The organism is Alphaproteobacteria bacterium (assembly GCA_041396705.1).
Lineage (GTDB): Bacteria > Pseudomonadota > Alphaproteobacteria > CALKHQ01 > CALKHQ01 > CALKHQ01.
Map to the genome: position 1 here is coordinate 401,549 of JAWKYB010000002.1, position 226,183 is coordinate 627,731.

A 226,183-nucleotide genomic window follows, 5' to 3' on the forward strand; every position below is an offset into this window, starting at 1 on the left:
CTCGCCCCAGCCGGCGAATTTGGACGGCACCTTGTCCCACCAATGGGTGTCGGCGCCTGGCCCGCCGGCGATCGGCGTCATGTCGTTCAGGCGGAACGACAGCAGCACCGCCTTCTTCAGCCACTGGTTGACCTGCCAGCCGTCGGCGGTCGGCTCGGCCACCCGCAGCGTGCCGTCGTCGAGCAGGTCGAGCGCACGCGCAACCGCGTCCCGCACCGGCCCGCTGGTGGTCGTGCCGATCGATCCGCGATCCTCCCAGGCGGCGTCGATGATCGGTTGCAGCTCGGCTTGTTGCATGCTGTTGCCTCGTCCTGTGCGTTCGGATGGAGCTGGGGGCCGCGATCCAAGAGCGTGCCGGAACATGGCGCGGCCGGCCGTGCCCTGTCAAACGCCGGGATCGTGCCGTCCGGCCGGTTCGGCGGCGCTCAGTAGTCCCATTCGAAGTTGATGCCGACGCGGCTGTCGCCGGTCTCGGTCAACCCGCTGGTCACATCGATTCCGTCCAGCACCTCGACGCTGATCTCGGCCGCGCCGCTGCCGACGGCGGAGCCGCGCGATACCTCCAGATAGACGTCTTCGCTGAGATAACCGCCGACCGCGCCGACCGGGTTGCCTTCGGCGTCGGTGTCGCCCTCGATGGTCAGGCCGGTGATCCCGGTGATGTTGCGCAGCGTGTTGACGATGCCGAGGTCGCCCTCGCCGCCGGACAGCAGCGCCAGCGCGCGGCCGGCCTGCAGCGCCTGGGTGCCGGACAGGCTGCTGCGGCCGACGCCGAACAGCAGCCGGCTGAGGATCTCCTCCCGCGGCAGCGCCGGCACCGAGCTGAGCTCGAAGTCGGCGGTCGACGCCGGGCCTCTGACCGTGACGACGACGGCGAGGTCGCCGGTGTCGGCGATGGCCTCGATGTCGACCAGCGGGTTGGGCGGCGATGCGCCGGTGAAGGTGACGATGCCGCGGCTGATCTCGACCGCCTGGCCGGCCAGGTCCATGGTGCCGCGGATGACGTTCAGCGTGCCGACGATGCGCGGCGCGGCGCTGGTGCCGGTGACGTCGAGATTGCCGCGCCACTCGGACTCCAGGCCGTAGCCGCGGATGTAGAGCGCGTTCGGCACGCGCACCGAGACGTCGAGCGGCAGAGCGATCGGCGGCGTCAGGTCGAGCGGTTCCGGCGCCACCTGCGAGGTGCCGTTGACGTCGATGGCGTCGACCTCGACGTAGCTGGCGCCGCGCAGGCCGGCGAAGCGGATCTCCGCCGGGCGAACGACGATGTCGCCGCTGACCGCAGGCGCGAGGATCGGACCGGCCAGCGACAGCGGGCCGCTGACCGAGACATCGGCGTAGTCGGTGCCCATCACCTTGAGCTGGTTGAGCGCGAGGTCGAATTGCATCGCCGCCTCGCCGGCGCCGAAGTCGGCCCAGCCGGTGGCTGTCATGCTGCCGCCGGCCGGGTCGACGGCGGACAGGCTGCGCAGCGTCAGCCGGTCGCCGTCGCCGGCGACTTCGGCGTTGAGCCGGGTGAGCACCAGCCCGATCTCGGCCACTTCCGCCGTCGCGTTGGCGATCGTGCCGCTGCCGGTCAGCACCGGCGCGCCGCCGACGCCGCCGATGCCGAGATCGATATCGGCGTCGCCGGTGAGCAGGATGTCGCCGGACGGCGCCAGCAGCGGCGCGATCTCGTTGAGCGCGGCATGGGCGGTCACGCTGCCGTCGAGCGGCTGCCCGTGGCTGAAGTCGGCGGCGAAGGGCGCCAGCGACAGCCGCATCGCGTTGTTCAGCCGGAAGGTGACCGCCTCGGCAGCGACGTTGGTCAGGCTGGCGTCGACGTCGGCCATGCCGCCGCGCAGCGCAACCGCGACCAGCAGGCGGGCGTCGGCCAGGGCCTCGGCGACGGCGCCGCCGCCGTCCAGCGCCACGCCGCCGACCGTGAGCGCAACGGTGCCGTCCGGCGCGGCCGCGCTGCCGGAGAGCCGCACGGACAGGGTCTCGAGCTGCGCGGCAACGCCGGAGTCGCCGCCGAGGGCCGCGGCGCGGTCGAGGGCGATGCCGGTCGCCTCGATGTCGGCGTCGACGGCGCCGGGAGCGAGGGCCACGTCGCCGGCGATCCGGCCGCCGAACACCGCCGCATCCAGGCCTCGGACCGCGACGCCGCCGCCCGTCAGGCGCACGTCGGCGGGCCGGTTGAGCGCGATCCGCTCGTCGGCGACCGCCGCCTCCAGCGTGGCGATGCGGAGCGCGGTGTCGCCGCCGGTGAGGGTGAGCCGGAGGTCGGTTTCGAGCGACAGCGGCTGCGGGTCGCCTGCTGCGGCGGTGGTGCCGGCGGCGGCGACCGTCAGGTCCAGCGCCTCGAGCGTGCCGGCGGCCGTCAGCCGCAGCGTGTCGAGGCTGACGGCGTCGGCTACGATTCCGCTGGCCTCGACCGTGCCGCGCAGCGATGGCGTGCCGAGCAGGTCGGTCAGCGCGATCGTCGCGTCCAGCCCGCCGACGGTCGCGCCGTCCGCCAGCGTGAGCCCGCTGCCGCGCAGGCCGACGGTCGCGTCCTGCCGGCCGTCTGCCGCGGTCAAGGTCACGCGGGCATCGGCGCTGCCGGCCAGCGGCACCCCGGTCAGCCCGGCCATGCCGCCCAGCGCGGCGACGGCCACGTCGAGCCGGCCGGCGAGGGTGCCGCTGGCGAGGTCGACGGCGACATCGCCGCGGACCCTGGCGCCGAGTGCCGCCACGTCGAGGCCGGAGAGGGCGAGCGTGCCCGCGGCCAGATCGAGCGTCCCGTCAGCCCTGGTCGCGACCGGGCCGTAGACGCCGTCGCTGGAACCGTCCAGCACCAGCAGCAGGCGGCCGTCGTCGTCGGGCGCGACCGCCAACGTGGTGGCGATCGTGCCCACTGCCTGGCCGGCAATCCGCACCGCCTCGCCGGCGATGTCGACCGTGGCGCGCGGTGCGGCCGAAAGCGCGTCGCCGAGGCTGCCGGACAGTGTCAGCGCGCCGCCGAGGTCTTCGGACGCCATGGCGAGCGGCCCGGCGAGCGTTGCCAGGTCGCGGATCGCGACGGTGAAGCCGAGCGGGGCGGCGCCTGCGTCCTCGCCGAACGGCAGGTCGCCCGACAGCACGACATCGGCGACGGCCAGCCCGATGGCCGCGTCGAGCCCCTGCAGCCCGCGGGCGACATCGATCTGTGCCGCCGCCTCGACCGTCGGCGTCGGGCCGGCGAGGCCGTCGAGCAGCGCGCTGCCGAACGCGAAGCCTTCGCCCGACGCGACGGTCTCCAGCCAGCCGATCCCGGCCGTCGTATCGAACGCGCCGGCGAGATGTGCGGCGAGGCTGCCGGCGGCCTCGGCGAAGCCGGCCTGTGCGAGCGCGACCGCCGCCGGCGCTTCGACGTCCAGCGCGAAGCCGATGGTGCCGTCGGCCAGGCCGAGGTCGACGGAGCCGGCCAGACGGGTCGGCCCGGCCGTCAGGGCGATGTCCTCGACGGCCAGCGCATTGCCGTTGGCGCGCACCGTCGCATCGAGCGCAAGGGCGTCGACCCGGTAGGCGGCGAGATCGAGGTCGGTCGCGGCCGGGCCATCGGCCTGCAGCGAGAGCCGGGCGCTGCCAGTGCCGTCGAGCGGCGAGCCGGCGGCGTCGACGCTCGCGGTCAGCCGGCGCGCCTGCCAGCCGAAGGCGTCGAGCGCAGAGGCCTCGACGCCGACGGTGGCGGCGAGGTCGTCGAGCGGCCCGGCCACATCGACGGAAACGGTTGCCGCGCCTGCCAGCGGCAGGTCGAGCCCGGCGAGCGTCGCCCCGAGGTCGCGGCTGGCCAGCGCGACCTGGCCGTCGAGTGCGATCGGGGCGGCGAGCGTCGCCGTCAGATCGAGCGTGAGCTCGGCCTCGCGCCCGGTCACAGAGCCGGCCAGGGCGATCCGGTCGTCGGCCAGCCCGCCGGTGAGGTCGATCGCCAGCGGCAGGGGGCCCAGTTCCGGCGGCATTGCTGCGGCAGGGAGTGCCAGCCGGCCGGTGGCGGCAAGCCGCGGGGCATCCGGGTCGAGCCGTCCGGCCACGGCCAGGTCGGCCAGCGTCTCGGTGCCGGCGGTGAGCAGCAGCCGGCCCTGCCAGTCGTCGAGCGGGCCGTCGCCGGCAACCGTCAACCGCCAGGGGCCATCGTAGTCCCAGCCGGCCAGGCGAGGCACCAGGCTGCCTTCGGGCTCTTCCGCCACCAGGTCGAGCGTCAGTGCCTTGCCCGCGGCGTCGACCCGCGCGGTCAGCGTCACGTCGGCGGGTGGGCCGTCGAGGCGATGGACCTCCAGGGTGGCGGTGCCGGCGTTGGCCGCCAGCGCGAAGCTGCCGTCGACGGACAGCATCAAGGGCTCGCCAGCCAGTGCGGCGCCGAGTTCCAGCCGCGCGACGGCAATCCGGTCGACGGCGATGTCGGCGGGAAGGCTGGGCCAGGCCAGCGCCGCCGCCGGGGTGTCCGGGGCCGGCGGTGTCACCGGCGGACGGACGATCGCGATGCGCGCGGCCGAGACGTCCCGCAGCGCGACGGTGCCGGCAAGCAGGTCGCTCGCCGCGATGGCGACATGCAGGTCGTCGGCGGCGATCGCCGTGCCCTCGGCATCGTCCAGCCGAAAGTGCGGGATGGTCATGTCGAACGGCACCAGGCCGTCGATGCGGTCGATCTCGAGCCGAAGCCCGCTGGCGGCCAGCGCGTCGTTGGCGAAGCCGATGCCGGCGCGCTGGCCCCAGCCGGTCTGCAGCAGGCCGAAGGCGAGGGCGGCAGCAGCAAAACCAGGGCGAGCAGGCCGAGGCCGAGGCGCAGCGGCCAACGACGCCGGCGGCGCGACCGGGGCGGCGGCGTGCCGGCCCCGGCCGCGGCGTCAGAACGCCTGGCCGAAGCTGATGTAGAGCTGGAAGCCATCGTCCACGCCCGCACGGCGGTTCAGCGGCACGGCCACGTCGAGGCGCAGCGGGCCGAAATCGGTGAAATAGCGGGCGCCGGCGCCGGCGCCCCACAGCAACGGCCGGTCGAAAGTGGGCACCGAATCCGCGAACGAGCGTCCGCCCTCGATGAACAGCACGGCGCCGAAGTCCTCCAGGAAACGGAACCGCGCCTCCGCGCCGACCGCCGCCATCGACTGCCCGCCGAGCGGGTCGCCGTCGTCGTCGATGTCGCCGGCGAACTGATAGGCGTAGCCGCGCACCGAACCGCCGCCGCCGACATAGAAGCGCTCGTCGGCCGGCATGGTGTCGCGCGCCACGCCGACGATCGAGCCGACCTCGGCCCAGCCGGCCAGCACCACGCCGTCGTCGCCCAGCGGCGCCCAGTAGCCGGTCTGGCGCAGGCTGGCCCGCAGCGCGAACAGGCTGGGGTCCGGCGCGATGTACAGCGGCTCGACGGTCAGCCGGGTCAGGCCGCCTTCGGTCGGATTGAAGGCGTCGTCGCGCAGGTCGTAGTCCAGCGCCAGCGGCAGCCCGACCAGGGTGAAGCGGTCGCGGCCGCGCTCCTCCTCGTCGACCTCGCGCGCCGCCAGCCGCACCCCGCCGCTGAGCGTGATCTCGTCGTCCAGGGCATAGGCGATGCCGGTCGCCGCCTCCAGCGAGCGGCGGCTGTAGCCCTCGCGCCGCTCGCGGTCGAGCGTGATGCCGGCGGTGACGGTGTAGCGCGGGTCGGCGAGCAGCGCGTTGTCGCGATACTCCGCCGCCAGCTCGACCAGCCGCTGGGTGCCGGCCAGCCGCAACTCCAGCCGCTCGGCCTGGCCGAACAGGTTGCGGTGTTGCCAGTAGACCTGGCCGCCCGCGCCTTCCGAGGTGGCATAGCTCAGGCCGCCGCCGATCGTACGGTGTGCGCGCTCGGTCACGCGGACCAGCATCGGCAGCCGGCCGTCGGCGTCGACCCAGTCCGTCGCCGGCTCGATGCTGACCGCGCCGAACACGTCGAGCTGGGCCAGCGTGGTGCGGGTCTCGTCGACCGCGGCCTGGTCGTACGGCTCGCCCTCTCGCCAGCCGATCCGCTGGCGGATCAGCGCGGCCTCGACCGCGTCCAGGCCTTCGATGGCGACCGGGCCGAAGGTCGCCTCGGGGCCCGCATCGACGGTCAGCGTGACGTCGACCGCGTGCGCGGCATGGTCGGCGACTACCATGCGGTCGACCACTTGCGCCAGCGGCCGGCCGCGGTCGGCCAGCACGCCGACCAGTCGGTCCTGCCCGCCGACGATGGCCTCGCCCGTGGCCGGGTCGCCGATGGCGATGCCGATGTCGTCGAGCGCGACCGCTATGGGGAACGCGGTTCCCGGCGGGTAGGCGTTGTCGATCGCAAAGCTCCTCAAGCCATAGCGCTGGCCCGCGTTCACGGTCACCGTCACCTGGCGCGTGCCGTCCTCGCCCGCCGGCGGCGCCGCGGCGATATCGACGGTGCCGTCGTAGTAGCCCTCGGCGCGCAGCACCCGCGCCATGCGTTCGCGGTCGGTGTCGATCCGGCTCTGCAGCGCGGAGTCGGTCTGCGGCACCCGGTCCTGCAGCGCGACCAGCTCCGACGCCTGCCGCAAGACCTCGAGCAACGGGTCGCTGTCGAGCAGCCCTTCCGGCGCGCCGTCCGGCCGGACCAGCACGACTCGGTAAGGCACCTCGGCGCATGCCGGCCCGGCGAGCGCGGCCCAGCACAACGCCAAGGTCAATGACAGCGCCAGTCGCACACGGCCATTTCCTACCTGTTCGCCGGGCGGCTGCGCCAGCCCGGTCCAGCGCCATTGTCGGCCTCCGGGGCCGAATGGACCAGAACTTAGGTGAATGGCGCGCTATGCCAACCCCAGGTCCCGCTTCCGCCGCGCCGCCGCCCGGCCGATGATCCGGGCGGCGGCAATGCCGAAGAAGGCGATCGACAGGCCGGCGACCAGCGCCAGCCCGGGGTCGGCGTCGGTGCGTGCGCGGTTGATCTCCTGGCCCAGATCCTGGGTGCCGATCAGCGCGGTGATCGCCACCATGAACAGCCCCATCATGATGGTCTGGTTGAGGCCGAGCAGGATGGTCGGCAGCGCCAGCGGCATCTCCACCTGCCACAGTTTCTGGGAGCGGGTGCAGCCCATCGCCGTCGCCGCCTCGACCGTTTCACGGGAAACACCGCGCAGGCCCAGGTTGGTGTAACGGATCATCGGCACGGTCGCATAGACGATCACCGCCAGGATCGCCGACAGGTCCGACACCTTGAACAGCATCACCACGGGAATCAGATAGATGAACGACGGGAAGGTCTGCAGGGTGTCGCAGACGATGGTGACCGCACGGGAGACCCGGTCGTTGCGCGATGCGGCCAGCCCGATCGGGAAGCCGATGAGGATGCACAGCACCACCGCCGAGCCGATCATGTAGACGGTGACCATCGCCGGCCGCCACAGCCCGTTCAGTGCCGGGAACAGCATCAGGGCGGCGCACAGCAGCCCCAGCCGCCAGCCGCCGACCCGCCAGCCGATCGCCGCGACCAGGGCGACGACGCCGGGCATCGGCAGCCACAGCAGCGCGTCGCGCAGCGGGATCAGCACGCTGACCAGCATGAAGTCGCGGAACGCCTGCAGCGGTTCGTAGAGATGGGTGGCGATCCAGTCGACCAATGCATCCCACACCGGGGCGGTGGTCACCGACCAGTCGTCCGGCCAGCTGTGCAGGGGCTCGGCGACGGCGCCGAGCAGGATGGCGACGGTACCGAGCGCCAGCGCCAGCGCCAGATGCGGATGCCGGCGCAGCCAGCCGAGTCCGGGCTCGCGGTGCTGCGGCTTGAGCTGCGCATAGGCCTGGCTCAGCCGGTCGAGCACGATGGCCATCACCACGATGGCGAGGCCGAGTTCGAGCGCGACGCCGATGCGCAGCATCTCCAGCGCATGCAGCAGCGCGTTGCCGAGGCCGGCCGCACCGATCAGCGAGGCGATCACAACCATCGCCAGGGTCTGCATGATCACCTGGTTGACGCCGACCATCAGCGTCGGCCGCGCCGCCGGCAGCAGCACCTTCCACAGCTGCTGGCGCGCGGTGGTGCCGGCCATGGTGCCGGCCTCGGCGACCGGGGCCGGCACGGTGCGGATGCCCAGGATCGCGCAGCGCACCATCGGCGGCGCCGCGAAGATGGCGGTCGCGATCAGCGCCGGCACCAGGCCGAAGCCGAACAGCACGACCACCGGCACCAGATAGGCGAAGTGCGGCGTGCTCTGCATGATGTCGAGGAACGGCGTCAGCACCCGCTCGAACCGCGGATGGCGGGCGGCCGCGATACCGAGTGCGAGGCCGGCCAGCGCGGCGACCGGCACGGTGACGATGACCAGCACGAAGGTCTTCATCGCGTCGTCCCAGACGCCGAACAGCACGAAGTAGAGGAAGCCGCCGGCGCCCAGCGCCGCCATGCGCCAGCCGCCGACATAGTGGCCGAACACGCCGGCCATGACGGTCAGGAACGGCCAGGGCAGGCGGGCGATGTCGAGGTCCTTGATGCCGAGGAAATCGCGGAAGCCGCGCTCGAACAGGCTGCGCGACAGGTTCAGCGGCTGCTCGATCAGCCAGGCGATGCCGCGGGTGATGTCGCGAAAGGCAAAGGCCTGCTCTTTGCCCTCCGCGTCGGTCCAGGTCCAGAAGACCAGCTCGCGGCCGAGCCATTCGAACAGGCCGCGGATCCAGCGCGCCAGCGGCAGCGTCCAGTCGGCCACCTGCGCAGTCCAGGCGGCGGGCAGCGCGAGCGCCAGCAGCGTGACCCCGACGGGCGCGAGCAGCCAGCCGAAGCGACCTGCGAGGTCGGGGAGCGCGCCGCCGTTCACCGGACCGGCTGGTGTGCGCCGAACAGGGTCTCTGCCAGCCGGCCGCGCGTGATCGTGCCGACCGGCACGCCCGCCGCGTCGAGCACGGTCAGGTCGGCGTCGTCGCTCAGCGCCTGGCGGGCGAAGGTCTCGACCTTGGCGTCGAACGCCACCGCGGCCATGCCGTGCGCCGGCACTGCCGTCGCGTCCATCACGTCGCCGGCGGTCAGCAGCTTCTCCAACGGCGCGGCGCGGGTGAACTGGGCGACGTAGTCGTCGGCCGGGTTCAGCACCAGCGCGCTCGGCCGGCCGAGCTGGACCACGCGGCCGTCGCGCATGATGGCGATGCGATCGCCGAGGCGGACCGCCTCGTCGAAGTCGTGGGTGATGAACACGATGGTCTTGTGCAGCATCTGCTGCAGGCGCAGGAACTCGTCCTGCATCTCGCGCCGGATCAGCGGATCGAGGGCGGAAAACGGCTCGTCGAGGAACCAGATCTCGGGCTCGACCGCCAGCGAGCGGGCGATGCCGACCCGCTGCTGCTGACCGCCCGACAGTTCGCGCGGGTAGTAGTCCTCGCGCCCGCCCAGCCCGACCAGGGCCACCATCTCACGGGCTCGGTCGAGGCGCTGGTGGGCCGGCACGCCCTGGATCTCCAGTGGGAAGGCGACGTTCTCCAGCACCGTGCGGTGCGGCAGCAGGCCGAAGTGCTGGAACACCATGCCCATCTTGTGGCGCCGCAGGTCGATCAGCGCCCGCTCGCCCATCGACAGCAGGTCGACGCCGTCGAACAGCACCGCGCCCGCCGTCGGCTCGATCAGCCGGGTCAGGCAGCGGACCAGGGTCGACTTGCCCGATCCGCTGAGCCCCATCACCATCAGGATCTCGCCGGTGGCGACGTCGAAGCTGACGTCGCGGACCGCGGCGATGTGGCCGCCGTCGGCGAGCGCGGCCTCGTCCGGTACCCGCCCGCCAGCGAACAGGCGATCGGCATGCGGGCCGAACACCTTCCACAAGCCGCGGCAGGTCACCTTGGCGTCACCGGTCACGGGACCCCCTTTCGCTTGGTCCGGTCGAGTCGTGCCGACGCCGCGCACGAGGGCGCGGCGTCGGGCATCCTCTCGCGATGGTGCGAGTATTGCGCCGTAGCGCCGACCGGCTAGGACCCGCAGGCCGGCATCCAGCTGTCGACGGTGGCCTTGTTCGCGTCGATCCACGCCGCGGCGGCCTCCTCGACCGTCATGCCGTCGACGTCGACCATGGCGGCAGCGTCGGCGATCATGGCGTTGGTGAAGTCGATGTTGCCGACCAGCTCGAACGCGCAGGGCCACTCCTCGGCGAAGCCGGCCCACACGCCCTTCTTCAGCCAACCGTTGGCATTGTTGCCGCAGTCGTAGGTGGCATCCGGGTTCGTGCCCCAGGACGGGTCGGTCTCGCAGCCCTCGCCCCAGGTCGGGAACTCGACGAACTTGCCGTCGAAGCGGGCCTCGACCCAGTTCGGCGTCCAGTTGAACAGCACGATCGGCTCCTCGCGCTGGTAGGCGGCGTCCAACTCGGCCCACAGCGTCGACGCCTGGCCGGCGTTGACCACCTCGAAGTTCATGCCCAGTGCCTCGATGCGCTGGCGGTCCGGCTTCTCCCAGTCGACCGGCCCGGCGAGATAGCGGCCCTTGTCGCCGGTCTCGGGCGTGGAGAACAGCGCTGCACAGCCGTTCAGCGCCTCCCAGTCGGGCAGGCCGGGGCAGGCCGCTTCCATGTACGCGGGATACCACCATTCCTCGCGGGTGACCGCGCTGTGCGATCCGGCGTCGGCCATGCGGCCGGCGGAGACCTCGGTCTCGAACGGCGTGCGCATGGTGCCTTCCCACACCTCGACCTGCAGGTGCATGTCGCCGTTGCCCATGGCCGTGACCTGCAGCTGGGTGTCCGACGGCACGTACTCGACCTCGTAGCCCATGCCGGAAAGCAGCGTGCCGGCGACGTTGGCCAGCACAAGCTGGCTGGTCCAGTTGTTGACGATCACCTTGATCGGCTCGTCGGATTCCGGCACCTCGGCGGCGGCGGCTCCGGCGAGCATGGTGCCGGCCGCGAGCGCGGCGACCAGAATGCGGCTGAACGGCTTCGGTCCTGTCATGTATCCCTCCTCCTCGCGATGATTGCGGGCGTTGACTGCCCTGCGATGCGGATTGCCCCGCGATGGCCTTCGCGGCCTTGGTAACCGAACAGTGACCTGTGGCGCATTGGCGCGGCAACGGAATCCTTTCGGCCCGATGCGTTGCGGAGCCCGGTTCATGGACCGGACCATGCCATCGGTTCGCATTGCGGCGCGCGCCGCTGCGGCCGGCGGCGGTCCGGCAATCAGGCTGATGTCGGCTCGGTCTCGCGCAGCCGGGGCAGCAGCTCGGCGAAGTTGCAGGGCCGGTGCCGGATATCGAGCTGGTAGACCAGGATGCCGTCCCAGGCGTCGCGGCATGCGCCGGGCGAGCCGGGCAGGGCGAAGATGTAGGTGCCGTTGGCGACGCCGGCGGTGGCGCGGCTCTGCACGGTCGAGGTGCCGATGGTCTGGTAGCTCAGCATCCGGAACAGCTCGCCGAAGCCGGGGATGTGCTTCTCGACCACCGCTTCGACCGCCTCCGGCGTCACGTCGCGGCCGGTGACGCCGGTGCCGCCGGTGGTCAGCACCACCTCGATCGCCTCGTCGGCGATCCAGGCGCGCAGCTGCGCTTCGATCGCCGCCTGCTCGTCGGCGACGATGGTGCGGGCGGCCAGCCGGTGGCCCGCCGCCTGCAACCGCTCGCACAGCGTGTCGCCGGACTTGTCGGTCTCCGGCGTGCGGCTGTCCGACACGGTCATCACCGCGATGCCGACCGGCAGGAACGGCCGGCTCTCGTCGATCTTCCAGAACGCCTTGCTCATGGACCCGATATGGCGCGCCTCAGTGCGGCAGGGAAGCGATGCTGACCTGGGCGTTCAGGTTGCGGTAGTGCGGCCAGTCGCCGCCGACGATGTCGTCGAGTTCCGGCGTCGGCTGTCCGAAGCGCAGGCGATAGGCCCACAGATTGGCCATCACCCGTTCCACATACTCCCGGGTTTCGCCGGCACGGATGGTTTCGATGAACAGCAGCGGGTCGTTGCCGAAATTACCGCTCTCCAGCCAGCGCTGCAAGTTGCCGGGCCCGCCGTTATAGGCGGCGAGGATGCGGAACATGTCGTCGCCGATCCAGCTGTAGCTGCGCAGTTCCTGGATGAACTGCTGGCCCAGCGCCATGTTGTAGGCGGGGTCGGCGAGCTCGGCGGTATCGCCGCTGCCGATGCCCAGCCGCTGGGCCATCGAGCGGGCGGTGCGCGGCATCAGCTGCATCAGGCCGCGAGCGCCGGCCGAACTGACCGCGACCGAGTTGAACGCCGATTCCTGACGCATGATCGCCAGCACGACGGCGTGGTCGAGCTGCAGCCCGTTGGCCGGCAGCCAGCGCGGCACCGGGTAGCGCGCGGCCCAGACCTGCTCGCCGCCGCGCTCGGCATAGGCGACGGCCAGCCGCATCGCCAGCGACGGCATGTCGGAATCGGCGGCAAAGGCCAGCAGCGCACGCATCTGCTGGCCGTTGAGCCCGGTGGCCAGGCTGCGGAACTCGGCCTCGGCCAGGCCCGGCTGGCCGATCTGCAGCAGCGCGAGGCCGCGGCGGGCCGCCGGCTGGGCGAGCACCGTGCCGAGCACGTCGTCGGAGCCCTGCGCCTCGGTCCAGCTGCGCGGGTCGTGCAGCCCGAGGGCATGCTGCGCCAGCATGCCGTAGAAGGTGTCGGGTTCCTGGGCTGCCTGGCGCAACAGCGCGCTGACGCCGTTCGGCGCATGGGCGCGGATGGCGGCGCGTGCGGCCCAGTAGGCGCCGGCGGTGCGGGTCCAGCGCGAGGCATAGGGCGAGGCCGCCAGCGCGGCGAAGCGCTCGCGCGCCAGCGCGTAGTCGCCGGTGCGCCAGGCCGCGAGCCCGCCGGCCCACAGCGCGCTCGGCGCGGCGTTCCCGGCCTGGGCGACGGCCAGCGCCGCCTGCTCCAGCGCCTCGGCATCGGCCGAGTTGAGGAAGGCGTTGAAGGCGATCAGACCGCGCGCCTCGCCGGCCTCGGCCGACGACAGCAGGCCATTGCCGCCGGCAAGCGTCGCCAGCGCCCCGGCGCGGTCCTCGTCGCGCAGGCTGCGGCGGATCGAGCTCAGCAACGAACGGGCGGCCCGCTCGCCATCCGAATCGCGCACCACGTCGACCGGCGCGGAAGCCCGCCCGGCGGCGCCGTTGCCGTAGGCCGACAGGGCATCGGTGACCGACGGCGGCGTCGGCGGCGGATCGCCGGCGCCCTGGCGGCGCACGGCGAGGTCGTAGATCTCCTCGGCGCCGGGATGGTCGTGATACAGCCGCAGCCACTCGGCCAGCTCGCCGTAGGACGAGCGATAGGCGGTGGGGTGCATGTAGCGCTGATGCAGCACGTGGCCGATCAGCAGGGTGTCGCCGAGCTGGCGGATCAGGCCGTCGGCGATGGCGAGGTCGCCCGCCTCCTGGGCGGCGAAGATCTGGCGATAGAGCTGTTCGTCGGAAAGGCCGAGCGGGCGCTCCGCGCTGCGCTCGGGCCCGCCGAGGCCGGGCAGGGTCTCGGTCGGATCGGTCCGCGCGATCAGCGGCAGGGCGCCGTAGCCGGGCACGGCGGCGAGCTGGACCGAGTCCATACCGGCGCCGATTCCCGCGCCGGTGACGTCGGCGAAGATCTCGATGTCGCCGTCCTGCGCGTGGGCTGCCGTGACCGCGGCCACCAGGCCGAGCGAAGCCAGTGCGCGTGCCGTTCGCCTCATCATCCCTACCCCTGAACTTCGATCTGCCCGAACGCCGCTATATTGCATTACGGCTGCAACGGCAATCGGAGGCCGCTCAGCCGCCCTCCGCCAGCTTGTCCTTGATCGCCAGCAGGTCGCGCCATGCCAGCCGCTTCTGGTTGGTCGTGCGCAGCAGATAGGCCGGGTGGAAGATCGCGATGGCGTCGATCGGCCGGTCCAGGCCCGGCGACTGGTAGCGCCGCCAGCTGCCGCGCAGCTTCATGATGCCGTCGCTGACGTCCAGCAGCGTCTTCGCGGCGGTGCCGCCGGCCAGGACCAGCAGGCGCGGCCGCACCAGCTCGATATGGCGGCGGCAGAACGGCAGGCAGGCGCCGATCTCCGCCGCCGTCGGCTGGCGGTTGCCCGGCGGCCGCCACGGCAGGATGTTGGTGATGTAGAGCGACGAACGGTCCAGCCTGATGCAGGCGAACATGCGATCCATCAGCTGGCCGCTGGGCCCGACGAAGGGCAGGCCCTGGCGGTCCTCGTCGGCCCCCGGCGCTTCGCCGACGATCATTACCGCCGCCTGCGGATTGCCGTCGGCGAACACGGTGTGCATGGCGGTCGCCTTCAGCGGACAGCCGTCATAGGCCTCGACCGCGGCGCGCAGCGCGTCCAGCGTCTGGGCCGCGGCGGCGCTGCGCCTGGCCTCGTCGCTGGCCTCGATCAGCCCCGGCTGGCGCGCCGGAGGCTGCGACCGCGACACCGGCGACACCGTCGCCGGCCGCGGCGCGGTTGCTGCCGCTTCGCCCGCCGAACCGGTTGCCGGCCCGGCCGCCGGTGCCGCCGGCCGCATGCGCTGCGGCGGCTCGAAGTCGCGCACCGGAGTCGCGCCCACCGCCTCGTCGACGCCGATCGCGCGGTACCAGTCCAGCAGCTGTCGGACCCCGGCCTCCGCCGGGCTGCGCTCCGGCACGCCCATCTCCCTCGCCGGTGGCGATGTTTTTTTCGCCGGTCGCCCGCGGTATGGTGACCGGTCTGTCGCGCCGGCGATCCTAGCTCCAACGCCGTCGGCGGCCAACACGCCACACGGGCCGCCGCGCCCGGCACGGGAGGAGACTGGATGGCGCGCGAGGCGATGCACTTCGACGTGGTGATCGTCGGCGCCGGGCCGGCCGGTCTGACGGCCGCGATTCGCCTGCGCCAGCGCGCGGCGGAGACCGGGCGCGCGCTCAGCGTCTGCGTGATCGAGAAGGGCTCCGAGGTCGGCGCCCACATCCTGTCGGGCGCCGTGCTGGAACCGCGCGCGCTGAACGAGCTGCTGCCCGACTGGGCGGAGCGCGGGGCGCCGCTGGAGAATCCGGTGACCGACGAGCGCTTCCTCTATCTGTCGCCGCGCCGGGCCCTGCGCCTGCCGACTCCGCCGCAGATGCGCAATCACGGCAACCACATCGTCAGCCTGGGCCGGCTGTGCCAGTGGCTGGCCGGCGAGGCGGAAGCGCTGGGTGTCGAGATCTTTCCGGGCTTTGCCGCGGCCGAGGTGCTGTTCGACGAGGCCGGCGCGGTCTGCGGGGTCGCGACCGGCGACATGGGCGTCGGCCGCGATGGCACGCCGGGGCCGAACCACCAGCCGGGCGTGGAGCTGCGCGCCCGCCAGACCCTGTTCGCCGAGGGCTGCCGCGGTTCTCTGAGCGAGACGCTGATGGCCCGGTTCGACCTGCGCGCCGCCGTCGACCCGCAGACCTATGCCATCGGCATCAAGGAATTGTGGGAGGTCGACACCCCCGACCATCGTCCCGGCCAGGTGACCCATTCGATCGGCTGGCCGCTGTCGCACGACGTCTATGGCGGCTCGTTCGTCTATCACCTGAAGGACAACGTCGTCGCGGCAGGCTTCGTGGTCGGGCTCGACTACGCCAACCCGCATCTGAACCCGTTCGAGGAGTTCCAGCGCTTCAAGACGCACCCGCGCTTCCGGCCGCTGTTTGCCGGCGGCCGGCGCATCGCCTATGGCGCCCGGGCGCTGAACGAGGGCGGCTACCAGTCGGTCCCGCGGCTGACCTTCCCCGGCGGCTGCCTGATCGGCTGTGCCGCGGGCTTCATGAACGTGCCGAAGATCAAGGGCACTCACACCGCGATGAAGTCGGCGATGCTGGCGGCGGAGGCAGTGGCGGCGGCGCTGGACCCGGCCGGCGACGGCCAGGAGGCGAGCGGCCCGGCGGTCGAGGCCGGCTCCTATCGCGAGCGGCTTGAGGCGAGCTGGGTGTGGCCGGAACTGAGAGCCGTCCGCAACATCCGGCCGGCGTTCCGCTACGGCCTGTTGCCGGGACTGGCCTATTCGGCCCTCGATACCTATGTCCTGCGCGGGCGTGCGCCGTGGACCCTGCACCACCACCCCGACCACGCGCAGCTGCGGCAGGCGGCGGCGAGCTGGCCGATCGACTATCCGAAGCCCGACGGAAAGGTCAGCTTCGACCGGCTGTCCTCGGTGTTCCTGTCGAACACCAATCACGAGGAGGACCAGCCCTGTCACCTGACCCTGAAGGAACCGTCGGTGCCGGTGGCCTTCAACCTGCCGCTCTACGACGCACCGGAGCAACGCTACTGCCCGGCCGGGGTCTACGAGATCGTGCACGACGGGCCCGACGGCGCGCCGCGGCTGCAGATCAACGCGCAGAACTGCGTGCACTGCAAGACCTGCGACATCAAGGACCCGACCCAGAACATCCGCTGGGTGACGCCGGAAGGCGGCGGCGGACCGAACTATGCCGGCATGTGAGAGCGGCCCGGTTGCAGGGGGCGCGGCGAGCGGAGCCGGTCGGATTGACGGCCGTGGTGCGCGGTTCTACCGTGCGCGGCCCTTTGCGCCGGGGTTGTCGGAACGCCGGCCGCCCCCGCGGCAGCGAGAGGATCGAGCGATGATATTGCGCTATGGCCCGTTGCGTCGGCTGGTCATGCACACGGCACTGGCGGCCCTGCTCGGCACCGGCCTGACCGCGCTGCCGACCGTGTCCGGTACGGCCGAGGCGGCGGCGGTGCCGACCCACGGCGTCTGGGGCAGCTACCTGGCCGGACGGCATGCGCAGCGCGTGCGCGACTACCCGGCCGCGATCGAGTTTCTGGGCCGCTCGCTGCGCGACGATCCGGGCAACCTCGACGTGCTGCGCCAGCTGTTCCTGCTGACCGTCGCCGAGGGCCAGATCGACTATGCGCTCACGCTGGCGCCGCAGGTGCTGGAGGCCGCGCAGACCGAGCCGCTGCCGGCGATGGTGCTGCTGCTCGACCGCTTTCACGCTGGCGCCTACCAGGAAACGCTCGACCGGCTGGCGGCCGAGGAGGCGTACGGGCTGAACCAGATCGTCATGCCGTTCGTCCAGGCCTGGGCCCAGGCCGCGGTCGGCAGGCGCGAAGAGGCGCTCGCCCTGATGGCGGCAGACGCGGCGCCGGAGGGTCTTGGCAGCCTCTATGCGGTCAATCGCGGCCTGCTGCTGGAGTATCTCGGCGATGCCGCGGCGGCCGAGGCGGAATACAAGGCGACCCTCGCCAGCGCCGGCGGCAGCGACCAGCAGCCCTTCGCGGTGACGGACGCGCTGGCCGCGCTGTACGAGCGCCAGGGCCGGGCGGACGAGGCGCGCGCGCTCTACGAGGCCTATGCCGAGGCCACCGAGTCGCGACGCATGATCGAAGCGGCGGTCGCGCGGCTCGACGGCGACGGCACGCCGACGCCGAACCGGGCCACGCCCGACGCCGCGATCAGCGACCTGTTCTTCAGCGTGGCAAGCTCGCTGAGCCAGGAAGGCAACGAGATCTTTTCCTACGTGTTCAGCCGGCTGGCGGTCTTTCTCGACCCCGGCAACGGGCTGGCGCTTGCGCTGCTGGCGCAGAACCTGGCCGCGCAGGAGCGCGAGGAAGACGCCATCGCGGTCTATGCGCAGGTGCCGCTGTCCTCGCCGATGGGCTTCTCGGCGCGGCTGTCGATGGCCGACGCGATGAACGGCCTGGACCAGGTCGACGAGGCGATCGCCGCGCTCGAGGAACTGGCCGCCACCTATCCCGACGATTATGTGCCGCTGGCCTCGGTCGGCGACTACCTGCGCGGGCAGGAGCGCTACGAGGAAGCGCTCGACGCCTATGAGCGCGCCTTCGCCCGCGTGCCGGAGATCAAGCACGAGCACTGGTCGCTGCTGTACTACCGCGGCATCGCGCTGGAGCGCACCGGCAACTGGGAGCGGGCGGAGAAGGACTTCCTCGCCGCGCTGGATTTCGAACCGAACCAGCCGTTCGTGCTGAACTATCTGGGCTACAGCTGGGTGGAGCAGGGCATCCACCTGGAGGAAGCCAAGCAGATGATCGAAACGGCGGTCGAGGAACGGCCGCGCGACGGCTTCATCGTCGATAGCCTGGGCTGGGTGCTGTACAAGCTCGGCGACTACGAGGGCGCCGTGCCGCACCTGGAGCGCGCGGTCGAGCTCGAGCCCGGCGACGCGGTGATCAACGACCATCTCGGCGACGCGTTCTGGCGGGTCGGTCGGCGCACCGAGGCGCGCTACCAGTGGAACCGCGCGATGGAACTGGACCCGGACGAGGAGTTGGCGGCGACGCTTGAGGCCAAGCTGACCGACGGCCTGCCGGACGGGCCGACGGTCGATTGACCGCCGCGACCCGGCCGGAGGTCGCGCCGGCCAAGGTCAACCTGTTCCTGCACGTGCTCGGCCGCCGGGCCGACGGCTATCATGAGATCGAAAGCCTGATTGCCTTCGCCGCGTGCGGCGACCGGGTCACCGCCGCACCCGCCGCCGGGCCCGCGCTGGCGCTGCACGGCCCGTTCGCGGCGGCGCTGCGCGCGAGCGGCCCGGAGGCGGACAATCTGGCGCTGCGTGCCGAGCGGGCATTCGTGCAGGCGCTCGGCGGTCCGCGCCTCGCCATCGGCCTGGACAAGCGGCTGCCTCTCGCCGCCGGCCTTGGCGGCGGCTCGGCCGATGCGGCGGCGGTGCTGCGCCTCGCCGCGCGCCGGGCCGGCATCGGCGACGACGACGGCCGGCTTGCGGCTGTGGCGGCCGGACTGGGCGCCGACGTTCCCGCCTGCCTGTTGAACCGGCCGTGCCTCGCCCGCGGCCTCGGCGAGCGGCTGCAGCCGCGGGAGCGCGTTCCGGAGGTGGCGGCCGTGCTGGTCAATCCCGGCGTCGCCCTGCCGACCGCCGCGGTCTTTGCGGCCTGGTCACCGCAGGCCGCCCCGGCGCCGTGCGCACCGGAGCGGATCGCCGGCGCCGGCGATGCGGCGGCGCTGGCCGACGCCCTTGGCGAGACACACAATATGCTGCAGCCCTCCGCCTGCCGGCTCGCGCCCGCCGTGACCGACGCGATCGGCGCCCTGCAGTCGATGCCGGGCTGCGTGCTTGCACGGATGTCGGGCAGCGGCGCGACCTGCTTTGGCGTGTTCGGCAACGACCGTCAGGCCGGCGACGCCGCCGCGGCGATCGCGCGGCGCCAGCCGGGCTGGTGGGTCCGGGCGACGCGCCTGCTCGGCTGGCCGGCTGCTGTGCCGGAGCCGGCCTGAGACCTCAGCGCGCCTCGGAGCGCAGCCGGGCGAGCAGGCTCAGCGTCGGCACGCCGTCCGGCTGCAGCCCCTCGGCGGTCTGGTAGGCGCGGATCGCCTGTGCCGTGCGGCGGCCGGCGACCCCGTCGGGTGAGCCGCTCGGATAGCCGAGCGCGTTGAGAATGGTCTGGATCTCCTGGATCGCCGCCGCGCTCAGCGGGGCCGGCGCGATGAAGTCCGACGTGGTCTCGGTCGCGACCTGCTGCGTCGCGTCCGGCGTCACCGTGATGATGGTGGGCGTGGTCGAGCCGGTCGGCGCGGGCGCGACGACGATGGTCTGCCCGCCGGTGCCGGGCGTGGCCGGCTGCGGCGTGCTCGGTACGGCGATCGGCTCGCCGAGGGCCGGCGGCTGCGCCGCTGCGTTGGTGGAGTCCGCCGGCTGCGCGGCGGCGTCGGCCTGACTGTCGGCTGCACCGTCGGCTGCACCGTCGGGGGCCGGCTGGTCGGCGCTGCCGATCGTACCGTCCAGCGTCGCCTGCAAACCATAGAGCTTGGTGTCGGTGGGCGGCGGCGCGTCCATCATCTCGCGCGCCGTCTGCAGCTGGTCCGGCGACAGGCGGTTCTCCAGGGCCGCGACCCGTTCCGCCGCCTGCGGGAACTCCTGCTCCGCCGCCCGGCTGAACCAGAGATAGGCGAGCAGCGGGCTGCGATCGACGCCAAGGCCGGAGTCGTAGAGCTGGGCGAGTTCGTACTCCGCCTCCGCCACCCGCGCATCGGCGGCGGCGCGGAACAGCTCGGCGGCATCGTCGTAATTCTGCGGCCACAGGTCGCCGTCGCGATAGATCTTGCCGAGCCGCAGGCTCGCCTCGGGCAGGCCGCTTTCCGAGGCGCTGATGTACCAGGCCATGGCGATCAGCGGGTCGGGGTCGACGCCCTGGCCGGCCTCGTACAGCGTGCCGAGCAGATACTGGGCCTCCGCATCCGCGTTGACGGCCGCTTCCTCGAGCCAGCGATAGGCGTTGCGCGTGTCGGGCGTCACCCCGTCGCCGTTCAGGTAGCGCTGGCCCAGCATGCGCTGCGCCGCGGCATCGCCTGCCTCCGCCTGCGCCTGCAGCGCCGCGATCTCGGCCGGCAGCGCATCCGCGGCCGGCGGTACCGCGGTGTCCGGCGTGTCGTCCGCCGCAGCCGTCGATGCCGGCGGCGGGGTGGGCTCCGCCGGTGCCGGCGCGTCGACCCCGCGCGTTGCGCCGGCCGCATCGGCCGTGTCGCTGGCCTCCGGCGCGGCCGGCGGCTCCGGCGGGGTCTGCGCCGGCATGTCCGCCGTTTCGGCGGTCGCGGCGGTGGCGACGTCGTCGGTCGAGTCCGGCCGGTCCGTCGTCGCCGCATCGCTTGCCGCCGCGGTGTCGCCGGCCGGCGCGTCCGGCCCGGTGGCGGTATCGACGCCGCCGCTGCCCTCGGCCGGTACGGCCGCGCCCTGGCCGTCGTCGACCTGCTCCGGCTCGTTGCCGAGCCAGCTGTCGATCTGGCCGGCGACCGCCTGATAGGCGTCGTCGGCGGTCCGGGCGATGTCGTCGGTGACTTGGTCGATCGAGGTGTCGGGGTTGAGCCACGTGTAACCGAGCACGCCGACCACGGCGAGCGCGGCCAGCCCGACGACGCCGGCCAGCCCCTTGACCAGCCAGCCGCCCGCGCCGCGGCGGCGACGGCTGCGCCCGGCGGCACCGTCGGCATTGCGGCGGCGCGCCTGTGCGGCTGCGATTGCCTGCTCCAGCTCGTCGTCGCCCTCGTCGGGGCGCAGCAGCGGCTCGCCCGGCGCGGGCGTTTCGTCGGCCAGCAGCGACCGCGGTTCGGGCGCCGGCGTCTCGACGACCGCCGGGGCCGGCGGCACCGCCGGCGGTGGCTGCAGCACGGGCTCGCGCGGACCGGACTGCGGCTCGCGCGGCATCGACGCGGCGAAGGGCGGCGTCTCCGGCAGCGGCGGCGGGGCCGCGGACGTGCGCGGTGCCGCGAATGCGGCCGCCGCGACCGGGGTTGCCGTCGCGCCGCCGGCCGCAGCCCGGCGCACCGCATCGATGCGCCCGCTCCAGCGCGGGCTCGACACCGCGCTCGCCAGCGAGCCGGCAAGCGCCGCCAGCGCGCCGGCCAGGTCGCCGTCGGCCGCCATGTCGACGGGTGCCGTGCTGAAGGGCGCAGGTGCGGGTCCGGGCGAGGGTGTCGCGAAGGCGTCGCGCGGCGGCTCCGCGGCGGCGAATGGCGAGGGCCGGGATGCCGCCGCCTCGTCGGGCCCGCCCGCGATCACGGTGGCATCGGGGTCGATCGGGCCACCCTGCGGCTCCGGCGGAAAGCGACCGCCGGCCGGCATCCGGCCGGGCATGTAGGTGGTCAGTTCCTCGGGCGATACCGGTTCGGCCGGCGCCGAGGCGAGGCCGGGCCCGTGCGGCGGCGCATCGAACGGGCTGTCGCTCGTCGACGCCTCGTCCGGCTCGGGCTGTGCGATGGCATCGCCGAGGGTGCGCGCCAGCCAGTCTTCCAGCGACATGCCGGAGGCTTCCGCCGCGGCACGCGCCACCTGCAGGGTGTCTTCGTCCAGCGCGTTGATGTCGAATGAGCGGGAGCCTGCCATGGCCTGGGACGTGTCCGTTGCTTCAGGTTGCGTGGGCCGGCCCGCCGCGGTCGTAGCCCTGGCCCAGTGCGCGATCGAGCTTCGCTTCCATGCGGGCGACCGCAGCGGCCACGCCGTCGTCGGCAGCGGCGACAAGGCCGGCCTGCTCCGCCGCGGCGCTCAGGATGGCGACGGCGATCCATTGCGCCACCGGCATGCCGGCCTGGTGGGCCGCGATGCGCGCCGCACGCAGCGCTTCCTCGCCGAGTTCGATGCCGTGCTGGGTCCGATCCGTCGGCATGTCGGTGCGCACTCCCACCTTCTCGAGCCCGTCGCGGCGCGGCGCCGCCGTTGGGCAGCCGGCCCGACCGCTCCAGCGTCACGCGGACCGCATGGCAAGCGGGCGCGACCGGGACTCGCGCTCAGCCGCCCATGCGACGCAGTATAGCGGCCAGATCCGCCTCGGTGTCATAACGAATTACCACGCTGCCACCTTTTCGGCCCGGCTTCAGCGTCACCGGGCGCTGCAAGGCGGCGCCGAGGCGTCCGGCCCAGTCCTCGAGAACGGCCGTGGGCGCAGGCGCCATGGCGGCGGGCGTCATGGCCGCCGGGCGGTCGGCGCGCTTCAGCAATTCCTCGGTCTGCCGCACGGTGAGGCCGCGGGCGACCACCAGCCCGGCCAGCCCCTCGGGGTCCGCCGCGCTGACCAGGAGCCGGGCGTGGCCGACGCTGAGCCGGCCGTCGTGCAGCATGGCGCGCACCGCCTCGGGCAGGCGCAGCAGCCGCAGCATATGGGCGACGTGGCTGCGGCTCTTGCCGACGCGGCGGGCCAGGTCGTCCTGGGTGTAGCCGTGCCGGTCGAGCAGCAGCTGGTAGGCCTGCGCCTCCTCCAGCGGCGGCAGGTCGGCGCGCTGGATATTCTCGACCAGCGCCACCTCGGCCATGCGGCTATCGTCCAGGCTGCGGACGACCGCCGGCACCGTGGCGAGGCCGGCGATCCGGGCAGCGCGCCAGCGCCGCTCGCCGGCGACAAGCTGGTAGGGGCCGGCATCGCCGGTGCGCGGACGCAGCACCACCGGCTGGATCACGCCCTGGGCGGCGATCGACGCGGCCAGCGCCGCAAGCTCGTCCTCGTCGAAGCTGCGCCGCGGCTGGTCCGGGTTCGGCGCGATCGCGTCGACCGGCACCTCGACCACGGCGTCGCCCGGGCCGGGACTGTCGGCGGCGGCCGCGGCCAGCGCCGGCGGCGGCGCCTGGACGGCAGTCGGCGTCGCGACGCCCGGCGCTTCGGGCGGCGCGCCAGCCGGTTCGCCGGGGGCGACGCGGTCGCGCGAAGTCACCACCGCGCCGGCCGGCGCGTGGACGAGCCGGCTCAGCCAGTCGTCGGGGCCGGTGTCGTGCGGATCGGCATTGTCGGCCTGATGGTCTGCGGTCATGGGGGCGTCCCGCTGGTTCTGTCGGGTGGTCGCGCGGCGGCCGCCCGGCTTGAAGCCGGACCGCCGCGCCTGTAGTTTATCGCGCCACGTTGGGGTGTCGCCAAGCGGTAAGGCACCGGTTTTTGGTACCGGCATTCGCAGGTTCGAATCCTGCCACCCCAGCCATTCCCGTCGGCGGACAGCGAAATGGCCCGCCGCGCGCGGGCCTCAGCGCTTCTTTCCGGTGACGCGCTGGTACAGGGCCTGCAGATAGCGGCTGTCGGACTGGGAGAACTCGCCCTCGGCGATGTCCTCGCGATAGCTCTCCAGCTCGGCCCGCGTTTCGTCGCTGACGCTGTGCTTGCCCAGCAGTTCGTCGATCAGCGCGAGGTCGCCGCTGGTCGAGGCCGGGGCCTGGTCGAAACCGGCCGCATCGTCCGCCGGCTCGTCGTGGTGGTCGTAGCCGTCGTCGTCCTCGCCCGGCGCCTGGACCAGCAGCATGTCCCAGTTCACCTCGGCCTCGGTCATCTGGGTCCTGATCTCGCGCGCGGCGGCCAGGACTTCCTGGTCGCTGTCGCTCAGCAGGCGTTCCAGCGATGCCAGGAATGCGTCGCGGTCGATCTCGCTCATGCGGCCTCTTTCCGATCGGGTTCAAGCGGCGCGCATCATGGTCGAGGCCGGCCCGCACCGCAAACCCCTTGTGCGCCCTCGTTAGCCCGGATCGAGCAGGGCGACCAGCGCCGGCAGGTCTGCGACGGTGTCGATCACGTGGTCGGCACCGGCACGCCTCAGGCGTTCGGCCGCGGCATCGCGCAGCCCGGCGACCGCGTCCGGCGCCATCGCCAGCAGCTGCTCCGGCGTGCGCCCGACATAGTTGCCGCTGAGCGCGACGCCGACGGTAACGCAGCCTGCCGCCACCCCTTCGGCGATGCCGGGCTCGGTGTCGTCGACCTTGATCGCCAGCGCCGGCGCCGCGATGTCGAGCGCGGCAAGGCAGGCCTGCATCGCCTCCGGGCCCGGCCGGCCGCCGGCGACGTCGTCGGCACAGACCAGGCAGTCGGGCGCATAGCCCTGGGCGGCGGCGACCGGCAGGATGCGCGCCATGATCGAGCGGGTGTAGCCGGTGGTCGACCCGATCCTGAGGCCGCGGGCGCGCAGCGCCGCCACCGCCGGCCCGGCGCCGGGCACCAGCGCGGCATGGCGGGACGCCACCTCCTCGTTCAGCGGCACGAAGACGCGAAACACCTGGTCGACGGCGCGCTCGTCCGGCGCCGCACCGTGCGCCTCGGTCCACTGCGCGCCGATGTGCGGCAGCGCCAGCAGCGCGCGGATGTGGTCGCGCTTCGGTAGGCCCATCGGGCCGCGGGCGTCGTCGATACTGGCGGCGACGCCGAAGGCGGCGAGCGCCTCGACGAATGCGCCCATCGGCGCGAAGCAGCCGAAATCGATGACGGTGCCGGCCCAGTCGAACACCACAGCCTGGAATCGGGGCATGCCGGTCTCCCTTCGGCTCAGTCGTACAGCCCGGCGACGGTCTCCTCGCCGATCGCGAAGGCGGTGGAGGCGCCGGCCCCGCAGGTGACGATGACGATGCGGGTGGCATCGTCGGGCCGGTCGGTCAGCCGCCAGCGGTCGTCGGCGCTGGCATAGGTGCCGATCCAGCGTGCGGCGACGCTGCGGGCGCCGAGGTCGAGCACGCGGTCCATCTCGTCGAGGATCAGGTCGTCGACGGCGGCGGCGGCGAACGGGTCGGGCGTCGGCGCATAGACATGGCTGTCGCCGACCACCAGCGTGCCGTCGGCCGACTGCACCACGATCAGGTGCACGCCGGCGGCGCGGTGGTCGGCCTGTTCCGCGTCGAGCCGAGCCTTCAGCGGCGCCGCCTGCGCCAGGTCGGCGTAGCCGCGGTAGCGGGCGAGCCCGAGGTCGGACATCACCGCGGCACCGAGCCGGACCGGCGCCGCTGGGGCGACGCGCAGCATCTGCAACTTGCAGCGGGTGACGCCATAACCGGCGATCCGCCCGGCAAACAGGCCATGGAAGTCGTCGCCGGGGCAGACGACGACCGTTTCCGCGGCGAAGGGACCCCGCGAGGTCTCGATCCGCGGCGCCGCGACCGCGTGCACATGGGTGGCCCAGCGGAAGGCGACGCCGTGCGCCTCGGCCAGCCAGGCGGCCAGCCGCGGCAGCGCCTGCGCCGATTCCACGCGCAGTTCGTGCGGCGAATGCAGCGCGGCGGTGACGGCGCCGGTGCGCAACGCCGGCACCAGCACCGCCGCCGCGGCGGGCGACAGCCGGCGGCAACCCGCCGCCATGTCGGTGGCCATGAAAGCGTCGATCACCGCCTCGGCCTCCGGCCGGCGCGCCGTCACCACGAGCCCGTCGTGCAGGATCGGGATTCCCGCTGCCGCGGCCACCTCGGCCCAAACGTCGCGCGTATGCCGTGCCATCGCCCAGCAGTCGCCGGCGGCCTGGCCCGTGACCGTGATGAAGCCGAAGTTGCGGATCGAGGCGCCGTTGGCGCGGGCGTCGCGGTCGAACACGACGACGCGCTTGCCGCGCAGCGCGGCGGCACGGGCATGGGCCAGCCCGACGATGCCGGCGCCGACGATGGCCACGTCATAACTGGTCAAACGGTCGTTCCTTCGCTGCCTGCCATGGGCACCGGCATCCGATAGCACATCATCGCGGCGGGCCTTGACGACGGTTGCGTGACATGTGCCGGCGAACTTTCCCGCTGCACGCCGCATCCTGAGTTCTGATAGGGTGCGGCTTCGGGAGGGCGGCGTGGAGCACGGCAAACTCGCGGAAAGGCAGGCGGCGCGCGACGGCGCCCTGGCGCGGGCGGCGATGAACGGCTGCGCCGAGAGCTTCTGCCTGCTGTTCGAGCGCTATCGCCCGCGCCTCTATGCCGCCGCGGTCGGTCTGCTGGGCTACGGCAGCGATGCCGAGGACGCGGTCCACGACACATTCCTGGCGGCCATCGGCAAGCTGCGCCAGTTGCGCGATCCGCTGGCGGTCGGCGGGTGGCTGTACGCGATCCTGCGCAACCGCTGCCTGATGCAACGGCGGCGCAGCCGACCGCAGGTGGGCGGGGACCAGGCGGATCGGCACTTTCGCGAGATGCCGGACGAAGACCGGATCGAGAGCCGGATCGAACGCCGCGAATTGCGCGCGTGGGTCTGGTCGGCCCTGCAGCATCTGCCCGAATCCCTGCGCGCCACCGTCGTCCTTCGTTACTTCGGCTCCTGCGACAGCTATGGCGAGGTTGCGGCAATCCTCGGCGTTCCCGTCGGCACCGTCCGCAGCCGGTTGTCGGATGCCAAGGCGCGGCTGGCAGAGCTGCTTCTCGCCGCCGCCGGCGGCGGCGATGCCGAGGCCGAGGCCTGTCAGGCCGAACGTAAGGCATTCTATGAGGACGGGTTCAAGGAACTCTATCGCGGACGGCGCGATGCCTTCCTTTCGCACTATGCCGACGACCTGCACCTCGTGTGGTCGACCGGAACGCAGTCGCGCGGGCGGGCACATTTCGACGTCGAGATGGATAGCGATCTGGCCACGGGCGTGCGCTTCGACCCGCGGCGGATCATGGCCAGCGGGAACCTGACCGTGATCGAGGGGCCGCTGCAGAACCCGCCGGAGCAGCCCGACCTCTGCCCGCCGGCCTGCGTGCTGGTGATGCAGGAGGGCGCGCGCCAGGTGCAGCGTCTGCACATCCATCTGTCGCCGCGGCCGCTGCGACCATCCGATGACAATCGCGTGAACATGCCGAAAGCCGGGGCCGCCGCCGAACTTTGGTGAGGCCGGACGCATCCTTCCCAGCGGGCGAGCCACCGTTCGTCCGCAAACAAGGATGGAGTTCCGACAGATGAGGATCGTGTTTGCCACTCGCACGCGCACGCCGGCCGCAAGCGCCGCCCTGCTGGCTGCCGTCGCCGCGTTCGCGCCGGCCGTCGCCGACGAACCCGCGGATGCCCTGGCCAGGACATTGGCCGAGATCGAGGGCGTCTTCGGCCGGGTCCCCGGCTTCCTGGAACATTTCCCCGATGCGGCGCTGCCCGGTGCCTGGGACGAGCTGAAGGCGATCGAGCTGCAGGACGGGGCGTTGGACGTGCGGACGAAGGCGTTGATCGCCCTGGCCGTCGCGGCGCAGATCCCTTGCCAATATTGCATCTGGGAAGACACCAATGCGGCACGCCAGGCCGGCGCCACCGACGCCCAGATCGAGGAAGCGGTACTGGTCGCCGCGCTGGAGCGACATTGGAGCACATTCCTGAACGGCATGCAGGTCGATCTCGACCAGTTCAAGCACGATCTCGGCGGCGAGTGACTGCGTCGGCCGCTTCCGCAGCAGCAGGAGGATGGGAATGCGGCAATTGCCGAGCGTGGTCGGGCCGACGGAGCTGACGAACAGCTTTGTCGGCAACCTGATCCAGGTCTGCATCGTCACGCGCGACCACCGCAAGACTCTCCAGGGCTTCGTCAACCTGGGAATCGGGCCGTGGACGATCCGCACGGTCGACCGTTCGAACCTGTCGGCGACCTATCTGGGCCAGCCGGCGGATTTCTCGGTCAAGCTCTGCCTGGCCAACAGCCAGAACATGAATTGGGAGGTGATCGAACCGGTCAGTGGGCGGTCGCTCTATTCCGATTTTCTGGAAAGCCGCGGCGAGGGGGTCCAGCATCTGGCGTTCAACTGCAACGGCGTCGCCTATGACGAACGCGTGCGCCAGTTCGTCGAGCGCGGCTATCGCTCGGTCCAGCAGGGCGTGATCTTCGGCGGGATCGAATTTCACTACTTCTCGGTCGAGGACGAGCTGCACACGGTGTTCGAGGTCTACCGGGTGCCGCCGGACTTCGCCTTCCCCGCGCCGGACAGCTGGTATCCTGCTCCACCGCCGGCGTAACGGGCGCCACCCGCCGGCGTGGGTGCCAATCCTACGGCTCCGGACAGGTCGCGCGACGGCGCGGCGGTCCGGGGCCGTAGCCTTGCGGATGCGCAGCGCGATGCCAAACTGGGCTATATGTTTCCCGACAGGATGCGCAACCCGGCGCACCGGGCGCCGCGCGCTGCCGTGCATCGAAAGAGCGAGCCTTGAGAGAGTCCGCGCACAGATTTGCCGTCGCGCCGATGATGGACTGGACGGACCGGCACGACCGCTATTTCCTGCGGCTGATCTCGCGCCGCGCGACGCTGTACACCGAGATGGTGACGACCGGCGCGATCCTGTTCGGCGACCGGAGGCGCTTCCTGCGCTTCGACGCGGCCGAGCACCCGGTGGTGCTGCAGCTCGGCGGCAACGACCCGGCTGCGCTGGCCGAATGCGCGCGGATCGGCGCCGACTTCGGCTATGACGGGATCAACCTGAATGTCGGCTGTCCGTCGGACCGGGTGCAGAACGGCACCTTCGGCGCGTGCCTGATGCGCCAGCCGGAACTGGTGGCCGAATGCGTCGCCGCCATGTGCGCGGCCACCGCGCTGCCGGTGACCGTCAAGCACCGGCTGGGCGTCGACGAGCAGAACGAGGAGACGGTGCTGCCCGCCTTCGTCGCGCGCGTCGCGGCTGCCGGATGCCGGACCTTCGTCGTCCACGCGCGCAAGGCCTGGCTGCAGGGGCTCAGCCCGAAGCAGAACCGCGAGGTGCCGCCGCTGCGCTACGGCCTGGTTCACGCGCTGAAGCGGGCGCGACCCGACCTGACCATCGTGATCAACGGCGGGATCGACAGTCTGGATGCCGCCGAGGTGCAGCTCGCCCACGTCGACGGTGCGATGCTCGGCCGGGCCGCCTATCAGGACCCGTGGATCCTGGCCGATGTCGACCGGCGCTTCTTCGGCGATGCACGGCCGGTGCCGTCGCGGACGGAGGTGGCGGAGGCGATGGCGGACTACATCGACCGGCAGCGGGCGTTCGGCGTGCCGGCCAAGTCGGTCACCCGCCACCTGATGGGCCTGTTCAATGGCCTGCCGGGCGCGCGGGCCTGGCGCCGGCACCTGTCGGAAGCGGGCCGCGACGCCGCGGCGACCGGCGATGTGGTGCGGCAGGCGTTGCGGTATGTGCGCTCAGGCGACGACGCGCAGCCGGCGCTCGAGCGTGCGCAGCGTCTCGTCCAAAGCGCGTGAGCGGCTGAGCCGGCGCACGCCCTGGTAGAGCTCGTACTCGAACGGGCCGCCCTTGCCGGGTCGCACCTTCCAGATCGCGTAGAGCGGGCCCTCGGCCGTATGGCGGTATATGGAGAAGACGGCGCCGTCGCGGCGCATGTCGATGGCATAGTCGCGCCATTCGCCGGCCATGACGCGGCGCGAATACAGCGAGAGCAACCTGTTCAGTTCCTGGCGGTTGAATGCGATCCGCCCATTTGCATTCCGCAACTCCGAAAGCCGAATGACGACGCTCATCGTCGGTGCAGATGCCCCCCCTGGCTGTTGCTTTCACACGCGCATGGCCGAGGGAGTGTTTCGGATTTTTGAATCGGAGTCCAGCAGGACGGGCATGCCGGCGGTTGCGATCAGCGCACCTCGAGATGACCGTTGTTGAACGGGTCCTCGGTCTCGTAGCAGGTGATCTCGCCCAAGGACCTGTAGCAGTGGTAGAGCGGCATCTGCGGCTGCGGCGCATTCGGGTCGGTGCAATAGGGCTCGCCCCGCTCCAGCGCGATGGTCGAGCAGTCCATCTCGGTTGCGAACGAGACCACGTGGTCGGTGATCGTCTTTTTCGTCGCCATCAGCGACACGATCGAGGCGCCGGTGCTGACGGCTGTGCAGCCGCCGGCCAGCAGGACGGCGAGCAGAACCGGGAACAGCGAACGGGCAGGGGCGGCGACTGGCATGGCGGGTCGGCTCACTCGGCTTGGCGACGACTTTGCGCAAGCTATGCTAAGAGCGGTTGCCCGTTGGTTACCGCGGCGTTGCCGATTGGCTTGAGTTCGCGGTGCGGCTGCATAGTATCCCGGCCGGGCCCAGCGGCGAAAGGCGAGGGACGGAAAGGATGGCGGCACAATCGAGCGTCTGCGACTTCGGCCGGCCCGCCGTCGATTTCCGCCTGCGCGGCGTCGACGGTCGCGACTGGTCGCTGGCCGACGTGCGCGGGCCGAAGGCGACGCTGGTGATGTTCATCTGCAACCATTGTCCCTATGTGAAGGCGACGATCGACCGGGTGGTCGCGGTCTGCGACGAGTTGCGGGACGACGGCGTCGGTGCCGCGGCGATCAACGCCAACGACGCCAGCGCCTATCCGGCCGACTCCTTCGAGAACATGCAGGCGTTCGCCGCCGCGCACCGCATGGGCTTCCCCTATCTCTGGGACGAGAGCCAGGCGGTGGCGCGGGCCTACGATGCCGCATGCACGCCCGATTTCTTCGGTTTCAATGCGCAGATGAAGCTGCAATACCGTGGGCGGCTCGACTCCGGCCGGCTGGAGCGGCCGCCGGCCGGCGCGCCGCGCGAGCTGTTCGACGCGATGCGGCAGATCGCGGCCACCGGACAGGGCCCGCGCGAGCAGGTGCCGAGCATGGGATGCTCGATCAAGTGGAAGGCGCATTGAGGCAGCCTCGATGCGGGGGGCGCCGCGGCGCCCGGGAATGGACAAGGGCGCCATAGGGGCGAAGGCTCGCGGCGCAAGGGAGCAGGTCATTGGCGGACATTTTCGAACAGGTCGACGAGGCGCTGCGCGAAGACCGGATGAAGACGCTGTGGCGCCGCTACGGCTGGATGGTGCTGGCGCTGGCCGTGCTGATCGTCGCCGGCACCGCGGCGGTGGTCGCCTGGCGCGCCTATCAGGTAAGCGTGAGCGAGGACCAGACGCGCGCGCTGAACGAGGCGATCCGCACGGCGTCGGAACAGGAGACGGCCGATGCGGTCGCCACGCTGACGGCATTCGCCGACGACGCGGAGCCGAACATCGCGGCACTGGCCCGGATGAACGCCGCGGCGCGCGCGGTCGAAGGCGACGACCCGGACGGTGCGATCGCGCTGTACAACACCGTCGCCGATACCGGCGAGGTCGACACTGTGCTGCGCGACGTCGCCCGGATCCTCAGCGCCGAGCTGCAGGCCGAGACGGCCAGTGCCGACAGCCTGCGCACCCAGCTTGCGGCGCTCGACGCGGCCAACAGCCCGTGGCGGTTCCTTGTCGGCGAGATCGTGGCGGCTGCGGCGCTGCGCGAGGGCGACCTGGACACCGCGCGCGAGCGGCTGACCGCGATCGTGGACGATGCCGACGCGCCGATCGCCCTGCGCGGCCGGGCGGCGGAGGTGCTGGCGGCGATCGGCGGCGGCGCGGATGCGGCGGACACGGCGCCGGCGCCGTCCGGCGACGAGGCTGCGCCGCCCGCCGACGAGACTCCGGCGCCCGACGCCACGGAGCCCGAGCCGGCACCAGCCGGCGACGAGGCCGCGCCGCCTGCCGACGAGACGCCGGCACCCGACGCCACGGAGCCCGAGCCGGCACCAGCCGGCGACGAGGCTGCGCCTCCCGCCGATGAAACGCCAGCGCCCGACGCCACGGAGCCAGAACCGGCACCAGCCGGCGACGAGGCCGCGCCGCCTGCCGACGAGACGCCGGCACCCGACGCCACGGAGCCAGAGCCGGCACCAGCCGGCGACGAGGCTGCGCCGCCCGCCGACGAGACGCCGGCGCCCGACGCGACGGAGCCGAGCCGACACCGTCCGGCGACGAGGTCGTGCCGCCCGCCGACGAGACGCCGGCACCCGGCGCCACCGAGCCGGAGCCGGCACCAGCCGGCGACGAGGCTGCGCCGCCCGCCGATGAGACGCCCCCGGCCGACGACGCGGATGGCGCCGCTCCGGCCGAGGGCGGCGGCGAACCGGCAGACGGCGAGGGCAACGGCTGATGCAGATCAACGCATTCCGCACCGGGCTGCGCGGTGCCGTGTTGGCCTTGTCGGCCGGTGCGCTGGCCGGATGCTCGTGGTTCGGCGACGACGAGGTCGAGCGGATTCCCGGCACGCGGGTGGCGGTGCTGGACGCCAACCCGGCCCTGACGCCCGATGTCGAGGCTGGGGCGGAGCCGTTCGTCATGCCGGCGGAGAGCCTGGACGAGTGGCCGCAGGACGGCGGCAACGCACAGCACAATCCGCAGCGGCTCGCCGGCGGCGGCGGGCTGGGCGTGGTGTGGTCGTCCGACATCGGCGCCGGTTCGGATTCCGAGGAGCGGCTGCTGGTGCAGCCGATCGTCGCCAACGGGCGCATCTATGCGATCGACGCCGACGGCGAACTGGTCGCGCTCGACGCCGCCGGCGGTCGCGAGGTGTGGCGTGTCGACCTGATTCCCGAGGACGAGGACGAAGGCGAGCTGGGCGGCGGCATCGCCTTCGCCGACGACACGCTGTTCGTCACCACCGGTTCGGCCGAGGCGATGGCGCTGGAGCCGGCCGACGGCACGGTGGTGTGGCGCGTGCCGCTGCCGGGCCCGTCGCGGTCGGCGCCGACGGTCGACGCCGGGCGCGTGTTCGCCGTCTCGGCCGACAACCGTGCGGTCGCGCTGGACGCGGCCACCGGCCAGCGGCTGTGGTCGCACAGCGGCGCGGCCGAGGAGGCGGGGATTCTCGGTTCGGCCAGTGCGGCGGTCGACGGCTCGGTGGTGGTGGTGCCCTACACGTCGGGCGAGGTCTATGCGATGCGCGTCGAGAACGGCCGCGTGCTGTGGTCCGACCGCCTGGTCGCGCCGCGCGCGACCGAGGCGATAGCGCGGATCGCGCACATCCGGGCACGGCCGATCATCGGCGACGCGCGGCTGTTCGTGGTCAGCCACAGCGGGCGGTCCGCCGCGCTCGACATGCGCACCGGCAGCCGGGTGTGGGAACAGCCGGCCGGCGGTGCCAGCTCGCCCTGGCTGGCCGGCAACACGCTGTTCCTGGTCACCGACCGCGCCGAGGTGGTCAGCCTGTCGGAGACCGACGGCCGGATCCGCTGGGTGACCCAGCTGCAGCGCTACGAGGACATGGAGGACCAGGAGGACCCGATCGACTGGGTCGGGCCGATCCTGGTCGGCGACCGGCTGATCGTGGCCGGCTCGAACGGCGTGGCGGTGGCGATGTCGCCGTCGACCGGCGAGCCGGTCGATCAGCGCGACATCGGCGGCGCCGGGTTCCGGATCGAACCGCTGGCGGCGGGCGGCACGATCTACTTGCTTGCCGACGATGCGCGGCTTTATGCGCTGCGCTGACGCCGGCGCGCCCGACGTGGGCCCGGGGACTCAGGATTGACCGCACGCATCGCGATCGTCGGCCGGCCGAACGTCGGCAAGTCGACGCTGTTCAACCGGCTGGTCGGCCGGCGGCTGGCGCTGGTCGACGACACCCCGGGCGTCACCCGCGACTGGCGCGAGGGCGACGCGCGGCTGGGCGACCTGCGCTTCGCCGTCATGGACACCGCCGGCCTGGAGGACAGCGACGATGCGACCCTGTCCGGCCGCATGCGCGATCAGACGCTGCGCGCGCTGGCGCAATGCGATGCCGCGCTGTTCGTGTTCGACGCCCGCGACGGCCTGACCGAGCTCGATCGCCATTTCGCCGCGCTGCTGCGCACCCAGGGGCAGCGGGTGATCCTGGTCGCCAACAAGTGCGAGAGCCGCAGCGCGGCGGCCGGTGCCTATGAGGGCTTCGACCTCGGCCTCGGCGAGCCGGTGGCCATCTCCGCCGAGCACGGCGCCGGCATGGCCGACCTCTACGAGGCGCTGCGCCCGATCGTCGAGGCCGCCGGCGGCGACGCCGAAGCCGAAGCCGAGCCTGCCGAAGGCGCAGACGAGCGCGAGGGCGCGGCCGAAGCGGACGCCGTGCGGGATGCGCAGGCGGAAGCGGGCGACGAGGAACCCGCCGCAGAGGAAGAGGACGACCCGACCAAGCCGCTGCGCCTGGCGGTGGTCGGTCGGCCCAATGTCGGCAAGTCGACGCTGATCAACCGGCTGGTCGGCGAGGACCGGCTGCTGACCGGGCCCGAGGCCGGCATCACCCGCGACAGCATCCGCGTGGCCTATGCCTGGCGCGAGCGGCCGGTGCAGCTGATCGACACCGCCGGCCTGCGCCGCAAGGCCAACGTCACCGGCAAGCTGGAACGGCTGTCGGTGGCCGACACCCTGACCGCCGTGCGCTTCGCCGAGGTGGTGGCGGTGGTGATCGACGCGACACAGGCGCTCGAGCGGCAGGACCTGGCCATCATCCGGCTGATCGCCAACGAGGGGCGTGCGCTGGTGCTGGTGCTCAACAAATGGGACCTGGTCGAGGACCGCAGCGCGGTGGGCAAGGAGGTGACGCTGCGGCTGGGCGAGATCCTGCCCGAGGTGCGCGGCGCGCCGCTGGTGCGGCTGTCGGCGCAGACCGGCGAGGGCGTCGCCAAGCTGATGCCGGCGGTGATCGAGGCTTACGGCCTGTGGAACAAGCGCATCGCCACCGGCCAGCTCAACCGCTGGCTCACCGGCGTGGTCGAGCGTCATCCGCCGCCGGCGCCGAAGGGCCGGCGGCTGCAGTTGCGCTACATGACCCAGATCAAGACGCGGCCGCCGACCTTCGCGCTGTTCGTCAACCGGCCGGCCGAGCTGCCGGAGTCCTACAAGCGCTACCTGACCAACGACCTGCGCCAGGTCTTCGGCCTGGAGGGGACGCCGATCCGCCTGTTGCCGCGGCGCGGCAAGAACCCCTACGTCAAGCAGGCCTGATCCGGGCGATCGGAGATCGGGCTAGGCGCGCACGATCTCGCCGTGGCGGCGGCAGTCGGCGGCGAGCAGGGGCGGCACGGCCGCGGCGCGGTCGGCCGGCGCGGCAACCGAGGCCGGGTCCTCGCCGGGGAAGGCCGTCGCGCGCAGTTTGGTGCGCATCGGGCCGGGATCATACAGGTTGACGCGCACGCTCATCCGCGCCAGCTCGCCGGCCCAGCTCAGCACCAGCGTCTCCAGCGCTGCCTTGCTGGCGGCATAGGCGTTCCAGTAGGCGGTTCCGGGTCGGCCGGCGGCGTCGGTGATGAACACGGCGCGGCCGGCCGCCGCGCGCCGCAGCAGCGGGTCGAGGATGCGGATCAGACGGAAGTTCGCCTCGACGTTGACCCGGAAGGTGTCAGCCCAGCGCGCAGGCGCCACGTGGGCAACCGGGCTGAGCGCATGCAGCACCGCGGCGGCGGAGACCAGCATGTCGAGTCCGCCGAAGCGCTCGTAGAGCGCGGGGCCGAGCCGGTCGATCTGGTCGCCGTCGGCGAGGTCGAGCGGTATCAGGGTGGGGCGCTGGCCGCCGGCGGCGCGGATCGCGTCGTCGCACGCCTCCAGCCCGCCGACGGTGCGGGCCGCCAGCACCACGTGGGCGCCGGCCGCGGCGAGGGCGCAGCCGATCGCCGCGCCGAGCCCGCGCGAGGCGCCGGTGACCAGCGCAATCCTACCGCCCAGATCGGGCCGGCCGTCACCGTCAGTCACGCAACTGCACCCGGCGCGCGATCGGGCCCTCGAAACCGATGCCGCGGGGCCGCGTGATTGCCGGAGGCCGGCTGTACGCGGTGGTGATCGCGCTCAGCCGCCGGACCTGGCTGAGCTGGATGGCGCCGGACTTGCCGGCTGCCGCCTGCCCGGTCTGCACCGCTGCGGCGCCGCTCTGGGCGGCCTGTTTGACCTGGTCGGCCATCTGCTGCGCCGCCTTTATCGCCGCGTTCAGACCGCCGCCGGAGACCGGGATGCGGCTGGCCGCGCGCTGGGTGCGCGCCTGCGCCTGCCGGGCCGGCCGCGGCGCGGCGGGCGTGATCACCCGGCGCCGGGACCGGAACGGCGCGAACAGGATGGCGGTCAACAGGAAGCCGGCCAGCAGCCCCACGCCGCCGAAGGCCCAGCCGATACCGTCCTCGGGTATCTGCGGCTCGAAGTCGTCGCTGATCACGCGCAGCGCGCGGTCGCCGTCGAAATTCTCGACGAATGTGGCCACCTGCATGTGCGGCTCGTCCGCCGCCAGCAGGTCGGTGCGCTGGCTCTTCAGCAGGTCGACCTGCCACGACGGCGCCCCCGCCGCCATCGCCTGGCGCAGGTCCGCGTCGGTGGCGAAAAGGTAGGACTGGTAGAATCGCGGGAACTGCGAGGCGGCGAAGGCGATCGCCAGCACGATGATCAGGCGCAGCATCGGGGGCCTCCCCTGTTACGCTCAGCGCGCATCGGCCATGCGCGAGACGACGGCACGCATGTCGCCGGTCTGCTGGTCGACCAGCGGGATCGGGTAGTCGCCGGTGAAGCAGGCGTCGCAAAACCGCCTGTGCTCGCCGTCCCGGCCGGCATGGCCCAGCGCACGGTAAAGCCCGTCGATCGAAATGAACGCCAGGCTGTCGACGCCGATCATGCGCGCCATTTCGGCGACATCGTGGCCGGTCGCCAGCAGCTCGGCCTGGTTCGGCGTATCGATGCCGTAGAAGCAGGAATGGGTGGTCGGCGGGCTGGAGATGCGCATGTGCACCTGCGCCGCACCGGCGCGGCGCACCATCTCGACGATCTTGCGCGAGGTGGTGCCGCGCACGATGCTGTCGTCGACCAGCACGACGCGTTTGCCCTCCAGATAAGCCCGGTTGGCGTTGTGCTTCAGGCGCACGCCGAGATGACGGATGGAATCGGTCGGCTCGATGAACGTGCGCCCGACATAGTGGTTGCGGATGATGCCGAGTTCGAACGGCAGGCCGGCCTCCGCCGCATAGCCGATGGCGGACGGCACGCCGGAATCCGGCACCGGCACCACCAGGTCGGCCTCCACCCGCGACTCGCGCGCCAGCTCCACGCCGATGGCGCGGCGCGCCTCATAGACGCTCTGGCCGTCGACGACGCTGTCGGGGCGGGCGAAATAGATGTACTCGAACACGCACATGCGCCGCGGCGCCGGTGCGAACGGCCGCCGGCTGCGGATGCCGTCGCGGGTGACGACCAGCAGCTCGCCCGGCTCGACGTCGCGGACGAACTCGGCGCCGATGATGTCGAGCGCGCAGCTCTCCGAGGCGACGATGGTGGCGCCGTCCAGTGTGCCGAGCTGCAGCGGCCGCACGCCGGCGGGGTCGCGCGCGGCGTAGAGCGCATCCTCGGTCAGCGCGACCAGCGAGTAGGCGCCCTCGACCTGGCCGAGCGCATGGCACAGCCGGTCAGCCACCGTCGCCGCCGGCGAACTGGCGATCAGGTGGATGAAGACCTCGGTGTCGCTGGTCGACTGGAAGATGCTGCCGCGCTGGACCAGGGTGCGGCGCAGCGTCGCCGCGTTGGTCAGGTTGCCGTTGTGCGCCATTGCGCAGCCGCCGAAGGCGAAGTCGGCATAGAGCGGCTGGACGTTCCTGAGCGACGCCTCGCCGGTGGTGGCATAGCGGTTGTGGCCGATGGCGCGGTCGCCGCGCAGCCGCGCGATCACCTCCGGCGCGCCGAAATTGTCGGCGACCTGGCCGCGGCCGCGGTGGGCCTGGAAGGTCTCGCCGTCGGTGGCGACGATGCCCGCCGCCTCCTGGCCGCGGTGCTGCAGCGCGTGCAGGCCGAGCGCCGTAAGGGCGGCGGCGTCGGCATGGCCGAACACGCCGAAGACGCCGCATTCCTCGTGGAACTTGTCCTGGTCCATGCCCTCGGCCGGGGTCACTGCTGCGGTTGGGCGTTCCCGCCCTCGCCTTCCTGGAGCCGCTGGATCATCTCGTCAAGCCGCGAGGACGAGCCGCTGTCGTAGTTGGGGTCGTCGCCGCCCTCGCGCGGGCCCGGCGGCGGCTGGCTGAGCAGGCGCGCCGCCGCGTCGGGGTCGAGCGTGTCCTGCGGCCCGAAGTCCGGCCGCTCGCGGTCGAAGGTGTCGGACAGCCAGGCCCAGGTCTCGGGCGGAATCGCTTCCTCGACCGCGGCGCTGGCGTTCTGCACCGGCGGGATCGCGCGCGCGGTCAGCAGCCACGGCCACTGCTCCTCGCGCGGCACGAACCAGGAGAAGATCATGTAGGCCGCGATCACCACCACGGCGCCGCGGGCGAGGCCGTAGAGGAAGCCGAGGCTGCGGTCGAGCGCCCCGGTCCGCTCGCCCTTCAGCTTGTCGGCGACCGCGGCGAACACCAGCGTCAGCACGATCATCGCGATGATGAACACGCCGACCGCGCTGCCCAGCTCCGACAGCAGCGAGATGCCGATCAGATCGTCCAGCCAGGGCTGCACATAGGGATAGGCGAAATAGCTGATCGCGGCGGCTCCGACCCAGGCCAGGATCGAGAACAGCTCGCGCGTGAAGCCGCGGATAAGCCCGAGCAGGGCGGAAACCAGCAGCACGACGGCCACGCCGATGTCGACTACATGCACGCCGGCCACCATGGGATCGAAATCGTTCATCGCGCTCCGTTTAGCAGGCCGGTCGGGCGATTGCATGGACTTTGCGGCCGCACCTCCGGCGCATGCGCTTCACCGGCCATCGCCGGATAAATCGACGGAAACGGCCGCGGCGAGATCGGCGACGTGGTCCATCGCGCGGCGCGCGAGGCCGGCGGCGCCGCGCTCGGTCTTGCGGCCGCGTTCCGGCGGGGTCCAGGCGGCGGTGAAGCCGAGCTTGGCCGCCTCCTTCAGCCGCACCGGCGTCTGGTTGACCGGGCGCACCTCGCCGGACAGTCCGATCTCGCCCAGGATGACGGTCTCCGGCGGCAGCGCGACGTCGGCCAGCGACGACAGCAGCGCCGCGGCGGCGGCGAGGTCGGCGGCCGGCTCGGCGATGCGCAGGCCGCCGGCGACGCTGAGGAACACGTCGCGGCCGGAGAAGGCGACGCCGCAGCGCGCCTCCAGCACCGCCAGCACCATGGCCAGGCGCGCGCTGTCCCAGCCGACCACGGCACGGCGCGGCGTCGCCATCGACGAGGGCGCGACCAGGGCCTGGATCTCGACCAGCACCGGCCGGGTGCCTTCGAGGCCGGCGAACACCGCGGCGCCGCTGACCGGCCGGGCGCGGTCGCCGATGAACAGCGCCGAGGGGTTGGCGACCTCGACCAGCCCGCGGTCGGTCATCTCGAACACGCCGATCTCGTCGCTGGCGCCGAAGCGGTTCTTCACCGCGCGCAGGATGCGGAACTGATGGCCGCGCTCGCCCTCGAAATACAGCACCGTGTCGACCATGTGCTCCAGCACGCGCGGGCCGGCGATCTGGCCCTCCTTGGTGACGTGGCCGACCAGGATCAGCGTCATGCCGCGCGCCTTGGCCAGCCGGATCAGCGCCTGGGCGCAGGCGCGGACCTGGGCCACCGTGCCTGGCGCCGATTCCAGGCCGGGCAGGTACATGGTCTGGATCGAATCGATCACAACCACGTCGGGCGGGCCGGCCTGTTCGAGCGCGGCGGTGATCGCCTCGATGTCGGTGGCGGTGGCCAGCGCGACCGGCGCGTCGGCCATGCCCAGGCGGTCTGCACGCAGGCGGATCTGCTCGACCGCCTCCTCGCCGGAGATGTAGGCGCAACGGGCGCCGCCGCGGGCCAGCGCCGCGGCGACCTGCAACAGCACGGTCGACTTGCCGATGCCGGGGTCGCCGCCGACCAGCACGGCCGAGCCGGCGACCAGCCCGCCGCCGCAGGCGCGGTCGAACTCCGCGATGCCGCTTTCGCGCCGCGGCGGCGCCGGCGCCGTTCCCTTGAGCTCGGCGAAGACCAGCGCCGGCGCGCGGCCGCCGCCGCGCCGCGTGCCCGAGGCCGGTGGCGCCGCCAGCTCCTCGACCAGCGTGTTCCAGCCGCCGCACGCGTCGCAGCGCCCGGCCCACTTGGCATGGACCGCGCCGCATTCCTGGCAGACATAGCTGGTCCTGGCGCGGGCCACGCCGATCCCGCGCCTAGCGGCGAAGCTGCATCTTGATCGGCCCCTCGGCGCGACCGTGGATGAACTGGTCGACATAGGCGTTTTCGGCCTTGTCGATGTCCTCGACCGGGCCGTGCCAGATGATCTGACCTTCGTAGAGCATGGCGACGTGGTCGGCGATCTTGCGCGCGCTGGCCATGTCGTGGGTGATCGACAGCGCGGTGGCGCCGAGTTCGCGCACGCACTTGACGATGAGGTCGTTGATCACGTCGCCCATGATCGGGTCCAGGCCGGTGGTCGGCTCGTCGAAGAAGATGATCTCCGGGTCGGTGGCGATCGCGCGCGCCAGGCCGACGCGCTTCTGCATGCCGCCGGACAGCTCCGACGGCCACAGCTTGCCGACCTCGGGCGCCAGACCGACCTGGCCCAGCTTCTCGATCGCGATCTCGCGGGCCTGCGCCCGGCGCATGCGCCGGCCCTGGATCAGGCCGAAGGCGACATTCTCCCAGACCGGCAGGCTGTCGAACAGGGCGCCGCCCTGGAACAGCATGCCGAACTTGCGGATCACCCGGTCGCGGTCGCGGCTGCCGAGCCCGACCGTCTCCTCGCCGTCGATCAGGATCGAGCCGCTCTCCGGGCTCATCAGCCCGATCACGTTCTTGATCAGCACCGACTTGCCGGTGCCGGAACCGCCGATCACCACCAGCGATTCGCCGCGGGCGAGATCGAGGTCGACCCCGTTCAGCACCACCTTTTCGCCGAACCGCTTGTGCAGCGTGCGGATCGAGATCTTGGCGTCGGGGTTCGACGGGGTGCCGCTTTCCGGTGTGCTCATGCCGCGAAGAACAGCTCGGTGATGATGTAGTTGAAGCAGAGGATCAGGATCGAGGCGGAGACGACCGCATTGGTTGTCGCCGCGCCCACGCCCTGGGCGCCGCCGCGCGAGTTGTAGCCGTGGTAGCAGCCCATCATCGCGATCAGCAGCCCGAACACCGCCGCCTTGACCAGGCCGGACAGCACGTCGACCGTCGACATGAAGTCGATGGTGTTCTTCAGGTAGGTCGACGGGTTGAAGCCAAGCTTGTAGATGCTGACCAGATAGCCGCCGAACACGCCGATGATGTCGGCCACCAGCACCAGCAGCGGCAGCATGGTCATGCCGGCGATCAGCCGGGGCGCGACCAGGTACTTGTACGGATTGGTCGACAGCGTCTTCAGCGCGTCGATCTGCTCGGTCACCCGCATGGTGCCGATCTCGGCGGCGATGGCCGCGCCGATGCGCCCGGCCACCATCAGGCCGGCCAGCACCGGCCCCAGCTCGCGGGTGATCGACAGCACCACGACGTTCGGAATGGCGGATTCCGCCGAGAAGCGCGAGAAGCCGGTATAGCTCTGCAGCGCCAGCACCATGCCGGTGAACACCGCCGTCAGCCCGACCACCGGCAGCGAGTAATAGCCGATGTCGATCATTTGCCGCAGGATCAGCCGCGGGAAGAACGGCGGCCGCACGCAGTGCGACAGCGCGCGCATGGCGAACAGCGTGATCCGGCCGGTGGCGGCCAGGAAGTTGAGGAAGATCCGCCCGATGGCGGCGAGCGGGTTCATCCGCCAGCCGCGCCGTCGTGCGTGCCGCCGCGATAGCGCCGGCGATAGCGCCGGCCGAGCGCGGTCAGCACCTCGTAGCCGATGGTGCCGCAGTCGGCGGCTACCGCATCGACGTCGCGGTGCGGCCCGATCACGTCGACCCACAGGTCAGGGCGGGCGGCATGGTCGGGGATGTCGCTGACGTCGATGGTGATCATGTCCATGGACACGCGCCCGATGATCGGCGCCTCGTGGGATTGGCAGAGGACGCTGCCGCGATTGCTGGCGGCGCGGTGCAGGCCATCGGCGTAACCCACTGCAACGGTTGCGACTTTCCGCGCCGATGGGGCGATGTAGGTCGCACCATAGCCAACCGCCTGTCCCCGGTCAATGTGACGGACCTGCAGGATTCGGCCGCGCAGGCGCACCGCGGGCCGCATCGGGTTGGGGCGGCCGGGGGTCGGATTGACGCCATAGAGGGCGGCGCCGGGCCGAACCTGCCCGAAATGGAAATCGCCGCCGAGGAAGATGCCGGACGAGTTGGCGAAACTGGCGCGGGTGCCGGCCGGCAGGCGCGCCAGCGCGCCCCGGAAGGCGGCGAGTTGCGCGCGGTTGAGCGGGTGATCCGGCTCGTCGGCACAGGCAAGGTGGCTCAGCACGCCGGCCAGCGGGAAGCCGAGATCGCCGCCGGTGACAAGCGCCTGCCACTGCTCGGGCCCGAGGCCGAGCCGGTTGATGCCGCTGTCGACATGCACAAAGGCCGCCCGTCCGCCGCCGCCGGCCGCCCAGCCGTCGATCTGCAGCGGTGTATTAAGAACCGGTGTTAAATCGCTGGTTTGATATATTTGTCTGGCATCAGAAAGATAGCCGGCCAGCACGCCGATCGCGGGTCCTGTTCCCACCGCCGCGCGCACGGCGCGGCCCTCGTCGGGCAAGGCGACATAGAAGCTTCGGCATCCCGCCGCGGCGAGCGCGCGGACCACGGGCCCGGCGCCGAGCCCGTAGGCGTCGGCCTTGACCACGGCGGCGCATTCGGCCGGTGCGGTGAGCGCGGCGAGCCGGCGCCAGTTGGCTGCAACCGCGTCGAGATCGATGTCGAGCACGCCGCCGCAGCCGCCGGCATCCGCGCCGGGCGCGCTGTCCGCGCGGATCACATCTGGCTCAGCGCTGCTCAGGAAGCCGGTCCTCGTCGGCCATGTCGGTGAACTTGGTGTATTGGCCGTCGAACCGCAGCCGCACGGTCCCGATCGGGCCGTGGCGCTGCTTGGCGATGATCACCTCGCCGATGTTGTAGACCTCCTCGCAGCGCCGCATCCAGCGGTCGTGGCGGTCGTTGAACTTGTCCATCGGCTCGTCGTCGCGCTGCGACGGCTCCGCCCGCTCCAGATAGTACTGCTCGCGGAAGATGAACATCACCACGTCCGCGTCCTGCTCGATCGAGCCGGACTCGCGCAAGTCGGCCAGCTGCGGCCGCTTGTCCTCGCGCTGCTCGACCGCGCGGCTGAGCTGCGACAACGCCAGCACAGGAACATCAAGTTCCTTGGCCAACGCCTTGAGTCCGCGCGTAATTTCGGAAACCTCCTGAACGCGGTTGTCGTTGCGCCGGCCGGGGTTGGGCGCCAGCAGCTGCAGATAGTCGATCACGATCATCGCCAGGCCGTTGGTGCGTTTCAGCCGCCGCGCCCGCGTGCGCAGCTGGGTTACCGTCAGCGCCGGCGTGTCGTCGATGTACAGCGGCAGCGCGGCCAGCTCGCGGCTGGCCTCGACCAGCGCGTCGAACTGCGCCGAGCCGAGCTCGCCGCGGCGCAGCTTTTCCGACGAGACGCCGACCTTTTCCGAGACCACGCGCATGGCAAGCTGCTCGGCCGACATCTCCAGCGAGAAGAATGCAACGGGGCACGGCGTCTCGACCCGGTTGCCGTCGGCATCGGTGTCGACCGTGCGCGACATCGCGGCGTTGACGGCGATGTTGGTGGCCAGCGAGGTCTTGCCCATCGACGGGCGCGCCGCGAGGATCAGCAGGTCGGACGCGTGCAGGCCGCCGAGCTTGGCGTCGAGGTCGCGGAAGCCGCTGGGCACGCCGCTGATCTTGCCCTCGCGGCGATAGGCGGATTCGGTGACGTCGATCGCCTTCGACAGCGCCAGGCCGAAATCCTGGAAGCCGCGCTCGAGCTCGCCGGAGGTGGCCAGGTCGAACAGGCTCTGCTCCGCCTTCTCGATCTGGCGGTTGGCCATCAGGTCGATGTCGAAGCTGCGCGCGTCGATCAGCATCTCGTCGCCCAGCGCGATCAGCTGGCGGCGCAGGAACAGGTCGTGGATCAGCCGGCCATAGTCGGCCGCGTTGCTGCTGGTCATCACCGAGCCGGCCAGCTCCGCCAGATAGTCGACGCCGCCGATCTCCTCCAGGTCGGCGTCGCGCTCGAAGAAATGGCGCAGGGTCACCGGGTTGGCCAGCTGGCCGGCCGAGATCAGGCGGCCGATCGCCTCGAAGATGCGGGCATGGGCGGCGTCGGCGAAATGCTCCGGCCGCAGGAAGTCCGACACCCGGTCATAGGCTACGTTGTTGGCGAGCAGCGCGCCCAGCAGGGCGGCCTCGGCCTCGAAATTGTGCGGTTGCAGCTGCAAGCTGGCCGGGTCGATCAGCCCGGCTAGGCCACCATCGCCCTCGTGCGACGAGGGTTCACCGTGATCAGGCGGCGGGGGGTGACCTCCGTGATCCATGTCCATCGCGGCACCCTAGCAATTCGACTCGGGGCTGTGTGCGCGACCCGCCTGTGGATCATCTGGATAACGGGGATAAGAATCCACCCTCGCGGAAATCCGCCGTTGCCGCCGTCGCGCGGTGGCGCGGCGGCAACGGCGCAAGCCCTCAGGCGGCCTTGCGGCGTTTCGGCTTGTCGCCGCGCAGCGCCTGCTCGGCGGTCAGCATGTAGTCGCGGGTCAGCGGCACCGCGTCCTGCCGCTTGGCGATCTGCATCTGGAACACCATCTGGCCCATGAAGCGGAAGCTCATCTCGCAGCCGACCAGATAGAACTCCCACATCCGGCAGAAGCGCTCGTCGTAGAGCTGCGCGATGCGCTCGCGGTTGGCCTGGAACCGGTCGTGCCAGTGGCGCAGGGTCTCGGCGTAGTGCAGCCGCAGGATCTCGATGTCGGTGACCCAGAGCCCGACCGATTCGATCGCGCTCAGGGTCTCGGACAGCGCCGGGGTGTAGCCGCCGGGGAAGATGTACTTGCGCAGCCAGGAATTGGTCGAGCCTGGCGGCTCCATCCGGCCGATCGAATGCAAAAGGCAGACGCCGTCATCGGCCAGCAGGTCCTTGACCTTGCCAAAATACTCCATGTAGTGGCCGACGCCGACGTGCTCGAACATGCCGACCGAGACGATGCGGTCGAACTGGCCGGTCTGCTCGCGGTAGTCGCGCAGGTGGAAGCGCACCCGATCCTCCAGCCCGGCCGCACGGGCACGGTCGGTGGCCACCTTGTGCTGCTCGGTCGACAGCGTCAGGCCGGTGACGTCGCAGCCCGCCGCCTGGGCCAGGAACAGGGCGAGCCCGCCCCAGCCGGAGCCGATGTCGAGCACCTTCTGGCCGGGCTCCAGCAGCATCTTCGCAGCGATGTGCGCCTTCTTGTTGTGCTGGGCGGTCTCCAGGCTGTCGCCCGGGTCGGCGAAATAGGCGCAGGAATACTGCCGGTCCCTGTCCAGGAACAGGTCGTAGAGGGTGTCGTTGAGGTCGTAGTGGTGGGCGACGTTGCGCTGGGCCTTGCCGATCGGGTTGTACTGCCAGACCCGGCGCAGCAGCCGGCCCAGGCTGTCCAGCGTGCGCTGCAGCGGATGGCGTTCGAACCGCTCCAGGTTGGCGCACATGATGGTCAGCACGTCGTGCAGCGTGCCCTGCTCCAGCGTCCAGCCGCCGTCCATGTAGCCTTCGCCGAAATACAGCTGCGGCCGCATGAACAGCTTGCGGTGCATCGCCTTGTCGTGAATGCGGATCGTCGCGGCCGGGCTGCCGTCCGGCGGGCCGAAGACGTGCGTCTTGCCCGTCGCGTCGATCATGGTCAACTGCCCGACCTTGATCAGGTCGCTCATCAGATGCGCCAACAGCATCGACCGCCCCCCGGCTCCTTCCGACGCGTCAAAATGCATGCGGCGCGTCGTTCATCGCGACGCGCCGCCATATCTTGTGAAATTTGCCTTCGCCCGGCAAGCCGGGATCGGGGCCCGCGATCGCCTCAGTCTTCGGCCGCCCCGGCTTCGGTCGCTTCCTCGGCCGCCGGCTCGGCGGGTTCCTCGGCGATGGCCTCGTCCTCGGCCTCTTCCTCGAACTGCTCGACGCCGAGCACGGCGGTGCCGCGCTCGAGCTGGATGGCGGCCTCGTCTTCGGTGCGCGCGACGTTGGCGGTCACCTCGACCGCTACTTCCGGGTGCAGGACGACGCGGATCTGGTGCAGGCCCAGCGTCTTGATCGGCCGGTTCAGCACGATCTGGCTGCGCGCGACGGTGACGCCGTTGGCGGTCACCGCCTCGGAGATGTCGCGCGACGTGACCGAGCCGTAGAGCTGGCCCATGTCGCTGGCCTGGCGGATCAGCGTCACGGTCATGCCGTCGAGCGGACCCGCGACCGCTTCCGCCTCCTGGCGGCGCTTCAGGTTCACCGCCTCCAGCTGCGCCCGCTGGGTCTCGAACAGCGCCCGATTGGAATCCGTGGCGCGCAAGGCCTTGCGCTGGGGCAGCAGGAAGTTGCGGGCGAAGCCCGGCTTCACGTTGACGACGTCGCCCATCTGGCCGAGCCGTTCGATGCGTTCAAGCAGGATGACTTGCATGGTCATGCCTCTCCGGTGCCGACGGGCGCGCCGCTAGCTGATGACATAGGGCAGCAGGGCCAGGAACCGCGCCCGCTTGATCGCGTTGGCGAGCTGGCGCTGCTTCTTGGCCGAGACCCCGGTGATGCGGCTCGGCACGATCTTGCCGCGCTCGGAAATGAAGCGCTGCAGGGTACGGACGTCCTTGTAGTCGATCTTCATGCCGTTCGGTCCGCTGAACGGGCAGGTCTTGCGCCGGCGGAAGAACGGCCGGCGGCCGACGGTGGCGCGCCGGACGGTGGTGGCTGCCGCAGTCATTCGCCGTCTCCTTCGCTTTCGGTGGAGGTTTCGCCCTCGCCGTCACCGCGCTCGCGCCGCGGCGGGCGGTCGCCGAACCGGTCGCGGCGGTCACGGTCACGGTCGCGGTCGCGCCCACGGCCGCCGCGGTCGCCGCGCTCGCCACGGTTCTGCATCATCGCCGACGGGCCTTCCTCCAGCTCGTCGACGCGGATTGTCATGTGGCGCAGCACGTCCTCGTGCAGCGACATCTGCCGCTCCATCTCCGCCACCGCGGGGTGCGGCGCGTCGATGTTCATCAGCACGTAGTGACCCTTGCGGTTCTTCTTGATGCGGTAGGACAGGTTGCGCAGACCCCAGTACTCGGTCTTGGCAACCGTGCCGCCGTTGGCGCCGATGACGCCGCTGAAGGTCTCGTTCAGGCTGTCGACCTGATTGGACGATATGTCCTGGCGTGCGATGTACACGCACTCGTACAATGCCATGTTTTACTCCCCACGGCTGATACGGTGTGCCCGCTGCCGCCTGCGCGGCGCCGCAAACACACCAAGCCGCCACGCGGGGCGTGGCGGCAAGGAGTTGCGGGCGGGGTTATCCTCAATCCGCCGTCGCCGTGCAAGCCTTTTGTCCCCACCTGCGCCGCGCAGCGCAGTTGACAGCGCCGTGCCGGGGCGGCATCAGGCAGCGCTTTCATCCTCGCAACGGATCGCAATCGGGGGCCGGGCCATGTCCAACGCATTCGTCTTTCCGGGTCAGGGCGCGCAGGTCGTCGGCATGGGTGCCGCGCTGGCCGAGGCCTTTCCCGTGGCGCGCGAGGTATTCCAGGAGATCGACGACGCGCTCAGCCAGCACCTGTTCCGGCTGATGACCGAGGGACCGGAGGCCGAACTGACGCTGACCGAGAACACCCAGCCGGCGCTGATGGCGGTCAGCATGGCGGTGGTGCGCGTGCTGGCGCGCGAGGGCGGCATTGCGCTGGCGCAGAAGGGCCGCTACGTCGCCGGCCATTCGCTAGGCGAATATACCGCGCTGTGCGCCGCCGGTGCGCTGACCGTCGCCGACTGCGCCCGGCTGCTGAAGCTGCGCGGCCGGGCGATGCAGGCCGCCGTGCCGGTGGGCGAGGGGGCCATGGCGGCCCTGCTCGGCCTCGATCTGGAAGCGGCCGAGGCCGTCGCCGCCGAGGCCGCCCAGGGCGAGGTCTGCGCGGCCGCCAACGACAACGCGCCGGGCCAGGTCGTGGTCAGCGGCCATGCCGCGGCCGTCGACCGCGCGATCGCGCTGGCCGGCGAGAAGGGCGCCAAGCGCGCCGTCAAGCTGGCGGTCAGCGCGCCGTTCCACTGCGCGCTGATGGCGCCGGCCGCCGAGGCGATGGCCGAGGCCCTGGCCGCCGCCGCCATCCTGCCGCCGGACCCGCCGCTGGTCGCCAACGTCACCGCCGCCCCGGTCGAGGACCCGGCGGAGATCCGCGACCTGCTGGTCCGCCAGGTGACCGGTGCGGTGCGCTGGCGCGAATCGGTCGAATTCCTGCGCGACCATGGTGTCGAAACGGTCATCGAACTGGGCGTCGGCAACGTGCTAACCGGACTGGTGCGCCGCATCGACCGGTCGCTGCAGGCCCGCGCGGTCTCGACCGTCGCCGACATCGAAAGCCTGATCGCCGATCTCCAGTAGGGGCCCGTCGGGCGCCGCACCACATCGAACAGCGCAGGCCGGCCACGTCCCCGCAACGCAAGACCGGCGGCCGCAGCAACGGAGGAACGCTCCCCATGTTTGACCTGACCGGACGGACCGCGCTCGTGACCGGCGCATCGGGCGACATCGGCCGCGCGATCGCGCGCGCCCTGCATGGCCAGGGCGCCGGCGTGGTGCTGACCGGCCGTCGCGCGGACGCGCTGCAGATGCTGGCCGACGAGCTGGGCGAGCGCACGCATGTGGTGGTCGGCGACCTCGCCAGCGCCGAGGCGGCCCAGGCCGTGGCCAACGAGGCGGAGGCCCTGGCCGCGGCGGCAGGGGGCGGTATCGACATCCTGGTCAACAACGCCGGCTTCGCCCGCGACGGCCTGGCCGTGCGGATGAGCGACGAAGACTGGAACGCGGTGCTGGAAGTCAACCTGACCGCCGGCTTCCGGCTGGCGCGGGCGGTGCTGCGCGGAATGATGAAGCGGCGCTACGGCCGCATCGTCGGCATCTCGTCGATCGTCGGCGTGATCGGCAATCCCGGCCAGGCCAACTATGCGGCGTCGAAGGCCGGCATGATCGGCATGACCAAGGCGATCGCGGCCGAGGTCGCGACCCGCAACATCACGGTCAACTGCGTCGCGCCGGGGATGATCGTGACGACGATGACCGACGCGCTGACCGAGGAACAGCACAAGCGCATGGCCGATCCGATCCCGACCGGACGGCTGGGCACGGTCGCCGAGGTGGCCGCCGCGGTCACCTTCCTGGCCAGCAGCGAGGCGTCCTATATCACCGGCCACACGCTCAACGTGAACGGCGGGCTGGCGATGATCTGAGCGGGGGCCGCAGGCCCCGGCGCCGGCCATGCGCGGGCTTGCGCCCGGCGTCGCCCGATGGTAAGGGCGAGCGCTCAGTCAGGCCGCATCCGGTCGGCCCAGGCTGGCGGCGTGCGGCCGGACTCGCCCGAGCGGACCATGGGGGCGGCCACGCGCGCCGGTGCCAACCGTTGCAGCCATACCGGCCGGACGAGCCCGCAATCCGAAGCAATCGTCACGGCAACCGCCAATGAGGGACCAATAGATGAGCGATGTCGCGGAACGCGTTAAGAAGATTGTCGTGGAGCATCTCGGCGTCGAGGAAGGCAAGGTGACCGACAACGCCAGTTTCATCGACGATCTCGGTGCGGACAGCCTCGATACCGTCGAACTGGTCATGGCGTTCGAGGAAGAGTTCGGGGTCGAGATTCCCGACGACGCGGCCGAGCGAATCACCACCGTCAAGGACGCCATCGAGTTCATCCAGCAGAACGCCGCCTGACGGTCCCGGCCGCCGCGGATGCTCTGGACAAGGGGGGCAGCGGCGGCCCGGCGGTGATGCCGCGGGGCTGTCGGCCCAGGGTGATGAGATGAGACGGGTAGTGGTCACCGGCATCGGGCTGCTGACGCCGCTGGGCGTCGGCATCGATGTCAATTGGCGCCGCCTGATGAACGGCGAATCGGGCCTCCGCAGCATCGCGCATTTCGAGACGGGCGACCGGCCGGCGACGATCGCCGGCCAGGTGCCGGTCGGCGAGGGGCCGGGCGAGTTCCACGCCGACAGCTATGTCACCCCGAAGGACCAGCGCCAGGTCGACCAGTTCATCGTCTACGCGCTCGCCGCCGGCCAGATGGCGGTCGAGCATTCCGGCTGGGTGGCCGAGACCGACGCGCAGCAGGTCCGCACTGGCGTGATGATCGGCTCCGGCATCGGCGGCCTGCAGACCATCTACAACGGCTCGCTGACCCTGCACGAGCGCGGCCCGCGCCGGATCTCGCCGCACTTCATCCCGGCCGCGCTGATCAACCTGGCCTCCGGGCGGCTGTCGATCAAATACGGCTTCCGCGGCCCGAACCATTCCGCGGTGACCGCCTGCGCCACCGGCGCGCACGCCATCGGCGACGCGGCCCGGCTGATCATGCTGGACGACGCCGACGTGATGGTCGCCGGCGGCGCCGAGGCCGCGATCTGCCGGCTCGGCATCGCCGGCTTCGCCGCGGCACGGGCGCTGTCGACCGGCTTCAACGACCGGCCGCAGGAAGCCTCGCGGCCCTGGGACGAGGCCCGCGACGGCTTCGTGATGGGCGAAGGCGCCGGCATCGTGGTGCTGGAGGAGCTGGAGCACGCCCGCCGGCGCGGCGCCAACATCCTGGCCGAGGTCGTCGGCTACGGCCTCAGCGGCGACGCCCACCACATCACCTCGCCGGCCGAGAATGGCGACGGCGCCATCCGCGCCATGCAGAACGCATTGAAGCGCGCCGGCCTCAGCCCGGGCGACGTCGACTACATCAATGCGCACGCTACCTCGACGCCGGCCGGCGACGTGGTCGAGCTGCGGGCGATCCGCACCGTGTTCGGCAACGATGTCGGGCGCATCCCGATGTCGTCGACCAAGTCGGCGATCGGCCACCTGCTCGGGGCGGCCGGCAGTGTCGAGTCGATCTATGCGATCCTCGCCATCCAGAAGAACGGCGTGCCGCCGACGCTGAACCTGCACGAGCCCTCGCCGGAGGCGACCGGCATGGACCTGGTGCCGCTGTCCGGGCGCGACCACCCCTGCCGCATCGCGATGTCGAACGCATTCGGCTTCGGCGGGACCAACACCTCGCTGATCTTCCGCGCGGTGGATTGACGGTCGGCCGGCCCGCGCGGCCGGCACGACAAGTCGCAGGTGCCGGACCGGGGGCAGCCGCGACAGGATGTGTGACCCCGGCGACCAGTGTCAGCGATCGGGCCGGAGCCGCCAATGCTGAAGTTCCTCGGCCGTCTTGTCGGTCTGGTGCTCATCCTCGGGCTTGTCGCCGCGGGCATTTTCGCCTGGGGCTGGGCGCGCTACACGGCACCGGGACCGCTGCAGACCGAGACCCGGGTGGTGATCGCGCGCGGCTCGTCCGTCGACCAGATCGCGCAGACGCTGAGCGACGCCGGCGTCATCGAGGACCCGATGATCTTCAAATACGCCGACTGGCTGGAGCGGACGGTGATCGCGCCCGACGCGGCGGCGCCGCTGCGCGCCGGCGAGTTCGCGATGCCGGCGGGGATCAGCGCGCGCGAGGCGCGCCAGCAGCTGATCGACGGCCCGCTGGTGCAGCGCCGGCTGACGGTGCCCGAAGGCCTGACCACCGAGCAGATCCTGCGGCTGGTCAACGAGGCCGAGGGCCTGACCGGCGACATCGAGACGGCGTTCGACGAGGGCGAGCTGCTGCCGGAGACCTATTTCTACGAGTTCGGCGATAGCCGCGAATCGCTGATCCAGCGCATGCACGACGACATGCAGGCGGTGCTGGCCGAGATGTGGCCGCAGCGCGCCGACGAGCTGCCGGTCGAATCGCAGGACGAGGCGGTGATCCTGGCGTCGATCGTGCAGGAGGAGGCCGGCAACGTGCAGGAGATGCCGCGCGTCGCCGCCGTCTTCATCAACCGGCTGAAGCGGGGCATGCGGCTGCAGGCCGACGCCACGGTGGAATACGGCATCACGCTGGGCACCGGCCCGCTCGGCCGGGGCCTGCTGCGCTCGGAGCTCGAGACGCTGACGCCCTACAACACCTACATGATCGACGGCCTGCCGCCGACGCCGATCGCCAACCCGGGCCGCGAGGCGATCGAAGCGGTGCTGCGCCCGGCGCAGACCGACGAGCTGTACTTCGTCGCCGACGGCAGCGGCGGCCACGCCTTCGCGCGCACGCTGGAAGAGCATGAACGCAACGTGCAGCGCTGGCGTGAACTGGAGCGCGAGCGAGCCCAGGCGACCGAGCAGGACGGGCAGGGCGAGGACAGTGGCGAAGAAGCGCCCGAGGGCGAAGGCGCGGACGACGGCGCCGGCAACTGACCGGCCTCAGGCGATCCGCCGCCGGAACAGCCAGGCGGCCGCCGACATGGTGCACAGCGCGATGACGGCAAGCGGCCAGGCGTTGTCCAGCACCGTGGCCGCGGGCATGTCCTTGGTGAACAGCCCGTTGATGATGACCAGGAAATGGCGCAGCGGGTTGACCACGGTCAGCGCCTGCAGCCAGTCGGGCATGTTTTCCACCGGGGTGGCGAAGCCCGACAGCAGGATCGCCGGCGCCGCGAACACGAAGGCGCCGAGGAAGGCCTGCTGCTGGGTCTGGGCGACGGCCGAGATGAACAGCCCGATCCCGATCACGGCGACCAGGTAGACCGCCAGGCTGGCATAGAGCAGCCAGGTCGCCCCGGTGAACGGGATGCCGAACACCAGCGTCGCGATCGCCAGGAAGATGGTGCCCTGGACCAGGCCGATGATCAGCGACGGCACGCTCTTGCCGATCACGATCTCGGCCGGGGTCAGCGGCGACACCATGAGCTGGTCGAAGGTGCCGAGCTCGCGTTCGCGCGCGACCGACAGCGCGGTCACCGAGATCCCGATCAGCAGGCCGATGGTGCCGATCAGGCTCGGCACGGTGAACCAGCGGTAGATCAGGTTGGGATTGAACCAGCTGCGCACCACCAGCGTGCCGGGCGGGGCCGGGCGGCCATAGGCATCGGCGGCGTCCGCGGCCATCGCCTGGACGATGCGTGCGACATAGCCCTGCACGATCTGGGCGGCGTTAGACCGGCGCCCGTCCAGGGCGATCTGCACGGTCGTCGGGCGGCCGGCGGCGATGTCGGCCGAGAAGCCCTGCGGGATATGCACCGCCGCCAGCACCTCCTGGGTATCGATTAGCTCGGCGATCTCGGCCGGGCGCGCGACGGCGCGCACGGAGGTGAAGGTGGGCGTGCCGGCCAGACGCTCGACCAACTCGACCGACCAGCGGCCGCGATCCTGGTCGAGCACGGCCAGCGAGACGTTGCGGACCTCCAGCGTCGCGGCGAAGGCGAACACGAACAGCTGCACGATCGGCGGGCCGATCAGCACCATGCGGCCGCGCCGGTCGCGCAGGATCGCCTGCAGCTCCTTGACGATCAGAGCTGCGATGCGCCCGCCCACGATCAGTCCAGCCGCGGGCGGGTCACGCGCACCGCCAGCGCGAAGAACACCGCGCCGATGGCCAGCATCATGCCCAGGGCGGGCAGCAGCAGGTGCCAGATGTCGCCGGCCAGGAACAGCGTCTGCAGGCTGGCGACGAAGTGGCGGGCCGGCACCACGTGGGTCAGCGCGCGGATCGGCGCCGGCATGCTGTCGATCTCGAACACGAAGCCCGACAGCAGCATCGCCGGCAGGAAGCCGGTCAGGAGCGCCAGCTGCGAGGCGACGAACTGGTTCCGGGTCGCCGCCGAGATCAGGTAGCCCTGGCCCAGCGCCGGCACCAGGAATGCGGCGGAGGCCAGGCACAGGGCCCCGAACGACCCGCGCAGCGGCACCGCGAACAGGGTCAGCGCGATGGTCGTGCACATCAGCATCGAGGCCATTCCCAGCACGAAGTAGGGTACGATCTTGCCGGCCAGCAGCTCCAGCCGGCCGATCGCCGTCGCCATCATCGCCTCCATGGTGCCGCGCTCCCACTCGCGGGCGATCACCAGCGCGGTCAGCAGGGTGCCGATCAGCGTCATCACCAGTGCGACCGTGCCGGGCACCAGGAAGTTGCGGCTGACCAGCTCCTCGTTGAACCAGACCCGGGGCGCCAGCGCGATCGGCGGGCTGAGCGACCGGCCGCCGTCCAGCGCGCGGGCGCCCTGCCACGCCTGCCAGACGCCCTCGGCGTAGTTGTGGACGAAGTTGGCGGTGTTCGGCTGGGTACCGTCGGCGATGACCTGGATCGCCGGGGCGCCGGCGCCGCCGCTCATCCGGGCGCCGAAGCCGGCCGGGATGACGACGATGCCGCGCACGGTGCCTGCGACCAGGTCGGCCTCGGGCCCGTGCCGGTCGTGGGCGAGGCGCGCGTCGAAGAAGCGCGAATGGGCGAAGGCCGCGGCGAGGTCGCGCGCGTCGGCCGAATCGTCCTCGACCACCAGCCCGATTGCGATCCGGGTCGATCGAGCGAGACGCCGTAGCCGAACAGGAACAGCAGCATCAGCGGCAGCACGAAGGCGATCAGGATACTGCTGGGGTCGCGCAGCACCTGGATCATCTCCTTCACCACCAGCGCGCGCGGAAACGGCCCGCGGGGCCGCCGCGGCGGGCGCAGCCGGCAGCGCTCATGCCGCCTCGCGCCGCGCGCCCGTCGAACGATTGATCCAGCGCGATGAAGGCGTCCTCCAGCGGTCGGCTTCCGGCTGCGCGGACGTCCGCGCCTGTTCTCCTTCAGCGCGTCGGGCGAGCCGGTGGCGATCTCGCGGCCGCGGTAGATCAGCGCGATCCGGTCACAATACTCCGCCTCGTCCATGAAGTGGGTGGTCACCATGATGGTGACGCCCTTCTCGACCATGCCGTTGATGTGGGTCCAGAATTCGCGCCGGGTGATCGGGTCGACGCCGGAGGTGGGCTCGTCGAGGAACAGCACGGCAGGCTCGTGCATCACCGCGCAGGCCAGCGCCAGCCGCTGCTTGATGCCGAGCGGCAGCTCGCCGGCCGAGGCGCCGAGATAGGGGCCGAGGTCGAAGATCTCGACCATGCGGCCGATTTGCGTCCGGCGGCGCCGACCGGCAAGCCCGTAGGCGCCGGCGAAGAAGGCCAGGTTCTGGCGCACGCTGAGATTGCCGTAGAGCGAGAATTTCTGCGCCATGTAGCCGAGCCGGCGCCGGGCGTCGCTGGAGGCCGTCTTCAGGTCCAGGCCGGCGACAAGCGCGCGGCCCTCGCTGGGCTGTAGCAGCCCGCACAGCATCTTGAAGGTGGTCGACTTGCCGGCGCCGTTGGGACCGAGGAAGCCGAACACCTCGCCGCGGGCGATGCGGAATGAGACATCGTCGACCGCGGTGAACTCGCCGAACCGCCGCGTCAGGTGCACCGCCTCGATCACCGCGCCGTCGCCGGCCGGCGCCGTCGGCATCGATTCGGCCAGGCTCGACCGTCCGCCCGGCCCACCGCCGAGGATGTCGACGAAGGCGTCCTCGAAGCGTGGCGACACCGGCTGCAGCCGGGCGCCGTCGAGGCCGGGCAGCGCGGCCGGCACCGCGGGCGTGGCGGGCTCGCGCAGCACCAGGCGGACGGCGCTGCCCTGGATCACGCCGTCGATCACCGCCGGCGATTCCAGCGCGCGCGCCAGCACGGCGCGGCGCCCGCCCGCGATGCCGGTCAGGTGCATGGTGCGGCCGGCGACCCGCGCGGTCAGCCCGGCCGGCGGCCCGGCGAACAGCAGGCGACCTTCGTTCAGCAGCAGCACGTCGTCGCACTGCTCGGCCTCGTCGAGATAGGCGGTCGACCACAGCACCGCGATGCCGTCGTCGACCAGGGTGCGGACCATGCGCCACAGCTCGCGACGCGAGATCGGGTCGACGCCGACGCTGGGTTCGTCCAGCAGCAGCAGCCGCGGCCGCTGGATCAGGGCGCAGGCCAGCCCCAGCTTCTGCTTCATGCCGCCGGACAGCGCGCCGGCGAGCCGTCCGGTGAAGCAGGCGAGGTCGGTGAACTGCAGCAGGCGGTCGAGCTGCGCCTGCCGTTCCGCGCCGACCACGCCGCGCAGGTCGGCGTAGAGCCGGAGATTCTCGCCGACGGTCAGGTCCTCGTAGAGCCCGAAACGCTGCGGCATGTAGCCGGCGCGCTCGCGCACCGCGGTCGGCGCGGCGGCCACATCCAGGCCGTCGACCGTGACGGTGCCGGCATCGCTGCGCAGCAGGCCGAGCATCAGCCGGATCAGCGTGGTCTTGCCGGCTCCGTCCGGCCCGACCAGCCCGGTGAATCGGCCGGGGGCGACCTGCAGGTCGATGCCGTCGAGCGCCGGCCTGCCCGCCGGCGCGAAGCGCTTGGTCAGGCCTTCGACGACGATCACGGCGCCGGCTCCAACGTCACGGTCACCGGCATGCCCTGGCGCAGGCCGTTGTCGGGGTCGTCGACGATCACCCGCAGGCGATAGACCAGATCGGTGCGCAGGTCGGCGGTCTCCACGCTCTTGGGCGTGAACTCGGCAACCGGCGAGATGAAGCCGATGTGGCCGGCATAGGCGCGGTCCGGCGCGCTGTCGGTGGCGACAGAGGCGGCCATGCCGGCATGGATGCGGCCGAGGTCGGGCTCGGTGACGTAGGCGCGGACCCAGACCGGGTCGCTCAGCGTCACCGCATAGACCGGCGCGCCCGCCGCCATGATCGCGCCGGGTTCGGCGATGCGGGTCAGCACGACGCCGCCCTCGGGTGCGGTCAGCCGGGCGTCGGCCAGGTCGGTGAGCGCGCGGGCGAGGCTGGCCTCGGCGATGTCGAGATTGGCCCGCGCCGCCTCCACGTCCTCGGCCCGGAAGCCTTCGGCGACGAGGTCGTAGGCGCGCTGGGCCGAGCGCAGCCGCGCCTCGGCCTCCGAGCGCTGCGAACGCAGGTCGTCATAGGCCTGCTGCGCCGCGAAGCCGCTGTCGAGCAGCTGGGCCTGGCGGTTGAGGTTGCGGACGATGTTGTCGAGCTCGGACTGGCGCTCGGCCACCTGCGCCTCGGCCTGGGCGATCTCGGCCGGCCGCGAGCCTGCCTCGAACTTCTGCAGGTTGGCCTGCTGCAGCGCGACCTGGGCCTCGGCCAGGCGGACGTTGTCCTCCAGCGGCTGGCTGTCCAGCTCGGCCAGCAACTGGCCGGCGGCGACCGGGTCGCCTTCCTCCAGGTGCATCCGGGCCAGCCGGCCGCCGACGCGGAAGCCGAGCTCGACCTGGCGCACGTCGACATTGCCGTACAGCACGATGGTGCCGTCATTGGCCGGTTCCTCGCGCGGCCACAGGACGTACCAGCCGGCTGCGCCCGCCGCGGCCAGTGCCAGCACGACGATGGGAATGCGCCGGTTCATGACGTCGCCTCCGCCTGGCTGTCGAGGATTGCGGCGACCTGGCGGCGGATCACCGCACGGATCGCGGCGGTGCGCTCGGGCGTGTAGGCGGTCCAGCCGAGCGCGCGCTGGGCGGTGGCGCGCGCGGCGCGGAACACCAGGATCTGGCCGAACAGGGTGGTGGTGACGATCACCACCTCGGCATCGTCGGCCGGACGGCCGCGCAGGCGGCCGACCAGGCGGCAGCACAGGCCGTGCAGCCCGCGCATGAAGCCGTCGTAAATCACGTCGAAGGCGGGCGACGGGTCCATCTGCTCGCGGATCACGAATCTGGCCCAGCGTTCGGCCTCGGCGCTGCCGATCAGCATCGCGGCCAGCGAATCCAGAACGTCGAGCAGCAGGGTGCGGGCGGCATCGCCCGACGGCTCGCCGGTGCCGAGCGCAGCGTGGACCCGGGCCACCATCGGCGCCTGGCGCGCCGCGATCTCGGCGACGATGTGCTCGGCGACCGCCCGGTAGAGCCCCTCCTTGCCGCCGAAGTAGTAGCCGATGGCGGCGAGGTTCACGCCGGCCGCCGCGGCCAGCGTGCGTGTCGTCGCGCCGTCGTAGCCGGCATGACCGAACACGTCGAGCGCCGCCTCGACGATCCGTTGCCGGCTGTCGTCGCCGCGCCGGTAGCCGCCCTTGCGCCTTGCGGAGCCGCCTTCGTCCATCGCGACCGCATCCTTTCAATTTAAAACATACGTTTGATTTTATTTCGACGCAAGCCCGTCGCGGGTCCGGCCCCTGCAGCGTGTCAGCCTTCGGCGGAGTCCTTCGCGGGCAGGCGCCGCAGCAGGCGGTCGGCCCAGGCGCAGGGCAGGGTGGCGACCAGCCAGCCGGCGAAGTGGGTGGGCCACGGAAAGGCAATCCGCGCCCGGTCGCGGGCCAGCCCGCGCGCGACGATCCCGGCTGCCCTGTCCGCCGACATCAGGAACGGCATGCGGAACCGGTTGATCGCGGTCATCGGCGTCGCGACGAAACCGGGGCAGATCACGCTGAGCCGGATGCCGGCCGGGGCGAGGTCGCTGCGCAGCGCCTCGCCATAGGCCTTCACCGCCGCCTTCGACGCGCTGTAGGCCGGCGCACCGGGAAACCCGCGGAATGCGGCCACGGACGCCATCAGCGCGACCTGGCCGCACCGGCGCGCGCGCATCCGGTCGATGGCGGGATGGATGGTATTGAGCACGCCGTCCAGGTTGACCGCCATCACGCGGCGCGCCTGGTCCTCGCTCTCGCTGCCGTCGCCGGTGCCGGCGGAGATGCCGGCATTGGCGATGACGAGATCGAGCGGCGCCAGCGCGTCGCTCGCCTCCACCCAGGCGCGCATCGCGGCACGGTCGGTCACGTCGACGGCGTCGACCGCGACCGCGGCGCCCAGGGTCCGGCAGGCCGCGGCGACGTCCGCCAGCTTGGTGCGGTCGCGGCCACCGAGCGCCAGTCGCACGCCGGGCGCCGCATAGCGGCGGGCCAGGGCGGCGCCGATGCCGCTGCTGGCGCCGGTGATCAGGATCGCGGTGGGCGCGGGATGGGCGCGCGGGCCGGCCATGGTCTCGCGGTTGTTGCCTCGCAATTGACGCCTGCTCTAGGTTCCACGCCAACCGACTGGCAAGACAAGCAGATTCCGAGTCCCCTGGATGGCGATAGCGAGCATGACCGGCTTTGCCCGGCAGGACAGCGCCCCGCAGGTGCATGCGCAGACCGACGGCAACGCCGAATGGCCGGCCTGGGCCTGGGAGGCGAAGAGCGTCAACAACCGCGGGCTCGACCTGCGCTGCCGGCTGCCGGCCGGATTCGAGCGGCTGGAGGTGGAAGTGCGGCGCCGCGCCCAGGCCGCCTTCTCCCGCGGCAGCCTGCAGATTGCCCTCACCATCGACCGCAGTCAGCGCGCGCGCCGCTTCCGCATCAACCGCGACTGGATCGATGCGCTGGTGGCGGAACGCGCGCGGCTGGGCGACCGGGTGGCCGGCGGGCCGCTGCAGTTCGAGGCCCTGATGGCGATCCGGGGCGTGGTCGAGGAAGAGGACGAGGCCGGTCCGGCCGACGACACGGCGGCGCTGGATGCGGCGCTGCTGGCCGACGCCGAGGCGGCGATGCGCCGGCTGGCCGAAGCGCGCGCCGAGGAGGGTGCCCACCTGGAGCAGGCGCTGCGCGGCCAGCTGACCGAGATCGAGCAGCTGGTCGCCAAGGCCGGCGCGCTGGCCGGCACGCAGCCGGCGGCGATCCGCGGCCGGCTCGGCGACCTCGTCGCGTCGCTGCTGGTGGACAAGCCCGACATGCCGGCCGACCGGCTGGCGCACGAGGTGGCGCTGCTCGCGGCCAAGGCCGACATCCGCGAGGAGCTGGACCGGCTCGCCGGCCACGTCGCGGCGGCGCGCGGGCTGCTCGACGCCGGCGGCGCGATCGGGCGCCGGCTCGACTTCCTGTGCCAGGAGTTCAACCGCGAGGCCAATACCTTGTGCGCCAAGTCGGCCGACCTCGCGCTGACCGAGACCGGCCTGGGGCTGAAGGCCGTGATCGACCAGATGCGCGAGCAGGTCCAGAATGTCGAGTAGGCCGGCGCCACAGCCCGCCGGCCTGCTGCTCAACGACGGCGTGCACCGGCGCGGGCTGATGCTGGTGCTGTCGTCGCCGTCCGGTGCCGGCAAGACCTCGATCAGCCGCGCCGTGCTGGAGCGCGACGACGGCATCGACCTGTCGGTGTCCGCGACCACGCGGGCGAAACGGCCGGGCGAGGTGTCGGGCGTGCATTACCACTTCGTCGGCAAGGAGGAGTTCGGCCTGATGCTGAACCGCGGCGAGCTGCTGGAGCACGCCCGGGTGTTCGGCAACTACTACGGCACGCCGCGGCGGCCGGTCGAACAGGCGCTGGCGCAGGGCCGCGACATGCTGTTCGACCTTGACTGGCAGGGCACCCAGCAGGTGGCCGAGGCGGCGCGCGACGACCTGGTCAGCATCTTCATCCTGCCGCCGTCGACCGTGGAGCTGGAGCGCCGGCTGCGCAGCCGCGCGCAGGATCCCGACGAGGTGGTGGCCCAGCGCATGGCCAAGGCGGCCGACGAGATGAGCCACTACGCCGAGTACGACTACATCATCGTCAACACCGACTTCGAGGACAGCGTCGCCTCGGTGCAGGCGATCCTGCGCGCCGAGCGGCTGCGCCGCCAGCGCCAGATCGGGCTCGGCGAGTTCGTCAAGGGGCTGCGCCAGGGCCAGTAGCGCCCGGGCGACTCAGGCCCGCGCCCGCACCGTGCCGTGGGCGATGGCGCGCACCACCTCCGGATAGAGCCGGTGCTCCTGTTCGAGCACCCGGTCCGCCAGCGTCTCGGCGGTATCGTCGGCAAACACCGGCACCCGGCGCTGGGCGATCACCGGCCCGCCGTCCAGCTCGTCGGTGACCCAGTGCACGCTGCAGCCGGCCTCGGCGGCCCCGTCCGCCAGCGCGCGCGCGTGGCTGTGCAGCCCCTTGTAGGCCGGCAGCAGCGACGGATGGATGTTGACCAGCCGCCCGGCCCAGTGCCGGACGAACGCCGGGCCCAGCACCCGCATGAAGCCAGCCAGGCAGACGAGCCGGCAGCCGGCCGCCTCCAGCGCGGCGGTCACCGCCGCCTCGAAGGCCTCGCGGTCGGCAAAGGCGGCGTGGTCCACCGTCTCGGTGGCGAGGCCCAGCGCGGCGGCGGCCTGCAGCCCCGCCGCGTCGGGCCGGTTGGACACGACCAGCGCGACCCGGGCCGGAGCGCCCGGCCGGGCGAGGTCGGCGGCCAGGGCCTGCATGTTCGAGCCTCGGCCGGAGATCAATATGCCGACGTTCAGGACCGCCACGTGTCGAGGCCCTCGAGGATCGTCGTGGTCGGTCCGTCGTGGGCGACGATGTCGCCGATCACGCATGGCCGCTCGCCCATCTCGCGGAACAGCGCCAGCGCCACGTCCGCCTTGGCGGCGGGCACATAGGCCAGCATGCCGATGCCGCAGTTGAACGTGCCGGCCAGGTCGTGCGGGTCCATCGCCGCCTTCGCTGCCAGCCAGCGGAACACCGGTGCGGGCGTCCACCGCGCGCAGTCGATCCGCACCGCCGTGCCTGGCGGCAGCACCCGGTGCGGGTTGGTCACCAGCCCGCCGCCGGTGATGTTGGCGAAGCCGGCGACCAACCCGGCACGGTGGGCCGCGAGGCAGGCGCGGACATAGATGCGCGTCGGCCGCATCAGGTCCTCGACCAGGCTGGCGGCGTCGGACGGGTAGGGCGGGGCGGCCGCGGCATCGACGGCCGCCTCGGCAAGCACGCGCCGCACCAGCGAGAAGCCATTGGCGTGGACGCCGTCGGAGGCAAGCCCGATCACCGCGTCGCCGGGGCGGATCGTGCGGCCGTCGAGCACGGCGCCGCGCTCCGCCGCGCCCACCGCGAAGCCGGCGAGGTCGTAGTCGCCCAGCGCGTAGACCCCCGGCATCTCCGCCGTCTCGCCGCCAATCAGGGCGCAGCCGGCCTGGCGGCAGCCGTCGGCGATGCCGTCGACCAACGCATGGGCCACCTCCGGCCGCAGCCGGCCGCTGGCCATGTAGTCGAGGAAGAACAGCGGCTCGGCCCCCTGCACGACCAGGTCGTTGACGCACATCGCGACCAGGTCGATGCCGACGCCGCGGTGACGGCCGGTCTCCGCGGCCAGCTTGACCTTGGTACCGACGCCGTCGGTCGACGCCACCAGGATGGGGTCGCGGAAGCCGGCCCGCTTCAGGTCGAACAGCGCGCCGAACCCGCCCAGGGCGGCGTCGGCGCCGGCACGGGCGGTGGATGCCGCCAGCGCCTTGATGCTGTCGACGAAGCGGTCGCCCGCCTCGACGTCGACGCCGGCCTCGCGATAGGCGTTGCTCACGTGCGTTCCGATGAAGGGATCGTAATTTGGCCCAAATCCGCCCTTCACATGCCCGATTTCGGGGCGAGGCGAAAGCGGAGATCGAACCCATGGCAGGACGGACACGGCGAATCGGCGCGGCTTTGGGCGTTTCGGCTGCGCTGGCGCTGGCCGTCGTGGCCGGGCCGGCCGGCGCGACCGAACCCTATGCCGCCATCCTCGCCGCGGGCGCGCCCGAGTCGGCCGCGCTCGACCAGGTGATGCGACGGCTGACCGCGTCGCGCGACCACGGACGCCTGCCGGCGGCCGCAGGACCCAATGTCGCCGGCTACATCGCCGATGTCGCGCCGCTGGCCGAGGGCCGCAGCCGCGTGCTGGTCAGGGCCGATGCACTGCAGGGCCTGTTCGCTGCCTTCGACCTGACCTTCGCCGACCGGCCGTCGCCGGCGCTCGTGGTGGTTCCGGTCTATGTCGGGCCCGGCGGCGAGCGGTTGCTGTGGAGCGGCCCCAACCCCTGGCTCGATGCCTGGCAGCGCTACGACGGCGATGCGGGCCTGACCCCGCTGCTGGTGCCGTTCGCCGATCTGGGCGACGTCGACGCGATCTCGACCGCGGAGGCCACGGTTGCCGATGCGCAGGCGCTTGCCGCGCTCGCCGCCCGCTACGGCGCCGACGGCGCGCTGGTCGCTACCTACGAGGCCGGCGGCACCGCGACGGTGTCGGTCCAGGGCCCGGACGGCTGGCGCACCGCGACCAGCCTGGCACTGCCGGCGGGCGACCCGGTTCCGGCCGCTGCCGTCGACGCGGTGGTCGCGGCGGTGGACCGGCTGTGGGTCGACCGGGCGATCCGGCCCAGCTTCGACGGGCCGACCGCGCAGCTGGACGTGACGGCGACCTATGCCAGCCTGGCCGACTGGATTGCGATCCGCCGCGCGCTCGACGAGTCGCCGGCGGTCGAGAGCTATGCGGTGCCTGCGGTCGGCGGGCAGAGCGCCCGTGTCGTCCTGCGCCACTTTGCCGACCTTGCCGCACTGGCCGCAGACCTCGCCGCCGCCGGGCTGGTGCTGGACAACGCGACGGGCGGCACATCCGCCGGCCCGGTGCTGCGACTCGCCGCCGCGACGCCGCTGCAGCCGCAGGTTCTGGCCCCCGGCGCCGGCGCGCCGACCCCTTTGGCCGCCGCGGAAGCGGCCGCGGCGGCAGCCATGCCGATTCCCGCCTTGCGTTTCGCCCCCTAGGCCGGCATCACACCGCCGCGAACCGGTCCCGCCGCGGGACCGGCGGGGAGGGCGGCGATGGCGGCACGGGGCAAGGCGGACGGCGAGGGCGCCCAGCTTGCGCTCGCCCTGCCGGCGGACCCCTCCTATGCCGCCGGCGACTTCATCGTCGGCGCCTGCAACGCGGCGGCGCATGGCCTGGTCGAGCGCTGGCCGGACTGGCCGCATTTCGCCGTCTGGCTGCACGGACCGGCCGGCGCCGGCACGACCCATCTGGCCCACGTCTGGGCGGAACGTGCGGACGCCGGCATCGCCGACCTGGCCGGGCTGGTCGCGGCCGGGCCGCAGGCGCTGCGCGACCGCAACCCGCACTGGGCGCTCGAACTCGACGGCGGGCCGGACGACGACGCGGCCGAGCGCGCGCTGTTCCACTTCTACAACCTGATCGCCGAGGCCGGCGGCGCGTTGCTGCTGATCGCGCGCCAACCCGCCGGCCGCTGGCCGGCGCGGCTGCCGGACCTGCGTTCCCGGCTGGCGGCCTGCCAGGCGGTCGGCATCGCCGCGCCCGACGAAACCGTGCTGCAGATGCTGCTGTACAAGCTGGTCGCCGACCGGCAACTGACCCTTGGCGCGCCGGCGGCGGACTTCCTGCATCGGCGGCTGCCGCGCAGCTATGCCGCCGTCGCCGCCTTCGTCGCAGCGCTCGACCTCGCCTCGCTGGCCGAGCGCCGCACCATCACCCGCGACCTGGCCCGCCAGGTGTGGGAAGCCCAGGCGGGACCGGATACCGCCGAAGGAGAAGAGCCATGAACCTGGGAATCGACGGCCGCAAGGCGATCGTCTGCGCGGCCAGCAAGGGCCTGGGTCGGGCCTGCGCCCGATCGCTCGCCGCCAACGGGGTCGACCTGGTCATCAATGCCCGCACCGCCGAGTCGCTGCAGGCGACCGCCGACGCCATCGCCGCCGACTACGGCGTGGCGGTCACGCCGGTGGCGGCCGACATCACGACGGCGGAGGGACGCGCGGCGGTGCTGGCCGCCTGCCCGCAGCCCGACATCCTGGTCAATAACGCCGGCGGCCCGCCGCCGGGTGATTTCCGCGACTGGGACGAGGACGACTGGCTCGCCGCCGTCCGCGCCAACATGGTCACCGCCATCATGCTGATGAAGGCGGTCGTCGACGGCATGATCGCGCGCGGCTTCGGGCGCATCGTCAACATCACCTCCGGCGCGGTGGTGTCGCCGATGCCCAATCTCGGCCTGTCCAACGGCGCGCGGGCCGGGCTGACCGGCTTCTCGGCCGGCCTTGCCCGCCAGGTGGCGCGGCACAACGTCACCGTCAACAACCTGCTGCCGGGCCCGTTCGACACCGACCGGCTGTGGTCGAACATGCGCGGCGCGGCGGCGAAGAGCGGGACGCCGGTCGAGGAACTGGCGCAGGAGCGCGCGGCGGCCAATCCGGCCGGGCGGTTCGGACGGCCGGAGGAGTTCGGCGAGACCTGCGCCTTCCTGTGCAGCGCGCACGCCGGCTACATCGTCGGGCAGAACGTGCTGCTGGACGGCGGCGCGTTCAACAGTACATTTTAGACCCGGGGATGATGGGGACTCAGGCACGGCGCCTGCCTTGGTGCGGCAGGTCTGCGTTCCGTAACATTGGCCGCCTAGGATGGAGGCACAGGACCGGCCCGTGAACATGGAGCCTGCAATGGCCTCGCCTGCCAGGAAAAGTGCGGCCGCCGAGCAGGCGGTCGAGACCGCGACGCCGGCATTCGACCGGTCGGATCCGTCCCGCTTCATCAACCGCGAGCTGTCTTGGCTGGCGTTCAACGAACGCGTGCTGGAGGAAGCCGGCAACACGGCGCATCCGCTGCTGGAGCGGCTGCGGTTCCTCAGCATCTCGGCCAGCAACCTGGACGAATTCTACATGGTCCGCGTCGCCGGTCTGAAGAGCCAGGTCGACGCCGGGGTGCGCGTGGTCAGCGCCGACGGCATGACGCCGGACCAGCAGCTGCAGGCGATCAACGCGCGCGCCGGGCGGCTGATGGACGACCAGCAGGCGATGTGGTCGCAGCTGCGCGACGAACTGGCCGCGGCGGGCATCGAGGTGGTCGAGGACGCGGCCCTGGACCGGGCCGACCGGCAGTGGCTGGAAACCCATTTCATGGCGGCGATCTTCCCGATCCTGACGCCGCTGGCGATCGATCCGGCCCATCCGTTCCCGTTCATGGCCAACCTCAGCTCGGCGCTGGTGCTGCTGCTGCGCCGGCCGGACGAGGGGCAAAGCATCCACGCGCTGGTGCCGTTGCCGCAGCTGGTCGACCGCTTCATCCGGCTGCCGGGCGAGACGCGCCGCTTTATCCGGCTGGAGCGTCTGGTCAGCATGTTCCTCGACCGGCTGTTCCCCGGCTTCCAGGTGATCTCCGCCGGCATGTTCCGGGTGATCCGCGACAGCGAGGTCGAGATCGACGAAGAGGCGGAGGACCTGGTCCGGCATTTCGAGACGGTGCTGAAGCGCCGCCGCCGCGGGCACGTGATCCGGCTGAGCTTCACCGCCGACACGCCGGCCGAGCTGCAGCGCGAGGTCGCCCAGAATCTCGACGTCGGCGAGTTCGACACCTTCCGCCTGAAGGGCATGACCGGCCTGGCCGATGTGTCGCAGCTGATCGCCGACGACCTGCCGCAGCTGTTGTTCCAGCCCTACCGGCCGCGCTTCCCGGAGCGGATCCGCGAATTCGGCGGCGACTGCTTTGCCGCCATCCGCCACAAGGACATGATCGTCCACCACCCCTATGAGAGCTTCGACGCGGTGGTCGATTTCCTGCGCCAGGCCGCCCACGACCCCGCCGTGGTGGCGATCAAGCAGACGCTCTACCGCACCAGCAAGGATTCGCCGATCGTCAGGGAGCTGATCCAGGCGGCGGAGGCGGGCAAGTCGGTCACCGCCATGGTCGAGCTGAAGGCCCGCTTCGACGAGGAGGCCAACATCCGCTGGGCCCGCGACCTGGAGCGGGCGGGCGCCGCGGTGGTCTATGGCTTCGTCGACCTGAAGACCCACGCCAAGGTGTCGATGGTGGTGCGGCGCGAGAATGACGGGCTGCGCACCTACTGCCATTTCGGCACCGGCAACTACCACCCGATCACGGCCAAGATCTATACCGACCTGTCGTTCTTCACCTGCGATCCGGCGCTGTGCCGCGATGCCGCCCGCACCTTCAACTTCATGACCGGCTATGCCAAGCCGGACCGGCTGGAGAAGATCGCGCTGGCGCCGCATACCCTGCGCGGCCGGCTGGTCGAGTTGATTGGGATGGAGATCGCCCACGCCCGCGCCGGCCGGCCGGCACAGATCTGGGCCAAGCTGAATTCGCTGGTCGATTCCGACATCATCGACCTGCTCTACGAGGCGTCCAACGCCGGGGTCGAGATCGACCTGGTCGTGCGCGGCATCTGCTGCCTGCGCCCCGGCGTGCCGGGGCTGTCGGAGCGGATCCGGGTGAAAAGCATCGTCGGCCGGTTCCTGGAGCACTCCCGCATCCTGTGCTTCGGCGGCGGCCACGGGCTGCCGTCGCGCGGTGCGCTGGTCTTCATCTCCTCGGCCGACTGGATGCCGCGCAACCTCGACCGGCGGGTGGAAAGCCTGGTGCCGATCGAGAACCCGACCGTGCACCAGCAGGTGCTGGACCAGATCATGGTCGCCAACCTGCGCGACGACGCCCAGAGCTGGGTGATGGGACCGGACGGCGAGTTCATGCGGCTGCGGGCACAGGGCGACGGCTTTTCCGCCCACGAGTATTTCATGGAGAATCCGTCGCTGTCGGGGCGCGGGTCGGCGCTGGAGGTCAGCGCGCCGCCGACGCCCGGCCATCACGCCACGGCCGCCTGAGCAGCCGATGGACGGAGACCCGCATCTGGGCCACCCGGTCCGCGAGCACGACGACAGCCGCGTCGCGGTGATCGACATCGGCTCGAACTCGGTGCGGCTGGTGGTCTATGACGGCCGCGGGCGGGCCAGCCAGGTGATCTTCAACGAGAAGGCGATCTGCGCGCTCAGCGCCGGTGTCAGCAAGGACGGCCTGCTGTGCGAGCAGGGCATCGCCTGCGTCACCGGCGTGCTCGGCCGCTTCGTGCGCATCTGCCATGCGCTGGACGTGACCACGATCGACGCCTTCGCGACCGCCGCGACCCGCGACGCCGCCAACGGCGGCGAGCTGATCGACCGGATCAGGGCGCTGTGCGGCCTCGATGTCGCGGTGCTCAGCGGCGAGCAGGAGGCGCGGCTCTCGGCCGAGGGCGTGATCGCCTCGATGCCGGGCGTGGACGGCGCCATGGGCGACCTCGGCGGCGGCAGCATGGAGGTGGTGGCGCTGGACAAGGGCGCGATCGGCGCCTGCGCCACGCTGCCGGTCGGGGTGCTGCAGATGATGGCAGCGCACGGCAACGACATCGCCGCGCTGCGCAAGTTCGTGCGCAAGGCGCTGGTCGGCCCGAAGTGGTTCACCGCCACCAAGGGCCGCACCTTCGTCGCGGTCGGCGGGGCGTGGCGCGCCCTGGCCCGGGTCTACATGAACGTCAACCAGGTGCCGCTGCACATCGTGCAGGGCCTGACGGTGGACGCGGGACGGCTGAAGCCGTTCCTCACCGCCCTGATGAAGGGCGGACACCAGGACGAGGCCGCGGTGCGCGGCCTGTCGCGCCGCCGGGTCGAGGCGCTGCCGGTGGCGGCCGCGCTGCTGTCGGAGGTGATCGCCCGCGGCCGCCCGGCCAGCGTCACATTCTCGGCCTACGGCGTGCGCGAGGGCCGGCTGATGCGCCACCTGCCGGAACAGGAGCGCGCCCGCGACCCGCTCTATGCCGCCTGCGCCGACCTGTCCTCCGACACCCCGCGCTTCCGGCTGTCGGCGGACGAGGTGTTCCACTGGATGTCGTCGCTATTCGTCGACGAGCCGGCCGACCGGCAGCGGCTGCGCTATGCCGCCTGTCTGGTCGGCGACATCGGCTGGCGCGAGCACCCGGACTACCGGCCCGAGCAGGTGTTTCGGCGCCTGCTGCTGCTGCCGGCGGTCGGTATCGACCATGCCGGCCGCGCCTTCTTCGCCACCACCGTCTATGCCCGCTACACCCACCACTTCGAAGCCCCGTGCCTGGCCCCGGCCCGCGCGCTGCTGTCGGACGACGCCTTCGAGGCGGCGGCGCTGGCCGGCGGTGCGCTGCGGCTGGCCTATGAGATGTCGGGCGGCGACCCGGAGGTGCTGCGCATGACCCGGCTGGAGCGCGGCAGCGGCGCGCTTGTGCTTCACCTCAGCGAGGCGGTGACGTCGGTGATCGGCGACGGGGTGGAACGGCGGCTCGGCCAGATCGCCAAGCGCGTCGGCCTCAAGGCCGAGCTTCGTCGGATCGGCGAGGGTCTGGCGGCCTGACGCCGGCTTCGGCGCCGTCGCCGGCACCGGCGTCGGCCGCGGTGGCGACGATCTTCTGGTTGCGGAACGACAGCGCCAGCTCGCCGCGGACCAGCCGCAGCGCATCGGCACCGAACAGCTCGCCGCGCCAGCCGGTCAGCGCGTCGGTCTCGGCCGCCTCGCCGAAGGCGGCGATCTGCTCGAGGTCGTCGACGGTGGCGACCAGCTTGGCGGCGACGCCGTGCGCCTCGCAGCGCAGCCGCAGCAGAACCTTCAACAGGTCGACCGCGGCACCGGTGCCCTCGGGCAACTTCGGCCGCGGCTCCAGCTTCGGCGCCTCCTTCGTCGGCACCTTCAGTCCGCGCTGCACCGCCTCGATCAGCCCGCGGCCGATGGCTCCGGAGGCGAGCCCCTGGCTCACCCCGCGGGTGCGCGCCAGGTCGGCCACCGTTTCCGGGTGGCGCGACGCGATCTCGACCAGCGCCTCGTCGCGGACCAGGCGGTTGCGGGGCACGTCGCGGCCGCGCGCCTCGACCTCGCGGAAGGCGGCCAGTTCGCGCAGGACATTGAGGAACTGCGGCTTCGGGTTGCGCAGCTTCAGCCGCCGCCAGGCTTCCGCCGGATCGACCAGGTACAGCGACGGTTCGGTCAGGCGATCCATCTCCTGCCGCACCCATGCCTCGCGGCCGGTGCGGCCGATGCGGGCCAGCAGCTTCTCGTACACCGGGCGCAGGTGGATGACGTCGGCGGCGGCATAGGACAGCTGGTTGTCGCTCAGCGGCCGCAGCGACCAGTCGGTGAAGCGCGAGCCCTTGTCGATGGTCTTGCCGGTCAGCTTGGTGACCAGCGCGTCATAGGCGACCTGGTCGCCGAAGCCGCAGACCATCGCGGCGACCTGGGTGTCGTACAGCGGGGTGGGCAGCACGCCGGCCAGGTGCAGGAAGATCTCCAGGTCCTGGCGGGCGGCGTGCAGCACCTTGATGATGTTGGTGTCGGCCATCAGCGCGAACAGCGGGGCGAGGTCGATGCCGTCGGCCAGCGGGTCGATCAGCACGGTCTCGGCGGCACCGCCCACCTGCACCAGGCACAGCCGCGGCCAGTAGGTGCTTTCGCGCATGAACTCGGTGTCGACGGCGACATAGGGTTCGCCGGCGAAGCCACGGCAGGCCTCGGCCAGCGCGTCGGTGTCGGTGATCAACCGAAACGTCACTGGGCGGTCGCGCTGGCGGTGAATGGCCGCCGGATCGCAGTCCGACGGCTTCGGGGGACTCGCATGCCGACCGTGTAACCGGTTGTCCCGCCGTGGGCAAGGGCTGCGCGGCACGGGGGCCGGCCGTGCTTGACATCGGCGGGCGCGCGGTGAACTGTCCCGGCGCCCCGCCGGGGCAGGTCATCCGTCATGCGTTTCCCGTGAGGCCGCCGATGCACGCGTATCGCACGCACAACTGCGATCAATTGCGCCCCGAGCATGTGGGCCAGACCGTCCGCCTGTCGGGCTGGGTCCACCGCAAGCACGATCTGGGCGGCCTGCTGTTCATCGACCTGCGCGACGACGCCGGGCTGACCCAGTGCGTGATCGAGCAGTCGCACGCCCTGTTCCCGCGCATCGAGGCGACCCGGGTGGAGAGCGTGGTCACCGTCACCGGCCGCGTGGTCGAGCGCACCGAGGACACCATCAACGACAAGATCGCCACCGGCCGGGTCGAGGTGCGGATCGACGATTTCCAGGTTCAGTCGGCGGCCGAGGTGCTGCCGCTGGTCGTCGCCGGCGAGCAGGACACCGGCGAGGAGATGCGCCTGCGCTATCGCTTCCTCGACCTGCGGCGCGAGCGCATGCACCGCAACATCAAGCTGAGGACCGATATCATCGCCGACATCCGCCGGCGGATGATCGACCAGGGCTTCCGCGAGTTCCACACCCCGATCCTGACCGCGAGCTCGCCGGAGGGCGCGCGCGACTACCTGGTGCCTAGCCGGATTCATCCCGGCAAGTTCTACGCGCTGCCGCAGGCGCCGCAGCAGTTCAAGCAGCTGCTGATGGTGGCCGGCTTCGACCGCTATTTCCAGATCGCGCCCTGCTTCCGCGACGAGGACAGCCGCGCCGACCGCTCGCCCGGCGAGTTCTACCAGCTGGATTTCGAGATGTCGTTCGTCACCCAGGACGACGTCTTCGCTGCGATCGAGCCGGTGCTGGCCGGGGTGTTCGATACCTTCGCCAACGGCCGCAAGGTCGACGCGCCGCCGTTCCGCCGCATCGCCTTCGACGAGGCGATGCTGACCTACGGCAGCGACAAGCCAGACCTGCGCAACCCCCTGGTCATCCGCGACGTCAGCGAGGTGTTCGCCGGCTCCGACTTCCGCGTGTTCGCCAGCCAGGTCGCGTCGGGCGGCGTGGTGCGGGCGATCCGGGCGCCGGGCGCGGCGGCGCGGCCGCGCAGCTTCTTCGACAAGCTGAACGACTGGGCGCGCGGCGAGGGCGCGGCCGGCCTCGGCTACGTCATCCTGCGTGAGGGCCGTTGCGACGGGCCGATCGCCAAGTTCCTCGACGACGGCCGCCAGGCGCGGCTGCGCGCGCTCACCGACGCCGCCGACGGCGACGCCGTGTTCTTCGCCTGCGACAAGCCGGCCGCGGCGGCGAAGTTCGCCGGGCTCGCCCGCACCAGGCTGTGCGCGGAGCTCGACCTCCTCGAACAGGGCGTGTTCCGCTTCTGCTGGATCGTCGATTTCCCGATGTACGAACTGAACCCGGACACCGGCAAGGTGGAGTTCAGCCACAACCCGTTCTCGATGCCGCAGGGCGGGCTGGAGGCGCTGGAAAACCAGGACCCGCTGACCATCAAGGCGTGGCAGTACGACATCGTCTGCAACGGTGTGGAGCTGTCGTCGGGCGCGATCCGGAACCACCTGCCGGAGATCATGTTCAAGGCGTTCGAGATCGCCGGCTATGGCCGGGAGGCGGTCGAGACCCAGTTCTCCGGCATGCTCAACGCGTTCCGCTACGGCGCGCCGCCGCACGGCGGCTCGGCACCGGGCATCGACCGCATCGTCATGCTGCTGGCCGACGAGCCGAATATCCGCGAGGTCATCGCCTTCCCGCTCAACCAGAAGGCCGAGGACCTGATGATGAAGGCACCGGCCGAGGTGCCGATGGAGCGGCTGCGCGAGTTGTCGATCCGGCTCGCGCCAAAACTGACCGAGACCAAGCCGGGCTGACCGCAGACTCGCACCGGCAACCGGCGCGAGTCTGTCCTGCATATTAGTTGCAATCCCGGAATCGTTTCTTGATGATTCGACAATAACCCGGATTCGGAGGTCGAGTCGTGAAGAGGATTGCGGTCGTCGCGCTGCTGCCCCTGTTGTCCGGCTGCGGAATCCCTCCGGCGGTGACCATCGCCAGCTACGCGCTCGACGGCGTCGTGCTGGCGGCGTCGGGCAAGACGGTGCGCGACCACGCGCTGTCGACGGTGGCCGAGCAGGACTGCTCGATGTTCCACGTCGTCAGCGGCGATCCGATCTGCATGGACTACCAGCCGACCGCGCGGGCCGCCGCGGCGCTCGCGTCCGAGACCGGGCAGGAACGCGCCCTGCTGACGACCTCGGACGGGCGCATCATCCGCGTCGCGGCCGAGGCGCGGACGCAGCTGGCCACCGCTGCGGCGGCCGAGGTCCCGGCCGCGGACGCGGCCGATGCCGACGCGCCGGTGGCGCTGCACTGGCAGGCACCGGAGCTGACCGGGACATTCTGACGCTGGCACCCGGCGGCATCCCGCCCGGCGGCCAAGTTGTGTGAGCATTCGCGGCTAATCTGCTGTATTGTTGCCTTATTGTGACTGGACAATCGCGCCCCTGTAGCCACATGGATAAGGCAGGTGACGCGCGCGGCATTTCGACATGCCGCAAGTTGTCGGCGCACCGGTCGAACTCCCGGGGGACGATGTCAGTGAGCGGCTTCAGCAATGTCGGACTGCAACCTCGTGGCAAGGGGGGCAGGCCGCGCTGGGCCGGCGCATCCCTGCTGGCCGTAATGTCGGCCGCGGGCGTGCTGGCATCGAACGCCGCGGCGGCCGAGATCGTCGGCCACCGCGCGATTTACGTGCTCAGCCTGCAGAAGATCATCGGCGACAGCAACGTGGCGGACGCCCGCGGCCTGTTCGCGGTGGAATGGACCGACCGGTGCGATGGCTGGGCGGTCGAGCAGAGCTATGCGCTGCACGTCGCCTATCACGAGCAGCCAGACCAGCTGATCACCTCGCGCTACACCACCTGGGAAGCGAAGGACGGCCTCAGCTACATCTTCGAGGTCGAGACCTCGCGCGGCGGCCGCCGCACCGAGCATGTGCAGGGCACGGCGGAGATCGACCCGCAGACCCTGGCCGGCATGGCGGAGTATCTGGAGCCGCGCGGGCTCGAGATCGCGCTGCCGACGGGGACCATGTTCCCGGCCCGGCACACCGAGCAGATGCTGTCGCACGCGGCGGAGGGGCTCGGATTCTGGCCCGCGGTGGTGTTCGACGGCGCCAATGTCGACCAGCCCATGGTGATCAACGCCGCGCTCGGGCCCCGGCTCGACGCCAACCCGGTGGCCGAGACCCAGCTTGCCTCCGGCGGGCAGGTCGACCTGACCGCCGTCGAGGGCTGGCAGGTGCGCATGGCGTTCTTCCCGGAGACGCGCAACGGCGAGGAGCCGGACTACGAGATCGACATGGCGCTGCTCAACAACGGCGTCGCGCGCGCCATGACGCTGGACTACGGCGAGTTCGTGCTCGATGCCGCGCTGCGCGATATCGAACGGACCGCGTCGCCGGAATGCTGAACCGCAGGTTCGCGGCTACAGGTCGCGTCCGCGCCTGATCGCGCCGCGGCCGGCCTTCTGGCGGACCCGGTCGATCGCCCGTTCCACCTCCGCTCGATGCCGGGCGTCGGGATCGCCGAGGTCGAGGCCGTCGGCTTCGGCCTCGCCGACCAGGTCGGACCCGCCGATGCCGATCAGCCGATAAGGCCCCTGGTCGATCATCCTGGCCAGGGCGGCCTCGCCGACGCGGAACAGCGTGTCGGCAAGCTGGGTCGGCCGCGACAGCTTGTGGCTGCGCGTCAGGATGCGGAAGTCCGCCGTCTTCAGCTTCAGCGTGACCGTGACCGCAGCGAGGTGCTGGGCCTTCAGCCGCTCCGACACCTTCTCGCACAGCCGCCACAGCCGCCGGCGCAACTCCGCGAAGTCGGCGATGTCCTCGTCGAAGGTGGTCTCGGCGGAAATGCTCTTGGCATCGTTGTCGGGGCTGACGCGGCGGCGGTCCTCGCCGCGCGCCAGGTCGTGGAGCCTGAGGCCGATCTCGCCATAGCGCTCGGCGAGCGCCTCGCGCGGGGCCCGGCGCAGGTCGGCAATGGTGGCGAAGCCGTCGCGCCGCAGGGTCTCGCCGAAGCGCGGGCCCACGCCCCAGATGATCGAGACCGGCTGCTGCGCCAGGAAGGCCGGCGCCTCCGCCCGTCCGATCACGGCGAAGCCGCGCGGCTTGTCCAGGTCGGAGGCAACCTTGGCCAGGAACTTGTTGTAGCTGAGGCCCACCGACGCCGTGATGCCGATCTCCGCCTCGATCCGGCGGATGAGGTCGACAAGCAGGCGGGCCGGCGCATGGCCGTGCAGGCGGCCGGTTCCGGTGAGGTCGAGGAAGGCCTCGTCGATCGACAGCGGCTCGACCAGCGGCGTCAGCGCCAGCATCAGCGCCCTGATCTGGCGCCCGACCGCGGCATAGCGCGGCATGTCCGGCGCAATGACCACGGCGTCGGGGCAGGCCTTCAGCGCCTTGTACATCGGCATTGCCGAGCGTACGCCGAAGATGCGGGCGCGGTAGCAGGCGGCCGAAACCACCCCGCGCCGGCCGCCGCCGATGATCACCGGCTTGTCGGCCAGCGCCGGGTTATCGCGCTTCTCCACCGAGGCGTAGAAGGCGTCGCAGTCGATGTGGGCGATCGCCAGCGTGTCGAGTTCGGGGTGCCGGATCAGTCGCGGCGAACGGCAGGCCGGGCAGCGCGGACCGACGTCCGCGGCGGCGCCGCAGTCACGGCACAGTCCGGCCATCGTCGTTCACGCCGCCGGCCACGGGGCGGCGTTGAGGGCGGCGTCGCTCAGGTCGGCGGCCATAGCCAGGCCGCCCCGCGGACGCCGGAGGAATCGCCATGCACCGGCGGCCGCAGCGCGGTGTCGACCCGATCGGAGAACACATAGCGGTCCCAGATCGACGGCACCGCAGTGTACAGCCGCTCCACATTGGACATGCCGCCGGCCAGCACGATGACGTCGGGGTCCAGCACGTTGATGATGGTGGCCAGGCCGCGGGCCAGCCGGTCTTCGTAGCGACGAAGCGCCGCATCGGCCTGCGGGTCGCCGGCCAGCGCCGCCGCCACGATCTCGGCGCCGCGCAGCTGGCGGCCGGTGGCGAGGGCATAGTCGTTCTGGAAGCCGGTGCCGGACAGGAAGGTCTCGATGCAGCCGTGCAGGCCGCAGTAGCAGGCCGGGCCGGGCCGCTCGTCGTCCAGCGGCCAGGGCAGCGGGTTGTGGCCCCATTCGCCGCCGATCGCGTTGGCACCCTTGATCGGCTGCTTGTCGACCACGACGCCGCCGCCGACCCCGGTGCCGATGATCACCCCGAACACCACGCGTCCGTCGGTGGCTGCGCCGTCGACCGCCTCGGACACGGCCATGCAGTTGGCGTCGTTCTCGCAGCGCACCTCGCGGTCGAGCGCGTCGCACAGGTCGCGGTCGAATCGCTGGCCGATCAGCCAGGTCGAATTGGCGTTCTTGACCAGGCCGGTGGCGGGCGAGATCGCGCCCGGCATCGAAATCCCCACGCTGCCGCTCTGGCCCAGATCCCGCTCCACCCCGCGCACTAGGTCGACGATGGCGCGGACCGTGGCCGCATAGTCGTCGCGCGGGGTGTCGATTCGCCGCCGGATCAGCTCCTGTCCGCCGTCGCCCAGCGCGATCACCTCGATCTTGGTGCCGCCGAGGTCGATTCCAATTCGCATGCCCAACTCCGAACCCGCCCCGATTTTTCTAATTTTTCAATCGTTAACCCGCGTCGGGTCAACTGGTCGGCGTAGCGCCGCGTTTGCCACGCAGCGGGCGCGTGCTAAGCTGCCGGCCGGCCGACGCTGTCGCAACACATGAAGCGAAATTGATGGCAAAGACAATCCTGATAGTCGAAGACAATGACCTGAACATGAAGCTGTTCCATGACCTGCTGGAGGCGCATGGCTATGCCACGCTGCAGACCAAGGACGGCATGGAGGCGCTGAAGATTGCGCGCGAGCAGCGGCCGGACCTGATCCTGATGGACATCCAGTTGCCCGAGGTGTCGGGGCTCGAGGTGACCAAGTGGATCAAGGAGGACGACGACCTGCGGTCGATTCCGGTGGTCGCGGTCACCGCCTTCGCGATGAAGGGCGACGAGGAGAAGATCCGCCAGGGCGGCTGCGAGGCCTATATCGCCAAGCCGATCTCGGTGGCCCAGTTCCTGGAGACCGTGGAAAGCCTGCTCAACGCCTGACCGGATGGCGCTCGGCCGGCCGCGACGGCCCGGCCCGACATGCGAACGGCCGCACAGGGCGGCCGTTTTTGATTCCGGGAGTCCGCCGCCGGCGGCGCCCAGATCGCGCGTGCGCCGCGGTCAGCGCAGCTTGGTCTCCTTGAACAGCACGTGCTTGCGCGCGCGCGGGTCGTATTTCTTCATCTCCAGCTTTTCCGGCTTCTTGCGCGGGTTCTTCTTCGCGACATAGAAGAAGCCGGTATCGGCGGTGCTCTCCAGCTTGACCAGAATTGTGGCTGCCTTGGCCATCTGGGATCCCCTTCAGTTCTCTCGTGTCTCGGTTCGGCGAAGGAGCCGGGTGATACACCGCGGCCCGGTCGATGTCAAATCTCAGCCTTGCGGCGCGGCGGCGAAATCGCGCGGCGCCAGGTTGAGCAGCGCGGCATAGAGGCCCGGGTCGGCCAGGATGGCGCGCGCCACCTCCATGTCGATGTCGTCCAGGTCGTTCTCCGGCTCGCATTCGGCGCGCAGCAGAGTCGCCTGCTCGTCGAGCTCGAGCAGGCGATGGGTGCGCCACCGCCGCATGGCGCTGGCGATGGATGCGGCGTGGTCGTTGGCGTCGCGCAGGGCGGCCTGGGCGCTGCCGTAGCCGCTGGTGCACACGTTGGGGCGGATGCCGATCTGGTGGAAGATATAGCCGCTGGGCGCGTGCAGCGCCGACCAGGTCAGCGTCAGCTCGCCGTCGTTCGGCAGGCGGTTGACGGTCTGCACCACGCCCTTGCCGAACGAAGTGCTGCCGACCACGACGACGCGGCCCAGGTCCTGCAGCGCCGCCACCAGCACCTCGGCGGCCGAGGCCGTGTTGCCGTTGACCAGCACCACGATCGGCTTGCCGGCCATCAGGTCGCCGTCATAGGCGACGAAGCGCTGCCGGCTCTCCGGATGGCGGCCTTCGGTCGTGCTGATCAGGCCGCTGTTGAGGAACAGGTCGGCGACCGCGATCGACTGGTCGAGCAGCCCGCCCGAATTGTTGCGCAGGTCGAGGATCAGCCCGGTCAGGTTGCCGCCGCTGCGGGCATAGGCGCCGATGACGGCCTGCTCGACATCCTGGGTGGTCTGCACGTTGAAGCTGGCCAGCTTCAGCACCGCGATGCTGCCCTCGGTCTCGGTCAGCACGGTCGGTGCGATGATATAGGCCCGGCTCACCGGCACGGTCTGCACCCGCCCGGCGTTGCCGCCGCGGTGCAGGGTCAGCATGACCTGCGAGCCGATCGGGCCGCGCAGCCGGTTGACCACGTCGCGGACGTTGAGGCCGATCACCGATTCGCCGTCCACCGCGACGATGCGGTCGGCGACCTGCACCCCGGCCAGTTCGGCCGGCGTCCCCGGCAGCACCGCCAGCACGTCGACGCCCTCGTCGGTGGTGGCGCTGATGGTGATGCCGACGCCGCCGAAACCCTCGCGGTCGGCCCGGTCCTGGGCCGCGTCGGCGGCGGAGGCGTAACGGGTGTAGCGGTCGAGCGAACTGATGGCGTCGTCCAGGATCTGCTCGTACAGCGCCTCCGGCGAGGTCGCCCGCAGCGTCTCGGAGGCCAGGCGGCCGGCGTCGATCAGGTCGACGGTGACGTTGGCCCAGCCGCTGACGTCGTTCGGCGCCGGCGCGGCGAAGTCGGCCAGGATCGCGCCGGAGCTGGCCAGCTGGATGCGGCCGCCGTCGACATTGAGCGCGAGACTGGGGTCGAGCTCCGGCAGGGCGCGCAGGCCGTCGGCGGCGATGTCGCCGATGGCGACCGACTGGATGTACTGCGAGTCGATGAAACGGTAGCTGGTGGCGAACATGCGCGTCGCCGGGGCCTGGGCGTAAGTCTCGCTCGGCCCGTCGATCACCGCATATTGGGTGCAGCCGCCTGCGGCCAGCACCAGGAACGGAATTGCACGAACGAAGCGCGAAATCAGCGCTGACATCTATCCGGTCTGTCCTCTATGCCGCCGGCCGCACACACGACCGCCTACCGGGCGATTGTGTCCGAACCGCGGCACTGTCGCCGATTTCCTAGCAGTCCAGCGGCAAAAGATAAACGGCTTATTAAGCCGGTTCCGCGACACTGCGGTTCCGGGCCGGCAGGTGCCGGAGCCCGTTCCCATTATGTAGGTGATCGCCGCAATGAATGCCATCCAGCAGCGTATGGACCAGCTTGTCGACCAGCTTAGCGGCGAATTCGTCGAGGATGCGAACGACATGCTCGACCGGCTCGACAACCTGGTCGTCGTCGGCGCGGAGGGCGGCGGCGCAGAGGCACTGCTCGAGGCAAGGCGCATCGTCCATTCGCTGAAGGGCTCGGGTGCGACCTTCGGCTTCCGCGACGTCTCGCTCATCGCCGTGCGCGCAGAGGACTTCCTCAGCGACCTGCAGGTGCTCACCGAACAGCACCGCACCAGCATCCAGGCGTTCACCGACGCGATGCGCCGCGCGCTGGACAGCGACAACACCGCTCCGGTCGACTTCAAGGCCGAAGTGCGGCAGCTGCCGACCCGCCCGTCGTTCGACGTCAACGACGTCGAGATCCGCGAGGTCGAGGTGCTGCTGGTCAGTTCGGCCAAGGTGCTGGCGCACAAGGTACGCAACGAGCTGTCGGCCTGCGGCTATCGGGTGGCGACGGTGACCAGCCCGATCATGGCGCTGGAGATGGCCATCCGCACCCAGCCCGACATGATCGTCTCGTCGACCGTGCTGGACGGCATGACCGGCGTCGATCTGGCCCGGGCGCTGTCGGTGATCTCGACCACCGAGCAGATTCCGTTTGCCCTGCTGACCAGCTTCGAGCGCGGCCACCCCGAGCTGTCCGGCCTGCCGGTCGGCGTCGGCATCATCCGCGTCGGCCCGCACTTTTCCGAGGACGTTGCCGAGGTTTTGAGCCGCTTCGAGGTCGGCTGACCTTGCCGGCGGGCCGCGCCCGGCGCGTCCCGCCCTCCAGCAGCTCCAGCAGGATCGCCCCGGTCAGCGGGTTGGACTCGCGAATCCGGGCCAGCACCCGGTCGCCCAGCCTGAAGGTCCGGCCGGTGCGTTCGCCGACCAGGGCGCCCAGCCCGGCGTCGTGGACGTAGAAATCGTGCGGCAGCGTGCTGATCGGCACCAGCCCGTCGGCATCGCTGCCGTCCAGCCCGATGAACAGCCCGGCGCGCGAGACGCCGCGGATGCGGCCCTCCACCTCGCGTCCCACCCGGTCGCCCAGATACATCGCCAGATAGCGGTCGACCGTGTCGCGCTCGGCCGCCTGCGCCCGGCGTTCGGCGGCCGAGATCCGCGGCGCCAGGTCGAGATAGCGCACGAAGGCGGTCGACAGGTCCTCGCCGCCCGCGCCGAGCCCGCAGGCGGCGATCAGCGCGCGGTGGACCAGCAGGTCGGCATAGCGCCGGATCGGCGAGGTGAAGTGGGCGTAGCGCAGCAGCGCCAGGCCGTAGTGGCCGATGTTGCGCGGGCTGTACTCGGCCATCGCCTGGCTGCGCAGCACCAGGTTGTTGACCATCTCCTCGTCGGGCGTGCCGCGCACCTTGTCGAGGATGCGGTTGAACGTGGTCGGCGTCACCGCCTGGCCCTTGGCCAGCGGCAGCCCCATCTCGCGCAGCGTCTCGCGCAGCTGCTCGATCTTCTCGACCGAGGGCACGTCGTGCACGCGGTACATGCAGGCGGCGCCTGCCTTCTCCAGCGTCGTCGCGGCAGCGACGTTGGCGGCGATCATGAATTCCTCGATCAGGCGGTTGCTGTCGTCCTGGCGGCGCAGCTCGACCCCGACGGGTTTGCCGCCCTCGTCCAGGATGACGCGCTTCTCGTTCAGGTTCAGGCCCAGCACGCCGCGCCTGTCGCGCGCCTGCAGCAGCGACTTGTAGGCGCCGAACAGCGGCTCCAGCACCGGCGCCAGCAGCGGCCCGGTCAGGTCGTCGGTGGCGCCGTCCATCGCGGCCTGCACCTGGGTGTAGGTCAGCCGCGCGGCCGAGCGCATCAGGCCGCGCATGACGGCATAGCGGGTCAGGTTGCCGCCGGCATCGACGAACATCTCGATCGCCAGGCAGGCCCGCGGCTCGCCCGGCCGCAGCGAGCACAGCCCGTTCGACAGCGCCTCGGGCAGCATCGGCAGCACCCGGTCGGGCAGGTAGACGGAGTTGCCGCGCGTGCGCGCCTCGCGGTCGATCTCGTCGCCCGGCCGCACATACCAGGCGACGTCGGCGATGGCGACCAGCAGCCGCCAGCCGCTGCCGTCCGGCTCGGCATAGACGGCGTCGTCGAAATCGCGGGCATCCTCGCCGTCGATGGTGACCAGCGGCACGTCGCGCAGGTCGACCCGGTCGCCCAGCGGCGGCACCGTCGCCTTCTCGGCCAGCCTGACGACCGCGTCGGGGAACACGCTGGGCAGGTCGTGGGCGCGGATCGCGATCAGGCTGATCGCGCCGGGGTCGTCGATGCCGCCGAGGCGCGCCTTGACGCGGGCCTGCGGCAGGCCGTTGCGCCGGCCCGGCAGGATCTCCGCCTCGACCAGCTCGCCCGGCCGGGCGCCGCCTTCCTGGCCCGGCGGCACCGCGAAGTCGGCGATGCCCCGCTTCTCCGACGACGCGATGCGCGCGCCGCCGGGGCCGATGTCGAATTGGCCGACGATCAGACCGGGCTCCTCGCGCTCGAACCGGCGCAGCACCTGGGCGATCACCCGGCCCTCGTCCTGGCCGGTGACGCGCAGCAGCGCGCGGTCGCCGAGCCCGACCGCCGGGCGGCGCGGGCCCTGGCGGACCTCGATCGGCGGCGGCGGGGTCTCGGCCGACCAGCGTTCCGGCGTCGCCAGCGCGATGTCGTCGTCGATGGCTGTGATCTCGGCGACGAAAACGGCGGGCAGCTGGCCCGATGTGGTCAGGCCGCGGCGTGTCGTCCGCTCGATCAGCCCGTCCGCTTCCAGCGTGCGCAGCAGTTCTTTCAGCGCCGGCCGGTCGGCGCCGGCGACCTTGAACGCACGGGCAATCTCGCGCTTGCCCACCTTGCCCGGCGTCGCGCGGATGAAGGCGACGACCTCATCGCGCGTCGGCAGTGCGCTGCCGGCCCTGCGGCTGCTGGCCAAGCGCGCCTCAGCCGGGCGGTTCGGCGGAGGCCGAGGGCTTGCCGCTCTTCCTGGCCGACGGCTTGCGTGCAGCCGGCTTGGCGGCGGCCTTCTTCGTCGCGGGCTTCTTGCCGGTGGCTTTCTTCGCGGCCGGCTTCTTCGACGCCGTCTTGCCGTTGGCCTTGGCGCCGGCCTTCGCGGCCAGCAGCGCGACCGCCTGCTCCAGCGTGACCGTGGCCGGGTCCTGGTTCTTCGGCACCGAGGCGAACACGCGGCCCCACTTCACATAGGGGCCGTAGCGGCCCTTGTTGACGGTGACCGCGCCGCCGCCCGGATGGTCGCCGAGACTGGCCAGCACGGCGGCACCGCCGCCGCGCCCGCCCTTCTTCTCGGCCAACAGCGCGTTGGCGCGGTTCTCGCCGATGGTCAGCACCTCGTCGATCGACGGCAGCGAGACGTAGGTGCTGTCGTATTTCAGATAGGGGCCGAAGCGGCCGAGGCCGGCATAGATCGGCTCGCCGGTTTCCGAGTGACGGCCGACGATGCGGGGCAGGGCGAGCAGCTGCACGGCGAAGTCGAGGTCGACGCCGTCCGGCGCCCGATCCTTCGGCAGCGCCACCCGCTGCGGCTTGGTCTTCTCGCCCTCGGCGGGCTCGCCGTGCTGGATGTAGAAGCCGTAGGGACCCTTGCGCACGCTGACCGGCATGCCGGTTTCCGGATGATTGCCCAGCGCGATCGGGCCGTCGCCGGCCGCCGCATTGCCGGCCTCGTCGTCGCCCGGCAGCGCCAGCGGCCGCGTGTAGCGGCATTCCGGATAGTTGCCGCAGCCGATGAAGGCGCCGTGCTTGCCGAGCCGGAGCCCGAGCCGGCCGGTGGCGCAGCTGGGGCAGGCGCGCGGGTCGCTGCCGTCCGCCTTCGACGGGAAGAAATGCTGGCCCAGGCTGGCGTCCAGGTTCTCGAGCACCTGGCCGATGGTCAGGTCCCTGGTTTCGGCGATGGCGGCCTGGAACGCCTGCCAGAACTCGCGCAGCACCGTGCGCCAGTCGATCCGGCCGCCGGAGATGTCGTCGAGCTGGTTCTCCAGGTCGGCGGTGAAGTTGTATTCGACATAGCGGCGGAAGAAGCCTTCCAGGAACGCGGTGACCAGCCGGCCGCGGTCGCCGGGCACGAACCGGCGCCGGTCCAGCGTGACGTACTCCCGGTCCTGCAGCACCTGGATGATCGAGGCATAGGTCGACGGCCGGCCGATGCCCAGCTCCTCCAGCTTCTTGACCAGCGAGGCCTCGCTGTAGCGCGGCGGCGGCTGGGTGAAGTGCTGGTTGGGCGCGACCGTGTCCACGTCGGTGCGGTCGCCCTCTTTCACCGTCGGCAGACGGCGGCCTTCCTCGCCGGCCTCGTCGGGGTCGGGGTCGTCGCGGTCCTCGCGATAGGCTTTCATGAAGCCGTCGAAGGCGACGACCGAGCCGGTCGCGCGCAGGCCGATGGCGCCGCTGGCGTCGGTCAGGTCGACCACGACGCGGTCGAGCTCGGCGCTGACCATCTCGCACGCCATCGTCCGGCGCCAGATCAGCTCGTAGAGCCGGCGCTGGTCGTCGTCGAGATAGCGGGCGACCTCCTTCGGCGTGCGCGCCATGTCGGTCGGGCGGATCGCCTCGTGCGCCTCCTGCGCGTTCTTGGCCTTGGTCTTGTACATGCGCGGCGACGACGGCAGGTACTCGTCGCCGTAGATGTTGGCGATCGCGTTGCGGATCGCGCCGATCGCCTCGTTGCTCAGCGTCACGCTGTCGGTCCGCATGTAGGTGATCAGGCCGACCGTCTCGCTGCCCAGGGCGACGCCCTCGTACAGCCGCTGCGCCACCCGCATGGTCTGGGTCGCGCTGAAGCCCAGCTTGCGCGAGGCCTCCTGCTGCAGGGTCGAGGTGGTGAACGGCGGATAGGGGTTGCGCTTGACCCGCTTGCGGTCGACCGCGGCGACGCCGAATGTGCCGGCGGCGCGGATGCGCTCGGCCGCGCGATTGGCGCTGTCGCCGTCGCCCAGCGCGAACTTGTCCAGCTTCTCGCCGTCCAGCACCGCCAGCGCACAGGGCAGGTCGTCGCCGGCCGGGGTTTTCAGCACCACGTCGACCGACCAGTATTCGCGCGGCCGGAACACCTCGATCTCGGCTTCGCGCTCGCAGATCAGCCGCAGCGCCACCGACTGCACCCGCCCGGCCGAGCGCGCGCCGGGCAGCTTGCGCCACAGCACCGGCGACAGCGTGAAGCCGACCAGGTAGTCCAGCGCGCGCCGCGCCAGATAGGCGTCGATCAGCGCCTGGTCGAGGTCGCGCGGGTTGGCGATCGCGTCGAGCACCGCCGACTTGGTGATCTCGTTGAACGTGACACGTGACACCGCCACGTCCTTCAGCGCGCGCCGCTTGCGCAGCTCCTCCTGCACGTGCCAGGAGATCGCCTCGCCCTCGCGGTCGGGGTCGGTGGCGAGATACAGCCGGTCGGCCGACTTCAGCTCCTGGATGATCGCCTTGACGTGCTTCTCGGACCGGGGGTCGATCTCCCAGTCCATGTCGAAGGCCTCGTCCGGCCGCACCGAGCCGTCCTTGGCCGGCAGGTCGCGGATGTGCCCGTAGGACGCGACCACGCGGTAGTCGCTGCCCAGGTATTTGTTGATGGTTTTCGCCTTCGCCGGCGATTCGACAACGACAACGTTCATCGGGGGGCCATTCGGTTGCCACCGTTGTCCTGCGCTGAACGGCGCAGGCCGGTCGATCTGTGCTTCAACGGCGAACCGGATCCCCCGCCAGGGCCACCTGATTGTCGACAGACCGGCTGATCCGGCCCGCCAACTCAAGCTCCAGCAGCACCGCGTTCGCGTCAGGCACAGACACTTGGCACTCGCGGATCAGTTCGTCAACCGGGATCGGCGCGTGGGAAAGCAGGCCGAGGATGCGGTCGTGCAGGTCATCCGCACCATTCTCCGCCGTCGGCGGCGCGGCCCGGACAGGCGTCGCCGCCACGCGGGGCGGTGCCCGCCGGGCCGGTCGCGGCAGCGGCTGCAGGCTGCCGGCCAAACCGTCCAGGACGTCGCGCGCGCTCTCCGTCAGCGTCGCGCCCTGGCGGATCAGGTTGTTGGCGCCCTGGCAGCGCGGGTCGAGCGGCGAGCCCGGCACCGCGAACACCTCGCGCCCCTGCTGCAGCGCCATCCGCGCGGTGATCAGCGAGCCGGAGCGCAGCGCCGCCTCCACCACCACCACGCCGCGGGCGAGCCCGGAGACAATGCGGTTGCGGCGCGGGAAATGTCGCGCCTGCGGCTCGGTGCCGAACGGCTGCTCGGCGACGACGCAGCCATGCGCCGCGATATGGTCGATCAGCGGCCGGTTCTCCGGCGGATAGACGATGTCGATGCCGCCGGCGACCACGGCCACGGTGCGCGCGGCCGCGCCCTCGTGCGCCGCGGTGTCGATGCCGCGGGCCATGCCGGACACCACGGTGATGCCGGATTCGGCCAGGTCTTCGGCGATCGTCCGGGCCAGCCGGCGGCCGTTGGCCGAGGCGTTGCGGGCGCCGACGACCGCGATGGCCGGGCCGTGCAGCAGGGCGGGGTCGCCCCGCACGCTGAGCACCGGCGGCGGGTCGGCGATCGCGGCCAGCGCCTCCGGATAGTCGGGGTCGGCCAGCGCGATCAGCCGGCCGCCGATGCGGGCCAGCGCGGCGGCCTCGCGCTCCGCCTCGCCTCGGCTCGGGATGCGCGGCTGCTGCGCCGCGCCGCCGCGGCGCGCGAGGCCCGGCAATGCCGCCAGAGCACCGGCGGCACTGTCGAACTGCGCCAGCAGCGAAAGGAAGGTCATCGGGCCGATGCCCTCCGTACGGGCCAGCCGCAGCCAGTCCAGCCGTTCGTCGTCGCTCAGCCCGGCCTCGGTCATCGATCCGACCTGCCCAGCCGGATCCGGCTTTCCTGGCCGCGCAGCAGGCGGACGATGTTGTGGTGGTGGCGGATCCAGACCAGCACGCAGACGACCAGCGCCATCAGCGCGAAGAATGGCGTCACCAGGTAGAACACGAAGGGCGCGGCCAGGAACGAGAACAGCGCGGCGGCGGAGGAATAGCGGCTGATCAGCGCGAACAGCAGCCACAGGCCGATGCAGGCCAGGCCGACGGTCGGCGACAACGCCAGGTAGACGCCGAAGCCGGTGGCGACGCCCTTGCCGCCGCGGAAGCCGAGCCAGACCGGGAACATGTGGCCGAGCACCGCGAACAGCCCGGCGACCAGGCCGGCGCTGGCTGCCAGCGCGATGTCGGCGAATTCCGCATCGCCGTCCGCGGCTGCGGTTGCCGCCGTCATGTCGGCGCCGACGCCGTAGAGCCAGTAGATCGCCAGCAGCACGGCAACCGCACCCTTGCCGCCGTCCAGCAGCAGCGTCGCCGCAGCCAGCCCCTTGCGGCCGGTGCGCAGCACGTTGGTGGTGCCGATGTTGCCGGAGCCGATCTTGCGCAGATCGCCCAGCCCTGCCGCCAGCGTCAGCACCAGCCCGAACGGGATGGCGCCGAGCAGATAGGCGACGAGGGCCGAGAGCAGCAGGCCGGTCAGCCCGTGGTCGATGGCGATCTGGTGTGGCATCTATGCCCTCAATGGTAGTTGTTTGCGCACGAACGATCAACCAAAACGATTGGCTGCGAGCTTGCGTCAGCGCCCGCGGCGGGGCAGGATCGTCGCCGCCGGGGCGACCCTGCTTGGCGGTGGCGACCGTTCGGCTGCGAAGGGCATTATGGCAGGCACGCTTTATCGGATCATCCTGTTCGTTCAGGACGTCGACCGGCTCGTCGGCTTCTACGGCGCCGGGCTCGGGTTGACGCCGAGCGAGCACGTCCCGGGCGAGTGGGCGGTGCTGCGCTCCGCCGGCTGTGAGCTTGCGTTGCATCGGGCCGGCGAAGCCTGGCGCGGTGACGCGGCGGCCGAGGCGGGGGAGAACAGCAACGCCAAGATCGTGTTCGCGGTTGCAGGACCGCTGCAGTCGCATCGCGAGGCGCTGGCCCGGCTGGGCGCGTGTATGGGCGAGATCAGGCACTTCGCGGGTCATCCGGGCCCGCTCTGCGACGGCCAGGATCCCGAAGGCAACGTGTTCCAGCTGCTGCAGTCGGCGGGCTGACTAGGAAGCCGGGTCCGGGCGGCGGCGGCGCAGCGCGTCGAGCGCGCCCTGCAGGATGTAGGCGGCGGCGGCCTGGTCGACCTCCTGCGCGCGGCGGCGGCGCGACATGTCGGCCGCCTCGATCATCTGGCGCTCGACCGCGCTGGTCGACAGCCGCTCGTCCCACAGCAGGATCGGCAGGTCGCGGCGCTTCAGCAGCTCGCGGGCGAAGGCGCGGGTCGCCTGGCAGCGCGGGCCTTCGCTGCCGTCCATGTTGACCGGCAGCCCCAGCACGATGCCGCCGGCGCGGCGTTCGTCCATCAGCGCGAACAGCGTGTCCAGGTCGGGCTGCAGCTTGCGGCGGCGGATCGTCGTCACCGGTGCGGCCACCATCCAGGCGCCGTCGCCGACGGCGAACCCGATGGTCTTGGTGCCGAGGTCGAGGCCGACCAGCCGGGTCGGCGGCGAGACGGCGGCGGCGAATGCGGCGGCGTCGAGCACGGCCATGGCCGTTCTCCCCTGGCTCAGCCGGCCGGCAGCCGGCGCTTGCGCCGGCGCAGCCCGTGAACGGTGTTGGCGGTGACGCCGGCGATGACGATGGTGCCGCCGACCAGCGCGAGCGCGGTCGGCCGCTCGGCGAAAGCCAGCCACACCCAGACCGGCCCCAGCACCGGTTCCAGCAGCCCGATCAGGGCGGAGTGGGCCGCCGGGATCAGCCGGGCGCCGGTGACGAACAGTGCCAGCCCGAGGCCGAGCTGGCCGGCGCCGAACAGCGCCAGCAGCGGGGCATCGTGGGCGGTCACCGCCAGCGGCGTGGCGAAGGGCAGGGCGATCAGCATGGCGCAGGCGGCGCCGGTGCAGACGGCCGGCGTCATCCGCACCTGCGGGTGGCGGCGGATGGCGACGATGGCGGCCGAATAGCCGCAGGCCGACGCCAGCGCGAAGGCGTCGCCCAGCAGCGAGCCGTGCTCCAAGGCGTCGGCGGCGATCAGCGCGATGCCCAGCATCACCGCGGCGATGGTCAGCCAGGTTGCCGGGCTGATCGGCTCGCCGAGCACGGCGCGGCCGAGCAGGGCGGCGATCAGCGGCGCCGAACTCATGATCATCAGCGTCTCGGCCACCGAGGTCAGGCTGAGCGCGACCACGAACGAGATCGAGGCGCAGGCGAAGCCGGCCGCGACCACCAGGCCGGGCGCACCCATCCGCCGGAAAAGCGCCGGCGCCGCGCGGCCGTCGCGCAGCGCCAGAAAGCCGAGCAGGAACAGGCAGGCCGAGGCCGAGCGCCAGAAGATCGTGGTCCAGCTGTCGGCACTGTCGAGCAGGCGAACGATCAGTCCGCCGCTGCTCCACAGCAGCGCCGAGGCGGCGACCAGCACCAGCCCGCGGCCGCTGCCCGGCGTCTCCGCCGGCATGGCGGCGGCGTCCGCGGCCATCTCAGCGCTCGCGCCGGTACAGCAGCATCGCGATCGGCGCGAAGATGCCGGCGACGACGGCCGGACCGATCAGCGCGAAGGCGATGTCGCCGGCCACGGCCCGGCCGTGGATGACGCCCCGGATCGCCGTCGTCAGCAGCGCGACGGGATTGACTCCGACGATGGCGGCCAGCCAGTCCGGCATCGTCGCCGGGTCGACATAGATGTTGGACAGGAAGGTCACCGGCATCAGCACCAGCCAACTCATCGTCATCACCGTCGCCGGCGTGCGCACGATCAGCCCGACGGCGGTGAAGATCCACCCGATTCCTGCGGCGAACACCAGCAGCAGGCCGATGGCGAACGCCACGCCGAGCACGCCGCCCTCGGGCCGGAAGCCGAGGATCAGGCCGACCGCGATCACCAGCACGGCCGAGGCGGCGTGGCGCACCATGTCGCCGGCGATCGCGCCGGCCACCGGCGCGGCCGCCCAGATCGGCATCGAGCGGAAGCGGTCGAAGATGCCGCGGCCGATATCGGTGTTCAGCGTGAAGCCGGTATAGATCGAGGTGAACATCACCGTCTGCACCATGATGCCCGGCAGCAGGTACTGCAGGTAGACCGCCGACGAGCCGGCGACCGCGCCGCCGAACAGATAGGTGAACATCACGGTGAACATCACCGGCGTCACCGCGACGTCGAACAGCTGTTCCGGCCCGTGCTTGATCTTCAGCAGCGCGCGCCAGGCAAAGGTGGCCAGGTTGGCCAGCGCGCCCGGCGGCGCCGGCCGCTCGCGGGCAGCCAGCACGGCGGCGACGGCGTCGTCGATGCGCGCGCTCATGTCTCGGCCGCCGCCCGGTCGGCTTCGTCGGGCGCCACCGCGGCATGGCCGGTCAGCGCGAAGAACACCTCGTCCAGGCTGGGCTGGCCCAGCGAGAACTCGCTGACGGCGAGCCCGGCCTCGGTCAGCGCGGCCAGCGCGGCGGCGGCCGCGGCCGGATCGGACAGCTGGGCGGTCAGCGCGCGCGGGTCGGCGTCGGCGTGGACGTGGTCGCCCAGCCGGCCGGTCAGCAGGGCCAGAGCCGCGTCCCGTCGCTCCGGCTCGGCCAGCCGCACGTGCAGCACGCTGGCGCCGACCGAGGCCTTCAGCTCGGCGCTGCTGCCCTCGGCGATCACCCGGCCGCGGTCGATCACCGCGATGCGGTCGGCCAGCTGGTCGGCCTCCTCCAGATACTGCGTGGTCAGCAGCACGGTGGCGCCGCCGGCGACCAGCGCGCGAATGATCTGCCACACCTGGCCGCGGCTGCGCGGATCGAGCCCGGTGGTCGGTTCGTCGAGGAACAGCAGCTCCGGCGTGCTGACGACGCTGGCGGCGATGTCGAGCCGGCGCCGCATGCCGCCCGAGTAGCGGCGCACCTGCTGGCCCGCCGCCTCCGCCAGGTCGAAGGCGTCGAGCAGCGCGGCGGCCCGGCCGCGCGCCTGGGCCCGGCCGAAGCCGAGCAGCCGGGCCAGCAGCACCAGGTTCTCCGATCCGGTCAGGTCCTCGTCGACCGAGGCGAACTGGCCGGTCAGGCTGATCCGCCGGCGCACCTGCGCCGCGTCGCGGACGATGTCTTGGCCGAGCACGCGGGCCGTGCCCGCCGTCGGGCGCAGCAGGGTGGCGAGCATGCGCACCAGCGTGGTCTTGCCGGCACCGTTGGGGCCGAGCAGGCCGAAGATGCTGCCGCGGCGCACCTGCAGGTCGATGCCGTCGACCGCCCGGTTGGCACCGAATGCCTTGACCAGGCCCGCGGTCTCGATCGCCAGGGTCGGGGAATGGGCATCGTCGTGCATGGTCGGGGCCGCATCGCCGTGTCGTCGCACACGGCACCTTCGCGCCGGGCCGCTTCGGCGCGGTTCATAACGCGTGCCGGCCCGGCGGGCAAATCACGTCGCGGCGCGCGGTGCCCCGGCCCGGCCGGCAAGGACCGGGTTGACAGTGCCGGCGCGCCCGGCGCAACAAGCCCGGCACGTGGCGGCCGGGCGTGGGTTGTCGGGCCAGCGGGCGCGGTGATACCGTCCGGCAGCCTTCGCAACGCAGCTCTGGCCTGAACCGGGAATGCCGCCCATGCCGCTGGACAAGGATACGGTGCGCCGCATCGCGCACCTGGCACGCATCCGCGTCACCGACGCGGAGCTCGACGCCGTGCGCCACGACATGGAGCGCATCCTCGGCTTCGTCGCCCAGCTCGACGAGGTCGACACCGCCGGCGTCGAGCCGATGACCAGCGTGGTGGCGATGGGCCTGCGCTGGCGCGAGGACGCGGTCACCGACGGCGATCGCCGCGACGCGGTGCTGGCCAATGCGCCAGACCCGGAGCGCGGCTTCTTCACCGTGCCGACGGTGGTGGAATAGGCGATGGCGGGCAGCGACCTCACCCACCTGACCATCGCCGCGGCGCTCGACGGCCTGGCCGCCGGCCGGTTCAGCGCGCGCGAGCTGGCGCAGGCGCATCTCGACGCGATGGCCGCGGCCCGCAGCCTGAACGCTTTCGTCACCGAGACGCCGGACAAGGCGCTGGCGATGGCCGCGGCCAGCGACGCGCGGCGCGCCAAGGCTGAGGCGCGGCCGCTGGACGGCATCCCGGTCGCGGTCAAGGACCTGTTCTGCACCGAGGGCGTGCTGACCACGGCGGCCAGCCGCATCCTCGACGGCTTCGCGCCGCCCTATGAGAGCACGGTCACGGCCAACCTGTGGGCGGCCGGCGCGGTGATGCTGGGCAAGACCAACATGGACGAGTTCGCCATGGGCTCGTCGAACCTGACCAGCCACTACGGCCCGGTCGCCAATCCCTGGCGCGCGCCGGGCGACACGTCTGCACGCGTGCCGGGCGGCTCGTCCGGCGGCTCGGCGGCGGCGGTGGCGGCGGCGCTGGCCATGGGCACGCTCGGCACCGACACCGGCGGCTCGATCCGCCAGCCGGCGTCGTTCAGCGGCGTGGTCGGGCTGAAGCCGACCTACGGCCGCTGCTCGCGCTGGGGTATCGTCGCCTTCGCCTCGTCGCTGGACCAGGCCGGGCCGTTCGGCCGCTCGGTGCGCGACGCCGCCCTGATGCTCGGCGCCATCGCCGGCTTCGATGCGAAGGATTCGACCAGCGTCGACCGGCCGGTGCCGGACTATGCTGCCGGCCTTGCCGGCGACGTCCGCGGCCTCAGGATCGGCATCCCGAAGGAATACCGGCCCGACGGCCTGCCGGCGGAGATCGGCGCGCTGTGGGACCGCGGCATCGCCTGGCTGAAGGAGGCCGGCGCCGCGATCGTCGACATCAGCCTGCCGCACACGCAATACGCGCTGCCGGCCTACTACATCGTCGCCCCGGCCGAGGCCTCGTCGAACCTCGCCCGCTACGACGGCGTGCGTTTCGGCCTGCGGGTGCCGGCCGACGAGCTGATCGACATGTACGAGGCAACGCGCGGCGCCGGTTTCGGCGCCGAGGTGCGCCGCCGCGTGCTGATCGGCACCTATGTGCTGTCGGCCGGCTACTACGACGCCTACTACAACAAGGCGCGGCGGGTGCGCAGCCTGATCGCCCGCGATTTCGCGCAGGCGTTCGAGACGGTCGACGCGATCCTGACGCCGACCACGCCGAATGCGGCGTTCCCGGTCGACGATCCGGTCGACGACCCGATCAAGATGTACCTCAACGACGTGTTCACGGTGCCGGCGAACATGGCCGGCCTGCCCGGCATCTCGGTGCCGGCCGGCCTGAACGGCGAGGGCCTGCCGCTCGGCCTGCAGGTGCTGGGCCGGCCGTTCGACGAGCCGACCGTGTTCCGGGTCGCCCAGGCGATCGAGGATGCCGCCGGCTTCGATGCGCTGGGCGCGGTCAAGGCGGGGATCGGCGCATGATCATCAAGGGCGAGACCGGCGTTTGGGAGATGGTGCTGGGCCTGGAGGTCCATGCCCAGGTGACCTCCCAGGCCAAGCTGTTCTCCGGCGCGGCCACCGCCTTCGGCGCCGAGGCCAACACCCAGGTCAGCCTGGTCGACGCGGCGCTGCCGGGCATGCTGCCGGTGATCAACGGCGAATGCGTCCGCCAGGCGGTGCGCACCGGGCTGGGCCTGAATGCGCAGATCAACTTGCGCTCGGTGTTCGACCGCAAGAACTACTTCTATCCGGACCTGCCGCAGGGCTACCAGATCTCGCAGTACCTGCAGCCGGTGGTCGGCGCCGGGGTGATCGCCATCGATCTGCCCGACGGCGCGACCAAGGACGTGCGCATCACCCGCCTGCACCTGGAGCAGGATGCCGGCAAGTCGCTGCACGACCAGGATCCGCACCGCACCTTCATCGACCTCAACCGCGCCGGCGTCGCGCTGATGGAGATCGTGTCGGAGCCGGACATGCGCTCGCCGGACGAGGCCGCCGCCTATGTCACCAAGCTGCGCGCGATCCTGCGCTATCTCGGCACCTGCGACGGCAACATGGAGCAGGGCTCGCTGCGCGCCGACGTCAACGTCTCGGTGCGCCGGCCGGGCGAGGGGCTCGGCACACGCTGCGAGATCAAGAACGTCAACTCGATCCGCTTCATCCGCCAGGCGATCGAGTACGAGGCGCGCCGCCAGGTCGAAATCCTGGAGGAGGGCGGCACCATCGTGCAGGAGACGCGCCTGTTCGATTCGGCCAAGGGCGTCACCCGCTCGATGCGCTCGAAGGAGGAGGCGCACGACTACCGCTATTTCCCCGACCCGGACCTGCTGCCGCTGGAGCTGGATCCGGCCTGGGTGGATGCGCTGCGCGCGGCGCTGCCGGAACTGCCGGACGCCAAGAAGGCGCGCTTCGTCGAGGCGTTCGGGCTGTCGGCCTACGACGCCGGCGTGCTGGTGGCCGACCGCGACACGGCCGCCTATTACGAGGCGGTGGTGGACGCGAGCGGCAGGGCACGCGACCCGAAGCTTGCCGCCAACTGGGTGATCTCAGAGCTGTTCGGCCGGCTGAACCGGGCCGGCGTGGAGATCGAGTCCTCGCCGGTCTCGGCCGCCGACCTGGGCGGGCTGATCGACCTGATCGCCGACGACACCATCTCCGGCAAGATCGCCAAGGACGTGTTCAACGACATGTTCGCCAGCGGCCGGCCGGCGGCGGCGATCGTCGAGGAGAAGGGGCTGCGCCAGATCACCGACACCGGCGCCATCGACGCCGCGGTCGATGCGGTGATCGCGGCCAGCCCGGACAACGTCGCCGCCTATCGCGGCGGCAACGACAAGCTGATCGGCTGGTTCGTCGGCCAGGTGATGAAGGCGACCCAGGGCAAGGCCAACCCGAAGCTGGTCAACGAGGTGCTGCGGGCGCGGCTGAAGGGCTGAGCGCCGATTCGCTTGCCCGCGCCTGTGGCGGCGCTAATCTAAGCCCTCCCGTTCGCCATTCATCCGCCCCTTGCGGGGAGAGCCGGTTTGACCGAGACCACCACGCCCGTGCCCGCGCTGGCCGAAGATCCGGCCGGCTTCTGGGACCAGAGATATGCCGACAGCGACTATTTCTACGGCACCGCGCCCAATGCCTGGCTGGTGACGCAGAAGCACCGGCTGAAGGCGGGCCAGGCCGTGCTGGCGGTCGCCGACGGCGAGGGCCGCAACGGCGTATGGCTGGCCGAGCAGGGCTGCAAGGTGACGGCGGTCGACGCTTCGCCCAAGGCCCAGGCCAAGGCGGCGGCGCTGGCGCAGAAGCACGGCGTCGGGCTGACCCTGCACACCACCGACCTGCGCTCGTGGGACTGGCCGGCCGGCCGCTTCGACGTGGTGGTGGCGATCTATGCCCACTTCCGCCGCTGGGACCGGCCGGTGATCCACGCCAAGATGCTGCAGGCGCTGGTGCCGGGCGGGCTGGTGCTGATCCAGGCGTTCAGCCCCTATCAGCGGCTTTACCAGTCCGGCGGCCCGCCCGACCTCGACATGCTCTATTCGGCCTATCGCCTGCGCGAGGATTTCCGCGACGCGGACATCCTGGAACTGGACGAGACCGAGACCACGCTCGACGAGGGCCGCGGCCATCGCGGCCGCGCGGCGGTGACCAGCCTGGTCGCCCGTCGCCGGCCCTGAGGGCCGCGCCCGGTTCGCGCAGGCCTTTCCTTTCGCGCCGGCCGCATCAGGTTCGCGACCGCGTCCATACACAGATCGAACAGGGGAAACCGCCGATGATCGACGTCTACAGCTGGCCGACCCCGAACGGCCACAAGATCCACATCATGCTGGAGGAATGCGGGCTGGCCTACCGGGCGATCCCGGTCAACATCGGCAGCGGCGACCAATTCGCGCCGGACTTCCTGAAGATCAGCCCGAACAACAAGATCCCGGCCATCGTCGATCCGGACGGGCCGGACGGCAAGCCGATCTCGGTGTTCGAGAGCGGCGCGATCCTGATCTACCTGGCCGAGAAGACCGGCCGCTTCATGCCGGGCGCCGACCGCCCGCGCGAGCGCTATCGGGTGCTGGAGTGGCTGATGTTCCAGATGGGCGGCGTCGGCCCGATGCTGGGCCAGGCCCACCACTTCCGCAACTACGCGCCGCAGAAGATCCCCTACGCCTACGACCGCTACACCAACGAGGCCGGCCGGCTCTATGGCGTGATCGACCGCCGGCTGGGCGAGAGCCCGTGGCTGGCCGGCGACGCCTATTCGATCGCCGACATCGCCACCTTCCCCTGGCTGCGCTCCTACGAGAACCAGGGCCAGAAGCTGGAGGACTTCCCGCACCTGAAGGCGTGGTTCGAGACCATCGCCGAGCGGCCGGCGGTCAAGCGCGGGGTCGAGGTGCTGATGGAGCACCGCCGCCAGGGCGGCATGTCCGAGGCGGAGAAGAAGGTGCTGTTCGGCGCGCAGCAATACGCCCGCCGTTGAGCGGCACGCCGGCCGCCGGCGGTGCGGGCGAGAGCGCCCGCACCCGCACCCTGCGCTACGGGCTGTGGGGCTGCTCGACGCTGATCATCGCGCTGGTCGTGCTGGTCGCCGTCGTCGCGTCGGTCGCCTATCTCGAATACAGCGAGCCGGACTCCGACTTCCCGCGCCGGCTCGCCGACGCGGTGGCCGCGGCCGGCGAGGGCGGAACGGTCGACCTGGCCGCGCTGTCCGACACCGCGTGGCAGCAGGTCAGCCTGCTGCCGCACGGCGAGACCGCGCCGGCCGCGATCGACGCCTGCCTCGGCTTCGCCTGGGACAAGTCCGAACTGGTCGCCGGCCACCTCGCCGGCGCCGGCTCGCACGCGTTCGTGCTCGCCGCCGACGGCGAGGCGCTCGACTATGGCTGGCACCTGATCGCCGGCCAGCCGCTGGCCTTCGACCCGTGGCCGTGCGCCCTGGCGCGGGCCGACGCGCGCTTCGCCGTCCACATCGACGGCGGCGTGGCGCGGCTCAGCCCGCTGCAGGCGCAGCCGACGGACGCGAATCCGGGTTCGGGCGGTTAGCCGCGGGACGCGGCCGGCCGGTCAGCCGACGGCAACCTTCCGCGGGCGGCCGCGGCGACGCCGCTCGGCCCCCGGGAACTGCACGACATCGCCGCCGCCGTTGAGCATCAGCAGTTCTTGCTTCGCCCGTTCCAGCGTCGCGACCTCGCGTGCGCCCTCGCGATCGAAAACGTGAATGCAGCTCAACTTGATCTCGACCAGATCGAGCAGAGCTTCGACAGTCCTGTCTGACAGTTGCATGGCCATACCTCGTGCCAATCCATTGCCCCCCGCGGCACCTGTGCGGATCCGGCTTTCTGCCAATCCTTGACGACGACCGGTGATGCCACGAAGTCGAGGCAACGTTGGCGCAACAGTCCTAAAAAATCTTGAAGCCGTCCGCACAAGCCAAATCGGCCATCGCCGGCCGGCCGGGCGGGCCGCGACGGTTAATCCGATGGCAACCGCTATGCGGCAGATTTGATGCGTATTGTCCGATCTGCCGGCAGGAGGCGCGCCCGATGACCCAGCTGCACGTGATGACCTTTGCGAACAACGCGGCGATGGGCGCCGACGTGCCGGACGACCTGGTGCATAACGTCGACGAATACCTCGGCGAGGGATTGTACAGCCGCCGGCTGACCGACAAGATCCTCAGCGCGTTCAACCAGGCCTATGCCACCGGCGAGTTCGAGGTCGCCGACATCCTGCGCCAGGCGCTGTCCCACGCGGTCGACAACACCGATTCGGTCGGCGGCGAGCGGCGGCGCCATCCGGCGCTGTCGCAGGCCGAGCTGTGGGTGCGCTACGTCAACGCGCGCAACGCGTACAAGACTGCCAGCGACCCGCTGTCCGGCGCCGCGCCGGAGACGGTGGAGACGGCGCTGAACCGGATGAAGGAAGCCTATCGCCGCTGGAGCGCGGCCTGATCGAGGCGGCGCGGCGACCGGCTCAACCTGCCGCCAGCAGCCGGGCGACATCGCCCGGCATCGCAACCTGGCCACGTGGATCTCGGCGGAACTGTACGCCGTCGCCACGGCTGACGCCGCCAGCCGGCCGGCGATCGTCGCCCGGTCGAGCCCGCGCAGCGCGGTGTCGTCGGTCGCCCAGCCATAGGCCAGCGCGCCGCCGGTATAGCTCGGCACCTGGGCGAAATAGAAGCTCGCGTCGGCGAAGGCCGCGGCCCAGCCGCGCGGCTCTGCACCAGCACCTCCGGCTGCAGGAACGGCGTGCCCGCCATCGTCACCAGCACCCCGCCGGGGCCCAGGCCGCCGGTGGCAGGCCGCGTAGAACGCCGCCGAGAACAGCGGCTCGCTCGCCGGCTCGGGATCGGTCGAGTCGACGACGATCACGTCGAAGCGCTCGCCGTCGCCGGCCATGTAGTCGAAGCCGTCGGCGATGACGATCTCAGCCCGCGGGTCGGCGAAGGCGCCCTGCGGCAGCTCCGGCATGTGCGCGGTGCACAGGTCGATCACCGCCCGGTCGATGTCGACCAGCACCGCACGGCGCAGCGGGTGCTTCAGCACCTCGCGCAGCGAGCCGCCGTCGCCGCCGCCGACCACCAGCACCGATTCGGCCCGGCCGTGGGCCAGGATCGGCACATGGGCGAACATCTCGTGATAGACGTGGTTGTCGCGGCTGGTGGTCTGGATCGAGCCGTTCAGCGCCAGAACGCGGCCGAACAGCGGGTTCTCGAAGATCACCAGGTCGTGGTGCGGCGTGGTCTGGCGGAACACGACGCGGCTGACCTCGAACACCTGGCCGTAGTGGTCGTGCATCGTCTCGCGATATTCCATCATGGCATCAGCCCGCGGCGCAGGGTCTGGATCGCGACCCGGCCCGGCTGCAGCCGCCGGCGCAGCACCGCCACCGCCGCGTCGGGGTCGGCGTCGCCGCACAGGAAGATGTCGACGGCGGCGAAATCGTGCTCCGGCCAGGTGTGGATGCTGATGTGGCTCTCGGCCAGCAGCAGCACGCCGGTGACGCCCAGGTTGGGCGAGAAATGGTGCAGCCGGCAGTCCAGGATGGTGGCGCCCGCCGCCAGCGCCGCCTCGCGCAGCGCGGCCTCCAGCGCGGCCGGGTCGTCCAGGTCGTGCGCGTCCCACAGGTCGGCGATCACGTGGATGCCGGCGTGGCGCCGGCCGTCTCTTTCGACGAAGCGGTCGTGGATGCCGGTGCTGGCCTCGCTCAATCGTTCCTCCGCTCGACGCGGCTTTGCGCCGGCCGCCCTGCACGCCGGCCGCCGGGTCCGCTGTCGGTCGCCCTGGCTGGAGGCGCCAGTTATGGCCGCCGCCGCCCGCCGACGCAAGGCCCCGCCCGGCGCCCGGCACGCGCCCGGCACCGCGTCCGCGCCGGGGTCCGCCCCGGGGTCCGCCCCGGGGCCAGGCACGCGCCCCGCACAGCAGGCGCGTTGACAGTCCACGGCGCCGGTGGCATCTAGGCCAACCGTGCGTGCGGCCAACGGCCCCGCGCACCGCGGAGGGGTGGCCGAGCGGCTGAAGGCGGCGGTTTGCTAAACCGTTATGCGGGTAATACTCGCATCGAGGGTTCGAATCCCTTCCCCTCCGCCAGTTCCGCGGTGTCCGGCCCGGAGAGATGGGTAACGGATTGTACCTAAGACATGGGTGACAACCACGGGCCGAACGGGTTGTCGAGAGTCTGCAGGGTCTTCTGTTCCAGGTCGACGTATCCTAGGTCGTAGTGCATGAAGCTGACCAGCCAGATGGCCTGGTCGACTTCCTTGATGCCGAGACGCTGTCCGGCGAGCACGGTTGAAATGTTGATCTTCTTGCGGTGCATGCAGATGCGTCCGCAGGCGGTGACCATGATGTCGCGGTCGTGCATTGGATAACTGATGTCGGGCAGACCGCGATAGGGCCTGGTGGAGGGCGCGTAGGCCTCGGCTGGCGTCTTCATCTGCAAGGCTTCGTGCGGTCGCTCGGTGTTGAACTCGCGGACGAAGGCGTCGAATCGAGCTTGTTGCTGGAGGCTGTTCATGCCGGCCGGCCGGGTCGCCTCCTTCTTCAGGGTGAGATGCATGCGCTCGTGGCGCCCGTTCTGCTGGGGGCGGCCGGGCTTGATGCGTTCGATCGCGATCCCCAACCTCAGCCACCAGACGGCGAGCCTGGAGAGGCCGTAGAGCCCGTTGGGACTGGCGAAGGGAACGCCGTTGTCGGACCGGATCGCGCCGGGCAGGCCGCGCTCGTGGAACAGCTGCTCGAAGGCGGTGATGGCCAGGTCCTCGCGGGTGGACTCCAGCGCTTCGCACATCAGCAGGTAGCGCGACGCCTGATCGGTTACGGTCAGCGGGTAGCAGTATCGGCTGTTCCCCAGCTTGAACTCGCCCTTGAAGTCGGCGCACCAGAGGTCGTTGGGTTCGGCGCCGGCGGACAGCGGCGTGCCCTTTGCCCTGTGGCGGGGCCGTCCGGGGACCTTGACCAGGCCGTGCCGGTGCAGGACGGCGTGGATCGTGCTCCTGGCGGGGACGCGGACGTCGCCCGCCAGCCGCCGGACCAGCAGTTCGCGGATCTTGCGCGCCCCCCAGTGGGGCTTCTCCTGCTTGAAGGCGACAATCATCGCCTCGATCGGCGCCGGCAGTTGGTTGGCGTAGCGCACCGGCCGGCGCGAGCGGTCGCTCAGCGCCTCCAGGCCATGTTCCCTATAGCGATCGTAGACCTTGTAGCCGGTCTTCCGCGAGATGCCGAACTCCCGGCAGACATCGCTCATCGACTCCCCCTCGAGCAGACGAGCGACGAACCTCAGGCGTTCTTCCACAACCGAACACTCCTTCCACGGCATCGACATCTCTCCCCAGGCGCGCCTGGGGAAACATGTCACCCATGTGTCCGGTACGTTCTGTCACCCATCTCTCGGGCCGCTCACAAATGTCCTATCGGTCCGCGCGCAGGCCTTCCAGCGATTCCAGCCGCTTGCGCGCGGTCGGCCACAGCCGGCGGGTGACCTGGGCGACGATCGCTTCGGTGATCGCCAGCAGCGCCGCGCCGGAGTCCCAGTTCGACGGCACGGCCACCCGCGCGGCGATCACCGTACCGGCAACCTGCACGACCGGCGACAGCCACTGGTCGGTGAACAGCACCACGGTGGTGCCGCGGGCATGTGCCTCCTTCGCCACCCGCACCACGTCGGCCTGGTAGCGGCGGATGTCGAACACCACCAGCACGTCGCGCGCGCCGAAGCCGATGATCTGGTCGCCCCAGGTCGCGGTCTGGTGGTCGACCAGGCTGACGTCGTCGCGCAGGATGCGCAGGTGGCGCACCAGATACAGCGCCAGCGCCTCGGTGAAGCGCCCGCCCATGGCGTGGATGCGGCGGCGCGGATCGGCCAGCAGGTCGACGACGGCGTCGAACTCGGCGGCCGGCACCGAGGCGAAGGTCTCGGCGACGTTGCGGGCGACGGCCGCGGCGAAGTTCGACGGCGCGTCTGGCTCGGCGATGGCGGCATGCGGCTCGGCCTTGCCCAGCGGCGGGGTAAGCCGCGCCTCCAGCTCCTGGCGCAAGCGGCGCTGGAACTCGGGGTAGCCGCCCGGCCCGAGGCGGGCGACGAAGCGCAGCACGGTCGGCGCCGACACGCCGGCCCGCGCCGCGAACTCGGCCACCGGCGACAGGCCGGCCGCCGGATAGTTCGACAGCAGCACCTGCGCCGCCTTGCGCTCGGTCTTGGTGAAGCCCGACAGGCCTGCGCGCACCGCCTCGGCCACGGTGGCGCCGGCCGCGACGGCTGTGTCGGCGTCCGCGCCGCCGGCCGCCGGCTTGCGGGCGGTCCGCGCGCGGCGTGCGGTCTCGTTCAGCGTCGTCCTCCCCAGGCTGGCACGCTGCGTCAGCTTGGCCCCGGCGCGGCGGTTGACGCAAGCGCCATTCTGTAATCAACATGAGAGAATGGAGGTTCGGGGGGCAGCTTGTAACAGATGGTACAGAAGCGACAGCTTCGTGCGCTGGCGCGCCCGCGGCCTGCTCGCCGCCGCGGGACAGGCCGCCGCGGCCGGCTGCAATGGCTGACGACGGCCGCGACGACGCACCGGACGACGCGGCCCGCATCGTCGGGGCGGCGCGTTCGGGCGGGCTGGTCGTGCTGTGCGACCATGCCTCGAACCGGCTGCCGGCCGCCTATGGCACGCTCGGCCTCGGCCCCGACGACCTCGCCCGCCACATCGCCTGGGATCCCGGTGCGCTCGCGGTGGCGGAACGGCTGGCAGCCGCGATCGATGGGCCGCTGGTGCACGCCACCTGGTCGCGCCTGCTCGCCGACTGCAATCGCGACGCCGCGGACGAGGACCTGATCGTGACGGTCAGCGAGGACACGCCGATTCCCGGCAACGCACAGCTGAGCGCGGCGGAGCGGCAAGGCCGCATCGCCCGCTTCCATGCCCCCTATCATCGCGCGGTCACCGCGCTGTGCGACGACCGCGCCGCCGCCGGCCGCCTGGCCGGGCTGGTCGCGCTGCACAGCTTCACCCCGGTCTACAGGGGCGTGCCGCGGCCCTGGCACGTCGGCGTGATCCACGACGACGACATGCGGCTGGCCGGCCCGGTGCTGGCGGCGCTGACGGCGGAAGCCGGACTGGTCGTCGGCGACAACCGGCCCTATGCGCCGTCCGACCGCGTCTATCGCACGCTGGAGCGCCACGCCGCGGCGCGCGGCCTGCCGGCGGTGATGATCGAGATCCGCAACGACCTCGTCGCCGAAGAGACCGGCGTCGCCGCCTGGGCGGACCGGCTGGCCCGCGCGCTTCGCCCGGCCGCCGCCGGGCCGTCCTCTTCCGGTGCCGTGCCGGCGGCGGGAGCGGTGCCGTGCTGAGCGCCGTCCGCGCCTATGTCCGCTGGGTCGAGGCCGTGAACCGGGTCGTCGGCATCTTCGCGATGTACCTGGTCTTCGTGATGATGGCCGTGCTGGTCTATTCCTCGGTCACCAAGGCGCTGTTCAGCCAGCCGCACTGGTACCTGGAGGTCGCCCAGTTCCTGATGGTGGCCTATTTCCTGCTCGGCGGCGGCTATTCGATGCAGACCGACAGCCACGTCCGGATGGACCTGTTCTACTGCCGCTGGTCGCCCAGGACGAAGGCATGGGTCGACGTCGTGACGGTGTTCTTCCTGGTCTTCTACCTGATCTTCCTGCTCTGGGGCGGCTACCTCAGCACCGAGTATTCGATCGCGTACAACGAAACCACGCGCTCGCTGTGGAACCCGCCGCTGTGGCCGATCAAGGTGATCATGATGGCCGGCATCGTGCTGATGCTGCTGCAGACCATCGCCACCTTCTTCCGTGACGTGGCGAGCCTGCGCGGGATTGCGCTCTGATGAGTTACGAGCTCATCGCCATCCTGATGTTCTCGTCGATGATGCTGCTGCTGCTGACCGGGCAGCGGGTTTTCGGCGCCATCGGCTTCGTGGCGGTCGCGGCGGCCGTGCTGATGTGGGGCGAGGGCGGGTCCGACCTGGCGTTCAGCGCCAGCATCAAGCTGATGAACTGGTACCCGCTGCTGACGCTGCCGCTGTTCATTTACATGGGCTACATGCTGTCGGAGTCGGGCATCGCCGACGACCTCTACCGCATGTTCCACGTCTGGATGGGCCCGCTGCGCGGCGGGCTGGCGATCGGCACCATCGGGCTGATGGTGGCGATCTCGGCGATGAACGGGCTCAGCGTCGCCGGCATGGCGATCGGCGCCTCGATCGCGTTGCCGGAACTGCTTCGCCGCGGCTACGACAAGATCATGGTCACCGGCGTGATCCAGGCCGGCAGCTCGCTCGGCATCCTGGTTCCGCCCAGCGTCGTGCTGGTGCTCTACGGCATGATCGCGCGCCAGCCGGTGGGCCAGCTCTGGCTCGCCGGCGTGTTCCCGGGCCTGGCGATGGCCGCGCTGTTCGTGGTCTACATCGTGGTGCGCTGCCACCTGCAGCCGGAACTTGGCCCGCCGCTGGCCAAGGAGGAGCGCAACCTCCCTTTTGCCGAGAAGCTGCGGCTGCTGCGCGCCGGCATCCTGCCGCTGCTGATCTTCTTCCTGATGACCGGCCTGTTCCTGCTCGGCATCACCAGCCTGGTCGAGAGCTCGGCGGTCGGCGCGGTCTCGGCGACGCTTGCGGCCCTGGTCAAACGCCGCCTGACCCGCAATGTCCTGCACGAGACGGTCAAGAAGACCCTCGGCATCAGCTGCATGTTCATGTGGATCATCCTCGCGGCGCTGTGCTTCGGCGCCGTGTTCGACGGGCTGGGCGCGGTGCGGGCGATCGAGGGCTTCTTCGTCGACCGACTGTCGCTGTCGCCATGGGAGATCCTGATCATGATGCAGGTCTCCTACTTGGTCATGGGGATGTTCCTGGACGACACCGCGATGCTGGTGATCGTCGCGCCGCTCTACGTGCCGCTGGTCGGTGCGCTCGGCTTCGACCTGATCTGGTACGGCGTGCTCTACACCATCACCTGCCAGATCGCCTACATGACGCCGCCGTTCGGCTACAACCTGTTCCTGATGCGGGCGATGGCGCCGCCGGAGATCACCCTGGCCGACATCTACCGGTCGATCGTGCCGTTCGTGGCGGTGATGATCCTCGGCCTCGCGCTGGTCATGGCATTTCCGGAAATCGCGCTTTGGCTGCCGGAGGTGGTCAAGGTCAACAACAACTGAGGCCGCCCGCGCACCGGTCGTGGCGGCCCAATCGACAGGGAGGCGCAAACTGACGACCGATCCGACGCGTTCCTCCTCCGGGGTGACGCGGTCTTCAAGCCGAATGCGGCAGAACAATTTCGCTGAGGGAGCATCTACGACATGACCGAGACGAAGAGACGCGACTTTCTGAAGAACGCCGGCGTTGCCACCGTGGCCGCCGCCGGCGCGTCGACCCTTGCCGCGCCCTATGTCAAGGGCCAGAGCACCATTCGCTGGCGGCTGCAGACCTACGCCGGACCGGCGCTGGCCGAGCACGTGATCAAGCCGTCGATCGATTCGTTCAACAAGATCGCCAACGGCGAGATGGAGATCGAACTCTACTTCGCCGACCAGTTGGTGCCGACCGGCGAGCTGTTCCGCGCCCTGCAGCGCGGCACGGTCGACGCGGTGCAGTCCGACGACGATTCGATCGCCGCGCCAGTCGACATCTCGGTGTTCGGCGGCTATTTCCCCTTCGCCACCCGCTACAGCCTCGACGTGCCGGTGCTGTTCAACCAGTACGGCCTGAAGGAGATCTGGGAAGAGGCCTATGGCGAGGTCGAGGGCGTCAAGTGGCTCAGCGCCGGCTCCTGGGATCCGTGCCATTTCAACACGGTCGACCCGATCCGCAGCCTCGCCGACCTGCAGGGCAAGCGCGTGTTCACCTTCCCGACCGCCGGCCGGTTCCTGGAGCGGTTCGGCGTGGTCCCGGTGACCCTGCCGTGGGAGGACATCGAGGTCGCGGTGCAGACCGGCGAGCTGGACGGCATCGCCTGGTCGGGAATCACCGAGGACTACACCGTGGGCTGGGCCGACGTGACCAACTACTTCCTGACCAACAACATCTCCGGCGCCTGGTGCGGGTCCTATTTCGCCAACGAGGAACGCTGGAACGAGCTGCCGGAGCACCTGCAGGAGCTGTTCAAGGTCTGCATGGACAGCTCGCACTACTACCGCCAGCACTGGTACTGGGGCGGCGAGGCGCAGCTGCGCGTCGAGGGCACCAAGCTGGAGCTGACGTCGATCCCGGACGACGAGTGGGCGACGGTCGAGCAGGAGGCCTACAAGTTCTGGGACGAGATCGCCGAGATGAGCCCGCGCAACGCAAGGGTCATCGAGATCTTCCGCAAATATGCGGACGTGATGAGCAAGGCGGGCCGGCCCTATCGGTACGACTGAGGCCGCTTTCGCCGCGGCCCCGGCTTCGGCCGGGGCCGCTGCCTTGCCGCCCGCCCGCCTTGTCAGCCGGATCACCAACGCGATGCCGACCGAAACCCGCCCGATCCCGAAGACCGCCGATGCGCTGCTCGCCTATCTGCGCGACCGCGACCTGCCGCACGTCAAGGTCGGCGTGTTCGACGCCGACGGCGTGTTCCGCGGCAAGTACATGCAGCGGGCCAAGTTCGAGAGCGCGCTGGCCAAGGGCTTCGGCTTCTGCAACGTGGTGCTGGGCTGGGACAGCAACGACCAGCTCTACGACAACGTCAGCGTCGCCGGCTGGCACAACGGCTATGGCGACGCCGACGTGCGGCTGCTGCCGGAGACGACGCGGCTGGTGCCGTTCGACGGCGATACGCCGCTGGTGCTAGGCGAGTTCGCCGGCGCTGCGGAGGGCGTGTGCCCGCGCGGCACGCTGCGCCGGGTGCTGGCGCGCGCCGCCGACATGGGCTTCGACGTCGCCGCGGCGGCGGAATTCGAGTTCTTCCTGTTCGACGAGACCCCGCACTCGGTGCGCGAGAAGCGCTATCGCGGCCTGACCAACATCACCCCCGGCTATTTCGGCTACTCCATGCTGCGCGCCGGCGTCCATGCCGAGTTCTACGAGGATCTCCTTGGCCTGTGCCGGGCGATGGAGATGCCGCTGGAGGGCCTGCACACCGAGACCGGGCCCGGTGTCGTCGAAGCGGCGATCCAGGTCGACGGCGCGCTGGCGGCGGCCGATAAGGCGGCGCTGTTCAAGACCTACACCAAGATCCTGGCCCAGCGCCGGGGCTGGATGGCGACCTTCATGGCGAAATGGTCGCCGGACTGGCCCGGCCAGTCCGGCCACCTGCACATGTCGCTGACCGACCGCGCCAGCGGCGCGGCGGCGTTCCACGATCCGGCCAGGCCGCATGGCATGTCCGACACCATGCGCTGGTTCGTTGGCGGCCAGCAGGCGCTGATGCCCGAGCTGCTGGCGATGGTGGCCTCGACCGTCAACGCCTATACCCGGCTGATCCCCGGCTTCTGGGCGCCGACCGACGCCTGCTGGGGCGTCGAGAACCGCACCTGCGCGCTGCGGGTCATTCCCGGCTCGGCGAGGTCGCAGCGCGTCGAGTACCGGATCGCCGCCGCCGACATCAATCCCTACATCGCGCTCGCCGCCGCCATCGGCTCGGGTCTGTGGGGCGTCGAGCACCGGATCGAGCCGGGCACGCCGGTCGAGGGCAGCGCCTACGACCGCAAGTTCCCCGCCGCGCGCGCCCTGCCGCGCACGCTTTACGAGGCCGCGGTGCGGCTGAGACGCTCGAAGGCCGCGCGGACCCTGTTCGGCGATGCCTTCGTCGACCATTATGGCGCCACCCGGGAGTGGGAGGAGCGCGAGTTCCGCAAGGCCATCACCGACTGGGAGATGGCCCGCTATTTCGAGATCATCTGAGCCGACCCTGACAATATCCTGTCAGGGTCGGCTTTGCGAAGGGCCCGAACGATGAGCGACATCGTCTGCATCTCTCCCGTCGACGGCCGCGAGGTGGCGCGCCGCAGCCCGGCCGACGCCGCCGCGATCGAGGCCGCGCTGGCCGCCGCCCGTGCCGCCCAGCGGGACTGGGCACAGGTGCCGCTGGCCGAGCGCAAGGCCGCGGTGGTGCGTTTTCACGACGCCATGCTGGCGATGAAGGACGCGATCGTGCCGGAGCTCGCGCTGCAGATGGGCCGGCCGGTGCGCTACGGCGGCGAGTTCTCGCCCTTCACCGAGCGCACCCGCTACATGGTCGACATTGCCGAGCAGGCGCTGGCCCCGGTCGTACCCGGGCCGTCGTCCGGCACGGCCGTCGGCTCGCGGCGCGAGATCCGGCGCCGGCCGGCCGGGCTGGTATTCGTGATCGCGCCCTGGAACTACCCCTACATCACCGCGCTGAACACGGTGGCGCCGGCGATCCTGGCCGGCAACGCGGTGATCCTGAAGCATGCCCGGCAGACCATCCTGGTCGGCGACCGGTTCCAGATGGCAGCGGACGCGGCTGGTTGGCCGAAGGGCCTGTTCCAGCACATCGTGCTCGACCATGCGACGACCGAGCGGCTGCTGTCGGCCGGTGCGGTCGACCATGTCAACTTCACCGGCTCGGTCGAGGGCGGCAAGGCGATCTCGCGCTACTGCGCCGGCACCTTCACCACGCTGGGGCTCGAGCTCGGCGGCAAGGACCCGGCCTATGTCCGCGCCGACGCCAACCTCGACAGCGCGATCGAGAACCTGGTCGACGGCGCCTTCTACAATTCCGGCCAGTGCTGTTGCGGCATCGAGCGGATCTACGTGCACGACAGCCTGTACGACCGCTTCGTCGATGGCTTCGTCGGCATGACCCGGCAATACCGGCTCGGCGACCCGCTCGACCCGGCCACCACGCTGGGGCCGATGGCGGCCACCCGTTTCGCCGACGTGGTCCGTCGCCAGACTGCCGAGGCGCTGGGCCGCGGCGCGACCGGCCACCTCAGCCCGTCGGCCTTTCCCGCGTCGCGGGACGGCACGCCCTATCTCGCCCCGCAGGTGCTGACCGGCGTCGACCATTCGATGGCGGTGATGCGCGAGGAGAGCTTCGGCCCGGTGGTCGGCATCATGAAGGTGGCAGGCGACGACGAGGCGGTCGCGCTGATGAACGATTCCGACTACGGGCTGACCGCCTCGATCTGGACCGCCGACATGGACGCGGCCGACGCGATCGGCGAGCGGGTGGAGACCGGCACGGTGTTCATGAACCGCTGCGACTATGTCGACCCCGGCCTGTCCTGGACCGGGGTCAAGGACACCGGCCGCGGCGCCTCGCTGTCGGTGCTTGGCTTCGAGGCGCTGACCCGGCCGCGCAGCGTGCATCTGCGCCCTGCATGAGGCCGGCCGGCGCCGGCCGGACCGTCGGAGCGGTCGGCGCGTTTCGCGATGCGCGGCTCAGAAGAACTGCGCGACCTGGATCAGGGTGATCGGGCCGCCGTTGACGCTGCCCCAGACCTGGAACCAGAAGTCCCATTTCGCACCGTTGCGATAGCCGACGACGGTCGTGCCGCCGAGGAAGCCGGACGACGTTCTGACGATGTCGTCGACGCGCCGCCAGTAGACGCTCTTCCGCAGCTCGCCGACGATCCGCACATTGTCCCCGTGGTTGAGCATCGCCGCATTGCGAAGCTGGTCCAGCTCGACCCGGGTCGTGTCGGCCTGGAACGACGGCCGCTTCGACGCCATCTGACGCTCGCTGGAATCGCGCTGCGAGTTGGCGTGGAACACCACGTTGCGGCCGTGGTCGTTGACGCCGATGAAGAAGGCGCAGCCGGACATGTTGGCGGTGCAGAAGAAGGTCGGTCCGTTGGTCTGCGGCAATCGGACCGAGTAGATCTGGTCCTGGGCGTAAGGCAGATACACGGTGTCCGCGCCAGGGGAGATGTCGACCTTGCGGACGTTGGGATAGGCATGGGCGCCGACCGTCGAACTGACGAACTCGTTGAAGTTGATCTTGTGGTGATTGCCGCGAACTGTCTGCCCGAGGCCGTCGTAGTCGCCGATGTAGTACGCATTGGTCTGGAAGTTGGCCAGCGGGATCATGATGCGCTCCTCCCCATGTCGCGCGTTGCGTGCAGGCCGCGCCGATGCCTTCGTTCGGCCTGGTCGGTCCGCGTCGATCATGTCCTGTCGGTCGGCCAGTCGAAACTCACGTGATCGTAAGGAACCCGGGTCGCTTGTGAGTGGACAGGGCCGCGGCGCGGCCGACACTCTGCTGCAGGGTCGCTATGAAAAGGGAGAACCGAGCGGATGCCGAACGAAGCGCCTATCTCGCGACGCGCCGGCGGCGCGATCGCTGTCGCCGCGGTCCTGGCGCCGACCCCGGCCTGGGCGGATTTCGAGCGCTTCGCGATCGACCCGGACCATTTCGCCATCGGCTTCATGACCCATCACCTGGGCTACGAGCAGGTGCTGGGCATGTTCCTGGAGGGCGCGGGCACCTTCGAGTACGATGCCGAGGCGCAGGCGCTGCGCAATGTCGAGATCACGGTGCAGGCCGCCAGCGTGTTCACCAACCACGACGCCCGCGACGGCCATCTGCGTAGCGGGGACTTCCTCGATGCCGAGGCGAATCCGGTGATCCGTTTCGTCGGCACGTCGGCCGAGGCGACCGGTGCAAGCACGGGCATCGTCCACGGCGACCTGACCCTGCGTGGCGAGACCCGGCCGGTCAGCTTCACGGTCACGCTGAACAAGGCGGCCGACTATCCGTTCGGCGCCGGTCCGCCCTATGTGCTGGGCATTTCCGCCCGCGGCACCGTCGTCCGCTCCGAATTCGGCAGTACCTATGCCGTCGGCAACGGCTGGGTCGGCGACGAGATCGCGCTGATCGTCGAGCTGGAGGCGATCCGCCAGGCCGAATAGGCGGCGCCGCTCAGCCGAATTTGACCAGCAGCGCGCCGCCGATCACCATCGCCACCCCGGCGACGCGCCACAGCGAGATCGGCGTCTCCGGGATGCCGAGCCAGCCGAAGTGATCGATCACCAGCGAGCCGACCAGCTGGCCGGCCACCAGCCAGGTGAAGAAGGCGGCGGTGCCGACGATCGGCGCCAGCCAGACCGAGCTCAGCACGAAGATCGCCCCGAAGATGCCGCCGAACGTCACCCAGATCGGCAGGCCGAGCAGGCGCTCGGCCGGGAACCGGCCGGCGAGCCCGGTCAGCGCGAACGCGATCATGGTGACCAGGCTGATCGCGATCGAGACCATGGCGGCCCACAGCGGGCTGCCGGTCTGGCGCGCGATCTCGTTGTTGATTACCGGCTGAGTGGTGAATGCCGCGCCCAGCGCCGCCGCGATCAGGCCGTAGACCAGTGCGCCCATGGTCGTGCTCAGGCCGCCGCCGCGATCGGGTCGATCGGCCGGCCGAAACCGGCGTCGAGCGTCGCCTCGATCCACGCCGCCCATTTCAGCAGCAGCGCCTCGCCGCGATGCGGTCCGACCAGCTGCAGGCCGACCGGCAGACCGTCCATGGTCCGGCCGCAGGGCAGCGCCAGCACCGGCCGGCCGAGCAGGCTCAGCGAATAGGTGATCGCCAGCCAGTCGACATAGGTCTCGAAGGTGACGCCGTTGCACTCGGTCACCGTGCGCTGCTCCACCGGGAACGGCGGCACGATGGCGCCGGGCACGATCAGCAGGTCGTAGGTCTCCTCGAACGCCGCCATCGCCGCGCACAGCCGTGCGCGGATGCGCTCCGCCCCGGCCAGGTCGCCGGCGCTGAGCTTCAAACCCTGCTCGATGTTCCACACCACGTCCGGCTTCAGCTGGTCGCGGTGGCTGGACAGCAGTGCGCTGTGCGCGGTGGCGAAGTGGGCGCCGCGGATCGCGTTGAAGCAGTCGCGCGCGCCGGTCAGGTCCGGATGCGCCTCGTCCACGTCGACGCCGGCGCGGGCCAGCGCCTCGGCCGCCTTGCGGCAGATCGCGGCGATCTCGCGGTCGACCGGGGTCAGGCCCAGGTCGGCGCTGAACGCCACCCGGTTCGGTGCCTCCGGCGCGCGGGTGGCGGCGCTGAAACGGTGCAGCGGGCTCTCGATGCTCAGCGGGTCGCGGGCGGACGCGCCGGTCATCGCGTCGAGCGCCAGCGCGAGGTCGTCGACATTGCGGGCCATCGGGCCGGAGACCGACACGCTCTGGAACGGCGACGGGCCGGGACCCTGCGCCACCCGCCCCGGCGACGGCCGCAGGCCGACCACGCCGCAGAAGGTCGCCGGCGTGCGCAGCGAACCGCCGAAGTCGGTGCCCTGCGCGATCCAGGCCATGCCGCTGGCCAGCGCCGCGGCGCCGCCGCCGGTGGAGCCGGCCGGCGACAGCGCGGTGTTCCAGGGGGTGCGGGTGACGCCGAACACCGGGTTGAAGGTGTGCGCGCCGGCGGCGAACTCGGGCGTGTTCGACTTGGCGTAGACCAGCCCGCCGCTCGCCTCCAGCCGCTGCACGGTCAGGTCCGAGGCGGCGGCGACGTTGTCGGCGAAGATCGGCGAGCCGTAGGTGCAGCGCACGCCCTCGACCGGGGTCACGTCCTTGATCGGCACCGGCAGGCCGGCCAGCGGCCCGCGATGCTCCACCGGCTTCGCCATCAGCGCGTCGGCGCGGGCGCGGGCGCGGTCGAGGCACAGCGTCGGCAGGGCGTTCACCGCCGGGTCGACCGCCGCGATGCGCGCTGCAAGCGCGTCGAGCAGGTCGTGCGGCGTGATCTCGCCGGTGCGCAGCCGCTCGACGAGCGCGCGGGCCGGGCTGGCGATCAGCGGGTCGATGTCGGGCATGGTCGGGTTCCTCGCGCGCGGGTCCTGCGCCCGCCAGTCATATCGTCGCCAGCACGCCGCCGTCGACGTAGATCACCTGGCCGTTGACGAAGTCGGCGGCGGACGAGGCGAGGAAGATGCACGCACCCTGCAGCTCGCGCGTGTCGCCCCAGCGGCCGGCCGGGGTGCGCGCCGTCAGCCAGCCGTTGAACTGCGGGTCCTCGACCAGTGCCTTGTTCAGCGGCGTGGCGAAATAGCCCGGGCCGATGCCGTTGACCTGAATGCCGTGCCGCGCCCAGTCGGTGCACATGCCCTTGGTCAGCATCTTCACCGCGCCCTTGGTCGCGCTGTAGGGCGCGATCGAATAGCGCGACACTTCGCTCATCAGCGAGCAGATGTTGACGATCTTGCCGCGCTTGCGGGCGATCATGTGCCGGGCCACCGCCTGGCCGACATAGAACACGCTGCTCAGATTCGTAGTCACCATCTCGGTCCAGGTCGCGACCGGATAGTCCTCCAGCGGCGTGCGGCGCTGGATCCCGGCGTTGTTGACCAGGATGTCGATCGGGCCGTGGTCGCGCTCGATGCCGTCGACCGCGGCGGCGACCGCGGCCGGATCGGTCACGTCGAAAGCGGCGGTCTCCACGGCCAGGTCGCGGGCGCGCAGCGCCTCCGCCGCCGCGGCGAGCTTGGCCGGGTCGCGCCCGTTCAGCACCACCTCGGCGCCGGCCGCGGCCAGCCCCTCGGCCAGGCTCAGCCCGATGCCCTGGCTGGAGCCGGTCACCAGCGCGCGCCGGCCGGTCAGGTCGAACAGCTGTAACGACATGCGATTCCCCCCTCTCGCTCGCGGGTCGGCCTCGCCGGGCGGGCCCGAAAGCGTGCAATTGCGTGGATTGCGGCGGCCCGACCGGATAGGTTGTTGCCGCCCGACGACAAATATCTCATGTTACCGATAACAATGACAAGGCGCGCCGCCTGCGGCCGGCTGGTGCCGGCGCCGTGCGCGCGGAGGGGGAAATGCGATGCGCGCGGCCGTGCTGCATGGCGCCAAGGACCTTCGAGTCGAAGAGGTGCCGGACCAGGGCCTGGGCACCGACGAGGTCCGGGTCCGCTTCCGCTCCGGCGGCATCTGCGGGTCCGACCTGTCCTACTACTTCAAGGGCCGCGTCGGCGACTTCGCGCTGTGCGAGCCGTTGATCCTGGGCCACGAGGCCGCCGGCGAGGTGATCGAGACCGGCGCCGCGGTCGACAACGTGGCACCGGGCGACCACGTCACCCTCAACCCCAGCCGGCCGTGCCGCACCTGCGACTATTGCCGCCACGGCCGGTCGAACCTGTGCCGCAACATGCGCTTCTTCGGCAGCGCCGCCTTGCGGCCGCACGTGCAGGGCGCGTTCCGCGAGGCGGTGATCGCCCGCGCCGACCAGTGCCACAAGATCCCCGAGAGCCTGTCCTGGGCCGAGGCGGCCTGTGCCGAACCGCTCAGCGTCGCCCTGCATGGCGTGGCGCGCGCCGGCGACCTGTTCGGCAAGACCGTGATCGTCGCCGGCGCCGGGCCGATCGGCAGCCTGCTGGCGCTGGTCGCCAAGAAGGCCGGCGCGCATGTGACGATCACTGACGTGGTCGACCACCCGCTGCAGACCGCCCTGACGCTGGGCGTCGACGAGACCATCAACGTTGCGACCGCGCCCGAGAAGCTGGCCGCCTACGAGGCGGGCAAGGGCCATTTCGACGTCGGGCTGGAGGCGACCGGCGTGGTCTCGGCGCTGGCCGGCCTGTTCCGCGTGGTCCGGCCCGGCGGGCGGATCGTCCAGCTCGGCGCCATGCCGCCGGGCGACATCCCGCTGCCGGCCAACCTGCTGATGGCCCGCGAGATCGACTATGTCGGCGCCTTCCGCTTTCACGAGGAATTCGCCCACGCCGTGCGCCTGCTGTCGACGCGGTCGATCGACATCACGCCGATCCTGTCGGCCGAGGTGCCGATGGACCGGGCCGACGAGGCCTTCCGGCTGGCGGCCGATCGCACCCGTGCGCTGAAGGTGACGCTGGTCTTCTGAGACCGGCCCGCTGCAGCAGCCGCGATGAGCACCAAGCCCACCATGCGCGACGTCGCCGCCGAGGCCGGCGTGTCGACGATGACCGTTTCGCGCGTGCTGACCCGGCCGGAGCGGGTGGCGGAGCCGACCCGGCGCAAGGTGCAATACGTCATCGACCGGCTGGGCTACGTGCCCGACCGCAATGCCGGCAGCCTGTCGTCCCAGCGCACCGGCTTCGTCGCCGCGATCATGCCGAGCCTGCGCAATTCCAACTTCGCCGACACCGGGCGCGGGCTCGCCAACACGCTGCGGACCGCCGGCTACCAGCCGCTGTTCGGCTTCACCGACTACCGGGTGGCCGAGGAACAGGCGCTGGTCGCCGCGATGCTGGCCCGCCGGCCGGAGGCGTTCGTGCTGACCGGCGGCTACCACACCGGCGCCACCTACCGCATGCTGGAGCAGGCGGCAGTGCCGGTGGTCGAGATCTGGGACCTGCCCGCCAACCCGATCGGCCACGCGGTCGGCTTTTCCAACTTCGATACCGGTCGCGCGATGGCGGCGCACCTGATCGCGCAGGGGCGCCGCGGCATCGCGCGGCTCAGCCGCCAGGCCCATGACGGCTTCCGCGACGTGCGCGGCGACATGCGCATGGCCGGCGCCAGCGAGGCGCTGCGCGCCGCCGGGCTGCGCGACGACCTCACGGTCACCGGCGGCGCCGGGCCGGTCACATTCGGCCATGGCGCGGCCTGTATCGCCGCGCTGGCGGACGACGGCCTGCTGCGCGGCGGCAGGGTCGACGCGGTGATCGCCGTCAGCGACCTGTCCGCGGTCGGCGCGCTGACCGAATGCCAGCGGCGCGGCATCCGCGTGCCGGACGATCTCGCCATCGCCGGCTTCGGCGACTTCGAGATCGGCGCGCTCAGCGTGCCGCCGATCTCCACGGTGCGGGTGCCGTGCGAGGAGATCGGGGCGCTCACCGGCCGCATGCTGATCGATCTGCTGGCCGGCACCGGCCCGGCCGAGCGCCAGGTCCACGACCTCGGCTTCGAGGTGATCGCGCGCCGCTCGACCGGCGCGACCGGCGGCTGAATGGCGGCCGCGGCGGCGTCAGGCCGGCGGAGCGGCGGGGCCCTCGTTGACCCGCCACCAGCCGGCGACGGCCAGCCGCAGCGCCGCGGTCGGCCGTACCTCGTGCTCGATCTCCTCCGACAGCATCAGCACGCTGGTGCCGGCCCGCGGTTCCACTGCGGCCGCCCTGGCGCCGTCGCGGCCATAGATCACCAGCGCGCCGCCCTGCCCGGCGTCCCAGTGCGGGTTGAGGTAGGTGACCAGCGAGACGATGCGGTTGCGCTGGCCGCGCAGGGCGTCGGCGTGGCGCGCGTAGAAGCCGCCGGGCGGATAGACGGCATAGCAGGCCTCGAAGGCGAACAGGCCCAGGAACAGCCGCGCGTTCAGCGCCAGCCGCAACGTCTCCGCCGCGGCGAGAAAGCGGGCCTCGAGCGGATCGGCACCCTCCAGCCAGCGGATTTCGGCACGGCGCAGCGACCGGTCGACCACCGCCTCGTCGCTGCGGCCGACCGCGGCGACACGGGTGTCGTCGGCGGCGTGGTGCCGCCGCGCGGCGTCGGCCAGGGCGGCGACCAGGACCGGGTCCGGCCAGCCGTCGAGGATCGACCAACCGCGGTCGGCCAGGTCGTCGGCCAGCGCGCCCAAGCGGTTGTCGCCGGGCGGCGGCGGGGCATCGGCGCTGTCGTCGGCCATGCTGGTGCGGGGTCCCTGCCGGGATCGGCGGGAGGCATCGTCCCGGCCCGGCGGCAGAGCGATACACCGGCGCGCGCCGCCGCGCCATCGCGGCGTGCGGCCGTTACGGACGGGAGGGCCTGATGGAGGGCGACTACGAGATCGTCGACAACCGCTTCCTGCGCTACATCCTGGGCAACGCCGCGCTGGAGCGGCTGGCGACCGGCTTCCGCTGGAGCGAGGGGCCGGTGTGGTTCGCCGACCTGAACTGCCTGCTGTTCAGCGACATCCCCAATGACCGCATCCTGCGCTGGAGCCCGGACGTCGACCACGGCGGCAGCCTGTCGGTGTTCCGCCAGCCGGCCAACCACAGCAACGGCCATACCCGCGACCGCGAGGGCCGGCTGGTCTCCTGCGAGCACGGTGCCCGCCGCGTGACGCGGACCGAGGTCGACGGGCGCATCACCGTGCTGGCCGACAGCTATCGCGGCCGCCGGTTCAACTCGCCGAACGACGTGGTGGTGAAGTCCGACGGCACCGTCTGGTTCACCGATCCGCACTACGGCATCGTTTCCAGCTACGAGGGCTATCAGAGCGAGCCGGAGCTCGACGGCTGCTGGGTCTATCGCCTCGACCCGGCCGACGGGTCGCTGAGCGTGGTCGCCGACGATTTCGACTGCCCGAACGGGCTCGCCTTCTCGCCGGACGAGAGCCGTCTCTACATCTCCGACACCGGGCTGTTCGGTACGCCCGACCGCAAGCACCACATGCGCGTGTTCGATGTGGTCGACGGGCGCCGGCTCCGCGGCGGTGCCGTGTTCGCCGAGATCGAGCCCGGCAAGTCCGACGGCTTCCGCTGCGACACCGACGGCAATGTCTGGACCAGCGCCGGCGACGGCGTGCACTGCTTCGATCCCGACGGCAACCTGCTCGGCAAGATCCGCGTGCCGGAGCGGGTCGCCAACGTCACCTTCGGCGGCCAACGCCGCAACCGCCTGTTCATCTGCGCGACGACGTCGCTCTATGCCATCTTCCTCAACCGCCGTGGAGCCCAGACCCCATGACCGACCAGCCCACCCGCGTGTCCCACGACATCACCCATCAGGCCGCGCTGAAGATGCTGGCGGCGGCGTGCGACGCCGCCGTCGCCACCGGCCGCGACCAGTGCATCGTCGTCGTCGACACCCGTACCGCCGTGGTGGCGTCGGTGCGGATGAACGGCGGCAAGGTGCCGAGCATGCGCTCGGCCACCGCCAAGGCGATGACCGCGGCGGCCAACAACGCGCCGACCGGCGCCATGCCGGCGGAGTTCGCCGCCAACCTGGCCGCCGCCACCGACGGCATCGTCACCAACCTGAAGGGGGGCCTGCCGATCCGCTTCGGCGGCGTGCCGGCCGGCGCGATCGGCGTCGGCTCCGGCACGCCGGACCAGGACATCGCGGTGGCGAAGGCCGCGTTGGCCGCGATCGGCGCCGACGAAATCGAGGTGTAGGGCCGCTTCTGGCGCCCGCGGCCCGGCGCGCAGGCCGCCCGCTCAGCCGTTGGCGGCCATGCGCTGCGGGACCGGCTGTGCGTCCTGGCCCGCGCCCGCGCCCGCGACGGCGGCGTCCGCCGGTGCGTCGGCCTGGTGCTCGATCGCAATCACCAGCGCGATGTTGTCGTCGAGGATGCGGATCTCCTTGCGCGCCTTGCGCGGCAGCGGGACCTTCCGCTTGATGCATTGGTGGATGACGATGGCCGCCAGTTGCGCGGCCGACAGCTCGATGCACTTCTCGAAAATCCGGTCCGGAATCTTGAAGCGGATGCGCACGGCGGGCTCCAGCACGCCGGTCACCTCGATGTCGAGCAGCTGACCGTCCTCCGGGAAGAACCGGCGGTCCTTGTTGAAATCCAGTACGGCCGCCCGCACGTCCTCGCGGGCGAAACGCAAAACCCGGTGTTCGCAGATCATGGGGGCCCGCCTCTGCCTTCCCGCTCACCTGGCCCGGTCGCGTCGATCGCATCGACCGGGGCCGTCACGCATGCCATCGTGCACGGCAGGGACTAAATGTTGGTAAAGCGGCGAATAACCGAAAGCATTCGGCGCTGAACAATATTCACGAATCGCATTTGTATTGCCGAATGGCCCGAAGGCGGCCGGCGGCTATTGGGCCGGCTCTGGCGATCGGACGACAGGCGAAGCTGCGCCGGTCGGGGCGCAGCGCGCAGCCGCCGGCACGTGAATAACCGCACAGGACTCCCGGTCGGGCCGATGCTATCAATGGTGACGGCCTCGGGGGCCGGCGGCGGATGGAGGCGGACCATGGCGGTGCGGTTCCGTGCGGTTGTTTTGAGCCTGGTGCTGGCGGGGGCCATATCCGTCGCCGATGCCCGGGCGGAGTTCTCGGCACAATTGCAGCCCGAGGACACCCTGACCGAAGCGGCCGGCGGGCCGGGCGGCCTGGGTTACGTCCTGCGCTGCGATCCCGGCACCTACCTGATGGGGATCGGCGTGCGCAAGGGTGCGTGGATCGACTACGCCGAGCCCTATTGCAGTGCGGTCCACCACGACGGCCAGCGCTATCTGCGCGCGGTCGGCGGCGGCCAGATGAGCGGGCTGGGTGCCGGCAACATCGGCCAGCCGAACGGCGCATCGGCGCGCTGCAGCGACCTCGAATTCATCGTGTTCGGCTTGTTCCCGACGCGCGTGATCGCTGGCGACGGCGGCCAGTTCCTCGGCACCTTCGGCGTCGCCTGCCGGCGCATGGCGAGCGCATTCGAGCAGGAACCGGGCTCGTATCACCACGACATCCACATCGATCCGGCGCCGGGCGCGCAATATGTGCCGTTGGGCGCGCTGTCGTGCGGCGACCAATGGGCAGTCGGAATCCACGGCGGAGCCGGCGTGTTCGTGGATTCGATCGGCCTGATCTGCGGCGCGCCGCCTCAGGGCGCGCCGATCCCGCCGGGCGCGATCGCCGGCGACCGGCTAGACCTGCGCCAGGGCGCCGACGTCGGCCGGCTGGTCACCGGGGGCGCGGGAGCCGAGCCGCCGGTCGCGGTGCAGCCGGTTCCCGGCGACGCGATCGAATGTGCCGACTGCGTGCGGGTCTTCGACCAGCCGGCGCTGGCCGGCTATCCGGTCGACATCTGCCTGACCTGGGCGGAACAATGCGGCCAGCCGGCAGCGGATGCGTTCTGCATCGCCAGCGGATTTGCGACCGCAATCGCGTTCGAGTTCCAGTACGAAAGCCCGCCGACCCGTGTGATCGGCACCGGCGAGATCTGCGAATTCGACTATTGTGCGCGGTTCGCGACCATAAGCTGCCGCCGATAGCGGCGGATCAGGCGACGGCCGAGCGGGCGATCAGCAGGTTGAACGCGCCGGCCACCGCGATCAGGGCGCCATAGTCGTCGGGAACCACCGGGTAGACCGCGTTGCGGCCGGCGATGTCGGGGTTGGCGAAGTGCAGCCGGAACAGGCCCAGCTTGTCCAGCTCGCGGTTGTGCCGCTTGGCAGCGGGGAAGTCGCCGCGCCGGAGCGCCAGTTCCGCTTCCGCCTCGATCGCCCGGAACGCCCGCTCCTCGGCCGGGGTGTAGACCACCGTGCAGACGGCGGCGTGCGGCAGCGGGCGATGGCTCAGCTCGCGATAGGCGGACAGGTCGCGGAACCACTGGCCGTATTGCGCGCGCATCGCTTGCAGGGGCGCGGTCAGCCAGTGCGGCCCGGCCTCGGGCCAGCCGGGGTCGAACAGGCAGGCGCGCGGCGGCATCGTCGTCGGCCGCAGCCTGCCCAGGCAGCGGGCCAGCACCTCGGCATAGCCGTCGAGGATCAGGCTGAGATTGCCGTAGATGGTGTTCAGCGCGAGGTCGACATAGGCCATGTCCTCGGGCGGCACCGGCTCGCGCCGGTCCGGCGGCGCCATGGTGGTGATGTCGCGGAACGAATACCACAGCATGCTCAGCCGTTTGGCCACGCCGTGTTTCATCACGCGCATGGCCGTCTGGTCCTGCACGGCATAGCCGAGGTCGGTGACGTGGCCCAGCACCTCCCGGCCGGCCTCGAGCACGCAACGGATGTGGGCCTGGTGCACCTGCCATTCCGGTTGCGCGGTGACCGCCGCCTTGTCGTCGTGAGCGGTCGCATGGCCGCGGGCGTGGTAGGCGAAGGTCAATTCCTCTGAAGAAACGGCGGTCATCAATCGGTGGTCGGGCCAAAAAGGTCTTTGCGCACAAACTGCACTGCCCGGCGGGGGCAGCATGTGAAAAAAACCGCACGGCGAATGCACCCGGGACGAGACCGGTCACGACGCGGATTCAATGACCGCGCGGTTGCAGCGTCCCGCGCGGCGACAGGCCTGCGGCCCGCCGCGCTCGGCGCGTTCCGTACGAAATATTATTGTATGCGCATGGCTCGCCCGCAGGCAAGCCATGCGCGGCAGCGGTCCGGCGCCCGTGGGCGCGGCCTTCAGTTGGCCGCGAAGCAGTAGAACAGGCCGTCGCCGCCGGTGCCCTGCAGGTCGGCCTGGCCGCAGCCCCGCGACGGGTGCGAGGCGTTCCACGACCTCGACGGTGCGTCGTCGCGCAGGCCCATGCGGTCGTGATGGCCGACGACGGCGCTGCCTTCGCCGTTGGCGGTCCAGTCCTGGCAGGTGTTGCCCTCCGACAGGGTGCCGTCGGGGTTGGAGCCGGTCAGGATGTCGTGCCGGTTCGGGCTGTCGCCGCGGCCGTTGACGATGGCGCCGGTCTCGTCGACGGCGGTGGCCTTGCTGATGGCATTGCCGTCGCCGTGCAGGGCGGCGAGATCGTCGGCGATCAGCGAGCCGTTGGCGCTGTGCCAGGGGCCGTTGCCGATGCGGTCGCGCGCATGCTCGCCGGTGGCGCTCAGATAGGCGCGCCAGGTCAGGTCGCCGGCGCCGACGGCCTCGGCCAGCGCCTGGCAGTGGGCGTCGGCCCGGCCAGCCCGCCGAGGTTGGCGCCGTCGCCGGGCCCGGCGCTGGTCACGAAGAAGGTCATGCGGTTGTCCTGCGCCTGCGCGGCGCCGATGGCGGCCAGCAAGGCCGCGCCCGCGGCGATGGTCCTGAACCCGGTCATGGTCGTTCTCCCTGTTCTGGTGCCGGTTGCGGTTAGACCTGCCGGCCCCAGCATGGGACGGGCGCGGACGCAGCGCCAAATAGGGATTCCGTGAGCCCGCCGTGAACGGTGCGGGCCGGCGGGCGCGGCTCAGTCGATCTCGACCGCCAGCGTGCCGGCGTCGACGCCCTCCTGGCCTTCCGCGATGTGAACCGCGCTGACGGTGCCGTCGGCCTCGGCGCTGTGCGGCACCTCGGTCTTCATCACTTCCAGGATGAACAGCACGTCGCCGGCCTTGACCGCGTCGCCGGGCTTGACCAGCACCTTCCAGACGTTGCCGGGGATCTGGGTCTCGATCTTCTGGGCCATGGGGATGTTGTCTCCTCGGGTCTTGGGCCGTGGCTGCCGGGCCTGGCCGCCGCGGCGGAACAGGGTGCCGCCCCGGCGGATCAGGCGATGCTGTCCGGGCCGGCCAGCCGGTCGAGCTCGCGGCGCAGCGCCTGCGCCTCCTCGACGCCGGTCAGCTTGAACCGGTAGACGTCGCCCGGCTTGGACTGGCCGAGCTTCCAGAACGCCGCCGTCGGCACCGTGTACGGGTTGATGAAGCCGCCCATCGAGCAGCCGTCCTGCAGCAGGATGATCGGGGTCTGGCCGGCCAGGTTGATCGCGCCGAGCGGATAGCCCTGGTCGATGATGTTCGACGGTTCCGAACCGTTCTCCGGCGCCTTGTTGGTCGCCTTCTCGGTGAAGGTCCAGTCCGGCCCCTCCAGCCGATAGCCGCTGCGCGCGCTCTTGCCGCTCAGCTTCCAGTCGGTGGTCAGGAACCGATCCTTGCCGGCGGCGTCGATCCAGTCGTCGTTCGGGCCCTCGCACACCTCGATCGACCAGTGCTTGTCGGTGGAGAACGCCGGGCGCCGGTCCGCCTTCACCTTGCGGCCCGGCGTGCCCGGGGCCGGGGCGACCGGCACCACCTGGCCGTCCTGGAGCGCATGGCCGTCCATGCCGCCGACGCCGGCGGCGTGGAAGGTGGAGCGCGAGCCGAGCCAGGGCGGCGTGTCGATGCCGCCGGCCACCGCGATATAGGCGCGCGCACCGACCTTGCAGAAGCTCATCGCCAGGGTCTGGCCGGCCTTCACCGCCACGCTCTCCCACAGCGGGAACGGCACGTCGTCCAGCTTCGGCGCCATGTCGGCGCCGGTGACCGCTACCACCGCGTCGCGCTGGAACTTCAGCGTCGGGCCGATGAACTGGCATTCCAGCCCGGCGGCGCCGGCCTCGTTGCCGACCAGCAGGTTGGCCAGCCGGAACGACCAGCTGTCCATCGGCCCCGACGGCGGGAAGCCCTGGTTCCAGTAGCCGAGGCGGCCGGGGTAGTCCTGGACGCTGGTCTCGAAGCCCTTCTTGATCACTTCCAGCATGGCAATCCCCCCTCAGAACCGGACGCCGCGGTCGATGGATTCGAAGCCACTGCTTGTATCCGCGCACCGAGAACTTCTGATAGTCGTTGACGTTGAAGACGTAGGTGCCGTCCTTCACCTGCGCCTCGTAGAATTCGAACTCCTCCACCGTGATCGGCACGAACTTGACCCGGTCGCCGGCCCGGAACAGGCAGATCGAGCCGCCGAAGGCGTCGTAGGTCGACTTCGGGTCCCAGATCGGGCACGGCGTGCGGGCGAAGATCTGATAGCCGCCCGGCGTCGCCACCGGATAGATCGCGGTAGCCGCGCCGCCCATGCCGATGGTGCCCTGCGGGGTCCAGGTGCGCGGCGGGTTGTACTTCGGCGCGGTGATCAGCGAGCGCGGGTCCAGCGGCATCATGAACGGCAGCCCGGGCCAGAAGCCCAGCGCGGCGACCCAGTATTCGCTGGCCGAATGCACCCGGACCAGCTGCTCCGGGCCGCTCAGCCCGTTGATGCGGGCGACGAACTCCGGGTCCGGCTCCTTCTGGGTGATCTTGGCGCAATAGTCCTCGACGCACTCGCGGGTCCACGGGTCGCGATAGACGGCGGGCAAGTAGAACAGGCGGCTGACCAGCTCCAGGTCGTCCGACGGCCCGAGGTTGCCGACCAGCCGGGTCAGCTCGGTGGTCAGGTCGGCGCGGCTGATCAGGTCGGCATCGTAATGAACCAGCAGCGAGGCGAAGCAGGGGGCGGTCTCGACCACGCCCTTGGTCCCGCTGGCTTCGATCGCCTCGGCCAGGCCCTGGGCCATGAAATTCAGCTCCAGGTTCATCTCGTTGCCGAATTCGATCAGCACGAAACGGTCGCCGCCCGGCAGGAACCGCGGTTCGTCGTAGATCATGCCTGCATCTCCCCCTGTGGCCGTGCCCGGCCGCTCATTCCTAGGCCGCCCGCGGCCGCTTGGCGAGGACCGCCGGCCCGGCTTCGCCGCCTCACTTCAGCGCATCCAGGTGCGCGGCGACGAAACCGGTGTGGATGGTGCCGGCGCGGAAGGCCGGATGGTCCATCAGCCGGGCGCAGAACGCGGTGTTGGTCGATAGGCCCTCGATGGTCGTCGCTTCGAGCGCGGTGCGCAGCCGATCCAGCGCGGCGTCGCGGGTGGGGCCGTGGGCGACCATCTTGGCGATCATCGGGTCGTAGTGGAAGGTGACCTGGTCGCCCTCGCGCACGCCGGTGTCGATGCGCAGGTCGGCGCCGGGCTCCGGGAAGCGCAGCACGGTCAGCGGGCCCGGCGAGGGCATGAAGTTCATCGCCGGCTTCTCGGCATAGATGCGGGCCTCGACCGCATGGCCGGACGCGGCGATGCGGCCCTGCGCCATCTCGTCGGCCAGGTCGTCGCCGCGGGCCAGGCGGATCTGCGCCTGGACCAGGTCGACCCCGGTCAGCATCTCGGTCACCGGGTGCTCGACCTGGATGCGCGTGTTCATCTCGAGGAAGTACCAATCCTGGTCGGGACCGACCACGAACTCCACCGTGCCGGCGCCGCGATAGCGCTCCTGGGTGGCCAGCCGCAGCGCCGCCTCCGCCATCGCGGCGCGCACCTCCGGCTTCAGGCCGGGCGCCGGCGATTCCTCGACGATCTTCTGGAACCGGCGCTGGATCGAGCATTCGCGCTCGAACAGGTGCACGGCATTGCCGTCGCCGAAGCCGAATATCTGGATCTCGATATGGCGGGCCGGGGCGACCAGCTTCTCCAGATAGATCGTGCCGTCGCCGAATGCCTTGGCCGCCATCGCCTGGGTGGCGGCGACCACCTCGGCCAGCTGGGCCGGGTCGTCGACCCGGCGCATGCCGATGCCGCCGCCGCCGGCCGACGCCTTGACCAGCAGCGGGAAGCCGATGGTCCGGCCCCAATGCTCCAGCCCGTCGAGGTCGCCCTCGGCGAAGCGGGCGCTGCCCGGCAGCACCGGCACGCCGGCACCGTGGGCCAGCATGCGGGCGCGTTCCTTGTCGCCCATGTCGGCGATGGTGGTCGGGCGCGGGCCGATCCAGGTCAGGCCGGCCTTGCCGACCGCCTCGGCGAAGCGCTCGTTCTCGGCCAGGAAGCCATAGCCGGGGTGGACCGCGTCGGCGCCGCTGTCGCGCGCCGCGGCCAGCACCGCCTCCGCCTTCAGATAGCTCTCCGCCGCCTTGGCCGGGCCGATGGCGACCGCGTGGTCGGCCGCGGCGACGTGCATCGCGTCGGCGTCGGCCTCGGAATGGACTGCGACCGCCTCGATGCCCAGCGCATGGGCGGCACGGATCACGCGGCAGGCGATCTCGCCGCGATTGGCGACCAGGATGCGTTTCATCGGCGCCGCTTCGCTCAGTTGAGATAGGGCTTGACGGTCCGGTAGACCGCGGCCGCTACCTCGACCGCGCCCGGGGTGTCGGAATGGACGCACAGGCTCTCGGCGCGCACCGGCACGTCGTTGCCGTCGACCGAGCGCACCAGCCCCTCCTGCACCGCGCGCAGCGTGCGTTCGGCGGCCGCCTTCGGGTCCTTCGCTTCGTGCTCGCGGGTGATGATCAGCTGTCCGTTGCCGCCATAGTCCAGGTCGACATAGAACTCGGAGACGAAGCCCAGCCCGCGCTTGCGGTAGATCTCCTCGTGCAGGGTGCCGGCCATGCCGTACAGCGGCACGCCGAATGCGGCGGCCGCATCGCAGATGGCGTTGGCGATCTCCGGGTCGCGGGCGGCCATGCCGTACAGCGAGCCGTGCGGCTTGATGTGGTTCAGCGGCATGCCCTCGGCGTCGAGGAACGCCTTCAGTGCGCCGACCTGATAGGTGATGCAGGCCGAAAGCTCGTCGCGGCCGATCTTCATCTCGCGCCGGCCGAAGCCCTGCAGGTCGGGCAGCGACGGATGGGCGCCGACCGCGACCCCGCTGACCTTGGCCAGCCGCACCGTCCGGCGCATCACCACCGGGTCGGAGGCATGGAAGCCGCAGGCGACGTTGGCGACGCTGATGAACGGCATGATGCCTTCGTCGTCGCCCATCTTGTAGAGCCCGAAGCTCTCGCCCATGTCGCAGTTGATCGCAACGCCCACGGTCATCCTCCCCCGGTCCGAACGAGGCCGCTAATCTGCACAGGCTAGCCGTGTTCGGCAACCGGCTGCGGCGCGCCACCGCGGGCGGCAGACGCCAGGATCGCCTCCATCACCGCAACGTTGTGCGCGGCCTCTTCCGGCAGGATCGGATAGGGCGCGACGCCGCCCACCGCGTCGGCGAAGGCGTCCAGCTCCATGCGCAGCAGGTCGCGCTGGATCGCGAACGGGTCGGCCAGCGGCGGGCAGGCCGGGTCCAGCGCCACCGGCGCCAGCGGGGTGTTGCCGCCGCGCAGGTGCAGGACGCGCAGGTCGTCGGTGGCATGGGCCGCCGCCCGGGTGCCGTAGACGTTGAGGAAGCGGGTCGGCTGGGTGGCGAAGATGGTGCCGAGATAGGCCGTGCGGCCGTTGGCGCACTCCATGATCGCCACGGTGGTGTCGTCGATGTCCACCGGCGCCGCCTGCCGCTTGGAGAAGGCGCAGACCCGCGCCACCGGGCCGAGCAGGTGGGCGATGGCGTCGACCATGTGGATGCCCAGCCCGGTCATGCCGCCGCCCGGGCTCTCGGCGCGGCTGGCGCGCCAGAACCCCTCCTTGTAACCCAGCGCGCCGGGCACCGAGAACTGCGCCTCGGCGTGCAGCACCGTGCCGAGTTCGCCGGCCTCGATCATCTCTTTCAGCTTGCGCGTCGCCGGCGCCAGCCGGCGGTTGTGGCCGACCGCCAGCACCACGCCGGCGGCGCGGCAGGCCGCGATCGTGGCCTGCGCGTCGGCCAGGGTCAGCGTGAACGGCTTCTCGACGAAGACGTGCTTGCCGGCGGCCGCGGCCTGGCGGGCGTGCGCGCCGTGCAGGGAATGCGGCGTGGTCAGCAGCACCGCGTCGATCGCCGGGTCGGCCAGCACCGCCTCATAGCTGTCGTGGCTGCGGGTGCCGAAGCCGGCGGCGAATTTCTGCCGCTTCTCCGCCGACCGGCTGTAGCAGCTGTCGATGCGGATCCGGTCGGAACTGCCCTGGACCGCATGCGCCAGTTCGTCCGACCACCAGCCCAGCCCGATCGATGCCGCCCGCAGCATGCCCGCCTCCCCCCGTCGTGGAAGGCCGCATTAAGGCACGGCCGCGCGTCCGGCTCCAGCGGCGCGCGGTCGGGGCCGCGGTCGGCTCAGGCCGCCGGCTCGTCCGCGCCGCAAGCCTCGGCCGGCACGGGCGAGAGCAGATAGGGCGACGTCGCCGGCGCGGCCGGCAGGCTGTGGAAGTTGCGCTCTTCCTCGTCCGCGCTCGGGCCCTCCAGCCGCAGCGCCCACTCGGCGACCAGGGCGACGGCGCCGCCGTCCGCCGGCAGCAGGGTGAGCCGCCGCCGTCGCAGTCGATGCCGCAGCGCATGCTGCCGTCCTCCTGCGGATAGCAGGTCCCGCCACCGGCGAACAGTTCGTCCGGCCTGTCGGCAAAGGCGCCGTCGAGCCAGAACAGGGGACCGTATTCGTCGTGGTCGAGCGCGAGCGTCACCGAGGTCACCGCCGCTTCGGCGTCGGCGGCCCGGAATGCGAAACACAGCGTCTCGCCTGCTGACGGCAGCGGAACCCCGTCGGCCGCGGCGGGCGCCGTCGCCGCGGTCGCCAGCAGGACGGCCGCCAACGCCTTCAGGGCTGCACTGGGTTTCGATTTCATTCTGCGGCTCCCGGATCTTTGTCGACGCGGCTCAGTAGGACTCGCCGTAGTAAAGCTGCCACAGCTGCTGCGGGCAGGCGGCGGCCGGTAAGGGATACAGCCGGAAGGCGGCGTGCTCGGCGTCGGCGTCGATGAACACCTCCCGGCCTTCCTCCGCGTCGTCGCCGCAGCCGCCGTACAGTACGAAGCCGCCATAGGGGTTGCGCAGCATCAGGGTGCTGTCGTCCGCCGCCTCGATGCGGAACCGGCCGCCGTCGCACTCGATGCCGCATTCATAATGGCCGCCGGCAGCGTCCCAGTGGCAGATCGCGAAGTTGGCGAAGAACTCGCCGAAGCGATCGCGGATGGTGGCGCGGACCGTGGCCCCCACCGTCGCGGTGGCGTCGCCCTGCGGCGGGTCGGTGTCGATGCCGCCGTCGAGCAGCACCTGGATCTCGGCCACCCGCTGGCCGGGGTGGGCGGCCAGGTGCTCCGGCGTGTAGGCCCGGCCATAGCAGGCGAGTTCGTTGTAGCCCATCTGGGCGCCGGCCTGGGTCGCGGTCAGCGCCAGCATCGCGGCGGCGGCAATTGGGGTGCGCGGCATCGGGTTTCGGGCTCCCGCTTCGGTTACTGGTCCGGATGGTCGTACATCGCCCAAAGGTCGGCCGGGCAGGCCTCGGCCGGCAGCGCGGCCAGCCGATAGGCGAAGTGGGCGTCGTCGGACGCGATGAACACCTCGTCGGCCTCGTCCTCGGCGCCGTCGCAGGGGCCGTACAGCCCGAAGCCGCGGCCGTCGTTGACCAGCGTCGCCGAGCCGTCGTCGTTCAGCGTCACGCCGAAATAGCCGGCGTCGCAGGCGACGTAGCAGTCGTAGCGGGCGCCGTCGGCGGGCCAGCTGCAGAAGGCCTCGGTGGTGTAGTACAGGCCGAAGCGGTCGCGCAGCCCGGTGCGCAGCGTCACGTTGGCGTGCAGCATGGCGCCGTCGCCCGGCTCGACATAGACGTCGCGGGTGTCGACGATCATCAGCATCTCGACGATGGAGGAATGGTGATCGGCCACCTGCTGCGGCGTCAGCGCCGCGGCGTAGCACTGCACCGCATCGGCGGGCTGCTGGGCGAGGGCGGGCGCGGCGGCGAGGGCGCAGGCCGCGGCGAGGCCGGCGGCGCGCGGTCCGCGCCGGGCTATGGTTCTGGGGCTCATGTCTCTCCGGCTCCCTGGAAAGGCTCGAACGGCGAGGTTAGACCGCAACCGTGGCGACAGCGGGGCGACGGTCGAGTCACGCCGCGGCGAGCTTGTTCATGAATGCGGCGAGCTGCAGGTCCTTCTCGGTGACGCCGTCGGCCGAGTGGGTGGCCAGGGTCACCGTGACCCAGTTGTAGACGTTGAACCACTCCGGGTGGTGCTCCATCTGCTCGGCCTTCAGCGCGACCCGGGTCATGAAGCCGAAGGCTTCGTTGAAGGTCTTGAATCCGAAGCCCTTCTTGATCGCGTCGCGGCCCTCGGCCATCTCCCAGCCGGGCAGCTCGGCCAGCGCGGCGGCGACCGCTTCCGGCGACAACTTGGTGGCCATGTTCCCTCGGTTCCCGTGGCGGCGCGCGGCGGCTGGATTGCGCCGCCGCGACAGGATATATCGCCGGCATGGCCGAGACCACCCACCCGCGCTGGACCACGGCGCCGACCCTGGACGACATCGAGGCGCTGGCGCGCGATGCGTTCCAGACCATCCCCGCCACCCTGCGCGCCCATGTCGACGACGTGGTGATCGCGGTGGTCGACTTTCCCGACGACGGCATCGTCGCCGAGATGGAGCTGGAATCGGAGTTCGACCTGCTCGGGCTCTATTCCGGCGTGCACATCGGGCACAAGGATTCCGGCGCGACGCCGCACGACGTCGACCGCATCTTCCTGTTCCGCCGGCCGCTGCTCGACTATTGGTGCGAGACCGGCGAGGACCTGTCCCACCTGGTCCGCCACGTGCTGATCCACGAGATCGGCCATCATTTCGGCCTGTCCGACGAAGACATGGACGCGATCGAGAACGGCTGAGACGCAGCGGCGCGCGCCGGCGGTTGCAGTTGAAACGATTCGCACGGAGTGAGATGCTTGCCGGAGGGGAGGCATCACCGGAGCGGTCCACGCCGACACCAGCGGCGAGGTGGTGCATGAAAAGCCCGCGGGGTCGCAAGAATCCACCGGGCGGCAATACATGGAGGGAGCGGCAATGCGTAGCGAGAAGGGCGGCGCGGCCCGCCTGTTGGGCGCGTCCACAGTGATCCTGGCCGGCACCGTCGGTGCCGCCGCCTCGGCGATGGCCGAGGACCTGACCTTCGTCTGGCATGCGGGCACCTGCGCCGACGCGATCGTGTCGATCGCGCAGCGCTATCCGGTGGCGGACGTCCACATCGTGCCGGCGCTGGTGCCCTATGGCCCGGAATGGCACAACAAGATCGCTTCCGAATTCGCCATCCAGGGCGACGGCTTCGACTTCGCCATGTGGGACAGCCAGTCGACTGCGGAATTCGCGGGCGGCGGCCACGCGGTATCGATCAACGAGGTGTTCGAGAAGTCGGACTATCTCAGCCCCGACCTGTTCCCGCGGGCATCGCTGGCTCGCTACGGCGAGTATCCGGACGGTTCCGGCCAGTTCTGGGGGCTGCCTGTGAACCAGGACGCCTATGGATTCATGTACCGCAGGGACCTGTTCGAGGATCCGGCCGAGCAGGCCGCGTTCCAGGAACGCTACGGCTATGCGCTGGCGGTGCCGCAGACGTACCAGCAGGCACGCGACATCGCGGAATTCTTCACCCGTCCCGACGACGAGCTTTATGGCTGGGGCCAGATGGGCGGTCGCGAGTACGACTTCGCCACCACCGCGTCGAACAGCTTCATGTGGTCGTTCGGCGGCGAGCTGTACAATCCCGAGACCATGGAGGTTAAGGGCTATCTGAACTCGCCCGCCTCGGTCGATGGCGTGCAGTTCTACGTCGACATGTTCCAGTTCGGACCGCCGGGGTCGCAGAACTGGGGCTGGGACGAGGTCAACGCCGCCTGGCAGCAAGGCAAGCTGGCCATGGCGATGCAGTGGTACTACTTCCACGGCTCCAACGCCGACCCGGCGGTCAATCCCTATGCGGAACAGACCGGATTCGCCAACCTGCCCGGTGCGATCGGCCGCGACGGCCTGTTCCGGCGCCAGTTCAGCGTCGGTGGCCAGGGCATGGGCCTGAACGTCTATTCGCAGAAGCTGGATACGCTGATCCCGTTCATGGAATGGTACTTCCAGCCCGAGCAGCAGATGGAGTATGCGGCCGTCTGTCAGACCGGTCTCAAGGCGGTGCTTGAAGATCCGGCGTGGCAGAACCTGAACGGCTACAACGCCCTGTTCGCCAACGCGCTCGACTACACCAACGACTATTGGCACCTGCCGGAATACGCCGTGCTGCTCGACCAGTTGCAGGAAGAGGTCAGCAACGCGATCTCCGGTGCCAAGACGGTGCAGCAGGCGCTGGACGACGCGGCCGACCGGCACGAACGCACGCTGGAGCGCGCCGGATACGAAATCCAGCGTTCGGACAGCACGCCCGAGGTGCCGGACACGGTGATCGCGCCGGTCGGGACCGCCGAGGTCGTTCCGCTGCCCTACAACTGACCGCACCACCACCTGCGCGCGGCGGCGGGACCTGGCGGCCCCGCCGCTCGCTTGCGGGCCGCCGGACGCGCGACTGATGACGCTCCATTCCACTGGCCGATCGCCGCGGCGCCAGCCCGGTCCGGGCGAAGGCCGGCTTGCCGGACTGCTTGGCACCGGCCTGCCGGTGCTGTTCATGGTGCTCTACGTGTTCTACGCGGTCGGACCGCTGGTCTGGTTGATCCTGTCGTCGATGAAGGGCCGGGCAGACCTGTTCGCATTTCCGCCGCCCTTGTTCTTCACGCCGGACTGGAGCGGCTATCAGGCGGTGTTCGGCGTCGGCGCCGGCGCCGAGACGGCGTCAGCGGTCGGGCTCTGGCAGTCGCTGGTCAACAGCGTGGTGATTTCGGTCAGCGGCACCCTCCTGGCGGTCGCGCTCGGTACGCTCGCGGGCTATGCGGTGTCGCGCTTCGCCTTCCCGGGCAAGGGCGACTTCATGTTCTTCGTGATCTCGACCCGGATGCTGCCGCCTGTTGCCGTGCTGGTATTCTACCACATCATGTTCGCCGAGCTCGGTCTCAGCGACACGCGCGAAGGCCTGATCCTGATCGCGGTGTTCATCAACCTCGGCCTCGCGACCTGGATCATGAAGGGGTTCTTCGACGGCATCCCGCAGGATGTCGAGCGTATCGCCATGGCCAATGGCTACTCCCGGCTTTACGCCTTCTTCCGCTTCGTACTGCCGATGGCCAAGGGCGGGGTCGCGGCGGTGGCGGGATTCTGTTTCATCTTCTCCTGGAACGAGTACGCCTTCACCTCGATCATCTCGACCACCGAAGCCAAAACCCTGCCGGCGAAGATCGCCTCGGCGATGGGCTCCACCGGAATCGAGTGGACCCAGATCTGCGCCGCCGGGGTGGTGCTGGTGGTGCCGGTGGTGGTGTTCTTCTATTTCATCCGCCACTACCTGCTGATGGGCATGACCTTCGGCGTGCTCGGCGCCGGGGACGACGACAATGGCTGAGGCGACCCTGCGGGCGGGTCCGGCGCGCCGGCGCAGGCCGGTCGGCGACGGCGTCATCTGCGCGGCCTTCCTGTCGCCGACCCTGCTGGTGCTGCTGCTGATGGTGGCGTATCCGCTGCTGTCGCTGATCGAATTCAGCTTTCAGCGTTTCTCGGCCCTGCGCCCGAACCAGCCGGCGGAGGACGTCGGCCTGTTCAACTACGAGTTTCTGCTGACCGACCCGGACCTGTGGTCGCGCTTCCAGTTCACCGGCAGGTACGTGGTGGTCGCAGTCGCGGTGCAGTTCCTGCTCGGCGTCATCGTCGCCTACCAGTTCCAGCGGCGCTTCACCGGCCGCGACGTGCTGTTCACCGTGCTGATGATCCCCATGATGATCTGCCCGATCGTGGTCGGCTTTCTTTGGAAATACATGTTCAATTCCGAATGGGGCATCGTGAACTGGCTGGTGACGTTGCTCGGCGGCGACAAGATCGACTGGCTCGGCGTCACCGACAACGCACTGTGGGCGGTGGTGATTGCCGACACCTGGATGTGGACGCCGTTCATCATCCTGCTGGCGGCAGCCGCGTTCCGCAGCATCCCGCGCGCAATCTACGAGGCGGCCGAGATCGACGGTGCCTCGGCCGCCTTTGTGTTCTTCCGCATCACGGTGCCGATCTCGGCGCCGATCCTGTTCATCGCGCTGTTGTTGCGGCTGATCGACTGCTTCAAGCAGTACGACCTTTTCTTCGCGCTGACCGGCGGCGGCCCGGGCTCGTCGACCGAGACCGTCTCCTTTGCGCTCGGCAAGACCGCGTTCAGCTACTTCTATACAGGCGAGGCCTCGGCGCTGGCGATGATCCTGCTGATCGTCATCATCGGCCTGTCGCTGGTGCTGGTCCGGTTCCTCAACGGGCTGAGCCGGCGCGCGCGCGGCGAGTCCTGAACCGATGGCGCGGATCGATATCGCCGGTCTGACGGTCGATTTCGACGGGTTCCTCGCCGTCGACCGGCTCGACCTCGCCGTGCCCGACGGGGAGTTCCTGGTGTTCCTCGGGCCGTCCGGCTGCGGCAAGACCACCACCCTGCGCTGCGTGGCCGGACTGCAGAATGTCAGCGGCGGGCAGATCCTGTTCGACGGCCACGACGTCACGGCGCTGCGCCCGGCGCGGCGCAATGTGGCGATGGTGTTCCAGTCCGTCTCGCTCTACCCGCACCTCAGCGTCCGCGAGAACATCGTCTTTCCGTTGAAGGCACAGCGCGTGCCGGCCAGCCGGGTGCGCGAGAAGCTCGACTGGGTATGCGACGTGCTGCATCTCGGGCCCGAGCTGAAGCGCAGGCCTGGCGGCCTGCCGCCGGGCCTGACCCAGCGGATCGCGCTGGCGCGCGCCATCGTGCGCGAACCGAACGTGTTGCTGCTCGACGAGCCGATGTCGGCGATCGACGAGCATTTCCGCGAAGAGATGCGGTGGGAGCTCGGTCATATCCAGAAGCAACTCGCGGTGACCACGATCTATGTCACCCACGACCAGCGCGAGGCGATGGCATTGGCCGACCGGGTGATGCTGATGCGCGACGGCCGCGTGGTCCAGCTCGGCACGCCCGACGACCTGTTTTTCGATCCGGCCGACGCGTTCTCCGGCTATTTCATCGGCTCGCCGTCGATGAACTTCATCGATGTCGACATCGCGGCCGACGCCATCCGCGGCCCGGACGGTACGACGCTTTCGCTCGGCCACGAGGTCGAAGGCGCCATTCGCGCTGCCGGCCTGGGTCGCCTGCGGCTGGGCGTACGCCCGCACGACGTGGCGCTGACCCATTCGCCGGCGACCGAGGGCCGGCTGCCGGGCGAAGTGGTGACCAGCTTCGCGCAGGGCCGCGAGCGCTGGTTCAGTTTCCGGCTGGGCGAACTGGTGCTGCAGGGCCTCGACCGGCGCGCAAGTGACGGGGATCGCGCAGTGATCGAGGTCGATCCGCGGCGGGTCTACCTGTTCGCGCCCGACGACGGCCGCCGGCTGCGGCTGGGGCGTGAGGGCTGAGCCATGGTGCTGGCACTGGAAGGCCTCGGCAAGAGCTACGGGCGCACCCGCGCGCTCGACAACCTGTCGCTCGCAGTTGCCGACGGCGAGATCCTGGCGCTGCTCGGGCCCACCGGAGCCGGGAAGTCTACAGTGATGCTGACGGTGGCGGGGCTGGTGCGGCCGGACCGCGGTCGCATCCGCCTGCGGGACGAGGACGTGACCGACCTGCCGCCGCAGCATCGCAACATGGCCTCCGTGTTCGAAGGGCTCAACCTGCTGCCGACGCTCTCGGTGGTCGACAACATCACGCTGCCGTTGCGTGCGCCCGGTGCCGGCATCGGTAGCGGCGAGATCGATGCCCGCCTGCGACCGGTGGCGGAGGAACTGCGCATCACCCACCTGCTCTCCCGCCGTACCCACGGCCTGAGCGGCGGCGAGCGCCAGCGGGTGGCGCTGGCCCGTGCGCTGATCCGCCGGGCCGACATCCTTTTGCTCGACGAGCCGCTCAGCGCGCTCGACCTCAAGCTGCGCGAAACGCTGCGGGTGGAACTGCGCAGCCTGCACGATCGCTATGCCACCACCATCGTTTATGCGACTCACGATTTCGGCGGCGCGGCTGCGGTTGCCGACCGGCTGGCCCTGATCGACGCCGGCCGGATCCTGCAGGTCGGCACGCTCGACGAGATCTACAGCGCCCCGGCCAGCACTGCGGTCGGCGCACTGGTCGGTTCGCCGGCGATGGCCGTGTTCGATGCCGTCGTGGACGGCTCCAGCGCAGTGCTGGCCGGTGGCGCGCTGCGCCTGCCGCTGGCCGCGCCAGTGCCGGGCGGACGGGTGCGGATCGGTGCCTGGCCGGAAGACATCCGCCTTGCCGCAGCGCCGGCCGAAGGTCTGGCGCCGGGCAATGTCTATGCTGTCAGCCGGCGCGGGATCGACAAGGCGATACAGGTCAATGTCGGCGGTGACGCGGGTGCTTCCAGCTTCCGCAAGGCGGTGCCGCTGGCGCTGCCGGTCGCCCAGGGCGACACGATCTGGTTCGGGCTCGACGCCGCGCGCTGCTTTGCCTTCGATGTCGACAGCGGCAGGGCCCTGGCCGCGCCGGGCGCCGCCGCATGATCGCTCGACTGGTCAGGGCCGGATTTGCCGTCGCCGCGGCGCTGATATTCGCCGGAGTCGTGCTGATGGTGCAGCCCTTGCTGTTCGAGGGCTTCACCATGGGCTTCTTTGCGATCCTGGCCGGCGTCGTGCTGTTCATCATCGTCGACCACGTCCCGGTCGGCACCAGGCCGGCGGCCGAGCCGCCACGGTCGCCGCGCCGCGATTGAGTCCGGCGCGCGTGGCGCGCGGTGGATGACCGCGCCCGCCTCCTCTAGGATGCCGGCCGGCAACAGGGAGGGACGCAAACCCATGGCCACGCCATCAGGCCTGCCGGCCGACAAGGTCTATCGCCGCTGCATGCCCGACTGCCTGTCGTTCGAGACCACGGCCGACCTGCCGGAGGGCGACGACTTCATCGGCCAGCCGCGGGCGGAGGAATCGGTCGGCTTCGGCATCGCCATCGACCGGCCCGGCTACAACATGTTCGTCATGGGCCGCGACGGCTCCGGCCGCGCCACCCTGATCGGCCGCTTCCTGCGCGGCGAGGCGCGCGGCCGGCCGGCGCCGAAGGACTGGGTCTACGTCCACAACTTCGCCGAGCCGAACCGGCCGCATGCGCTGGCGCTGCCGCCGGGCCAGGGCCAGACGCTGCGCCGCGAGCTGGAGGAGATGATCGAGGACCTGCGCGCCGCGATCCCGGCCGCGTTCGAGGGCGAGGCCTATCGCCAGCAGGTCGCCCGGCTCGAGGCGACGATGAAGCAGCAGCAGGAGGGCATGCTGAAGATGCTGGCCGGCGAGGCGGAGCAGCGCGGGCTGCTGCTGACGCGCACGCCGTCCGGCCTGGCCTTCCTGCCGGCGCAGGACGGCAAGCCGATGGAGCCCGACGCCTTCCGGGCGCTGCCGGAAGAGGCGCGCGCCGCGCTGGAACAGGCGATGGAGGCGATGACCGACCGCATGCGCGAGGCGATGCGCGAGAGCCACAAGACCGAGCGCGACCTGCGCGAGGCGCTGCGCAAGCTGAACCGCGAGACGGTGGCCAACGCGGTGTCGCCGGTGATGGCCGACCTGCGCGAGATGTTCGGCGCGCTGCCGGCGGTGGTCTCGCACCTCGCCTCGGTCGAACGCGACGTGATCGAGAACGCCCAGGCCGTGCTCAACGCGCTGACCGCGACCGAGCCGGGGCAGGCGCAGGTGCAGGCGGCCGCCCAGGGCCAGCCCGCCGGCGACCAGGCCGCGGCCGCCGCCGGCTTCCTGCGCCGCTATGCCGTCAACGTGCTGATCGAGCAGGGCCACGCCCGCGGCGCGCCGGTGATCGAATGCGACTTCCCCTCGCACGGCAACCTGATGGGCCGGATCGAGCATGTCGCCCAGTTCGGCACGCTGGTTACCGATCACATGCTGATCAAGCGCGGCGACCTGCACCGGGCCAACGGCGGCTACCTGCTGGTCGACGCGCGCAAGCTGCTGATGGAGCCGTTCGCCTGGCAGGAGCTGAAGCGGGCGCTGACCAGCGGCGAGATCCCGATCGAGCAGCCGGGCGCGCACGCCGCGGTGATGTACACCCAGACGCTGCAGCCGCAGCCGGTGGCGCTGGACGTCAAGGTGGTGCTGTTCGGCGACCGCATGATCTACAGCCTGCTGCAGGCCTATGACGCCGAGTTCGCCGAGCTGTTCAAGGTGGCGGTCGACTTCGCCGAGACCATGGACCGCGACTCCGCCACCGAGAACGCCTTCGGCCGCGCCATCGGCCAGATGGCCCGCCGCCACCAGATGAAGAGCCTGAACTGCGACGCGGTCTGCCGCATCATCGAGCACGCCTCGCGGCTGGCCGGCGACCAGGGCAAGCTCAGCACCCACATGCGCTCCATCCTCGACGTGCTGACCGAGGCCGACCACGTCGCCGGCCGCGCCGAGCATGCGGTGATCGAGCGCGACGACGTCGATGCGGCGATCGACGCGATGATCCGGCGCATCGACCGCCCGCGCGAACTGCTGCAGGAGCGCATCGACGACGGCACCGTGCTGATCGACACCAGCGGCGCCAAGGTCGGCCAGGTCAACGGGCTGGCCGTGCTCGACGCCGGCGGCTTCCTGTTCGGCAAGCCCAACCGCATCTCCGCCCGAGTCCGCCTCGGCAAGGGCGAGGTGGTCGACATCGAGCGACAGGTCGAGCTGGGCGGGCCTTTGCACACCAAGGGCGTGATGATCCTGTCCGGCTATCTCGGCGCCAAGTACACGCCGAACCAGCCGCTGGCGCTGTCGGCCACCCTGGTGTTCGAGCAGTCCTACGGCCCGGTCGACGGCGACAGCGCCTCGTCGACCGAGCTGTACGCGCTGCTGTCGGCGCTGTCCGGCGTGGCGATCGACCAGGGCAAGGCGGTCACCGGCTCGGTCAACCAGTTCGGCCAGGTGCAGGCGATCGGCGGGGTCAACGAGAAGATCGAAGGCTTCTTCGAGGCCTGCGAGGCCGACGGGCTGACCGGCGCGCAGGGGGTGCTGATCCCGGCGTCCAACGCGCGCCACCTGATGCTGCGCGAGGACGTGGTCGCCGCCATCGGCGCCGGCCGCTTCCACGTCTGGCCGGTGGAGACCATCGACCAGGGCATCGCGCTGCTGACCGGCGTCGAGGCCGGCGCGGCCGACGACAGCGGCGCCTATCCGCCCGGCAGCATCAACGCCAAGGTCGCCGCGCGCCTGGCCGAGCTGGCCGCGGCGGCAAAGGAGTTCGGCCGCGCGATGCGGGGGGAGGGCTGAGCCGGCGAGCTACCGGAGCGATTGCACCCGCCCACGGCTTCGCGCCTCGCGACCGACCGGTGACTCCAGTCACACCCTCGCCTTCTTCCTGCGCCTATCTGGTGGCATGGCCGCGCCGGGCCCCGGAATGAACCGGAGGCGCCGGCGCCGCGACCTACCGGTTATGGGCGACCGCAGGCAGGGAGGCATAGCCATGAACGCCGTCTTCACGCTGACGCTGTCTTTCGCGCTCGGGCTGGCCGCCTGCGCCGCGACCGTGATCACGCTCGCCGCCTTCACCTGAGGCCGGACAAAGCGAAAGGGCGCCGCCTGCGCGACGCCCTTTCCGGTGCTCTAACCGTTTCCGGCCGCGCCGTCAGTCCTTCGGCACCACGATCAGCGGCGTCTGCGGGGTCACGGTCTGCGGGCCGGTGGCCACCACCACCGGGCGCTCGGTGCTGAGCGAGGCGGTGGCGCCGCCGCAGGCCAGCGCGGCCGAGGCGCCGAGGGCCAGCACCGCGGCCGCGGTGCCAAGGGTGCGGATTGCACGCATCTGAAGAATCTCCTCTGTCGAACACGGATCGCAGGCCCTGGGGTTCGGCCCCGGAGATTGATGGTTGATCCGAGCGTAGCTTCCGGTCGCGACGGCGGCAACGCTTTGGCGGCCGCGGTCACGCGATTGCGATCCGGTCCCCCGCCCGCGGCGGCCTGCATTTTGACAGAGGTCAAGGCGCCCGGGCGCAATCGGCCGAAGCTGCATCCTTGAGGCCGGTTTGGTGCCGGCCGCAGGGAAAAGGGGGCCTCGCATGCGAACGGGACGGCGAATTCGGGGGATGGCCGCGGCCGCAGGCCTGCTTGCGCTGGCTGCCGGCTCGGCCCTGGCCCAGGACGACGACGGGCGCGGCTGGTGGGGCATGATGCACGGCACGCCGTGCTTCGACATGACCGGGCCCGGCATGATGGCCCAGGGCTGGGGCCCGGGCGGCATGCAGGGCCCGAGCGGGATGGGCTGGGGCCCAGGCGGCTGGTCGCCGGGCGGCTGGGGGCCGCAGGGCTGGGGCGGCCCGATGATGAGCAACGGCATGATCGCGCCCGGCATGGGTCCGCAGGGCTGGGGCCGGCTCAGCGTGCTGCCGCGGGCGCTGAGCGTCGACGACGTGCGCTCGATCATGGGCTTCCGGGTCGCCTGGATGATGAACCCGAACCTGAAGGTCGGCCGGGTCGAGGAACAGGACGGCGGCATCATCGTGGTCGAGATCGTGACCCAGGACGATTCCCTGGTCAGCCGCTTTGCCGTCAGCGCGCTGACCGGGGATATCCGCCCGATGCCGTAGGCCGCGCCGGCCGGGCGGCCGGAACAACGCGGTTTCCTTTCGTTCCGATTTGCCGTAGAAGGGCGCTCCCCGTCCGGCCGCCGGAGTCGGTCGGGCACGGGTGCGCCCCGCGGCGCATTGCGCCCAAGCAACGACGCAGCCAAGCAACGACAGGGAGGGCCCTTCACGGTGGATATGCGACGCACCTGAGCGGTGGCGTCTGGCAGAATCGACCGGAGGAGCGGCCCTTGCGCCGGCCCTTCGTCCAGCCACGCGTCACCCGACCGGGCCCGCACGGGCCCTTTCCGAGACGTTCCGATCCGTGGCCGAGGCGAAGCGATGTTGCGCTGGATTGAATCCCTCTACGAACCCGTTCCCGACGGCCCGATCCTGCGGCCGCCCACCGGTCTGTTTCGCTTCTACTGGGCGTTCGTGCGCCAGTTCAAGCTGGGCTTCGCCGCCATCCTGGTGCTGGGCCTGGCCGGCGCGCTGATCGAGGTGGCGCTGTTCGCCTTCGTCGGCGAGCTGGTCGACCTGCTGGAGGCGGCCGGCGACGGCCGCACCCTGTGGGACACGCATGGCGACACGCTGCTTTGGATGGGCTTCGTCGCGCTGATCGCGCGGCCGGTGGTGTTCGGCCTGCACGCCATGACCATCAACCAGGTGGTGGCGCCCAACCTCAACGCGCGGGCCCGCTGGCAGACCCATCGCTATGTGCTGCGCCAGTCGATGGGCTTCTTCCAGAACGACTTCGCCGGGCGCATCGCCAACCGGGTGATGCAGACCGCCGCCTCGATCCGCGAGTCGGTGGTGGAGATCACCAACGCGCTGTGGTTCGTGATCGTCTACGCGGTCGCGGCGATGGTGCTGTTCTTCCAGATCGACCCGCCGCTGGTGATCCCGCTGCTGGTGTGGATCGTGCTCTACGTCGTCAAGCTCATCTATTTCGTGCCGCGCATCCGCGCGCGCTCGCAGACCCAGTCCGAGGCGCGGTCGTCGCTGATGGGCCGCATCGTCGACAGCTACACCAACATGGCGACGGTCAAGCTGTTCTCGCACACCGACCGCGAGGACGAGTACGGCCGCGAGGGCATCCGCGACCACACCGCCAAGCTGCAGCGCCAGATGTGGGCGATCACCGCGATGCAGTTCGCGCTGTGGTCGATCAACGGCGTGCTGATCGTCGGCACCGCCGGGCTGGCGCTGTGGCTGTGGGCCGACGGCGGCGTGTCGCTGGGTGCGATCGCGCTGGCCACCGGGCTGGTCATCCGCATCAACAACCTCAGCGGCTGGATCATGTGGGTGGTGACCGGCATCTTCGAGGCGATCGGCACGGTGCAGGACGGCATGACCTCGATCACGCCGGCGCTGGGCGTGGTCGACCGGCCGGACGCTGCGCCGCTGGCGGTCGACCGCGGCGCGATCCGCTACGAGCACATCCGCTTCCACTACGGCAAGGACGGCGGCGTCATCGACGACCTGTCGCTGGCGATCGCGCCGGGCGAGAAGGTCGGCGTGGTCGGCCGCTCCGGCGCCGGCAAGTCGACCCTGGTCAACCTGCTGCTGCGCTTCCACGACCTGGAGGGCGGCCGCATCCTGATCGACGGCCAGGACATCGCGGCGGTGACCCAGGACAGCCTGCGCGCCCAGATCGGCATGGTGTCGCAGGACACCTCGCTGCTGCACCGGTCCATCGCCGACAACATCGGCTACGGCCTGCTGGCCGCCGACCAGGACGCCATCGTCGCGGCGGCGGCCAAGGCGCAGGCCGACGGCTTCATCCCCGACCTGGTCGACAGCAAGGGCCGCACCGGCTATGCGGCCGAGGTCGGCGAGCGCGGGGTCAAGCTCAGCGGCGGCCAGCGCCAGCGCATCGCCATTGCGCGGGTGCTGCTGAAGAACGCGCCGATCCTGATCCTGGACGAGGCGACATCGGCGCTGGATTCCGAGGTCGAGGCGGCGATCCAGGAGCAGCTCTACGCCCTGATGGCCGGCAAGACGGTGATCGCGATCGCACACCGGCTGTCGACCATCGCGGCGATGGACCGGCTGGTGGTGATGGACAAAGGCCGCATCGTCGAGGACGGCAGCCACGACGCGCTGCTGCGCCAGGGCGGGCTCTACGCCCAGCTCTGGTCGCGGCAGTCGGGCGGTTTCATCGCGCGCGATTCGGCCGCCTGAGGCGTCGGCGGGCCGGCGTTTTTCCGGTGCGTATGCGTACGGCGCGGGGAACCTTTCGGCACGATTGGACTTGCAAAATGGTGCGGCCCTGGCATTGCTAGGGCTCGACACCCCCGAAGCCACCCCAGCTGATCGCGTGCCATGAAAATTGCCGTCTTGAAGGAACGCCGCGCCGACGAGCGCCGCGTCGCCGCCTCGCCGGAAACGGTGAAGAAGTTCGTCGCGCTGGGCGCCGAGGTCGCGGTCGAGGCCGGGGCCGGCGCGGCCGCCGGCATGACCGACGCGGCCTATGCCGAGGCCGGCGCCGCCGTGGCGAAGACCGCGAAGGAGGCGGCGGCCGGTGCCGACGTGGTGCTGAAGGTCCGCGCGCCGCTGGCCAAGGGCGAGGACGGCGCGGCGGAGGACGAGCTGGCGCCGGTCAAGTCGGGCGCGGTGCTGGTCGGCCTGCTCGACCCGCACGCCAACCCGGGCCGGCTGGCCGACTATGCCAAGGCCGGCGTCACCGCCTTCTCGCTGGAGCTGCTGCCGCGCATCACCCGCGCCCAGTCGATGGACGTGCTGTCGTCGCAGGCCAACCTGGCCGGCTACAAGGCGGTGCTGGAGGCGGCGAACCTGTCCAAGGCGTTCCCGCTGATGATGACCGCGGCCGGCACGGTCGCGCCGGCGCGCGTGTTCGTGCTCGGCGCCGGCGTCGCCGGCCTGCAGGCGATCGCCACCGCCAAGCGGCTCGGCGCCGTGGTCTCCGCCACCGACGTGCGCCCGGCGGCGAAGGAGCAGGTGCAGAGCCTGGGCGGCACCTTCGTCATGGTCGAGAACGAGGAGACCCGGCAGGCCGAGACCGCCGGCGGCTACGCCAAGGAAATGTCGGACGACTACAAGCGCCAGCAGGCGGCGCTGGTGCGCGAGACCCTGAAGAAGCAGGACGTGGCGATCACCACCGCGCTGATCCCCGGCCGCCGGGCGCCGGTGCTGATCACCGCCGACATGGTGGCGGAGATGAAGCCGGGCGCGGTGATCGTCGACCTCGCCGTCGAGCAGGGCGGCAACGTCGAGGGCTCGAAGCCGGGCGAGGTGGTGACCACGGCCAACGGCGTGCTGATCGTCGGCCACCGCAACATGCCGGCGCGGCTGCCCAGCGACACCAGCGCGCTCTATGCCCGCAACCTGCTGAATTTCCTGACGCCGCTGATCGACAAGGACAAGAAGGCGGTGGTGATCAACCACGAGGAGCAGATCGTGGCCGCCACCTGCCTGACCGACGACGGCGCGGTGGTGCACGCGGCCTTCGCGCCGCAGGCGAAGCCGTCGGCGCCGGTGAAGGCGGCCAAGGCCGAGAAGCCGGCGGCTGCCGAGGCGAAGTCCGAAGCCAAGGCCGAGGACAAGGCGCCGGCGCAGAGCAACGGCGCCGCCGCGGCCGCCAAGGCGAAGCCCGCCGCCAGGCCGAAGAAGGCGCCCGCCGCCGCCAAGGCCGCTTCGGCCAAGCCGGCGAGCGCGGCGGCCAAGCCGCCTGCAAAGAAACCGGCGGCACGCAAGCCCGCGGCGAAGAAGCAGGGCGCCCCGAAAGCGGCTGAGGCCAAAGCGGCTGAGGCCAAAGCGGCTGAGGCCAAGGCGACCGAGACCAGGCCGGCTGCGGACAAGCCCGCCGCGCCGGCACCGGACGCCCCCAAGCCCGACGGCGCCGACGGCGCCAAGAACGAGGGTTGAGCGATGGATGACACACCGCAGACCGACCAGCAGGCGCCCGACGGCGCCGCGGACGCCGCCACCGGTGCCGATGCCGCCCAGGGTGCGGACGCCGCGGCGGCTGGTGCGGCGGGCGACGGCAGCGCCACGCTGCTGGACCAGGCGCGCGATGCGGCACAGGGCTTGATGGACGGTGCGGCGCAGGCCGGACAGGGCGGCGACGCGGTCGCGGCCGCGACCGCCACGCCGCCGATGGACGGGTCGACCATCGCGTCGATCGTCGAATCCGCCCACGGCAGCGCCTTCCTGTCGCTGCTGGCCGTGTTCGTGCTGGCGGTGTTCGTCGGCTATTACGTGGTCTGGCACGTCACCCCGGCGCTGCACTCGCCGTTGATGGCGGTGACCAACGCGATCTCGTCGGTGATCATCGTCGGCGCGCTGATCGCCGCCGGCACCGCGACCGACAGCATCTCCACGGTTTTCGGCTTCCTTGCCGTCGTGCTGGCGTCGGTCAACATCTTCGGCGGCTTCCTGGTCACCCGCAGGATGCTGGCGATGTTCAAGAAGAAAGCCCGCTAGCCGGCGCACCCCAGCGCAGCCGTCGTCAAGGAGGGGCCTGTGGCCGTCGATACCTTCTCCGCCCTCATGTACCTGATCGCCGCGATCTGCTTCATCATGGCGCTGCGCGGCCTGTCGTCGCCGGAAAGCGCGCGCAAGGGCAACATCTACGGCATGGCCGGCATGACCATCGCCGTGTTGACCACGGTGTTCGGCCCGCACGTGCACAATCTGTGGTGGATCGTTCCGGGCATCGCCATCGGCGGCGGCATCGGCTACGTCATCGCCAACAAGATCCAGATGACCGCGCTGCCGCAGCTGGTGGCCGCATTCCACAGCCTGGTCGGCCTCGCCGCCGTGTTCGTCGCGCTGGCGGCGTTCTACTCGCCGGAGGAGTTCGGCATCGGCAGCGACGGCAACATTGCCGGCCTCAGCCTGGTCGAGATGTCGATCGGCGCCGCCGTCGGCGCCTTCACCTTCACCGGCTCGATCATCGCCTTCGGCAAGCTGCAGGGCATCATCTCCGGCAAGCCGCTGGTGTTCCCGCTCCAGCACATGGTCAACCTCGGCCTCGGCCTGCTTCTGATCCTGCTGGTCGTGCTCTTCGCGATCTGGGAGCCGGGGATCCTGCTGTGGCTGATCATCCTGCTGGCTTTCGCGCTGGGCGTGCTGATGATCGTGCCGATCGGCGGTGCCGACATGCCGGTGGTGATCTCGATGCTGAACAGCTATTCCGGCTGGGCAGCCTGCGGCATCGGCTTCACCCTCGGCAACTCGCTGCTGATCATCACCGGCGCGCTGGTCGGCTCGTCCGGCGCCATCCTCAGCTACATCATGTGCAAGGGGATGAACCGGTCGTTCTTCAACGTCATCCTCGGCGGCTTCGGCGGCGAGACCGCGGCGGCGGTGGCCGGCATCGAGGACCGCACGGTCAAGCAGGGCAGCGCCGAGGATGCGGCCTTCCTGATGCAGAACGCGGCCTCGGTGGTGATCGTGCCCGGCTACGGCATGGCGGTGGCCCAGGCCCAGCACGCGCTGCGCGAGATGGCCGACATCCTGAAGAAGGAAGGCGTCAAGGTCTCCTACGCCATCCACCCTGTCGCCGGCCGCATGCCCGGCCACATGAACGTGCTGCTGGCCGAGGCCAACGTGCCCTATGACGAGGTGTTCGAGCTGGAGGACATCAACCGCGACTTCCCGCAGACCGACGTCGCCTTCGTCATCGGCGCCAACGACGTGACCAACCCGGCCGCCAAGACCGACCCGTCGAGCCCGATCTTCGGCATGCCGGTGCTGGACGTCGAGCGGGCGAAGACGGTGCTGTTCATCAAGCGGTCGCTGGCCTCGGGCTATGCCGGCGTCGACAACCCGCTGTTCTACCGCGACAACACCATGATGCTGTTCGCCGACGCCAAGAAGATGGTCGAGGATATCGTCAAGGCGATGGAATAGCGGACGCACGCCGCTGGGCGAGCCCGCCGCCGAACCGCCCGCCGCGCCGCCGGTCGCCATCGCGCCGGCGCCGGCCGGGTTCGACCGCTATCCCGACCTGCTCGCCCTGGTGCGGCGCGCCTTCGCCGCGCATGTCGGCCGCATCGACCCGCCGTCGTCGGCGATGCGCGCGACGGCCGACAGCCTGCGCGCGATAGCGGAGGCCGGCACGCTGCTGCTGGCGACGGCGGCGGACGGCACGCTCGCCGGCTGCGTGTTCGGCACCCCGCAGGGCTCCGACCTCTATCTCGGCAAGCTGGCCGTCGACCCGGCCTGGCAGGGCCGCGGCATCGGCGCGCGGCTGGTGACGGCGCTGGCCGACCACGCGCGTGCCGCCGGCTTCGCCCGGGTGACGCTGGGCGTCCGGCTGGCGCTGGTCGAGAACATCGCCCTGTTCGCCGGCCTCGGCTTCGTCCGGACCGGCGTGCAGTGCCACCCCGGCTTCGACACCCCGACCTCGCAGGACATGGTGCTGGTGCTGTAGCGCCGCTCAGGCCGGCAGCGGTGCGGCGCGCAGGCGTGCGTTCTCGGCCCGCAGCCGGTCCAGTTCGGCGCGCAGCGGTGCGATCTCCGCCTCGATCTCGGCCAGCGTCAGCCGCGGCACGATGTGCTGCGGGCAGTTCCAGTCGAAGGCGGCGACGTCGATCACCACCGCGCGCTCCGGCCGGGCGCGATAGTCGGGGTCGTGCAGCCGCGCCACCAGCGCCGGGTCGTCCGCCGCTTCGACCAGCCGGGCACGGCCCCAGATCTTCAGCCGGCGGCGGGCGCGCTGGTCGACCAGGATCAGCGCGATGCGGTCGTTGCCGGCCAGGTTGCCGACGCTGAGATACTGGCGGTTGCCGCGGAAATCGGCATAGGCCAGCGTGCGGGCGTCGATCGCCTTCAGGAATCCGGCCGGCCCGCCGCGGAACTGCACATAGGGCCAGCCGTCGGACGACACGGTGGCCTGGAAGAAGCCGTCGCGCGCCGCGATGAAGGCGGCCTCGCGTTCGGTCAGCAGGCTGGCCTCGTCCAGGTCCGGCTGCAGGAACGCGGCATACTGGTCGGCGGAGCCCATCCGCCGCTGCGCCGCCAGCACGGCGGGGGTGAAGGCGATCTCGGCGAAGGCGCGGGCCATCGGAACCTCCCTGCCGGGCCGCGGAATGCGGCCCGCGTCGGGGATATCGCCGTTTCAGCCGGCGATAGGAATAGGCCGTCCGGTCAAGACATTATTTCAGTGCATGCAATAATCGCCGCGGCGGCCGCTCAGCGCTGGGCGGCGAGCCAGGCCGCCATCGCCGCGAAGGTGGAGGCGACCAGATAGCGCTGGGCGACGGCGAGGCCGGGCAACCGGCTCAGCGGCCGGCGCAAGCGGGCGGCGAGCAGCGCCACCGCCAGCAGGAACAGCCCGCCGGCGGCGATGAAGGCGGCGGAGAGCAGCGCGACGGTCTCGGCATAGGCGGCGGTACCGCTCGGCACGAACGGCGGCAGGAAGGCGATGAAGAACACCGCGATCTTCGGGTTCAGGATGTTGGTCAGCACCGCCTGGCGATAGACCGCGCCCAGCCGCGGCGGCGGCGCCGGCCCCGCCGTGCCGGCGACAGGCCGGTGCGCGCCGCGGTCGCGCAGCGCACGCCAGGCCAGCCACAGCAGGTAGGCGATGCCGGCATAGCGGATCGCGTCGTAGGCCAGCGGCGCGTGGGCGAACAGGCTGGACAGGCCAAGCACGGCGGCGGCGGCGTGCACCACCAGCCCGCTGACGATCCCGCCGGCGGCGACGACTCCGGCCAGCCGGCCGTCCCGGAGTGCGCGCATGATCACCAGCAACATGTCCGGTCCCGGCGCGGTGATCACCACGGCGGAGGCGGCGGCGAAGGCAAGCCAGGTCTCGGGCGGCAGGGTCATTTCGGGTCCGGCGCGGGCGGCCCGTCGGCCGCGGCGGCGTCCGCATAGCAGCGCCGGCGCGGCGGTTCAATCGTCGTCGTGCGCGGCGCTGAGGATGTCTTCCGCCCGCAGCCAGCCGGGCGTGCCGGTGGCCATGTTCTGCTGCGCCCGCATCGCCTGCTGGCGCGCGTCGGCGAAGTTGCCGGCGTGGAAATAGGCCTCGGCCTGGGCCAGCGCGGCGTTGCCGAGGTCGCCCTGGCGGCCGTAGGCGATGCCGAGGAAATGCCACAGCGCGCTGTCGTTCGGCTCCGACCGCAGCGCACCGTTCAGCATCGCGACCACCTCCGGCAGCACCGCAGCGTCGCCCAGCTCCAGCAGCGCATGCGCGCAGAGCAGCTTGATCGGCCCGGCGTCCGGCGCCAGCGAAACGGCCTGGCGCAGCGGCGCGATCGCCTCGGCGATGCGGCCGTTCTCGAACAGCATCTGGCCTTTCAGCTCGAGGAAATAGGGGTCGTTCGGCCGCTCCGCCAGCAGCCCGTCGATCAGCGGCAGCGCCTGGCCCAGGTCGCCGCGGCGGTAGTGGGCGATGGCGCGGGCATAGCGCGCCGGCAGGGTGGTGTCGCTCTCAGGATATTGCTGCAGCGTCGCGCCGAGGCCGAGGGTGAAGCCGACCAGCTTGGCGCGCATGCGCGCGTGCATCTCGTAGAACGCGTCGGGGAAGCGCGTCGCGCTGTAGGGCGAGCCGTCGACATGGTTGCGGGTGAACTGCACCCGGTCGCGGGTGATCGGGTGGCTGCGCAGATAGGGGTCCTGGTACTGCGCGCCGATCAGCTCCTGGTCCTCCAGCTTCTCCAGGAACTCGGCCAGGCCCGACGCCGACCAGCCGAGCCGGTCGAGATAGGTCAGCGCCGACTGGTCGGCGGAGGATTCCTGCGCCCGGTTGTAGGCCAGCAGGGTGCGCAGGGTACCGCTCTCGCCGCCCACCGCCACCGCGCCGCCGACGCCGGGGTTGCCGGTCAGCACCGCCGCCGCCGCGCCGATCAGCAGGTCGACGATGCGCTGGGCGCTGGCGTTGCGCAGCGCGGCGTCGAGCCGGGCGAGGTGGCCGCCGGCGATGTGGCCGGTCTCGTGCGCGATCACGCCGATCACGCCGCCCGGCTCCTTCGACGCCATCAGCAGCCCGGTGTTGATGAAGATGTTCTGGCCGCCGGCGACGAAGGCGTTCAGCCGGTTGTCGTTGATCAGATAGACCTGGATCGCGTCCGGGTTCAGGCCGGCCACCTCGAAGATTGGCCGGCTGTAGGCGCGGATGGTATGTTCGATCTCGGCGTCGCGGATCAGCGTCACGCCGCCCTGGGCGGCTGCCGGCAGGGTCGCGCCGGGCGCCAGCATGCCGGCAAGGGCCAGTGCCGCTGCCGTCCGTTTCACCGCCGTGCCTGCCCGCAGGAAGTGTGCCGCCATGCGACCGATCACCGGCCGATCCCCCCTCGTCGCTGCGCAAGACGAATGTTACCGCCCACCCGGCACCACGGCCAATGAAAGTGGCGGCATGATGGCAGCAGAGGTGGGGTCGCGCGGAGGCGTCGTCCAGTGGCGTTGAAGATCGCAGAGCGCGGCGTGGTGCCGCCGTTCATCGTGATGGACGTGATGCAGGCCGCCGCCGCGCGCGAGGCGGCGGGCCGCCACGTGCTGCACCTGGAGGTCGGCCAGCCCGGCACGCCGGCGCCGGCGCCGGTGCGCGAGGCGGCCAAGCGCGCGCTCGACGACGACCGCCTCGGCTACACGCTCGCCCTAGGCATCGATCCGCTGCGCGCCCGCATCGCCCGCTTCTACGGCGAACTCTACGGCGTCGACCTCGACCCGGCCCGGGTTGTGGTGACGGTCGGCTCGTCGGGCGCCTTCCTGCTCGCCTTCCTCGCCGCCTTCGACGCCGGCGACCGGGTCGCGCTCGGCTATCCGGCCTATCCGGCCTATCGCCACATCCTGAAGACGCTGGGCCACCGGGTGGTCGGGCTGGAGACCGGCGCCGAAAGCCGGTTCCAGCCGAACCCGGCGATGCTGGATGCGGCGGCGCGGGACGGCGCCATCGACGGCCTGGTCGTCGCCAGCCCGTCCAACCCCGCCGGCGCGATGCTCGACCGTCCGGCGCTGGCCGCGCTGGTCGACTGGTGCGCCGCGCACGGCACCCGGCTGATCTCCGACGAGATCTACCACGGCATCGCCTACGGCACCCCGGCCACCACCGCGCTGGCGCTGACCGACGACGCCATCGTGGTCAACTCCTTCTCGAAATACTTCTCGATGACCGGCTGGCGGCTCGGCTGGATGGTGGTGCCGGCGGCGATGGTGCGCGCGGTGGAGTGCCTGACCCAGAACCTGAACATCGCGCCGCCGACCCTGCCGCAGCTGGCCGCGCCGGTGGTGTTCGACCACCTCGACCTGTGCGACGCGCTGGTCGCCGGCTACGCCCGCAACCGCCGCATCCTGCTCGACGGCCTGCCCGGCGCCGGCTTCGCCCGGCTGGCCCCGGCCGACGGCGCCTTCTACATCTATGCCGACGTCGGCCACGTCACCGACGATTCGCTCGGCTTCTGCGCCCGCGTGCTCGACGAGGCCGGCGTTGCCATCGCGCCAGGCGTCGACTTCGACCCGCTGCGCGGCCACCGCTTCGTGCGCATGTCCTTTGCCGGACCGACCGCCGACATCGAGCAGGCGGTGCAGCGGCTGGCCGCCTGGGGCGGCGCGCGCTAGCCGGCGGCGCCGTCCGCGGCGCGCCTTCACCGAAGCTTCACCGTTGTCGGCGATAAAGCGCGGGCGGCGGCCACGCTTGCATGCGCGTGCCCTCCATGCCATATAGCCCGCCACCGCACTGGGATGCCGCCGTAGCTCAGGGGTAGAGCACACCCTTGGTAAGGGTGGGGTCGCGTGTTCAATTCACGCCGGCGGCACCATCCAGCCCCCCATCTCCTGCGACAATGCGTTTGGCTGCGACCGCGAATGCCGGTCGCCGCAGCATCGGAAATGCCGATGGCAAGGCGCGGACAATCGGCGTGGTGCGGCGGCGCGAGGCGCGGCTATCGTGGCCGCTCGCCAGGCTGCGGGACGCGGGCGCGATGCGCGCCCGGCGCGGCCGGCGGTGCCGAGGGAGGGCTGTTGCGATGCAGATGGGCTTGGGTTTCGGCCGCGCCGCGCTCGGGGCGGCGGCACTGGCCTGCGGCCTGGCCGCGACGCCGGCGTGGGCCGAGGACGGCGCGCTGGCGGTGGTCGAGGGCTATCTCGCCGCCTGGAACGCGCATGACGCGGCCGCTGCGGCCGCCTTCTTCGCCGACGACGTGACCTATTACGACGCCTCGGTCGGCGCACCGGTCAGCGGCCGCGAGGCGGCGCAGACCGACATCATCGAAAGCTTCCTCAACGCCGTGCCCGACGCGTCGTGGCAGATGTCCGGCGCGCCGGTGGTGAACGCCGATGCGGTCGCGTTCGAATGGACCTTCGCCGGCACCAACACCGGCGACTGGGGCGACGGCACCGCGGCCACCGGCAAGCCGTTCACGCTGCACGGCCTGTCGCTGATCCGGGTCGAGGACGGCAAGATCGCCTATCAGGGCGACTACTACGACGCCCTCGGCTTCTACGGCCAGCTCGGCCTGCTCGAATAGGCGCCGCGTCGCCGCCGGCGCGCTGCGTCGCAGCCGGCGCACCGCCGCGCCGCGATGCGACGATGGAACCGGGGCGGGCCCTCCGCCGTTTGATCTGCGCCGCGACGGGATCGTGCGACGAGCCCGGGCCGCGGCGGACGGTTTGCTGGAGGGTCTCGCGATGGGGAAGAGGCTGTCTGCTTCGGAGCTGCGGTCGCTGCGCTCGGTGACGACGGGCGCGCTGCCGGTGGCGGAGGATTTCGACGATCTGGCGCGGCTGGCCGAGCTCGGCCTGGTCAGGCACACCGCGTGCGGCCGCTATGCCGCCACCTTCGCCGGCAAGGTGCTTGCCGCGGCGCCGATCGCCGGCCGGGCCGGAACGCGCGGCTGGCGCATGCTGTCCGGGGCGCGCTGACCGCCCGCCGCCGGCGTTCGGCCGAACCGGACTCCGCCGCGCCCCGAAGCGCGCCGGTCGGGCGGGTGGTTGTTTAACCAACGATTCGTAAATACAGTGCCGGCGCGTTAATAGTTAGGCAAGCTGCCTCGAAATACTGTCCTGCAAACACCGTGAACGCTAATCGGGTGTCGGCTCGTGCCGGCCGCCTTTTTATTGCAGGACGTCCATGACTTCGAAGCTCTCGACTGCGATGCTTGCCGGCATTGCCATAACGCTCGCGGCCGGCCCGGCCGCGGCGCTCGACGATGCTCCGCCGCCCGGCTGGCGCGCGGCCGTCGACACCCACATCCTGCCCGACATCGCACGCATCGTCGGCGAGCCGATCGTCGGCTTCACCGTGACGGCGCAGAACGGCCGCTTCGCCGGCATCGGCCAGGACACCATCGACGCGCTGGACGGCCAGTGGCGCGCCGAGCGCGAGGCGGGCGAACAGCCGCTGATCTCGGCCGTGCTGTCGAACCCGGCCTCGAGCTACCTCACCCGGGTGCAGGCCCAGTCGATCGGCCTCTATTCCGAAATCTTCATCATGGACGACCACGGCCTCAACGTCGGCCAGAGCAACGTGTCGTCCGACTTCTGGCAGGGCGACGAGGCCAAGTGGCAGGAGACCTTCGCCCGCGGCGCTGGGTCGGTGTTCGTCGACGAGCCGGAGTTCCGCGACGACATCGGCGTCTGGGTGGTGCAGGTCAACGTGTCGGTCGACCGCGACGACGCCGCCATCGGCGCCGCCACCTTCGAAGTCAACCTGACAGAGCTTGTCCGCCGCACGGCGGCCGCCGCCAGCTGAGGCCCGACAGATGCGCAAATTCAACAACCTCCGAGTCGGCCGCAAGCTCGCCGTCGCCTTCGGCATCCTGCTGGCCGTCAGCATCACCGCCTGTGCCGTGGTGCTGTTCAACCTGCAATCGATCCGTTCGGCCAACGCCGATTCCGAGCAGGCGCTGCGGCTGCAGAGCCTGATCGGCGCCGCCGCCGATGCCCAGATCGAGGCCGAAGGGGCGATCCGTTCGCTCATTCTCTCCGGCGACCTGACCTACAAGGACCGGTTCGCCGCCGCCGTCGAGGCATTCGACGCGGTCATGGCCGACCTGCGGTCGGCGGGCTACGACCAGGCAGAGTTCGTCGACGGCACCGCGAATGTGGCCGCGCTGAACCGGGCCTGGATCGACAACCTGGCCTCGGTCCAGCTCGGCTATATGCTGACCCCGGCCACGGTCGACCTCGCCCGCGCGCTGGAGGTCTCGCCCGACCGGCTCGGCCTGCAGGCGGAGATCGCCGACGCCCTCGCCGGCCTGTCGGCCTTCGCCGAGGCGATCGTCGCCGATTCCTCCGACAGCGAATCGGCCCTGCTCGGCCTGTCGCTGGTCGTGCTCGCCGTCGCGGCGGTGGTGCTGATCGGCAGTGCGATCGGCATCGGCTGGATGCTCAGCCGTACCGTCGGCGCGCCGTTGCAGCAGCTTGCCGGCATCACCGAGAAGCTGGCGGCGAAGGATTGGGCGGTGGCCATGCCCGGCGTCGACCGCAGCGACGAGATCGGCCGGATGACGGAAGCCCTGGCGGCGTTCCGCGACAACGGCCGCCGCGCCGAGCAACTGGAAGCCGCCCAGCAGGCCGAGCGCAAGCTGCAGCTGGACCGTTCGGCCCGCATCGAATCGCTGGCGCGCGACTTCGACCGCGAGGCGCACGAGGTGCTCGACACCCTGACCGGTGCGGCGACCGAGATGCAGGCGACGTCGAAGTCGATGTCGGCCGCGGCCCAGGACGCGATGATGCGTGCGTCCAACGTCGCCAATGCCGCCGGGCAGGCCGGCCACAACGTGCAGAGCGTGTCCGCCGCCTCGGAGGAGCTGACGGCCTCGATCCGCGAGATCTCGGGTCAGGTCCAGAATGTCAGCACCGACGCCGGCAAGGCCTCCACCTCGGCCAACGAGGCCAAGCAGCAGATCGGCACCCTGGCATTGGTCACCGCCAAGGTCGGGCAAGTGGTCGCGATGATCACCGAGATCGCCGAGCAGACCAACCTGCTGGCGCTCAACGCGACCATCGAGGCGGCCCGGGCCGGCGAGGCCGGCAAGGGCTTCGCCGTGGTGGCGAGCGAGGTCAAGGCGCTGGCCAACCAGACGGCGCGGGCGACCGACGAGATCCGCGCCCAGATCGAGGCGATCCAGACCCAGACGACGGTCTCGGTCGACGCGATCGGGCAGGTGGCGGAGGCGATCCAGTTCGTCAACCAGGCCTCGGCCTCGATCGCCGCGGCGATGGAGCAGCAGTCGGCGGCGACGCAGGAGATCGCGCAGAGCGTCGGCATGGCGGCGACCGGCACCGAGGAGGTGGTCAACAACATCGCCGGCGTCAGCGAGGGCGCCGACGAGACCGGCCGCTCGGCGGAGGAGGTGCTGAAGGTGTCGCAGGAGCTCGCCCGTCGCGCCTCGCACATGCGCTCCAGCATCACCGAGTTCCTTACGGCGGTGCGCGCCGCCTGAGGCGGAGCGCACGGCCGCGGGTCCCGGCGTTGGCGGCGCCGGGACCTGCCGATGCGCAGCCGGCGGCGGCGCGACGCAGCCTTCCGACGGCCGGTTCGACCCGCGGCGCCCGCCGCTACATCTGGTGGCGGCGGGTGACGTCGACGAACAGCCGCAGGATCGGATTGGGGTCGTCCTTGCGCCAGTAGCAGGCAAGGCCCAGCGTGGCGGATGGCTGGATCGGCAGGTAGACCACGCCGGGGAACGGCATCGCCCGCCACGAGCTGCCGACCAGGTGCACGCCGAAGCCGGAGGCGACCAGGCCCAGCCGCGAATGCACCGGGCCGGCTTCCTGCACCACCTTGGGCGAGAAGCCGGCGCGGGCGCACACCGCGATGATGCGGTCGTAGATCGGCGAATTGTCCTCGCGCGGGAACAGCACCCAGGGGTCGTCGGCCAGCTCGGCCAGCTCGATCTCGGTGCGTCTCGCCAGCCGGTGGCCGGTCGGCAGCACCGCGATCAGCGGCTCCACGTCCAGCATCACATGGTCGAAGGCCGGATTCGGCCGCATCGGCGAATGCAGGAAGGCCACGTCGGTGCCGCCCTGCGCCAGCGCCTCCAGCTGGGCGACCGAGCCCTGCTCGCGGAAGATCATGTGCACGTCGGGATAGCGGCGGCGGAACTCGGTCAGGATCCGCGGCAGGATGCGCAGCATCGCCGCGCCGACCAGGCTGACCTCCAGCTTGCCGCGGCGGCCGAGCGCGCTTTCCTTGGTGTGGGTCTTGGCCAGCTCGATGTCGCGCAGCAGCGTGCGCGCCTCGGCCAGGAACACCTCGCCCGCCTTGGTCAGCCGCACGTTGCGCTTGTCGCGCTCGAACAGCACCACGTCCAGCTCCTCCTCGAGTTGGCGGATGCGGCGGCTGACGTGCGGCTGGGCGATGCGCAGCTGCTCGGCCGTGCGGCCGAAGTGCAGGTGGCGCGCCAGCGCGACGAAGGTCTGGACCTGCTTGAACTCCACCGGCGCGCCCCCGTGCTGCCCGCGCACCGGGCATTGTGATACGAATTTGGTCTTAGACCATACCGAAAAAGTGAAAATATGTCTGTTAGGCTTTCTGTCTCGCCCAGCAGAAGCGGCCGGCCGCGACCGGAAACCGCCGGCGAAGGGAACCGGAAGCGGCAGGAAAACCGTCGCCCGGACCGGGAACGAGGGAGGAAGACAAGATGGCCGACATTGGTATCACACGACGCGAAGGCCTTGCGCTCGCCATGGGCGGGCTGTTCGCGCTGTCGTCGCGCGGCGTCAACGCCCAGGGCCAGGCCGAGCTGACCTTCTGGAGCGTGCGGCTGAACACGCCGGAGCTGCAGGCCGCCCTGCTGCCGCTCCTGAAGCAGTTCGAGACCGAGAACCCCGGCATCGCCATCGTCAACGAGCCGGTGTCCGGCAGCCTGGTCTACCCGAAGTTCCTGACCGCGGTGCAGGGCGAACAGATGCCCGACATCGCCGAGGCCTATTCCTATCACCCGCTGCAGTTCGCCGCCCTCGACCAGATGGCGGAGATGGACGACATCGTCGCGGAATGGGAGGCCGACGGCCGGCTGGCGGACATCGTCAACGAGTTCGCCTACCGCAAGTTCCACTGGCAGGACCACTACTGGGGCGTGCCCTACAACCTGGACCCGCGCGCGATCTACTACCGCCGCGACATCCTGGAGCAGAAGGGCATCGCGCCGCCGACCGACTGGGACGCGTTCCAGGCGGCGGCGATCGCCGCGCACGACCCCGACAGCGGCACCTTCGGCCTGGTGTTCCCGGCCGGCGACTTCCACATCACCCAGCACTTCTTCATGGCGTTCATGTTCCAGGCCGGCGGCAGCATCCTGGACGCGGACGGCAACCTGGTGTTCGGCACCACCGCGCGCGACGCCAACATCCGGGCGCTGACCTATCTGACCGACTTCGCCACCCGGCACCAGGTCACCCCGGCCGGCATCGCGTCGTACAACACCGACGACGCGCACACGATCTTCGCCCAGGGCCGTGCCGCCTTCGGCATGGGCACCGGCCGGCTGATCAACCAGATCATGACCGAGAACCCTGACTTGTTCGACAAGGTCGGCATCCTGGAGACGCTGCAGGGCCCGGCCGCCAAGCTGAGTGCCGGCTTCTACAACCCGATGTTCGTCTGGAAGCACAGCCCGGCGCTGGACGCGGCCAAGGCCTTCGTACGCTGGTTCATCCAGCCGGGCCGGCTGGAGCCGCTGTATGCCGCGGCGCCCGGCCAGCACTGGCCGATCTTCACGTCCGAATTCGACACGCCGCGGGTGCAGCAGAACCGGCTGCTCAGCGAGATGCTGCAGAAGGTGATCCCCTACACCACCGACTTCGCCTATCCCGGCACCGGCATCCCCGAGATGGGCATCATCGACGGCGAGAAGCTGTTCGCCGCGCCGGTCAACGAGGTGGTGGTCGGCAGCAAGTCGCCGGAGCAGGCGATCGACGACGCCCACGAGAAGATGGCCGAGGTGTTCGGATAGCCCGCGGCCAACGCGGGGCCTGCCCTGCCTCGCCGCCCGCTCTCCCACGGGCGACGGGGCAGGGTCTCCAGCGACGGACCCATCGATGTACCAGCAACGGCGCGCCCGGTTCGCCTATTGGCTGATCCTGCCGGCGCTCGTGCTCGTGCTGCTGCTCAATCTCTATCCGCTGATCGAAGGCGTGATCGTGAGCCTGCAGAAGCAGAACATGGCGCGCCCCAACCCGGAATCCTTCGTCTGGTTCAGGCACTACATCCGCGCGCTGTTCGAGGACGCCGAATTCTGGGCGACCACCTGGCGCACCTTCGTGTGGACCGCCGGCTCGGTGGTCGGCGCCTATGTGCTGGCGCTGGGCATCGCCCTGCTCCTGAACATGGAGATCTTCGGCCGCGGCCTGTTCCGCGCGCTGTTCCTGATCCCCTGGGTGGTGCCGGACGTGGTGACGGCGCTGCTGTGGAAATGGGTCTATGCCGACGAGTTCGGCATCGCCAACTTCCTGCTGCTCAAGCTCGGCTTGGTCGACAGCCCGGTGCTGTGGCTGTCCGGCCCCGACAGCGCGATGCTGGCGGTGATCGCGGTGCAGATCTGGAAGCTGTATCCGGTGATGACGATCGTGCTGCTGGCCTCGCTGCAGGGCGTGCCGAAGGAACTGCTGGAGGCGGCCCAGCTCGACGGCGCCAACGCGCTGCAGCGCTTCCGCTACGTCACCTTCCGCTTCATCCGGCCGGCCAGCGTGGTGATCACGCTGCTGGGCGCGATCTGGACCTTCCAGAGCTTCGACATCGTCTACCTGCTGACCGGCGGCGGCCCGGCCGACGCCACCCAGATCCTGCCGGTGATGGTCTACGTCAAGGCGTTCTGGGCTACCGACATGGGCTATGCCGCGGCGATCGGCATGCTGATGCTGGTGATGCTGGTGGCGATCAGCCTGATCCAGCTGACGGCGGGCAAGGCGCACCGCAACGAGCTGGCCGAGGACTGAGCGATGGCGGTGACCGCGACCACGTCCGTCAGGGTGGCGCCGGCCGCGATGCCGCGCGGCCTCGACCGGCGCGTGCTGACCGGGCTGGCCTGCTATCTGCTGCTGATCGTCGCCGCGGTCGCCATCCTGTTCCCGGTGCTGTGGATGTTCTCGTCGTCGTTCAAGCCGACGACCGAGCTGTTCGCGCGCGACCTGACGCTGCTGCCGGTGGACTGGACCTGGGACAACTACCGCAATGTCTGGCTGGCGACCGACTTCCCGGTCTATTTCTGGAACAGCTTCTTCGTCGCCTCGATCACCACGATCTGCTCGATCGCCGTCTCGGTCTACGCCGCCTATGCCATCGCGCGCATCCGCTTCCGCGGCCGCTTCGCCTTCGGCATGATGCTGCTGGTCACCCAGATGTTCCCGCACATCATGCTGGTGGTGCCGCTGTTTCTGATCGTCAAGCGGCTGGGCCTGCTCGACACCCACGCCGCGCTGATCATCGCCTACACCGCCTTCTCGCTGCCGTTCTCGATCTGGATGCTGCGCAGCTTCTTCGCCGCCATCCCGCTGGAGCTGGAGGACGCGGCGGCCATCGACGGCGCCTCGCAGCTGGCGACGCTGCACCGGATCATCCTGCCGCTGGCCGGGCCAGGCATCGCGGCGGTGGCGATGTACACGTTCATCCGGTCCTGGAACGAGTTCCTGTTCGCCCTGGTGTTCCTGCAGTCCGGCGCCCAGCGCACCCTGCCGCTGGGCCTGGTCAGCTTCCAGGAGGAGTTCAACTTCCGCTGGGACCTGATGATGGCCGGCGCCAGCATCATCTCGCTGCCGGTGCTGTTCTTCTTCCTCCTGATGCAGCGCTTCATCGTGCAAGGGCTGACCGGGGGCGCGGTCAAGGGATGAGGCCGGGGCACGACGGCGCGACCGCAACCGACGCGAATGCCACCCACAGCAACCGCGGGCATACGCCCGCACAACCGAATGCCATGTCGCATGAAAGGAGCTTGTGAATGAGGTTCGGGGCACCGATCTGGCCGTTCCAGTGGGAACCGCCCTATGAGGACGGCATCCGCCGCATCGCCGCGCTGGGCTTCCGGGCGATCGAGCTGATCGCCTGGAACAAGGACTACCTGGCCGAGTACTACACGCCGGCGAAGGTCAAGGAACTGCGCGCCCTGGTCGACGGCGAGGGGCTGAAGCTGTCGCAGTTCGTCTCCACCCCGCACGACCTGTCGAGCGCCGACGCGGCCAAGCGCGACGCGGCGGTCGAGCACTGGAAGCGCACCGTCGAGGTCGGCGCCGCGCTGGGCTCGGAGCTGATCAACATGGTCTCCTCCCACCCCTTCGCCATGCGCGACGGCGAGCAGATGCCGCGCATCACCACCAAGCCGCTGGTGCAGTCCTACGAGGTCGACGTGCCGGAGGGGCTGGACTGGGACCAGAACTTCCGCGACTACGTTGCCGCCATGCGCCGCTGCGCCGACGCCTGCGCCGACGCCGGGGTGACCATGACGGTGGAGCCGCATCCGGGGCGCTACCTCGCCAACCACGACGGCGCGCTGCGGCTGCTGGAGCACGTGGATTCGCCGGCGATGGGGATCAACTTCGACCCCAGCCACACCTTCCCGGTCGGCGACTTCCCCAACATCACCATCCTGCGGCTGAACAGGCACATCAAGCACTGCCACGTGTCGGACAACGACGGGGTGACCAACGTCCACTGGCGGCCGGGCATGGGCAAGATCAACTGGACCCATTTCATGAAGGCGCTGAAGGAGGTGGGCTTCGACGGGGTGATCTCGATCGAGCTGGAGGACGTGCCCGGCGTCTCGCGCGGGCCGCGGTCGACCGCGCCGGGCGTCTATCGCAACGTCACCGCCACCGACCAGTTCGTCAACGAGACGGTCGCCGGCATGAACTACCTGAAGGCGATCGCCCGGGACCTCGGCATCCACGTCGAGCATTGAGGGATGCGCGGCGGCGGCGCTCCCCGGCGGGGCGCCGCGGTCGCGCGGGAGCAGCAACCATGCAGCAGGCGGTGCTGTCCGGGCCGCGCACATTCCGCCTCGACGCGGCAGCGACCCCGTCGCCGGGGCCCGGCGAGGTGCTGGTCAAGGTGCGGATGTCGGGCGTCTGCTCGTCCGAGCTCGGCGCCTGGCGCGACGGCGAGGGCGCGCCGCGGCTGCTCGGCCACGAGGTCGCCGGCACCGTGGCCGCCGTCGGCGCCGGCGTCGCCGGCCTTGTGCCCGGCGACCCGGTCACCGGCCTGTTCCACAAGGGCTTCGCCGACTATGCGGTCGCGCCGCAGGACAGGGTGGCCGCGATCCCACCCGGCATCGCGATCGAGCACGCCTTCGGCGAGCCGATCGCCTGTGCGATGAGCGGGGCGCGGCGCACGCCGGTCGACCTGGGCGACCGGGTCGCCGTGGTCGGCCTGGGCTTCATGGGCCTGCTGATGCTGCAGCTGCTGCGCCTGAAGGGGCCGGCGCACATCCTGGGCATCGACATGCGCGACGATGCGCTGGCTGCCGGCCGCGGGCTCGGCGCCGACGCCACCGCGCGGCCCGGCGACCTCGCCGCGGACCTGAAGGCGGTGTTCCCGTTCGCCGCCGACGACCCGCGCGGCTTCGACATGGTGGTCGAGGCGACCGGCACCCAGGCCGGGCTGACCCTGGCGGTGGAGCTGGTCCGCTTCCACGGCGTGCTGTCGATCCTCGGCTATCACCAGGGCGGGCCGCGCCAGGTCGACATGCAGCTGATGAATTTCAAGGCCTGCGACGTGGTCAACGCGCACGAGCGGCGCGCCGGCTACCGCATGGACTGCATGCGCCGCGGGCTGGCGCTGGCCGCCGCCGGCCGGCTGCAGCTGGCGCCGCTGGCCACCCACGGCTTCCCGCTGGACCGGCTCGGCGACGCCTTCGCCGTGCTGCAGGACAAGCCGGCGGGCTTCATCAAGTCGGCCGTGCTGCTGCCCGGCTGACCCGCCAACCGAGAAAGGCCACCGATGACGCAGATCCTGTTCGCCGGCACCTATACCGAGCCGATCCTGTTCGGCACCGGCCAGGTGCTGCAGGGCACCGGCAAGGGCATCCACGCCTATGCCTTCGACGCCGCGGCCGGGGCGCTGGCGCCGCTGCATGTCAACGCGGGCATCCGCAACCCGTCCTATCTGGCGTTCGATCCGGCGCGGCGCTTCCTCTACTGCGTCAACGAGTACAAGGAGTTCGAAGGCCGGCCGAGCGGCGCGGTCAGCGCCTTTCGCATCGAGGGCGACAGCGGGCGGCTGACCTTCCTCAACCAGAAGGCCACCCACGGCACCGACCCCTGCCACCTGATCGTCGACAAGACCGGGCGCAACCTCTACGTCGCCAACTTCGCCAGCGGCAGCGTCTGCGTGCTGCCGATCGGCGGCGACGGGTCGCTTGGCGACGCCAGCTGCGTGGTCCAGCACGAGGGCTCCAGCGTCGACCCGGTGCGCCAGAAGGGCCCGCACGCCCACGCGGTCGAGCTGTCGAACGACAACCGATTCGCATTCGTGCCGGAGCTCGGCGTCGACCGGCTGATGATCTATGCGACGGACGTGGCTAACGGCACGCTGGCGCCGAACCCGGCGCAGCCGTGGATTGCGGTCCGGCCCGGTGCCGGCCCGCGCCAGCTGGTGATGCACCCGAACGGCCGCAACGCCTATCTGATCAACGAGCTCGATTCGACCATGACCGCCTATGCCTATGACGCCGACAGCGGCACGGTGGCGGAGATCAACACGCTGTCGACGCTGCCCGCCGGCTTCGCCGGCCGCTCGAGCTGCGCCGAGGTGCAGATCGCGCCCGACGGCCGCCATCTCTACGGCTCCAACCGCGGCCACGACTCGATCGCGATCTTCGCCATCGACCCGGCCGACGGCGCCATCGCCGCCATCGGCCACGAGAGCACCCGCGGCGCGATCCCGCGCAATTTCGAGATCGACCCGACCGGCGCGTTCCTCGCCGCCGCCAACCAGGATACCGGCAACATCGTCATGTTCCGCCGCGACGCCGACAGCGGCCTGCTGTCGGCCACCGGCAGCGTGGTCGAACTCGGTACCCCGATCTGCGTACGGTTCCGGTGAAGGTGCCGCCGCAGCAGACCGCTCAGTCGCGGACCAGGAAGTTGAGGTAGCGGCCGATCGGGCCGGTCAGGCGCAGCGGGGCGTCGGTGACGGCGAGGCAGAGGCAGTCTTCGCCGGGGTCGGCGACCGGCTGGTGCTCGACCGCCGCGTCGGCCGCGGCGACGTCGCCGCGCGCGTATCTGCCGGCGGCGTCGCTGAAGCCGCCGGCCAGCACCAGCGTCAGCTCGTTGCCGACATGGGTATGGCGCGGGATCGCGGTGCCGCCGCGGATGCGCATCAGCCGGGTGCGGAAGCCTGGGAACCCCTGCATCAGCGGCGCCTCGGCGATGCCGCCGCGCGCCTTCCACCTCAGGCTGGCCAGCCCGCCGCCGACATAGTCGCGCAGCGGCCGCGGCAACAGCGCGGCGTCCGCGGACGGCGTCGGCGCGGCGGCCGTGGCCGGCACGGGCTCCGGCTCGTCGAGCCGGGCCATCGCACGCTCCAGCGCCTGCTCGGCGATCGGCACCGGCGCGACCTCGTCCAGCACGGCGCCGCCGATCCCCTCGATCTCGGCGACGACGGCGCGGCAGGCCGGGCACAGGGCCAAATGGGTGGCGATCAGAACGGCCGCCGGCTCGCGCAGCGCTCCGGTGGCATAGTCGATCAGCAGGTCGCCGTCGGGATGATGACGGATCATGAAAGCTCGTCCTTCAGCATCGCACGCAGCCGGGTCATCGCCAGCCTGATCCTGGATTTGACCGTGCCCAGCGGCATGTTCAGCTCGCTGGCGATGGTGCTGTGCGTCTTGTCCTCGAGAAAGGCGAGCCGCAGCATGGCCGACTGTTCCTCCGGCAGTTCGGCGACGGCATCGCGAATCAACCGGCCCTGGCGTGCATTCTGCATCGTCTGGTCCGGCAACGGGTCCGCCTCCGGCAGGAAGGCGGGGTCTTCAGGGTCGAATTCGGGCCTGCGCTCGCGCCGGACCATGTCGATACGCCGGTTGCGCGCGATCGTGAAGATCCAGGTGCTGACGCTGGCCTTGTCCCGGTCGTATTGGCCGGCCCGGCGCCAGACCGACAGCATCACGTCCTGCGCCAGGTCCTCGGCCACCTGCGGGTCGGCGCCCATCTTGCGCCCGAATGCGGCGACGCGCGGCGCGAAGTCCGCGAACAGCGCGCGGAATGCGGCCCGGTCCTGCCGCTCGGCGATGGCCTGCAGCAGGTCGGCGAAGGCGGCATCGTTGGCCGCCCGCGGCGGTGGTACCCTGTTCATCCGCCCATTCTGTCCGACCGGCCGGAGCGCAACAAGGCGCCGCCGCGACAAAGCGGGCGGGGTCGTGCAGGATGTCGCTTGCGCCGGGATCATGCCGGACCTTTCGTTGCGTTCTGGCTGTGATACGCGGCCGCCGCGCAACCGGATCAGCGGCGCGCGCTGTGATCCGCGTCCGCCGGGCCGGCGTACCACCTGCAAAGCCGGCATCGCCGTCCGGCTGCAGGATCGGAGGGTTTGGACGTGACCAGCGAGCCGGCGATCCGGTGCCCCTCGGGCCCGGCAGGTGCGCGATGAGGATCGCGGTCGTCGGCGCCGGCGCGGCCGGCCTGGGCGCGGCCTGGGCGCTGGCGCAGCGCCACGACGTGACGGTGTTCGAGGCCGAGGGGCGGGCCGGCGGTCACGCCTGGACCCGCGACATCGACGTCGCCGGCCGGCCGGTCGCGGTCGACATGGGCTTCATCGTCTACAACGAGCTGAACTATCCGAATCTCAGCCGGCTGTTCGCCGCCCTGGGGGTGGCGACCGAGGCGAGCGACATGTCGTTCGCGGTCTCGGTCGACGGCGGCCGCCTCGAATACGAGGGCTCGCTGCGCGGCCTGTTCGCGCAGCCGGCCAACCTGGCCCGGCCGTCGTTCCTGCGCATGCTGGCCGACATCCGCCGCTTCTACCGCACCGCGCCGCGGCTGCTCGACATGCCCGGCGACGGGCCGACGCTGGGCGAGGTGCTGGACGCCGGCCGCTATTCCGCGGCGTTCGCCGCCCATCACATCCTGCCGATGGGGGCCGCGATCTGGTCGGCCACGCTGGACGGCATGCGCGCATTCCCGGCGAAAAGCTTCGTGCGCTTCTTCGTCAACCACCGCCTGTTCGACCTGGCCGGCCGGCCGCAGTGGCGCACGGTGACGGGCGGCAGCCGCGGCTATGTGCAGCGGATCGCCGGGCAGCTGGGCGCGCGGCTGCGGCTCGGCGCACCGGTGACGCGGATCGAGCGGACGCCGGCCGGCGTGATCATCGCGACCCCTGCCGCCGCGCCCGAACGCTTCGACCGGCTGGTGCTGGCCAGTCATGCCGACCAGGCGCTGGCGCTGCTGGGTGCCGCGGCCCGCGACGACGAGCGGGCGGTGCTCGGCGCCATCCGCTACCAGGCCAACCGTGCGGTGCTGCACGGCGACCGGACGCTGATGCCGCGCCGGCGCGCTGCCTGGGCGAGCTGGAACTATCTCGCCGCCGGCTCAGAGAGCGGCGCCGGCGACGCGGGGCTCTGCGTCAGCTACTGGATGAACCGGCTGCAGCGGCTGCCGGTCGACGCCCCGGTGATCGTCACCCTGAACCCGCACCGCCGGCCCGACCCGGCCACGGTCCACGCCGAGGCGGTGTTCCACCACCCGCAGTTCGACCGCGCCGCGCTTGCCGCCCAGGCGCGGCTGCCCGACATCCAGGGCGTCGACCGTACCTGGTTCTGCGGCAGCTATTGCGGCTTCGGCTTCCACGAGGATGCGGTCGCGTCCGGCTTCGCGGTGGCGGCCGCGCTGGGCGCGCCGGTGCCGTGGGCGCAGGCGGTGGCGCCGGCCGGTCCGGCGGCGCATTGCGTCCGGCCGGCCGCGCCGGACCGGGCGGCGGCGTGAGGCCATGAGCACGCCGGCCACAGCTTCGGCACTCTATCCGGGCCGGGTAATGCACCGGCGGCTGCGGCCGTTCGTGCACGGCTTCCGCTACCGCGTGTTCTCGCTCTATCTCGATCTGGATGAGCTGCCGGGCCTCGACCGCCGGCTGCGGCTGTTCTCGCACAACCGCTGGAACCTGTTCGGCTTCCGCGACCGCGACCACGGCCCGCGCGACGGCGGCCCGCTGCGGCCATGGATCGAGCGGCACCTCGCCGCGGCCGGCATCGACCTGGAAGGCGGGCCGGTGCGGCTGCTCTGCTTCCCGCGCGTGCTCGGCTACGTGTTCGACCCGCTGTCGGTCTGGTTCTGCTTCCATGCCGACGGCGGCCTGCGTGCGATCCTCTACGAGGTCAGCAACACCTTCGGCCAGCGCCACGGCTATCTGCTGCCGGTGGACGGGCCCGCGCCCGGCGAACCGCTGGAACAGGCGACCGCGAAGCGGTTCTACGTCTCGCCGTTCTTCGCGGTCGACGGCCGCTACGACTTCCGCCTCGCCGTGCCCGGCGACCGGCTGGCCGTCGGGATCCGGCTAGGCGACTCGGCCGGGCCGGCGCTGGTCGCGCGCCAGACCGGGCGGCGCCGGCCGCTGTCCGACGCCGCGCTGGCGCGCCTGTTCGTCACCCACCCGCTGATGACACTGAAGGTGATCGGCGCGATCCACTGGCAGGCCCTGCGGCTGTGGCTGAAGGGGGCGCGCCCGACGCCGCGGCCGGCGCCGCCGGTCGCCGAGGTCAGCATCCCGCCCGCTGCTGCCACCGCCCCCCGGCTGGCCGCGGAATAGCCCGACCCCACCGAACCGATTCGCACCCCTGGAGAGGCCACGATGCACGCAGACCTGACCTTCGACCGCGCCGGCCGCCGACCCGGCCCGATGGAGCGGGCCGCGCTGCGTCTGCTCGGCCGCATCGGTGCGGGGCACCTGACCCTGCATCGCCACGACGGCACCGCGGTCGATTTCCGCGGCGCCGAGCCCGGGCCGCAGGTGGCCGTCAAGGTCAACAACCCGCGCCTTTTCCGGCGGCTCGCGCTCGGCGGCGACATCGCGCTGGCCGAGGCCTATCGCGACGGCGACTGGGACACCGCCGACCTGACCGACCTGCTCACCTTCGGCGCGCTGAACCGCGACCGCCTTGGCGAGGGGCTGGACGGCAGCGTGGCGATGCGCGCGGCCGCGCGGCTGGTCCACGCGCTGCGGCGCAACAGCCGGGCCGGCGCCCGCCGCAACATCGCCGCCCACTACGATCTGGGCAACGCCTTCTACGCCGCATGGCTCGACCCCTCGCTGACCTATTCGGCCGGCCTGTTCGCGGCGGACGACGACGACCTCGCCGCCGCCCAGGTCCGCAAGTACCGGCGGCTGGCCGAACTGGCCGCGATCGGCCGCGACGACCATGTGCTGGAGATCGGCTGCGGCTGGGGCGGCTTCGCACTGTGGGCGGCGCGCACCATCGGCTGCCGCGTCACCGCGATCACGCTGTCGGCGGCGCAGGCGGCGCATCTGCGCGATGCGGCGGCGCGCGCCGGGCTGGCCGACCGGGTCGCGGTGCGCCTGCAGGACTACCGGGACGTCGACGGCCGCTTCGACCGCATCGTCTCGATCGAGATGCTGGAGGCGGTCGGCGAGGCCAACTGGGCGGCCTATTTCGCCGCGGTGCGCACGCTGCTGCGGCCGGGCGGCCGGGCCGCGCTGCAGGTGATCACCATCGCCGACGCGCGCTTCGCCGCCTATCGCCGGCGGGTCGACTTCATCCAGCGCCACATCTTCCCCGGCGGCATGCTGCCCAGCCCCAGCGCGCTGCGCCGCCACGCCGCCGACAGCGGGCTGGACTGGATCGCGGCCTCGCGCCACGGCGAGGACTATGCGGCGACCCTGGTCCACTGGCAGCGGCGGTTCGAGGCTGCGGCGCCGCAGGTGGCCGCCCTCGGCTTCGACGCGCGCTTCCGGCGGATGTGGCGCTACTACCTGGCCTATTGCGAGGCCGGCTTCCGTACCGGGCGCATCGACCTGCTGCAGGTGGCGCTCGCCCGGCCGGCGGAGGCCGGCGCATGAGCGCCGCTGCCCGGTCGGCGGCGGAGGGCGGAGCCGGCGACGGCTTCCGGCTGGAGGACTATTTCGCCGGCCGCACCCGCGCCTGGGGCATCTTCCGCGACCGCTTCGGCCGGCTGCGCCGCCGCTTCACGGTCGACATCGACGGCGCCTGGGACGGCGAGACTCTGACCCTGGTCGAGGACTTCGCCTATGACGACGGCGCCACCGAGCGCCGGGTCTGGCAGATCCGCCGCGGCACCACCGACGACTATGAGGGCCGCGCCGACGGGGTGGTCGGCACCGCGCACGGCGGCTATCACGACGGCGCGCTGAACTGGCGCTACCGCTTCGCGCTCAAGGTCGGCGGCAGCGCCTGGACCGTGCGGTTCGACGACTGGCTGTTCCCGCAGGCCGACGGCATCGTCATCAACCGGGCCGACGTGTCGAAATTCGGGTTCAGGCTGGGCGAGGTGACGCTGGTGTTCCGCAAGGGCGCACCGACGGCTCACTGAGCGGCCGTTGGCTGCGCCCGAACCGCGCCAGCGCCCGAATTGCGGCGGTGGCGCGCACGCGTGCGTTATCCGGCTTGAACTTGCAGTGGACGGCACCCTAGAAATCGGACGGGACCGAGAAGCCGTCGCGCTGTCGAAACGGCATGGCCAGGGAACGCCGGAAACATGCAGCCAGCGATGCTGCCGCAGGCGCCAACGCTGGTGCTGGAGGGGATCACCAAGTCGTTTCCCGGCGTCAGGGCGCTGCGTGGCGTCAGCTTCGACGTGCGCGCCGGCGAGGTCCACGCCCTGCTCGGCGAGAACGGCGCCGGCAAGTCGACGCTGATCAAGATCATTTCGGGCGTGTACCGGCCGGATTCGGGCCGCATGCTGCTGGATGGCAGCGAAACCCGGTTCGTCGCGCCGCAGGAGGCGCAGGCGGCCGGCATCGCCACCATCTACCAGGAGCTGCTGCTGTTCCCCGAGCTCAGCGTCGCCGAGAACATCTTCATGGGCCACGCCCCGCGCAACGCCATGGGCGCCATCGACTGGGCCGAGACCCGGCGCAAGGCCCACGCGCTGCTGGCCTCGCTCGACATCCACGACCTCGACGTCCGCCGCACGGTCGGCTCGCTGTCCGTGGGCAACCGCCAGCGGGTCGAGATCGCCAAGGCGCTGTCGCACAACGCGCGGATCCTGGTGATGGACGAGCCCACCGCGGCGCTGACCGAGCATGACGTGCAGCGCCTGTTCGGCATCGTGCGCCTGCTGCGGGAGCGCGGGGTCGGCATCATCTACATCAGCCATCGGCTGGAGGAGATCTTCAAGCTGGCCGACCGGGTGACGGTTCTGCGCGACGGCGAGTACGTCGCCACCAGGGACGTCGCCGACATCGACCACGACGACCTGATCGCCATGATGGTCGGCCGGCGCATCGAGGCGCTGTTCCCCAAGTTCGACGCCAGGATCGGCAAGCCGGTGCTGGAGGTGAGGGATCTGGTTCGCCGGCCGATGACCCGCGGCGTCAGCCTGACGGTGCATGCCGGCGAGATCGTCGGTCTGGCCGGACTGGTCGGCGCCGGCCGCAGCGAGTTCGCCCAGGTCGTTTTCGGCATCACCCCGGCGCAGGGCGGCGAGATCCGCATCGACGGCACGCCGGTTCGCATCCGCTCCGCCGGCGAGGCGAAGCGGCACGGCATCGCCTATGTGCCAGAGGACCGCGGCCTGCAGGGGCTGGTCCGGCCGATGCGCATCGTCGAGAACGCGTCGATGGCGGTGCTGGGCCTCATCGCCCGCTATGGGTTCCTCGACCGGCGCGCCGAACGCGAACTGGCGCGCGACGCGGTGCGGAAATTCTCGATCCGCACCAGCGGCATCGAGCAGGTGGTCAACAAGCTTTCCGGCGGCAACCAGCAGAAGGTCGTACTGGGAAAATGGCTGGCGACCAGGCCCAGGCTGCTGATCATGGACGAGCCGACGCGCGGCATCGACGTCGGCGCCAAGTCGGAGATCCATCGCCTGATGAGCGAGCTTGCCCAGCAGGGCATGGCCATCCTGATGATTTCCAGCGAGCTGCCGGAGATCCTCGGCATGAGCGACCGCGTGCTGGTCATGCGCGAGGGCCGGGTCGTTTCCGAGTTCAGCCGCGCCGAGGCGACGCAGGAGAAGGTCGCGGCGGCGATGATGAGCGATCACGCCGCGCCGGCAATGGCCGGGGCGGCCTGACGGCATGGCCGAAGCACGCGGACAGGCCGCCTCGCGCGGCGCGATCGTGGCAGCCGCCCGGCGCCTGTTCGGCACCCAGGAGGCGGTGCTGTTCCTGGCCCTGCTGGTGCTGTTCACCGTGGTCGGCAGCTACAACGAGCGCTATGTCGCCGACCGCAACCTGTCCAGCATCTTCCTCGGCAACGCCTATATCGCGGTCGCGGCGATCGGCATGTCGATGGTGATCATCTCCGGCAACATCGATATCTCGGTCGGCTCGCTGATCGGCGTGCTGGCGACGATCAGCGGGACCCTTGCCGTCGAGGGCTACGGCCTGTTCCTGGCCTGGACCCTGCCGGTGGTGATCAGCGTGGCGGTGACGGTGTCGATCGGCGTGCTGGTCGCCTATCTGCGCATTCCGGCGATCGTGGTCTCGCTGGGCCTGCTCTCCATCCTCAAGGGCGGGCTGATCAGCGTGACCGACGGGGCGTGGATCTCGGACCTGCCCGAGGGATACGGGCTGGCGCAGATGCGGCTCGCCGGCATTCCGCTGCCGGTCTATTTCATGGTGGTCCTCACGCTGCTGGCCGCCCTGTGGATGCGCTACAGCCGCCTGGGCCGCGCGATCTATGCCGTCGGCGGCAATCCCGAAGCCGCCCGCCTCGCCGGGATATCGCGCGAGGCCACCATCCTCGCGGTGTTCGCGATTCACGGCGTCTTCGTCGGCATCGCGGCGATCCTGTTCGCGACCCAGCTCTCGGTCATCCAGTCGACGGTGCCGCCCAACCTCGAGCTGCTGATCATCACCGCCGCCGTGGTCGGCGGCGTCAGCATCCTGGGCGGTACCGGCACGGTGATCGGCTCGACGCTGGCCGCGATCCTGCTGGCGGCGATCGGCTCGGCGCTGATCTTCCTCGACTTGTCCGCCTACTGGCTGCGCGCTGTCCAGGGCGTGCTGATCCTCATCACCGTGCTGGCCGACCTCGAGCGGCGCCGGCGCCAGCGCGCGATGATGTAGGGCCATGACCGACACCGTCTCAGCCGAAGACGCCATGGCCCGGCGCGGCCTGCGCCGCCTGCTGCTGCGCCACGAATCGGTGCTGTTCGTCATCCTGGTGCTGTCGCTGGCCGTGCTGGCCACGTTGACCGACAAGTTCTTCACGGCGGACAACCTGCTCAACCAGGGCCGCCTGATGGCCGAGGTCGCGCTGGTCGCGCTGCCGATGACGTTCATCATCATCACCGGCGGTATCGATCTGTCGGTCGGCTCGACCCTGGGCCTGTGCGCGATCGTGCTCGGCGTGGTGTGGAAGAACGTCGGGCTGCCGCTGGAGCTGGCGATCGTGGCGGCCCTGGCCACCGGCGCGCTCGGCGGGCTGGTCAACGGTTGGTTCATCACCCGCGTGCGCGTGCCGCCGCTGATCATGACGCTGGCGACGCTGGCGCTGTATCGCGGCCTGGCGGAGGGCATCAGCGAGGCCCGGTCGGTGCGCGGCTATCCCGAATGGTTCTACGTGCTCGGCCAGGGCGAGGTGGCCGGGGTGCCGACCCAGCTCTGGCTGCTGCTGGTGGCGACGATCCTGGCCTGGGTGGTGCTGGCGCGCACCGCCTTCGGCCGGTCGCTCTACGCCATCGGCCACAACGAGACCGCCGCCCGCTTTTCCGGCATCGCGGTCGACCGGATCAAGCTGGCGATCTACACGGCGGCCGGCGCGATGGCGGGCCTGTCGGCGGTGATCTTCGTGTCGCGGGTCACCACCACGCGCTCCGACATGGGCACCGGGCTGGAGCTCGATGTCATCGCAGCGGTCGTGCTGGGCGGCACCAGCATCTTCGGCGGCGTCGGCACCATCGTCGGCACGGCGATCGGCTTTCTGCTGATCCAGCTGCTGAAGAACGGACTGGCGTTGACGGGCGTGAAGGGTGACGCCACCATCGTGGTGATCGGGAGTGTCCTGATCCTGTCTATCCTGATCTCGAATCTACTGCAGCGGCGCCGCGGCGCCGACCATTGAAGCGAACGGCACGCACAGATGCCGTTGACCAACACGGGAGGAACTCGGTGTACAAGGCTTTGACGATTGCATTCGGTGCGATGCTGCTCACGACGGCGGCGTCGGCGCAGGATCGCTGGGACGGCGCGGACGACCTCGACGTCAACCCGCTGGCCTGCGACGGCACGCCCGGCACGGTCGCGGCGAAGGACTATGACGGCGGCCAGCCCACCGGCGCGCCGGACCTGTCCGGCCAGACGATCACGCTGATCGACGTGCCGAAGCTGATCGGCATCGGCTATTTTGCCGCGACGACCACCGGCATGCAGCAGGCGGCGGCCGAGCTCGGCAATGTCGAGGTGACGACCGACGGCCCGACCGAGGCGAACATCGACGACCAGATCACCTTCATCGACAACTACATCACCCAGGGCGTGAACGGCGTGCTGTTCGCCGCCAACGACCCGGTCGCGATCGCGCCGGTGCTGCAGAAGGCGCTGGAAAGCGGCGTGCACGTGGTCGGCTATGACGCCAACTCGACGCCCGATGCGCGCGAGTGGTTCGTCAACCAGGCCGAGTTCAACGGCGTCGGCAAGTCGCTGATGGACGCGATCGTCGCCGAGATCGGCGAGGACGGCAGCTTCGCCATCGTCACCTCGACCTTCACCACGCCGAACCAGGCGCGCTGGATCGCCGAGATGTGGGCCTATTCGCAGGACTGCTATCCGAACCTGGAGTGGCTGGAGACGGTCGAGGCGCAGGAAGACAACATCCTGTCGTTCAACCAGGCCAACACCCTGATCAACAAGTACGGCGAGGATCTCGACGGCCTGATCGGCATGACGTCGGTGGCGACCCCGGCCTCGGCCGAGGCGGTGACCCAGGCCGGCGTGTGCGGCGAGGTCGCGGTGGTCGGGCTGGCAACGCCGAACGCGATGAAGCCCTATGTCGCCTCCGGTTGCGTCAAGTCGGTGGTGCTGTGGAACCCGGTCGACCTCGGCTATGCCGCGGTCTATGTGATGCGCGCCGTGGTCGACGGCCTGCTCAAGCCCGGCGACACCTCGGTCGACGCCGGCCGTCTGGGCACGCTGCAGGTGATCAACGGCAGCGAGATCCTGCTCGGCGCGCCGTTCGTCTTCGGCATCGACAACATCGACCAGTTCGACTTCTGATCCGGTCGCGGACCGGTCGTTGCGCTTGGGGGCGGGCCCGGGTCCGCCCCCTTGCCGTTTCGACGTCGACTTTGCGGCGGCGTCAGCCCGCCGCAATCCGCCGTCGCACCAGCCGGATCGCGGCGCCGAGCAGCGGCACCAGGCGATAGACCTCGCTGCCGTCCCAATGGTCGATGTGCTTCTCGACGCGGCCGGCCGCGTCGAAATGCACCTCGCTCATCCCCTCGATCCGGTGGCTGCGGCGGCCGCGCCCGAAGGCGAAGGTCCAGCGCAGATAGACCGTCCGCCCCGACCGGGCCCGGTCGGTGACCGCGAAGCGCGGCGCGGCGACGTCGCGGAACATCTTGGCCAGCACGGCGCGGAAGGCGGCGACGCCGACGACCTCGTTGAACGGGTCGCGGAAGAACACGTCGGGCGCGCACAGCGCGTCCAGCCGGTCGAGGCCGTCGGCGCTCAGCGTCTCGAAAAATGCGGCGTAGGCCGCAGCCGCGGCGTCGATGTCCGCGCTCATCGGCGATCCTCCCGCGGCAGCATGCGCCGCGTCGCGGCAAAGGCCAGCGGCGCCGGCAGCAGCCGCAGCAGCTTCATCAGCGCGGCGAAGCGCCAGGGGAAGGCGATCTCGAACCGGTCGCGGCGCAGGCCGCGGTAGAAGGCGTCGGCGGCGGCATCGGGCTCCATCAGGAACGGCATCGGGAAAGCGTTGCGGTCGGTCAGCGGCGTGCGGACGAAGCCGGGGTTGACCAGCTGCACGACGATGCCGCAGCGGCCGAGCTCGACCCGCATCGCCTCGGCCAGGTTGATCAGTCCCGCCTTGGTCATGCCGTAGGCGCCGGCGGTGGGCAGGCCGCGATAGCCGGCCAGCGACGCGACGACCGCGATCCGCCCGTCGCCGCGCGCCACCATCGGCGGCACCACCGCCTGCAGGCAGTTGACCGTGCCGATCAGGTTGAGCTCGGCGAGCGCGCGGAAGTCGGCGGCGTCGGGCGCGCGCAGGTCGACCGGCCGGTGGCTGCCGGCGTTGAGCACCGCCTGCCGGATCGGCCCGAGGTCGCGCGCGATGGCGGCGACGGCGTCGGCGACCGCGTCGGGCGCGGTGATGTCCAGCGGATAGGCATGCACGCTGCCCGGGCCCGGCGCCGCGGCGGCGAGGCGTTCGAGATCGCCGGCGCCGCGGGCGGAGGCGGCGATGCGCCAGCCGGCCCGGGCCATGCGCCGGGCCAGGGCCGCGCCGATGCCGGAACTGGCGCCGGTGATCCAGGCCACGCCGGGCGCGGCGGCTGAGTCGTCGTCTGTCACGTCGCGGGTGGCCGTCCGGTTGCGGTGGGAGTGCGTCCGACTCTTCTACGACGCACGGTGCCGACCGGATTGCCGCGACGGCCTACAGCGTGGTGCAGCGCTCCAGCTCGGTGCCGTCGCGGATGGCGAGCGCGGTGCCTTCGGGCAGCGATTCCCAGCCGTCCTCGTCCAGCGGCACGCTGGCCAGCATCACGGTCTGGCGGTCGTGCACGTCGACGGTGAGGCCGGGCGCGGTGTAGTCGCGGTCGACCTGGTCGCGCGACCAGTCCTTCAGCCTGAGGCCCGGCGGCTCCGGCGGCGTCACCTGGCCGGCCACCTCGTGCACCCGGCGGTGGGCGTGGGCGAACAGGGCGTCGCCGTCGAAATAGAGGAAGTTGGCCGAGCCGAGCCGGCCCATCTCGCGGCAGAAGGCGACGAACATCTCCATGCGCACCGCCAGCGGCGGCGCGGCGCCGCCGTTCTCGCGCCACAGCGGGCGCAGGCGGTCGAGCAGCAGGCAGAAGGCAAGCTCGGAATCGGTCTCGCCCACCGGCGTGTAGACCAGCGCGTCGGCGTCGCAGGCCCGCTCGATCCCCTCCAGCGTGCCGTTGTGGGCGAACAGCTGCACCTGGCGGCCCAGCACCCGGCGGAACGGATGGGTGTTCTCCAGCGTGTGGCTGCCGCGGGTGGCGTGGCGCACATGGGCGATCACGCATTTCGACTTCACGCTGTTCTCGGCGACGAAGTCGACCCAGGGGCTGCCGGCGGCCGACAGCGGCTCCTTGATGGTGAAGGCGTCGCGGTCGTGGGCATAGGCGATGCCCCAGCCGGACCGGTTGGAACGCAGCCCGCTGCCGTTGGCCGCGAACTCGCGCAGCGAATAGGTCACCGCCGACGGCTGCCGGCTGGACATCGCGAACAACTCGCACATGGCACGAACTCCAGCGCCCCGACTCATCGGGCCACACCAGCGCCTAACAAACGCTTGCGCCGAGATATTGGCAAGCAGAGGGCGGAATGCCAGATGCGAACAGCGCGGCGGCGCGAGGCACGACCATAGGGCCGGCCCCCGCGCCGGCCCCGACCTCGCGCCGCCGCGTCCGGGCGGGGCGACGCCCCTGCCCGGCTGCGCCGGCCATGCCCGCTAGGCCGGGCGCAGTCCGTGCCGGGTGGCCACGCCGACCACCGCGTCCGCCGACGGCGGCGGGAAGCCGATCTCGCGGTCCATGGCCTCGAAGAAGGCGCCGGCCCCGGCCGCCGCGGTCAGGACCAGGAAGCGCGCGGTCGGGCTGGCGATGCGGAAGCTGTGCGCCGCCTCGCCGGGCACCAGCACGAAGGCGCCGGGGCCGGCCACGCCGCTCCACGCCCGCCCGGCATCGATCTCCACCGCGCCGTCGACGACGTAATAGGCCTCGTCCCACGGGTGGGCGTGGCGCGGCGGCCCGCTGCCCTGCGTTCCCGAGAGCTCGAACATTTCGTAGCGCCCGCCGGTCTCGGCGCCGGCGGCCAGCACGCGGACGCGGTCGGCCAGCACCTGGAGCCAACGGCCCTCGTCGGGCCCGAGAAACAGGGGCTTGCTGCCCATGGCGGTCTCCATCTGGTTGGTGACGGAGATACGGCCGGACGGGGCGGATTGGACGCAACGAAGGGTGCGCCTGGGGGCGCGGCGGCTTGACCGTGCCGGGCCGCGGGGCAACATGGACCGGGCGGCAGGGTGCCGCGGCAGCCGAAGGGACGGGCCCATGGACCAGATCACGCGGATCAACCACGTCGGCATCCGGGTGCGCGACCTCGCCGCCACCCGCGCCTTTTACGAGAAGCTCGGCTTCGCGTTCCTGGTCGGGCCGGTCGGGCCGGAGCCGGTGGCGATCATGGAGCACCCGTCGGGGGTGAACCTCAACTTCATCCTCAACGCGGCACCCGAGGCCGCCGCCAACGTGCTGATGGACGTGCCGGTGAAGCACCCGGGCTACACCCACATGGCGCTGGAGGTGACCGACATCGCCGCGGTGCAGGCGCGGCTGGTCGAACTCGGCATCCCGCTCAGCGGCGGCCCGGTGGTGGTGAACAACGGCGCCACCCTGATCTTCGTCCGCGACCCCGACGCCAACGTGATCGAGTTCCACCAGCCCGCGTAGTCCGGATGGAGCGGAGCGCACGCCGGGGCGGTCCTGCCGCGGCGTCGGCGTCCCGGATTGCGCGATGCTCCATCCGGGCTACGGGGCGGTGCGGGTCAACCGGGCATCGCGAACGGCGCGTCGTCCATGAACCGGCGCAGCACATTGCCGGTCAGGCGGCTGACGTTGTTGTCGTAGCCGTTGTGGCTGAGGCTGCCGCACCAGGCGATCGAGCCGGTGGAGAACACCGCGCCGCCGGACGGGGTCTCGTAGAAGGTCAGGTCGGCGCGGCACAGCGGCGACTGGCTGCCGGTGATGTCGGGGGTGGTCACCAGCACCTCCTCGGTCACCACCAGGTAGATGTCGGAATGGCCCTCCGACGAGGCCAGCACCAGCGCGTGCGGCGGGGTGCCCAGGCTCATGTCGGCGCGGTCGAGTTCCAGCCCGGCGGCGCCGCCGCCGATCAGGCCGAAGTCGCCGATGGTCTCGTCGGCGATGCCGGCGAAGATGAAGGCGGCGCGCGGGTCGTGCGAGGCCGCGGTGCGGCGGTAGTAGCTGCACCAGTCGAAGCCCTGGGCGGTGAAGCCGACGCCGGTGACCACGTTCGGCGGCAGGTCCTGCCGGCGCCACAGCCCGCCATATTCGCCGGTGAAGCTGTGGTGGTACTCGCCGGGCGCGGCCGCCCAGCAGCGGATGCCGTCCTCGGCCCGGCGCACCTCGATCACCCGGGCAGGTCGCGGTGGAAGGCGATGCGCCAGTACCAGCCGTTGGCGCCGAGATACATCAGCCGGCCGCCGCGCGCCTGCCAGGCCATCATCGCGTCCCACATCCGGGTCGAGTGGTATTCGGGATGGGTGCCGCTGAGCACCACCCGGTAGGGCGCCAGCGCGGCGACGCCGTCGCGGTGCAGGTCCTCGTCGGTGACCACGTCGAAGGCGACGCCCTCGTGCTCCAGCCAGTCCAACAGGTGGGTGTCGGCGTTGTACTGCCACAGGCCCGAGCCGTAGGCGCCGAGCCAGCCGGCATAGCGCGGCCGCATGTTCAGCACCGGCCGCAGCCGCGACGAGTAGCACACCCCGCTGCCGTCGCGGTGGGAGTCGTAGAGCGACAGGCCGTATTCCGGATGCTGCTGGATGTAGAGGTCGGAGGCCTGCATCACCAGCAGCCGGTTGACCACCATCTCCGCCGCGCCGTCGAGCAGGTGGTTGTGGTCGTTGGCATAGGCCATGTAGGCGGCGGTCGGGGCGAGGAAGGCGACCTTGGGCCGGGTCCTGCCGGCCGGCAGCGGCGTGCGCGCGGTGTAGACGAACAGCGGCACGATATCCTCCTCGCTGCCGTCCTCGGCGTCGCCGACGGCGAGGTGGCAGGCATAGGCGCCGCTGGGCCAGTCGGCCGGCACCGTCCATTCGAAGTCGGCCGCCCAGCCGGCATCGTAGAGGTCGTCGGCGTGGAAGTGGATCGCGCCGTAATGCTCGGGCTGCCGGGTCCAGTCATGGCAGGCGCCGGTCCAGTTCCAGCCCTTCATCGCGCGGGCCGGCAGGTTGTGCAGGGTGCCGTGCATCTGGTGCGGGCCGGTGTCGTGGCCGACCAGGCCGGGGATGTCGATCGAGAAGTCCCAGCGCGCGACGATGTGGCCGGCCACCTGCGGCGCCGGCGGCCGGCCGAACAGGCCGTCGAGCGCGTCCGCCGCCAGCGCGGTGTCGAGCAGCACCGGCGAATCGATCTTGCCGTCGTAGTGGTCGGCCGTGCCGGTGCCCTCGGGCCTGGCCGCGATCAGCAGGTCGACGGCCGCCGGTGCCGCCGCGCCGGCGCCGTCAGCGGTGTCGGCGCCGAGGGCGGCGAGATAGGGGTCCAGCGGCCGCTGCACCACGGTCAGGCGGCCGGTCGCCGGGTCGTGGATGCCGGCGGCCAGCACCCAGCGGCGGACGGTCAGCGCGGCCGGCGCGGTCACGCTGTGTACCGCCGTGCCGTCGCCGACCTTGAAGCGCAGCCGGCCGGCCTCGTCGACCTCAAGCAGCCAGCCCTTGCGCTCCGCCTCGGACCACTGGCCGATCACCGCCTGGCGGCGCGGCTCGCCGTCGATCACCGGCAGCGTCGGCCACAGCATGGCGGCGACGGTCAGCCCGCGCGTCGGGGTCTGGCGCGGGTGGTGCGGCACCCGCATGCACGAGCCGGCGGCGATCGCCTGCGGCCGGCCGCGATAGGTGCCGTCCACCGCCGACGGGCGGTGCTCCAGCTTCACCCCCGGTCCGGCGGGGTTGGCGTCGCCGTTGATCACCCGCACCAGCCGGGCGGTGTAGGGGCCCGGCCGCTCGGTGCTGACCATGAAGCGGACGGTCTCGCCCGGCGCGACGCTCAGGCGGTCGGCATAGCCCAGGATCTTCTGCATCTCAGTTCAGGTCCTCGCCGGTGTGCGCCTTCCAGCGCAGCTTGAACACGTGCCACTCGGCCGCGGCGCGGTCGGTGAACACCTGGTCCTCGAGGATCCGGAACGGCTTGCCATAGCCCTGGTGGACCGCCAGCACCCATTCGGCGAACGGCTTGCGGGTCACCAGCACGTGGCGGCCCTTGGCCGGGCCGGCGCGCAGGGTGTTCAGCACCCGCTGCAGGTTCGGACTGTGCGGCCCCATCGGATTCTGCCGCATCTCGTCGACCCATTGCCGGTCCCACTGGGTGATCTTGTAGGGCATGAACGGCCTCCTCCCCGAGACGTCTGGACGAACGCTACACCATGGCCGGCGGCGCGCAAACCGGGGGCGGCGCGGCGCGCGCGATTGTCATCGGCCCGCGATTGACAGCGCCGGCCGCCGCGTTCCACCCTCGCCGCCCATGGCCGGTCCCGATCCGTTTTGCCGTCGATGAGCGCAGGCGCACGCACCCGCCTGGTGCTGGTCACCGGCATGTCCGGCGCCGGCCGCTCGACCGCGCTGGCGGTGCTGGAGGACGCCGGCTTCGAGGCGGTCGACAACCTGCCGCTGAACCTGGTCGAGCGGGTCGCCGAGCCGGGGCCCGACGCGCCGGGCCTGCTGGCGATCGGCGTCGACGTGCGCAGCCGCGGCTTCGAGCCGGAGCGGATCGCGGCGATCTGCGAGCGGTTGCGCGCCAACCCCGGGCTCGACCTGCAGCTGCTGTTCCTCGACTGCGAGGACGAGGTGCTGATCCGCCGCTTCACCGAGACGCGGCGGCGCCATCCGCTGGCCCACGACCGGCCGGCGGCCGACGGCATCGCCGTCGAGCGCCGGCTGCTCGCCCCGCTGCGCGACCTGGCCGACCTGGTGATCGACACCGGCCAGCAGCGGCCGGCCGAGCTGCGCAAGCGGCTGCTCGACGCGCTGGCGCCGGACGTGACCGGGCTGACGCTGACCGTGCAGTCCTTCTCGTTCAAGCAGGGGGTGCCGCGCGAGGCGGACCTGGTGTTCGACGTGCGCTTCCTTCGCAACCCGCACTACGACCCGGTGCTGCGGCCGAAGACCGGCCAGGACGCCGACGTCGGCGCCTATGTGGCGGCCGACCCGGCCTTCGCCGGCTTCTTCGAGCGGCTGACCGGGCTGCTGCTGCCGCTGCTGCCGCGCTACCGCGAGGAAGGCAAGAGCTACCTGACCATCTGCATCGGCTGTACCGGCGGGCGCCATCGCTCGGTCTATGTCGCCGGCCTGCTGGCCGACGCCCTGCGCGCCGCCGATTGGCCGGTCGCGCTGACCCACCGCGACCTCGCCGCCGGCTAGGCCGCCGGGCGGTCCAGCCGTCGTCCGTTGACATGGCGGCCGTTCCGGCCCAAACCATGCGGCCATGATTGGACTGGTACTGGTGACGCACGGGCGCCTGGCCGATGAGTTCGTGGCCGCGCTCGAGCACGTGGTCGGCAAGCAGGCGCAGGTTGCCACCGTGTGCATCGGCCCCTATGACGACATGGAGCAGCGCCGGCAGGACATCGTCGACCGGGTCGGCGAGGTCAACGCCGGCGCCGGCGTGATCCTGCTGACCGACATGTTCGGCGGCACGCCGTCGAACCTGGCCATCTCCGCCATGAAGCCGGGCGAGATCGAAGTGATCGCCGGCGTCAACCTGCCGATGCTGATCAAGCTGGCCAGCGTGCGCGCCGGCGCCAAGATGGCCGATGCGGTGGAGCAGGCGCAGGAGGCCGGCCGCAAGTACATCAACGTGGCATCACGGCTGCTGGAGAGTGCGTGAGCGACGAGCCGTCGGCCGCCCGCGAGGTGGCCATCGTCAACCAGAAGGGACTTCACCTGCGGGCGGCCGCGAAGCTGGTTTCGCTGGCCGACACGTTCGATGCAAGGATCGAGATTTCGCGCAACGAGATGATCGCCAGCGGCCACGACATCCTCAGCCTGATGATGCTGGCCGCTTCCCAGCACAGCACGGTCGTGCTGCGCGCCACCGGCCATGACGCCGAAACCGCGATCGATGCGCTGGCGGGCCTGATCGCGGCCGGATTCTACGAGTCCGACTGACCCCACCCACCGACTGCAGGTTGAGGGCGCGCACGGCAATCTGCTAGAAGGCGCGCCGCACCCCGGAAAAACAGGAGCCGAACCCGATGACCGCGCAGGACTACAAGGTCGCCAACATGTCGCTGGCCGACTGGGGCCGGAAGGAGATCGCCATCGCCGAGACCGAGATGCCGGGCCTGATGGCGACGCGCGAGGAATATGGCGCGTCGAAGCCGCTGGCCGGCGCGCGCATCGCCGGCTGCCTGCACATGACCATCCAGACTGCCGTGCTGATCGAGACGCTGATCGAGCTGGGCGCCGAGGTGCGCTGGTCGTCGTGCAACATCTTCTCGACCCAGGACCACGCCGCCGCCGCCATCGCCGAGCGCGGCATTCCGGTGTTCGCCTGGAAGGGCATGAACGACGAGGAGTTCTGGTGGGCGATCGACCAGACCATCTTCGGCCCCGACGGCTGGCGGCCGAACATGATCCTGGACGACGGCGGCGACCTGACCCAGGTGATGCACGAGAAATATCCGGAGCTGATGAAGGACGTCCGCGGGCTCAGCGAGGAGACCACGACCGGCGTGCACCGGCTCTACGAGATGGAGCGCGACGGCTCGCTGAAGGTGCCGGCGATCAACGTCAACGACAGCGTCACCAAGTCGAAGTTCGACAATCTCTATGGCTGCCGCGAGAGCCTGGTCGACGGCATCCGCCGCGCCACCGACGTGATGATGGCGGGCAAGGTGGCGGTGGTCGCCGGCTTCGGCGACGTCGGCAAGGGCTCTGCCGCCTCGCTGCGCAACGCCGGCTGCCGGGTGATGATCACCGAGATCGACCCGATCTGCGCGCTGCAGGCGGCGATGGAGGGCTATCAGGTGGTGACGATGGACGAGGCGGCGCCGCAGGGCGACATCTTCGTCACCGCCACCGGCAACGTCGACATCCTGACCATCGACCACATGCGCCAGATGCACGACCGCGCCATCGTCTGCAACATCGGCCACTTCGACACCGAGATCCAGGTCGATGCGCTGCGCAACTACAAGTGGCACCCGGTCAAGCCGCAGGTCGACGAAATCGAGTTCCCCGACGGCAAGCGGATCATCCTGCTGTCGGAGGGGCGCCTGGTGAACCTGGGCAACGCCACCGGCCATCCCAGCTTCGTGATGAGCGCGTCGTTCACCAACCAGACGCTGGCTCAGATCGAGCTGTGGAAGAACCACGCCAACTACGAGAACAAGGTCTATGTCCTGCCGAAGAAGCTGGACGAGAAGGTGGCGCGCCTGCACCTGAAGAAGATCGGCGCGCATCTGACCGAGCTCAGCAAGGAGCAGGCCGAGTATATCGGCGTATCGAAGGCCGGACCGTACAAGCCCGAGCACTACCGCTACTGAGCGCGCCGGCCGGCGCCGGCCGCGGACGCGCGCGGCCAGACTTGTTGTCGGTCGCGCGGCCCGGCGCATAGACTGGCCGCATCGTGACCGCGGGCCGGGCACATCCTCGATGCGCCGCTTGGGCGGCCGGGGCGGCCGGCGCCGGCTTGCCGTCGCTTGCCCATGCCCAGGTCGCGGCGGCGCCGGCGCTCGATCCGGTCAGCGCGCTGGTCGGCGCCGCCATCGTCGCCATCCTGGCCGGGATCGCCATCCTGGCGCGGCTGCTGCGGCGGCCGCGCGCGGCCGCTGCCGGCGGGATGGATCTCGGCCTCGCCGCGACCCTGCTGCGCGAGAACCCGGGCGCCATGGTCACCTGGACCGGCCGCGACATCCGATTCTTCTGCGGCGAGGCCTCGCCGCTGGCCGCGCTGCGCCCGGCGGCCACCGGCGCGCAGCCCAGCCTGGCCGACATCATGGCGGCGTTCACCGAGACCGACGCGGTGCGGCTGAACGATGCGGCGCTGCGCCTGCGCGAGAGCGGCCGCGGGTTCGACCTCCGGCTCAGCGGGCGCGCCGACCAGCGCGACTTCCTGGCGGTCGGCCGCCGCATCCGGCCGACCGGCGACCCCGCCGGCGAATCGCTCGACGCCGTCTGGTTCGTCGACATCTCCGAGCTGGCGCAGCGCACGCGCAAGCAGCAGCGCGAGATCGAACAGCTGGGCCTCGCCCACCGCGCCGTGGTCGGCCTGCTCGACAGCCTGGCCTTCCCGGCCTGGGTGCGCGCGCCCGACCTCCGGCTCAGCTACGTCAACCCGGCCTACGCCCGTGCGGTCGACCAGCGCGACGCCGCCAGCGCGGTGCGCGACGGCCGCGAGCTCGGCGCCGGCCTGCTCGGCGACGACGGCCGCGAGCTTGCGCGTGCCGCCAAGAAGGCGACCTCGACCCAGGCGGCGGAGCATTACGTGGTGATGGGCGGCGAGCGCCGCTTCGTGCGCTTCATCGAGCATCCGCTCGCCGACGGCCATGTCGCGGGGATCGCCATCGACCGCACCGACATCAACGAGGTGCGCGAGGAGCTGCGCCGCCACCACCAGGCGCACGAGGCGGTGCTGCAGAACCTGGCGGTGCCGATCGTGATGTTCGCGGCCGACGGCCACCTCACCTTCCACAACCGCACCTATGCCGAACTGTGGGACATGGACCCGGAATGGCTCGACCAGGGCCCGTCGCTGGGCGAGGTGCTGGAGGTGCTGCGCGAGAAGCGCAAGGTGCCGGAATATGCCGACTTCCCGGCGTTCAAGCGTGAGCAGATGCGCCTGTTCACCACGCTGCTGGCGCCGCAGGAGGACCTGCAGCACCTGCCCGACGGCACCACCTTCCGCCGCGTGGTCTCGCCGCACCCGTTCGGCGGGCTGATCTTCAGCTACGAGGACGTCACCGACCGGCTGGCGCTGGAGCGCAACTTCAACACCTCGGTCGCGGTGCACCGCGAGACGCTGGCCAGCATGCACGAAGGCATCGCGGTGTACGGCAGCGACGGCCGGCTGAAGCTGTCCAACCCGGCCTTCGCCGACCAGTGGAAGCTGAACCGCGAGCTCTTGGCCGACCAGCCGCATGTGCGCGACATCGTCAAGCTGTGCCGCCCGCTGCTGGACGGCGCACGCGCCGCCAACGACGCCGGCAGCCCGGCCGACGAGATCATCGACCAGGTCATGCAGCGGCGCGCGGCATCCGGCACGGTCGAGCGCAGCGACGGCATCCTGCTCGACTATGCCACCGTGCCGCTGCCCGACGGCAACATCATGCTGAGCTATGTCGACGTGACCGACAGCGTGCGCGCGGCCCGCGCGCTGGAGGAGCGGGCCCAGGCGCTGGAGGCGGCCGACCGGCTGAAATCGGAGTTCCTCGCCACGGTGTCCTACGAGCTGCGCACGCCGCTGAACGCGATCATCGGCTTCTCCGAGATCCTCGACAACTGCTACTTCGGCACGCTGAACGAGCGCCAGCTCGAGTACACCCGCGACATCCTGGACGCGTCGCACCGGCTGCTGACGCTGATCGACGACATCCTCGACCTCGCCTCGATCGAGGCCGGCCGGGTCGAGCTGGAGCGCGAGAAGGTGGCGGTGCCGGCGCTGCTCGACGGCGTCGCCGCGGTCACCCGCGAATGGGCCCGCAAGCAGGGGCTGGAGATCGAGCTCGACTGCCCGCGCAACGTCGGCTCGATCCTGGCCGACGAGGGCCGCATCAAGCAGGTGCTGTTCAACCTGGTCTCCAACGCGATCAAGTTCACGCCCAGCGGCGGGCGGATCACGCTGGGCGCGCGGCGGCGCGACGGCTTCGTGGTGCTGTCGGTGGCCGACACCGGCATGGGCATCGAGGAGCAGAACCGCGAGCGCGTGTTCGAGAGCTTCACGCGGGTCAAGTCGGGCAGCCGCAGCGCCGGCCCCGGCCTGGGCCTGACCCTGGTCAAGAGCGTGGTCGAGCTGCACGGCGGCAGCATCGCGGTCGACGACAACCCCGGCGGCGGCGTGGTGTTCAGCTGCGCCCTGCCGGCGGGCGCAGCCGCCGCCCAGCCGACACCGCCGCCGCCCGGGCCCGCCGCCCGGCCGCGCGGCTCGCCGATGGCCTGAGGCCGGCGCGCCCGCTCAGGCCGGCGGCGGCGCGGTCTCGTCCAGGGTGACGGCTCGGCCGAGCTCGGCCGATCGCAGCGCCGCCAGCGCGAAGCGCAGCACCTCGCGGCCCTCGACCCCGGTCAGCGACGGCGCGCCGCCCTCGGTCAGCGCCCCGATCCAGTGCCGGGTGGAGTGGACGAAGCTCGATCCCAGTGGCTTTCCAGGTCGGAAAAGCCGGTGGTCTCGCCGCGGCGATACAGGATCACCGGCGGCTGGTCGCCGATCTTGCCGTGGCCGCGGGTGATCCAGATCACCCCTTCCTCGCCGGTGATCTCCACCCTGTCGTCCTGCGGGTAGGTGGCGGTGTCGATCTCCAGCCGCGGCGAATAGACCGCCTCAAGGTTGCCGAACCGCCCCTCCGAGAACCGCCAGGAGATCATCGCCGGCGCGTCGAGCAGGCCCCTCTCCACTTCGGTGGTGCCGATCCAGGCGTGCACCGCCTCGGCCTGGCCCATGAAGTGCCAGCCCAGCGCGAACTTATGGTGGCCGTCGTCGAACACCAGCGGGCCGCCGCCGCAGGTCTCCCTGGCGAAGCGCCAGGCCGAGGCGGAGGCCGGCACGGTCCACGCGTTGCGGCCGATGCCGGGGTTGCTCTTGATCCGGATCGACAGCGGCTTGCCGATCGCACCGTCGTCGATCAGCGCCTTGGCCTTCATCACCGGCGGGTAGAACACGAAATTCTCGAACACCTTGAAGGCGACCCCGGCGCGGTCGGCGGCGGCGCACATCGCGTCGGCGTCGGCGACGCTGTGGGCCATCGGCTTCTGCACCGAGGTGTGCTTGCCGGCGGCCAGCGCGGCCAGGGTCGCCGGCATGTGCAGGTGGTGCGGCAGCAGGATCTCCACCGCGTCGACCTCGTCGACCGCGAGCAGCGCGTCCCAGCTGTCGAACACGCGGCTGTCCGGCACGCCCCACAGCGCGGCCTGGCGGCGGGCGATGCCGCGGTCGGCGTCGCAGACCGCGACGATCTCCGCCCGCGGGTTGGCGAGATATTCGGCGGCGTGCAGGCCGGAGATGCGGCCGGCGCCGATGAAACCCACGCGGACCTTGTTCATGTGCAGCGTTCCTCCCCCTTGATCTTGCTTCAGGCGGCATCCGCCCAGGCGGCGATGGCGGCGACGATGCCGGCACCGACGGCGTCGACCCGGTCAAGGCCGAAGCGCCCGGTCGGGCCGGAGACGCCGACCGCGGCGACCGCGCGGCCGTCCTCGTCGCGTACCGGCGCCGCGACGCAGCGGATGCCGGCCGAGAATTCCTCATTGTCGACGGCGAAGCCGCGCGCGGCGGTCCGCGCCAGTTCCGCCTGCAGCGCGCCGTCTTCGGTGATCGTGGTCGCGGTATGGCGCTCGAGACGGCGCGGCGCCGGCGCATCGGCGAAGGCCAGCAGCACCTTGCCGAGCGCGGTGCAATGCAACGGCGCCAGCAGCCCGACCGGATGGTCGACGCGCAGCGGCGCCGGGCTTTCCGCCTTGTCGAGATAGAAGGCCAGTCCACCGACCAGCACGGCCAGGTGGGCGCATTCGCCGGTGTCGCCGACCAGGCGCTGCAGCAGCGGCCGGCAGCGCTCGCGCAGGTCGGGCGGGAAGCCGCCGGTGCCGCCGCGCGTATGCGCCAGCTTCGGACCGGGCGCATAGCGGCGGTCGCTGCCGCGCTCGGCGAAGCCGGAATCGGCAAGGCTGCGCAGGATGCGCGAGGCAACGCTCTTGTCGACGCCGATGCGCGCGGCGAGCTCGGTCGTGCCGAGCGGCCGCTCGCCGACGAGCAGGGCGTCGAGCGCGGCCAGCCCGCGGGACAGCGACCTCATGATGGAGCGGCGGAACGATCGGCGATCATTTGTTGCATCATTCGCAACTGTTTCCGGCCGTCAAGCGATTTGGCGGGCCGATGCGCCCGTTGTCGACTTGATAGTTGACGTATTGGCAATTTCGGATTGCAATCGCGGGACTGAGGAACCGGACGCCGGCCGACAACGCGCGTCCTGCCAGGGGAGGAACCACCATGTCGTTCATGCGCAAGCTCGGCGCGCTCGCCGCATCCGCCACCATCGCCGCCGGAACGGCGGGCGGGGCGGCACCGGCCCTGGCCCAGGACGGCCAGGGCCTGGTCACCATCATGCACTATTTCACCGGCGACCTGGGGCGCGAGGGCCTGAACAAGATCTTCGGCCGGTTCCAGGATCAGAACGCGGTCACCATCTTCGACAACCCGATCGGGCACGAGGACTTCAAGACCGCGATCCTGGTGATGGCGGCGGGCGGCAGCCTGCCCGACATGTTCTCCTACTGGGCCGGCGCCCGCACCCAGTTCGTGGTCGATTCCGGCCAGATCGGCACGATCGACGACCTGTGGGCGTCGGCCGGCCTCGACCAGGTTGTGCCGGCCTCGCTGGCGGCGGGAGCGACGGTCTACAACGGCCAGCGCTACCTGATCCCGTTCGGCTATCACTATGCCGGCATGTTCTATAACGCCAAGCTGCTGGCCGAGCACGGCATCACCAGCTTCCCGACCGACTGGGACGGCTTCCTGGCGATGTGCGAGACGCTGAAGCAGGCCGGCGTGACGCCGATCGCGCTCGGCTCGAAGTACCGCTGGCCGGCACAGTTCTGGTTCGACTACCTGCTGCTGCGTACCGCCGGGCCGGACTATCGCGCCGCGCTGATGGCCGGCACCGCGGCCTACACCGACCCCGAGGTGCAGCGCGCCATGGAACTGTGGAAGCAGCTGGTCGACGCCGGCTATTTCACCGAGTTCGCCAACGCCGACGACTGGACCGACGCGGCCGACAAGGTCAGCCGCGGCGAGGCGGCGATGACGCTGATGGGCACCTGGATCACCGGCTACTGGAACGGCAACGGCATGGAGCCCGGCACCGACTACGACTTCTTCCCGTTCCCGGCGATCGACGCCGGCGTCGCCAACGCGGTGGTCGGTCCGGTCGACGGCCTGCTGATCTCGGCCAACGCCCAGAACAGGGCCAATGCGGAGAAGCTGGCCGCGTTCATGCTGACCGACGTGGAATCCCAGGCGATCTGGGCGCAGGCCCAGGGGGCGCTGTCGCCCAACGTCAACGTCGACCCGTCGATCTACACCAGCGTGATGACCCGCGCGCTGGAGACGGTGAACGCGGCCGAGGTGTTCGCCTTCAACTACGACCTGGCGACCACGCCGCCGGTGGCCGAGGTCGGCCTGAACATGTTCGCCCAGTTCATGGACGACCCGTCCGGCTATCAGGACATCCTGGCCCAGGCCGACGCCGCCGCGAAGGACGCGTTCGCGCAGGCGCAGTAGTTGCGGGGTTGGCCCGCGCACGGCATGCCCGGCCCGGTGCCGGGCATGCCCGTCCTGCACGACCGGAGCGCGGCCGCGGGATGACGGGGCGCGGCCGGTGAAGGGCCAGCTGGTCTTCTGGCGTTGCGTGTTCCTGGCGCTGCCGCTCGGCGTCTACGGCGCCATCGTGATCTGGCCGCTGGCCGACAGCTTCTTCCACAGCATCACCAACTGGAACGGCTTCAACCCGGACTACAAGCTCGTCTGGTTCGACAACTTCGGCCGGGTCTTCACCGACCCGCTGTTCTACGGCGCGATCCTGCGCACCGCGATCTGGATCGCGGCGGCGATCGTGCTGCCGACCGGCGGCGGGCTGGCGCTGGCGCTGCTGCTCGACGGCGGCCTGCGCGGCGCGCGCATCTACAAGTCGCTGTTCTACCTGCCGATCTGCCTGTCGGCGGTGGTCGTCGGCCAGGTCTGGATCTGGATCTTCGAACCGGGCTGGGGCCTGCTCAACACCGCGCTCGACGGCGTCGGGCTCGACGGCCTGCGCACCGCCTGGCTCGCCGACCCGGACACCAGCCTCGCCTCGGTGATCGCGGCCTGGTCATGGCAGCAGACCGGGCTGGCGATGGTGATCTTCCTGTCCGGCCTGACCGCGATCCCGGCGGAGCTCACCGAGGCGGCCGCCATCGACGGCGCCAGCCGCGGCCAGCGCATCCGCTACGTCACCCTGCCGATGCTGCGCCCGGCCACCATCGTCGCGGTGGCGCTGTCGGTGATCAACGCGCTGAAGGGGTTCGACATCGTCTGGATCATGACCGAGGGCGGGCCGTTCCACTCCTCCGAGACGCTGGCGGTGTTCATGTACACCGAGAGCTTCAAGAAATACGCGATGGGCTATGGCAGCGCGATCGCGGTGGTGCTGTTCCTGATGACGCTGGTCATCATCGCGCTGTATTTCCGCACCCTGCGCAGGCTGGACGCCCTGTTCGGATGAGCGCCGCCGCCGCTCCGGCCCGTCCGCCCGCGCCCCCGCTCTCGCCCGGCCGGCTGGCGCTGCACGTCTGCATCGGCGTGCTGGCGCTGCTGTACCTGCTGCCGACGCTGGGCGTGCTGCTCAGCTCGGTGAAGAGCACGGCGGAAATCAGCGCCGGCGAACTGTGGACGCTGCCGTCGGCGCTGTGGCTCGGCAACTTCGGCGAGATCCTCGGCAACCCGCAGATCTACACCTACCTGTGGAATACGCTGTGCGTCGCCGTGCCCGCCAGCGCCGGTTCGATCGCGCTGGGCGTGCTGGCCGGCTATGTCTTCGCCAAGCTGCGTTTCCCCGGCTCGAACGCCCTGTTCATCGCCGTGGTCGCCGGGATGTTCTTCCCGCCGCAGATCGTGCTGATCCCGCTGTTCCGGCTGTTCAACGCGCTCGGCCTGATCGACAGCCTGTGGCCGCTGATCATCGTGCACACCGCCATGGGCATCCCGATCTGCACGCTGCTGATGCGCAACTTCTTCGCCACCGTGCCGGACTCGCTGCGCGAGGCCGCGGTGATCGACGGCGCCAGCGAGCCGCAGGTGCTGGCGCGGGTGATGCTGCCGGTCAGCCTGCCGGCGCTGGCGGTGCTCGGCACGCTGCAGTTCACCTGGATCTGGAACGACTATCTGTGGCCGCTGATCTTCACCCAGACCGACGGCAACCGCACCATCATGGTCGGGCTGGTCGCGCTTCGCGGGCAATACAGCGTCGCCTGGGGCGTGCAGGGCGCCCTGTCGCTGATCGCCAGCCTGCCGACGCTGGCGATCTTCCTGTTCTTCCAGCGCTATTTCATCCGCGGCATGACCATGGGTGCGCTGAAAGGATAGGGCGGCACCGCACCGGCGCCTATGGCGCCAGCGCGCGCAGCGCCCTGCGCAGGTTCGCCGCCGGCATCGGGTTGGGCTGGGCGATCACCTCCGCCTGCACCCGGTACCAGACCGGCAGGGCCTGCTCCAGCAGCGCGCGGCCGGCCGCGGTCAGCGAGACCGCACGGTTGCGGCGGTCGGCCCGGTCGATGGCGACGAGCACCAGCCCGCGGGCGCGCAGCGGCTTCAGGTTGGCGGTCAGCGTGGTGCGGTCCATGCCCAGCTCGGCGGCGAGCGCGCCCACCGTCAGCGGCACCGGGCGCACCAGCGCCACCATCAGCGAGAACTGGCCGTTGCTCAGCCCCAGCGGCCGCAGCGCGGCGTCGTAGCGCCGCCCGACGGTGCGCGCCGTCCGCTGCAGGTGCAGGCACATGCAGCTTTCGCGGACCATGCGTCCGATCTCGTCGGTCAGGGTGGTCTGGCTGGTCACGGCGTTAACCGTGTTGATACCAACCTTTCCTGTCAATCCGGTTGCGCATAAAAGAAATGTGAAATGTCGGACAGGCCGCGGACGGATCGGTCGGGGAAAGGGCGTCAGATCGCCCGGCCGGTCTTCTCCAGCCACAGGCTGCCGGCCGACGCCTGCGGGTTGCCGGGCAGCCGGCCGGCGACGGAGGCGGCGAGCGCGTCCGGCATCCGGGTCGCCACGTAACGGCTGGCGAACAGCGGCCGCCAACCGCCGGCGCCGAGCATGGCGGCGACCGCCTGCTGCTCGTTGTAGCCGCGCCAGGCCCAGTCCGCCGGATAGGGGTCGGGCAGCATGATGTCGTGGATGTGCACCAGCACGCCGGCCGGCAGCGCCGGCAGCACGTCGCCGAGCAGCAGGTCGACGTCGGTGCCGGGCATCAGGATGTGGCTGGAATCGATGCTGACCATGTCGCCGGGCTGCAGGGCGCGGAACGGCGCATCGCCGGCCTGCTGGACCACCGCCGCGATCCACGCGACCGGCAGTCCGGCCAGGCCGGCCCGCGGCGCCGGGTCGATCGCGGTCAGTTCGGTGGCGAGCCCGCCGTCCGCGACGGCGCGCGCGAGGAACCGCGTGGAATGGCCGGCGCCGACCTCGACGATGCGGGTCGGCTCGCGGTTGCGAACCAGGGCATAGGCGATGGCGGCATCCAGCGCCGGGAACCAGTCCTGCCGCCAGCGCGGCGCGCCATGCTCCGACGGGTCCGCCGGAATGCGCGCCAGCGCCTCGGCATAGGCGTCGATCAGGGCGAGCGCGCCGGCGAAGCCGGCCTCGTGCTCCGCGAACAGCCGCGTTGCGGCGGCGTTGCCGCGGCGGTCGTCGACATCGGCCCGATAGCGGTAGGGGATGAAGAAACCGGGCCGCTCGGTCTCGCCCGGCCGGTCGGGCCGGCTCACGCCTGCAGCACCATGCCCTCGCGGGCGACGACCGTGCCCGGCCGCATCTCTTCGGCCCGGGCGGCGATCCGGTCCATGTCGTCGTCGTCGTGGGACGGGTCGTGGTGGAAGATCACGCAGGTGCGCACGCCGGCCGCCTCGGCGATGCGGACCGCTTCCTGCCAGGTCGAATGGCCCCAGCCGGCAAAGCGGGGATATTCCGCATCGTCGTAGGTGCTGTCGTAGATCAGCATGTCCGCCCCCTCGATCAGGCGGACGATCGCCTGGTCGCGCTGGCCGGGCACATGCTCGGTGTCGGTGACATAACACACCGCGCGGCCATCGAATTCGATGCGATACCCGGTGGCGCCGTTGGGGTGGTTCAGCCGGCCGGTGCGGGCCTGCACGCGCGGCGACAGCGTCAGCGTGTCGCCGCAGGTGAAGTCCTGATAGGTCACGTCGGCGGCGAACACGCTGGGCGGGATCGGGAACAGCGGTGCCATCATCAGCTCGCACAGCACCTTGCGGATGTTGGAGCTGGGCAGCAGGTGGCCCGCCCGGATGCGGAAGCTGAACCCCTTGCGGTACAGCGGGGCGAAGAACGGCAGGCCCGAGATGTGGTCGAAATGGGTGTGCGTCATCAGGATTTCGGCCGAGCGCGGCGGCTGCTCCATCATCGCCGCGCCCAGCTGGCGGATGCCGGTCCCCGCGTCCAGAATGACCAGTTGATCGCCGCAGCGCACTTCGATACACGACGTATTGCCGCCGTAGCGCTGATAGGCCGGCCCCGGTGTCGCGATGCTGCCGCGGACGCCCCAGAACTTGACGCTGAAATCCTCGGCCATGAAGCGACGACGAGCCCTTTTGCCTGCCCTGTTGCTTAACCTGAGTGCCGCCGCGTGTCGCGGCCCGTTGGTCGGACCACTTTGGCACACTCCGGCAGCATGGCTACGGCATATATATAAACGGTAGCGGCCAGCCTGTGACAGCGATCACATCCGCGTCAACTGACGACCGCAGCAACTGGCTCGGTATCGGCTATGGCCTGATGGTCGGCGCGCTCGCCGGCTACCACCAGTTCAAGGTGCCGCCGGTGCTGCCGATCCTGCTGCGCAGCTACGGCATCGACGAGACCTTCGGCGCCTCCTACATGTCGATCTATGCCGTGGTCGGGCTGTTGCTGTCGGGCGCGATCGGCGCGTGGCAGCGCGACCGCGGCATCGCGCCCTACCTGTTCGCCGGTTTCGGGTTCCTCGCCGCCGGCAACGCGCTCGGGCTGGCCGCGCCGAACATTCCCGCCTTGTTCCTGGCCAGCCGCGGCTGCGAGGCGATCGGCTTCTCGATCCTGGCGATCAACTGCCCGCTGCTGTGCGCCCGCCATGCCAGCGCCTCGCATCGGATGATCGCGGTGGCGATCGGCGCGACCTGGATCCCGGTCGGCCAGCTGTTCGCCAACCTGCTCGGCATCGTGGTGCTGGCCGACGAGAACTGGCAGGCGCTGTGGTGGGGCGGACTCGGCGCCAGCCTGGCCTTCGCCGCGCTGACCTGGGCGCTGATGCGCGCCGGGCTGGTCGACCTGTCGGCGCCGCGCGCGCCGGGCGGCGCCGGCGCCGCCGCCGCCGACCGGCACCTGATGCGCACGGTGTGGCTGGTGGCGGTGCTGTTCTGCCTGTGGTCGATCCAGATGATCGCCTATCTGACCTGGCTGCCGGAGGTGCTGGTCAGCGTGTTCGCGCTGACGCCGGACCGGGCGGCGCTGGCCTACACGATTCCGGTGGTGACCGTGCTGGTGTTCAACCTGGTCGGCGGTGCGCTGCTGCGCCGCGGCGTCCCGGTCGCGCCGCTGCTTGCCGCCTCGCTGGCCCTGCAACTGGCGGTGTGGCTGGCGCTGCCCTACACCGGCTCCGACTGGACCGGGATCGCGTCGCTGGTGGTGTTCGGCATCGGCGCCGGCGTTTCGCCGACCTGCCTGTTCGCGATGCCGTCGCTGCTGTTCGGCGCCAACCCGCCCAGCGGTGCCTTCGCGGCGCTGATGACCGGGCGCAACCTCGGCGTGCTGGCCGGGCCGCTGCTGCTGTCGGCCGCCTTCGCGCTGACCGGCGACTGGAACGTCGCCTCGCCGATGTTCGCGGTCAGCACCGGGCTCGCCGTCGCCGGCGCCATCGCGCTGCACCGCCTGATGCGCCGGCCCGCCTGACCGACGCGCCGGCGGTCACAGCCGCCGCGGCGCCATCAGCGGCCTGACCGAGCCGAACGCGCCCCAGCAGGCGTGCCAGTAGCGGCGCCAGCCGAAATGGCCGGCGCGGAACACGCGCCAGTGGTCGATCCAGACCAGCAGGATCGCCGCCAGCAGGAACCCGCGCTGCACCGCGATCCGCCCGTGCACCGACAGGTCGCCGCGGCCCTGGCGCACCCGGCCGAGCGTGGCGGCCTGGAACACGATGTGGGTGCGCTCGTCGCGCAGGATCTCGGCGCAGATCGAGCGCAGCACAAGGGCGCCGGTCGCCCGCGCCAGCGCCTGGTAGTAGACCAGCGCGATGATTTCCGCCGTCAGCAGCACCGAGACGGCGAGATCGAGCCCGCCCAGCCGGCGCGCCCAGCGGAAGATGCTGTCGGACCAGTGCCGGCGCATCACCGGCAGCCCCTGGTCGGCCATGAACCGGCCGAGCTCGGCGGCATGGCGCTGCTCCTCGCGGATGAACAGGCGCACCGCCTCGGCGAAGCTGTGATCGCCGCCGCGCGCCGCGTGCTGGCTGGCATGACGTTGCAGGAAGCGGCCGTCGGAGCGTGCGCCGAGCTGGAACTTGGCCACCGACCGGCCGATCGCGCGCCGTTCCGCCGCGGTCAGCCGGTAGTCGTCGTCCCAGCGGATCGCCCGCGCCGCCGCCAGGTTGGTCCGGAAATGGGCGACCCAGGGGCCGGCCGGGCCGAAGGGTGCCGGCTCCAGCGCGCGATCAGCCGCCGCGCCGCCCGGCCGGACGGCCGATGCAGGCCGGCGGCTGCGCTGGACGCGTGCGAACAACTCGCGCATGGGGCCTCCCCTCGCCGACTCTCCGTGCGATCGGCACAGGATGGCGGGCCGACGGGGCGATGGCAAGGCGCCATGGCCCCGCGCGGCGCGGGCGGCGGAAGCCGCTCAGGCGTCGAGGCCGAGCACGTCGTGCATCGTATAGAGCCCGGGCCGCTGGCGTGCCGCCCATTTGGCGGCATGGATCGCGCCGCGGGCGAAGATGCGGCGGTCGGTGGCGATATGGCCGAGGGTGAAGCGCTCGTCTGCGCCGGCGAAGATCACCGTGTGCTCGCCGGCGACTGTGCCGCCGCGCAGGGTGGCGAAGCCGATGTCGCCGCGCCGGCGCGGCCCGGTGTGACCGTCGCGTACCGACTGGCGCACGCCGTCCAGGGCGACGCCGCGCCCGGCCGCTGCCGCCCGGCCGAGGCCGAGCGCGGTGCCGGACGGCGCGTCCACCTTGCGGGCATGGTGCATCTCCAGCACCTCGATGTCCCAGTCATCGCCCAGCGTGGCCGCCACCTGCCGCGTCAGCGCCATCATCAGGGTCACGCCGATGCTCATGTTCGGCGCATACATGACCGCGGTGTGCCGCGCCGCCCGCTCCAGCGCGGCCTCCTGCTCGTCCGACAGGCCGGTGGTGCCGACCACGTGGGCGCAACGGGCCTGGGCGGCCAGCGCGGCGTGCTCGACCGTGGCCGCGGGCACGGTGAATTCGACCGCGACGTCGGCCGCGGCGAACAGCGGCAGCGCGTCGGCGGTGGCGGCGACGCCGAGCGCGGCAATGCCGGCGAGGGTGCCGAGGTCGGCGCCCTCCTCGGGCGCGCCCGGCTCGACCGAGCCGCCGATCAGCCGGCACGCCGGATCGTCGGCGACGGTGCGTACCAGCATCTGGCCCATCCGCCCCGCGCAGCCGATCACGGCTACCTTCAGGCTGTCGGTTCCGGCGTCGTCCGTGCCCATCCGCGTCTCCGATTTGGCGCTACCACCTGGCGGCGAAAAGTGACAAAGTTCGGCGGCCATGACCAGCCGCATGCGCAGCACCGCCGCCCCCTGGCCGATGCCCTGACCGTGACGGTCGTGGTCTCCATCGGCGCGCTGCTCGCCAGCGTGTTCCTGCTGGTCACCGGCAACGGCCTGCTCGGCATCACGCTGGCGGTGCGGATGAACGATGGCCAGACCGCGCCGCAGCTGATCGGCCTGGTGCTGTCGTGCTATTCCTTCGGCTTCGTCGCCGGGGCGCTGCTCGCCGGCCGGCTGATCTCGCGGGTCGGCCACATCCGCAGCTTCGCTGCCTTCGCCGCCTTCGCCTGCACCTCGATCCTGCTGCATTCGATGCAGCAGGACCTGGTGTTCTGGGCGGTGTTGCGCCTGGTCACCGGCTTCTCGGTGGCCGCGATGTTCATGGTGACCGAAAGCTGGCTCAACGAGCGCGCGTCCAACAAGGTCCGCGGGCTGATGCTCAGCGTGTACATGATCACCAACTTCAGCGCCGCCGGCGCCGGCCAGTTCCTGCTGAACGCGGCCCCGGTCGGCGGCTCGATGCTGTTCATGTTCGCGGCGATCCTGACCGTGCTGTCGCTGGTGCCGCTGGCGCTGACCACCAGCGCGCAGCCGGAGCTGCCGGAGCGGCGGCGGTTCGGGCTGGTCCGGCTGTACCGGATCTCGCCGCTGGGCCTGGTCGGCGCCGCAATGATCGGCATCGCCACCGGCGCCTACGGCTCGATGGGTCCGGTGTTCGCCGGCACCGCCGGCCTCGACATCGCCCAGGTCTCGCTGTTCATGGGCTTCGGCCTGCTGGCCGGGCTGCTGCTGCAGTTCCCGGTCGGCATGCTGTCGGACCGCATCGACCGCCGCAAGCTGATCGTCGCCGGCAACTGCGCCGGCGCGATCCTGGCGGCGACGATCTTCGCGCTGACCCAGTTCAACCAGGGCCAGCCGCCCTTCGTCGCGCTGCTGCTCGTGACCTGCGCCTGCACCTCGGTGCTGTATGTGCTCTACCCGCTGTGCGTGGCCCATGCCAACGACTTCGCCGAGCAGCGCGAGCGCACCGGCGTGGCGGGCGGCCTGCTGATGGTCTGGGGGGCGGGCACCATCCTCGGGCCGATCTTCGGCTCGGCCGTCATGGAGCTGGCCGGCGCGGCGGCGCTGTGGCTGATGATCGCCGGCATCGCGGCGGTGACCGCGGCCTATGCGGTCTGGCGCATGGGCCGGCGCCCGACGGTGGAGGACGTGGTGCCTTATGCCGTGGCGCCGGTGCTGGCGACGCCGGTCGCCACCGAGCTCGACCCGCGGGTGGAGCCGCTGTCGAGCGAGACTGAGACCGCAGACGCGGAGGCCGAGCCGGAACCGCCGGCCCCCGCTGCGCCCGCGCCGGCGACGGAGCCCGACACGGCGCCGGCGGCCGAGCCGGAACCCGCGGCACCGCCGCCGCCGGTCGCCGAAGGCCCGGCGCCTCCGCCGCCGCCACCTCCGGCACCGACTCCGACCCCGGCACCACCCCCGCCGCTGGCCGCGGTCGATGTCGGCTCAGCCGAGCCGATCGACATCGAGCCGGTGCAGGGCCGGCTCGGCGAGTCCGCGCCGCGGCGCGATGGCGCCGACGAGGACCGGTCGTCATGAACGGCGCCGCCCGCATCCGTCGTCCGGCGGCGATCCTGGCAGCGTTGCTGCTGGCCTGCATCGCGGCGGCACCGCGGCCCGCCCGCGCCGACTTCGCCGAGGGCTTTGCCGCATTCCAGGCGGAGGACTACGCGCTTGCCTGGACCCTGCTCGAGCCGGAAGCGGACGCCGGCGACAGGCGCGCCCAGTTCCTGCTCGGCGAGATGCTGCTGAAGGGGCTCGGCCGCGACGCCGACCAGTTCGGCGCGGCCGGCTGGTTCCTCCAGGCCACGCGCGAGCCCGATCCCGACCGCTATGCGCTGTACGCGCTGGCGACCCAGTATTTCAATGGCGACGGCGTGCCCCGGGACATCGAGACGGCGCTTGCGCTGTTCGAGCGCGCGGCCTCGCTGGGCGTCACCGACGCCATGCGCTCGCTGGCGGCGATCTATGCCCGCGGCGAGGGCGATGTCGTCGCGCAGGACCTGAACCTGGCCCTGCGCTGGCTGTTCGCGGGCGCACAGGCCGGCGACGCGGCGGCGGCGGAGCGGTTCCGGCGCCTGGCCCAGGCCGCCGGCGGCACGCCGCCGTTCCAGGGCCGCTGGGTGGCGATCGCCTATCTGGCGACGCCGGACCATCCGAGCTGGTCGCTGGCGCCGCAGTTCCTGCCGCGGCTGGTCGGCCAGCAGCTGGCGTTGGCGCGCGGCAGCTTCGCCATGCCCGGCGGCGGCTGCAACCGGCCCGCCTATGTCCACGGCACGACCACGTCCGCCGACCTGGCGCTCGGCCTCGCCGGTGCGCTGCCCTACGGCGCCCTGGCGGCGGCGGACGACACCGCGCTGACCAGCCTGATGGTGATCTGCGACGGCACGCTTGCCGCGACCGTCGTGCGCACCGCGGCGGACCAGCTGCTGGTGTCCGCGCTCGGCGGTCTGCTGGTGTTCGACCCGGTGCCGTCGCCGACCGTGCGCAGCGCACAGGAACTGCTGGCCGCGGCCGGCTACCAGCCGGGGCCGATCGACGGCCTGTTCGGGCCGCGCACCGGCGCGGCGCTGCAGCAGTTCCAGGCCGATACCGGCCTGCTCGCCACCGGCGCCTTCGATGCCGCGACCATGTTCGCGCTGGCGGAGGCCGCCGCGACGGCGGCACCCGGCGGGGCGGGCGACGGGGCGGGCGACGGGAGCGAGTGAGCCGCCGGCCTGGGTCCGCCCGGCCACAGAATGTTGCCGCCTTGCATCGGTCTGCCGCACAGCGTCGTAGAATCGTGCCGAATCAATCGACTAGGATGTGACATTCGGGCAACAGAGCAGGCCCGACCTGTGGACTGTCGGATTGACAATCGGCCGTCCGATCAACCAAGGTGTCATGGGATTTAGGAAAAGTCCGCAGAGTTCCGCCGGACGATTCGCGACACGGTCGGGTGCATCTGCGCCCGCGATTTTGACGGGGACGACCGAGAAAATGGTCAATTGGTGGGTCGGCACCACGCTTGCCGTGGCGGTCGCTTCGGTCTGCATCACCGGCGGCGCCCTGGCGCAGCAGACGACTCCGCTGCCCGGTTCGGCCGAGCCCGGGCGCATCGATGAGCGGTTCCAGCCGGGCGTGCCCGAGCCGCTGTCGCAGCCGGGCGAGACGCCGGCGGCCGAGGATCAGGTCGCGCCGGAGGGCGCCGCGCAGCAGACCTTCGTGCTCACCGGCGTGACGGTGGAGAACTCGACGGTATTCGCCCCGGGCGATTTCCAGCCGCTGTTCGCCGACATGATCGGCCAGTCGGTCTCGCTGGCCGACATCTACACCATCGCCAACCAGGCCACGGCGGTCTACCGCAACGCCGGCTACATCCTGTCGCGTGTCGTGGTGCCGCCGCAGGACATCATCGGCGGCGTGGTGACGCTGCAGGCTGTCGAGGGCTATGTCGACCAGGTGACGGTCGAGGGCGACATCGGCGGCGACGTCGGCCTGATCGAGGCCTATGGCGAGAAAATCAGGGCGGCGCGGCCGCTGAACGCCAGCGACCTGGAACGCTATCTGCTGCTGGCCGGCGACCTGGCCGGCGCCGAGGCGCGCGGCGTGCTGTCGCCGTCGGCGACCGTGCCGGGGGCGTCCGACCTGGCGATCGTCATGGAGCACGATCCGTTCGACGCCTTCGCCGCGATCGACAACCGCGGCTCGCGCTTCGTCGGCGAGTGGATCGGCACCGCCGGCGTCGGCGTGAACTCGGTGCTCGGCCAGTGGGAAGAATTCAACGTCACCGCCGCGACCTCCAGCCAGTTCGAGGAGCTGGCGTTCGGCGAGTTCGCGGCGACGCTGCCGATCACGTCCGAGGGTACGACGCTGACCTGGCGCAATTCCTATTCCTTCTCCGAGCCGGGCGACATCCTGAAGCCGAACGACGTCGACAGCCGGGCCTGGCGTTTCTCGCTCGAGGCGAGCCACCCCTATATCCGCTCGCGCACCGAAAACCTGTTCGTCGGCGCCGTGCTGGAATGGAACCACTTCAAGTCGACCACCCAGGGCGCGACCTTCAGCAACGACGACCTGCGGGTGTTGCGGCTGTCGGGCACCTACGACTTCGTCGACGACCTGCTCGGCGTCAACCTGATCCGCGGCGAGCTCAGCCAGGGCGTGCCGTGGCTCGGCGCCACCGAATCCGACGATCCGAACAAGTCGCGGGCGGAGGGCAGCGGCACCTTCACCAAGCTGCAGGTCGACCTGCAACGCCTGCAGCGCATCGCGCCCGGGCTCAACGTGCTGTTCGCGGCGTCCGGCCAGGTGGCCAACACCGCGCTGCTGGCCAGCGAGGAGTTCGGCGTCGGCGGCGCCGCCTTCGGCCGCGGCTACAACTCCAGCGAGATCATCGGCGACCACGGCCTGTCGGCGAAGGTGGAGCTGCAGTACGGGCGCTCGGTCGAGAACTACCTCGGCGTGCTGAACAGCTACCAGGTCTACGGCTTCTACGACACCGGCATCGTCTGGAACATCGAACAGCCGGAGGGCGCGGTCGGCGGTTCCCACGACACGCTGAACTCGGTCGGCGCGGGCCTGCGCCTCAACGTGCTCGACGACGTGTCGGTCAACCTCGAGGTGGCCCACCGGATCGGCCGCGAGAACAACATCGACAATCTCGGCATTCCGGACACCCGCGGCTTCCTGAGTGTCATCGCCCGGTTCTGATCCGGCCTGCGCCGTGCCCCGGCCGGTTGGCCGGCGCGGCGGTCGTGCCCGCCAGCTCATCGTCGCCTTCGCCGCGTTCGCCGCTGCGCTGACGCCGGCGCTCCAGGCGCCGCGCGCCAGCACCCCGGCGGGCGATGTCGGCGCCGCCACCGGCGCCGCCGGTCCTGCCGACGAGACCTACGAGCCGCCGACGCCCGAGGTGCGCGGCTTCCGTTCGGCCGGCTTCGGCATGGACGAGAGCCAGGTGCGCCGCGCCATCGCGGACGATTTCGGCCTCGACGGCGCCGACGTGCGGCTCGTCCGCAACGACCTGGAGCAGACCACGGTGCTGTCGGTCGCGGTGGAGGGGCTGGTGCCGGAGGCCGGACCGGCGCGGATCGGCTATGTCCTCGGCCGCGGCGGGCGGCTGATCCAGGTCACGGTGCTGTGGGGCGTCGATCCGGCCGCCACCGACCGCGCCGGTCTGGAAAGCGCCGCGGCGCTGCTGATCGCCTATTTCGACGAGCAGGGCTTCGCGTCGCAGACCGGCGCGACGCCGGTGGTGTTCGCCGACGGCAGCAACCTGCTCTACTACGCCAGCGACGAGCAGGGCGGCGGGCTGGCGCTGAGCGTGGAACCGCGCCGCGCGGCCGACGCCGCCGCGATGCCCATCCTGCGCCTGGCCTATGTCGCCAGCCGCAACAACCCGGCGGTGTTCCGCACCCCCGCCATCGCGCCCTGACCGCGGCGCCGGGGCCGGCCGCCGCAGCGGCCGGTCAGCTGTGCCGCCACCACAGCGTCTCGTTCAGGCTGTAATACGGCCGGTAGTGCCGGATCGAGTCGACCCGCACGACCTGCTGGATCTGATTGTCGAGCAGGTAGGCGACGTCCTGGTAGTAGACCACCAGCACCGCGTGGATCAGGTTCAGGTTGGTGTCCTGCACGATGGCGATGCGCATCTGCTCGTTGGGGAAGCCGAGTTCGCGCAGCGTCATGAATTTGGCGATCGCATAGTCCTCGCAGTCGCCGCTGCGCTCGAAGAACTGGCCCGGCGTCGCCCAGTAGTCGGACTGGCCGTAGTTGACGTTGTCCTCGATATAGCGCGCGCTGTTCATCCGCTCGTTGACCGTGGCGATCTGGGTCCAAGGATCCTTGTCGCGCAGGCTGTCGATGAACACGCTCCACTGCTGCAGCTTGCAGGAGTCGCCGGCCTGGCAGGGCTGGTGCATCTGCGCCTCCTCGGCGCGGAAGGCGGCCAGCACGGTGGTCCACTTGAAGAACGGCGACAGGTCGCTGGACGGCACGCTGGCCGCGCCGAACAGGGGCACCGCCTGGCGCGACAGGTCGACCGCGCCGGCGCTGCCGCCGCCGAGCAGGACCGCCATGGCCAGGATGCCGCCGGCCGAAACGCCGCGCAGCCAGACGCGGTCGCGCAGGGCGCGGCGCAGGGTGGCGTCGGCCGACCGGCGCAGCCTGGCGAACAGGCCGCGGCGGGGCTGGGTCGGGGCGAGGGTCTGTGCATTCATCATGCGCCGATGCTGGCGCCGATGACTTAAGGAGCGATAAATATTGTAGACAATTCGAAAGAATCTGTACGAGGCCAAGCAAGTAATACTTGAATCTTCTTAAATATCCATGGAAATTGCCTCGAATTTTAGACGAATGTCGACGGGCGGCCGCCGCCCAGCCGGCGGCCGCCCGTCCATGCGGCCGGCCGCGCCTAGCGCGGCTGCAGCCGGCCGGCGGGAACCGGGCTCGGCAGCGGCGTTCCCGGCGTGGCGGAAACGGTGCCGAACCCGGGGCCGAACGGGCGCAGCCCGCCCGGTCCGTCGGTGACGGTCAGGGTAACCGGCGCGGCGCCGAAGGCGGCGCACGGGCTGCCCGCGGGGACCGCACCGAGCTGCAGCGACACCTGGTGCGGCCAAGCCGCCGGATCCAGCGAGACGTTCTGGATCGCGGTCGCCACCTCGCCGCCGCCGAGGAAGGCGTCGGCCGCGACCGCGCCGTCCAGCAGCACGGCATCCGGTTCGACGTCGACCGCGCCGGTCCAGCCGGCCGGCGCATCGGCGGCGGGCGACCAGATCAGCCGGATGTGCCCCACCGCCGGCCAGTCGGGCTGGCGGTCGATGGTGAACGCGCCGCCGCGCAGCGGGGTCATCGGCAGGGTGGTCATGCCCTGCGCGGTCGGAATGGCGATGAAGGCGCGGGTGAGCACCAGCCCGTCGCAGTGCACCGGCGCGACGGCGTGGGGCAGGACATCCGCCCGCGCCGGCGCGGCGGCGAGCAGGGCGAGGCAGGCGGCGGCCCGCAGCGCGGTTGTGGCGGTCATGGCTGGTCCTTTCCAGTGGCGCGGCGCGACAGCGGGCCGGCGTTGCATCCAGCGCATTCGTCGCCGCGGCGACCGTTTCGGTTCACCGCGCCGCGGCCCCGCAGCCTGCGCCGCAGTGCCGCTTGGGGGTTGCGTTGGCGGGCAATCCGGTGGATCGTGCGCCCGTCGCCGCAGCGGTTGTTCGCCGCCCGACCGGCCCTAGCATCAATACAGAAGCGCACGACGCCAACAGAGGAGGATCTGACGGTGAAATTTGGTGTTGGACAGACCGTCGAACGCAAGGAAGACCAGCGCTTCCTGACCGGCACGGGCCGCTATCTCGACGATATCAGGCTGCCGAATCAGGCCCATGCCGCCTTCGTGCGTTCGCCGCATGCCAGCGCCCTGATCGGCGGGATCGACGTGGCCGAGGCCAAGGCGGCGCCGGGCGTGCTCGCGGTGTTCACCGCGGCCGATCTCGATGCCGACGGCGTGCCGGCGATCCCGTGCATGGCCGAGATCCCGGTGAAGGAGGGCACCACCCAGAAGATGCCGCCGCGCCCGGTGCTGGAGGGCAGGCATGCCCGCAATGTCGGCGTGCCGGTGGCGATGGTGGTGGCAGAGACCGCCGCCCAGGCCCGCGACGCGGCCGAGCTGGTCGCGGTCGACTGGGAGCCGCAGCCCGCGGTGACCGACATGCGCGCGGCGATGCAGCCCGGCGCGCCGGTGCTGTGGCCCGACGACGCGCCGGACAACGTCGCCTTCGAATGGGTCGACGGCGACCAGGCCGCGACCGAGGCCGCCTTCGCCAGGGCCGACCGCGTGGTCACGCTGGAGCTGGTCAACAACCGCCTGGTGGTCAACTCGATGGAGCCGCGCGGCTCGATCGGCCACTACGACGCGACCGAGGGCACCTGGACGCTCTACAACTCGTCCCAGGGCGCCCACATGAACAAGGACATGCTGCTGGGCACCCTGCTCAACGGCGTCGACCCGGAAAAGGTGCGGGTGCTGTGCCCCGACGTCGGCGGCGGCTTCGGCATGAAGATCTTCCTGTATCCCGAGACGGTGGCCACGCTGTGGGCCTCCAAGCAGGTCGGCCGGCCGGTGAAGTGGGTCAACGACCGCTCCGACAGCTTCCTGTCCGACAGCCACGCCCGCGACCACATCACCACGGTGTCGGCGGCACTGGACAAGGACTGCAAGGTGATCGGGCTGAAGGCGGAGACGCTGGCCAACATGGGCGGCTATCTGTGCAACTTCGGGCCCTATATCCCGACCGTCGCCGGCAAGGGCATGCACATCGGGGTCTACGACATTCCGGCGGCGTTCATCCACGTCACCGGCGTGTTCACCCACACCGTGCCCACCGACGCCTATCGCGGCGCCGGCCGGCCGGAGGCGGCCTACATGGTCGAGCGGCTGATGGACAAGGTCGGCCGCGAGACCGGGCTCGGCCCGGCCGAAATCCGGCGGCGCAACTTCGTCAAGTCGTCGCAGATGCCCTATGCGTCGGTGCTGGGCCTGACCTACGACAGCGGCGATTTCCAGCGCAACCTGAACGACGCGCTGAAGGACGCCGACTGGGACGGTTTCGCCGCCCGCAAGGCGCAGTCGGCGGCGCACGGCAAGCTGCGCGGCATCGGGCTGGCCTACTACATCGAGGTCTGCGGCGGCGCCCCCAGCGTGCCGGCGCTGCTGCGCTTCGAGGCGGACGACAGCGTCACCGCGATCATCACCACCCAGTCGAACGGCCAGGGCCACGAGACCGCCTATTCGCAGATCATCGCCGACCGACTCGGCGTGCCGTTCGAGAAGGTCAACGTCCGCCAGGGCGACACCAGCTGGATGAAGACCGGCAGCTTCACCGGCGGCTCGCGCTCGGTGCCGGTCGGCGGCGTCTCGGCGCAGATGGCCTCCGACGCCATCATCGAGAAGGGCAAGGAGATCGCGGCCGACCTGCTGGAGGCGGCGCCGGCCGACATCGAGTTCCACGAGGGCCGCTATGCCATCGCCGGCACCGACCGGTCGACCGACATCTTCGCGGTGTCGAAGGCCTGGCGCGAGCGCCACGCCGGCGGCGACGACAGCCTGCTCAGCGCCTTCGCCGAGTTCGCGCCGGACGCGGCCACCTTCCCCAACGGCTGCCACATCTGCGAGCTGGAGGTCGACCCGGACAGCGGCCAGGTCGAGATCTTGCGCTACACCATCGTCGACGACTTCGGCAAGGTCATCAACCCGAGCCTGCTGACCGGCCAGGTGCACGGCGGCGTCGGCCAGGGCGTCGGCCAGGCGCTGTTCGAAGGCGTGGTCTACAGCGACGACGGCCAGCTGGTGACCGGCTCGTTCATGGACTACGGCATGCCTCGGGCCGACTATTCGCCGATGATTTCGTTCCGCTGGAACGAGATCCCCTGCACCACCAACCCGCTCGGCATCAAGGGTTGCGGCGAGGCCGGCGCCATCGGCGCCCCGCCGGCGGTGCTCAACGGCATCCTCGACGCGGTGATCGGCGAGGGCGTGACCCGCGTCGACATGCCGGCGACCCCGCTGTCGCTCTGGCGCGCCCTGCAGGCCGCCAAGGTGCCGCAGGCGGCGGAATAGCGCCGGCGCGCATTGTCTGGCAAGCGGACGGGCCCCGGTCGGGGCCCGTTCTGCTTCCGTGGTTCAGTCCGGGTCCGGCTCGTGCAGCCGGGCTGGAATGTCCCGCGCGCCGTGCAGGACGCGCCAGACGTCGATACTGTCCGTCCGTTCGACGAAAAAGACGAAGTACGGAAAGCGCCGCGCCCGCCCGGCCCGCAGCCCCGGCAGGCCCAGTTCATAGCCATGGCGCTGCGACGCGCCGGCCGGGTGCTGGCCGATGTGCCGCAACGCGGCCTCGAGCGCATCGACAAGGGAAAGCGCCGTCTGCGCGCCGGCGGTCTCGACGTAATGGGCGAATGCCGCGTCGATATCCTGTGCGGCGCGGGCGCGCAGGATGACCGGCTTGCCGGTCACTCGTCCCCGGACGGGCGGATGCGCGCGCGCAGCCCTTCGAAATAGGCCGTGTCGGCCTCCGCGGTCGATGCCGATTCCGCGCCCTCCAGCAACAGCGCATGCAGTCGCTGCCGGTCCTGATCCCGGCGGATCAGTTCGCGCATATGTTCGCTGGACGAGCCGAATCCCCGCGCCGCCACCTGTTCGTCGACAAAGTCCTTCAGCGCTTCCGGCAGCGAAATGTTCATCGTGCTCATCCGGCGATCATGAGCGCGATGGCAATTTTTGGCAAGCCGATGCGGCCCCCGGCCGGGCGCCTACGGCACCAGCCCCGCCTGCCGCAGCAGCGGTTGCAGGTCGGCAAAACCGCCGAGGAAGGGCTCGCCGCAGGCGAAGGGCGGGATAGTGCCCGCGCCGCTGCCGTCGGTCACTGCCGGCTCGGCCGGCAGGAAGCCGATCACGATGTCGGTGCCGTAGCGGTCGGCGGCCTCGGCCAGGCTGTGCGGCGGCGCCACCGCGCTGTGCGCGGCCCAGTTCACCACCCAGCGCGCCGCGTCCGGGCCGCGCAGGGTCTCGCCGACGACGACGGTGAAGGTGACGCCGAGGTCGTCGCCGACCGCGATCGCGTCGATGGTCCCGCGCACCACCACCGGCGCCGCCGCCACGGTCTCTGTGTCCAGCGGGGTGAACACGGCGCAGGCCCGCGCCGGTGCCGCGGCCAGGGCCGGCAGCAGCAGCGCGGCGCCAAGGGCCGCCAGCAGCATGCGCATCGGGGTCACCTCCAGGTTGGCGTCGGCCGGCCGCTTCCGGGTCCGGCGGGGCCGCAGGTCAGTCGACCAGGCCGTCGGCACGCAGCAGCGGCGCCAGCGTGTCGAGGCTGCCGAGGAACGGCACGGCGCAGACCTCCTGCGCCAGCGTGCCCTGGCCCCGCTCGGGATCGGCCGGCAGGACGTCCACCGCCAGCGGCGCGATGCCCAGCACGATGTCCAGCCCGCCATAGGCCACGGCGAAGGCGTCGAGGTCTTCCGGCGGCACGATCACGCTCTCCAGGCCCCAGGTCACCGTCCAGGCGGCGGCCTCGTCGCCGCGATAGGTCTCGATCACGTCCACCGACAGCACCGCCGAGCCGTCGGCCCGCGGTTCGATCGCCGTCAGCGTGCCGCGCACCACCACGGGCGCATCGGCGACCACCTGCGGGCTGAGCGGGTTCGGCACCTCGCAGGCGAAGGCGGGTCCGGCGGCGGCCGCCAGGGCGGCGGCGATCAGGGCGAGGCGGGTGCGGCGCATGCGAGCGGCTCCTTTCGGTCCTGTGCGGCGAAGCGCGTGAGGCTACGCCTGAATTCCGGCATCAGCGGGTCGCCGTAGGGGCAATCCGGGGGCACTGCGGCCGTCACGCCGGGGGGCCGCACCGGCGGGCAAGGCTAGTCCGCCATCCCCCAGGCGCGCAGCTGCGCTTGCATCTCCGTGGCGGGCCCGAGGAAGGGCGCGCCGCACATCTCCTGCGCCAGCGTGCCGGCGGCGACCTGGGGCCGGCCGTCGCTGCGACGGTCCTGCGGCAGCGGCGGATCGTCCGGGTTCAGGCCGACGATCACCGTGTCGCCGAAGCGCGCGGCGGCGTCGGCCGGGTCGGCGGGCGGGCCGATCACGCTGTTCGCCGGCCAGGTCACCCGCCATTGCGCCGCGGCAAGCCCGCGCAAGGTCTCGTCGACCGCGACGGTCAGCCGGGCCGGTCCGGCGGCGTCCGCTTCGACCGCGACGATGCGGCCGCGCACGACCACCGGCGCGGCCAGCGCCACCGCCGGGCGCAGCTCCAGCAGAACGATGCAGGCCTGTGCCGGCGCCGTCGGCGCGGCCAGGCCGCCAGTCAGCGCGGCCGCCGCGGCCAGCATCGTGCGTGCCTGCATCGCCCTCATCCCCTGCGCCGGCGCGGCGCCCTATTCCGTGCGGATGGCGCCGTTCTCGATGATCACGGCGTCGACGCTGGCGTCGACCGCGACCTCGCCGATGCCGACCACCTCGACCGTGCAGTCGCTACACACGCTGAGCTGGGTGGTGTGGCCCCCGATCGAGCTGTGGGTGGTGCTGGCGCCGCTGTGCAGGCGGACGTCGTAGCCGACGTCGTCGCGGTTCTCCAGATCGGCCGCGGTGGCGGTACCGGCGCCGAGCGCGGCGGTGGCGGCCAGCAGCCATAGAATGCGATCGCTCATCCGGGTTGCGCTCCCTGCCCGTTGCACGGCAATGCCAAGTCTGCCGTGTCGATACCCTGCGATTCCGGCGAAGTTGCGGCGCCGGCGCGCGGCCGCCGCACCGCCACTGCGATCTTCCCTCCGGCATCCCGCCGACCTACTCTGCCGGCTGTCCGCCGACAACCGGGTGCCCCGTCGCGCCCCTGAGGATCTCCCATGACCGCGACGAGGCCCGGCCTCCTGATCGGCCTGATCACCGCGCTCGTCTCGATCGGGCCGCTGACGATCGCGATCTACATCCCGTCGCTGACCGACATCCGCACCGCGCTGCACGCCACCGAGGCCGAGGTGCAGCTGACCGTCACCGCCTATCTGGTCGGCTTCGCCTTCGCCCAGCTCGCGGTGGGCCCGCTGTCGGACAGGCTCGGGCGGCGGCCGGTGCTGTTCGCCGGCCTCGCGCTCTATGTCGCGGCCAGCGTCGCCTGCGCGCTTGCCGCCAGCGCGCAGGAGATGGCGGCGCTGCGGGTGCTGCAGGCGCTGGGCGCCTGCGCCGGGCCCGTGGTCGGCCGCGCCATGGTGCGCGACCTGTTCGAGGGCGAGCGGGCGCGCGCCGTCTTCGCCCTGGTCGGCACCGCGCTGGCGGTCGCGCCGGCCATCGCGCCGGCGCTGGGCGGCCAGCTGCAGACCCACATCGGCTGGCAGGCGAACTTCTTCGCGGTCGCGCTGATCGGCGCCGGACTGTTCGCGCTGATGGCCGCGATGCTGGTCGAGACCAACCGCCACCGCGACCCGACCGCGACCAGCCCGCGCCGGCTTGCCGCCAACTTCCGGCTGCTGGCCGGCGACCGCGGCTTCGTCGGCTACAGCCTCGCCGTCGGCTTCACCTTCTTCGGCATGTTCGCCTACACCGCCAACTCGCCGTTCGTGTTCCGCGACCTGCTCGGCCTCGGCGCCGACGAATATGGCTGGCTCGCGCTGTTCAACGTCGCCGCCTATGTGCTCGGCACGCTGCTGTCGCGCAGCCTGGGCCGCCGGCTCGGCCTGACCGCCGTGCTCGCCGCCGGCTGCGCCACCATGGCGGCCGGCGGGCTGGCGATGCTGGCGCTGACCCAGGCCGGATGGGTCTCGGTGGCCGGGCTGATCGCCTGCACCATGGTCTACATGGCCGGCTCCGGCCTGGCGCTGCCCAACGCCTTCGCCGGCGCGCTGGCGCCGTTCCCGCGCATCGCCGGGGCCGCCTCCGCCCTGCTCGGCTTCGCCCAGATGGGCGTCGGCGCGCTCGGCACCGTGCTGGTGGCGGCGATCAGCGACGCCAGCGCCCGTCCGCTCGGCATCGTCATGGCGCTGGGCGGCGTCGCCGCCCTGGCCGTCGCGCTGGCGGTGGTGCCGCGGCACGCGGGCGCGGCATGAGCGCGCCGCCGCTGGCTCGGGTGCCGCGGGCGCGGCCGGATTCGCTGCCGGTCGCGGTGCTGCTGACCATGATCGTGGCGCTGGGGCCGGTGTCGACCGACCTCTACCTGCCGTCGCTGCCGGCGATCGGCCGGGTGCTCGGCGCCGACCAGCCCAGCGTGCAGCTGACGCTGAGCCTGTTCCTGGTCGGCTTCGCCCTGTGCCAGCTGGTGCACGGCCCGCTGTCGGACCGCTTCGGGCGCCGGCCGGTGCTGCTCGGCGGGCTCGGCCTCTATCTCGCCGCCAGCGTCGGCTGCGCCTTCGCGCCGACCATCGACTGGCTGGTCGCCGGCCGTTTCCTGCAGGCGGTCGGCGCCTGTGTCGGCCCGGTGGTCGGCCGCGCCGTGGTGCGCGACGTCTATGGCCGCGAGCGTGCGGCCAAGGTGCTGGCCTACATGGGTGCGGCGATGGCGCTGGCGCCGGCGGTCGGCCCGGTGCTGGGCGGACTGATGCAGCAGTGGTTCGGCTGGCAGGCCAACTTCGCGCTGATGGCGCTGTTCGGCGCCGCCGCCATCGCCGGCACGCTGCTGCTGCTCAGCGAGACCAACCGCCACCGCAATCCGGCCGCGACCAGCCCGCGCGGCCTGGTCGGCAACTACGCCGCACTGGTCCGCCACCGCGCCTATGTCGGCTATGTGCTGATGCTGACCTGCGGCTATGCCGGGCTGTTCGCCTTCATCTCCGGCTCGTCCTTCGTGTTCATCGACTATCACGGCCTCAGCGAGACCGCGTTCGGCTTCTGCTTTGCCGCGGCGGTGGCCGGCTACATGATCGGTACGCTGGCCAGCGGCCGGCTGTCCGGCCGCTTCACCCTGGAACAGACGGCGCGCGCCGGGGCGCTGATCGCCGCGGTGTGCGGCGTCGCCGCCGCCGCGCTCGGCTTCGCCGGCATCGACGGCGTGGCGGCGATCCTGGTACCGATGGCGGCCTACATGGTCGGTTTCGGCCTGGTGATGCCGAATGCGATGGCGGGCGCCATCGGCCCGTTCCCGCAGATGGCCGGCGCCGCCGCCGCGCTGGGCGGTTTCGCCTCGTTCGGCTTTGCCGCGGTGTGGGGCAACGTCGCCGCCCGGCTCAGCGACGGCACGCCGCTGGTGATGACCACCGCGCTCGGCCTGGCAGGCCTCGGCGTGCTGGCGGCCGAGCGGCTGGTGGTGCCGCGCGGCCGGCCGGCCGGCTAGCCCGCCGCGCCGCCCGGCACGGCGTTTCATGTTGAGTATCGCATGTCGCTATGGCACGCAGTCCGAGGCGCGCCATGCGGTCGGCTCCGGCCGCGGGCGCGAACGAGAAAAAACGGGAGGAACGCAGATGACCAACAAGATTGCGCGGCGTGCCGTGCTGGCCGGTGCCGTGGCGGTGGCCGGGGCGTCGCTGGCCGCGCCGGTGCTGGCCGAAGACACGATCCTGCTGCGCCTGGCCTCGGTGAACTCCGAGACCGACCAGCGCGCGATCGCGCTGATGGAAAAATTCGCCCCGGCGATCGCCGACTTCGCCACCTTCGAGCCGCACTGGAACGGCACCCTGTTCGCCCAGGGCACCGAGCTGGAGGCGATCGCCCGCGGCAACCTGGAGATGTCGATCACCTCGGCCCAGGAGCTGGCGGTGTTCTTCCCGGAATTCTCGATCTTCACCGCCGGCTATGTGCACCAGGACGCGGCGCATCAGGTCGCGGTGTTCAACGACCCGCTGATGGACCCGTTCAAGCAGCAGGCCGAGGACGAGCTGGGCGTCAAGCTGCTGACGGTGATGTATCTCGGCCGCCGCCAGGTCAACCTGCGCCAGAGCGCCGACGAGCTGCGGGTGACCACGCCCGCCGACCTCGCCGGCGTCAACCTGCGCATGCCCGGCACCGATGCCTGGCAGTTCCTCGGCCGGGCGCTGGGCGCCAGCCCGACCCCGATGGCGTTCACCGAGGTCTACACCGCGCTGCAGACCGGCGCCGTCGACGGCCAGGACAACCCGCTGCCGACCGTGGTCGACGCCAAGTTCTACGAGGTGACCAGCCAGATCGTGCTGACCTCGCACCTGGTCGACCTCAACTACCTCGCCATTTCCAAGGCGGTGTGGGACGGGATGACGCCGGAGCAGCAGGCGATCGTGCAGGCCGCGGCCGACGAGGCGGCGGAGTTCGGCCGCCAGAACCAGCTGGCCAAGGAGGCGGAGCTGGTCAGCTTCCTCGAGGAGCAGGGGCTGACCGTGTACGAGCCCGACGTCGCCGCGTTCCGCGACCATGTCCAGCAGATGTACCTGGAAAGCGAATACGCCGAGACCTGGCCCGAGGGTCTGCTCGACAAGATCAACGCGCTCGGCCAGTAGGGCCGACGCCGCGGGGTGCCGGCGATGCGGCTCGCATTCCGCTGGCTCACCCGCGGCGCCGAGGGGTTGGCGGCGGCGATGCTCGCCGCCATGTTCCTGGTCTTCCTGCTGCAGGTCTTCTCGCGCTACGTGATGGTCGAGCCGTTCGGCTGGACGCTCGAGCTGTGCCTGGTGCTGTGGGTCTGGATCGTCTTCGTCGGCTGCGCCTTCGTGGTGCGCGACCGCGACCACGTGCGTTTCGACATCCTCTATCTGGCCGCGCCGCGCGGCCCGCGCCGGGCGATGGCGCTGGCCGGCGCGGTCGCGGTCGCGGTCGGCATGGGCTGGTCGCTGCTGCCGACCTGGGACTGGATCGACTTCCTGAAGATCAAGCGCAGCCCGACCCTGCCGGTGTCGATGCGCATCATCTACGCCGTCTACGCGCTGTTCGTCGTCGCCATCGTGCTGCGCGCCGCCTGGGCTGCGGTCCAGGTGCTGCGCCGCGGGCCGCCTGACGAGGCCCACGCCATCCACGTGGGCGAGGAAGGATGAGCCTCGCCTTCGGGCTCTGCCTGCTCACCCTGTTCCTGCTGGCCGCGATCGGGGTGCCGATCGCCTATGCGGTGATCCTCGGCGCGCTCGCCTATCTGGCCGCGGCCGGACAGGACCTGGCGCTGGCCGGCGAGCAGATGCTGGCCGGGCTGTACGGCAGCTTCGTGCTGCTGGCGGTGCCGCTGTTCATCGTCGCCGCCAACATCATGAACGCCGGCACGATCTCGGAACGGCTGCTGGCCTTCTGCGTCGCCGCGGTCGGCCGCTTCCGCGGCGGGCTCGGCCACGTCAACGTGGTCGCCTCGCTGATCTTCTCCGGCATGTCCGGCTCCGCCGTCGCCGACGCCGCCGGCATCGGCAAGGTCGTCATCGACATGATGACCAAGAGCGGCCAGTACAGCCGCGGCTATGCCGCCGCCATCACCGCCGCCTCGGCGACGATCGGGCCGATCATCCCGCCGTCGATCCCGATGGTGCTGTACGCGCTGATCTCCAACGCCTCGATCGGCTACCTGTTCCTCGGCGGCATCGTGCCCGGCGTGCTGATCGGCATCGTGCTGATGGCGATGAACGCGGTGATCTCGCGCCGGCGCGGCTTCGCCGCCCAGCAGGTTGTGCCGGTGCGCGAGCTGCCGCGCCACACCGTCAACGCGCTGCCGGCGCTGCTGATGCCCGGGATCCTGCTGTATTTCATCTACGGCGGGGTGACCACGCCGACCGAGGCGGCGGCGGTGGCGGCGGCCTATGCGCTGCTGCTGGCCGGCGCCTTCTACCGGGCGCTGTCGCTGCGCGCGCTGTATGGCATCCTGGTCGAGAGCGTGCGCTCGTCGGCCGCGGTCGGGCTGGTCATCGGCGGCGCGCTGATCCTCAACTACATCGTCTCGTCCGAGAACATCCCCGACCTGATGGCCCGCGCCCTGGTCGGGCTCGACGTCGGGCCGGTCGGCTTCCTGCTCGGCGTCAACCTGCTGATCCTGCTGCTGGGCTGCGTGCTCGACGCCACCACCATCATCCTGGTCATCATCCCGCTGTTCCTGCCGACCTGCCGCGAGCTCGGCATCGACCTGGTGCATTTCGGCGTGGTCGCGGTGGTCAACTGCATGATCGGCCTGATCACGCCGCCCTACGGCATCCTCTTGTTCGTGATCAACGCCATCACCCGCATCCCGCTGGCCGAGATCATCCGCGAGATCTGGCAGTTCCTGGCGGTGATGATCCTGGCGCTGCTGGCTCTGATCCTGGTGCCGGCGCTGACGCTGACCCTGCCGCGCCTGTTCGGCTACGAGGGCTAGCGTCGATCGGCGCGCCGCCGGCGCCAAGGCGCTGGGGCCGGCTGGGCGCGGCGCCGCGGGATCGGCGGCGACGCCGGCTCAGAGGCCGAAATCGGCCTCGGTCAGGATCGCCAGGCCCACGATCTCGAAGCGATAGTCGGCGACGGCGTCGCCGTCGACATCGGCTTCGACGACCGTCAGGTCGTCGACCGCCGTCGCGTGGAAGTAGCGCAGCTGGCCCGCGACCCCGGTGAATCCGTTCGATCCGATGAACGCGAACGCCTGGTCGTCGGCGACCGTTACGTCCGCATCGATGAGGTCGAGCACCAGCAGGTCGCCGTCGGCCTGGCTGAAGTCGCGGACGACCGCCATGGTCTTGCCGGCCTCCTTGCCCTGGCCCTCGCCGTCCTCGCCGAACCAGAACAGGTCGGCGCCGGCGCCGCCCCACAGGTCGTCCAGGCCCCTGCCGCCGTGGAGCTGGTCGTCGCCGTCGTCGCCGTGGAGCGTGTCGCCCCCGTCGCCGCCGTGCAGCACGTCGTCGTCGGCGCCGCCATAGAGCCGATCCGCGTCGCCCTCGCCATAGAGATGGTCCGCCCCCGCGTCGCCATAGAGCCGGTCGTCGCCGAAGCCGCCGTAGAGAACGTCGTCGTCCTGGCCGCCGCGCAGGTCGTCGATGCCGTCGCCGCCGAACATCTCGTCCCGGCCGCCGGAGCCCCACAGGTCGTCGTTGCCGCTGCCGCCGAAGATGTCGTCGTCGCCGAGGCCGCCGAACAGATAGTCGTCGCCGCCGTCGCCCGACAGGCGGTTCGCGCCGGCATCGCCGATGATCCGGTCGTTGCGGCCGGTGCCGACCGCGTGCTCGATCCCGTCGAGCGCGTCCTTGCGGCTCTCATCGCCGAACAGGGTGTGCTGGAAGCCGAGATGGACGATCAGCCCGTCGACGCCGGACACGGTGCCGGCACCGTTGCCCAGCAGGCCGCTGCCCTGGGTGCCGAGCACGATGTCGCCCGGGCCGGGATCGGGCTCCTGCGCGGGGTCGTAGGCGGAGTAGTCCACCGTGTCGGCGCCGCCGCCGCCGACCAGCGTGTCGTGGCCCAGGCTGCCGACCAGGGTGTCGTTGCCGTCGCCGGCCTCGACATAGTCGCCGCCGCCGCCGCCGTCGATCACGTTGGCCTCGGCGTTGCCGACGAGATAGTCGAAGGCCTGTCCGCCGATCAGGTTCTCGATCGACAGCAAGGTGTCGCCGGCGGCGTCGCCGAGCGATCCGGTGCCCGTGGCCAGCGAGATCCAGAGCGTCGATGTCGAGGCGGAATAGTCGGCGGTGTCCACGCCCGACCCGCCGTCCAGCAGGTCTGCGCCGGCGCCGCCGACCAGGGTGTCGTTGCCCGCGCCGCCATAGAGAAGGTCGTCGTCGCCGCCGCCGAACAGCCGGTCGAACCCGTCGCCGCCGTAGAGCTGGTCGTCGCCGTCGTCGCCGACCAGCCAGTCGTGGCCGTCGCCGCCGAACAGCCGGTCGTCGCCCCACAGGCCGCGGATCACGTCGTTGCCGGCACGGCCGCTGACCTGGTCGTTGCCGGCGGTGCCGTCCAGCCAGTCGTCCTTCTCGGTGCCGAAGATCAGGTCGCCGACCGTGCTCGTCACCGGGCCGGTGACTTTGGACTTGGATGCGGTCAGGGCCATCGAGCCGTCCTCCGCTTGCCTGGGCGCGCACGGCGCGGTGCAGACTTTGGGTTCCGTTTCGCCGCGTTCCCGGGCGGGCGGGACCGCGGTCCTGGTGCCGCGACGCAAGGACCGATGCGGCCCACCTTCCGTCCCAAGCGCGCAGGGCACGTCGGAGAGGTCGCGGCGGGCCGGCGATCGGTTCAACCCCGCTTCGGCCGCTGTTGCATCGCGGCGGCGATGCGCGCGTGATGGGCCGACGACGATGGGAGATCGCCATGCTCGACGTCAGGTCGCTGCGCCCCGACAACGCCCCGGGCGCCGCCGTCACCCGGATCAGCGCCGCGGAGTTCGGGCCGCTGACCCGGTTCCGCGCCGCGGTGGCCCACGCCCTGGTCGCGCGCCGCAGCCGCCGGGCCGAGGCGGTGCTGCGCGCCAACGCGCCGCTGTGGGCGCTGATCGAGGCCTATGCCCGCAACTCGGCGGTGACCGGCGTCTCCTACGGCGACTATCTGACCCTCTACGAGGAGGTGCGGCGGCGGCGGCCGACCGAGATCCTGGAATGCGGCACCGGCATCTCCACCGTCGTGCTGGCCTATGCCCAGCTGGAGAACGAGCGCGAGGGCGCGCCGCCCGGCCGGGTGACCAGCATGGAGGACGTGCCGCACTGGCACGCGGTGGCGCGCCAGTGCCTGCCGGCACAACTGGCCGGCCGCGTCGACCTGGTGCTCAGCCCGAAGCGCGACGGCTTCTACAAGTGCTTCCGCGGGGTCGAGTATGCGGCGATCCCCGACCGGCCCTACGACTTCGTGTTCAGCGACGGCCCCGACCGCCACTCGCCGGTCAACGGCGACAAGCTGTTCAACCTCGACTTCATCACCGTGGTGCGGCGGTCGGAGCGGCCGGTGTTCGGCATCGTCGACGACCACTACCTGACCTTCTACGTGCTGCAGAAGGTGTTCGGCCTGCGCCGCGCCCGCTACAGCGTCGCCCGCAAGCTGATGCTGGTCGGCCCGGTCACCCGCGCCGACGTGCGCATCCTGCAGAAGGAACCCTTCCTGCGCGACCTCCGCCTGCTCCGCCCGACCGAGCTGCACCTGCGCATGGGCGTGGACCGTTAGGGGAGGGCATGATGTTCCTGTTTTGTTTCACGTGAAACATTGGGCATACGGGGGTCGTGCGGCGTTGCGGCCGTTTCGACGCCGCCGGCCGGCGCCGGCCGTTTGTCGATCTGCCGTCATGCGCGGACCTGATCCGCGCATCTCGCGCCGCCGCGCGCCCGATGGAAGATCGCGGGGAGAACCCAGCGATGACCGAGGAGGGGGTCGCCGGCTCTGTCTGCCGCCGTGAACCGCCCGGCATCCGCCCGCGACTAAGGCGAGATTGGGGCGGTGGGCCGTCGGGGCCGTGCCGCCGGGCGGACCGCGGAGGACGGGATGGGGAAGATCGCTGCAGTGCTTCTGCTGCTGGCGGCGGCTGCGACGGCCGGGTGCAACGGCGGCGGGTCGGCGGCGGGCGGGCCGCAGGCCGCGCTGGGCGCCGGTGCGGTCAACACGCTGAACGTCTCGCATATCGAGCTGGCGAAGCGCCACGCCACCGCGGTCCTGGTCGTGCTCGACCGGGTCGAGGGCCACAACTGGCGCGTCAGCGGACTGCCGGGGCTGGAAACGGCGCGATCGCGCGCCGGCAACCTGTCGATCCTGGTGCTGCTCGGCAATGGCGACCTCGACCTGGAGGTGGTGCTCGGCGCGCGCGAGGCCTACCTGTCGTCGCCCGGCCTGCCGACCCTGGCCAGCTACACCGTCATCGCCGCCCGCTGAGCGCCCCGGCGGGCTCCCGGCAAGGCCGGCGGGGCTGGATCGCCACGCCGCCCTTCGGCCGGCTCGCGACGAAGCGTAGCGGGGGACGGGCAGCCCGCGATGACGGCAAAGAGGGCGGCCTACTGAGCGGCGGCGACGCCGAGGCCGAGCGCGCGGGCCATGATGTCGCGCCACAGCTCCGCGGGCAGGCCGCCGCCGGTGACGCTGCGCATCGGGCCGTTGTCGTCGTTGCCCAGCCAGACGCCGGCAACCAGACCGCCGGCGAAGCCGACGAACCAGGCGTCGCGATAGTCGGAGCTGGTGCCGGTCTTGCCGGCGACGGCGACGCCGGGCAGGGCGGCGGCGCGGCCGCTGCCCTCGGTCACCACGGCGCGCAGCATGCCGGCCATCGCCGCGGCGTCGTCGGCATCGATCTGCCGGGCGAGCCGGCCGTCGCCGTGGCCGTAGAGCAGCCGGCCGGCGGCGTCGCGGATCTCGACGATGCCATAGGGCGCGACGGCGACGCCGCCATTGGCGATGGCGGCATAGGCGCCGACCAGCTCCAGCGGGTGCACGCCGCCGGCACCGAGCGCCAGCGCCGGCGTACGCGGCAGGTCGCTGGCGATGCCGAGCCGCTGGGCCAGCGCGCGCACGTCGCCGACGCCGACATCGTCGATCAGCCGGGCCGTGGCGGCATTCAGCGACTGCGCCAGCGCCTGGCGCAGCGTCACCGGCCCGCGGAAGCGGCCGTCGTAGTTCTGCGGCGACCAGCCGCCGATGGTCACCGGGCTGTCGTCGATCATGCTGTCGGGGCGCCAGCCCTCCCGCAGCGCGGCGAGGTAGACGAACGGCTTGAACGCCGAGCCGGGCTGGCGCAGCGCCACGGTGGCGCGGTTGTACTGGCTGGCCTGGTAGTCGCGGCCGCCGACCATGGCCCGCACCGCGCCGTCCGGCGCCAGCATCACCACGGCGGCCTGGCCGACCCGGGCGGCGGCGCCCTGCGCCGCCAGGGTTGCGCGCACCTCGCCGGCCGCGATCGCCTGCAGCCCGCGGTCGAGCGTGGTGACGATGACCAGGTCGCCGGCGTCGGCAGGCACCAGCGCGGCGGCATGCTCCGCCACCCAGTCGGCGAAATAGAGGGCATCGGCGCTGCGCCGCGCGCCGCCGGCGTCGGCATAGCCGACCACGCCGGCGCGCGCGTCGGCCGCCTGGGCGGCGCTGATGAATTCGGCGTCGACCATGCCGGCCAGCACGGTGGCGGCGCGGGCGGCGGCACGGTCCGGGTCGGCGGCGGGGTTGAAGCGCGACGGCGCCTTCAGCAGCCCGGCCAGGATGGCCGATTCGGCCAGCGACAGCCGGCGCGCGCTGTGACCGAAGAAGCGCTGCGACGCCGCCTCCACCCCGTAGGTGCCGGCGCCGAAATAGACCCGGTTGAGGTAGATCGCCAGGATCTGCTGCTTGGAGAAGCGATGCTCCAGCCACAGCGCCAGCAGCGCCTCCTGCACCTTGCGGCGGATGGTGCGCTCCGGCGTCAGGAACAGGTTCTTGGCCAGCTGCTGGGTGATCGTGCTGGCGCCCTGGCGCAGCTCGCCGGCGACGATGTTGCTGACCGCGGCGCGGGCCACGCCGACGATGTCGATGCCGGGATGGTCGAAGAAGCGGCGGTCCTCGGTGGCCAGCACCGCCAGCACCAGCGAATCCGGCAGCTCCTCGTAGTCCAGCGCGCCGCCGTGATAGTCGCCGTAGCTGGCCAGCACGGCGCCGTCGGCGGCCTTGATCACCATGCTCGGCCGGCGCGAGGCGGCGAGCGCGTCGTCGATCGACGGCAGGTCGTAGGCGAACCAGGCGACCAGCCCGGCGACCAGCACCACCGACCAACCGCGCCGACCGCGGCCCAGCGCAGCAGCCGCGGCCACAGCCGGCGGCCCGACCGGCGGCGCTGCGCCGGCGCGGCGCGCTGCGGCGGACGGCGGCCTTGCGGCGCGCGTCGCCGCCGGCCGCTTCGGCGCCGCCTTGCGTTTTGGCGCGGTTGCCGGCGCGGCCTTCGGCCCGGTCTTGCGCGCGGCCTTCGGTTTGGCGGCCTTGGCTTTGGCGGCCGGCTTGCGCGCGCGCGCCGGCTTCGTCGGCTTGGCTGCGGCCGGGCGCGGCTTCGCCGCACGCGAAGAGGCCTTGCGCCGCGCCGGTTTTTTCCGAGACTCGTCGGACTTCGCCATGGCACCGTCATAGCGCCCGGCGCCTGCCGCGACCACGCCTTTGTTGCCAATGCTTTAGGCGAACAGCCTGATCCGTGCACTGAAGAGAGGGACGATGACCGCCGCCGATCTGACCGACATCGAGGCGCCGGAGGCGCGGCTGGCCGCGCTGGGCCTGACCCTGCCGGCGGCACCGGGCGCCGTCGCCAACTACGTGCCGTGGGCGGTGATCGACAACGTTGTCATGACCTCCGGCCAGCTGCCGTGGATCGACGGCGACCTGAAGTACAAGGGCCGGATCGGCGCCGCGCTGAGCGGCGAGGAGGGCTACCAGGCCTGCCGGCTGTCGGCACTGAACGCCATTGCCCAGCTGCGCGCCGCGGCGGGCTCGCTCGACCGCATCCGCCGGGTGTTCCGGCTGGAGGGCACGCTCAACGTCGCCGAGGACTACCGCGACCACCCGCAGGCGCTGAACGGCGCCTCCGACCTGGTCAACCAGGTGTTCGGCGCGCGCGGCCCACACCTGGATGATCTACACCAACCCGGTGATGCCGCTGGATTGCGCCGCGCTGGTGGTGCTGTTCGCCCAGCTCGACCGGCCGAGGACGCCGGCCGGCGATGAAGGCCGCCGACAGCCACGTCTTCCACCGCCACGCCGGGCTGCAGCTGCCGGTCGCCGCGCGCGGCGACGGCGCCTGGATCGTCGACGCCGACGGCCGCCGCTATCTCGACGCCTCCGGCGGCGCGGCGGTGTCGTGCCTCGGCCACGCGCATCCGGAGGTGATCGCGGCGATCAAGGCGCAGCTCGACGCCATCCCCTATGCCCACACCGGCTTATTCACCACCGCGCCGATGGAGGCACTGGCCGATCTGCTGGTCGCGACGGCGCCGCGGCCGGCCGATCCGGCCCGGCGGCTCGACCGGGTCTATTTCGTCTCCGGCGGCTCGGAGGCGATGGAGGCGGCACTGAAGCTGGCCCGCCAGTATTTCCTGGAGATCGGCCAGCCGCAGCGCCGCCACGTGATCAGCCGGCGGCAGAGCTATCACGGCAACACCCTGGGCGCGCTGGCCGCCGGCGGCAACCGCTGGCGCCGGGCGCCGTTCGAGCCGCTGCTGATCGAGACCCACCAGATCGCGCCCTGCTACCAGTATCGCGAGGCCCGCGCCGGCGAGGCGGCGGAGGCCTATGGCCGGCGCGCCGCCGACGCGCTGGAGCGCAAGGTGCAGGAACTGGGGCCGGAGACGGTGATGGCGTTCCTGGCCGAGCCGGTGGTCGGCGCCACCGCCGGCGCGGTGCCGGCGGTGCCCGGCTATCTCGCCCGCATCCGCGAGATCTGCGACCGCCACGGCATCCTGCTGGTCTTCGACGAGGTGATGTGCGGCATGGGCCGCACCGGCTGGCGCTATGCCTGCGCCGAGGACGGCGCGGTGCCGGACCTGCTCGCGATCGCCAAGGGGCTCGGCGCCGGCTACCAGCCGATCGGCGCTGTGCTGGCCGGCGCCCACCTCTACGACGCCATCGCCGCCGGCTCCGGCTTCTTCCAGCACGGCCACACCTATATGGGCCACGCCACCGCCTGTGCCGCCGCGCTGGCGGTGCAGCGGGTGATCGACCGCGACGGCCTGCTCGAACGCGTGCGCGCGCTCGGCGACCGTCTCGACCGGCTGCTGCACGACCGGCTGGGCCAGCACCCGCATGTCGGCGACATCCGCGGCCGCGGCCTGTTCCGCGGGCTGGAGCTGGTCGCCGACCGCGACGGCAAGGCGCCGTTCGATCCGTCCCTGCGGCTGCATGCGCGGATCAAGCAGGCGGCGCTTGCCCGTGGCCTGATCTGCTATCCGATGGGCGGCACGGTCGACGGCGTCGCCGGCGACCATGTGCTGCTGGCGCCGCCATTCATCATCGATGAACACGAAGCTGCCATGATCGTGGACACCACTGTGGCGGCGATCGACGACGCGATCGGCCAGGTCGGCGCCCGCGCCTGACCGCGGCCGCCCGGCGCGAACCCTGCCCGGGGGCTCCCGGCGCGGGTTGCGGATTGGAAGACGATGACACGAACCCGTTCCACCGGACGACCTGGCGGCCTGCTGGCGGCGGCCCTGCTGGCGGTCCTGCTGGCGGCCGGGGCGGTCGCGCTGGCGCAGGAACCCCGGTTCGTGACCATCGGCACCGCCGGCGTCACCGGTGTCTACTACCCGGCCGGCGGCGCGATCTGCCGCATGGTCAACCCCAACCGCGCCGAGCACGGCATCCGCTGCTCGGTGGAAAGCACCGGCGGGTCGGTGTTCAATCTGCAGGCGCTGGAGGCCGGCGACCTCGACCTGGCGCTGGCGCAGTCGGACGTGGCCTATCGCGCGGTCCACGGCGACGGCGCCGATTTCCCCGCGCCCGCCCCCGACCTGCGCGCCGTGTTCTCGCTGCATCGCGAGCCGTTCACCGTGCTGGCCCGCGCCGACGCCGGCATCGCCGCCTTTGCCGACCTGGTCGGCAAGCGGGTCAACATCGGCAACCCCGGCTCCGGCCAGCGGGCGACGATGGACGTGATCATGCAGGCGATGGGCTGGACTCTGGACGATTTCGCCGCGGTGGCGGAGCTGAAGTCGACAGACCAGGCCCGCGCCCTGTGCGAGGGCGAGATCGACGCCAGCGTATTCATCGTCGGCCATCCGTCGGCCTCGGTGCAGGAGGCGACGGCCGCCTGCGACATCGTGGTGGTGCCGGTGACGGGGCCGGAGATCGACGCGCTGGTCGCCGCCCACCCCTACTACGCCGCGGCCACCATCCCCGGCGGCATGTACCGCGGCAACGATGCCGACGTGCCGACCTTCGGCATGGTCGCGGTGCTGATGACCACCGCGCGCGCCGGCGACGACGTGATCTACGCCATCGTCTCGGCGGTGTTCGACAACCTGGACGACTTCACCCGCCTGCATCCGGCGCTGGAATCGCTGAGCGCGGCGGCGATGGCCCGCGACGGCCTGGTCGCGCCGCTGCATCCGGGCGCGCGGCGCTACTTCGACGAAGCCGGCCTGAGTCCCGAGTAATCTCGCCCGGGTGGCGCAAGCGTCTGGCACACCTGTCGCCGCGGCCTGGCGGCGCCGGCGGGGCGGATGCACGGGAAACGCGCAGCGAGTTCTTGCATTCTAGTAGTATTACCAGGACATGACCGCTTGTTACTTTTGCGGTCTATTCGTCCATTGCCCGCGTCGGCCGGCGTGTCCGGCTATACATCCGGCCGGTGCCCGTCCTTATAGTTAATGCCGGACTTGATTTTGTTACAAATTCTGACCAAAGGCATTATTGACTTTTTTGTAAGAGTTCCGAATTATCCTTGCGGATGAACGTCCTGCGCCGACGTCGGCCGCCAAGTCGGCCCGGGTGCGGGAACAGGCCGTGCCGGCCCGCACCGGGCACGGCATCCGCGGGGGAAGATGCGATGCGCGCGCCGCGCCTGTCCATCATCGTGCTGTCCTATAACCGGATCGAGGCGATGCGCGATTGCCTCGCCAGCATCCGCGCGCTCGATTATCCCGACGTCGAGGTGGTGGTGGTCGACAACGCCAGCACCAACGAAGCCCCCGAGATGATCGCCCGCGAATTCCCGGAGGTGCGGCTCTATCGCGCCGAACGCAATCTGGGCATCTGCGAGGGCCGCAACGCGGCCGTGCGGCTGACCACCGGCGAGTATCTGTGGGTGCTGGACAACGACATCACCATCGTCGACCCGCAGGCCGCGCGCCAGCTGGTCGCGCTGCTGGAGGCGGACCCGAGCCTGGGCGTGATCGGCGGCGAGGCGGCGCTGGACGCCCGCGGCCGCGTGGTCGGCACCAAGGACCTGCGCATGACGGTGAACGGCATGGTGCGCGGCCGCATGCTGCTCGACCGGCCGGCCTGGGCGCTCGCGCGCACCAACATGCTCGAAGGCTGCAACATGTTCATGCGCCGGGCGCTGTTCGTCGAACTCGGCGGCTTCGACCCCGGCTGCCTGTTCCACTGGGACGACAACGACTTCTGCTATCGGGTGGAGCGGCGCGGCCTCAAGGTCGCCGTCGTCGGCCGCTCGCCGGTGGTCCACCACTATGTCGGCGCGGCGCGCAAGCTGATGCCGTGGCGCAACGGCCGCAGCCGCATGTACTTCGTGCTGAAGAACTATCCCTGGTGGCAGATCGCCGCGCTGCCGCTGCTCGACCTCGCCTTCCTGTTCAATCCGCTGAACCCGGTGCGCTTCGTCGACAAGGCGCGCCGGCTGGCCTTCGGCGGCAAGAGCGGCGTGGTCACGCTCGACGCCGACGCCGAGGCCCCGCGCGGCCGGCCCGACTGGGCCGGCGCCGCCCGCCGCGCGCTGGCCTATGCCGAGACGATCCTCGCCGGCTATGTCTACCTGCTGCCGACCGCGCGCGCGGCCTTCGCCGCCCGGCGTTCCCCGCCGGACAGCCTGGCCGCCACCGACATGTCCGCGCTGCACGCGCCCGCGCCGCGGCCGGACATCGACGACGGCGCGATGGGCTGGCCCAAGGTCGTCAACGGCTAGCCCGAACCTGCCGGGGCAGTTAGCCTCCGGCCCGCAACAAGGAGTGTGATCGAGATGGCCCCCGCACCCGCGCTCGATATCGCCGCGATCCCGTCCCCGGTGCTGATCACCGGCGGCGCCGGCTTCATCGGCCGCTACCTGGCCGAGGCGCTTGCCCGGGCCGGCAAGGCGGTGACCGTGCTCGACGACCTCAGCTGCAAGAACTCCACCTTCGACTGCCCGCAGATCCGCCGCGCCCAGGCCCGCTGCGTCGAGGGCTCGGTGTTCGACGAGGCGCTGATGGCGGCCGAGGTGGCGGCGCACCGCACCGTCGTCCATTTCGCCAGCGTGGTCGGCGTCGAGGAGACCATCAGCCGGCCGTTCGACACCATCGACAACCTGCGCGGCACCATGCACCTGGCGCGGCTGCTGACCGCCGACCACGTCGCGCTGTTCGCCTCGTCGGCCGACGTCTATGCGCTGCATTCGCACATGTACGACCGGCCGATGCGGGAGGACGACCTGATCGTGCTGGAGCGCCCGGAGGTGAACCGCTGGGTCTATGCCCACGTCAAGGCGCTGGAGGAGAACCTGATCGCCAATGCGGCGGCGCGCAGCGTGGTGATCCGCGTGTTCAACACCTACGGCCCGATGATGGACTATCCGGCGGCGAAGCGGGTGATTCCCCACTTCATGGCCAACATCATGGCCGGCGAGCCGATGCGGCTGAGCGGCGACGGCAGCCAGCAGCGCAGCTTCTGCTATGTCGAGGATACGGTCGGCGGGATGATGCTGGCGCTGGCCGAGGCGGCGCAGGCCGCGCCGGATGCGGCGAAGCCGTTCGCCGCCTGCTACAACCTCGGCGCCTCGCAGCCGATGTCGATGCGCGCGCTGGCGGAATACATGAACGCGGCGGCGGTGCGCCTCGGCCTGATCGAGGCGCCGCTGCCGATCGAGGCCGACGCCTTCACCTATTCGCAGAAATTCGACGACAGCTGGCACCGCGTCCCCGACATCGGCCGCGCGCGCGAGCGGCTGGGCTTCGCGCCGACCACCGCGTTCGACGTCGGCATGGAGCGCACGCTGGCCTACTACCGCGACCTGGCCCGCAGCCAGGCGCAGGCGGCGGCCTGAGCCCGCCGCCCGTGGCGCCGCGCCCGGATCGCAGACACGACCGCACCCATGACCGGTGAGGCCAGCCCGTTCGCCGATCACGGCGACGACCGCTATTTCACCCAGGCCGGCTATCGCGCCATCCTGACCGCGGCGCGCGCGGGCGGCTATCGGCTGCTGTCGTTCCGCGACTTCGCCCCGGCCGGGGCCGCCGCCGCCGAGGACGACGATGCCGGGCCGGTGCTGCTGCTGCGCCACGACCTCGACCACGACCTGTGGTCGGCGGTGACGCTGGCCGGGATCGAGGCGGAGGAAGCCGCGACCGCCACCTATTTCGTGCAGACCTGCTGCCCGTTCTACAATTTGCTGGCGCCTGCCGGGCGGGCGGCGATCCGCGCGATCACCGAGGCCGGGCACGAGATCGGCCTGCACTACGAGGCCGCCCGCTATGCCGGCCCCGGCGGCGACGCGGCGCTGGCGGCGGACATCCGGCTGCTGCAGGACCTCAGCGGCCAGCCGGTCACTGCGGCGGCCCAGCACATCCCGATCGACGGCGGGCAGGTCGACCTGTCGGCCCGCATCGCCAACGACGCCTATGCGCCCCGCTTCACCACCGGCCGCGTCAGCTACATCAGCGACTCGCTGATGCACTGGCGCCAGGCCACGCCGCACGACCTGATCGCGGCGGGCCGCGCGTTCCAGCTGCTGACCCATCCGGAATGCTGGACCGCCGACCACCGCTCGATGCTCGACTGCATGGGGGCGCTGCGCGAGGCGCGCATCGCCGAGACCCGGCACCTGTTCGCGGAGACCCTCGACCACTACGCCACGCTGCTGCGCGAGCGGGCCGAGCGCGACCGCCGCTTCCGGGCGGACCGCTGGGGCGAGAGCGGGCAGTGAGACCGCGCGCGCCGCGGCCGGCTCAGACCGGGCCGTCGCGCGCCACCGCGCGTTCGTAGAGCGCATCCAGGCGCGCGATCGTGTGCTCGTGCACGGCATCGACCGTGCCGCGCGGCACCGACACATCCACGATCCGCGCGAACGGATGGCGCCCGAACAGGATGCGGGTGGCATGGTCGCGATCGACCGCGAAGGCCTGCCAGCCGTCGAAAACGTCGACCGCCGGCAGGATGACGTGATTGGCCGGCGGCGGCTCGCCGGGCGCCGCCTGCACATCGGCCACCGCCGCGCCGGGACCGAACAGCGCGCCGCTGATCCGGCCGAACGCCTCGTCCGCCGGAATCGCGGCGAGCCGCGGGTTCCGCCGCCCGTCCGGGTCGGCGCGGGCGTATTTGGTCGCCTCCTGCAACTGGAACAGCACGTCGCGCAGCGCGGTCGTCGCGAACGCATCGCCGACCGGTGCCGCCGATCCAGCAGCAGAAGCGTCCGAACAGCCAGGCGCCGCCGGGCGCGGCGGCCAGGCCGAAACCGAATGCGAAGTGCCGGCTGTCGCCGATGGTCTCGAACATGGCCTGCCCGAACCGCCGTCGCGCCGCGCGGGGGCGCGACCGGGTTGACCTGGATCAGCGCCACGCTGCGGCGAAACCGCGATGGTGTACACGACAATCTGTCTCGGGCGCGGGAGGGTGCGATGGCGACTCGGCGGGCGGTCGGCCGGCTGGCGGGAATCCTGGGCGGTCTGGCGGCAGCCGGCTGCGCCGGTCCGGCGGCGGCGCCGCCGGAGGCGGTGCCCTTCGTTGCCGGGCAGGTGGTGGAAGTGGTGACGCCCGCCGTCGCCGCGGTGCCCGCCGGCCAGTGCGCGATGGCCGACCAGACGGCATGGGTGTCGGCCGAGGCGCCGGTGCTGCTGCAGTCCGAACGAAGCCTGGGCCCGAACAAGGAGACGATGGCCTGCGAGCTGGCGTGGCGCGACGTCGAGCGGCAGGGCGTGCGCACCTGCGCCGCGCGATACGACGCGGCCGGCTTCTACCGCAACGGCCGGCTGGCGCCGCTGCGGCATTCCTGGCTCGACTGCGCCTGCCAGGAGGGATCGCAGCGCACCGTCTGCGTCGTCAGCGTCACCGCGACCTGCCGCTACGAGGTGCTGCGGGTGCAGCCGGCCGAGGTGTGCGGCTAGATCCGGGTCTTTGACAGGTCGTCCAGCCGGGCCGACCCGCCGCGGTCCGCCGGCCGGACGATGCCGTCGGATTGCAGTTGTCGTGCTTTGACAAAGCCGTCAGTGTCGCATCCATCGGCAGGATGCTCACGTTCGGCGGAGTCAATCGCCCGCCCATTCTTTCGCTCTACCGGTCTCGGCACCCTGATTTGCTGACCAGTGCGGTTTGGGAGGACACGGAAGATGGGTTGGGGATTTCTGCCGGCCATATGCCGAGCGCTGGCCGCCTTGGCGTGTGCCGCCCTGCCATGGGCCGCCGCCGGTGCGGTCGAAATGTCGTGCGACGGGCCGCAGCAATGCGCCCAGATGTGCCAGCAGATCGAGGCGCAGCTGAACCAGACCGCCGCCAACGCGACGATCAGTTGCCGGATGTCCGAGATCGGCGCCGCGCCCGCCCAGACCGAAGGCCCCGGGCAGCAGCCCGGCGGCGGCAACCAGGGCCGCGGCGAGCCTTCGGCGCCGCAGGGCACGAGCCACACCAGCTATGCCTGCAACTGCACGGAATCGTCGGGCGGACGCGGCGCCGGCCGCAACCCGGACGGAACGCCGGCGCCGCCCGGCTGGGACGGCGGCCGGTTCGTCGTCGCGCCGTTGCCCTTTCCCGGCGCCCCCGGCTTCGGCGGCTCGCCGGGGTGGAGCTACGAGGCATGCGTCGCGCAGGCGCAACTGGCCTTCCAGCAGGCGCTGTGGTCCTACTGCTTCGGCCCCGGCAGCAACCTGCGGACCAACCTGGAGTTCCGCACCCCGATCTGGAACCAGACGCCGGAGCAGGCGGCCGAAATGGCCCGCGACCAGCTCGAGCAATGCTCCGCCCAGGCCGAACGGGAGCGCGACCAGGCCCTGGCCTATTGCCAGAACCGGTATCAGTGAGGCGCCGCCGCAGCCTCAGGCTGCGGCGCCGCCGCCGAGCGAGCGAGCGGGCGGCGGGCTACTTGGACTTGGACTTGCGCGTCTTCGACGAGGCGCTGTCCTCATAGGCCAGCGGCACGGCGGCCTCGGGCCCGAGCACGCGGAAGGTCAGGCTCTCCTCGATGTAGAGCTGGACCGCGCTGCCGCTGTGGTCGAGATAGCCGATCGACAGGTCGCGGCCGACGCTGAGCTCGAAGTCGCCGCCGCGCAGGCTCATCACCACCGCGCCGTCGATACCCGGCGACCACACCACCGGCCCGTCGAGCAGGCGCTCGACATGCTTGATGATCGGATAGCCGGCCGGCGTCGACGTCTTGGTCAGGCCGGTGTAGCAGCGCGGGCCGAGCGCGATGGCATAGGGCCCCTCGACGCCGGCGTCGCGCAGCGCACCGGTCGCCTCGGCGACCAGCACGGGATATTTCTGGAAATCCTCGCTGATGGTCAGCGGGCCGACGTCGGCGGCGGCGAAGATGCCCTCGATCCCGCCGTCGGCATAGCCGTGGAACACGCTGCGGTCCTCGGCCACCGCGATGGCCAGGGCGGCCTTGCGCACCGGGTCGAGGTCGGGGTCCTTGGCGCCGCGGGCGAGCGCGTCCAGCTCGCTGCGCTTCAGCTCGAACGGCACGCGGAACTCGACCAGCGGCTGGACCACGCGCTGGGCCGCCATCACCCCGTCGGCGGGGTTGCCGCGCAGGGCCTTGGTGCGGCCGAGGTTGACGGCGGAGGTGGACCAGCCGAGCGGGCCGGCGAAGTCGACCAGGCGGCGGGCGGCCAGGGTGCGCCTGAGCGTGGCCTTGGCTTCCTCGTCGATCTCGTCCCAACCCGCGGCGGTGATCGGCGCCAGGCTGCGATGCAGGTCGTCCATCCTTCCTCCCCTTCAGGCTGCCGATGCCGAGCGAGCCGTCGGCCGGCGCGCTGCCGCCGGCGTCCGCGCCGTCGCCGGCCATCGCCGCCTCCTCGACCCCGGTGACCGGGCCGGTTGTCCACAGATAGGTCTTCAGCTCCTCGGCGATCTTCGGCGAACTCCGCCGCAGCCATTCCAGCACCATCGCCGCATGCTCGATCTCCTCGTCCCGGTTGTGGGCGAGGATGGCCTTGAGCTCGGCATCGGCGGTGGCGTCGACGCGCTGCTGGTACCAGTCGACCGCCTCCAGCTCCTCCATCAGCGAGACGATGGCGCGGTGGCGGTCGATGGTCTCGGGCGATAGCTTCGCCGGGTCCTCATGGAGATCGAAACTGCCGGCTCCGGCCATGACCTGTCCTCCTGTCCGATGTGCGCGGTCTTCGCGCGGGCGGGCGCCCGCTTTGATTGGAATCATTCAAATATAGCGCTGCACAAGCCGACGGCGAGTCCCGGCGTGCGTTCCGCGGCAATTTGGGCCAACCGCACGCCCGGACGGGGCCGGGCGGTCAGACGTATTCGACCTTGAGGATCTCGTAGGTGCGGCCGCCGTTGGGCGTGTTGACCTCGATCGAATCGCCGGGGCCGCGGCCGATCAGCGCCCGCGCCAGCGGCGAGGTCACCGAGATCAGGCCCTGCTTCACGTCGGATTCGTGCGCGCCGACGATCTGGTAGGTCGATTCGTCCTCGGTCTCCTCGTCGACCAGGGTCACCGTGGCGCCGAAACGCACGGTCTTGCCGCTCAGCTTGGTCGGGTCGATCACCTCGGCGTGGCCGATCATGCTCTCCAGCTCGACGACCCGGCCCTCGATGAAGCTCTGCCGCTCGCGCGCGGCATGGTATTCGGCATTCTCCGACAGGTCGCCGTGCGAGCGCGCCTCGGAAATGGCGGTAATCACCGCCGGCCGCTCGATCTCCTTGAGCTGCTTCAGTTCGGCGACAAGGCGCTGGTAGCCGCCTTGCGTCATCGGAATCCGTTCCATCATGAGCGATCCAGACAAAAAATTTGTCCGCCGACGTCGCCGGCGGATCGCGTGCTGATCAGTCCATCCAGTTTGACGTTGCAAAATAAGCCTGCAGCGGCCGAACTTCAAGCGCACCCTGCGACAGCGCGGTGATGGCCTGGGCGGCGGCGCGGATGCCGGCGACGGTGGTGTAGTAGGGCAGGTCGTGGGCCAGCGCGGCGCGGCGCAGCGTGCGGCTGTCGTTGAACGCCTGGCCCGATGCTTCCGTGGTGATGAAGATGACCTGGATCTCGCCGTTGATCAGCGCGTCGATCACGTGCGGCTGGCCTTCCAGCACCTTGTTCACGGTCTCCACCTGCAAGCCGGCCCGCTCCAGATAGGCCGCCGTGCCGCGCGACGCCTTGAGCCGGAAGCCGGCCGCGCTCAGCATCCAGGCGAGGTCGATCATCGCCGGCTTGTCGCCGTCCTTGACCGAGAAGAACACCGCGCCCTCGCGCGGCAGGAAGTGGCCGGCGGCGATCTGCGCCTTGGCGAAAGCCTTGCCGAAGGCGGGCGCCATGCCCATCACCTCGCCG

General features: G+C 71.2%; 214 protein-coding genes, 3 tRNA genes and 6 pseudogenes (2 of these 223 cut by a window edge). 113 read left to right on the forward strand and 110 right to left on the reverse strand.

Annotated elements, in window-relative coordinates; genetic code table 11:
• The 9 genes from dapD to R3F55_01870 all read right to left on the reverse strand — a co-directional run.
• Positions 1-297 carry the 5' end (the start) of a 2,3,4,5-tetrahydropyridine-2,6-dicarboxylate N-succinyltransferase gene (dapD, locus tag R3F55_01830; protein MEZ5666175.1) on the reverse strand. 549 nt of this gene lie to the left of the window's left edge, so 297 of the gene's 846 nt are visible here — the first part of the coding sequence; the start codon lies at positions 295-297; the stop codon falls past the left edge of the window.
• A 128-nt stretch (positions 298-425) separates the two neighbouring features.
• A complete protein-coding gene (locus R3F55_01835; GenBank protein MEZ5666176.1) occupies positions 426-4,796 on the reverse strand; it encodes a translocation/assembly module TamB domain-containing protein in 4,371 nt (1,456 codons plus the stop codon).
• A 51-nt stretch (positions 4,797-4,847) separates the two neighbouring features.
• Entirely contained in the window at positions 4,848-6,593 is a 1,746-nt protein-coding gene (locus R3F55_01840; protein ID MEZ5666177.1) for an autotransporter assembly complex family protein, read from the reverse strand.
• Between the two features lie 171 nt (positions 6,594-6,764).
• Entirely contained in the window at positions 6,765-8,765 is a 2,001-nt protein-coding gene (locus tag R3F55_01845; protein MEZ5666178.1) for an ABC transporter permease subunit, read from the reverse strand.
• A complete protein-coding gene (locus tag R3F55_01850) occupies positions 8,762-9,793 on the reverse strand; it encodes a glycine betaine/L-proline ABC transporter ATP-binding protein (protein MEZ5666179.1) in 1,032 nt (343 codons plus the stop codon). The genes R3F55_01845 and R3F55_01850 overlap by 4 nt, the downstream gene beginning before the upstream one ends.
• Before the next feature lie 110 nt (positions 9,794-9,903).
• Entirely contained in the window at positions 9,904-10,878 is a 975-nt protein-coding gene (locus tag R3F55_01855; protein MEZ5666180.1) for an ABC transporter substrate-binding protein, read from the reverse strand.
• Positions 10,879-11,102: 224 nt separating this feature from the next.
• Positions 11,103-11,660, reverse strand: a complete 558-nt coding sequence (gene moaB / locus R3F55_01860; protein MEZ5666181.1) for a molybdenum cofactor biosynthesis protein B — start codon at positions 11,658-11,660, stop codon at positions 11,103-11,105.
• A gap of 19 nt (positions 11,661-11,679) precedes the next feature.
• On the reverse strand, positions 11,680-13,581 hold the full coding sequence (locus R3F55_01865; GenBank protein MEZ5666182.1) for a lytic transglycosylase domain-containing protein: 1,902 nt from the start codon (positions 13,579-13,581) through the stop codon (positions 11,680-11,682).
• Positions 13,582-13,657: 76 nt separating this feature from the next.
• Positions 13,658-14,524: a uracil-DNA glycosylase gene (locus R3F55_01870; protein MEZ5666183.1), complete on the reverse strand. Its 867-nt coding sequence runs from the start codon at positions 14,522-14,524 to the stop codon at positions 13,658-13,660.
• Positions 14,525-14,665: 141 nt separating this feature from the next.
• On the opposite strand from R3F55_01870, the gene R3F55_01875 reads away from it, so the two are divergent.
• The 3 genes from R3F55_01875 (at position 14,666) to R3F55_01885 (ending at position 19,099) form a co-directional block, all read left to right on the forward strand.
• Entirely contained in the window at positions 14,666-16,321 is a 1,656-nt protein-coding gene (locus R3F55_01875; protein MEZ5666184.1) for an electron transfer flavoprotein-ubiquinone oxidoreductase, read from the forward strand.
• Positions 16,322-16,460: 139 nt separating this feature from the next.
• A complete protein-coding gene (locus R3F55_01880; protein ID MEZ5666185.1) occupies positions 16,461-18,194 on the forward strand; it encodes a tetratricopeptide repeat protein in 1,734 nt (577 codons plus the stop codon).
• Positions 18,191-19,099, forward strand: a complete 909-nt coding sequence (locus R3F55_01885; protein MEZ5666186.1) for a 4-(cytidine 5'-diphospho)-2-C-methyl-D-erythritol kinase — start codon at positions 18,191-18,193, stop codon at positions 19,097-19,099. The genes R3F55_01880 and R3F55_01885 overlap by 4 nt, the downstream gene beginning before the upstream one ends.
• A gap of 4 nt (positions 19,100-19,103) precedes the next feature.
• Here R3F55_01885 and R3F55_01890 read toward each other — a convergent pair whose 3' ends face one another.
• The 3 genes from R3F55_01890 to R3F55_01900 form a co-directional block, all read right to left on the reverse strand.
• Positions 19,104-21,701: a peptidoglycan-binding protein gene (locus tag R3F55_01890; GenBank protein ID MEZ5666187.1), complete on the reverse strand. Its 2,598-nt coding sequence runs from the start codon at positions 21,699-21,701 to the stop codon at positions 19,104-19,106.
• Between the two features lie 22 nt (positions 21,702-21,723).
• Positions 21,724-21,981: a hypothetical protein gene (locus R3F55_01895; GenBank protein ID MEZ5666188.1), complete on the reverse strand. Its 258-nt coding sequence runs from the start codon at positions 21,979-21,981 to the stop codon at positions 21,724-21,726.
• A gap of 121 nt (positions 21,982-22,102) precedes the next feature.
• Complete coding sequence (locus R3F55_01900) at positions 22,103-23,116, reverse strand: ParB/RepB/Spo0J family partition protein (protein ID MEZ5666189.1); 1,014 nt, start codon at positions 23,114-23,116, stop codon at positions 22,103-22,105.
• Between the two features lie 90 nt (positions 23,117-23,206).
• Here R3F55_01900 and R3F55_01905 point away from each other — a divergent pair.
• Positions 23,207-23,281, forward strand: a tRNA-Gln gene (locus R3F55_01905).
• 42 nt (positions 23,282-23,323) lie between these two features.
• Here the strand turns inward: R3F55_01905 and R3F55_01910 are convergent.
• From R3F55_01910 to R3F55_01920, 3 genes are all read right to left on the reverse strand, one after another.
• On the reverse strand, positions 23,324-23,725 hold the full coding sequence (locus tag R3F55_01910; GenBank protein MEZ5666190.1) for a hypothetical protein: 402 nt from the start codon (positions 23,723-23,725) through the stop codon (positions 23,324-23,326).
• 81 nt (positions 23,726-23,806) lie between these two features.
• Complete coding sequence (locus tag R3F55_01915) at positions 23,807-24,589, reverse strand: phosphonoacetaldehyde hydrolase (GenBank protein MEZ5666191.1); 783 nt, start codon at positions 24,587-24,589, stop codon at positions 23,807-23,809.
• Between the two features lie 17 nt (positions 24,590-24,606).
• Positions 24,607-25,728 (reverse strand): TIGR03364 family FAD-dependent oxidoreductase, encoded by a 1,122-nt coding sequence (locus R3F55_01920; protein MEZ5666192.1) that lies wholly within the window; start codon positions 25,726-25,728, stop codon positions 24,607-24,609.
• Positions 25,729-25,813: 85 nt separating this feature from the next.
• Here R3F55_01920 and R3F55_01925 point away from each other — a divergent pair, with 85 nt between their 5' ends.
• The 4 genes from R3F55_01925 (at position 25,814) to dusA (ending at position 29,216) form a co-directional block, all read left to right on the forward strand.
• Positions 25,814-26,896 carry an RNA polymerase sigma factor gene (locus R3F55_01925; GenBank protein ID MEZ5666193.1) on the forward strand — a complete coding sequence of 361 codons (1,083 nt, stop codon included), beginning with the start codon at positions 25,814-25,816 and terminating at the stop codon, positions 26,894-26,896.
• 67 nt (positions 26,897-26,963) lie between these two features.
• Positions 26,964-27,425 (forward strand): carboxymuconolactone decarboxylase family protein, encoded by a 462-nt coding sequence (locus tag R3F55_01930; GenBank protein ID MEZ5666194.1) that lies wholly within the window; start codon positions 26,964-26,966, stop codon positions 27,423-27,425.
• A 37-nt stretch (positions 27,426-27,462) separates the two neighbouring features.
• A complete protein-coding gene (locus R3F55_01935) occupies positions 27,463-28,002 on the forward strand; it encodes a VOC family protein (GenBank protein MEZ5666195.1) in 540 nt (179 codons plus the stop codon).
• Between the two features lie 188 nt (positions 28,003-28,190).
• Positions 28,191-29,216: a tRNA dihydrouridine(20/20a) synthase DusA gene (gene dusA, locus R3F55_01940; GenBank protein MEZ5666196.1), complete on the forward strand. Its 1,026-nt coding sequence runs from the start codon at positions 28,191-28,193 to the stop codon at positions 29,214-29,216.
• Here dusA and R3F55_01945 read toward each other — a convergent pair.
• Both R3F55_01945 and R3F55_01950 read right to left on the reverse strand, forming a co-directional pair.
• Complete coding sequence (locus tag R3F55_01945; GenBank protein MEZ5666197.1) at positions 29,157-29,492, reverse strand: DUF2794 domain-containing protein; 336 nt, start codon at positions 29,490-29,492, stop codon at positions 29,157-29,159. The genes dusA and R3F55_01945 overlap by 60 nt on opposite strands.
• A gap of 110 nt (positions 29,493-29,602) precedes the next feature.
• Entirely contained in the window at positions 29,603-29,923 is a 321-nt protein-coding gene (locus R3F55_01950; protein ID MEZ5666198.1) for a hypothetical protein, read from the reverse strand.
• A gap of 158 nt (positions 29,924-30,081) precedes the next feature.
• On the opposite strand from R3F55_01950, the gene R3F55_01955 reads away from it, so the two are divergent.
• Positions 30,082-30,636: a thioredoxin family protein gene (locus R3F55_01955; GenBank protein MEZ5666199.1), complete on the forward strand. Its 555-nt coding sequence runs from the start codon at positions 30,082-30,084 to the stop codon at positions 30,634-30,636.
• A gap of 86 nt (positions 30,637-30,722) precedes the next feature.
• Here R3F55_01955 and R3F55_01960 read toward each other — a convergent pair whose 3' ends face one another.
• Positions 30,723-31,757 carry a hypothetical protein gene (locus tag R3F55_01960; protein MEZ5666200.1) on the reverse strand — a complete coding sequence of 345 codons (1,035 nt, stop codon included), beginning with the start codon at positions 31,755-31,757 and terminating at the stop codon, positions 30,723-30,725.
• Positions 31,758-31,774: 17 nt separating this feature from the next.
• Between R3F55_01960 and R3F55_01965 the strand changes: the two genes are divergently transcribed.
• The 3 genes from R3F55_01965 to der are packed head-to-tail and all read left to right on the forward strand — an operon-like array spanning position 31,775 to position 34,767.
• Entirely contained in the window at positions 31,775-31,945 is a 171-nt protein-coding gene (locus tag R3F55_01965; GenBank protein MEZ5666201.1) for a hypothetical protein, read from the forward strand.
• Positions 31,945-33,279 (forward strand): PQQ-binding-like beta-propeller repeat protein, encoded by a 1,335-nt coding sequence (locus R3F55_01970; protein MEZ5666202.1) that lies wholly within the window; start codon positions 31,945-31,947, stop codon positions 33,277-33,279. The genes R3F55_01965 and R3F55_01970 overlap by 1 nt, the downstream gene beginning before the upstream one ends.
• Positions 33,280-33,315: 36 nt before the next feature.
• On the forward strand, positions 33,316-34,767 hold the full coding sequence (der, locus tag R3F55_01975; protein ID MEZ5666203.1) for a ribosome biogenesis GTPase Der: 1,452 nt from the start codon (positions 33,316-33,318) through the stop codon (positions 34,765-34,767).
• Positions 34,768-34,788: 21 nt separating this feature from the next.
• Here the strand turns inward: der and R3F55_01980 are convergent, their stop codons facing one another.
• From R3F55_01980 to rpsF, 13 genes are all read right to left on the reverse strand, one after another.
• Entirely contained in the window at positions 34,789-35,511 is a 723-nt protein-coding gene (locus R3F55_01980) for an SDR family NAD(P)-dependent oxidoreductase (protein MEZ5666204.1), read from the reverse strand.
• Positions 35,504-36,202 carry a hypothetical protein gene (locus R3F55_01985; protein MEZ5666205.1) on the reverse strand — a complete coding sequence of 233 codons (699 nt, stop codon included), beginning with the start codon at positions 36,200-36,202 and terminating at the stop codon, positions 35,504-35,506. Before R3F55_01985 ends, R3F55_01980 begins: the two co-directional genes overlap by 8 nt.
• 21 nt (positions 36,203-36,223) lie before the next feature.
• On the reverse strand, positions 36,224-37,660 hold the full coding sequence (gene purF, locus R3F55_01990; GenBank protein MEZ5666206.1) for an amidophosphoribosyltransferase: 1,437 nt from the start codon (positions 37,658-37,660) through the stop codon (positions 36,224-36,226).
• 14 nt (positions 37,661-37,674) lie between these two features.
• Positions 37,675-38,400, reverse strand: coding sequence for a CvpA family protein (locus R3F55_01995; GenBank protein ID MEZ5666207.1), 726 nt, complete (start codon positions 38,398-38,400; stop codon positions 37,675-37,677).
• Between the two features lie 69 nt (positions 38,401-38,469).
• A complete protein-coding gene (gene radA, locus R3F55_02000) occupies positions 38,470-39,861 on the reverse strand; it encodes a DNA repair protein RadA (protein MEZ5666208.1) in 1,392 nt (463 codons plus the stop codon).
• Positions 39,862-39,874: 13 nt separating this feature from the next.
• Positions 39,875-40,675 (reverse strand): ATP-binding cassette domain-containing protein, encoded by an 801-nt coding sequence (locus tag R3F55_02005; GenBank protein MEZ5666209.1) that lies wholly within the window; start codon positions 40,673-40,675, stop codon positions 39,875-39,877.
• Positions 40,672-41,445, reverse strand: a complete 774-nt coding sequence (locus R3F55_02010) for an ABC transporter permease (GenBank protein MEZ5666210.1) — start codon at positions 41,443-41,445, stop codon at positions 40,672-40,674. The genes R3F55_02005 and R3F55_02010 overlap by 4 nt, the downstream gene beginning before the upstream one ends.
• Positions 41,442-42,527 (reverse strand): alanine racemase, encoded by a 1,086-nt coding sequence (gene alr / locus R3F55_02015; GenBank protein ID MEZ5666211.1) that lies wholly within the window; start codon positions 42,525-42,527, stop codon positions 41,442-41,444. Before alr ends, R3F55_02010 begins: the two co-directional genes overlap by 4 nt.
• A 58-nt stretch (positions 42,528-42,585) precedes the next feature.
• Positions 42,586-44,043 (reverse strand): replicative DNA helicase, encoded by a 1,458-nt coding sequence (locus R3F55_02020; GenBank protein ID MEZ5666212.1) that lies wholly within the window; start codon positions 44,041-44,043, stop codon positions 42,586-42,588.
• 250 nt (positions 44,044-44,293) lie between these two features.
• Positions 44,294-45,532 carry a cyclopropane-fatty-acyl-phospholipid synthase family protein gene (locus R3F55_02025; protein ID MEZ5666213.1) on the reverse strand — a complete coding sequence of 413 codons (1,239 nt, stop codon included), beginning with the start codon at positions 45,530-45,532 and terminating at the stop codon, positions 44,294-44,296.
• Positions 45,533-45,657: 125 nt separating this feature from the next.
• Positions 45,658-46,248, reverse strand: a complete 591-nt coding sequence (rplI, locus tag R3F55_02030) for a 50S ribosomal protein L9 (GenBank protein ID MEZ5666214.1) — start codon at positions 46,246-46,248, stop codon at positions 45,658-45,660.
• 33 nt (positions 46,249-46,281) lie between these two features.
• Positions 46,282-46,545 (reverse strand): 30S ribosomal protein S18, encoded by a 264-nt coding sequence (gene rpsR / locus R3F55_02035; GenBank protein ID MEZ5666215.1) that lies wholly within the window; start codon positions 46,543-46,545, stop codon positions 46,282-46,284.
• Positions 46,542-47,009 carry a 30S ribosomal protein S6 gene (gene rpsF, locus R3F55_02040; protein MEZ5666216.1) on the reverse strand — a complete coding sequence of 156 codons (468 nt, stop codon included), beginning with the start codon at positions 47,007-47,009 and terminating at the stop codon, positions 46,542-46,544. The genes rpsR and rpsF overlap by 4 nt, the downstream gene beginning before the upstream one ends.
• A gap of 241 nt (positions 47,010-47,250) precedes the next feature.
• Between rpsF and fabD the strand changes: the two genes are divergently transcribed.
• From fabD to mltG, 5 genes are all read left to right on the forward strand, one after another.
• A complete protein-coding gene (gene fabD / locus R3F55_02045) occupies positions 47,251-48,195 on the forward strand; it encodes an ACP S-malonyltransferase (GenBank protein MEZ5666217.1) in 945 nt (314 codons plus the stop codon).
• A gap of 95 nt (positions 48,196-48,290) precedes the next feature.
• Positions 48,291-49,040, forward strand: a complete 750-nt coding sequence (gene fabG / locus R3F55_02050) for a 3-oxoacyl-ACP reductase FabG (GenBank protein MEZ5666218.1) — start codon at positions 48,291-48,293, stop codon at positions 49,038-49,040.
• Positions 49,041-49,284: 244 nt separating this feature from the next.
• Positions 49,285-49,521, forward strand: a complete 237-nt coding sequence (locus tag R3F55_02055) for an acyl carrier protein (GenBank protein MEZ5666219.1) — start codon at positions 49,285-49,287, stop codon at positions 49,519-49,521.
• An 88-nt stretch (positions 49,522-49,609) separates the two neighbouring features.
• Positions 49,610-50,872: a beta-ketoacyl-ACP synthase II gene (gene fabF / locus R3F55_02060; GenBank protein ID MEZ5666220.1), complete on the forward strand. Its 1,263-nt coding sequence runs from the start codon at positions 49,610-49,612 to the stop codon at positions 50,870-50,872.
• Positions 50,873-50,986: 114 nt separating this feature from the next.
• Positions 50,987-52,069: an endolytic transglycosylase MltG gene (mltG, locus tag R3F55_02065; GenBank protein ID MEZ5666221.1), complete on the forward strand. Its 1,083-nt coding sequence runs from the start codon at positions 50,987-50,989 to the stop codon at positions 52,067-52,069.
• A gap of 6 nt (positions 52,070-52,075) precedes the next feature.
• On the opposite strand, the gene R3F55_02070 is transcribed toward mltG, so the two are convergent.
• From R3F55_02070 to R3F55_02095, 6 genes and pseudogenes are all read right to left on the reverse strand, one after another.
• The gene (locus R3F55_02070; GenBank protein ID MEZ5666222.1) at positions 52,076-53,188 is read right to left on the reverse strand and encodes an ABC transporter permease; all 1,113 of its coding nucleotides are present in this window, start codon (positions 53,186-53,188) and stop codon (positions 52,076-52,078) included.
• A pseudogene (locus R3F55_02075) lies at positions 53,188-54,266 on the reverse strand (ABC transporter permease). Before R3F55_02075 ends, R3F55_02070 begins: the two are co-directional and overlap by 1 nt.
• 101 nt (positions 54,267-54,367) lie before the next feature.
• Positions 54,368-56,063, reverse strand: a pseudogene (locus R3F55_02080) (ATP-binding cassette domain-containing protein).
• A complete protein-coding gene (gene hlyD, locus R3F55_02085) occupies positions 56,060-57,052 on the reverse strand; it encodes a secretion protein HlyD (protein MEZ5666223.1) in 993 nt (330 codons plus the stop codon). Before hlyD ends, R3F55_02080 begins: the two are co-directional and overlap by 4 nt.
• Positions 57,049-57,744: a CerR family C-terminal domain-containing protein gene (locus R3F55_02090; protein ID MEZ5666224.1), complete on the reverse strand. Its 696-nt coding sequence runs from the start codon at positions 57,742-57,744 to the stop codon at positions 57,049-57,051. The genes hlyD and R3F55_02090 overlap by 4 nt, the downstream gene beginning before the upstream one ends.
• Positions 57,745-57,827: 83 nt before the next feature.
• Positions 57,828-58,619 (reverse strand): SDR family NAD(P)-dependent oxidoreductase, encoded by a 792-nt coding sequence (locus R3F55_02095; GenBank protein MEZ5666225.1) that lies wholly within the window; start codon positions 58,617-58,619, stop codon positions 57,828-57,830.
• A gap of 88 nt (positions 58,620-58,707) precedes the next feature.
• Between R3F55_02095 and R3F55_02100 the strand changes: the two genes are divergently transcribed.
• Both R3F55_02100 and gmk read left to right on the forward strand, forming a co-directional pair.
• On the forward strand, positions 58,708-59,625 hold the full coding sequence (locus R3F55_02100; GenBank protein MEZ5666226.1) for a YicC/YloC family endoribonuclease: 918 nt from the start codon (positions 58,708-58,710) through the stop codon (positions 59,623-59,625).
• A complete protein-coding gene (gene gmk, locus R3F55_02105; protein ID MEZ5666227.1) occupies positions 59,615-60,289 on the forward strand; it encodes a guanylate kinase in 675 nt (224 codons plus the stop codon). Before R3F55_02100 ends, gmk begins: the two co-directional genes overlap by 11 nt.
• Positions 60,290-60,301: 12 nt before the next feature.
• Here gmk and purN read toward each other — a convergent pair whose 3' ends face one another.
• Positions 60,302-60,892 (reverse strand): phosphoribosylglycinamide formyltransferase, encoded by a 591-nt coding sequence (purN, locus tag R3F55_02110; GenBank protein MEZ5666228.1) that lies wholly within the window; start codon positions 60,890-60,892, stop codon positions 60,302-60,304.
• Entirely contained in the window at positions 60,880-61,938 is a 1,059-nt protein-coding gene (gene purM / locus R3F55_02115; protein MEZ5666229.1) for a phosphoribosylformylglycinamidine cyclo-ligase, read from the reverse strand. The genes purN and purM overlap by 13 nt, the downstream gene beginning before the upstream one ends.
• An 89-nt stretch (positions 61,939-62,027) precedes the next feature.
• Here purM and R3F55_02120 point away from each other — a divergent pair, with 89 nt between their 5' ends.
• The 5 genes from R3F55_02120 to R3F55_02140 all read left to right on the forward strand — a co-directional run bounded on the left by R3F55_02120 (position 62,028) and on the right by R3F55_02140 (position 68,550).
• Positions 62,028-63,155 carry a DUF2066 domain-containing protein gene (locus R3F55_02120; protein MEZ5666230.1) on the forward strand — a complete coding sequence of 376 codons (1,128 nt, stop codon included), beginning with the start codon at positions 62,028-62,030 and terminating at the stop codon, positions 63,153-63,155.
• Positions 63,156-63,212: 57 nt separating this feature from the next.
• A complete protein-coding gene (locus R3F55_02125; protein ID MEZ5666231.1) occupies positions 63,213-63,944 on the forward strand; it encodes a hypothetical protein in 732 nt (243 codons plus the stop codon).
• Positions 63,941-64,720: an SDR family oxidoreductase gene (locus R3F55_02130; GenBank protein MEZ5666232.1), complete on the forward strand. Its 780-nt coding sequence runs from the start codon at positions 63,941-63,943 to the stop codon at positions 64,718-64,720. The genes R3F55_02125 and R3F55_02130 overlap by 4 nt, the downstream gene beginning before the upstream one ends.
• A gap of 118 nt (positions 64,721-64,838) precedes the next feature.
• Positions 64,839-67,016 (forward strand): RNA degradosome polyphosphate kinase, encoded by a 2,178-nt coding sequence (locus R3F55_02135; protein ID MEZ5666233.1) that lies wholly within the window; start codon positions 64,839-64,841, stop codon positions 67,014-67,016.
• A 7-nt stretch (positions 67,017-67,023) separates the two neighbouring features.
• The gene (locus R3F55_02140) at positions 67,024-68,550 is read left to right on the forward strand and encodes a Ppx/GppA family phosphatase (GenBank protein MEZ5666234.1); all 1,527 of its coding nucleotides are present in this window, start codon (positions 67,024-67,026) and stop codon (positions 68,548-68,550) included.
• Here R3F55_02140 and rnd read toward each other — a convergent pair.
• Positions 68,507-69,727 carry a ribonuclease D gene (gene rnd, locus R3F55_02145; GenBank protein MEZ5666235.1) on the reverse strand — a complete coding sequence of 407 codons (1,221 nt, stop codon included), beginning with the start codon at positions 69,725-69,727 and terminating at the stop codon, positions 68,507-68,509. The two genes, R3F55_02140 and rnd, sit on opposite strands and share 44 nt — an antisense overlap.
• Before the next feature lie 224 nt (positions 69,728-69,951).
• On the opposite strand from rnd, the gene aspS reads away from it, so the two are divergent.
• The 3 genes from aspS (at position 69,952) to R3F55_02160 (ending at position 73,342) form a co-directional block, all read left to right on the forward strand.
• Entirely contained in the window at positions 69,952-71,742 is a 1,791-nt protein-coding gene (aspS, locus tag R3F55_02150) for an aspartate--tRNA ligase (protein ID MEZ5666236.1), read from the forward strand.
• A gap of 107 nt (positions 71,743-71,849) precedes the next feature.
• Entirely contained in the window at positions 71,850-72,275 is a 426-nt protein-coding gene (locus tag R3F55_02155) for a hypothetical protein (GenBank protein MEZ5666237.1), read from the forward strand.
• A gap of 194 nt (positions 72,276-72,469) precedes the next feature.
• The gene (locus R3F55_02160) at positions 72,470-73,342 is read left to right on the forward strand and encodes a DUF1849 family protein (protein MEZ5666238.1); all 873 of its coding nucleotides are present in this window, start codon (positions 72,470-72,472) and stop codon (positions 73,340-73,342) included.
• Positions 73,343-73,357: 15 nt separating this feature from the next.
• Here the strand turns inward: R3F55_02160 and R3F55_02165 are convergent, their stop codons facing one another.
• Together R3F55_02165 and R3F55_02170 are read right to left on the reverse strand one after the other, a co-directional pair.
• Positions 73,358-74,605 (reverse strand): DNA polymerase IV, encoded by a 1,248-nt coding sequence (locus R3F55_02165; protein MEZ5666239.1) that lies wholly within the window; start codon positions 74,603-74,605, stop codon positions 73,358-73,360.
• 47 nt (positions 74,606-74,652) lie between these two features.
• Positions 74,653-75,552, reverse strand: a complete 900-nt coding sequence (locus R3F55_02170; protein MEZ5666240.1) for an ROK family protein — start codon at positions 75,550-75,552, stop codon at positions 74,653-74,655.
• Between the two features lie 152 nt (positions 75,553-75,704).
• Between R3F55_02170 and R3F55_02175 the strand changes: the two genes are divergently transcribed.
• Positions 75,705-76,073 carry a response regulator gene (locus tag R3F55_02175; protein MEZ5666241.1) on the forward strand — a complete coding sequence of 123 codons (369 nt, stop codon included), beginning with the start codon at positions 75,705-75,707 and terminating at the stop codon, positions 76,071-76,073.
• A gap of 120 nt (positions 76,074-76,193) precedes the next feature.
• Here R3F55_02175 and rpmG read toward each other — a convergent pair whose 3' ends face one another.
• Positions 76,194-76,361, reverse strand: a complete 168-nt coding sequence (gene rpmG / locus R3F55_02180; protein MEZ5666242.1) for a 50S ribosomal protein L33 — start codon at positions 76,359-76,361, stop codon at positions 76,194-76,196.
• 81 nt (positions 76,362-76,442) lie between these two features.
• Positions 76,443-78,017 carry a S41 family peptidase gene (locus tag R3F55_02185; GenBank protein ID MEZ5666243.1) on the reverse strand — a complete coding sequence of 525 codons (1,575 nt, stop codon included), beginning with the start codon at positions 78,015-78,017 and terminating at the stop codon, positions 76,443-76,445.
• A 199-nt stretch (positions 78,018-78,216) separates the two neighbouring features.
• On the opposite strand from R3F55_02185, the gene R3F55_02190 reads away from it, so the two are divergent.
• Positions 78,217-78,987 carry an Hpt domain-containing protein gene (locus R3F55_02190; GenBank protein MEZ5666244.1) on the forward strand — a complete coding sequence of 257 codons (771 nt, stop codon included), beginning with the start codon at positions 78,217-78,219 and terminating at the stop codon, positions 78,985-78,987.
• Here the strand turns inward: R3F55_02190 and rnr are convergent.
• The 4 genes from rnr to plsY form a co-directional block, all read right to left on the reverse strand.
• Entirely contained in the window at positions 78,920-81,154 is a 2,235-nt protein-coding gene (gene rnr, locus R3F55_02195; protein ID MEZ5666245.1) for a ribonuclease R, read from the reverse strand. The genes R3F55_02190 and rnr overlap by 68 nt on opposite strands.
• 7 nt (positions 81,155-81,161) lie before the next feature.
• The gene (gene topA, locus R3F55_02200) at positions 81,162-83,840 is read right to left on the reverse strand and encodes a type I DNA topoisomerase (protein ID MEZ5666246.1); all 2,679 of its coding nucleotides are present in this window, start codon (positions 83,838-83,840) and stop codon (positions 81,162-81,164) included.
• A gap of 64 nt (positions 83,841-83,904) precedes the next feature.
• Positions 83,905-85,050, reverse strand: a complete 1,146-nt coding sequence (gene dprA, locus R3F55_02205; GenBank protein ID MEZ5666247.1) for a DNA-processing protein DprA — start codon at positions 85,048-85,050, stop codon at positions 83,905-83,907.
• A complete protein-coding gene (gene plsY / locus R3F55_02210; protein MEZ5666248.1) occupies positions 85,047-85,745 on the reverse strand; it encodes a glycerol-3-phosphate 1-O-acyltransferase PlsY in 699 nt (232 codons plus the stop codon). The genes dprA and plsY overlap by 4 nt, the downstream gene beginning before the upstream one ends.
• Here plsY and R3F55_02215 point away from each other — a divergent pair.
• Positions 85,726-86,274 carry a VOC family protein gene (locus tag R3F55_02215; protein MEZ5666249.1) on the forward strand — a complete coding sequence of 183 codons (549 nt, stop codon included), beginning with the start codon at positions 85,726-85,728 and terminating at the stop codon, positions 86,272-86,274. The two genes, plsY and R3F55_02215, sit on opposite strands and share 20 nt — an antisense overlap.
• Here R3F55_02215 and ruvX read toward each other — a convergent pair whose 3' ends face one another.
• The 4 genes from ruvX to R3F55_02235 are packed head-to-tail and all read right to left on the reverse strand — an operon-like array spanning position 86,275 to position 89,498.
• On the reverse strand, positions 86,275-86,760 hold the full coding sequence (gene ruvX / locus R3F55_02220) for a Holliday junction resolvase RuvX (protein ID MEZ5666250.1): 486 nt from the start codon (positions 86,758-86,760) through the stop codon (positions 86,275-86,277). It abuts the gene before it with no gap.
• 17 nt (positions 86,761-86,777) lie between these two features.
• Complete coding sequence (locus R3F55_02225; GenBank protein MEZ5666251.1) at positions 86,778-87,686, reverse strand: DMT family transporter; 909 nt, start codon at positions 87,684-87,686, stop codon at positions 86,778-86,780.
• A 1-nt stretch (position 87,687) separates the two neighbouring features.
• Positions 87,688-88,506, reverse strand: coding sequence for an ABC transporter permease (locus R3F55_02230; GenBank protein MEZ5666252.1), 819 nt, complete (start codon positions 88,504-88,506; stop codon positions 87,688-87,690).
• Positions 88,503-89,498, reverse strand: a complete 996-nt coding sequence (locus tag R3F55_02235) for an ATP-binding cassette domain-containing protein (protein ID MEZ5666253.1) — start codon at positions 89,496-89,498, stop codon at positions 88,503-88,505. The genes R3F55_02230 and R3F55_02235 overlap by 4 nt, the downstream gene beginning before the upstream one ends.
• A 274-nt stretch (positions 89,499-89,772) precedes the next feature.
• On the opposite strand from R3F55_02235, the gene gatC reads away from it, so the two are divergent.
• From gatC to R3F55_02265, 6 genes are all read left to right on the forward strand, one after another.
• Complete coding sequence (gene gatC, locus R3F55_02240) at positions 89,773-90,060, forward strand: Asp-tRNA(Asn)/Glu-tRNA(Gln) amidotransferase subunit GatC (GenBank protein ID MEZ5666254.1); 288 nt, start codon at positions 89,773-89,775, stop codon at positions 90,058-90,060.
• 3 nt (positions 90,061-90,063) lie between these two features.
• Positions 90,064-91,554 (forward strand): Asp-tRNA(Asn)/Glu-tRNA(Gln) amidotransferase subunit GatA, encoded by a 1,491-nt coding sequence (gene gatA / locus R3F55_02245; GenBank protein MEZ5666255.1) that lies wholly within the window; start codon positions 90,064-90,066, stop codon positions 91,552-91,554.
• On the forward strand, positions 91,551-93,011 hold the full coding sequence (gene gatB / locus R3F55_02250; GenBank protein MEZ5666256.1) for an Asp-tRNA(Asn)/Glu-tRNA(Gln) amidotransferase subunit GatB: 1,461 nt from the start codon (positions 91,551-91,553) through the stop codon (positions 93,009-93,011). The genes gatA and gatB overlap by 4 nt, the downstream gene beginning before the upstream one ends.
• 87 nt (positions 93,012-93,098) lie before the next feature.
• Positions 93,099-93,743, forward strand: coding sequence for a class I SAM-dependent methyltransferase (locus R3F55_02255; GenBank protein MEZ5666257.1), 645 nt, complete (start codon positions 93,099-93,101; stop codon positions 93,741-93,743).
• Positions 93,744-93,838: 95 nt separating this feature from the next.
• Entirely contained in the window at positions 93,839-94,540 is a 702-nt protein-coding gene (locus tag R3F55_02260; GenBank protein MEZ5666258.1) for a glutathione binding-like protein, read from the forward strand.
• Positions 94,537-95,103, forward strand: a complete 567-nt coding sequence (locus tag R3F55_02265; protein MEZ5666259.1) for a hypothetical protein — start codon at positions 94,537-94,539, stop codon at positions 95,101-95,103. The genes R3F55_02260 and R3F55_02265 overlap by 4 nt, the downstream gene beginning before the upstream one ends.
• A gap of 21 nt (positions 95,104-95,124) precedes the next feature.
• On the opposite strand, the gene R3F55_02270 is transcribed toward R3F55_02265, so the two are convergent.
• From R3F55_02270 to speD, 3 genes are all read right to left on the reverse strand, one after another.
• Positions 95,125-95,349, reverse strand: a complete 225-nt coding sequence (locus R3F55_02270; protein MEZ5666260.1) for a hypothetical protein — start codon at positions 95,347-95,349, stop codon at positions 95,125-95,127.
• 200 nt (positions 95,350-95,549) lie between these two features.
• Positions 95,550-96,881: a hypothetical protein gene (locus R3F55_02275; protein MEZ5666261.1), complete on the reverse strand. Its 1,332-nt coding sequence runs from the start codon at positions 96,879-96,881 to the stop codon at positions 95,550-95,552.
• The gene (gene speD / locus R3F55_02280) at positions 96,878-97,273 is read right to left on the reverse strand and encodes an adenosylmethionine decarboxylase (protein ID MEZ5666262.1); all 396 of its coding nucleotides are present in this window, start codon (positions 97,271-97,273) and stop codon (positions 96,878-96,880) included. The genes R3F55_02275 and speD overlap by 4 nt, the downstream gene beginning before the upstream one ends.
• A gap of 286 nt (positions 97,274-97,559) precedes the next feature.
• Between speD and R3F55_02285 the strand changes: the two genes are divergently transcribed.
• Positions 97,560-97,652: transfer RNA gene (locus R3F55_02285), tRNA-Ser, on the forward strand.
• A 43-nt stretch (positions 97,653-97,695) separates the two neighbouring features.
• On the opposite strand, the gene R3F55_02290 is transcribed toward R3F55_02285, so the two are convergent.
• A complete protein-coding gene (locus tag R3F55_02290; GenBank protein MEZ5666263.1) occupies positions 97,696-98,880 on the reverse strand; it encodes an IS481 family transposase in 1,185 nt (394 codons plus the stop codon).
• 91 nt (positions 98,881-98,971) lie between these two features.
• Positions 98,972-99,799: a MurR/RpiR family transcriptional regulator gene (locus R3F55_02295; GenBank protein ID MEZ5666264.1), complete on the reverse strand. Its 828-nt coding sequence runs from the start codon at positions 99,797-99,799 to the stop codon at positions 98,972-98,974.
• A 290-nt stretch (positions 99,800-100,089) separates the two neighbouring features.
• Between R3F55_02295 and R3F55_02300 the strand changes: the two genes are divergently transcribed.
• From R3F55_02300 to R3F55_02325, 6 genes are all read left to right on the forward strand, one after another.
• The gene (locus R3F55_02300; GenBank protein MEZ5666265.1) at positions 100,090-100,896 is read left to right on the forward strand and encodes an N-formylglutamate amidohydrolase; all 807 of its coding nucleotides are present in this window, start codon (positions 100,090-100,092) and stop codon (positions 100,894-100,896) included.
• Positions 100,890-101,396: a TRAP transporter small permease subunit gene (locus tag R3F55_02305; protein ID MEZ5666266.1), complete on the forward strand. Its 507-nt coding sequence runs from the start codon at positions 100,890-100,892 to the stop codon at positions 101,394-101,396. The genes R3F55_02300 and R3F55_02305 overlap by 7 nt, the downstream gene beginning before the upstream one ends.
• Entirely contained in the window at positions 101,396-102,724 is a 1,329-nt protein-coding gene (locus tag R3F55_02310) for a TRAP transporter large permease subunit (GenBank protein ID MEZ5666267.1), read from the forward strand. The genes R3F55_02305 and R3F55_02310 overlap by 1 nt, the downstream gene beginning before the upstream one ends.
• 141 nt (positions 102,725-102,865) lie before the next feature.
• Positions 102,866-103,924 (forward strand): TRAP transporter substrate-binding protein, encoded by a 1,059-nt coding sequence (locus R3F55_02315; GenBank protein ID MEZ5666268.1) that lies wholly within the window; start codon positions 102,866-102,868, stop codon positions 103,922-103,924.
• An 82-nt stretch (positions 103,925-104,006) separates the two neighbouring features.
• A complete protein-coding gene (locus R3F55_02320; GenBank protein MEZ5666269.1) occupies positions 104,007-105,386 on the forward strand; it encodes a glutamine synthetase in 1,380 nt (459 codons plus the stop codon).
• Positions 105,387-105,437: 51 nt separating this feature from the next.
• A complete protein-coding gene (locus tag R3F55_02325; protein ID MEZ5666270.1) occupies positions 105,438-106,832 on the forward strand; it encodes an aldehyde dehydrogenase family protein in 1,395 nt (464 codons plus the stop codon).
• A gap of 57 nt (positions 106,833-106,889) precedes the next feature.
• Here R3F55_02325 and R3F55_02330 read toward each other — a convergent pair whose 3' ends face one another.
• Positions 106,890-107,537, reverse strand: a complete 648-nt coding sequence (locus R3F55_02330) for a hypothetical protein (GenBank protein ID MEZ5666271.1) — start codon at positions 107,535-107,537, stop codon at positions 106,890-106,892.
• 207 nt (positions 107,538-107,744) lie between these two features.
• On the opposite strand from R3F55_02330, the gene R3F55_02335 reads away from it, so the two are divergent.
• A complete protein-coding gene (locus tag R3F55_02335) occupies positions 107,745-108,359 on the forward strand; it encodes a YceI family protein (GenBank protein ID MEZ5666272.1) in 615 nt (204 codons plus the stop codon).
• Between the two features lie 10 nt (positions 108,360-108,369).
• Here the strand turns inward: R3F55_02335 and R3F55_02340 are convergent, their stop codons facing one another.
• Genes R3F55_02340 through R3F55_02350 form a run of 3 tightly spaced genes read right to left on the reverse strand, consistent with a single transcriptional unit; the run spans position 108,370 to position 111,057 of the window.
• Entirely contained in the window at positions 108,370-108,816 is a 447-nt protein-coding gene (locus R3F55_02340) for a DMT family transporter (protein ID MEZ5666273.1), read from the reverse strand.
• Between the two features lie 8 nt (positions 108,817-108,824).
• On the reverse strand, positions 108,825-110,252 hold the full coding sequence (locus R3F55_02345) for an amidase family protein (GenBank protein ID MEZ5666274.1): 1,428 nt from the start codon (positions 110,250-110,252) through the stop codon (positions 108,825-108,827).
• Between the two features lie 37 nt (positions 110,253-110,289).
• Positions 110,290-111,057: an SDR family oxidoreductase gene (locus R3F55_02350; GenBank protein ID MEZ5666275.1), complete on the reverse strand. Its 768-nt coding sequence runs from the start codon at positions 111,055-111,057 to the stop codon at positions 110,290-110,292.
• A gap of 196 nt (positions 111,058-111,253) precedes the next feature.
• On the opposite strand from R3F55_02350, the gene R3F55_02355 reads away from it, so the two are divergent.
• Together R3F55_02355 and R3F55_02360 are read left to right on the forward strand one after the other, a co-directional pair.
• Positions 111,254-112,288 (forward strand): L-idonate 5-dehydrogenase, encoded by a 1,035-nt coding sequence (locus tag R3F55_02355; protein ID MEZ5666276.1) that lies wholly within the window; start codon positions 111,254-111,256, stop codon positions 112,286-112,288.
• Between the two features lie 24 nt (positions 112,289-112,312).
• A complete protein-coding gene (locus R3F55_02360; GenBank protein MEZ5666277.1) occupies positions 112,313-113,356 on the forward strand; it encodes a LacI family DNA-binding transcriptional regulator in 1,044 nt (347 codons plus the stop codon).
• An 18-nt stretch (positions 113,357-113,374) separates the two neighbouring features.
• On the opposite strand, the gene R3F55_02365 is transcribed toward R3F55_02360, so the two are convergent.
• The gene (locus R3F55_02365; GenBank protein MEZ5666278.1) at positions 113,375-114,028 is read right to left on the reverse strand and encodes a 2OG-Fe(II) oxygenase; all 654 of its coding nucleotides are present in this window, start codon (positions 114,026-114,028) and stop codon (positions 113,375-113,377) included.
• A gap of 122 nt (positions 114,029-114,150) precedes the next feature.
• On the opposite strand from R3F55_02365, the gene R3F55_02370 reads away from it, so the two are divergent.
• Both R3F55_02370 and R3F55_02375 read left to right on the forward strand, forming a co-directional pair.
• Positions 114,151-115,071 carry an SMP-30/gluconolactonase/LRE family protein gene (locus tag R3F55_02370; protein MEZ5666279.1) on the forward strand — a complete coding sequence of 307 codons (921 nt, stop codon included), beginning with the start codon at positions 114,151-114,153 and terminating at the stop codon, positions 115,069-115,071.
• Positions 115,068-115,499 (forward strand): heme-binding protein, encoded by a 432-nt coding sequence (locus R3F55_02375; protein MEZ5666280.1) that lies wholly within the window; start codon positions 115,068-115,070, stop codon positions 115,497-115,499. Before R3F55_02370 ends, R3F55_02375 begins: the two co-directional genes overlap by 4 nt.
• Positions 115,500-115,541: 42 nt before the next feature.
• Here the strand turns inward: R3F55_02375 and R3F55_02380 are convergent, their stop codons facing one another.
• Positions 115,542-115,958 carry a hypothetical protein gene (locus R3F55_02380; GenBank protein ID MEZ5666281.1) on the reverse strand — a complete coding sequence of 139 codons (417 nt, stop codon included), beginning with the start codon at positions 115,956-115,958 and terminating at the stop codon, positions 115,542-115,544.
• 351 nt (positions 115,959-116,309) lie between these two features.
• Here R3F55_02380 and R3F55_02385 point away from each other — a divergent pair, with 351 nt between their 5' ends.
• On the forward strand, positions 116,310-117,323 hold the full coding sequence (locus R3F55_02385; GenBank protein MEZ5666282.1) for a hypothetical protein: 1,014 nt from the start codon (positions 116,310-116,312) through the stop codon (positions 117,321-117,323).
• 7 nt (positions 117,324-117,330) lie between these two features.
• Here the strand turns inward: R3F55_02385 and R3F55_02390 are convergent, their stop codons facing one another.
• The 11 genes and pseudogenes from R3F55_02390 to R3F55_02440 form a co-directional block, all read right to left on the reverse strand.
• Complete coding sequence (locus R3F55_02390) at positions 117,331-118,185, reverse strand: hypothetical protein (GenBank protein MEZ5666283.1); 855 nt, start codon at positions 118,183-118,185, stop codon at positions 117,331-117,333.
• 269 nt (positions 118,186-118,454) lie between these two features.
• Positions 118,455-119,080 (reverse strand): annotated as a pseudogene (locus tag R3F55_02395) (hypothetical protein).
• Between the two features lie 129 nt (positions 119,081-119,209).
• The gene (locus R3F55_02400; protein MEZ5666284.1) at positions 119,210-119,428 is read right to left on the reverse strand and encodes an acetyl-CoA carboxylase biotin carboxyl carrier protein subunit; all 219 of its coding nucleotides are present in this window, start codon (positions 119,426-119,428) and stop codon (positions 119,210-119,212) included.
• 80 nt (positions 119,429-119,508) lie between these two features.
• Positions 119,509-120,477, reverse strand: coding sequence for a biotin-dependent carboxyltransferase family protein (locus R3F55_02405; protein ID MEZ5666285.1), 969 nt, complete (start codon positions 120,475-120,477; stop codon positions 119,509-119,511).
• Positions 120,478-120,754: 277 nt separating this feature from the next.
• Positions 120,755-121,360: pseudogene (locus R3F55_02410) on the reverse strand (carboxyltransferase domain-containing protein).
• Positions 121,361-121,451: 91 nt separating this feature from the next.
• The gene (locus tag R3F55_02415; protein ID MEZ5666286.1) at positions 121,452-122,810 is read right to left on the reverse strand and encodes a biotin carboxylase N-terminal domain-containing protein; all 1,359 of its coding nucleotides are present in this window, start codon (positions 122,808-122,810) and stop codon (positions 121,452-121,454) included.
• A gap of 14 nt (positions 122,811-122,824) precedes the next feature.
• The gene (locus R3F55_02420; GenBank protein ID MEZ5666287.1) at positions 122,825-123,556 is read right to left on the reverse strand and encodes a LamB/YcsF family protein; all 732 of its coding nucleotides are present in this window, start codon (positions 123,554-123,556) and stop codon (positions 122,825-122,827) included.
• A 38-nt stretch (positions 123,557-123,594) separates the two neighbouring features.
• Positions 123,595-124,620, reverse strand: coding sequence for a Gfo/Idh/MocA family oxidoreductase (locus R3F55_02425; protein MEZ5666288.1), 1,026 nt, complete (start codon positions 124,618-124,620; stop codon positions 123,595-123,597).
• Positions 124,621-125,243: 623 nt separating this feature from the next.
• Entirely contained in the window at positions 125,244-125,795 is a 552-nt protein-coding gene (locus R3F55_02430; GenBank protein MEZ5666289.1) for a hypothetical protein, read from the reverse strand.
• Positions 125,796-125,818: 23 nt separating this feature from the next.
• The gene (locus R3F55_02435; GenBank protein ID MEZ5666290.1) at positions 125,819-126,391 is read right to left on the reverse strand and encodes a hypothetical protein; all 573 of its coding nucleotides are present in this window, start codon (positions 126,389-126,391) and stop codon (positions 125,819-125,821) included.
• A 76-nt stretch (positions 126,392-126,467) separates the two neighbouring features.
• Positions 126,468-126,761: a 4a-hydroxytetrahydrobiopterin dehydratase gene (locus R3F55_02440; GenBank protein ID MEZ5666291.1), complete on the reverse strand. Its 294-nt coding sequence runs from the start codon at positions 126,759-126,761 to the stop codon at positions 126,468-126,470.
• A gap of 68 nt (positions 126,762-126,829) precedes the next feature.
• On the opposite strand from R3F55_02440, the gene R3F55_02445 reads away from it, so the two are divergent.
• The 8 genes from R3F55_02445 to R3F55_02480 all read left to right on the forward strand — a co-directional run bounded on the left by R3F55_02445 (position 126,830) and on the right by R3F55_02480 (position 135,695).
• The gene (locus tag R3F55_02445; GenBank protein MEZ5666292.1) at positions 126,830-127,237 is read left to right on the forward strand and encodes a metallopeptidase family protein; all 408 of its coding nucleotides are present in this window, start codon (positions 126,830-126,832) and stop codon (positions 127,235-127,237) included.
• Between the two features lie 175 nt (positions 127,238-127,412).
• On the forward strand, positions 127,413-128,840 hold the full coding sequence (locus R3F55_02450; protein ID MEZ5666293.1) for an extracellular solute-binding protein: 1,428 nt from the start codon (positions 127,413-127,415) through the stop codon (positions 128,838-128,840).
• A gap of 76 nt (positions 128,841-128,916) precedes the next feature.
• The gene (locus R3F55_02455; GenBank protein MEZ5666294.1) at positions 128,917-129,843 is read left to right on the forward strand and encodes a carbohydrate ABC transporter permease; all 927 of its coding nucleotides are present in this window, start codon (positions 128,917-128,919) and stop codon (positions 129,841-129,843) included.
• The gene (locus R3F55_02460) at positions 129,836-130,768 is read left to right on the forward strand and encodes a sugar ABC transporter permease (GenBank protein ID MEZ5666295.1); all 933 of its coding nucleotides are present in this window, start codon (positions 129,836-129,838) and stop codon (positions 130,766-130,768) included. Before R3F55_02455 ends, R3F55_02460 begins: the two co-directional genes overlap by 8 nt.
• Before the next feature lie 4 nt (positions 130,769-130,772).
• Positions 130,773-131,861, forward strand: a complete 1,089-nt coding sequence (locus R3F55_02465; GenBank protein MEZ5666296.1) for an ABC transporter ATP-binding protein — start codon at positions 130,773-130,775, stop codon at positions 131,859-131,861.
• Between the two features lie 3 nt (positions 131,862-131,864).
• Positions 131,865-132,959: an ABC transporter ATP-binding protein gene (locus R3F55_02470; protein MEZ5666297.1), complete on the forward strand. Its 1,095-nt coding sequence runs from the start codon at positions 131,865-131,867 to the stop codon at positions 132,957-132,959.
• Complete coding sequence (locus R3F55_02475; GenBank protein ID MEZ5666298.1) at positions 132,956-133,168, forward strand: hypothetical protein; 213 nt, start codon at positions 132,956-132,958, stop codon at positions 133,166-133,168. The genes R3F55_02470 and R3F55_02475 overlap by 4 nt, the downstream gene beginning before the upstream one ends.
• A gap of 82 nt (positions 133,169-133,250) precedes the next feature.
• Positions 133,251-135,695, forward strand: coding sequence for an AAA family ATPase (locus R3F55_02480; protein MEZ5666299.1), 2,445 nt, complete (start codon positions 133,251-133,253; stop codon positions 135,693-135,695).
• A gap of 355 nt (positions 135,696-136,050) precedes the next feature.
• Here R3F55_02480 and R3F55_02485 read toward each other — a convergent pair whose 3' ends face one another.
• Positions 136,051-136,227, reverse strand: a complete 177-nt coding sequence (locus tag R3F55_02485; protein MEZ5666300.1) for a hypothetical protein — start codon at positions 136,225-136,227, stop codon at positions 136,051-136,053.
• Between the two features lie 280 nt (positions 136,228-136,507).
• Here R3F55_02485 and R3F55_02490 point away from each other — a divergent pair, with 280 nt between their 5' ends.
• From R3F55_02490 to R3F55_02515, 6 genes and pseudogenes are all read left to right on the forward strand, one after another.
• Positions 136,508-137,008, forward strand: a complete 501-nt coding sequence (locus tag R3F55_02490) for a hypothetical protein (protein MEZ5666301.1) — start codon at positions 136,508-136,510, stop codon at positions 137,006-137,008.
• Positions 137,009-137,326: 318 nt separating this feature from the next.
• Entirely contained in the window at positions 137,327-139,168 is a 1,842-nt protein-coding gene (locus tag R3F55_02495; GenBank protein ID MEZ5666302.1) for an ABC transporter ATP-binding protein, read from the forward strand.
• 141 nt (positions 139,169-139,309) lie between these two features.
• Positions 139,310-140,614 (forward strand): annotated as a pseudogene (locus R3F55_02500) (Re/Si-specific NAD(P)(+) transhydrogenase subunit alpha).
• A 423-nt stretch (positions 140,615-141,037) separates the two neighbouring features.
• Positions 141,038-141,430, forward strand: coding sequence for a proton-translocating transhydrogenase family protein (locus tag R3F55_02505; protein MEZ5666303.1), 393 nt, complete (start codon positions 141,038-141,040; stop codon positions 141,428-141,430).
• A gap of 66 nt (positions 141,431-141,496) precedes the next feature.
• Positions 141,497-142,861 carry an NAD(P)(+) transhydrogenase (Re/Si-specific) subunit beta gene (locus R3F55_02510; GenBank protein MEZ5666304.1) on the forward strand — a complete coding sequence of 455 codons (1,365 nt, stop codon included), beginning with the start codon at positions 141,497-141,499 and terminating at the stop codon, positions 142,859-142,861.
• A 58-nt stretch (positions 142,862-142,919) separates the two neighbouring features.
• On the forward strand, positions 142,920-143,384 hold the full coding sequence (locus tag R3F55_02515) for a GNAT family N-acetyltransferase (GenBank protein MEZ5666305.1): 465 nt from the start codon (positions 142,920-142,922) through the stop codon (positions 143,382-143,384).
• A gap of 6 nt (positions 143,385-143,390) precedes the next feature.
• Here R3F55_02515 and R3F55_02520 read toward each other — a convergent pair whose 3' ends face one another.
• The 3 genes from R3F55_02520 to R3F55_02530 all read right to left on the reverse strand — a co-directional run bounded on the left by R3F55_02520 (position 143,391) and on the right by R3F55_02530 (position 146,224).
• On the reverse strand, positions 143,391-144,017 hold the full coding sequence (locus tag R3F55_02520; GenBank protein MEZ5666306.1) for a pyridoxamine 5'-phosphate oxidase family protein: 627 nt from the start codon (positions 144,015-144,017) through the stop codon (positions 143,391-143,393).
• 128 nt (positions 144,018-144,145) lie between these two features.
• Positions 144,146-144,784: a LysE family translocator gene (locus R3F55_02525; protein ID MEZ5666307.1), complete on the reverse strand. Its 639-nt coding sequence runs from the start codon at positions 144,782-144,784 to the stop codon at positions 144,146-144,148.
• Positions 144,785-144,850: 66 nt separating this feature from the next.
• The gene (locus tag R3F55_02530; GenBank protein ID MEZ5666308.1) at positions 144,851-146,224 is read right to left on the reverse strand and encodes a M48 family metalloprotease; all 1,374 of its coding nucleotides are present in this window, start codon (positions 146,222-146,224) and stop codon (positions 144,851-144,853) included.
• Positions 146,225-146,353: 129 nt separating this feature from the next.
• Here R3F55_02530 and R3F55_02535 point away from each other — a divergent pair, with 129 nt between their 5' ends.
• From R3F55_02535 to R3F55_02560, 6 genes are all read left to right on the forward strand, one after another.
• Positions 146,354-147,514, forward strand: a complete 1,161-nt coding sequence (locus tag R3F55_02535; GenBank protein MEZ5666309.1) for an aminotransferase class I/II-fold pyridoxal phosphate-dependent enzyme — start codon at positions 146,354-146,356, stop codon at positions 147,512-147,514.
• 125 nt (positions 147,515-147,639) lie between these two features.
• Positions 147,640-147,714 (forward strand) — tRNA-Thr (locus R3F55_02540).
• Between the two features lie 207 nt (positions 147,715-147,921).
• Positions 147,922-148,422 (forward strand): nuclear transport factor 2 family protein, encoded by a 501-nt coding sequence (locus R3F55_02545; protein MEZ5666310.1) that lies wholly within the window; start codon positions 147,922-147,924, stop codon positions 148,420-148,422.
• Positions 148,423-148,582: 160 nt separating this feature from the next.
• Positions 148,583-148,816 carry a hypothetical protein gene (locus tag R3F55_02550; protein ID MEZ5666311.1) on the forward strand — a complete coding sequence of 78 codons (234 nt, stop codon included), beginning with the start codon at positions 148,583-148,585 and terminating at the stop codon, positions 148,814-148,816.
• A 208-nt stretch (positions 148,817-149,024) separates the two neighbouring features.
• Positions 149,025-149,645 carry a hypothetical protein gene (locus R3F55_02555; protein MEZ5666312.1) on the forward strand — a complete coding sequence of 207 codons (621 nt, stop codon included), beginning with the start codon at positions 149,025-149,027 and terminating at the stop codon, positions 149,643-149,645.
• A 10-nt stretch (positions 149,646-149,655) separates the two neighbouring features.
• Entirely contained in the window at positions 149,656-151,341 is a 1,686-nt protein-coding gene (locus R3F55_02560) for a methyl-accepting chemotaxis protein (protein MEZ5666313.1), read from the forward strand.
• Positions 151,342-151,456: 115 nt separating this feature from the next.
• Here the strand turns inward: R3F55_02560 and R3F55_02565 are convergent, their stop codons facing one another.
• Positions 151,457-152,338: a LysR substrate-binding domain-containing protein gene (locus tag R3F55_02565; protein ID MEZ5666314.1), complete on the reverse strand. Its 882-nt coding sequence runs from the start codon at positions 152,336-152,338 to the stop codon at positions 151,457-151,459.
• Positions 152,339-152,541: 203 nt separating this feature from the next.
• Between R3F55_02565 and R3F55_02570 the strand changes: the two genes are divergently transcribed.
• The 6 genes from R3F55_02570 to R3F55_02595 all read left to right on the forward strand — a co-directional run bounded on the left by R3F55_02570 (position 152,542) and on the right by R3F55_02595 (position 158,933).
• Positions 152,542-153,855, forward strand: coding sequence for an extracellular solute-binding protein (locus tag R3F55_02570; GenBank protein ID MEZ5666315.1), 1,314 nt, complete (start codon positions 152,542-152,544; stop codon positions 153,853-153,855).
• Positions 153,856-153,940: 85 nt separating this feature from the next.
• Positions 153,941-154,837, forward strand: a complete 897-nt coding sequence (locus R3F55_02575; protein ID MEZ5666316.1) for a sugar ABC transporter permease — start codon at positions 153,941-153,943, stop codon at positions 154,835-154,837.
• 3 nt (positions 154,838-154,840) lie between these two features.
• Entirely contained in the window at positions 154,841-155,728 is an 888-nt protein-coding gene (locus R3F55_02580; GenBank protein ID MEZ5666317.1) for a carbohydrate ABC transporter permease, read from the forward strand.
• A gap of 107 nt (positions 155,729-155,835) precedes the next feature.
• Positions 155,836-156,792 (forward strand): sugar phosphate isomerase/epimerase family protein, encoded by a 957-nt coding sequence (locus R3F55_02585; GenBank protein MEZ5666318.1) that lies wholly within the window; start codon positions 155,836-155,838, stop codon positions 156,790-156,792.
• A gap of 59 nt (positions 156,793-156,851) precedes the next feature.
• Positions 156,852-157,805 (forward strand): alcohol dehydrogenase catalytic domain-containing protein, encoded by a 954-nt coding sequence (locus R3F55_02590; protein MEZ5666319.1) that lies wholly within the window; start codon positions 156,852-156,854, stop codon positions 157,803-157,805.
• Positions 157,806-157,829: 24 nt separating this feature from the next.
• The gene (locus R3F55_02595; protein ID MEZ5666320.1) at positions 157,830-158,933 is read left to right on the forward strand and encodes a lactonase family protein; all 1,104 of its coding nucleotides are present in this window, start codon (positions 157,830-157,832) and stop codon (positions 158,931-158,933) included.
• 22 nt (positions 158,934-158,955) lie between these two features.
• On the opposite strand, the gene R3F55_02600 is transcribed toward R3F55_02595, so the two are convergent.
• Both R3F55_02600 and R3F55_02605 read right to left on the reverse strand, forming a co-directional pair.
• Positions 158,956-159,609, reverse strand: coding sequence for a ChrR family anti-sigma-E factor (locus R3F55_02600; protein ID MEZ5666321.1), 654 nt, complete (start codon positions 159,607-159,609; stop codon positions 158,956-158,958).
• Complete coding sequence (locus tag R3F55_02605; GenBank protein ID MEZ5666322.1) at positions 159,606-160,184, reverse strand: sigma-70 family RNA polymerase sigma factor; 579 nt, start codon at positions 160,182-160,184, stop codon at positions 159,606-159,608. The genes R3F55_02600 and R3F55_02605 overlap by 4 nt, the downstream gene beginning before the upstream one ends.
• 290 nt (positions 160,185-160,474) lie before the next feature.
• Here R3F55_02605 and R3F55_02610 point away from each other — a divergent pair, with 290 nt between their 5' ends.
• From R3F55_02610 to R3F55_02645, 8 genes are all read left to right on the forward strand, one after another.
• Positions 160,475-161,809 (forward strand): FAD-dependent oxidoreductase, encoded by a 1,335-nt coding sequence (locus tag R3F55_02610; protein MEZ5666323.1) that lies wholly within the window; start codon positions 160,475-160,477, stop codon positions 161,807-161,809.
• 4 nt (positions 161,810-161,813) lie between these two features.
• Positions 161,814-162,629 carry a DUF1365 domain-containing protein gene (locus R3F55_02615; GenBank protein ID MEZ5666324.1) on the forward strand — a complete coding sequence of 272 codons (816 nt, stop codon included), beginning with the start codon at positions 161,814-161,816 and terminating at the stop codon, positions 162,627-162,629.
• A gap of 42 nt (positions 162,630-162,671) precedes the next feature.
• Positions 162,672-163,898, forward strand: a complete 1,227-nt coding sequence (locus R3F55_02620) for a cyclopropane-fatty-acyl-phospholipid synthase family protein (protein MEZ5666325.1) — start codon at positions 162,672-162,674, stop codon at positions 163,896-163,898.
• Positions 163,895-164,389 (forward strand): DUF3833 family protein, encoded by a 495-nt coding sequence (locus R3F55_02625; protein MEZ5666326.1) that lies wholly within the window; start codon positions 163,895-163,897, stop codon positions 164,387-164,389. Before R3F55_02620 ends, R3F55_02625 begins: the two co-directional genes overlap by 4 nt.
• Before the next feature lie 165 nt (positions 164,390-164,554).
• Complete coding sequence (locus tag R3F55_02630; GenBank protein ID MEZ5666327.1) at positions 164,555-166,093, forward strand: sugar ABC transporter ATP-binding protein; 1,539 nt, start codon at positions 164,555-164,557, stop codon at positions 166,091-166,093.
• 4 nt (positions 166,094-166,097) lie between these two features.
• Positions 166,098-167,090, forward strand: coding sequence for an ABC transporter permease (locus R3F55_02635; protein ID MEZ5666328.1), 993 nt, complete (start codon positions 166,098-166,100; stop codon positions 167,088-167,090).
• A gap of 4 nt (positions 167,091-167,094) precedes the next feature.
• Complete coding sequence (locus R3F55_02640; protein ID MEZ5666329.1) at positions 167,095-168,087, forward strand: ABC transporter permease; 993 nt, start codon at positions 167,095-167,097, stop codon at positions 168,085-168,087.
• An 80-nt stretch (positions 168,088-168,167) separates the two neighbouring features.
• Complete coding sequence (locus R3F55_02645) at positions 168,168-169,238, forward strand: substrate-binding domain-containing protein (protein ID MEZ5666330.1); 1,071 nt, start codon at positions 168,168-168,170, stop codon at positions 169,236-169,238.
• Positions 169,239-169,320: 82 nt separating this feature from the next.
• On the opposite strand, the gene R3F55_02650 is transcribed toward R3F55_02645, so the two are convergent.
• From R3F55_02650 to R3F55_02665, 4 genes are all read right to left on the reverse strand, one after another.
• A complete protein-coding gene (locus R3F55_02650; protein ID MEZ5666331.1) occupies positions 169,321-169,749 on the reverse strand; it encodes a nuclear transport factor 2 family protein in 429 nt (142 codons plus the stop codon).
• The gene (locus R3F55_02655; protein MEZ5666332.1) at positions 169,746-170,534 is read right to left on the reverse strand and encodes an SDR family NAD(P)-dependent oxidoreductase; all 789 of its coding nucleotides are present in this window, start codon (positions 170,532-170,534) and stop codon (positions 169,746-169,748) included. The genes R3F55_02650 and R3F55_02655 overlap by 4 nt, the downstream gene beginning before the upstream one ends.
• A gap of 82 nt (positions 170,535-170,616) precedes the next feature.
• Positions 170,617-171,444, reverse strand: a complete 828-nt coding sequence (locus R3F55_02660; GenBank protein ID MEZ5666333.1) for a class II glutamine amidotransferase — start codon at positions 171,442-171,444, stop codon at positions 170,617-170,619.
• A gap of 213 nt (positions 171,445-171,657) precedes the next feature.
• Positions 171,658-172,098: a cupin domain-containing protein gene (locus R3F55_02665; protein MEZ5666334.1), complete on the reverse strand. Its 441-nt coding sequence runs from the start codon at positions 172,096-172,098 to the stop codon at positions 171,658-171,660.
• A gap of 157 nt (positions 172,099-172,255) precedes the next feature.
• Here R3F55_02665 and R3F55_02670 point away from each other — a divergent pair, with 157 nt between their 5' ends.
• Positions 172,256-172,651, forward strand: a complete 396-nt coding sequence (locus R3F55_02670; GenBank protein ID MEZ5666335.1) for a VOC family protein — start codon at positions 172,256-172,258, stop codon at positions 172,649-172,651.
• Between the two features lie 95 nt (positions 172,652-172,746).
• Here the strand turns inward: R3F55_02670 and R3F55_02675 are convergent, their stop codons facing one another.
• The 3 genes from R3F55_02675 to R3F55_02685 are packed head-to-tail and all read right to left on the reverse strand — an operon-like array spanning position 172,747 to position 175,320.
• A complete protein-coding gene (locus R3F55_02675; protein ID MEZ5666336.1) occupies positions 172,747-173,355 on the reverse strand; it encodes a DUF6605 domain-containing protein in 609 nt (202 codons plus the stop codon).
• Positions 173,352-175,019 (reverse strand): DUF6605 domain-containing protein, encoded by a 1,668-nt coding sequence (locus R3F55_02680; protein ID MEZ5666337.1) that lies wholly within the window; start codon positions 175,017-175,019, stop codon positions 173,352-173,354. Before R3F55_02680 ends, R3F55_02675 begins: the two co-directional genes overlap by 4 nt.
• Position 175,020: 1 nt before the next feature.
• Positions 175,021-175,320 carry a hypothetical protein gene (locus R3F55_02685; GenBank protein ID MEZ5666338.1) on the reverse strand — a complete coding sequence of 100 codons (300 nt, stop codon included), beginning with the start codon at positions 175,318-175,320 and terminating at the stop codon, positions 175,021-175,023.
• A 168-nt stretch (positions 175,321-175,488) separates the two neighbouring features.
• On the opposite strand from R3F55_02685, the gene rapZ reads away from it, so the two are divergent.
• The 5 genes from rapZ (at position 175,489) to R3F55_02710 (ending at position 181,093) form a co-directional block, all read left to right on the forward strand.
• Complete coding sequence (rapZ, locus tag R3F55_02690; GenBank protein MEZ5666339.1) at positions 175,489-176,355, forward strand: RNase adapter RapZ; 867 nt, start codon at positions 175,489-175,491, stop codon at positions 176,353-176,355.
• A gap of 64 nt (positions 176,356-176,419) precedes the next feature.
• Positions 176,420-176,821 (forward strand): PTS sugar transporter subunit IIA, encoded by a 402-nt coding sequence (locus tag R3F55_02695; GenBank protein MEZ5666340.1) that lies wholly within the window; start codon positions 176,420-176,422, stop codon positions 176,819-176,821.
• The gene (locus R3F55_02700; GenBank protein ID MEZ5666341.1) at positions 176,818-177,102 is read left to right on the forward strand and encodes an HPr family phosphocarrier protein; all 285 of its coding nucleotides are present in this window, start codon (positions 176,818-176,820) and stop codon (positions 177,100-177,102) included. The genes R3F55_02695 and R3F55_02700 overlap by 4 nt, the downstream gene beginning before the upstream one ends.
• Positions 177,103-177,188: 86 nt before the next feature.
• A complete protein-coding gene (ahcY, locus tag R3F55_02705; GenBank protein ID MEZ5666342.1) occupies positions 177,189-178,481 on the forward strand; it encodes an adenosylhomocysteinase in 1,293 nt (430 codons plus the stop codon).
• Between the two features lie 146 nt (positions 178,482-178,627).
• A complete protein-coding gene (locus tag R3F55_02710) occupies positions 178,628-181,093 on the forward strand; it encodes a PAS-domain containing protein (GenBank protein ID MEZ5666343.1) in 2,466 nt (821 codons plus the stop codon).
• A gap of 146 nt (positions 181,094-181,239) precedes the next feature.
• Here R3F55_02710 and R3F55_02715 read toward each other — a convergent pair whose 3' ends face one another.
• Entirely contained in the window at positions 181,240-182,190 is a 951-nt protein-coding gene (locus R3F55_02715) for a Gfo/Idh/MocA family oxidoreductase (GenBank protein ID MEZ5666344.1), read from the reverse strand.
• A gap of 29 nt (positions 182,191-182,219) precedes the next feature.
• Entirely contained in the window at positions 182,220-182,939 is a 720-nt protein-coding gene (locus R3F55_02720) for an IclR family transcriptional regulator (protein ID MEZ5666345.1), read from the reverse strand.
• A gap of 194 nt (positions 182,940-183,133) precedes the next feature.
• Here R3F55_02720 and R3F55_02725 point away from each other — a divergent pair, with 194 nt between their 5' ends.
• From R3F55_02725 to R3F55_02735, 3 genes are all read left to right on the forward strand, one after another.
• Positions 183,134-184,423 (forward strand): extracellular solute-binding protein, encoded by a 1,290-nt coding sequence (locus R3F55_02725; protein MEZ5666346.1) that lies wholly within the window; start codon positions 183,134-183,136, stop codon positions 184,421-184,423.
• Between the two features lie 97 nt (positions 184,424-184,520).
• The gene (locus R3F55_02730; GenBank protein MEZ5666347.1) at positions 184,521-185,402 is read left to right on the forward strand and encodes a sugar ABC transporter permease; all 882 of its coding nucleotides are present in this window, start codon (positions 184,521-184,523) and stop codon (positions 185,400-185,402) included.
• A complete protein-coding gene (locus R3F55_02735; protein ID MEZ5666348.1) occupies positions 185,399-186,262 on the forward strand; it encodes a carbohydrate ABC transporter permease in 864 nt (287 codons plus the stop codon). The genes R3F55_02730 and R3F55_02735 overlap by 4 nt, the downstream gene beginning before the upstream one ends.
• Before the next feature lie 19 nt (positions 186,263-186,281).
• Here the strand turns inward: R3F55_02735 and R3F55_02740 are convergent, their stop codons facing one another.
• From R3F55_02740 to R3F55_02750, 3 genes are all read right to left on the reverse strand, one after another.
• Positions 186,282-186,731, reverse strand: coding sequence for a MarR family winged helix-turn-helix transcriptional regulator (locus tag R3F55_02740; protein MEZ5666349.1), 450 nt, complete (start codon positions 186,729-186,731; stop codon positions 186,282-186,284).
• Positions 186,732-186,835: 104 nt separating this feature from the next.
• Positions 186,836-187,663: a class I SAM-dependent methyltransferase gene (locus R3F55_02745; GenBank protein MEZ5666350.1), complete on the reverse strand. Its 828-nt coding sequence runs from the start codon at positions 187,661-187,663 to the stop codon at positions 186,836-186,838.
• A complete protein-coding gene (locus tag R3F55_02750) occupies positions 187,660-188,487 on the reverse strand; it encodes an MBL fold metallo-hydrolase (protein ID MEZ5666351.1) in 828 nt (275 codons plus the stop codon). Before R3F55_02750 ends, R3F55_02745 begins: the two co-directional genes overlap by 4 nt.
• A 137-nt stretch (positions 188,488-188,624) precedes the next feature.
• On the opposite strand from R3F55_02750, the gene R3F55_02755 reads away from it, so the two are divergent.
• The gene (locus R3F55_02755; protein MEZ5666352.1) at positions 188,625-189,839 is read left to right on the forward strand and encodes an MFS transporter; all 1,215 of its coding nucleotides are present in this window, start codon (positions 188,625-188,627) and stop codon (positions 189,837-189,839) included.
• A 15-nt stretch (positions 189,840-189,854) separates the two neighbouring features.
• On the opposite strand, the gene R3F55_02760 is transcribed toward R3F55_02755, so the two are convergent.
• Both R3F55_02760 and dapB read right to left on the reverse strand, forming a co-directional pair.
• On the reverse strand, positions 189,855-190,673 hold the full coding sequence (locus tag R3F55_02760) for a ferritin-like domain-containing protein (protein ID MEZ5666353.1): 819 nt from the start codon (positions 190,671-190,673) through the stop codon (positions 189,855-189,857).
• Positions 190,674-190,778: 105 nt separating this feature from the next.
• The gene (gene dapB / locus R3F55_02765; protein MEZ5666354.1) at positions 190,779-191,582 is read right to left on the reverse strand and encodes a 4-hydroxy-tetrahydrodipicolinate reductase; all 804 of its coding nucleotides are present in this window, start codon (positions 191,580-191,582) and stop codon (positions 190,779-190,781) included.
• A 69-nt stretch (positions 191,583-191,651) separates the two neighbouring features.
• Between dapB and R3F55_02770 the strand changes: the two genes are divergently transcribed.
• From R3F55_02770 to R3F55_02785, 4 genes are all read left to right on the forward strand, one after another.
• Positions 191,652-193,271: an MFS transporter gene (locus R3F55_02770; GenBank protein ID MEZ5666355.1), complete on the forward strand. Its 1,620-nt coding sequence runs from the start codon at positions 191,652-191,654 to the stop codon at positions 193,269-193,271.
• Positions 193,268-194,440 (forward strand): SEL1-like repeat protein, encoded by a 1,173-nt coding sequence (locus R3F55_02775; GenBank protein ID MEZ5666356.1) that lies wholly within the window; start codon positions 193,268-193,270, stop codon positions 194,438-194,440. The genes R3F55_02770 and R3F55_02775 overlap by 4 nt, the downstream gene beginning before the upstream one ends.
• Before the next feature lie 271 nt (positions 194,441-194,711).
• Positions 194,712-196,424 (forward strand): ShlB/FhaC/HecB family hemolysin secretion/activation protein, encoded by a 1,713-nt coding sequence (locus tag R3F55_02780; GenBank protein MEZ5666357.1) that lies wholly within the window; start codon positions 194,712-194,714, stop codon positions 196,422-196,424.
• A gap of 13 nt (positions 196,425-196,437) precedes the next feature.
• Entirely contained in the window at positions 196,438-197,145 is a 708-nt protein-coding gene (locus tag R3F55_02785; GenBank protein ID MEZ5666358.1) for a hypothetical protein, read from the forward strand.
• Positions 197,146-197,179: 34 nt separating this feature from the next.
• Here the strand turns inward: R3F55_02785 and R3F55_02790 are convergent, their stop codons facing one another.
• The gene (locus R3F55_02790) at positions 197,180-197,932 is read right to left on the reverse strand and encodes a transglutaminase-like cysteine peptidase (GenBank protein ID MEZ5666359.1); all 753 of its coding nucleotides are present in this window, start codon (positions 197,930-197,932) and stop codon (positions 197,180-197,182) included.
• A gap of 191 nt (positions 197,933-198,123) precedes the next feature.
• A complete protein-coding gene (locus R3F55_02795; GenBank protein MEZ5666360.1) occupies positions 198,124-198,732 on the reverse strand; it encodes a hypothetical protein in 609 nt (202 codons plus the stop codon).
• Positions 198,733-198,978: 246 nt separating this feature from the next.
• Here R3F55_02795 and R3F55_02800 point away from each other — a divergent pair, with 246 nt between their 5' ends.
• Positions 198,979-201,315, forward strand: coding sequence for a xanthine dehydrogenase family protein molybdopterin-binding subunit (locus R3F55_02800; protein MEZ5666361.1), 2,337 nt, complete (start codon positions 198,979-198,981; stop codon positions 201,313-201,315).
• A gap of 63 nt (positions 201,316-201,378) precedes the next feature.
• On the opposite strand, the gene R3F55_02805 is transcribed toward R3F55_02800, so the two are convergent.
• From R3F55_02805 to R3F55_02830, 6 genes are all read right to left on the reverse strand, one after another.
• Entirely contained in the window at positions 201,379-201,708 is a 330-nt protein-coding gene (locus R3F55_02805) for a type II toxin-antitoxin system RelE/ParE family toxin (GenBank protein ID MEZ5666362.1), read from the reverse strand.
• Positions 201,705-201,944, reverse strand: a complete 240-nt coding sequence (locus R3F55_02810; GenBank protein ID MEZ5666363.1) for a type II toxin-antitoxin system ParD family antitoxin — start codon at positions 201,942-201,944, stop codon at positions 201,705-201,707. Before R3F55_02810 ends, R3F55_02805 begins: the two co-directional genes overlap by 4 nt.
• 60 nt (positions 201,945-202,004) lie before the next feature.
• Positions 202,005-202,457, reverse strand: a complete 453-nt coding sequence (locus tag R3F55_02815) for a hypothetical protein (protein ID MEZ5666364.1) — start codon at positions 202,455-202,457, stop codon at positions 202,005-202,007.
• A 58-nt stretch (positions 202,458-202,515) separates the two neighbouring features.
• Positions 202,516-202,974, reverse strand: a complete 459-nt coding sequence (locus R3F55_02820; GenBank protein ID MEZ5666365.1) for a hypothetical protein — start codon at positions 202,972-202,974, stop codon at positions 202,516-202,518.
• Between the two features lie 134 nt (positions 202,975-203,108).
• Entirely contained in the window at positions 203,109-203,591 is a 483-nt protein-coding gene (locus tag R3F55_02825; GenBank protein ID MEZ5666366.1) for a hypothetical protein, read from the reverse strand.
• A 30-nt stretch (positions 203,592-203,621) separates the two neighbouring features.
• The gene (locus R3F55_02830) at positions 203,622-203,894 is read right to left on the reverse strand and encodes a hypothetical protein (protein MEZ5666367.1); all 273 of its coding nucleotides are present in this window, start codon (positions 203,892-203,894) and stop codon (positions 203,622-203,624) included.
• 195 nt (positions 203,895-204,089) lie between these two features.
• Here R3F55_02830 and R3F55_02835 point away from each other — a divergent pair, with 195 nt between their 5' ends.
• The 5 genes from R3F55_02835 (at position 204,090) to R3F55_02855 (ending at position 209,461) form a co-directional block, all read left to right on the forward strand.
• A complete protein-coding gene (locus R3F55_02835) occupies positions 204,090-205,283 on the forward strand; it encodes a multidrug effflux MFS transporter (protein ID MEZ5666368.1) in 1,194 nt (397 codons plus the stop codon).
• The gene (locus tag R3F55_02840; protein ID MEZ5666369.1) at positions 205,280-206,503 is read left to right on the forward strand and encodes a multidrug effflux MFS transporter; all 1,224 of its coding nucleotides are present in this window, start codon (positions 205,280-205,282) and stop codon (positions 206,501-206,503) included. The genes R3F55_02835 and R3F55_02840 overlap by 4 nt, the downstream gene beginning before the upstream one ends.
• Before the next feature lie 127 nt (positions 206,504-206,630).
• Positions 206,631-207,638, forward strand: a complete 1,008-nt coding sequence (locus R3F55_02845; GenBank protein ID MEZ5666370.1) for a sialic acid TRAP transporter substrate-binding protein SiaP — start codon at positions 206,631-206,633, stop codon at positions 207,636-207,638.
• 24 nt (positions 207,639-207,662) lie between these two features.
• Positions 207,663-208,169, forward strand: coding sequence for a TRAP transporter small permease subunit (locus R3F55_02850; GenBank protein MEZ5666371.1), 507 nt, complete (start codon positions 207,663-207,665; stop codon positions 208,167-208,169).
• The gene (locus tag R3F55_02855) at positions 208,166-209,461 is read left to right on the forward strand and encodes a TRAP transporter large permease (GenBank protein MEZ5666372.1); all 1,296 of its coding nucleotides are present in this window, start codon (positions 208,166-208,168) and stop codon (positions 209,459-209,461) included. The genes R3F55_02850 and R3F55_02855 overlap by 4 nt, the downstream gene beginning before the upstream one ends.
• Before the next feature lie 78 nt (positions 209,462-209,539).
• Here R3F55_02855 and R3F55_02860 read toward each other — a convergent pair whose 3' ends face one another.
• Positions 209,540-211,120: a calcium-binding protein gene (locus tag R3F55_02860; GenBank protein ID MEZ5666373.1), complete on the reverse strand. Its 1,581-nt coding sequence runs from the start codon at positions 211,118-211,120 to the stop codon at positions 209,540-209,542.
• A gap of 230 nt (positions 211,121-211,350) precedes the next feature.
• On the opposite strand from R3F55_02860, the gene R3F55_02865 reads away from it, so the two are divergent.
• The gene (locus R3F55_02865; protein MEZ5666374.1) at positions 211,351-212,220 is read left to right on the forward strand and encodes a class I SAM-dependent methyltransferase; all 870 of its coding nucleotides are present in this window, start codon (positions 211,351-211,353) and stop codon (positions 212,218-212,220) included.
• A 315-nt stretch (positions 212,221-212,535) separates the two neighbouring features.
• A complete protein-coding gene (locus R3F55_02870) occupies positions 212,536-212,919 on the forward strand; it encodes a hypothetical protein (GenBank protein MEZ5666375.1) in 384 nt (127 codons plus the stop codon).
• Between the two features lie 119 nt (positions 212,920-213,038).
• On the opposite strand, the gene R3F55_02875 is transcribed toward R3F55_02870, so the two are convergent.
• Positions 213,039-214,814, reverse strand: coding sequence for a PBP1A family penicillin-binding protein (locus R3F55_02875; protein ID MEZ5666376.1), 1,776 nt, complete (start codon positions 214,812-214,814; stop codon positions 213,039-213,041).
• 391 nt (positions 214,815-215,205) lie between these two features.
• Between R3F55_02875 and R3F55_02880 the strand changes: the two genes are divergently transcribed.
• The 6 genes from R3F55_02880 (at position 215,206) to R3F55_02905 (ending at position 221,617) form a co-directional block, all read left to right on the forward strand.
• Complete coding sequence (locus R3F55_02880; protein ID MEZ5666377.1) at positions 215,206-215,712, forward strand: RidA family protein; 507 nt, start codon at positions 215,206-215,208, stop codon at positions 215,710-215,712.
• A complete protein-coding gene (locus R3F55_02885; GenBank protein ID MEZ5666378.1) occupies positions 215,709-217,079 on the forward strand; it encodes an aspartate aminotransferase family protein in 1,371 nt (456 codons plus the stop codon). The genes R3F55_02880 and R3F55_02885 overlap by 4 nt, the downstream gene beginning before the upstream one ends.
• 63 nt (positions 217,080-217,142) lie before the next feature.
• Positions 217,143-218,138 carry a TAXI family TRAP transporter solute-binding subunit gene (locus R3F55_02890; protein MEZ5666379.1) on the forward strand — a complete coding sequence of 332 codons (996 nt, stop codon included), beginning with the start codon at positions 217,143-217,145 and terminating at the stop codon, positions 218,136-218,138.
• 392 nt (positions 218,139-218,530) lie between these two features.
• Positions 218,531-219,625, forward strand: a complete 1,095-nt coding sequence (locus R3F55_02895; GenBank protein ID MEZ5666380.1) for a glycosyltransferase family 2 protein — start codon at positions 218,531-218,533, stop codon at positions 219,623-219,625.
• Between the two features lie 54 nt (positions 219,626-219,679).
• Positions 219,680-220,738 (forward strand): NAD-dependent epimerase/dehydratase family protein, encoded by a 1,059-nt coding sequence (locus R3F55_02900; protein ID MEZ5666381.1) that lies wholly within the window; start codon positions 219,680-219,682, stop codon positions 220,736-220,738.
• A 48-nt stretch (positions 220,739-220,786) separates the two neighbouring features.
• On the forward strand, positions 220,787-221,617 hold the full coding sequence (locus R3F55_02905) for a hypothetical protein (protein ID MEZ5666382.1): 831 nt from the start codon (positions 220,787-220,789) through the stop codon (positions 221,615-221,617).
• Positions 221,618-221,639: 22 nt separating this feature from the next.
• Here R3F55_02905 and R3F55_02910 read toward each other — a convergent pair whose 3' ends face one another.
• The gene (locus R3F55_02910) at positions 221,640-222,038 is read right to left on the reverse strand and encodes a hypothetical protein (protein MEZ5666383.1); all 399 of its coding nucleotides are present in this window, start codon (positions 222,036-222,038) and stop codon (positions 221,640-221,642) included.
• A 270-nt stretch (positions 222,039-222,308) separates the two neighbouring features.
• Here R3F55_02910 and R3F55_02915 point away from each other — a divergent pair, with 270 nt between their 5' ends.
• Together R3F55_02915 and R3F55_02920 are read left to right on the forward strand one after the other, a co-directional pair.
• A complete protein-coding gene (locus tag R3F55_02915; protein MEZ5666384.1) occupies positions 222,309-222,794 on the forward strand; it encodes a hypothetical protein in 486 nt (161 codons plus the stop codon).
• 345 nt (positions 222,795-223,139) lie between these two features.
• Positions 223,140-223,703, forward strand: a complete 564-nt coding sequence (locus R3F55_02920; GenBank protein ID MEZ5666385.1) for a hypothetical protein — start codon at positions 223,140-223,142, stop codon at positions 223,701-223,703.
• 58 nt (positions 223,704-223,761) lie between these two features.
• On the opposite strand, the gene R3F55_02925 is transcribed toward R3F55_02920, so the two are convergent.
• The 4 genes and pseudogenes from R3F55_02925 to carB form a co-directional block, all read right to left on the reverse strand.
• Entirely contained in the window at positions 223,762-224,607 is an 846-nt protein-coding gene (locus R3F55_02925; GenBank protein MEZ5666386.1) for a family 1 encapsulin nanocompartment shell protein, read from the reverse strand.
• Positions 224,606-224,995: pseudogene (locus R3F55_02930) on the reverse strand (ferritin-like domain-containing protein). The gene R3F55_02925 and the pseudogene R3F55_02930 overlap by 2 nt, the downstream one beginning before the upstream one ends.
• Positions 224,996-225,152: 157 nt before the next feature.
• The gene (gene greA / locus R3F55_02935) at positions 225,153-225,626 is read right to left on the reverse strand and encodes a transcription elongation factor GreA (GenBank protein ID MEZ5666387.1); all 474 of its coding nucleotides are present in this window, start codon (positions 225,624-225,626) and stop codon (positions 225,153-225,155) included.
• 58 nt (positions 225,627-225,684) lie between these two features.
• Positions 225,685-226,183: the final stretch of a carbamoyl-phosphate synthase large subunit gene (carB, locus tag R3F55_02940; GenBank protein ID MEZ5666388.1), read on the reverse strand. Its footprint extends 2,783 nt past the window's final position; 499 of the gene's 3,282 nt are visible here — the last part of the coding sequence; its start codon lies beyond the right edge, outside the window — the gene reads right to left on this strand; it ends in the stop codon at positions 225,685-225,687.

Bases quoted from the DNA above. Each gene is read 5' to 3' on its own strand.
- R3F55_01855 (MEZ5666180.1), bottom strand. From the start codon at position 10,878: ATGACAGGACCGAAGCCGTTCAGCCGCATTCTGGTCGCCGCGCTCGCG.
- moaB (MEZ5666181.1), bottom strand. From the start codon at position 11,660: ATGAGCAAGGCGTTCTGGAAGATCGACGAGAGCCGGCCGTTCCTGCCG.
- R3F55_01865 (MEZ5666182.1), bottom strand. From the start codon at position 13,581: ATGAGGCGAACGGCACGCGCACTGGCTTCGCTCGGCCTGGTGGCCGCG.
- R3F55_01870 (MEZ5666183.1), bottom strand. From the start codon at position 14,524: ATGGGCGTGCCGGAGCGCAGCCCGGCGGAGGCCGGGGTCCGACAGCTG.
- R3F55_01875 (MEZ5666184.1), top strand. From the start codon at position 14,666: ATGGCGCGCGAGGCGATGCACTTCGACGTGGTGATCGTCGGCGCCGGG.
- R3F55_01880 (MEZ5666185.1), top strand. From the start codon at position 16,461: ATGATATTGCGCTATGGCCCGTTGCGTCGGCTGGTCATGCACACGGCA.
- R3F55_01890 (MEZ5666187.1), bottom strand. From the start codon at position 21,701: ATGGCAGGCTCCCGCTCATTCGACATCAACGCGCTGGACGAAGACACC.
- R3F55_01895 (MEZ5666188.1), bottom strand. From the start codon at position 21,981: ATGCCGACGGATCGGACCCAGCACGGCATCGAACTCGGCGAGGAAGCG.
- R3F55_01900 (MEZ5666189.1), bottom strand. From the start codon at position 23,116: ATGACCGCAGACCATCAGGCCGACAATGCCGATCCGCACGACACCGGC.
- R3F55_01910 (MEZ5666190.1), bottom strand. From the start codon at position 23,725: ATGAGCGAGATCGACCGCGACGCATTCCTGGCATCGCTGGAACGCCTG.
- R3F55_01915 (MEZ5666191.1), bottom strand. From the start codon at position 24,589: ATGCCCCGATTCCAGGCTGTGGTGTTCGACTGGGCCGGCACCGTCATC.
- R3F55_01930 (MEZ5666194.1), top strand. From the start codon at position 26,964: ATGAGGATCGTGTTTGCCACTCGCACGCGCACGCCGGCCGCAAGCGCC.
- R3F55_01935 (MEZ5666195.1), top strand. From the start codon at position 27,463: ATGCGGCAATTGCCGAGCGTGGTCGGGCCGACGGAGCTGACGAACAGC.
- R3F55_01945 (MEZ5666197.1), bottom strand. From the start codon at position 29,492: ATGAGCGTCGTCATTCGGCTTTCGGAGTTGCGGAATGCAAATGGGCGG.
- R3F55_01950 (MEZ5666198.1), bottom strand. From the start codon at position 29,923: ATGCCAGTCGCCGCCCCTGCCCGTTCGCTGTTCCCGGTTCTGCTCGCC.
- R3F55_01955 (MEZ5666199.1), top strand. From the start codon at position 30,082: ATGGCGGCACAATCGAGCGTCTGCGACTTCGGCCGGCCCGCCGTCGAT.
- R3F55_01970 (MEZ5666202.1), top strand. From the start codon at position 31,945: ATGCAGATCAACGCATTCCGCACCGGGCTGCGCGGTGCCGTGTTGGCC.
- R3F55_01985 (MEZ5666205.1), bottom strand. From the start codon at position 36,202: ATGCTGCGCCTGATCATCGTGCTGGCGATCGCCTTCGCCGCCTCGCAG.
- purF (MEZ5666206.1), bottom strand. From the start codon at position 37,660: ATGGACCAGGACAAGTTCCACGAGGAATGCGGCGTCTTCGGCGTGTTC.
- R3F55_01995 (MEZ5666207.1), bottom strand. From the start codon at position 38,400: ATGAACGATTTCGATCCCATGGTGGCCGGCGTGCATGTAGTCGACATC.
- R3F55_02005 (MEZ5666209.1), bottom strand. From the start codon at position 40,675: ATGAGCACACCGGAAAGCGGCACCCCGTCGAACCCCGACGCCAAGATC.
- R3F55_02010 (MEZ5666210.1), bottom strand. From the start codon at position 41,445: ATGAACCCGCTCGCCGCCATCGGGCGGATCTTCCTCAACTTCCTGGCC.
- R3F55_02025 (MEZ5666213.1), bottom strand. From the start codon at position 45,532: ATGCTGTTGGCGCATCTGATGAGCGACCTGATCAAGGTCGGGCAGTTG.
- rplI (MEZ5666214.1), bottom strand. From the start codon at position 46,248: ATGCAAGTCATCCTGCTTGAACGCATCGAACGGCTCGGCCAGATGGGC.
- rpsR (MEZ5666215.1), bottom strand. From the start codon at position 46,545: ATGACTGCGGCAGCCACCACCGTCCGGCGCGCCACCGTCGGCCGCCGG.
- rpsF (MEZ5666216.1), bottom strand. From the start codon at position 47,009: ATGGCATTGTACGAGTGCGTGTACATCGCACGCCAGGACATATCGTCC.
- fabD (MEZ5666217.1), top strand. From the start codon at position 47,251: ATGTCCAACGCATTCGTCTTTCCGGGTCAGGGCGCGCAGGTCGTCGGC.
- fabG (MEZ5666218.1), top strand. From the start codon at position 48,291: ATGTTTGACCTGACCGGACGGACCGCGCTCGTGACCGGCGCATCGGGC.
- R3F55_02055 (MEZ5666219.1), top strand. From the start codon at position 49,285: ATGAGCGATGTCGCGGAACGCGTTAAGAAGATTGTCGTGGAGCATCTC.
- fabF (MEZ5666220.1), top strand. From the start codon at position 49,610: ATGAGACGGGTAGTGGTCACCGGCATCGGGCTGCTGACGCCGCTGGGC.
- mltG (MEZ5666221.1), top strand. From the start codon at position 50,987: ATGCTGAAGTTCCTCGGCCGTCTTGTCGGTCTGGTGCTCATCCTCGGG.
- hlyD (MEZ5666223.1), bottom strand. From the start codon at position 57,052: ATGAACCGGCGCATTCCCATCGTCGTGCTGGCACTGGCCGCGGCGGGC.
- R3F55_02090 (MEZ5666224.1), bottom strand. From the start codon at position 57,744: ATGGACGAAGGCGGCTCCGCAAGGCGCAAGGGCGGCTACCGGCGCGGC.
- R3F55_02095 (MEZ5666225.1), bottom strand. From the start codon at position 58,619: ATGGCCGGCCCGCGCGCCCATCCCGCGCCCACCGCGATCCTGATCACC.
- R3F55_02100 (MEZ5666226.1), top strand. From the start codon at position 58,708: ATGGCGATAGCGAGCATGACCGGCTTTGCCCGGCAGGACAGCGCCCCG.
- gmk (MEZ5666227.1), top strand. From the start codon at position 59,615: ATGTCGAGTAGGCCGGCGCCACAGCCCGCCGGCCTGCTGCTCAACGAC.
- R3F55_02120 (MEZ5666230.1), top strand. From the start codon at position 62,028: ATGGCAGGACGGACACGGCGAATCGGCGCGGCTTTGGGCGTTTCGGCT.
- R3F55_02125 (MEZ5666231.1), top strand. From the start codon at position 63,213: ATGGCGGCACGGGGCAAGGCGGACGGCGAGGGCGCCCAGCTTGCGCTC.
- R3F55_02130 (MEZ5666232.1), top strand. From the start codon at position 63,941: ATGAACCTGGGAATCGACGGCCGCAAGGCGATCGTCTGCGCGGCCAGC.
- R3F55_02135 (MEZ5666233.1), top strand. From the start codon at position 64,839: ATGGCCTCGCCTGCCAGGAAAAGTGCGGCCGCCGAGCAGGCGGTCGAG.
- R3F55_02140 (MEZ5666234.1), top strand. From the start codon at position 67,024: ATGGACGGAGACCCGCATCTGGGCCACCCGGTCCGCGAGCACGACGAC.
- aspS (MEZ5666236.1), top strand. From the start codon at position 69,952: ATGCACGCGTATCGCACGCACAACTGCGATCAATTGCGCCCCGAGCAT.
- R3F55_02165 (MEZ5666239.1), bottom strand. From the start codon at position 74,605: ATGGCCGGACTGTGCCGTGACTGCGGCGCCGCCGCGGACGTCGGTCCG.
- R3F55_02170 (MEZ5666240.1), bottom strand. From the start codon at position 75,552: ATGCGAATTGGAATCGACCTCGGCGGCACCAAGATCGAGGTGATCGCG.
- R3F55_02175 (MEZ5666241.1), top strand. From the start codon at position 75,705: ATGGCAAAGACAATCCTGATAGTCGAAGACAATGACCTGAACATGAAG.
- rpmG (MEZ5666242.1), bottom strand. From the start codon at position 76,361: ATGGCCAAGGCAGCCACAATTCTGGTCAAGCTGGAGAGCACCGCCGAT.
- R3F55_02185 (MEZ5666243.1), bottom strand. From the start codon at position 78,017: ATGTCAGCGCTGATTTCGCGCTTCGTTCGTGCAATTCCGTTCCTGGTG.
- R3F55_02190 (MEZ5666244.1), top strand. From the start codon at position 78,217: ATGAATGCCATCCAGCAGCGTATGGACCAGCTTGTCGACCAGCTTAGC.
- topA (MEZ5666246.1), bottom strand. From the start codon at position 83,840: ATGAACGTTGTCGTTGTCGAATCGCCGGCGAAGGCGAAAACCATCAAC.
- dprA (MEZ5666247.1), bottom strand. From the start codon at position 85,050: ATGACCGAGGCCGGGCTGAGCGACGACGAACGGCTGGACTGGCTGCGG.
- R3F55_02215 (MEZ5666249.1), top strand. From the start codon at position 85,726: ATGGCGATCTGGTGTGGCATCTATGCCCTCAATGGTAGTTGTTTGCGC.
- plsY (MEZ5666248.1), bottom strand. From the start codon at position 85,745: ATGCCACACCAGATCGCCATCGACCACGGGCTGACCGGCCTGCTGCTC.
- ruvX (MEZ5666250.1), bottom strand. From the start codon at position 86,760: ATGGCCGTGCTCGACGCCGCCGCATTCGCCGCCGCCGTCTCGCCGCCG.
- R3F55_02225 (MEZ5666251.1), bottom strand. From the start codon at position 87,686: ATGGCCGCGGACGCCGCCGCCATGCCGGCGGAGACGCCGGGCAGCGGC.
- R3F55_02230 (MEZ5666252.1), bottom strand. From the start codon at position 88,506: ATGAGCGCGCGCATCGACGACGCCGTCGCCGCCGTGCTGGCTGCCCGC.
- R3F55_02235 (MEZ5666253.1), bottom strand. From the start codon at position 89,498: ATGCACGACGATGCCCATTCCCCGACCCTGGCGATCGAGACCGCGGGC.
- gatC (MEZ5666254.1), top strand. From the start codon at position 89,773: ATGCCGCTGGACAAGGATACGGTGCGCCGCATCGCGCACCTGGCACGC.
- gatA (MEZ5666255.1), top strand. From the start codon at position 90,064: ATGGCGGGCAGCGACCTCACCCACCTGACCATCGCCGCGGCGCTCGAC.
- gatB (MEZ5666256.1), top strand. From the start codon at position 91,551: ATGATCATCAAGGGCGAGACCGGCGTTTGGGAGATGGTGCTGGGCCTG.
- R3F55_02260 (MEZ5666258.1), top strand. From the start codon at position 93,839: ATGATCGACGTCTACAGCTGGCCGACCCCGAACGGCCACAAGATCCAC.
- R3F55_02270 (MEZ5666260.1), bottom strand. From the start codon at position 95,349: ATGGCCATGCAACTGTCAGACAGGACTGTCGAAGCTCTGCTCGATCTG.
- R3F55_02275 (MEZ5666261.1), bottom strand. From the start codon at position 96,881: ATGATGGAATATCGCGAGACGATGCACGACCACTACGGCCAGGTGTTC.
- R3F55_02290 (MEZ5666263.1), bottom strand. From the start codon at position 98,880: ATGCCGTGGAAGGAGTGTTCGGTTGTGGAAGAACGCCTGAGGTTCGTC.
- R3F55_02300 (MEZ5666265.1), top strand. From the start codon at position 100,090: ATGGCTGACGACGGCCGCGACGACGCACCGGACGACGCGGCCCGCATC.
- R3F55_02310 (MEZ5666267.1), top strand. From the start codon at position 101,396: ATGAGTTACGAGCTCATCGCCATCCTGATGTTCTCGTCGATGATGCTG.
- R3F55_02315 (MEZ5666268.1), top strand. From the start codon at position 102,866: ATGACCGAGACGAAGAGACGCGACTTTCTGAAGAACGCCGGCGTTGCC.
- R3F55_02320 (MEZ5666269.1), top strand. From the start codon at position 104,007: ATGCCGACCGAAACCCGCCCGATCCCGAAGACCGCCGATGCGCTGCTC.
- R3F55_02325 (MEZ5666270.1), top strand. From the start codon at position 105,438: ATGAGCGACATCGTCTGCATCTCTCCCGTCGACGGCCGCGAGGTGGCG.
- R3F55_02330 (MEZ5666271.1), bottom strand. From the start codon at position 107,537: ATGATCCCGCTGGCCAACTTCCAGACCAATGCGTACTACATCGGCGAC.
- R3F55_02335 (MEZ5666272.1), top strand. From the start codon at position 107,745: ATGCCGAACGAAGCGCCTATCTCGCGACGCGCCGGCGGCGCGATCGCT.
- R3F55_02340 (MEZ5666273.1), bottom strand. From the start codon at position 108,816: ATGGGCGCACTGGTCTACGGCCTGATCGCGGCGGCGCTGGGCGCGGCA.
- R3F55_02345 (MEZ5666274.1), bottom strand. From the start codon at position 110,252: ATGCCCGACATCGACCCGCTGATCGCCAGCCCGGCCCGCGCGCTCGTC.
- R3F55_02350 (MEZ5666275.1), bottom strand. From the start codon at position 111,057: ATGTCGTTACAGCTGTTCGACCTGACCGGCCGGCGCGCGCTGGTGACC.
- R3F55_02355 (MEZ5666276.1), top strand. From the start codon at position 111,254: ATGCGCGCGGCCGTGCTGCATGGCGCCAAGGACCTTCGAGTCGAAGAG.
- R3F55_02360 (MEZ5666277.1), top strand. From the start codon at position 112,313: ATGAGCACCAAGCCCACCATGCGCGACGTCGCCGCCGAGGCCGGCGTG.
- R3F55_02365 (MEZ5666278.1), bottom strand. From the start codon at position 114,028: ATGGCCGACGACAGCGCCGATGCCCCGCCGCCGCCCGGCGACAACCGC.
- R3F55_02370 (MEZ5666279.1), top strand. From the start codon at position 114,151: ATGGAGGGCGACTACGAGATCGTCGACAACCGCTTCCTGCGCTACATC.
- R3F55_02375 (MEZ5666280.1), top strand. From the start codon at position 115,068: ATGACCGACCAGCCCACCCGCGTGTCCCACGACATCACCCATCAGGCC.
- R3F55_02380 (MEZ5666281.1), bottom strand. From the start codon at position 115,958: ATGATCTGCGAACACCGGGTTTTGCGTTTCGCCCGCGAGGACGTGCGG.
- R3F55_02385 (MEZ5666282.1), top strand. From the start codon at position 116,310: ATGGCGGTGCGGTTCCGTGCGGTTGTTTTGAGCCTGGTGCTGGCGGGG.
- R3F55_02390 (MEZ5666283.1), bottom strand. From the start codon at position 118,185: ATGACCGCCGTTTCTTCAGAGGAATTGACCTTCGCCTACCACGCCCGC.
- R3F55_02400 (MEZ5666284.1), bottom strand. From the start codon at position 119,428: ATGGCCCAGAAGATCGAGACCCAGATCCCCGGCAACGTCTGGAAGGTG.
- R3F55_02405 (MEZ5666285.1), bottom strand. From the start codon at position 120,477: ATGCTGGAAGTGATCAAGAAGGGCTTCGAGACCAGCGTCCAGGACTAC.
- R3F55_02415 (MEZ5666286.1), bottom strand. From the start codon at position 122,810: ATGAAACGCATCCTGGTCGCCAATCGCGGCGAGATCGCCTGCCGCGTG.
- R3F55_02420 (MEZ5666287.1), bottom strand. From the start codon at position 123,556: ATGACCGTGGGCGTTGCGATCAACTGCGACATGGGCGAGAGCTTCGGG.
- R3F55_02425 (MEZ5666288.1), bottom strand. From the start codon at position 124,620: ATGCTGCGGGCGGCATCGATCGGGCTGGGCTGGTGGTCGGACGAACTG.
- R3F55_02430 (MEZ5666289.1), bottom strand. From the start codon at position 125,795: ATGCCGCGCACCCCAATTGCCGCCGCCGCGATGCTGGCGCTGACCGCG.
- R3F55_02435 (MEZ5666290.1), bottom strand. From the start codon at position 126,391: ATGAGCCCCAGAACCATAGCCCGGCGCGGACCGCGCGCCGCCGGCCTC.
- R3F55_02440 (MEZ5666291.1), bottom strand. From the start codon at position 126,761: ATGGCCACCAAGTTGTCGCCGGAAGCGGTCGCCGCCGCGCTGGCCGAG.
- R3F55_02445 (MEZ5666292.1), top strand. From the start codon at position 126,830: ATGGCCGAGACCACCCACCCGCGCTGGACCACGGCGCCGACCCTGGAC.
- R3F55_02450 (MEZ5666293.1), top strand. From the start codon at position 127,413: ATGCGTAGCGAGAAGGGCGGCGCGGCCCGCCTGTTGGGCGCGTCCACA.
- R3F55_02455 (MEZ5666294.1), top strand. From the start codon at position 128,917: ATGACGCTCCATTCCACTGGCCGATCGCCGCGGCGCCAGCCCGGTCCG.
- R3F55_02460 (MEZ5666295.1), top strand. From the start codon at position 129,836: ATGGCTGAGGCGACCCTGCGGGCGGGTCCGGCGCGCCGGCGCAGGCCG.
- R3F55_02465 (MEZ5666296.1), top strand. From the start codon at position 130,773: ATGGCGCGGATCGATATCGCCGGTCTGACGGTCGATTTCGACGGGTTC.
- R3F55_02470 (MEZ5666297.1), top strand. From the start codon at position 131,865: ATGGTGCTGGCACTGGAAGGCCTCGGCAAGAGCTACGGGCGCACCCGC.
- R3F55_02475 (MEZ5666298.1), top strand. From the start codon at position 132,956: ATGATCGCTCGACTGGTCAGGGCCGGATTTGCCGTCGCCGCGGCGCTG.
- R3F55_02480 (MEZ5666299.1), top strand. From the start codon at position 133,251: ATGGCCACGCCATCAGGCCTGCCGGCCGACAAGGTCTATCGCCGCTGC.
- R3F55_02485 (MEZ5666300.1), bottom strand. From the start codon at position 136,227: ATGCGTGCAATCCGCACCCTTGGCACCGCGGCCGCGGTGCTGGCCCTC.
- R3F55_02490 (MEZ5666301.1), top strand. From the start codon at position 136,508: ATGGCCGCGGCCGCAGGCCTGCTTGCGCTGGCTGCCGGCTCGGCCCTG.
- R3F55_02495 (MEZ5666302.1), top strand. From the start codon at position 137,327: ATGTTGCGCTGGATTGAATCCCTCTACGAACCCGTTCCCGACGGCCCG.
- R3F55_02505 (MEZ5666303.1), top strand. From the start codon at position 141,038: ATGGACGGTGCGGCGCAGGCCGGACAGGGCGGCGACGCGGTCGCGGCC.
- R3F55_02510 (MEZ5666304.1), top strand. From the start codon at position 141,497: ATGTACCTGATCGCCGCGATCTGCTTCATCATGGCGCTGCGCGGCCTG.
- R3F55_02520 (MEZ5666306.1), bottom strand. From the start codon at position 144,017: ATGGCCCGCGCCTTCGCCGAGATCGCCTTCACCCCCGCCGTGCTGGCG.
- R3F55_02525 (MEZ5666307.1), bottom strand. From the start codon at position 144,784: ATGACCCTGCCGCCCGAGACCTGGCTTGCCTTCGCCGCCGCCTCCGCC.
- R3F55_02530 (MEZ5666308.1), bottom strand. From the start codon at position 146,224: ATGGCGGCACACTTCCTGCGGGCAGGCACGGCGGTGAAACGGACGGCA.
- R3F55_02545 (MEZ5666310.1), top strand. From the start codon at position 147,922: ATGCAGATGGGCTTGGGTTTCGGCCGCGCCGCGCTCGGGGCGGCGGCA.
- R3F55_02550 (MEZ5666311.1), top strand. From the start codon at position 148,583: ATGGGGAAGAGGCTGTCTGCTTCGGAGCTGCGGTCGCTGCGCTCGGTG.
- R3F55_02555 (MEZ5666312.1), top strand. From the start codon at position 149,025: ATGACTTCGAAGCTCTCGACTGCGATGCTTGCCGGCATTGCCATAACG.
- R3F55_02560 (MEZ5666313.1), top strand. From the start codon at position 149,656: ATGCGCAAATTCAACAACCTCCGAGTCGGCCGCAAGCTCGCCGTCGCC.
- R3F55_02570 (MEZ5666315.1), top strand. From the start codon at position 152,542: ATGGCCGACATTGGTATCACACGACGCGAAGGCCTTGCGCTCGCCATG.
- R3F55_02575 (MEZ5666316.1), top strand. From the start codon at position 153,941: ATGTACCAGCAACGGCGCGCCCGGTTCGCCTATTGGCTGATCCTGCCG.
- R3F55_02580 (MEZ5666317.1), top strand. From the start codon at position 154,841: ATGGCGGTGACCGCGACCACGTCCGTCAGGGTGGCGCCGGCCGCGATG.
- R3F55_02585 (MEZ5666318.1), top strand. From the start codon at position 155,836: ATGAGGTTCGGGGCACCGATCTGGCCGTTCCAGTGGGAACCGCCCTAT.
- R3F55_02590 (MEZ5666319.1), top strand. From the start codon at position 156,852: ATGCAGCAGGCGGTGCTGTCCGGGCCGCGCACATTCCGCCTCGACGCG.
- R3F55_02595 (MEZ5666320.1), top strand. From the start codon at position 157,830: ATGACGCAGATCCTGTTCGCCGGCACCTATACCGAGCCGATCCTGTTC.
- R3F55_02600 (MEZ5666321.1), bottom strand. From the start codon at position 159,609: ATGATCCGTCATCATCCCGACGGCGACCTGCTGATCGACTATGCCACC.
- R3F55_02605 (MEZ5666322.1), bottom strand. From the start codon at position 160,184: ATGAACAGGGTACCACCGCCGCGGGCGGCCAACGATGCCGCCTTCGCC.
- R3F55_02610 (MEZ5666323.1), top strand. From the start codon at position 160,475: ATGAGGATCGCGGTCGTCGGCGCCGGCGCGGCCGGCCTGGGCGCGGCC.
- R3F55_02615 (MEZ5666324.1), top strand. From the start codon at position 161,814: ATGAGCACGCCGGCCACAGCTTCGGCACTCTATCCGGGCCGGGTAATG.
- R3F55_02620 (MEZ5666325.1), top strand. From the start codon at position 162,672: ATGCACGCAGACCTGACCTTCGACCGCGCCGGCCGCCGACCCGGCCCG.
- R3F55_02625 (MEZ5666326.1), top strand. From the start codon at position 163,895: ATGAGCGCCGCTGCCCGGTCGGCGGCGGAGGGCGGAGCCGGCGACGGC.
- R3F55_02630 (MEZ5666327.1), top strand. From the start codon at position 164,555: ATGCAGCCAGCGATGCTGCCGCAGGCGCCAACGCTGGTGCTGGAGGGG.
- R3F55_02635 (MEZ5666328.1), top strand. From the start codon at position 166,098: ATGGCCGAAGCACGCGGACAGGCCGCCTCGCGCGGCGCGATCGTGGCA.
- R3F55_02640 (MEZ5666329.1), top strand. From the start codon at position 167,095: ATGACCGACACCGTCTCAGCCGAAGACGCCATGGCCCGGCGCGGCCTG.
- R3F55_02645 (MEZ5666330.1), top strand. From the start codon at position 168,168: ATGCTGCTCACGACGGCGGCGTCGGCGCAGGATCGCTGGGACGGCGCG.
- R3F55_02650 (MEZ5666331.1), bottom strand. From the start codon at position 169,749: ATGAGCGCGGACATCGACGCCGCGGCTGCGGCCTACGCCGCATTTTTC.
- R3F55_02660 (MEZ5666333.1), bottom strand. From the start codon at position 171,444: ATGTGCGAGTTGTTCGCGATGTCCAGCCGGCAGCCGTCGGCGGTGACC.
- R3F55_02665 (MEZ5666334.1), bottom strand. From the start codon at position 172,098: ATGGGCAGCAAGCCCCTGTTTCTCGGGCCCGACGAGGGCCGTTGGCTC.
- R3F55_02670 (MEZ5666335.1), top strand. From the start codon at position 172,256: ATGGACCAGATCACGCGGATCAACCACGTCGGCATCCGGGTGCGCGAC.
- R3F55_02680 (MEZ5666337.1), bottom strand. From the start codon at position 175,019: ATGCAGAAGATCCTGGGCTATGCCGACCGCCTGAGCGTCGCGCCGGGC.
- R3F55_02685 (MEZ5666338.1), bottom strand. From the start codon at position 175,320: ATGCCCTACAAGATCACCCAGTGGGACCGGCAATGGGTCGACGAGATG.
- rapZ (MEZ5666339.1), top strand. From the start codon at position 175,489: ATGAGCGCAGGCGCACGCACCCGCCTGGTGCTGGTCACCGGCATGTCC.
- R3F55_02695 (MEZ5666340.1), top strand. From the start codon at position 176,420: ATGATTGGACTGGTACTGGTGACGCACGGGCGCCTGGCCGATGAGTTC.
- ahcY (MEZ5666342.1), top strand. From the start codon at position 177,189: ATGACCGCGCAGGACTACAAGGTCGCCAACATGTCGCTGGCCGACTGG.
- R3F55_02715 (MEZ5666344.1), bottom strand. From the start codon at position 182,190: ATGAACAAGGTCCGCGTGGGTTTCATCGGCGCCGGCCGCATCTCCGGC.
- R3F55_02720 (MEZ5666345.1), bottom strand. From the start codon at position 182,939: ATGAGGTCGCTGTCCCGCGGGCTGGCCGCGCTCGACGCCCTGCTCGTC.
- R3F55_02725 (MEZ5666346.1), top strand. From the start codon at position 183,134: ATGTCGTTCATGCGCAAGCTCGGCGCGCTCGCCGCATCCGCCACCATC.
- R3F55_02735 (MEZ5666348.1), top strand. From the start codon at position 185,399: ATGAGCGCCGCCGCCGCTCCGGCCCGTCCGCCCGCGCCCCCGCTCTCG.
- R3F55_02750 (MEZ5666351.1), bottom strand. From the start codon at position 188,487: ATGGCCGAGGATTTCAGCGTCAAGTTCTGGGGCGTCCGCGGCAGCATC.
- R3F55_02760 (MEZ5666353.1), bottom strand. From the start codon at position 190,673: ATGCGCGAGTTGTTCGCACGCGTCCAGCGCAGCCGCCGGCCTGCATCG.
- R3F55_02775 (MEZ5666356.1), top strand. From the start codon at position 193,268: ATGAACGGCGCCGCCCGCATCCGTCGTCCGGCGGCGATCCTGGCAGCG.
- R3F55_02780 (MEZ5666357.1), top strand. From the start codon at position 194,712: ATGGTCAATTGGTGGGTCGGCACCACGCTTGCCGTGGCGGTCGCTTCG.
- R3F55_02790 (MEZ5666359.1), bottom strand. From the start codon at position 197,932: ATGATGAATGCACAGACCCTCGCCCCGACCCAGCCCCGCCGCGGCCTG.
- R3F55_02795 (MEZ5666360.1), bottom strand. From the start codon at position 198,732: ATGACCGCCACAACCGCGCTGCGGGCCGCCGCCTGCCTCGCCCTGCTC.
- R3F55_02810 (MEZ5666363.1), bottom strand. From the start codon at position 201,944: ATGAGCACGATGAACATTTCGCTGCCGGAAGCGCTGAAGGACTTTGTC.
- R3F55_02815 (MEZ5666364.1), bottom strand. From the start codon at position 202,457: ATGCGCATGCTGCTGGCGGCCCTTGGCGCCGCGCTGCTGCTGCCGGCC.
- R3F55_02820 (MEZ5666365.1), bottom strand. From the start codon at position 202,974: ATGCGCCGCACCCGCCTCGCCCTGATCGCCGCCGCCCTGGCGGCCGCC.
- R3F55_02825 (MEZ5666366.1), bottom strand. From the start codon at position 203,591: ATGCAGGCACGCACGATGCTGGCCGCGGCGGCCGCGCTGACTGGCGGC.
- R3F55_02830 (MEZ5666367.1), bottom strand. From the start codon at position 203,894: ATGAGCGATCGCATTCTATGGCTGCTGGCCGCCACCGCCGCGCTCGGC.
- R3F55_02835 (MEZ5666368.1), top strand. From the start codon at position 204,090: ATGACCGCGACGAGGCCCGGCCTCCTGATCGGCCTGATCACCGCGCTC.
- R3F55_02840 (MEZ5666369.1), top strand. From the start codon at position 205,280: ATGAGCGCGCCGCCGCTGGCTCGGGTGCCGCGGGCGCGGCCGGATTCG.
- R3F55_02845 (MEZ5666370.1), top strand. From the start codon at position 206,631: ATGACCAACAAGATTGCGCGGCGTGCCGTGCTGGCCGGTGCCGTGGCG.
- R3F55_02850 (MEZ5666371.1), top strand. From the start codon at position 207,663: ATGCGGCTCGCATTCCGCTGGCTCACCCGCGGCGCCGAGGGGTTGGCG.
- R3F55_02855 (MEZ5666372.1), top strand. From the start codon at position 208,166: ATGAGCCTCGCCTTCGGGCTCTGCCTGCTCACCCTGTTCCTGCTGGCC.
- R3F55_02860 (MEZ5666373.1), bottom strand. From the start codon at position 211,120: ATGGCCCTGACCGCATCCAAGTCCAAAGTCACCGGCCCGGTGACGAGC.
- R3F55_02865 (MEZ5666374.1), top strand. From the start codon at position 211,351: ATGGGCCGACGACGATGGGAGATCGCCATGCTCGACGTCAGGTCGCTG.
- R3F55_02870 (MEZ5666375.1), top strand. From the start codon at position 212,536: ATGGGGAAGATCGCTGCAGTGCTTCTGCTGCTGGCGGCGGCTGCGACG.
- R3F55_02880 (MEZ5666377.1), top strand. From the start codon at position 215,206: ATGACCGCCGCCGATCTGACCGACATCGAGGCGCCGGAGGCGCGGCTG.
- R3F55_02885 (MEZ5666378.1), top strand. From the start codon at position 215,709: ATGAAGGCCGCCGACAGCCACGTCTTCCACCGCCACGCCGGGCTGCAG.
- R3F55_02890 (MEZ5666379.1), top strand. From the start codon at position 217,143: ATGACACGAACCCGTTCCACCGGACGACCTGGCGGCCTGCTGGCGGCG.
- R3F55_02895 (MEZ5666380.1), top strand. From the start codon at position 218,531: ATGCGCGCGCCGCGCCTGTCCATCATCGTGCTGTCCTATAACCGGATC.
- R3F55_02900 (MEZ5666381.1), top strand. From the start codon at position 219,680: ATGGCCCCCGCACCCGCGCTCGATATCGCCGCGATCCCGTCCCCGGTG.
- R3F55_02905 (MEZ5666382.1), top strand. From the start codon at position 220,787: ATGACCGGTGAGGCCAGCCCGTTCGCCGATCACGGCGACGACCGCTAT.
- R3F55_02915 (MEZ5666384.1), top strand. From the start codon at position 222,309: ATGGCGACTCGGCGGGCGGTCGGCCGGCTGGCGGGAATCCTGGGCGGT.
- R3F55_02920 (MEZ5666385.1), top strand. From the start codon at position 223,140: ATGTGCCAGCAGATCGAGGCGCAGCTGAACCAGACCGCCGCCAACGCG.
- R3F55_02925 (MEZ5666386.1), bottom strand. From the start codon at position 224,607: ATGGACGACCTGCATCGCAGCCTGGCGCCGATCACCGCCGCGGGTTGG.
- greA (MEZ5666387.1), bottom strand. From the start codon at position 225,626: ATGGAACGGATTCCGATGACGCAAGGCGGCTACCAGCGCCTTGTCGCC.